The following is a 230,686-nucleotide window of genomic DNA, read 5'->3' on the forward strand; positions in this document are numbered from 1 at the left end:
GTTGAGGGTGGTGGAGGGCGACGGACGTGAAGAGCTACGGCCAAAGGCCGACCGTTGAGGGTGGTGGAGGGCGACGGACGTGAAGAGCTACGGCCAAAGGCCGACCGTTGAGGGTGGTGGAGGGCGACGGGCGGGCCTGCGAGCACGCGGAGAACACGGACTACTTCTTCTTCTTGTCGTCGGCACCGCTGGTGTCGGTGGACAGGGCGGAGATGAAGGCCTCCTGAGGCACCTCGACCCGTCCGACCATCTTCATCCGCTTCTTGCCCTCCTTCTGCCTCTCCAGCAGCTTGCGCTTGCGGCTGATGTCGCCGCCGTAGCACTTGGCGAGCACGTCCTTGCGGATGGCGCGGATGTTCTCACGGGCGATCACCCGGGCGCCGATGGCCGCCTGGACGGGCACCTCGAACTGCTGCCGGGGGATGAGCTCGCGCAGCTTCTTGGTCATGGCCACGCCGTAGGAGTAGGCCTTGTCCTTGTGCACGATGGCGGAGAAGGCGTCCACGGCCTCGCCCTGGAGCAGGATGTCGACCTTGACCAGGTCGGACTGCTGCTCGCCGGTGGGCTCGTAGTCCATCGAGGCGTAGCCCTTGGTGCGGGACTTGAGGTTGTCGAAGAAGTCGAAGACGATCTCGGCCATGGGCATCACGTAGCGCATCTCCACGCGGTCCTCGGACAGGTAGTCCATGCCCTGGAGGTCGCCGCGCCGGTCCTGGCACAGCTCCATGATCTGGCCGATGTAGTCCGAGGGGCTGAGCAGCGTGGCCTTGACCATCGGCTCGTAGATCGCGGCGATCTTCCCCGCGGGGAACTCACTGGGGTTGGTCACCGTGTGCTCTTCGCCGTCCTCCATGTCCACGCGGTAGATCACGTTGGGCGCGGTGGAGATGAGGTCGAGGTTGAACTCGCGCTCCAGGCGGGCCCGGGTGATCTCCAGGTGGAGCAGGCCGAGGAAGCCGCAGCGGAAGCCGAAGCCCAGAGCGGCGGAGGTCTCCGGTTCGAACACCAGGGCGGCGTCGTTGAGCTGAAGCTTGTCCAGGGCGTCGCGCAGCACCGGGTAGTCGGTGCCCTCGAGCGGATACAGGCCCGAGAACACCATGGGCTTGGGTTCCTGGTAGCCCGGGAGCATCTCGGTGGCGGACTTGGCCAGGGTGGTGATGGTGTCACCGACCTTGGACTGGCGCACGTCCTTCACACCGGTGATGATGTAGCCGACCTCGCCCACGCCCAGACCGTCGCACTTGGTGGGTTCGGGCGAGCTGACCCCGATCTCCAGGATCTCGTGCGAGGCGCGGGTGGACATCATCTGGATGCGCTCACGCGAGCTGAGACTGCCGTCCACGACGCGGACGTAGGTGACCACGCCCCGGTAGGTGTCGTAGACCGAGTCGAAGATCATCGCGCGGGCGGGCGCGTCGGCGTCGCCGACGGGCGGCGGGAGCTGGTTGACGATCTCGTTGAGCAGCTCCTCGACGCCCGCACCGGTCTTGGCGCTGACCTTGAGCACGTCGGAGGGCTCACAGCCGATGATCCCGGCGAGCTCCTCGGCATACTTCTCCGGCTGCGCGGCCGGAAGGTCGATCTTGTTGAGCACCGGGATGATGGTGAGGTCGTTCTCCAGCGCCATGTACAGGTTGGCCAGGGTCTGCGCCTCGATGCCCTGCGCGGCGTCCACCAGCAGGATCGCGCCCTCACAGGCAGCCAGGGAGCGTGAGACCTCGTAGGTGAAGTCGACGTGGCCGGGGGTGTCGATGAGGTCGAGCGTGTAGGTGCGGTCGTCGAGCGCGGTGAAGGGGATGCGCACCGCCTGCGACTTGATGGTGATGCCGCGCTCGCGTTCGATGTCCATGCGGTCCAGGTACTGGGCGCGCATCTGGCGATCCTCGACGACCCCGGTGATCTGGAGCATCCGGTCGGCCAGCGTCGACTTGCCATGGTCGATGTGCGCGATGATGCAGAAGTTGCGGATCAGCGCGGGATCGGTCCAGTTCGGCTGTGCCACCGTGCTCCGTTCACAGGGTCGGGTCCGGGTCGTGTGCGCCTTGCGGCGGCACCGCTCCGCCGCGGAGTGGGTCCACGGCGTCGTCCATCATCCCACGGCGGCGGGGTCATCCTCCCCGGAGACGGCCGCGACCCGTGCGGCAGTATGGGGCACGGGCGTGGGACTCGTGTCCAGATTATGCGACCCGGAACCGGGAACGGCCCAGCTCGGGCGCGGGCGGCTCGGAGATGGGAGGAGCGAGCGGGTGAAGTGGCTGTTGAAACGGCTGTTGGCCGGACTGGCCGCGATCGCGGTCGTGGTGGTGGGGGCGGGGGCTCTGCTCGCCTACCAGTTCTCGGGGAAACCGGCCCCGTGGGCGGCCTCGCAGGGCGCGGACGCGGCCTGGGTGGGCTCGTGGGAGGACACCGCCGCCCTGGAGCGGGTGCTCGGCACCGGCGGGGTGGACACGGTGTACGTGTACGCGGGCGACATCGGCGCCGATGGCTCGGTCGAGCGTGTGGGGGACACCGGCACGCTGCTGTCCTGGCTGTCTGAGAAGCACCCGGACGTGCGCGCGCTGGCATGGCTGCGGCACGTTGAGAGCGGATCGTCGCTGATCCGGGACCGGTTCGACACGGGGGCCCGCGAGGTACTCGTCCCGGAGGTCGCCGAGGTGGCCGCGGACGGGTTCGCGGGGGTGCACCTGGAGATCCGGCCCGTGACGGTGAACGACCCGTCGGTCCCCACGCTGGTGTCGATGGTGCGCGAGGAGTTGGGCGAGGACCCGGTGCTGTCAGTGCAGTCCCACCATGTGGAGCTGGTGCCGGGCGGTCGGGTGCCGTCGTTCGTCATGGATCGCGAGGAGAAGTACTGGTCCAAGGGATACCTGGACCGGGTGGCCGAGTACGCGGACGAGGTGGTGCTGCCGGGCGTGGGCGCCGGGATGCCCGGGGACGCGCTGTACGGCGGGTTCATGGTCCGGCAGGTGACCGAGGCGGTGACCGCCCTGCGCGGGCACGAGGACGTGGCAGTGCGGTTCGGGCTGCCCGCGCACGGCGGCGGCGAGTGGGCGCCGGAAGGTGAGGACGAGTCGGTGGTGACCGCGCTGGCCGCTGTCCGGCTGGGGGTGACCGAGGCGGACCCGCCGGCGGGGATGACGCTGGGGGTGGCGTTCTATCTGGGTGACGAGGCCAGCAGGAAGGACGTGGCCGCCTACACGGCCGGGTGGCTGCTCTCCTGAGGGACGGCGGACGAGGTTTGAGCGGTGTTCCGCGTGAGGCATACTGAAGGTCCGTGTCTCGGACTTCCACGTTCGTAATTGAGCCCTGTGGACTCACACACACCCGGCGCCGGTACCCACGCCGGCCTCTCGCGGAACGGCTGCCCGCGAGCTGAGCCGCTGGCCCAACCGGCGCGATGATCAGATTAACTGGAGCACGTTTTCGCATGGCGAACATCAAGTCGCAGAAGAAGCGCATCCTTCAGAACGAGAAGGCTCGCGTCCGCAACCAGTCGGTGCGCTCTTCGCTGAAGACGGCCATCCGCAAGTTCCGCGAAGCTGCCGAGGCCGGGAACGTCGAGGAGGCCGTCACCGCGCAGCGCACCGCCGCGCGTGCCCTGGACAAGGCCTCCAGCAAGGGCGTCATTCACAAGAACCAGGCCGCGAACCGCAAGAGCGCGCTCGCCAAGCGTCTGCACGCGATGCAGTCCGCCTGAGACTGATCCTCCAAACCCCGGTCCGGTGCTCGTCACCAGGCCGGGGTTTTTGTCATCCCTGGTCAAAGGACTGGCACCGCAGGTTGTCCACAGCTTGAAACCAGCTGCTGACACAGCGTTCCCGGGTTTCTAACGTAGCCTTATGACCGCTCAGCGCCGTCCCCGGCGTCACTCCCCCGTGTCCGACCAGCAGGACCGACTCCGCGCTCTCACCTTGGACTCCTCGCCCGCCGCCCGGCGTCTGCGCGCGCGTATCCCCCGACCGCCCGTGGAACCCGCGCCGCCTCACGGCGGCGGCCCGTCGATCCCGAGCGCACCCTACGCCGTGGCCGCGCGGACCCCTTACCGGCCGCCGGGATCCGAGGGCACGCATCCCCGGGACCACGGCGCCCGGCCCCCGGGCGCGCTCTTCCGGGGCCGCGGCGTCCGACCTTCCGAAGCCGCCGCACGGGACCACTCGGTCCAGCACCCGGCCGGGGCCCGCGCCCGGCCCCACGGTGCCCGCCACACGCCCGGGAAGGCACGGGTGCCCCCGGACGCGTGGCCCGAGCGCGACCCCGACGACCTGGTGTCCGCGCCCTCGCTCCCCTCCACCGCGCCGGAGGCACCCGTACCGAAAGGGTCCGCACCGGAGAGGTCCGTACCGGAGGGGGCCCCGACCGCCGCGCGGAAGCCGGACGGGCCTGCCGGGGACGAGGTGTTCCAGGACGGAGCGGATGAGGTGGACGGGGCCGCCGACCCGGGCCCGTGGCGCGATCCGGCCGAAGGGCGGCACCGGCGCCGGGAGCCTCCCCCGTCGGGGTACACGGAATTCGCCCCCGAGCCACCCGGCTCGCTCCTGGAACGGTGGTCCAAGCGGTGGGCGCCCAACGCGGCGCTCTCCCGCCGGGCGGTGATCGCCCTGTTCGTACTGGGTGCGCTGACCGTCGCTCTGGTGCTGGCGCTGCACGACCGGCCGACCACGGTGTCCGCGCCGGAGATGGCCACCAGGGCCGCGTCCACCAGTCACCCGGCCGCGGACGGCGCCGCCGCGGAGACGGAGGAGGGCCCCTCGGGGCCGGAGACCGCCGCGGCGGAGGCGGACATGGTCGTGCACGTGGGCGGCGAGGTGGAGGCCCCGGGCCTGTACACGCTGCCCCCGGGATCGCGGGTCGCCGACGCGGTGGAAGAGGCCGGCGGCGCGCTGCCGGACGCGGACCTCGATCTACTCAACCTGGCGCGTCCGCTGGTCGACGGCGAGCGGGTCCTGGTGGGCGTTCCCCCCGCCCCGGGCGGGACCGGGGCCGGGCCGCAGGGGGTCGGCGGACCGGTGGACGTCAACCAGGCCGACAAGGCGCTGTTGGAGACCCTGCCGGGCATCGGCCCGGTGATCGCCGACAACATCATCGCCCACCGGGAGGAGCACGGCCCCTTCGCCAGCGTCGACGAGCTCGTCAACGTGAGCAAGATCGGCGAGAAGGTGCTCGACAGCCTCGAACCCCACGTCACGGTGGGGTGACCGGACCGTGGTGACGTGGCTGGGCACGGACGCCTACGGGCTGGACCGGCCACCCGACCTCCGGCTCCTGATACCGGCGGTGGCGGCCTGGCTCACCGCGCTGGGAGCGCTCGCGGTGTCGCCGTGGACGGCCTGGGGACTCGCTGGGGCGGCGGGGTGCGCCGCGGTCGGTCTGTTCGCGGCGGCGCGTCCGCCGCTGGAGGCGGTGGCGCTCACCGTCGTGGCGTCGTTTGCCTGCGCGGCCACGGTGGCGGCGGTGACCGGTGTCCACGTGTACCGGGTGGCCGAAAGCGCGGCCCAGGAAGCGTCGGAGCACCGGCGCGAAACGGAGTTCGAGGCGGTGGTGACCGCCGACCCGGTACCGCGGGCGGGAACGCCCCGGCCAGGACGGGCGGAGTGGGTAATCGGGGCCAGTACCTCGTGGGTGCGGGCCCGGGACGGGGTCCGGGCCTCGCGTGCGCCGGTGGTGGTCCTGGCGTCGGGCGAGGGCTGGCACGACCTGCTGCCCGGCCAGTCCTTCCGGGCGCGGGGCGTCTTCCTGGGCGCGGAGGACGAACCGCTCACCGCCGCGCTGGTGCTGGTACGCGGACCGCCCGAGGAGGTGAGCGGGCCCGGACGGCCCCAGGCCCTCGCCGGGCAGGTCCGGGCACGGCTGCGCGATGCCGCCTCCGTGCTGGCACAACCCGAACGCGGGCTCCTTCCCGCACTGATCGTTGGCGACGTGTCCCTGGTGCCGCCGGAGACCGCCGAGGACTTCCGGGCGACCGGGATGACGCACCTGCTGACCGTCAGCGGGGCCAACCTGGCCGTCCTGACGGGTCTCGTGCTGGCGACGGCCCGGATGGTGCGGGCTCCCCCGTGGTGTTCGGTGGTGGGCGGCGCGGCGATGATCTGGGTGTTCGTCCTGGTGTGCCGACCGGAGCCGAGTGTGGTGCGTGCCGCGTTCATGGGATCGCTGGGACTGCTGGCCCTGGCCACCGGACGTACCCATGCGGCGCTCGGCGCGCTGAGCGTCACCGTGGTCGGGACGCTGTTCGTCGCCCCGGGGCTGGCCGCCTCCTTCGGGTTCGCGCTGTCGGTGCTGGCGACCGCGGGCATCCTGCTGCTGGTGCCGCCGTGGACACGGGCGTGGTCGGAGTACCTGCCGCGCCCGGTCGCGGAGGCGTTCGCGGTGGCGGTGGCCGCCCAGGTGGCGGTCTCCCCCGTGCTGGTGCTGCTGTCGGGCGAACTGTCGTGGGTGGCGGTCCCGGCGAACGTACTGGCCGCCCCGGTGGTCGCGTTGGTGACCGTGGCGGGATCGGCGGTGGCGGCCCTGGCCGCGGTGTGGCCGGACGCGGCGGCGGTGGCGGCGCGCCTTCCCGGCCTGGGGGTGTCATGGATCGCGGCGGTGGCCCAGGCCGGTGCCCGGGTCCCCCACAGCGCGTTGTCGTGGCGCTCCGATGTGGTGGGGGGCCTGTTCCTCGCCGCCGTGCTGGCGGCGCTGGTGCTCACGCACGGGCGGATCCGCCGGGTGGTCGCCGCCTTGGTGGTGACCGTGCTGGTCCTGGCCCTGGCCGCCCGGTGCCTGCCGGGCGGCTGGCCCCCGCCGAGATGGGCGCTGGTGGCGTGCGACGTCGGCCAGGGCAACGCGTTCGTGCTGTCGGCGGGCCCGGGGGCGGCGATCGTCTCCGACACCGGGGAGGACCCGGAGGCTGTCGACGCCTGTCTGGGGCGTCTGGGGGTGGTCGAGGTCCCGTTGCTGGTCCTGAGCCACGACCACGCAGACCATGTGGACGGTACTCCCGGGGTTCTGCGGCATCGGCGGGTGCACACGGCGCTGGCTCCGCCGGGGTTCGGCGAAAGCGCCACCGGACGTCTGCTCGCCGGCGCCGGTGTGGAGCTGCTGGAGGCCGGGCGCGGCCAGCAGCTGCGGGTGGGACCGTGGCTGCTGCGCGTGCTGTGGCCGAAGGCGGGGTTCTCGGGTTCGGTGAACGACGCCTCGGTGGTGGCACGGGCGGACGGGGCGGCCCTGTCGGTGCTGCTGACCGGCGACATCGAGGAGGAGGCGCAGCGCAGACTGCTGGAGGGGGCGGACGCGGACCTGTTGCCGGTGACCGTGCTGGCCGTTCCGCACCACGGGGCGGGCACCCAGGAACCATCCTTCCTGGAAGCGGCGGATCCGGTGGTGTCGGTGACCTCGGTCGGCGCGGACAACCCCTACGGGCATCCCGCGCCCTTCACCTGGAGGGTGCTGGAACGGGTGGCGCGGGTAAACCTGCGCACCGACCGGGACGGGGACGTGGCCGTGCTGGAGGGCGACGGCTCCGGTCCGGGCACGGCCGTGGTGCGCGGCCCCGATCCCGCGCGGTAGGACGTGTCCGGCGGTCGCCTCCTGTGCGTCCGGCTGGTCGGTGGGACGTGGCATGCTCTGTTGTATGCCTGCACCCGCCCTGCTCACGATCATCGTCGGGGACGAGGAACTCCTCGTCGACCGGGCCGTCGCCGCCATCGTCGCGGAGGTCCGCGAGACCGACCCCGAGGTGGACGTCCACGACCTGGTGCCCGCCCAGATAGGGATGTCCACGCTCGTCGAGGTCACCTCGCCCTCGTTGTTCGGCGACCGGCGGGTGGTGGTGCTGCGCTCGTCCCAGGACCTGACCAAGGATCTGGCGGCGACCGTCACCGACTACCTCAAGGACCCCGCCGACGACGTCAACCTCGTGCTCACGCACGCGGGCGGAAACAAGGGCAAGGCGCTGCTACAGGCGGCGGCCAAGGCGGGTGCCCAGCGGGTGGACTGCAAAGGACCGAGCAAGCCCGCCGAGCGGGTGTCCTTCGTCAAGGGCGAGTTCTCCCGAGCCGGACGCCAGATCACCGCCGACGCCGCACAGGCGCTGGTGGACTCGGTCGGCAGCGAGCTGCGCGAGCTCGCCGCGGCCTGTACCCAGCTGGTCGCCGACACCGGGGGCCGGGTGGACGCCGCGGCGGTGGCCCGCTACCACTCCGGCAAAGCGGAGGCCTCCGGGTTCACGGTGGCCGACCGCGCGGTGGAGGGCCGCCTGCCCGAGGCGCTGGAGCAGCTGCGCTGGTCGCTGGCCGTGGGTACCGCCCCGGTGCTGATCAACAGCGCCCTGGCCGGCGCGGTGCGCGGGATCGCCGTGGCGGCCCAGCCGCCGCGCGGCACCTCTGAGGCGGATCTGGCCAAGCGGGCCAAGGTGCCGCCGTGGAAGCTGCGCACCCTGCGCCAGCAGGCCCGGGGGTGGAGCCCGGCGGGGGTCACCCGGGCCATGGCGGTGGTCGCCGAGACCGACGCGCTCATCAAGGGTGCCGGACGCGACCCCGAGTACGCGCTGGAGCGCGCCGTGATCGAGATCGCCCGGGCGCGCGGCAGGCGCTGAGAGCGGCCTCCGGGCGTCGGCACAGCGGTCCCTCAGCGGATGGTTCTGCCGCCCTGCCACACACGCAGGGTGTTCAGTCCCATCGACCAGGCGAACGCGCCCTCGTGGTCGGCGTCCCACTGGACCAGATCGGCCAGGCTGCCGGGCGCGAGCACGCCGCGGTCGCCCAGCCCCAGAGCTCGTGCGCTGCCCACTGTGGCGGCGTGCAGTGCCTCCTGGACGGTCATCTCGAACATGGAGGTGGCCAACGAGATCACCAGCGGCATCGACATCGTCCCGGACTGGCCGGGGTTGTGGTCGGTGCCCAGGCCGATCGGCACCCCGTGGTCGAGCAGGGCCCGCACCGGCGGGGTGCGGCGCTCGTGCAGCGAGGTGGTCGGGCAGGCCACCACCGGTGTGCGGGTGGCGGCCAGTGCCAGGACGTCGTCCTCGTCGGTCTCGTGCAACAGGTCCACCGACGAGCAGCCCATCTCGGTGGCCATGCGCACGGCACCGTGCCGGGGCCGGGAACAGGCGTGCAGTGTGGTGCGCAACCCCGCCGACTGTCCCACGCCCAGCAGCATGTGGGCGTCCTCGGTGGTGAACTGCTGGTTGTCGCAGTACACGTCCACGCCGTCGGCACCGGCCAGGGCGGCGTCGTTGAGCCAGGAGGCCGCGGTGGCGACGTACTCCTGGGGACGTCCGAAGAACTCGGGTGGCACCCCGTGCGCGGGGAAGAAGGTGACGTGCAGGCGCGGCATGCCCGGCTCCTCCTCCAGGGAGCGCAGCAGGCGCACGTCGGCCAGCTCCCCGTCCCTGGTCAGGTGGTAGCCGGTCTTGGCCTCCACCGTGGTGGTGCCGGTCAGCACCCAGTGCCGGAGCCGCTCACGGACCGCGTTGCACAAGGTCCAGGGGTCGGTGCCCCGGGTGATGGTCACGGTCGTGGAGACACCGCCGCCCGCCGCGAAGATGTCCCCCTTGGACGCGCCCTTGGCCCACATGTTGACCTCGGCGTAGCGGTCGCCCGCGTACACCGGGTGGCAGTGGGCATCGACCAGCCCGGGGGTGATCATGCCGCCGTCGATGTTGACGACGTCGTCGACGTCAGTGAGGTCCTCCACCACGCCCGGGACGCGCTGGGGCAACTCGGCGGCGGGGCCCGCCCAGGCCACGCGATCGTCGTGGATCAGGAGCGCGGCGTTGGTGAGCAGCTCGTTCCCGGTCCACAGCCGTCCGATGTTGCTGAGGAGTACTACCGCCATGGGATCGCCCGTCCTCGCCGGTCAGATCCGCCACTGTGGCCGGGGAGCACGGTCGTGGGACACACGGGCGGACATAGCGACCTCGTATCTGGAGCGGTCCGACAGAGCCGGTGGGGGCGACCGGGCAGTCGCCGCGGTGCCGGGCAGTGGGGGAGTCTCGGCTGTCTCGGACAGCCGCCACTGGCGGCCAGTGCTCCAAAACCGTAGTCCATCCGCGGACTCCGTGTACACCTCCCGCCGAAGCCGAAAGCGAATGTCTCGGGGCAAAAATCGCGAGTACGCAGCGTAGCGAGCGCGACGAACCCCAGCTTCGGGACGTGGCTTCATTCGGGCGACACGCACGTGACACGCCTGTGCCACCGGGCCCCGGACACGGGAGGGCCGGGGCACCCCTCGTGGGGCGCCCCGGCCCTCAGCCGTCACGGTGCGTGGTGTGTCGCGCGGCCCTCAGACCGTGCTGGGCGTGTACTCGTCGAGCTTGGCGGCGAGCAGTTCGGGGACGAAGGCATGGATCGCCGTGCCCTCGCCGGTGTGCTCCTCGCTGAGGATGCGCCCCTCCTCGTACACCCGGGCGACGAGGTCTCCCCGCGAGTACGGAACGAGCACGCGTACCTCGTGTGCCAGCTCGGGCAGCGCGTCGGCCAGCGCCGTCACCAGTTCGGGCACGCCCTCCCCGGTGCGGGCCGAGACCTCGACCATGTCCGGGTAGCGGGTGCGCAGCGTCCTGAGCACGTCGGGGTCGGCGGCGTCCACCTTGTTGACCACGATGAGCTCGGGCACGTCGGCGGCGTGGATGTCGGCGAACACCTCGCGGACCGCGCTGATCTGGCTCTCGGGGTCGGGGTGGGACCCGTCGATCACGTGCAGGACCAGGTCGGAGTCGGCGACCTCCTCCAGGGTGGAGCGGAAAGCCTCCACCAGCTGGTGCGGCAGGTGCCGGACGAAGCCGACGGTGTCGCTGAGCGTGAATCCACGGCCGTCGGGCGTGCGTGCCTGGCGGACGGTCGGGTCCAGGGTGGCGAACAGGGCGTTCTCCACCAGGACGCCGGCGCCGGTGAGCCGGTTGAGCAGGCTCGACTTGCCCGCGTTGGTGTAGCCGGCGATGGCCACGGACGGCACCTCGCGGGTGCGTCGGACGTCGCGCTTGACATCGCGTGCGGTACGCATGTGGGCGAGCTGGCGGCGCAGCTTGGCCATCTTGTCGTTGATACGGCGGCGGTCCGTCTCGATCTTGGTCTCACCGGGACCGCGCAGACCCACGCCACCGCCCGCGCTGCCGCCGCCGGAACCGCCCGCCTGCCTGGACAGGGAGTCACCCCAGCCCCGCAGCCGCGGCAGCAGGTAGCTGAGCTGGGCGAGTTCGACCTGGGCCTTACCCTCGCTGCTGCGAGCGTGTTGGGCGAAGATGTCCAGGATCAGGGCGGTGCGGTCGATCACCTTGACCTTGACCACGTCCTCCAGCTGGCGCAGCTGGCCCGGGGTGAGCTCCCCGTCGCACACCACGGTGTCGGCGCCGGTGGCCTCCACGATGTCGTGCAGCTCGGCGGCCTTGCCCTTGCCGACGTAGGTGGCGGGGTCGGGCTTGGAACGGCGCTGGGTGAGGCCTTCGAGAACGAGGGCGCCCGCGGTCTCGGACAGGGCCGCCAGTTCGACGAGCGAGTTGTCGGCTTCGGCCTGGGTCCCGGTGGTCCACACACCGATGAGGACGACGCGCTCCAGCCGCAGGGACCGGTACTCGACCTCGGTGACGTCGGTGAGCTCGGTGGAGAGCCCTTGCACTCGGCGCAGCGCGTGGCGCTCCGCGAGTTCCATCTCGCCCTGGTCGGGGGCGTTGTTCGGGTCTTCGTAGCGGTTACCGCCGGCGCCTTGGGCCTCGCGGGACGCGTCGGTTGCGTTGACCCCGTCCCCGACGGTGATCGCCTCGCGGAACGCGTCCTCGGCCTCGTGGCCGGGTCGGACGCTTCCGCGGGTGTCAGCTGTATTCATATCCCTCCAGGTGGGTCAACGTGATCACCGCCGTGATTCTTCCCGTGGCCGGGCCGTGGCGGGTGCCCTGTCGATGGTGACACCTCGTCTCCGCCGGGGCACCTGAATTATTGCAGGGCGCTCGCGGCGGGGCACAGCACCGCACGCGGGGCGGGGCCGCATCGCTGTTGGCCAAGGGTGCCGAAACTTCGGCGGAGAAGTTTTTGCGACCTTCTCATCGCGGGAAACTTCTCGGTCACGTGAGACACGCGCGACGTTGACCGCCCGCCGACCAGGGCGGTAGCTTCGTTTTCCACATACCAGAAGCTTATTTCGTATTGCGGAAGGTTTTTCATGGGCGCCACGCACGGGGTCGAGATCACCGGCCCCCTCCACGAACGGTTCGACGAGATCCTCACAGAGGACGCCCTCGCTCTCGTCGCCGAACTACACCGCACCTTCGAGGGGCGCCGCCAGGAGCTCCTCGCCGCCCGGGTCGCCCGACAGGAGCAGATCTCGGCCGGGACCGACCTCGACTTCCTCCCCGAGACCAAGCACGTCCGCGAGGACGACAGCTGGCGGGTCGCCCCTCCCGCCCCCGGCATCACGGACCGACGGGTCGAGATCACCGGCCCCACCGACCGCAAGATGACCATCAACGCGCTCAACTCCGGCGCCAAGGTGTGGCTGGCCGACTTCGAGGACGCCAACACCCCGCTGTGGGAGAACATGGTCGGCGGGCATCTCAACCTGCGCGACGCGCTCGACCGCAAGATCGACTTCACCTCTCCCCAGGGCAAGACCTACTCGCTGAAGGAGGACGGGGAGCTCGCCAGCATCGTCGTGCGCCCGCGCGGCTGGCACCTGGACGAGAAGCACATCCTCGTGGACGGCCAGCGCGCCAGTGGCGGCATCGTCGACTTCGCGCTCTACTTCTTCCACTGCGCCCAGCGCCAGATCGACAAGGGCAGGGGCCCCTACTTCTACCTGCCCAAGATGGAGAGCCACCTCGAGGCACGCCTGTGGAACGAGGTCTTCGTCCTGGCCCAGGAGCGCCTGGGGATCCCGCGCGGCACCATCCGCGCCACCTGCCTGATCGAGACCATCCCGGCCGCGTTCGAGATGGAGGAGATCCTCTACGAGCTGCGCGAGCACTCCGCCGGGCTCAACGCCGGCCGCTGGGACTACCTGTTCAGCATCATCAAGACCCACCGCACCCGTGGCCGCGGCTTCCTGCTGCCCGAGCGCAACGCCGTCACCATGACCGCGCCGATGATGCGCGCCTACACCGAACTGCTGGTCAAGACCTGCCACAAGCGCGGTGCGCACGCCATCGGCGGCATGGCGGCCTTCATCCCCTCCCGCAGGGACGAGGATGTCAACAAGACCGCCTTCGCCAAGGTCCGCGACGACAAGTCCCGCGAGTCCGGTGACGGCTTCGACGGCTCCTGGGTCGCCCACCCCGACCTGGTCCCGGTCGCCATGGAGATCTTCGACGGCGTCCTGGGCGAGCGCCCGAACCAGCTCGACAAGCAGCGTCCCGACGTGGAGGTCTCCGCGGCCGACCTGCTCGCCGTCGACAGGACCCCGGGCGGCGTCACCCTCGCCGGCCTGCGCGGCAACATCAACGTCGCCCTCCAGTACCTGGCGTCGTGGATGGGCGGCAACGGCGCGGTGGCCATCCACAACCTGATGGAGGACGCCGCGACCGCCGAGATCTCGCGTTCCCAGATCTGGCAGTGGCTGCACAACGACATCACCCTCGACGACGGTCCCAAGGTCACCGGCGACCTGGTCAAGCAGATCATCGACGAGGAGCTGGCGGCCATCCGAGAGGCTCTGGGCGAGAGCTTCGACGAGGATCTGTTCAGCCAGGCCACCGAGCTGTTCACCGAGGTCGCCCTCGCCGACGACTACGTCGACTTCCTGACGCTGCCCGCCTACGAGCGCATGCCGTAATTTCGGCGCAGATTTCATAAAACGGAAGACGGCTTCCACCGCACCCCTTGCCCCGGCAGGGGGTGCGGTCGTACTTTCACCTTGCGAGGTCGCAACCGGTACGGGCGGAACCAGCCCCGTCGACGCCGGTGGAACCGGGAGGCGCCCATGTCCGAGACCGCGTCCGCGGCGAAGCCTCAGGCCAGTGCGGCCGCGCTCGTCCCGCCGCTGCGCCGGATCTGCGGTGAGGACGGCGTCCTCACCGACACCGCCCAGCGCCGCACCTACGAGAGCGACGGCCTCACCCACCACCGCGCGGTTCCCGGCGTCGTCGCGCTGCCCACCACCGCTGACCAGGTCGCCGCCGTCGTGCGCCTGTGCGCCGAGAACGGCGTGCCCTTCGTTCCCCGCGGCGCGGGCACCGGCCTGTCGGCGGGAGCGCTCCCCCACGCCGAGGGCGTCCTGCTCGTCACCTCGCGCATGCGCCGCGTCCTGGAGGTCGACGTCGAGAACGAGTGCGCCGTCGTCGAGCCCGGGGTGGCCAACATCGACGTCACCCGCGCCGCCATGCCGCATGGCTACTACTACGCTCCCGACCCCTCCAGCCAGCAGGTGTGCTCCGTGGGCGGCAACGTCGCCGAGAACTCCGGCGGCGCCCACTGCCTCAAGTACGGGTTCACCGTCAACCACGTGCGCGGCCTGGACATCGTCACCCCCTCCGGTGAGCTGGTGAGCCTGGGCGGCAAGAGCCCCGGCGCGCACGGCTACGACCTCATCGGGGCCTTCACCGGCTCCGAGGGCACCCTGGGCGTGGCCACCCGCGTCACCGTCGGCCTCACCCGGTCGCCGGAGCGGACCGTCACCCTGCTCTCCGCGTTCACCTCGATGGACGCGGGCGGACGGGCGGTCAGCTCGATCATCGCCGCCGGGGTGCTGCCCTCGGCCGTCGAGATGATGGACGCGCTGGCCATCGAGGCCGCCGAGAGGGCCGTGGCCTGCGACTACCCCGGGGGGGCCGCGGCCGTGTTGGTCGTGGAGCTGGACGGGCCCGCCGCCGAGGTCGACGCCCAGCTCGCCGAGGTCACCCGGCTGTGCGCGGAGGCGGGCGCCTTCGAGACCCGCACCGCCAGCGGAGCCGACGAGCGCGCCCGTATCTGGAAGGGGCGCAAGTCGGCCTTCGCCGCCGTCGGCCGGATCAGCCCCGCCTACATCGTCCAGGACGGCGTCGTCCCACGCACCGCCCTGCCCGAGGTACTGCGCCGCATCACCGAACTGTCGGCCGCCAGCGGTATCCGCGTCGCCAACGTCTTCCACGCCGGGGACGGCAACCTGCACCCGCTCGTGCTGTTCGACGACGCCGAGCCCGGTGCGGGGGAACGGGCCGAGGAGGTCTCCGGTGCCATCTTGGACCTGTGCGTCGAACACGGCGGGTCCATCACCGGCGAGCACGGCGTGGGAGTGGACAAGGCGTGCAAGATGCCGCGCATGTACGGCCCCGACGACCTGGCCACCTTCGACCTGTTCCGCCGGGCCCTGGACCCGGGCGGGATCGCCAACCCGGACAAACTGCTGCCCACCCCTCGGCTGTGCGGTGAGCGGCCCGGGGTACGCAAGGGCGTGCACCCGTTGGTGGAGTCGGGAGAGGCCGAGCAGTTCTGAACACCGAGGCGCCGCAGGACAGGACACGAGAGTGGGGAGACGCGCGTGACACTCGCCGAGGGGCTGGGAGCCGAGGGCCGCGCCCTGCGGGAGGGGACCGGCTCCGACACGGTGGGCGGCCTGCTCCCCGCGCACGTGGCGCGCCCCGACGGCACCGAGGCGCTGGGGCGGGTCATGGCGGCCGCCGCGCGTGAGAAGCTGGCCGTCGTCGCGCGCGGCAACGGCACGGCCGCGGACTGGGGCGGCCTCCCCCGCCGCCTGGACCTGCTCGTGGACACCACCGGCCTGTCCTGGATCGAGCACATCGCTGGTGACCTGGTGGTGGAGGCCGGTGCGGGCACCCCCGTGGACGAGCTGTACGGGGTGCTGGCCGCCGCGGGGCAGCGGTTGTCCATGGACCCGGTGCGCGCGGGCGGCACCGTGGGCGGGATGGTCGCCACGGGTGTGAGCGGTCCGCGCCGCCTGCTCAGCGGGGCGCTGCGCGACCTGGTCATCGGCATGACGGTGGTGCGCGCCGACGGGGTGGTGGCGCGCAGCGGCGGCCGGGTGGTCAAGAACGTGGCCGGGTACGACCTGGCCAAGCTGCACACCGGCGGGCTGGGCACCCTGGGCGTGATCGCCTCGGTGGCCTTTCGCCTGTACCCGGTCCCTCCGGCCCTGCGCGTGGTGAGCCGCGAGGTTTCCTCCGCCGAGCACGCCGAACGGGCGCTGGCGGCGCTGCGGCGGAGCACGGCGGTGCCCTCGGCGGTGGAGCTGGACCAGCCCCCGGAGGGGCCGGGGCGCCTGCGGGTGGTGCTGGAGGGCACCTCGGGCGGGCTCGGAGCACGGGTGGCCGAGATCGCCCGGGCCCTGGGCGGGGAGCCGGAGGTGGCCGACGTCCTGCCCGGGGGCTGGGGCGTCCTGCCCGCCGCGGGCACGCTCGCCCTGGTGTCGGTGCCTCCCGCCGAGAGTGTCCGTGCCGCCGCTCGGGTGGGTGAGCTCTCCGGAGCGGTGAACGCGGCCGCGCACGTCAGCGGTTCGCTCCGGGCGGGGGCGCTGTACGCGTCCTTCCCCCCGGGCACCGGTGCCGGGGCGGTGGGGGAGGTCGCCGGCGGCGTGCGCTCGGTCCCCGGATGGTCGATGACCCTGTTGCGGGCGGAACCACAGGTCCACGCCGCCGGCGTCGACCTGTGGGGCGAGGTACCCGGGCTGCCGCTGATGCGGGCGGTCAAGGACTCCTTCGACCCCGACCACCGACTGGCCCCCGGACGTTTCGCGGGCGGCATCTGAAAGACCACGAGTACCGGGGAGGGCCCGTGACCGACCTACCGACCGGGGCTACGGACGAGAACGCGCGTGGGGCTCCGGACGAGCGCGAGCAACTGTTCGGCGACCTGATCGACGACTGCGTCCACTGCGGGTTCTGCCTGCCCACCTGCCCCACACACGTGTTGTGGGGGCAGGAGATGGACTCACCGCGCGGGCGCATCCACCTGATGGAGCAGACGCACACCGAGGACGTGCTGACCGAGACCGCGGTCGGGCACTTCGACAACTGCCTGGGCTGTCTGGCCTGCGTGTCCTCGTGCCCGTCGGGGGTGGCCTACGACGCCCTCATCGAGCACACCCGGCACCGGGTGGAGGCCGAGCACGAGCGGCCCCGGGGCGAGCGTGCGCTGCGGGGGGCGATCTTCACGCTCTTCCCGTACCGGCGCAGGCTGCGGTTGCTGCGCGGTCCCCTGCGCGCCTACCAGGCCAGCGGGGTGTCCTCGCTGGTGCGGCGGTCCGGGCTGCTGGAGCGGGCCTCCCCGGCCCTGGCCGCGATGGAGCGCGTCTCGCCGCCGCTGCCGCCCGCCCCGCCTCCCCTGCCGGAGCTGGTGCCCGCAGTCGGACGGGCGCGGGCCCGGGTGGGCATGCTGGTGGGCTGCGTACAGGGGGCGTTCTTCCCCGAGGTCAACACCGCGACCGCGCGCGTACTGGCCCTGGAGGGCTGCGACGTGGTCGTGCCGCGTACCCAGGGCTGCTGCGGCGCCCTCTCCGGGCACGCCGGCCGCCTGGAGGAGTCCGCCGGCTTCGCCCAGCGCCTGATCGAGGCGTTCGAGCGCGAGCGTGTGGACCGGATCGTGGTCAACTCGGCCGGGTGCGGCTCCAGCATGAAGCACTTCGACCGCACTCTGGCCGAGGCGGGCGCCGACGGGGCCTGGGTGCGCCGGGGACGTGCCCTGTCCGAGCGGGTCGTGGACCTGACCGAGTTCCTGGTGGACCTGGGCCCGCGTGCCGAGCGCCACCCCCTCCCCCTGCACGTGGCCTACCACGACGCGTGCCACCTCTCCCACGGCCAGGGCGTCACCCAGCCGCCCCGTGCCCTGCTCGCGGGCATCCCCGAGCTGCGCGTGTCCGACCTGCCCAACAAGGAGATCTGCTGCGGGTCGGCCGGGGTGTACAACCTCCTCAAGCCCGAGGCCGCCAATGAGCTGGGCGACCGCAAGGGCCAGGACGTGGCCTCCACCGGTGCGGACGTGCTGGTCTCGGGCAACCCCGGGTGCTCGCTACAGATCGCCGCCGCCATGGAGCGCGCGGGTTCTCCGGTCACCGTGACGCACACCGCCAGGGTGCTGGACGCCTCCATGCGCGGCCTGACCGTGGAGCGGCTGCTCGGCCGGAGCCGCCCCGGGGCCGGGCGTCGTCGTACTCCCGGCTCCGGAACGCTCAGGCCAGCGAGGTCTCGCCCTCGGCCACGATGACGGCCGGGCCGCGCAGCCTCGCACCGTCAGCGTCCAGGAACACGGTGCACTCGCCTCCGAGAACCCGCACGCGCCAGGTCGCGCCCTCACCGCTCGGGGTGGCGGCAGCGGCGGCGGCGACGATACCGGTGCCGCAGGAGCGGGTCTCACCGGAGCCGCGCTCGTACACGCGCATCTCCAGCACGCCCGGGGCGGTCTCGGTGTACACCTCGACGTTGGCCCCCTCGGGGAAGGCCTCGCCGTCCAGCACCGGCAGCTCGGTCAGTTCCACCTCGGCGACGGGGCCGGGCACCTCACAGGCCAGGTGGGGGTTGCCCACGGAGATCTGGGCGCCGTGCACCACCTGCCGGGCGAGCTTGGCGGAGGAGGTCCCCTGCATCTCCACACGGCCCATGTCCGTGGTGATGTCGCCGTCGGCGTCGACGCGCACCTCCTTGGCGCCGTCGCGGGTGCCCACCTCGAACCGGTCGCCCCGGATGAGCCCGGCGTGCAACAGGTAGCGGGCGAATACCCGCACCCCGTTGCCGCACATCTCGGCGACCGTGCCGTCGGCGTTGCGGTAGTCCATGAACCACTCGGCACGCTCAGCCGTGCGGGCGGCTGGTGCGAGGACCTCGCCGAGGGCACGCGTGCGCACCACGCGCAGGATGCCATCGCCACCGATACCGGCCCGTCGATCGCACAGCAGACGGACGGTCTCCTCCGTGATGTCGAGCTCCCCTTCGGGGTCGGGGAGGATCACGAAGTCGTTCTCTGTTCCGTGGCCCTTAGCGAATCGCATGCCGACCATCCTAGGGCGTGTTCGCTGGACGCCACCCGTCGCTTGGGGGCACCGCGCGCGAAGCGCGGCCGTCCGGGGCAGGCCCCCGCCTGAATACGCTGGGGGGATGATCAAGGTGATCGCGGTCGTCGGCCCGACCGCTGTGGGCAAGTCGGACCTGGCCGTCGAGATGGCCCTACGGCTGGAGGAGCGCATCGGGCGCCGGGGCGAGGTGATCAACGCCGACTCCATGCAGCTCTACGAGGGTATGGACATCGGCACCGCCAAGCTCACCGAGGCCGAGAGGCGCGGCATCCCCCACCACATGCTCGACGTCTGGGATGTCAGCGAACCCGCGGACGTGGCCAGCTACCAGGCCATGGCCCGCGACCGCGTCGAGGAGTGCGCCGACCGCGACGTCATCCCCATCCTGGTCGGCGGTTCGGGCCTGTACGTGCGGGCGGTCCTGGACCACCTGGACTTCCCCGGTACCGACCCCGCGGTCCGCGCCCGCCTGGAGACGGAGCTGGGCGACGTCGGCCCGGGCGTGCTGCACGCCCGTCTGGCCGAGTCCGACCCCGCGGCGGCGCGCGCCATCCTGCCCGGCAACGGGCGGCGGATCGTACGCGCCCTGGAGGTCATCGAGCTGACCGGCAGGCCGTTCACCGCGAACCTGCCGGACCACACCTCCTTCTACCCGTGCACGCAGATCGGTCTGACCTCCCCCCGTCACGAACTGGACGGGCGCATCGGCACCCGCGTGGACCGCATGTGGGAGCGGGGCCTCCTGGAAGAGGTCCGCCGCCTGGACGGAGAGGGGCTGCGCGAGGGCCGGACGGCCTCGCGCGCGCTCGGGTACGCACAGGCGCTCGCCCAACTGGACGGAGAGCTGTCCGAGGAGGAGGCCAGGGCGGCCACCGCCCAGGCCACCCGACGGTTCGCCCGCCGACAGGAGTCGTGGTTCCGCCGGGACCCGCGGGTGCGCTGGCTGCCCCATGACGCTCCCGACCTCCTGGAGCGTGCCCTGGCCCAGGTGGACCGGGCGCTGGCGGGTGCCTCGGAGGAGCCTGGCGAGGCACTGGTGGACGTGTCCACCTGGGTGCCCAGCGCCCAGCGCGCCACGGAGTAGCCGCCTCCTCCGCGTCCACGGGGGCCGGGCCCGACGGGGTCCGGCCCCCGTTCTGTCTCCCTGCCCGGCCTTCGGCCCGAAACCCGGTACGACCCCCTTGCCACCGCACGCCCGGCCGCCTAGTTTGACTATATGACCAGTTTTCAAATCTGGTCATCGAGTCAGTGAGGGAGGTGTGGAGATATGGTCATCGCGTCAACATGCGTGGCCAGCCCCACCATGCACACCCTCGACTCGCAGGAGCACACCGTGGCCCCGTCCACCGAACACCCATCCGTCACCGACCGCGAGCTGCGCGCCGACCGCATCCTGGACGCGGCAGAGGAACTGATAGTGGCCTGGGGCTACCGCAAGGTCACCATCGAGGACGTCGCCCGACGGGCGAAGGTCGGCAAGGGGACCGTCTACCTGCACTTCTCCACCAAGGACGCGCTGCTCATGACGGTCATCATGCGGGCACAGCTCGGCATGATCTCGCGGCTGCTGGACACCATGCGCCAGTCACCCGAGAACATCCGGCCCAGCGAGCTCGCGCGCAACCTCTACCTGCGCCAGCTCGACTCACCGATCCTGCGGTCCGTGTTCACCAGCGACACCGAGACCCTCAGCGATCTCTCACGCCGTGCGTCGGACGTGATCGGTGACGTCATCCAGGAACGGGTGGAGGCCTTGCGGACCTCCTGGGGCCTGCTACGCGAACACGGAGTACTGCGCACCGACCGATCCTTCGACGACCAGCTCTACGCCTTCAGCACGATCACGCTGGGCCATATGGTCGCCGGTCCGCTGCTGAACGAGATCCGCTTCCACGTACCGGACCACACCACCCGCGCCGACCTCATCGCCCAGAGCGTCCGGCTGCTCCTGGAGGAGGACGTCCTTCCCGAGAGCGCGCACAAGGTCCACCCCCGGGTCGTGGAGGTGTTCTCCCGCCTGGAGGGTCGGATCCGCGACGAGGTCGAACGGCAGAAACAGACCACACGCACCACGTAGACCAGGAGAGCCCATGACAGCCACGTCCTCGTCCAACGACCTCGTCGACCTGCGCTCACCCGAGTTCGCCGCCGACCCCGTCTCGGTGATCGAACGGGTCCGGGCCAGGGGCGGCTCGGCCCCGGCCCTCTTCGTGGACACCATGGAGGCCGTCCTCTTCGTCGACGACGAGGACGTGCGCACCATCCTCAGCGACCGGCGGTTCGTCCTCGACCCCGCCCACGTGTCCCAGGGGCAGGTCACCGCCAAGCGCTCCGACGCCCTGAACTCGATGGGCATCCGTCCGGACCTGGTCACCTATCTGACCGAGTCGCTCCTGGACAAGGACGGCGAAGACCACACCCGGCTGCGCAAGCTGGTCTCGCGCACCTTCACCGTGCGCCGCGTCAACGAGCTGCGGCCCAAGGTGCGGCGCATCGCCGACGACCTGCTCGCCCGCCTGCCCGAGCTCGCCGACGGGGACGGGGTCGTGGACCTCATGCCGCACTTCTCCTACCCTCTGCCGATCGCGGTGATCTGCGACCTGGTGGGGGTCCCGGAGGAGGAGCGCGCCGCCTGGCGGGAGTGGAGCGCACAGCTGCACAAGTTCGACCCCACCCGCGCCGAACTGATGAACGACGCGCTCGGCGCGATGATCGACCACATCAAGGAGATGCTCGCCGAGCGCCGCGCCGAACCGACCGACGACCTCCTCGGCGCGCTGGTCCGGGCCCGCGACGAGGACGGCGGACGCCTCAGTGAGAGTGAGCTGATCACCCTGGTGTTCACCCTGGTCGTCGGCGGACACGAGACCACCGCGCACCTGCTAGGCAACGGTGTGGAGGCTCTGCTCACCCGCCCCGAGCAGCTGGAGGCGCTCAGGTCCGACCCGGCCCTGCTGCCCTCGGCGGTCCACGAGATGCTCCGATACGGGGGCACCGCAGCGGTCAGCAAGGCCCGGTACGCGGCCGAGGACGTCCAGCTCAGGACCGGCCGCCTGGCCGCGGGGCAGCGGGCGATCGCGGTCATCGCGGGCGCCAACCGCGACCCGCGGGTCCACCCGGACCCGCACAGGTTCGACATCACCCGGCACCAGGGCCGGCCCGGCGAGGCGCACGTGGGCTTCGGGCACGGCCTCCACTACTGCCTGGGGGCGGCCCTGGCCCGCCAGGAGGGCGAGGTGGCGGTCGGGTCCCTGCTGGAGGCCTACCCCGACCTGTCACTGGTTCCCGGCCGGGAACCGCAGCGCCAGAAGACCCCGGGCACCCTGCGGATGGACAGCCTGCCCGTCCGCCTCCGCTGAGACCGGATCCGGGACGGGCGCGGCCCCGGCGCGTGTGCGCGGGGGCCGCGCCCTCCGCCCGTCGGGGCTCCCGTGGGAGCGGGAGCGGTTCAGGCGTCGCAGCAGCCGCCCGCGGCGGCGGGCTGCTCGTCCGGTACACCGATCCGGGGCATCCCCAGCAGCACGTCCGGCTTGTTCTCCGGCACCGGCTGGCCGTTGCGGGCCGCCCAGGCGTCACCCGCGCGGGTACGGCGCAGGCCCCGGACACCGGAATCGGCCACCAGGTGGTGCGGGGCGGCGTAGGTGACCTCCACGTTCACCGTGTCGCCGGGGCGCGGCTCCTCGCCGTCACCGACCGCGAAGTGCACCAGGCGGTTGTCGGGGGCGCGGCCGGACAGACGGCGGTGCTCGCCGTCCTTCTTGCCACCGCCCTCGGAGACCAGCAGCTCGACCTCGCGGCCGATCATCTTCTGGTTCTCCTCCCAGGAGATCCGGTCCTGGAGGTCGACCAGCCGCTGGTAGCGGTCCTTGACCACCTCCGGCGGCACCTGACCGTCCATGGTGGCGGCCGGGGTGCCGGGGCGCTTGGAGTACTGGAAGGTGAACGCCATGGCGAAGCGGGCCTCACGGACCACGTGCAGCGTCTCCTGGAAGTCCTCCTCGGTCTCGCCGGGGAAGCCCACGATGATGTCGGTGGTGACCGCGGCGTGCGGCATGGCGGCGCGCACCTTCTCCACGATGCTCAGGAAGCGCTCCTGGCGGTAGGAGCGCCGCATGTCCTTGAGGACCTTGCTCGACCCTGATTGCAGCGGCATGTGCAGCTGCGGCATGACGTTGGGGGTCTCGGCCATGGCCTCGATGACGTCATCGGTGAAGTCCCGCGGGTGCGGGGAGGTGAAGCGGACCCGTTCCAGCCCCTCGACCTCGCCGCAGGCGCGCAGCAGTTTGGAGAAGGCCTGCCGGTCGCCGAAGCCGCTGCCGTAGGCGTTGACGTTCTGGCCGAGCAGGGTGACCTCGCTGACGCCCTCGTCGACCAGCGTGCGCACCTCGGCGAGCACGTCGCCGGGGCGGCGGTCCTGCTCCTTGCCACGTAGCGCGGGCACGATGCAGAAGGTGCAGGTGTTGTTGCAGCCAACGGAGATCGACACCCACGCCGCGTAGGCGGACTCGCGGCGGCTGGGCAGCGTGGAGGGGAAGTGCTCCAACGACTCGGCGATCTCCACCTGCGCCTCCTTCTGGACGCGTGCGCGCTCCAGAAGGGTGGGCAGGGAACCGATGTTGTGGGTGCCGAACACGACGTCGACCCAGGGCGCGCGGCGCACGATCTCGCCACGGTCCTTCTGCGCCAGGCAGCCCCCGACGGCGATCTGCATGCCCGGGTTGGCGTCCTTGACCGGGCGCAGGTGCCCGAGGTTGCCGTACAGGCGGTTGTCGGCGTTCTCCCGGACCGCACAGGTGTTGAAGACGACGATGTCTGCGGTGGTGTCCTCGGCTGCGTGCGCGTACCCAGCGTCCTCCAGCAGACCGGAGAGGCGCTCGGAGTCGTGGACGTTCATCTGGCAGCCGTAGGTCCGCACTTGGTAGGTACGACTCTGGCTCACGCCCCCAGGCTATCCGGTACCGCGGACTACGCGGAGCCCGTCGGCGCACTGGTTCGCGGGGCGAGTGCGCGTTCCGTCCCGTCGCACCCTCCTCGGGCGGCCGCCCCTGCGGCACGCTCCGCCGGACCCGCCCGCGCCGACCTGGGCCTGTGCGGGCGACCCGGGCACAACGGGGAGTCCGCGCGCCTCCGCGAAGACCCATGTGAGACGCTGAAGCACGAAACCGCGACAGGGAGCGACAAACGCGCACTTGATCGCCCAAGCGGGTAACAGTTTCGCCGATCACGCCGTAACAAGTCTACTACTCCGTAGACGAGCGGCGATTTTGTGATGACACGGCAATATGGACCCGTTAGGTTCCGAACATGACCTCAAGTCCTCTCGTCGTGCTGGAGAACGTCAACAAGCACTTCGGCGACCTGCACGTGCTCCGCGACATCAATATGACGGTGAACTCCGGCGAGGTGGTAGTCGTCATCGGGCCGTCCGGCTCCGGCAAGTCGACCCTGTGCCGCACGATCAACCGCCTGGAGCCCATCGACACCGGTGTGATCGCCCTGGACGGGCAGCCACTGCCCGCCGAGGGGCGTGGCCTGGCCAAGCTCCGCAGCGACGTGGGCATGGTCTTCCAGTCGTTCAACCTGTTCGCGCACAAGACGGTGCTACAGAACGTGACGCTGGGGCCCACCAAGGTTCTGCGCATGAGTAAGGCGGAAGCCGACAAGCGCGGCATGGAACTGCTGGACCGTGTGCGGATCGGCAACCAGGCGGACAAGTACCCGGCACAGCTCTCCGGCGGCCAACAGCAGCGTGTGGCGATCGCCCGCGCCCTGGCGATGAACCCGAAGGTGCTCCTCTTCGACGAGCCAACCTCCGCCCTGGACCCGGAGATGGTCCAGGAAGTCCTCGACGTCATGACCGATCTGGCCAGTGAGGGCATGACGATGGTCGTGGTCACCCACGAGATGGGGTTCGCGCGCCGCGCGGCCAACCGTGTCATTTTCATGGCCGACGGACAGATCGTCGAGGAGAACACCCCGGACGAGTTCTTCACCAACCCCCGATCCGAGCGGGCCCAGGACTTCCTTTCCAAGATCCTGACCCACTAGGTTTCACCGCGTTCTTCGCACGAACCAAGGAAGAGGTACCCCAACATGCGAGTTCGTCGCATCAGCAGCATCCTGGGCGGCACCGCGGCCCTGGCCCTCGCCCTCAGCGCCTGTGGCACCTCCGACGTCGGCGGTGGCGACGGCGGCGGCGGTGACGACGGCAACGGCGAGAGCATCACCATCGGCGTCAAGTACGACCAGCCGGGCCTGGGCCTCCTCGATGGCGACGCCCCCGTCGGCTTCGACGTGGACGTGGCCACCTACATCGCCGGTGAGCTGGGCTACTCCCCCGAGCAGATCGAGTGGGCCGAGGCCGCCTCCGCCAACCGCGAGTCCTTCCTCCAGCAGGGCACCGTCGACATGGTGATCGCCACCTACTCGATCACCGACGAGCGCCGCCAGGTCGTCGACTTCGCGGGGCCGTACTACGTCGCCCAGCAGGACATCCTGGTGAACGCCGAGAACGACGACATCCAGGGCCCCGACGACCTCGAGGGCAAGGTGCTGTGCTCGGCCTCCGGCTCCCGGTCGGCCCACAACATCGTCGACGACATGGACATCGACGCCGAGCTGCGCGAGGCCGGCAACTACTCGGAGTGCCTGGAGCTGCTCGGCAACAACACCGTCGACGCGGTGACCACCGACAACACCATCCTCGCGGGCTTCGCCGCGCAGAACCCCGACACCTACCGCATGGTCAACAACCCGTTCGGCGAGGAGAAGTACGGCGTCGGCCTGCCCGCCGGCTCCACCGAGCGGTGCGAGGAGGTCAACGCGGCCATCACCAAGATGTGGGATGAGAGCTTCGCGACCGACGCCCTCGACGACGCCTTCGGCTCCACGGACTTCGCCTACGAGGAGTCCACCCCCGAGATCGAGGACTGCCAGTAACCCCCCTCGTCTACTGACCGTACGCCTTGCGGCGGGACCGGGCTCCGGTCCCGCCGCTCGGCCCTTGACCGGCTGGGACCCATGGAAGCCTTTCTCAGCAATATCGACAGGGTTGTCGACGGTTTCTCATGGACCGTCCGGCTCACCCTCTTCAGCGCCTTCTTCTCCTTCGTCCTGGGTATCCTGCTCACCGCGATGCGGGCCTCCCCCGTCCCGCTGCTGCGCGGTCTGGCCACCGCCTACGTCGAGGGCATCCGCAACACGCCCTTGACCCTCGTCCTGCTGTTCTGCGGGCTGGGCCTCAACAGCGCCCTGCGCCTGAGCATGGCTGACTCCGTCGCGTGGGACGTCTTCTGGTGGGCGGTCATCGGGCTGTCCGCCTACACCTCCTGCTTCGTCTCGGAGTCACTGCGCGCGGGCATCAACACGATCCCCCTCGGCCAGGTGGAGGCGGCCCGGTCCCTGGGCCTGACCTTCACCCAGAACCTGCGGCTGATCGTCATCCCGCAGGCGCTGCGCACCGTCGTCGGCCCGCTGGGCAGTGTGCTCATCGCGCTGACCAAGAACACGACCGTCGCCTCTGTCGCGGGACTGGGCGTTCAGGAGGCGTCCAGGGAGATGAAGCTCATGTTCGACCAAGGGATCGCGCCGGTCCTGCCGACCTTCGTCGGCTTCGCGCTCGGCTTCCTGATCCTGACCCTGCCGATGGGCTACTTCTTCGGGTGGCTCTCCAAGCGCGTGGCGGTGGTCCGATGAGTGCGCAGAGCTCCGTCCTCTTCGACGCGCCCGGCCCCAGGGCCCGCGCACGCAACGTCGTCTACACCGTCGCCACCCTGATCCTGTTCGCGGTCGGCCTGGCGATCCTGTACCTGGGTTTCAACAACACACTGCGGGAACGGGAGACGTCCCTGTTCGACCCGGCCACCTGGGCCGTCAACCCGAACGGCCAGTGGGCGGCCCCCATGTGGGAACCGTTCCTGCGTCCTGGGACATGGACCGACTACGTCCTTCCGGGCCTACAGAACACCCTGACCGCGGCCCTGACCGCCTCGGTCCTGGCGATCACCTTCGGCCTGGTGTTCGGTATCGGCCGCATGTCCGAGCACTGGTGGATCCGTATCCCGGCCGGTGCCGTCGTGGAGTTCTTCCGCGGCATTCCGCTGCTCATCCTGATCTTCTTCACGATGGCGCTGCCGATCGTGGCCTACCAGGTGTTCAGCATCCCCACCGGCACCTTCCAGGTGACCGCTCTCGTCGCCGTCGTCACGGGTCTGACCCTGTACAACGGCTCCGTGCTGGCGGAGGTGTTCCGCGCGGGCATCCTCGCCGTGCCCAAGGGACAGTCCGAGGCGGCACAGGCCGTCGGGATGACCAGGAGCCAGAACATGTGGCTGATCCTGATCCCGCAGGCGATCACGGCGATGATGCCCGCGATCGTCGCGCAGCTGGTGGTCCTGCTCAAGGACTCCGCGCTCGGCTACATCGTCGCCTTCCCCGAGCTGCTGCGCAGCTTCACGCTGCTGGCCACACGCGAGAGCAACGTGATCCCCGCGGCGATCGTCTGCGCGATCATCTACATCGCCATCAACCTGAGCCTGAGCCGGTTCGCTATCTGGCTGGAGCGGCGCAACTCCCGCCGGGGCAGGGTCTCGGCCAAGCCCGTGGACACCGAGGAGGCTCTGGTGGGGACCGGCACGGCCACCGGCGCCGCGGGCGCCGTCGCCGTGGAGCCCACGGTGCAGGAGCCCCTGCCGGACACGCTCAGCGAGGACGGGCGCGCCGAGCCCGGTGACGAGGCGGACGGCGACGCCACAGGCGACGACGGCCCCAGTGACGGGCGGGGCTGACCCCTCCCCTCCGGTCCACACGGCCCCGTCCGCGTCCTGAAAGGTCGCGGGCGGGGCCGTCGCCGTCTCCGCCACCTCTCGGTGCTGCGCAGGGAAGCATCTGAGGGCTAAGGTCGACATGTCATCTGATCGAACCCACGACCCACCCTGAGCGGACATGTCTGAACTGTCGAGCCCTCACGGCTCCTGGCCATCGCCCATCAGCGCCGGTGACGTCGCCCGAGGAGTGCGGCGCATGGCGTTCCCGTCCGTCGTGGGCGGGGAGGTCTGGTGGGAGGAGAGCCGCCCGGACGAGGGACGAACCACCCTCATGCGGCGCGACGCCGACGGAACGGTGACCGAGCTGCTGCCCTCCCCCTGGAACGTCAGCACCCGGGTGCACGAGTACGGGGGACGCACCTACCTGCCGGTCCCCCGCCGCGACGACAAGGCCATCGCCCGTATGGGCGTGGTGTTCTCCTCCTCCGCCGACCAACGCCTGTACCTGCTGGAGCGCGGTTCCCAGGAGCCGGTGGCTCTGACCCCCGAGGACGACGCGGCCTCGCGCTACGCCGACCCCGCGCTGAGCGCGGACGGGCGCAGCGTGCTGTGCGTACGCGAGCGGCACGAGGACGGCTCGGTCCGCCGCTCGGTGGTGTCGGTGCCGTTGTCGGGCCGGGGCTCGCAGGACCCCTCGGCGGTGCGCGAGCTGGTCTCAGGCGCGGACTTCTACGCCTCGCCCACTCCGTCGCCGGACGGCGCCCACCTGGCGTACGTGCGGTGGAACCACCCGAGGATGCCGTGGGACGGCAGCGAACTGCGGGTGGGCACCCTGGACGAGACAGGCCTGTCCGGTGAGTACACGCTCAAGGGCGGCGTGGACGAGTCGGTGGTCTCCCCGACCTGGGCGGACGACTCGACGCTGTACGTGGCCTCCGACTGGCCGGGCTGGTGGAACCTGTACCAGGCTCGGTTGGCCGGACAGGCGATCGCGCTGTACCCGGCCGAGGAGGAGTTCCACGCGCCGCCGGGACGGCTGGGCAACCGGTCGTTCTGCGTACTGGACTCCGGTCGGCTCGTGACACTGCACGGGCACGCGGACATGACCCCGAGCGTGTACGACCCCGACACCCTGGACCTGGCACCGGTACGGACCGAACTGACCACGTGGTCGATGCTGGACACCGACGGACGCACCGCGGTGGCGGTGGCCTCGTCGCCGACCGAGCCGCAGTGCCTGGTGCGGCTGGACCCCGACTCGGGGAGTGTGGAGGTGCTGCGCCGGGCCGCTGAGGACGAGAGGCTGCCGGACGCCGCCTACCTGCCGGTTCCCCGGCAGGAGACGCTGCCGGGAAGGTACGGGGCACCGGTGCACGCGAACGTGTACCCGCCGACCAACCCCGATGTCGTGACGGACGGTCCCGCCCCGTACGTGGTGTGGGCGCACGGCGGACCGGTGTCAGCGAGCACACTGGAGTTCGATCTGGTCAAGTCCTACTTCACCAGCCGGGGCATCGGTGTGGTGGACGTCAACTACGGCGGTTCCACTGGATACGGACGCTCATACCGCAAACGCCTGCACAAGGAGTGGGGCGTGGCCGACGTGGAGGACTGCGTGGCCGCCGCGCGTGCGCTGGTGGAGCGCGGGGAGGCCGATCCGGAGCGGCTGGCCGTCCGCGGGCCCAGCGCGGGCGGGTACACGGCGCTGATGGCACTGACCGGGGACACGTTCGCGTGCGGGGTGTCCCTCTTCGGCGTGACGGACCTTCTGGGGTTCAGCGAGACCACGCACGACTACGAGTCCCGGTTCCTGGACTCCCTGGTGGGGATACTGCCGGGGTTCGCGGAACGGTACCGGGAGAGGTCGCCGGTCAACCGGGCCGGGGACATCGACGCACCGGTACTGCTGCTCCAGGGCCTGGAGGACAAGGTGGTGACGCCGGACCAGGCCACGGCGATGGCGACGGCGCTGGGGCGGCGCGAGGTGCCGTACGCGCTGCTGGAGTTCGAGGGAGAGGCACACGGGTTCACCGCGCAGGACGTGCGGATCCGATCGCTGGAGGCGGAGCTGGCCCTCTACGCGCGGGTGTTCGGGTTCGAGACGGACGCGGCGCCGCTGGAACTGGTGACCACCCCGCCGGAGCCACGCCCGGAGCCCGGGCCGGAGACCTCCACGGACGAAGCCGAACCGGTGGCCGGGAGCTCCGAAACCGCGGAAGGGGTGCCCGCGACGTCCGAAGCCGCAGGAGAGGTGCCCGCGACGCCCGAGGCCGTCGACGGTGGCGCGGAGGAAGCGCCGCGTCCCACCGGTGCCGAGGCCCCCGCCAGCTCCGAGTGAACCGGAGCGCGCACGGGCCCGCCACCACGTCTGTCCCGGCCGCGGTGCCCGGGAGGGCGCGGTCCCCCCGTCCGGGGGCGGCGTTCGCGAAGCGGACGGTTCAGAGGTCGGGCTCGTGCAGGTCGGCGTCCACGCCCTCGCGTTCGAGTTCCTCGCGGACCATCCGGTAGGACAGGCCCGACGAATAGCCCTTGCGGGCGAGCGCACCCAGGGTGCGGCGGACCCGGGTCTCCCTGTCCTTGCCCCGGCTGGCGGCCAGGCGGCGGCGGGCCAGGTCGCGGGCGGCCTCCTCCTCGTCCTGGTCGCTGAGCTCGCTGACGGCCTCCTGGACGGTGTCCTCCTCCACGCCGCGGGTGCGCAGCTCCCGGGCCAGCGCGCGGCGGGACAGGCGCCTGCCGTGGTGGCGGGAGGATACCCAGGCTTGGGCGAAGGCCGCGTCATCGATCAGTCCGGCCTCGCTGAACGTGCCCAGGACCGAGGTGATGACCTCCTCGGGGAACTCCCTGCGGTGCAGCGCCCGTTCCAGCTGGGCACGTGTGCGCGGGGAGTGGGTGAGCATCCGCAGGACCAGGGCCCGGGCCCTGGTCTCGGGATCCTCCCCGGACGGGCGCGGCCCGTCCGGGGAGGGGTCGTCCTGCGGGGCTCCGGAGCGGGGCCGACCCTGGGACCGGCTCCCCTCACGCATCCGTCGTGGGCGCCTTGGTGGGCTTGGCCGCGGCGCGCTTGGCGGGTGCCTTGGCGGAAGCCGTGTCCGCGGCCTCCTTGTCAGCGGCCGGTGCCGTGGCCTCCTTGGCGGTGTCGGCGGCCGGCCCGGAGGCGCTGTCGTCACCCTTGGCGGGCACGCCCAGCTTCTCCTTGATCTTCTTCTCGACCTCGTTGGCCACGTCGACGTTCTCGTTCAGGAAGGCGCGCGAGTTCTCCTTGCCCTGGCCCAGCTGGGTGCCGTCGTAGGTGTACCAGGCCCCCGACTTGCGCACGATGCCGTGTTCCACGCCCAGGTCGATGAGGCTGCCCTCCCGGGAGACGCCCACACCGTAGAGGATGTCGAACTCGGCCTGTTTGAAGGGCGGGGCCACCTTGTTCTTGACGACCTTGACGCGGGTGCGGTTGCCGACGGCGTCGGTGCCGTCCTTGAGCGTCTCGATACGGCGCACGTCCAGGCGCACCGACGAGTAGAACTTCAGCGCCCGGCCACCGGTGGTGGTCTCGGGCGAGCCGAACATCACGCCGACCTTCTCACGCAGCTGGTTGATGAAGATCGCGGTGGTGCCGGTCTGGTGCAGCGCACCGGCGATCTTGCGCAGCGCCTGGGACATCAGGCGGGCCTGCAAGCCGACGTGGCTGTCGCCCATCTCGCCCTCGATCTCGGCGCGGGGCACCAGGGCCGCCACGGAGTCGATGACGATGATGGAGATCGCGCCCGAGCGGATCAGCATGTCGACGATCTCCAGCGCCTGCTCACCGGTGTCCGGCTGCGAGAGCAGCAGGTTGTCGGTGTCGACGCCGATCTTCTTGGCGTACTCCGGGTCGAGCGCGTGCTCGGCGTCGACGAAGGCGGCGATACCGCCCATCTGCTGCGCGCCGGCCACCGCGTGCAGGGCGACGGTCGTCTTTCCGCTCGACTCGGGGCCGAAGATCTCGACGACGCGGCCCTTGGGGATGCCACCGATACCAAGGGCGACGTCAAGGGCGATCGCCCCGGTGGGGATCGCCTCGATCGGCGGACGGTCATCGTCTCCCAGACGCATGACGGAGCCCTTGCCGAACTGCCGCTCGATCTGGGCGAGTGCTGTGTCGAGAGCCTTGTCTCGGTCTCCGGATGCCACGGGATACCCCTGTTGTTGGGTCGATGCTTTTTTCTTCATGATGAGCACGACGCTACGCGGCCGGTACGACAATCGCGACGCCCCACGTCCGCCTGTGGATATCCACACTACCCGAACCTGTGTTCGATGTGATGTACGAAACGCGTGCTCGCGCGGGGTCAGCTCTTGAACACGGGGACGTCGAAGGCCTCGCACACGGCGCGCCACACCTCCTTGGCCCCTACTCCGTCGGCGAGCGCCTGCTGGACCGTGCGGGACCCGAGCCCCTCCAGGACGTGGTCCTGGGCCAGGCTTTGCGCGTAGGGCTCGCCGAACTGCTCGTGCATGTTGTTCCAGAAAACCGTGAGTCTCATCGGGCCCAGTATCGGTGATCAGCGCGTCCGCCTCGGTCCTTCCGGATTTCTGTCACCACCCCCGGGCACACTGGCGGCATGAGCCGTGCGCCACATCCCCTCGAACGCTTCGGACCGGCCACCCGCACCTGGTTCGAACAGGCCTTTCCCGCCGGCCCCACCCCCGCGCAGACCGGGGCCTGGGAGTCGGTCTCGCGGGGGAGGAACACGCTGGTGGTGGCCCCGACCGGCTCGGGAAAAACCCTGTCGGCCTTCCTGTGGTCGCTGGACCGGCTGATCTCGGCGCCGGTTCCCGAGGACCGGGCCCGCCGCTGCCGGGTGCTGTACGTGTCCCCGCTCAAGGCCCTCGCGGTGGACGTGGAGCGCAACCTGCGCGTCCCCCTGGCCGGGATCGCGGCCGCCGCCGAGGCGACGGGGCAGGACCCGCCCTCGGTCACCGTGGGGGTACGTACCGGCGACACCCCGGCCGACCAGCGGCGCAGGCTCGCCAGCCGCCCGCCGGACGTGCTCATCACCACACCCGAGTCGCTGTTCCTGATCCTGACCTCACGCGCCCGGGAGGGACTGGCCGGCGTGGAGACGGTGATCGTCGACGAGGTGCACGCACTCGCGGGCACCAAGCGCGGCGCGCACCTGGCGCTGAGCCTGGAGCGGCTGGACGCCCTGCTGGACCGCCCGGCGCAGCGGATCGGGCTGTCGGCGACCGTGCGTCCGCCAAAGGTGGTGGCCGAGTTCCTCGGCGGCGCCGACATCGTCTCGCCGCCCGACTCCCCCGGCATGGACCTGCGCGTGGTGGTGCCCGTCCCCGACATGGACGAACCCGATGCGCCGGGGACGTTGGAGGGGCACGGGACCGCGCCCGGCGGCGCCCGGGGCGGCGGGTCCCTGTGGCCCCACGTGGAGCTGCGGGTCCTGGACCTGGTCGAATCCCACCGGTCCACCATCGTCTTCACCAACGGCCGCCGTACCGCCGAGCGGCTGTGCGCCCGCCTCAACGACCTGTACGCCGAGCGGCACGGCCTGGAACTGCCGCCGGAGGAGGTACCCGCACGGGCCATCGCCCAGTCCGGGCAGAGCCGTGGCGGCGATCCGGTCGTCGCACGCGCCCACCACGGCTCGATGTCCAAGGGCGAGCGTGCGCTGATCGAGGACGACCTCAAGGCGGGTCGGCTGCGCTGTGTGGTGGCCACCTCCAGCCTGGAGCTGGGTGTGGACATGGGCGCGGTCGACCTGGTGGTCCAGGTGGCCTCTCCCCCGTCGGTGGCCAGCGGCCTCCAGCGGATCGGCCGGGCCGGACACCAGGTCGGCGGGACCTCGCGCGGGGTGTTCCTCCCCCAGTTCCGGGGCGACCTGCTGGCGACGGCCGTGGTGGTCGCGCGGATGCGCGCGGGCGGTATCGAGCGCCTGGAGATGTCGCGCGCCCCTCTGGACGTGCTGTCCCAGCAGATCGTGGCGATGGCCGCCGTGGACGACTGGCCGGTGGCTGAGCTGGCCGCTCTGGTGCGGCGGGCCGCGCCCTTCTCCGACCTGACCGGCCCGGTACTGGAGTCGGTCCTGGACATGCTCTCGGGCCGCTACCCGTCGGACGAGTTCGCCGAGCTGCGCCCGCGCCTGGTGTGGGACCGGGAGACCGACGTGGTGAGGGGACGTCCGGGTGCGCAGCGGCTGGCCGTGGTCAGCGGCGGCACCATTCCGGACCGGGGCATGTACGGGGTACACCTGGTCTCCGGGGACGCGGCCTCCGCGCGGGGGCGGGCGCCCACCCGGGTCGGCGAGCTGGACGAGGAGATGGTCTACGAGTCACGGGTGGGTGACGTGTTCGTGCTGGGGTCCACCTCGTGGCGTATCGAGGAGATCGCCGCCGACCGGGTGCTGGTATCGCCCGCGCCGGGGCGGCCGGGCCGGATGCCGTTCTGGAAGGCCGACGCGCAGGGCCGACCGGCCGAGCTGGGCCGTGCGGTGGGCACGCTGACCAGGGAACTCGCCGAAGCGGCCCCTGAGGAGGCGCTGGCCCTGGCCGAGGGGGTCGGGTTGGACCGGTGGGCGGCGCGGAACCTGGCGGCGTACGTGGCCGACCAGCGCGAGGCCACCGGCCAGGTGCCCGACGACCGGACCGTGGTCATCGAGCGCTTCCGTGACCAGGTCGGTGACTGGCGAGCGGTGGTGCACTCCCCGATGGGGGCTCGTGTACACGCTCCCTGGGCGCTGGCGATCGCGAACCGGGTACGGGCGCGGTTCGGGACGGACGCACAGGTCGTACACGGCGACGACGGGATCGTGCTGCGGCTGCCCGACACCGAGCAGGGCGGGCTCGACCGCGCGGGTGGGCTGGCCGACCTGGTGGCGCTGGACCCCGAGGGGGTGGAGGAGACCGTTACCGACGAGCTGCCCGGGTCGGCGCTGTTCGCCGCCCGCTTCCGCGAGTGCGCGGCACGGGCCCTGCTGCTGCCCCGGCAGCGCCCGGACCGGCGCATGCCGCTGTGGCAGCAGCGGCTGCGGGCCTCGCACCTCCTGTCGGTGGCGGGCCGGTACGGGTCGTTCCCGATCGTACTGGAGACGGTGCGCGAGTGCCTGCGCGACGTGTTCGACGTGCCCGCGTTGGTGGAGGTGCTCGCGGCCATCCGGGCCCGCCGCACGCGCGTGGTCGAGGTACGCACGGAACGGGCGTCGCCGTTCGCCCAGTCGCTGCTGATGGAGTACACGGCTGCGTTCCTGTACGAGGGAGACGCCCCGGCGGCCGAACTGCGGGCGCAGGCGCTGACCTTGGACCCGTCGCTGCTGGCGGACCTGTTGGGACAGGCGGACCTGCGTGAGCTGCTCGACCCGGAGGTGGTGGAACACGTCGGCGCGCGGCTACAGCGCACGGCCGCCGAAACGGGGGCCGGTGACGCGGAGGGCACGGCGGACCTGCTGCGCGAGATCGGCCCGCTGACCACGGCCGAGGCCGCCGAACGCGGTGTACGGCTGGAGTGGCTGGAGGGGTTGGCGGCCGCGGGCCGGACGGTGCGGATGGCCGTGGCGGGCGCCGAGCGGTGGTGCGCGGTGGAGGACGTGGCCCGGCTGCGCGACGCTCTCGGCGCCGAGCCGCCCGCCGGTGTGCCCGGGGCCTTCCTGGAACCGGTGGAGGCACCGACGCTCGACCTGGTGTCACGGTACGCGCGCACGCACGGACCGTTCACCTCCGGGGAGGCGGCCTGGCGGCTGGGACTCGGGCGCGACGTGGTGGAGGGCGTGCTGCGGGAGCTGTCCCGTCAGGGACGGGTGTCCAGCGGCGGGTTCCGGCCGGGCGGAACGGGCACCGAGTGGTGCGACACCGAGGTGCTGCGCCGGCTGCGGCGCGGCTCCCTCGCGCGTCTGCGCCGGGAGGTGGAGCCGGTCGGACCAGCCGCGCTGGCCCGGTTCACGCCGCTGTGGCAGCGCGCCGTGCCGGGTGAGCGCCTGCGCGGGCCTGACGCGGTGTTCGAGGCGGTGGAGTCGCTGCGCGGGGCGCCGTTGGCGGCGTCGGCGCTGGAGTCGCTGTTGCTGCCCGCCCGGGTGGAGGGCTACGCGCCCAACCGGCTGGACGAGCTGACCCAGGCGGGCGAGGTGGTGTGGGCCGGTGCGGGCGCGCTGCCCGGCCAGGACGGGTGGGTGTGCCTGGTCCCGACCGACGAGGCGCCCCTCCTGCTGCCCGAGCCGGTGCTGCCCGAGGAGGGCACGCTGTCCCACACGGTGCTGGGAGTGTTGCGGGAGGACGGTGCGCTGTTCTTCCGCGACGTCGCCGACCGCGCGGCGAGGGTCCCGGGCGGTTCCGCGGTCTCCGACCAGGACCTGGTCGCCGCGCTGTGGGAGCTGGTGTGGTCGGGCTGCGTCACCAACGACACCCCGGCCCCGCTGCGGGCTCTGCTGGGCTCGGGGACCGCTCCCCGCCGCGCACGGCGGTCGTCGCGTGCGCCGGGGCGCCGACCGGTGCTGCCGACCAGGTCGGGGCCGCCCACGGCCGCCGGACGGTGGTGGGCCCTGCCCGATCGCGAGAGCGATCCCACAAGGCTCGCCCTGGCCCGTCTGGAGGCCCGGTTGGAACGCCGGGGCGTTCTGGTGCGCGGCCACCAGGGCGGGCGGATCTCGCCCGAGGAGTACCGGGTGCTGCGAACGCTGGAGGAGTCGGGCCGGGTGCGCCGGGGCTACTTCGTGGAGGGTCTGGGCGGCGCGCAGTTCGCCCTGCCGGGCGCGGTGGACCGCCTGCGGGCGCTGTCCGAGGACGGAGCCGACGGCGCCCCGGTGGTGCTGGCGGCGACCGATCCGGCGAATCCGTTCGGCACGGACCTGCCCTGGCCGCGAGGGGGCGAGGAGTCGGGACAGCAGGCCCGGCCGGGCCGGACGGTGGGCTCCCTGGTGGTGGTCGACGACGGCCGGTTGACCCTGTACGCGGGCCGGGGCGGTCGTTCGGTGCTGACCTTCGGCTCGCCGCACGCCCTGCTGGAGCGGGCGGCCCGTGCCCTGGCCGAGGCGGTGCGGGACGGGCGCGTGGAGTCGCTGACGGTGGAGCGCGCGGACGGGGCGGAGGTGTTCGGCGGTCCCGTGGACGCCGCCCTGGTGGCGGCCGGTTTCCATGTGACCCCCAGGGGGCTCCGTCTGAGGCCCTGAACCAAAACGGCTGGACGCTGTGGCCGGAACAGGCCAGGATGTCGCCTGTCCGGAAGGGTCTGAGGGGGAGCATGTGAAGCACATGGGGATCCGGCCGATGCGGCCGGAGGACGCGTCCCGCCTGGTGGAGGTGTCACTGGCGGCGGACACGGTGTTCGCCGGGGCCGGCGTGGCCCTGCCTCCCGACGATCCCCGGGAGACGCTCGCACACGTGGAGCGGGTCCTGGTGGCCGATGACCCGGTGACGGGCGCCCCCGTGGTCGGCCTGGCCGCGACCGTGACCGTGGACGGCCACCCGCACCTGGAGCAGCTCGCCGTGCACCCCGACCACGGAAGGCGCGGGATCGGCGGTGCCCTGCTGGAGGCGGTGTGCGCCGAGGCGGCGACCGCCGGTCACACCCGCCTCACCCTCACCACCTTCAGCGACCTGCCGTGGAACGGCCCCTGGTACGCGCGGCGGGGCTTCGCCGTCCTGCCCCGGCCGAGGTGGGGCACCGGCTTGGCGGGGGTGTGGGAGGCCGAGGAGCGGGCGGGCATCCGGGTGCTGCCGCGTGTGGTGATGGTGCGGGACCTGGCCCCGCCGGCCTGAGACCGACCGGGACGGCCCGACCGGTGGATGCCCCGGAGGGACACCGTCGTCGCCGAGGAGGGCTTGGGATACCACCTCCGGTTCGGCGTCCCCGGGTCCTGGCGGCACGGGTACGAGGAGGCCCTGGAGGAGGTGTCCGGCTCCTTCGGACGGTGCGCTGGGCACCCGGTCCGTTCGGGGCCGCCACCGCGCCCCGGCCGGATGGCGAGGGGCCGGGGCACAGGGTGCCACGAGATGCTGGGAGGGCTCCCACCGCCCGGGCACCGCGCGCGTCACACAGTGGAGGAGAACACGTCCTCCCTGGCGCGTTCGAGCGCGTACAGGAGCGCGCCGCGCACGACCGGGCTGCCCTCTATCCCGCCCAGGGCGACCTCGGTGGTGTTGGGGGCGATGCGTGCGGTGGCCGCCTGGACCCGCTCCGCGAGCTTGGTCCCGCCCGCCCGGGCGACGTCACCGCCGAGCACCACCAGGCCGGGGTCGAGGATGACCGTGACGGCGGCGACCCCCCGGGCCAGGCGTTCGGCGAAGGCGTCCATGAAGGCGTCGCCCTGCGGCGTGCACGCGGCGGAGGCGGCTGTGACGACCTCCGTGACGTCGGTGCCCTCGATGCCGTACCCGGCGGCGAGCTCCACCACCTGCCCGGCCTTGACCAGCGCCTGGAATCCGTGGGGCAGCTCGCGGCTGGTGCCGTCGCGCAGGGACTCGTAGCCGCCGGACAGACCCACGTCGGTGGGCATGGGGGCGCCGGGCACCGGCAGGTAGCCGATCTCGCCCGCACCGCCGGAGCGGCCCCGGTGGATACGGCCGTCGATCATGGTGGACATACCGACGCCGCCGCCGGCGCTGAGCCAGATGAGGACGAACTCGGCCACACCGGAGGCGGCGCCTTCGGAGTGCTCGGCCAAGGCGGCCAGGTTCACGTCGTTCTCGATCATGACCGAGCGCTTGAGGTCGGCGCGCAGGGCCTCCAGGATGCCCTCGTGCCAGGACATCAGGTCGAAGGAGAAGCGGATGTCGCCGGTGCGGGGGTCGACGACGCCCGGGGTGCCGATGACACAGGCGCGGACCTTGTCCAGGGGGACCCCCGCGGTGTCGGCTAGGCGCATCACCGCGGTGTGCACGAGCGCGACGGGGTCGTCGGAGTCGCGGGGGTCGACGGCGACGTCGCTGATGATCCTCCCGGTGATGTCGGCGATCGTCGCGGTCACCCGCTGCGCGCTGACGTCCAGGGCGGCCACGTAGGCGCTCTCGGGCACCACCGCGTACAGGGCCGCGTTGGGCCCCCGCCCCCCCGCCTGGCTGCCCACCACGCGCACCAACTCCCGCTTCTCCAGCCGCGCCAGCAGCTGGGACGCGGTCACCTTGGACAAGCCGGTCCTCGTTCCCAGCTGTGTCCTGGTCAAAGGTCCCGCGGACAGCAGTAGTTCCAGCGCCGCGCGATCGTTGAGCTGGCGCAGCAGCCGGGGAGTCCCCGGACGTTGAGACATAACCGTGACACCTCACCCTGTTTTTATTAGGAAAGTTTCCTGTTAATTTAGCTCACAACCTCACAGGAGGTCACGTCCTGGCAGGCCCGCTTTCGGGCCCCTCCGGTACCCGCGCCGGCGGGGCGGCCAACGTGCTATCCCAGCACAACCCCCACGAAGACGTCGAGTCGCCTGGTGGTCTCCCGATCATCCCAGGTCGATTCGAGCACAGGCGTCGAACCCCAGCGCGCCGTGCGAAGGGAGAAGAGGCACACATGAGACTTCCCAAGATCGCCGCGGCCACGACCGTGGTCCTGCTCGCCGCAGCATGCGGTGGCGGCTCCGAATCCGGCAACGGCGGTGAGGCCGACAGCCTGACCGTCTGGGTCATGGGCACCTCCCAGGATCCCCTCGTCGAGTACTTCGAGGACACCGAGGCCCGCTTCCAGGAGGAGAACCCGGGTGTCTCGGTCGAGGTCGAGTTCATCCCGTGGTCCGACGCGCAGGAGTCCATCACCAACGCCCTCGCCGGCGGTGACGCCCCCGACGTCCTGGAGGTCGGCAACGACCAGGTAGCGAACTGGGCCTCGCAGGGCGCCCTGCTGGACATCACCGAGCAGGTCGGCGACTGGGACACCGCCGCGGGCATCGACGAGAACGCCCTGGAGTCCGGCACCTACGAGGGCGTCCAGTACGGCGTCCCGTGGTTCTCCGGCGTGCGCACCCTGTACTACCGCGCGGACTGGCTGAGCGACCTCGGCCACGAGCCGCCGGAGACCTGGGACGAACTGGTCGAGGTCGCCGAGGACATCGAGGCCGAGCACGACGTCCCCGGCTTCGCCGCGCCGACCGACTTCACCAACGGCATCGCCAGCTTCGTCTGGAGCAACGGCGGCGAGATCGCGGTGCAGAACGGCGACGAGTGGGAGGGCAAGCTCACCGACCCCGCCACCGTCGAGGCCCTCGAGTTCTACGCGAGCCTGTCCACCGACGGCATCTCGCCCCAGGACTACGTCGGTGAGAACGAGCTCATCGCCCTGGCGGACATCGCCAACAGCGAGCTGGGCATGTACATCGACGGCGGCTGGGCGGTCGGCTCCATGGAGGAGCAGGCCGCGGACCCGTCGGTCGTCGAGAACATCGCCGCCGCGCCGATCCCCGGCGCCGACGGCATCGCCCCGGCCCTCGCGGGCGGCTCCGCCCTGGCGGTGTTCACCACCACCGAGCACCCGGACCTGGCCTTCGACCTGCTGACCTACCTCGGCGACGAGGAGGGCGGCAAGGGCTACGCCGACGTCGCGGGCTTCTTCCCGGCCTACCCGCACCTGCTGGAGAGCGACGAGTACCAGGAGGACCCCGACCGCGCCGCCGCCGCCACGCAGATGCAGAACATCCGGTTCTTCCCGACCACCCCGCGCTGGACCGCGGCCGACCAGGACAGCAAGATCCTGCCGGGCGCAGTCCTGGAGATCGTGCGGGGCGGTGACCCCGAGGAGGTCCTGGAAGCGGCCAACGAGGAGCTCACCTCGATCCTCAACGAGCCGGTCGAGTAGCCGGAACCGACTCACTGTGCAGAGCCGTGCGCGGGCGGGGCCCGTTACCCCGGCCCCGCCCGCCACGCCCGGCCCACGCCTCGATTGAGAAGACCATGGCACGAACCGTCGAACCAGAGACCGAACGCGGGCCCGAGAAACCCGCCGGGGCCCCCGCGGCCGAACCCGCGGCGCCACACCGCCGCAAGCTTCCCACCCCGTACCTGCTCATAGCCCCGGCCCTGATCCTGCTCGCGATCGTGCTGCTGTGGCCGATCGTGCAGATGGTGTGGTACTCGCTCACCAGCTTCACCACCCGCAACCTCCTACCGAACCAGCCCAGGCCGGCATGGAACGGCTTCGCCCACTACAAGCAGCTGCTGACCGACCCCGAGTTCTGGACGATCCTGAGCAACACGGTCGCGGTCTGCGCGCTGATGGTCGGCATCACGATGGTGCTGGGCACCCTCGTGGGGCTGCTGCTGCACAGGCTCCCCGGATGGTTCTCGGGGCTCGTGGCCCTCGGCATGATGCTCGCCTGGGCCACTCCGGCGCTGAGCGCCTCACTGGTCTTCCGCTGGCTGTTCCTGCCCGAGCGGGGACTGGTCAACGTGATGCTGGACCGGCTGCCGGACTGGCTGGTGGGCAGCGGATGGCTGGAGTACAACTGGTTCCTCGAACCGGTCTCGCTGTTCTCGGTCCTGATCACGGTGATCGTCTGGCAGTCCTTCCCCTTCATCTCCGTCTCCGTCCTCGCCGGGCTCAAGAGCATCCCGCACGAGTTGTACGAAGCCGCAAGGATGGACGGGGCCAGCGCCTGGAAGGCCTTCTGGAACGTCACGTTCCCGATGCTGCGTCCGCTGTTCGCCCTGCTCCTGGTCCTACAGATCATCTGGGACCTGCGGGTGTTCACCCAGCTGTACATCCTGGCCAACAGCTTCCAGAACAAGGACGTCTACCTGCTCTCGTACTACATCTACCAGCAGGGCTTCAGCGCCAGCCCGGCCAACTACGGCATGGGTTCGGCGATCGCGGTGGTCATGACCGTGATGATCCTCGCCGTCACCGCGTACTACCTGCGCATCATGATCCGCCAGGGGGAGACCCGATGACCGCGATCGACAACACCACCGGCCCCGCCGCCCGCGAGCGCACCGGAAGCGCCGGGAAGGAGGGCGGCGGCCGGCGCGGGCGCGTCCACCGCCGCGGCCTGCCGCGCCGCCTGCGCTCGGCACCGCTGTACCTGGCCGGCATCGCGGTGTTCCTGTTCTCCGTCTTCCCGGTGTACTGGATGGTCGTCACGGCCTTCAAACCTGTGGGCGAGATCTTCACCCGCGACCAGTCCGTCTTCCCGAACGCACCGACGCTGGCGCACTTCGACCGGGTCCTCAACGGGCAGCTGATCCCGGGCGTGAACTTCTGGCAGTTCTTCGCCAACAGCCTGTTCGTCACCGTCGCCGCCGTGGCCATGGGGGCGTTCCTGTCGCTGCTGGCCGCCGTGGCCGTGGCCCGGTTCCGCTTCCGGCTGCGCACCACCTTCATCATCCTGCTGATGGTGATTCAGATGGTGCCGATGGAAGCGATGATCATCTCGATCTTCATCAACTTCCGCCAGCTGTCCGAAATCAGCGGAGCGCAGCTGCTCGGCAACCTGTCCGGCCTGCTCATCGTGTACACGGCCGTGTCCCTGCCGATCACCATCATGATGCTGCGGGGCTTCGTCGCCGCCGTGCCCAAGGAGCTGGAGGAGGCCGCCGCGATCGACGGCGCCAGCCCCTGGACCGTCTTCTGGCGCATCCTGATGCCGCTGGTCGCGCCGGGCCTGGTGGCGGCGAGCATCTTCGCCTTCATCACCGCCTGGAACGAGTTCATCGTCGCTCTGACGTTCCTGGGCCGCAGCACGGACAACTACACGCTGCCACTGACCCTGTCCTACTACTTCGGCCGCTTCGGCACCGAGTGGGGGCCGATCATGGCAGCCTCCACGCTGCTGACCATCCCTGTGATGATCTTCTTCCTGTTCGTCCAGCGGCGCATGGTCTCCGGCCTGACCATGGGCGCGGTCAAGGGCTGACCGCCCCTTCCGGGCCGGGTCCCCCGACGGACACCGCGGGACCCGCCCCGGGCACGCACGCCCCCGCCCCCGCTCCCACGCCACCCGTCTGCCCCACCCCCGGGCACCCCTTCGCCCACCGAACGGAGTCCGTCATGCCGTACGACCCGACCCTGGCACGCCTGGCCAACGCCACGCTGCTGGTGCCCTTCGAGTCCTACCACCCCCCGCGCTGGGTCCTGGATGGTCTGGCGGACGGCATCTCCGGTGTCTGCCTGTTCCACAACAACCTCGACGGCCCCGAGCAGGTGGCCGCGCTGAACGCCTCCCTGGCCGAGGCCACCGACACGCCGCTGGTCTCCCTGGACGAGGAGGGCGGCGACGTCACCCGCATCGGCCAGGCACAGGGCAGCGACTACCCGGGCAACGCCGCGCTGGGCTCGGTGGACGACCCCGACCTGACCCGCGCCACCCTGCGTTCCCTGGGCGGCCGTCTGGCCGAGCTGGGCTTCAACCTGGACCTGGCCCCGTCGGTGGACGTCAACGTCGCCGACGACAACCCGGTGATCGGCACCCGCTCCTTCGGCGCCGACGCCGAACTGGTGGCCCGCCACGCGGCCGCGTCCGTGCTGGGCCTACAGGAGGCGGGCGTGGCCGCGTGCGCCAAGCACTTCCCCGGCCACGGCGCCACCTCCCAGGACTCCCACCACGTGCTGCCGCGGGTGGAGGCCGACGCCGAACTGCTGCGGCGCCGCGAACTGCTGCCGTTCCGGGCGGCGGTGGAGGCGGGGGTCCGGTCGATCCTGACCGCGCACATCGAGATGCCCGGGCTGGGCGGGGAAGGTCCGGCCACGCTCGCCCCGCACATCCTCAACGACCTGCTCCGCAGCGAACTGGGCTTCACCGGCACCGTGGTCAGCGACGCCATGGACATGCAGGGCGTCAGCGGCCGGATCGGCATCCCCGAGGCCAGCGTGCGCGCGGTGGCCGCCGGGGTGGACCTGCTGTGCCTGGGCAGGTACGTCTACGCCGACCAGGTCGAGCTGGTCCGTGCCGCCCTGGTGGAGGCGGTCCGCGAGGGCCGTCTGTCCGGGGAGCGCCTGGAGGAGGCGGCCGCGCGCAACGCCGAGCTGCGCACCTGGATCCGGGGGGCGGCCGCCCGGCGGGCGTCCGCCCCCGAGGACGACTGCGTGGGCCTGACCGGCGCCCGCCGCGCGGTACTCGTGGACGGCGACCTGCCACCGCTGAGGGACCCGTACGTGGTGGAGGTGGACGCGCCCTCCGGCATGGCCGTGGGCGAGGTCCCGTGGGGCCTGGGCCCCTGGTTCCCCGACGTCGAGCGGGTCTCCCCCGAGGAGGCGCACGCCGACCGGCTGGCGGCCGACGCCCGGGGCCGCGACCTGGTCGTGGTGGTGCGGGACGCGCACCGCTACCCCGGCGCCCAGGCGCTCGTGAACCGTCTGCTCAGCGCCCGCCCCGAGGCCGTGGTGGTGGAGATGGGCCTGCCCATCTGGCGCCCCCGGTGCCGGGCCCACGTGAGCACCTACGGTGCCGCACACGTGAACGGCCTGAGCGCGGCCGAGCTACTGGGCGGTGCGGTGGGCGCCCGCTCCCCCGGCGGGAGCTGACCTTCTCCCGGGCCCGGCCGGGAGCGGCGCTCCGTCCCGTATCCTCTCCTGGGACCGGCCCGGGCCCCGCGTACCTTCTGGCCGACACGGGACGCACTGGGACGGGGCCGCACCGGGACGGGAACGTCACCGATGTCCCCGAAACCCGGTAGGAGAAGTATCCTTGCCCTGAAGCACCCCGGCCGTCGGCACACTGCTGGCGCCCGGTGCCCCATTCGCCCTTCTAACCACGGCATAATCACAGCATGCGCCTTTCAGCCCGGGTCGACTACGCGCTACGCGCAGCGGCGGAGCTCGCCGTCGCCAACGAAGGACCGGTGACGGCCGAGCAGCTCGCACGCGCGCAGGCCATCCCCGGAAAATTCCTCGAGAACATCCTCACGCAGCTACGCCGTGCCGGCCTGGTGCGTAGCCAGCGCGGTCCCGTCGGCGGCTACTGGCTCGCCCGCCCGGCGGTGGAGATCTCCCTGGCCGACATCATCCGCGCAGTGGACGGGCCACTCGCCAACGTGCGCGGGGAGCGCCCCGAACACGTTGACTACGACGGTGCGGCCCGCAGCCTGCAACAGGTGTGGATCGCCCTGCGCGCCAGCGAGCGCGTCATCCTGGAGGGCGTCAACCTCCAGCACCTGGTGACCAACGAGCTGCCCGAGACGGTGCAGACCCTGGCCGAGGACCCCGAGGCATGGGTCAACCACACCCACCGCTGACCGCCCTCGCGAACTGGGCGGGAGGAAGTCCTGACGCCGGAACGCCCCGTTCAGCCACGGCTTCGCCGTGCGGGGGCTCTTCCCTGACACACGTAAGGAGCCGACCTCCCGGTCGGCTCCTTCGTATGGTCACAGCTGGACGGACAGATCCGAGGCGGGGTCAGACCCCCACCATGTCGGCAACTTGGGGAACGCGATCCGGTACCGGGTCGATGCCGAGGTCCTGGGCGGCGACGGGGTCGGTCGTGACCGAGTCGCCCAGCAGCGCAGCCTCCTGGAGCTCAGCGAGAGCGAGCTGGTCGGAGACCTCTCTCAATACCTGGGAGAGCGGAACGCCGAGCGCCCCGCAAATCGAGGAAAGCAGTTCGGAAGAGGCTTCCTTCTGTCCGCGCTCGACCTCCGACAGGTAGCCGAGGGATACACGTGCACCGGCCGACACCTCACGGAGGGTGCGGCCCTGGCGCTGCCTGAGCCGCCTGAGCACGTCACCAAGTAGGTGACGAAGCAGGACCATCATTCGCGCTCCCTCCCACCGGTAGCGACCTTCATATACAACACCGTACCTGCCCCACGCCCGATTCGGGCACCTCTTGCAGTCCTGTTCGCTGGAGGGGGAACCGCGTCCGGGGGTGGTTTTGTTCCCTCGAAAAAGGAGAGGGGAACCAACCGAAGAGTTCAGGTCCGGGTGTTTGCCTTCGTATCCCCGCGAACGACCGAGTCCAGGAGCGACAGTGCCCCCTCAACCGTTCGGTATCGGATACCCGCACGGTCCCCGGTGAAACGGAACTGACGGACACGGGTGTGCTCACCGGGCGTGGCGACGGCCACGTACACGGTACCGACGGTCCGCCCGTCCTGGGGCTCGGGCCCGGCCACGCCGGTCGCCGCGACGCCGTAGTCCGCCCCCATCAGCCGGCGGGCACCGAGCGCCATACGCTCCGCCACCCCGGGATGGACGGCGCCGTGCTCGGCCAGGAGGTCCTCAGGGACGCCCAGCACGCTGGTCTTGGTGTCGGTGGCGTAGGAGACCACACCGCCCCGGTAGGAGCCGGAGGCGCCGGGGACCGAGGTCAGGTGGGCGCCGATCAGACCGCCGGTCAGCGACTCGGCGGTGGCACAGGTGGCACCGCTGCCGAGCAGCGCCCTGTGGGCGGCACCGGCCGCGGTGAGCGCCTCGGCCCGAAGCTCCGGGTCCTCCGGGCCCAGGTGGTCCCGGCCCCCCTCCTGCCTCACTCCGTGTGGTCCTCGCGGGCACGGACCGCGCGGACGGCGTCCAACACGTAGGTCAGACCGGTCCACAGCGTGACCGCGAGCGCCGCACCCATCACCACGTGGGCGCACCAGGTGAGGACCTCGCTGAGGGGGAGCACCTGTAGGGGGAACAGGTAGATGCTGATCGCGACGATCTGCAGAACCGTCTTGAGCTTGCCACCCTGGCTGGCGGGCATGACCACGTAGCGCAGGACCGCGAAGCGCAGCGCCGTGATGCCCCATTCGCGAACCAGGATGGCGATGGTGACCCACCACCACAGGTCGCCCTGGAAGGAGAGCACCACCAGCGCGGCGCCGGTGAGCGCCTTGTCGGCGATGGGATCGACGATCTTGCCGAAGTCGGTGACCAGGTTGCGGCGGCGGGCGATCTCCCCGTCGACGCGATCGGTGATGGCCGCCAGCACGAAGACCGAGAAGGCGGCGAACCGCCACCAGGAACCGTCCAGGAACATGAACCACACGAAGAGCGGCACCATGAGCAGGCGGCTCATCGTGAGGATGTTCGCGATGTTCCACAGCGGGACATGGGGGGCGGGCGTGGCCCCGGGGTCGTGGGCGCTCATCTGTCTGCGGCTCCCGACTGGGTCTCGTCCTGCTCCGCGAGGAGGTCCCAGCCACCAGCGGACAGGCGCCCGACCAGCTCTTCGGAGTCGACCTCGTTACGCGCACACCCCAGGGTGACGAGTGAGACAGTACGGCGCGATGACATGGCTTCCAAGCGTGTGGGAGAGCTTCGAGTGGTGCGGGGGGCCGGACCGGAACGGTCGGACCGCGCTCGGGGCACGGCGTCGCATAGCGCCGCCCGCAGCCCCCAACACTACCCTGAGCGGCTCCCCGCCCGTACTCCGGCCCGGGTCTCCCCTGGCAGCATGCGGTGTTGTCACTGGACCAGGCCGTCCGCGCCGATGGTGACCTCCTTGACCTCCCCGGGTAGTCCGAGGGGTTCGAGCTCCTCACCGTTGACGGTGACGCTGACCGCCCCGGCGTCCCCGATCCACAGGTCGAGGTTCTCCTCGGTCACGTAGTCCTGCTTCTCACCCTCCAGCAGGAAGCCGACGTACAGATCCTCGCCTTCGGCCTCGGTGATCTCGATCCAGCTGCGCGTGGAAGCGGCGAGTTCGACGGTGAACTCGGCCGGCTCCGGCGGAACCGCGTTGGCGTCCCCGTCCGTGCCGCCGGGACGCACGGAGGAGTCCACGGTCCCCTCGTTGGCGGATGAGTCGAAGGCGGCCCGCAGCGGGTTGCCCGCGTCCCAGTCCTGCCACGTACGGACGCCGATGAGGACGGACAGGACGACGAGGGCGCAGACGACGGCCCAGGGCCAGTGGCGCCGGACCGCCTCACCTCCCTGGTAGCGGGCACCGGCGGCGAAGGGGCGCGACGCGGACCTGCCGTCGCGGGCCCTACCGCCTCCGGCGTGCCTGCCGCCCCTGGGTACGCCGTTCACCGGCCCGCCGTACACGGGCACTCCGTTCATCGGTCCACCGTGAGCGGGCTCCCCGTGGGCGGGCACGCCGCTCACCGGCCCGCCATACTCAGGCTCCTCCTGCGCGGGCACGCCGCTCACCGGCCCGCCATACTCAGGCTCCTCCTGCGCGGGCACGCCACTCACCGGCCCGCCATGTGCGGCGCCGCCCTCGAAGGCCCGGTGCCCGCCGCGACGCCCCTCCCCGGCGTCGCGGGGCCCGGGGGCCCGCGCGGGCCAGGCACTCCGGGGTCCCTCCCTCTCGGGCGGGTGCCCCAGTATCTGCCCGCGTTCGAAGTGGCCCCAGCGCTGGGCGCCGACACCGGAGTCGTCGTCTCCGAAGCGGTGCGTCGAGGACGGGGCCTGCCCCTTCTCCTTGGCGGCCGCCGCAGCGCGTGTCGCGGCTGCCGCCCGGATTCCCTCGGGCGTGGCCGCCGGATGGCGCTGCGGGGGCACGAAGGCGGGTATGGCGCCTGTCGCGTGCTCGCGGTCGTACTCGGCCAGAAGCGATGCCGGGTCCAGGCCGAGCGCGCGGCAGATGCCGCGGATATGACCGCGTGCGTAGAAGTCCCCTCCGCAGGGGACGAAGTCCTCCTGCTCGATGCCCATGAGAACAGGTTCCCGAATACGTGTACGGGCGCTGAGATCCGCGACCGTGTACCCCGCCGCGACTCGGGCGGCGGACAGGGTTTGCCCGATCGTCGCCATGCGCACTCCCCCCGCTACTGTGCGTGTGTGCCGAGATCTACTCTGCCCGCTCAAAGGGTGTTTGTGCAGGCCACCACGCCCCATGAAGCCACCAAGATCACACCAAATCGGGCAGGCGTGTTTTTAGGGGATGCGAGTGGAGGTTCGGGAAAGTCCGTGACACGGGGCCCGAATGGCTACTCCTGACGCAACCGGAACCCACCTGCGGCTCCGGGCGTGTCAGGAGCCGCGGATGTCCTCCAGGACGGCGGGCAGATCGTCGGGGGCGACAAGCACGTCGCGGGCTTTGGAGCCCTCGCTGGGGCCGACCACGTCGCGGCTCTCCATGAGGTCCATCAAGCGGCCCGCCTTGGCGAAGCCGACGCGCAGCTTGCGCTGGAGCATGGACGTGGACCCGAACTGGGTGGTGACCACCAGCTCGACGGCTTGCAGGAGTACATCGAGGTCGTCGCCGATGTCCTCGTCGATCTCCTTCTTCTTGACCGCGGGGGCCGCCACGTCCTCGCGGTAGCTGGGCTCGGACTGCTTCTTGCAGTGGTCGACGATCGACCGGATCTCCTTCTCCCCCACCCAGGCGTTCTGGAGGCGGATGGACTTGCCAGCGCCCATCGGCAGGAAGAGGGCGTCGCCCTTGCCGACCAGCTTCTCGGCCCCGGGCTGGTCGAGGATGACGCGGCTGTCGGACAGGCTGGAGGTGGCGAAGGCCAGACGGGAGGGCACGTTGGCCTTGATCAGGCCGGTGACGACGTCGACGCTGGGCCGCTGGGTGGCCAGTACCAGGTGGATCCCGGCGGCGCGGGCCAGCTGGGTGATGCGCACGACGGCGTCCTCCACGTCGCGGGGCGCGACCATCATCAGGTCGGCCAGCTCGTCCACGATCACCAGCAGGTAGGGGTAGGGCTCGTACTGGCGTTCGCTGCCGGGCGGGGCGGTCAGCTCACCGGTGCGCACCGCGGCGTTGAAGTCGTCCACGTGCCGGTATCCGGAGGAGGCCAGGTCGTCGTAGCGGCGGTCCATCTCCCCCACCACCCACTGCAAGGCCTCCGCGGCCCGCTTGGGGTTGGTGATGATGGGGGTGATCAGGTGCGGGATGCCCTCGTACATGGTCAGCTCGACCCGCTTGGGGTCGACCAGGATCATCCGCACCTCGTCGGGGGTGGCGCGCATCATCAGCGAGCTGATCAACCCGTTGATGCAGGTGGACTTACCGGCGCCGGTGGCACCGGCGACCAACACGTGCGGCATCTTGGCCAGGTTCGCGACCACGTTGGCTCCCTCGACGTCCTTGCCCAGGCCCACCAGCATGGGATGGTCGTCCGAGGTCGCCGCCGAGGACTGCAACACGTCGCCCAGGCTCACGATGTCCTTGTCGGTGTTGGGGATCTCCACACCGATCGCGGACTTGCCGGGGATGGGCGACTGGATGCGCACGTCGACACTCTTGACGGCCAGGGAGATGTTCTTGGCCAGGGCGGTGACCTTCTCGACCTTGACCGCCGGGCCCAACTCGATCTCGTAGCGGGTCACCGTCGGCCCCCGGGTGAAACCGGTGACATCGGCATCGATGTTGAACTGGGTCAGCACCCCGGACAGGGCCGCCACGACCTCGTCGTTGGCTTTGGTGCGCGGCTTGACCGGGCTGCCGGGCTTGAGCATGGTCGGTGCGGGCAGCTCGTAGTCGCCCTCCACCACGCGGGAGGGGATGGTCATCTGCTCGGTGGTGGCGGGCGCCGGTGTGGGGTCGGGAACCTCCGCACGCTTTCCGCGCGCCGCCTTCCTCCCGGCCCCGGCCTCCTCGGCCGTCCCCGTCTCCTCGGTCCCGGCCGACAGCGCGGGCTTCTTCTCCTCTCCGGTGAGCGCGGCCGCGGGCTTGTCGGGCAGCACCGGGCTGTCGTAGGGGCGCTCGTGGTCGCCCGCCACGCTCCCGGCCCCGCCGGCCTTCTTCCGGGGCTTGCGCCCCTGCGGCTTGGCGGTCTTCCTCTCCGCGTCGGCGCCCAGGACGCCGAGCCCCGAGTCGGGGCCGGTGTCGCGCTCCATGAGCACGGTGAACAGGGTCTGTAGGCGCTCGGGGATACGGCGGATGGGGGTGGCGGTGACCACCAGGACGCCGAAGACCAGTACCAGGAACAGCAGCATCCCGGTCAGCCAGGAGGTGACGACGGCGCTGAGCGGCCCGGAGGCGACGAAGCCGATGAGCCCGCCCGCCTCCTGGAGCGCCTCCAGGCCGTCGGAGGGCTGCGGAATGCCGTGGGCGATGTGGATCAGGCCGAGCAGGCCCAGCATGATCGCGGTGAAGCCGATGAACAGCCGTCCGGCGTCGCCCTCCTTGCTGTTGCCGGGGGTACGCATCAGCTTGACCGCGATCGGCAGGAACAGCAGCGGCAGGATCGGGGAGAACGTGCCGAATCCGCCGACCACGACCATGCGGGTGTACTCCAGCAGCAGCCCGTCGCTGCGCCACCACACCGCGGCGGCGATGAGCACCCCCGCCGCGAGGAGGACCAGCCCGGCTCCGTCCCGGCGCAGGTCGGGGTCCAGGCCCCGGGCGCTGCGGCCGACCGCGCGGGCGGCGCCGCCGACGGTGTGCGCGACCAGCTTCCACATCACCAGCAGGAACTGGCCGAACATGGTGACGGCGAAGGCGATCGGCCCGTCGGGCATACGCTTCCTGGCCGCGGGCTTGCGCGCGGCGGGCTTCTTACGTCCGGAACCGCCGGAGGAGGCGCGCGTGGCCATCGGGGGTCACCTCCAGGAGGACGGGGTCGCTCGGGCGGTCGGGCAGAACGGCCCGCCACGGCGGGAAGCCTACTGGGACGTCCACCCCGCCCGCCCCCACCGGGGCGGCGTGTCGCCCGACCCGCACGGCGACGGGCCCCTGGGAACGCGAACGGCCCGGGGCGCGGAGCGCGCCTCGGGCCGTTCGACGTGTCGCCTTCCCGGTCAGACCTCGACCAGGACGGGAATGATCATGGGACGGCGCCGGTACGTGTCGTTGACCCAGCGGCCCGTGTTGCGGCGGATGAGCTGCCGCAGCTGGTGGGGGTCGCTGACCCCGTCCCGCGCCGCCTTGTCCAGGGCGGCCTGGATCCTGTCGATGGCGTCGTCGTAGGCGTCGGCCCCTATGCCGGCGCCCCGGGTGTGGATCTCGGGTTCGCCCAGGATCTTGCCCGTGGTGGAGTCCACCGCCACGACGACGGAGATGAAGCCCTCCTCGCCGAGGATGCGGCGGTCCTTGAGCGCGGCGTCGGTGACGTCGCCGACCGAGGAGCCGTCCACGTAGACGTAACCGGCCTGCACCGCGCCGGAGATCTTGGCACGGTTCTTGTGCACGTCGACGACCACGCCGTCCTCGGCGATCACGATGCGGCCGCTGGGCACACCCGTGAGTTTGGCCAGGTCGGCGTGGGCGCGCATGTGCCGCCACTCGCCGTGTACCGGCATGAAGTTGCGCGGACGCACCATGTTGAGCACGTACAGCAGCTCACCCGCGGGCGCGTGCCCGGACACGTGCACCAGGGCGTTGCCCTTGTGGACGACGTTGGCGCCCCAGCGGGTCAGCCCGTTGATCACCCGGTTGACCGAGTTCTCGTTGCCCGGGATCAGGGAGGAGGCGAGCAGGACGGTGTCGCCCTCCTCGATCCGGATCTGGTGGTCCCGGTTGGCCATCCGGCTGAGCGCGGCCATCGGCTCGCCCTGCGAGCCCGTGCACACCAGGAGGACCTCGTCCGGGCGCAGCTGGTCGAGCTGCTTGACGTCGACGATGGTGTCGCCGGGGATGCTCAGGTAGCCCAGGTCGCGCGCGATGTTCATGTTGCGGACCATGGAGCGGCCCACGAACGCGATCTTGCGCCCGTGCTGGACGGCGGCGTCGATGACCTGCTGGACGCGGTGCACGTGCGAGGCGAAACAGGCCACCACGATGCGCTTCTCGGACTGCCGGAACACCTTGTCGATGGCCTCGGTCAGGTTGCGCTCGTTGACGATGAAGCCGGGCTGCTCCGCGTTGGTGGAGTCCGACAGCAGCAGGTCGACGCCCTCGTCGCCGAACCGGGAGAACCCTGCCAGGTCGGTCAGGCGGCCGTCCAGCGGCAACTGGTCCATCTTGAAGTCACCGGTGTGCAGCACCGTCCCAGCCGGGGTGCGGATGCCCACGGCGAGCGCGTCCGGGATGGAGTGGTTGACGGCGAAGAACTCCAGGTCGAAGGGACCGAAGTCGTGTCGCTCGCCCTCCTCCACTAGGAACGTCTCCGGCTTGATGCGGTGCTCGCCCAGCTTGGCGCTGATCAGCGCCAGGGTGAGCTTGGAGCCGACGAGCGGGATGTCGGGCCGCTCGCGCAGCAGGAACGGCACACCGCCGATGTGGTCCTCGTGCCCGTGGGTGAGCACGATCGCCTCGATGTCGTCGAGCCTGCCCCGGACGTAGTCGAAGTCCGGCAGGATCAGGTCGACGCCGGGCTGCTCCTCCTCGGGGAAGAGCACACCGCAGTCCACGATGAGCAGACGACCGCCGTACTCGAAGACCGTCATGTTGCGGCCGATCTCGCCGAGACCGCCCAGGGGGACGACCCGCAGGGCGTCCTTGCCCAGGGGCGGAGGCGGGCTCAGCTCGGGGTGGGGATGGCTCATACCGATCCTTCCGTGAGGCGCTCGATGCGCACAGCGCTGGCCGGGACGGCCTGGTGCGGGGCCAGACCGATCGGGCCCTTGACACCCGCGGCCGCCAGGTCCTCGCGCAGGAGGGCCTGGAGCTCGGACGAGGCGTCCGCGAGCGGTGTGCGGACCGGGCCTGAGGGCAGTCCGAACAGGTTGAGGACGGCCTTGGTGGTGATGACGCCCTGGGTGCGGAACATCCCGGTGTAGACCGGAGTGAGGCGGCGGTGGATGGCCAGGGCCTGTCCGACCTCGCCGTTCTCGAAGGCGTCGATCATGTCGCGCAGATCGGAGCCGACGATGTGGCCGACGACGCTGACGAACCCGGCGGCGCCCACGGACAGCAGCGGCAGGTTGAGGATGTCGGTGCCGCAGTAGAAGGCCAGGTCGGTGCGCTCCATGACCCAGGAGCTGGCACCGAGGTTGTCCTTGGCGTCCTTGTTGGCCACGATGCGCGGGTGCTCAGCCAGGCGGACCAGGGTCTCGGAGGCGATCGGCGTCCCGGTTCGGTGCGGGATGTCGTAGAGCATGACCGGCAGCTCGGTGGCGTCGGCGATCGACGTGAAGTGCCGGATGAGGCCTTCCTGTGGCGGCTTGTTGTAGTACGGGGTGACCGCCAGCAGGCCGTGCGCCCCCGCCTTCTCGGCCGCCTTGGCCAGCCTGATGCTGTGGCGGGTGTCGTTGGTGCCGACACCGGCGACGACCGTGGCGCGGTCGCCGACGGCCTCCACCACGGATCTGACCAGGCGGTCCTTCTCATCGTCGCTGGTCGTGGGCGACTCACCGGTGGTGCCGTTGATGACGAGGCCGTCGTTGTGCTGTTCGTCGACGAGGTAGGCGGCCAGTCTGGCCGCGCCCTCGAAGTCCAGTTCCCCGTCCTCGAGCATTGGGGTGACCATCGCGGTCAACATCTTGCCGAACGGGCGGTTCTTCGTGTCCACCATCGTGTGTGAAAGGCGTGCGGACCGCCGCCCGCGGGCGGTGGGGTCCGTGGTAGCCCCTCCTCCTCTCGGTGTGAGTCGGCAGCGGTGGATGTTCCGTGCGCGGTGCACGGGGTTGGGCGGCGCTGCGTGTCCGCCACCGCGACCGGCGAATGCGCGACGGTCGCGGGGAAGATCTGTGGTGCCCCTGGGGGCGCGGGACCGGGTCCCGTCCGGCCACCGTCCTCGTAGGTCGAGGTTGATGGCCTTGAAATGTGAAACTACCCGTCCCGGGCCCGTACCATCCGGCCGGGCCCGGGGTCCGCACGCAGGTCAGGGCGGACGGGATGGTGTGGAACAGCTAGTCTTCCCCGCCGTCGGGCAGGAACATGCTCAGCAGCCAGCTCACGATGGTGACGACGATCGCACCCCAGAAAGCGGGCCAGAACCCCTCGATGTGGAAGGGCAGGTCGAACAACCCGGCGATCCAGTCCGTGAGCAGGAGCAGGAGCGCGTTCACCACCAGGCCGATAAGGCCCAGGGTCAGAGCATAGAACAGGCACCCGACCGCCTTGACGATCGGTTTGATGACCGCGTTGACGACGCCGAAGATCGCGCCGACGGCGAGGTAGACCAGGATCTGGCCGACCGTGTCCTGCGCCGTGACATCGATCCCGTCGATCAGGAAGACAGCCGCCCAAAGGGCGAGCGCGTTCACGATAACTCTGATAATGAGGCTCACAACGTAGATGTTCGCATGCCATGGCAAGGTCCGGAAACTCCGGCGTAGGTGACCTTGCCTTCAGGCGTGTCGTCCGCCCCCTAAGGAGATCCCACTGTGTCCAGTGCCCAGTTCGTCCGTCCCGCCCGCGCCACCGACGTGGACACCGTCGTCGACGTCCAGGTGGCCTCCTGGCAGGCGGTGTACGGTGCGCTGCTGCCCGAGGAGGTAGCCGGGGCGCTGGGCGGCGAGGAGGCCCGTGAGCAGTTCCGTGAACAGTGGACCACGGCCTTGCAGTCTCCGCCGACCTCCAGACACAGGCTGGTGGTCTCCACCGACGAGGTCGACGGCGTGCGGACGGTGACAGGGTTCGCCGCGTTCGGTCCGGCCGGGGACCCGGACCTGTGGCCCGCCACCGACGCGGAGGTGTTCGCCCTGCACGTGGACCCCGCGCGAACGCGCCAGGGGCACGGCAGCCGCCTGGTGAACGCGTGCGTGGAACACCTGGTGGACGACGGTTTCGGCACCGTGCACGTGTGGGTGCCCGAGGACGACAACGCGCTGCGCGCGTTCCTCGAGGCCGCCGGGTGGCGGCCGGACGGAGCCCGCCGCGAGATCGACATGGGAAAGCTCCTTCCGATGGTGCGTCTGCACGCGGCGATCTCCGCCTGAGCCGTCCTCTCCTCGCCCGGCGGATACCGCGGACGCGGATTGGGGTCAGGCCTGGGCAGGGACTACTGTGAGGTGGTTGTTTCGGCGCGCACCGGGTGGGACGTGCCGTCGTCGAGCGGAGGGGGCCGGCGCGTGGCCACGGTCAGTGAATGGGTCTCGGGGCTGCGCCCCCGTACGCTTCCGAACTCCGTCGTGCCAGTGGCGGTCGGTACGGCCCTGGCCTTCGCCCTGGACGGGTTCGTTTGGTGGAAGGCGCTGCTGGCCCTGGTGGTGTCCATGGCGCTACAGATCGGCGTGAACTTCGCCAACGACTACAGCGACGGCGTGAAGGGCACCGACACCGAGGAGCGGACGGGCCCGGTCCGTCTGACCGCGACCGGCCTGGCCGCGCCGAAACAGGTGCTGGCGGCGGCCCTGGGCAGTTTCGCGTTCGCCGGTGTGGTCGGCCTGGTCCTGGTGGCGGCCTCGTCGTGGTGGCTGCTGCTGGTGGGCGCCCTGGCGATCGCGGCGGCCTGGTACTACACCGGCGGCCGTACCCCGTACGGCTACCGGGGCCTGGGCGAGGTCTCGGTGTTCGTGTTCTTCGGCGTGGTGGCCGTGGTGGGCACGGTGTTCGTGCAGCTGGGCTCCGCACCGTGGCAGGCGTGGGTGGCGTCGGTACCGGTGGGGCTGCTGTCCTGCTCGGTACTGGTGATCAACAACCTGCGCGACATCCCGACCGACCGCGAGACCGGCAAGATCACCCTGGCCGTGCGGTTGGGGGAGACGGGCACCCGCCGCCTGTACGCGGCCGCGGTCACGGTCGCCTACGCGGCGGCGCTGACACTGACCCCGCTGTCCTGGTGGACGCCCCTGGTGCTGCTGTCGGTACCTCTGGCGGTGCCGCCGCTGCGGCGTGTGCTGGGCGGCCAGTCCGGCCGTGACCTGGTGCTGGGCCTGGGAGAGACCGGGAAGCTACAGATGGCCTTCGGCACGTTGTTCTCGGTCGCGCTGCTGCTGGGATAGCAGGAGCCGGCAGTGCTTTCTTCGGGGCGCCGCTCCGCTTCGCCCGCCCGTCGCCCCCAACGGTGATCCTGCGGCGCGGCCCCATCGTTGTTCGGGCCTCAAGGGGCGTGCGGTTGGCCGGACGGTGGCCTTCCGCTTCGTTCTGGCGCAGTAGGATGCCGCTCACCCCGACAGGCGCGTACGACACGGCAGGAAGAGATGGCACCGTGCCCAACGAGGACACCTCCCCCGATCCCCTCGAACAAGCTCCGGACCCGCAGGCGTGGGCGGAGCGATCGGCCCGGCAGGCCGCCGCGTTCGACGCGATCGGTGAACGCTACGACGAGGCCTTCCCCAGAAAGGAGGGCCAGGAGGACCGGGTACGGCGGCTGCTGGACCTCCTGCCGCCCGGCGCGCACGTACTCGACCTGGGGTCGGGTACGGGCGTGCCCACCACCAGACAGCTGGTGGCCGCAGGTGCACGGGTCACCGGTTACGAGATCTCCGAGCGGATGATCGAGATCGCCCGTCAGAACGTGCCGGAGGCGACGTTCGTCCGGGCCGACATCCTCGATCTGGAACCGATAGAGGCCTCCTACGACGCCATCGTGGCGTTCTTCTCCCTGCTGTGCCTGCCCAAGGCGCGTATCCCCGAGGCACTGAGCCGTATCCGCGCCTCCCTGGCACCGGGCGGACTGCTGTGCCTGTCCATGGTGGAGGCCGACCTGGACGACGCGGCGATCCCGTTCCTGGGCTCGGACATCCGGGTGTCGGGCTACCCGCGCGAGGAACTGCGCCGGGTGGTGGAGGGCGCCGGACTGATCGTGGAGGACGAGAAGATCGTCTCCTACGAGCCCGAGGGCGCCCGGCCCGAGGTCCAGGTGTTCCTCACCTGCCGCCGCGGCGCTTAGGGCGCTGACGGCCGACGACAGGCGCGCGGGGCCGCGTCCCTGTTCCGGGACGCGGCCCCGTTCGCACGCGCGGCCGTCGGGGCCCGCGCGGTGAGCGCCCGGACAACGATGGGGCCGCGCCCCAGGCATCTGCCTAGTCGAGGCCGAGGAGGGAGTCCAGGCCCACGGTGAGCGGCTCGGGCAGGTCGGCCACCCCGCGCACGCCCAGCAGCACGCCGGGCATGAAGGAGGTCCGGTTCATCGAGTCGTGCCGGATCTTGAGGGTCTCCCCGGCCGCGCCGAACACGACCTCCTGGTGGGCGATGAGCCCGCTGATGCGCAGCGCGTGCACACGCACACCGTCCACATCGGCGCCGCGGGCGCCGGGGATCTCGGAGGTGGTGGCGTCGGGCATGGGCTCGGTCCCGGCCTCGCGACGGGCCCCGGCGACCAGCTCGGCGGTCCGGTAGGCGGTACCGCTGGGGGCGTCGGCCTTGTTGGGGTGGTGCAGTTCGATGATCTCGGTGGAATCGAAGTACGGCGCGGCCTTGCTCGCGAAGTGCATCATCAGCACGGCGGCGATGCCGAAGTTCGGGGCGATCAGTACCTTGGACCCGGGCTTGGCGGCCTGCATGGCACGCACGCGCTCCAGCTTGGCCTCGTCGAAGCCGCTGGTGCCCACGACGGCGTGGATCCCCTGGGCGATGAGCCACTCCAGGTTGTCCATCACCATGTCGGGGTGGGTGAAGTCGACGACGTAGTCGGCCCCAAGCACCGCGTCCCGTTCGTCGGCGCTGTCCACGCCTGCGACGAGTTCCATGTCGTCGGCGCCCTGAACCGCCTTGACGACCTCTGACCCCATGCGCCCATCGGCGCCGAAAACTCCTACCTTGAACACGGCACGAGCGTACAGGAGCGCACCGCCCCGGGCACCGGGGCGGCCGCTGAGGTGAGGGGACGCGGCCCCGGAGCCGGGATCAGCGGGCAGCGGCCAGGACGAGCGCGAAATCCCCGTCCGGGTCGGTCCACCAGTGGACGGGGGCGAACCCGGCGGCCTCCAGCTCAGCGGTCAGCCCCTCTCGGCGGAACTTGGCGGAGATCTCGGTGCGCATCTCCTCACCCGCGGCGAAGTCGACGTCCAGGTCCAGGTCGGCGACCCGGACTCGCTGGTCGGTCCGGGAGCGCAGCCGCATCTCGATCCACTCCCGCTCGGCGTTCCAGCGCGTCAGGTGGTCGAAGGCGCCGGGATCGAAGTCGGCGCCGAGCCGATGGTTGATGACGTTGAGGACGTTGCGGTTGAAGGCTGCGGTCACCCCCTGTGCGTCGTCGTAGGCGGCGACCAGGCGGGCGGCGTCCTTGACCAGGTCGACACCGAGCAGGAACGAGTCCCCGCGGCCGAGGACGCCGCGGATGCCCCGGAGGAAGGCGGCGCGCGGGCCGGGTTCCTGGTTGCCGATGGTGGAGCCCAGGACGGCCAGGAGCTGTCGTCCGCCGTTCTCGCTGACGGGCAGCAGTCCGAGGTGTTCCTCGAAGTCGCCGACGACGGCGTGCACGTCCAGACCGGGGTGCTCGTCGGCGACGCTGCGGGCGGAGGAGGCGAGGAAGTCGCCGCTGACGTCGACGGGCACGAAACGGGCGAGGCGGCCGTGACGGCTCATGGCGTCCAGCAGGAGCCGGGTCTTGAACCCGGATCCGGAGCCGAGCTCGATGAGCGCCTCGGCGTCGGCCGCCTCGGCTACGGCGTCGGCCCGCAGTTCCAGGATGGCGCGCTCGGCACGGGTGGGGTAGTACTCGGGCAGTGCGGTGATCTCCTCGAACAAGGCGCTGCCGCGTTCGTCGTAGAACCACTTGGGCGGAAGCCGCTTGGGCCGCACGGTCAGCCCTTCGGCCACGTCCGCGCGCAGTGCCTTGTCGAGATCGTCGGCGGTCAGGTTTCGATCGATCCGGAACATAGTGCCTCCTATGTCCTCAGGGTGTGCCCGGGACAGGTGCGTGGGGCGAGAGGTGGGCGGGTCCGCGCTCAGTCCATCGGGCGGGTCTCGACGCGATCCCCCGTGGCCACGACCACCGAGTCCTCGGGGACCTCGCGCCAGCCGGGCGTGTCGTCGAAGGGCTCCGACGCGAGGAAGACCCCTCCGTCGGGCTCGCGCAGGGTGAACAGGGTGTCTCCGGCGGCGGTGCCGACGAGTGTCTCGCCGTCGCTGACCAGCAGGTTGTAGCGGCCCTCAGAGCGCTCCCGGGCTTGGCGGACCACGCTGGCCAGGGTTCCGGCCAGGTCTGCCGAGGCCCGCCACAGCCGCACGGTGTGCGCGAACAGGGGCGCGGAGTCCAAAGCGGCACGGGCGTCCAGCGCACCTCTCGGCGGAGGCGAGGAGAACGCGGCGGCGAGCGCCTCGTCGTCCTTGACCGCGCCGTTGTGGCTGAACAGCAGCCGGTCGGCGCGGAAGGGCTGGGTCCCCGACTCCTCGGAGCCGAACCCGAGAGTGGCGTCGCGGACGGCGGCCACCACGCATCCCGAGGTGATGGCGCGGGCGGCGTCGGCGAAGGAGGCGTCACCCCACATGGGCATCGCACGGCGGTAACGCAGCGGCTCAACGGCCCCTCGGGGGTACCAGCCGACGCCGAACCCGTCGGCGTTGACGGTGCCGTACTCCTGCATACGCGGCGCCCAGGACTGGACGTGCAGCGAGTGGGGCGCCGCGTACAGCAGGTCGTGCACCGTGCGCGGCGGCCCCAGATAGGCGAGGTGGCGGCACATCAGGCGGGTTCCACGTCGCGTGCGCAACGGAATCCGCTGAAGATCTGCCGCCGGATCGGGTGGTCCCAGTTGCGGAACGTGGACCTGACCGCGGTGGCGTGGGTGGCCCAGGAGCCGCCCCGCAACACCTTGTACCCGTCGTCGAAGAACACCTCCGAGTACTCGCGGTACGGGAAGGCGCTGAACCCCGGGTAGCCGGTGAAGGTGGTGGAGGTCCACTCCCACACGTCACCGATCAGCTGGTGCACGCCCAGCGGGGACGCCCCCTCGGGATGGCTCCCGACCGTGGAGGGGCCGAGCCTGCTCTGGCCCAGATTGGCGTGGAGGGCCCCGGGTTCGGTGTCCCCCCACGGGTAGCGGCGCGAGCGTCCGGTGCGCGGGTCGAAGCGCGCGGCCTTCTCCCACTCGGGTTCGCTCGGCAGCCGTTTGCCCGCCCACGCGGCGTAGGCCTGTGCCTCGTGGAAGTTCACGTGCTGCACGGGTTCGTCGGCGGGTACCATCTCGCGGCGGCCGAGCCGGCGGCGGGACCATCCGTCGCCCTCACGGCTCCAGAAGGCGGGAGAGACGGCGCCCCTCCTCTCCTTCCACTCCCACCCGTCACGGTTCCACCAGCGACGGTTCTGGTATCCGCCGTCGTCCATGAACTCCTGGTAGGCGGCGTTGGTGACGGGTGCGGTGTCGATCCAGTAGGGGCCCAGGTCGACGACGCGGGCCGGGCGCTCGTTGTCGTAGGCCCAGGGATCGTCGTCGGTGCCCATGGTGAACCCGCCCTCGGGCACGAGTACCTCGCCCTGGACGGGCGGGCGCAGTGTGGCGACGTCGGCGGTGTCCTCCAGCAGGACGGGCGCGCCCTCGCGGAGCTGGTGGGTGGCGAGCATGGTCTCGTCGTGCTGGTGCTCGTGCTGGATGACCATGTGGAAGACGAACCCGGCGTCCAGCAGGGAGCGCCGGCCCTCGGGTGCGCCGCGTGGCCCGGGCACGCCGAGGTCGGCCGAGTCCAGGGCGTCGAGCACCTCACGGCGCACCCGGTCGTTGTACCCGCGTGCCTCCTCCGGGTTCAGCAGCGGCAGTCCGACACGTTCGGAACGCGGGTTCTCGAAGGCGTCGTAGAGGCCGTCGATGTCGGGGCGCAGTGCCTCGCGGCCCCCGGCGGCCCGCAGCAGCCACTGCTCCTCATAGTTGCCGACGTGTGCCAGGTCCCACACCAGCGGCGACATCAGGGGCGAGTGCTGGGCGAGCAGCTCCCCGTCGTCGAGGGCGTCGAGTGTCAGCCCGTTGCTGCGGCGCCTGCCGCGGTCGAGTTCTTCGGCGATGCGCTCCTTGGCGCGCTCCTGTTCGTGGTTCACCGTGGTCCTCCAGCGTGTCCGGAGTCGGGGTTCGCGGGTCCTCACGCGAGGTCCCGTTCGCGCGCGGGGCGCGGCGCGGGCACGTGCGGCCGCGTGTCGGCGGGGCTGAGCCCCCGCCGCGTGTAGCGGTCGGCGTAGTCATCGACCAGGGCGGCCAGGGCGGCGGCGCCCATGCGCGGCAGGGCCTCGGCCGCGGCGTCGAAGCAGGCCCGGGCGCACCGGGCGACACCTGGGTCGGCGACGCCGTGCTGGGCGGAGCGCATCCACAGGCGGCGGTCGGGGAAGCGTCCCCGGCACAACCTCTCGGTGGTCTCCTCCGCCACGGCACGGGCGCGGGGATCGTCGGCCAGAGCGGCGGCGAGTGCCACCGGCACCGGCCACCAGCGCATGGGAAGCGCGTCGATCATGCGCAGTTCCCACCAGCCGCGCGGACGCACGGGTGGAAAGAGCGTGCTGAGGTGGAACCCCAGGTCGGCGCGGGTGACCGGGCGGGGACCCTGCCCATCGATCCACTGAGCGAGGGTGATGCCGGGGTCCGCGGCCCAGGGTGTGCCCGTGTCGAGGCACTCGGGGACCGCCATGACCCTCGCGGCCAGCGCGTACTCCGCCCACGCCGTGGCGGGGTCGGGATGGCTGCCCCGGTCCAGGACCGGACGGGTGCGAGTGGCGTCGATGGTCGCCCAGATGGCCCACCGTGCGGACTTCCACCCGGTGGGGCGGCCCCGCCAGAGGGCGGAGTTGGCGAAGACGGCGACGAACACGGGACCGAGCCGGTGGCTGAGCTCCCAGCGGGCCCGGACGTCAGCGGCGTCCGCGCCGGTGTCCAAGCACACCTGGAGCGAAGCGGTGCTGCACATCATGGTGTGGCCGCTGGAATGGCGGTGGTTGGCGAAGAACCGCTCCATGGCCGTGTAACGGGGCTGTCGGAGCTGGCGCCGGGGCGGGCGGACGGGGTCGAGCGCGGTCTCGGCCAGGTACAGCCCGGATTCGGCGAGGGCCTTGCCTACGTGGTCCAGGTCGGTGGAGAGCGCTTCGTGGGCCCGTGCCGGCCCGGAAAGGGCGGGCGAGCTGAGTTCGAGCTGCCCGCCGGGTTCGAAGGTGACTCTGCTTCCCGCGGGCGGGGGGCCGTTGGCCTCCACCAGAGCCGCGAGGCGGTCGACGGAAACGGGTGCGGTCGGGTCGGCCGGGTCGGTTACCAGCCATTCGGTCTCGGCTCCGACCTTTCCTGGCGGACCGGTCTTGAAGCAGATGCCGTTGATGTACTCGTGAACATCTTCCGTGGTCATCTGGGCCATGAAGCTGCTCCCTCGAAAGCGGCCACCGTTGCCGGGTGATGCCTTCAGGGTTTTGCCCGCGGCGCTGTCAGACCGAACGTGCGAAATGCCCATGAATCTTCGAAGAGGCCCCGACACTCCTGATATGGAAGGTTTGTTTCGGCACCGGAACGCCAGCTGGCAGGGGAGTTTCGTGGTGGGCCGGTGGCCCCCGACCCACAGTGATTGTGAAGTCGGTCACATGCTGGTGAACTCCCGGACGCGCTTCTCGACGATCGTCCGCTCCTCCTGGTCGAGACCGATGTCGAACACCTCCTCCAGCAGCTGTCCCATCTCTTCCACGGGCACTTCGCGTTCCTCCCTGGTGCCGTCGGGGGCGGTCGTGGTCAGGGTGGTGTCCGCCAGCCGGTGCTGTACGCCGGGACCGATGCGCTGGACCATCAGCCGGCCCCGGAACGGCGAGCGCGGGTTGTCGACCAGGTAGTGGTTGAAGATCGCGTAGTCCTGGCGCACCGTCGCGGCGGTGGTGAAGGAGTACATGGGGTGCCACTCGCGGCCGTCGAAGGAGCGCAGCAGCCACTCGTCCTCGCCCACCTCCGCCACGCGGTCCAGGCGCAGGCCCCACCCGCCCTGGACCTCCTGGTGCCCGTCGGTGAAGGGCAGGGGATCCAGCGGGCCTCCGCCGCCGAAGCCGACGTCGGCCAGCCACGGGCCCTCGTCCAGGTCCACCCGGAGCAGGGAGTGCGTGGAGGGGTGGGGGCCTCCGGAGCCGCCGGACAGGACACGGGCGGCGAACCCGGTGACGGTGAAGCCCAGGCGGTCGAGCACGGCCGCCAGCAGCAGGTTCTGCTCGTAGCAGTACCCGCCCCTGCGCCGGCGGACCATCTTGTCCACCAGTGAGGGCACGTCCAGCGGGACGGGGCGCCCCAGGACGATCTGGAGGTTGTCGAAGGGAATGGCGGCCAGGTGGGCGCGGTGCACGGTGCGCAGGGTGTCCAGGGTGGGCGTCAGGTGACCGGACAGGCCCACGCGGGCCAGGTAGGCGTCCAGGTCCAGTTCCCCGCCGTGCCAGAAGTCGCGGTCGGTGGTGAAGCGTTCCGGGCGGGGCGCGGGAGCGGAGACGTCTGGGCCGGAGGCCGGGGATTCGGATGACATATCGATCCCGAACTTGGCCCGCGGAAGCGCTATTCCGGCACGGTGTGCCTTCCCCGTGGCCGGGTTCGGCCAGGGCGGGCGGGTGTGTCCCGCTCGATCGTGGAGACGTCCGCGGTCAGCGCCCCGCGCGGTCGTGGAGACGCCCGCGGCGACGGACCCGCACCCGGTTTCAGCCGGAGTCGGCCTCCCTGATCCTGCCGGTCGAGTCGGCCGCCGCCCAGTGGCAGGCCACCCGCCGCTCGGCCCGGCCCTCCAGGACCGCCGGGTCCACGGTGCGGCAGTGGTCGGCGATCCCCGCCCGCTCTGCCTCACCGGATGCCAGTACCGGGCAGCGCGGGTGGAACCGGCACCCCTGTGGCACGCGCTTGGGATCCGGCGGCTCGCCGGACAGCACCACCGGCTCGCCGTCCGCCTCCGGCAGCACGGACAGCAGGGCCCGGGTGTAGGGGTGGGCGGGCGCGGACAGGACCTCCTCCACCGTGCCCAGCTCCACCACCCGGCCCAGGTACATCACCGCGACCCGGTCGGCGATGTTCCACGCCAGCCCCAGGTCGTGTGTGGCCACCAGGGCCGACAACCCCAGGTCGGCGCGCAGGTCCAGGAGCAGGCGCAGGATCTCGCCGCGCACCGAAGCATCCAGGGAGGCCACCGGCTCGTCGGCGACCAGCACCTCGGGATCCAGCACCAGGGCGCCCGCGATCACCACGCGCTGGCGCTGGCCTCCGGACAGCTCGTGTGGATAGCGGGCGTAGAACCGCTCCGGCGGGCGCAGGCCCGCCTTGGCCAGCGCCGATCCGACCCGGTCGGCCTCGTCGGCGGTGGTGCCCTCGTGGATGCGCAGCCCCTCGGCCACGGACTCGTAGACGGTGCGGCGCGGGTTGAGCGACCCGGTGGGGTCCTGCTGTACCAACTGCACCCGGCGCCGGTAGCCGCGCATGTCACGGGAGCCGTAGCGCAACGGGTCGCCCTCGAACACCACGTCACCGCCCGTGGGCCGCTCCAGGCCCAGCAGAGCCCGGGCCAGCGTGGTCTTGCCGCAGCCGGACTCCCCCACCAGCGCCACGATCTCTCCCGCGGCGATGTCGAGGTTGACGCCGTCCACGGCGTGTGCGGTGCCCCGGCTGCCGCCGGGGGCGAACCCGGCCGCGAAGGCGACCTCCACCCCCCGGGCGCTCAGGACGGGGGCCGTTCCGCCGCCGGAGGCCGGTGGGGTCTCGTGGGAGTCGGTCTCCGTGGTACTCAAGGGCGCTTCTCCTCTGTGGGGGCGGCCGTCAGCGGTCGGGCGGGGCCCACGTGCACGCACGCGGCCTGCCGGGTGGAGGCGCCCTCGGCGTCAGGGTCCACCGGCCACAGGGGCGGATCGACCGTGGCGCACACGGTCTCCACCACCGCGCAGCGCGGCCGGAACACGCAGCCCGCGACAGGGTTCGCGGGATCAGGTGGATCGCCGGGCAGCCCTCGGGGCGCCAGACGCGATTCCGGGTCCCCTATGCGGGGAAAGGCCGCGCTGAGCGCGCTGGCGTAGGGGTGCGCGGGCTCGTGGACGACCTCCCGGGCCGGGCCCTGCTCCACGATCCGGCCCGCGTACATGATCGCGACCCGGTCACAGGTGGAGGCCAGCACGGACAGGTCGTGGCTGATCATCAGCATGCCGATACCGTGCTCGGCGACCAGCCGCCGCAGCAGGGCCAGGATCTGCGCCTGGATCATCACGTCCAGGGCGGTGGTGGCCTCGTCGGCGATGACCAGGCGGGGCTCGCACGCCAGGGCCATGGCGATCATGACCCGCTGGCGCTGGCCGCCGGACAGTTGGTGGGGGTGGTCACGGGTGCGTGAGGCGGGCAGGCCGACCTGTTCCAGGAGCGCGGCGACCCGGGCGGGTATCTCCCCCGCCGGGACCGTGCCGTGGACGGCCATGGGCTCGGCGATCTGGTCGCCGATCCGCCGGACCGGGTTGAGTGAGTGCATGGCGCCCTGGAAGACGATGGAGGCACCCGCCCAGCGCACCGCGCGCAAACGGCCCCAGCGCATGTCGAGGACGTTCTCGCCCTCCAGCAGCACCTCGCCGGTGACACCGGCGGTTCCGGGCAGCAGGCGCAGCAGGGCCAGGGCGACGGTGGACTTGCCGCTGCCGGACTCCCCCGCCAGGCCCAGGGTGTCGCCGGGGTCCAGGGCCAGGTCCACACCGCGTACGGCGGGGACGTCGCCGCCGCCGGTGCGGTAGGTGACGCGCAGATCGCGGACGTCGAGCAGGGAGGTCAACGCTGCTCCCGGAGTCGCGGGTTGATGACGGATTCGAGGGCCCGGCCGCACAGGGTGAAGGACAGCGCGACCAGGGCGATCGCCAGGCCCGGCGGGACCATGTACCACCAGATCCCGGAGCTGATCGCACCGGCGTTGCGGGCCGCCTCCAGGATGCCTCCCCAGGACACGGTGGTGGGGTCGCCCACGCCGAGGAATGCCAGCGTGGACTCGGCGATGATCGAGGTGGCCACGAGCAGGGTGGTCTGGGCGAGTACGACCGGCATGACGTTGGGCAGGACGTGCCAGGCCATGACGTGGACGTGGCCGCCGCCCAGAGCCCGGGCCCGCTCCACGTAGGGGCGGGCCTCCACGGCCAGGGTCTGGGCGCGCACCAGCCGGGCGGTGGCGGGCCAGACGGTGAGGCCGATGGCGATGACGATGGTGCCGGTGCCGCGCGGCAGCACGGCGGCCAGGGCCACGGCCAGGACCAGGGTGGGCAGGACCAGGAACCAGTCGGTGACGCGCATGAGCGCCGAGGAGACGATTCTCCCGGCGCCGCCGGACGCGCCGAAGTGCCCGGCGGTCATCCCGACCAGGGTGCCCAGGACCACGGAGACGGCCGTGGCCAGGAAGCCCACTGAGAGCGACACCCGCGAGCCCCAGACGATCAGGTCCAGGATGGAGCGGCCGAAGTTGTCGGTGCCGAGCGGGTACTCGGCGCTGGGCGGCTGGTAGGCGGCGCCGGGTGCGCCGGTGACGGTGAGCTCGGCCTGGTCGACGAAGAGCGGGGCGCTCAGCGCCAGGACGCCGATGCCCAGCAGCGCGGCCAGGCCGAGCAGCCCGGCACGGTTGCGGGCGTACTCACGGGCGAAGCGGCGCAGGGCCTCGCGTCGGCGCCTGCGGGCGAGTGAGCCCGGGGTGACCGGCGTCGCGGGGCCGTCGGCCCGCCCCGCTCGGCCGGTCCCGTTGGTCTCCGGGGTGCCGGGTGTCCCGGCGGGGGCGCTCACGGACGCACCCGGGGGTCGAGCAGCGGGTACACCAGGTCGGCGAGAAGGTTCATGAGGATCACCGAGGCCGCGAAGACCACGAACAGGCCCTGGACGAGGCCGAGGTCGGGCACGCGCAGGCCGGAGTAGAAGAGCTGTCCGAGGCCGGGCCAGGAGAACACCGTCTCCACGAGGATCACGCCGGACACGACCTGGCCGAGGTTGAGGAAGACGAGCGTCACCGTGGGCAGCAGTGCGTTGGGCACGGCGTGCCTGCGCCGCACCAGGGTGTCGCGCAGGCCCTTGGCGCGCGCGGTGGTGAGGTAGTCGGCGCCCTTCTCGTCCATGAGCGAGGAGCGCATGATCATCAGGTACTGGGCGTAGATGACCGCGACCATGGTGGTGACGGGCAGCACCATGTGCCAGGCGGTGTTCAACACGGTCTCCAGGGGCCCTCCGACGTCCGGGTCGACCATGCCTCCGGTGGGGAACAGGCCGGGCACGAACCCGCGCCCGGAGGCCAGCAGAACGACGAGCAGCAGGCCGAGCCAGAACGTGGGCACCGACCAGAAGAACAGGGCCACGGCGGTGTTGGCCCGGTCTCCACGGCTGCCCGGCCGCCATCCGGCGCGGGCGCCGAGGAACAGGCCCAAGAGCGCGGCGGCCACCGTGCCGGTCCCGGCGAGCAGGACCGTGGGGCCGAGCCGGTTCAGGATGAGGTCGGCGACCGGTTCGCGGTACTGGAAGGACGTGCCGAGGTCGAGGCGGAGCAGTCCGGCCGCGTAGTCCAGGAACTGTTGCCACAGGGGCTGGTCGAGTCCGAACTGGCGGCGCAGTTCCTCGCGCTGCTCGGCGGTGACCTCGCGGCCCTCGGTCATGGCGCGGACGGGATCGCCCGGCAGGATCCGGAAGAGGAAGAACCCGGCGACGACCACGGCGACCAGGGAGGCCACCGCGGTCGCCAGGCGTCCGGCCACGTAGCGCGTGACGCGTCGGAGGCGGCCGGGCCCGGCGGGGTCCGGCGGGACGGAGGCGTCGTCCGCCCCGGGCCCGGGCGGGTCGCCCACCGTGGTGGGAGTACTGGTCACTCGCGGTCCTCCATGGTGGCGCGTCGGCGGAACAGCAGGAAGCCTCCGGCGGCGACGAGGACGGCCAGGACGGCTCCGGTACCGATCCAGGCCCCGGTGGAGAGCCCGGCTGCGGAGGCTCCGGCCTCGGCGGAGGCGGGTTCGGCGGACCACCAGGCCCAGTAGCCCTCCTGGCCCCAGATGTTGCCGCCCTCGGCGGGCTCGTACTGGATGGAGGCGATCTGGTCGGTGTTGTAGGCCTCCAGGATGTTGGGGTAGGCGAGGACGTTCACGACGGCCTCGCGGTAGAGGACCTCCTGGAGCTGGTGGATGAGCTCGGCACGCGCGGGGCGGTCGTACTCGGCGAGTTGGGCCTCGTAGAGCTCGTCGTACTCCTCGTCGCAGAAGTAGGCGTCGCCCTGCATCGTTCCGGGCTCGGTGGGCAGGGCTCCGCAGGTGTGGATGCCGAAGACGTAGTCGGGGTCGGGGTTGACCGTCCACCCGGTGAAGATGAGGTCGTACTCGCCGGCGTAGAGGGCGTCGCTGAGTACGCCGGGGTCGACGGTGAGGTTCTCGACCTCGATGCCGATGTCGGCGAGGCGCTCGACCAGGATCAGTCCGGCGTTGACGTTGGCGGGACGGTCCTGGTGGACGTGCATGCGCAGTCCGAGGCGGTCGCCGTCGGGTGAGACGCGCACGCCGTCGTCGCCCGTCTCGTATCCGGCCTCGTCGAGCATGGTGTTGGCGGCGGCGGGATCGAAGTCCAAGGCGGCCTCCCCGCCCTCGGGCTCCCAGTGGAAGTCGGCGTAGCGGGGCGGGATGTAGCCGCCCGCCGCGACGGCCTGGCCGCCGTGCGCCTTGTCGACGATCTCCTCGTTGTCGATGGCCATGGCGATGGCCTGGCGCAGGGTGCGGTCGGCGAGGGCGGGGTGTCCGTCGCCGAACTCCTCGCCGTCCTGGGTGACGGCGCCGGGGTTGGTGGTGAAGGCCTGGAAGCGCTTGCCGTCGGCGCTGTTGACGTGGATGTTCTCGGCGGACTCCAGGGCGTTGGCCTGGGCCTGGGTGAGCTCGTAGACGAAGGAGACCTCGCCGCCGCGCAGGGCCTCCACGGCCGCGTCCTTCTCGGAGTAGTAGCGCAGGACGATCTCGTCGAAGCCGGGGGCGCCGCGCCAGTGGTCAGGGTTGGCCTCCAGGGTGATGGACCTGCCCCGGTCGTGCCCGGCGAGGACGAAGGGGCCGCTGCCGACGGTCGGGAAGTCCTCGTTGCCGTACTCGGCGAAGGCGTCGCCCCCCTCCTCCAGGAGCGGTTCCCAGACGTGCTCGGGCACGATCGGGACGTTCAGGGAGGTCATGGTGGCCTGGGGCTCGTCCAGTTCGACGACCACGGTGTGGTCGTCAGGGGCGGTGACCAGCCTGAAGCCGGAGACGTAGCTGCCGTTGGCGATGGAGGCCTCCTCGTTCTCCATCATCGTGGTGAAGGTCCAGGCCACGTCGCTGGCGGTGAGGGGTTCACCGTCGGAGAAGGTGACGTCGTCGCGCAGATCGAAGACCCAGGTGAGTCCGTCGTCGCTCGCCTCCCAGGACGTGGCCAGCGAGGCCGCGGGCTCGTTCGTCTCGGGGTCGATCGTGATGAGGGAGTCGTAGACGTGGCGGAGGATGTTGGTGGTGACGGCGAGCTGGGCCGTGAAGGGGTTGAACGAGTCCACCTGCTGGGAGATGGCGATCGTGAGGGTGTCGCGGTCGCCCTCGTCCGCCGCGGCGGTGCCCGCGACGAGCAGCAGCGCAACGCCCGTGGCGGCCGCGCGTCGGAGAAGGGTGCCGGAAGAAATGCGGTGGGAGTCCATGTGCGGCCCCTGTCAGAGGATCGTGAGGGTGGTGGCGCGCCACCCGGGGTTGGTGGTTGTTTACCAACCGGCGGTTATTACCGTCAATGACCTACGGGGAGCGCCGTGACATCGGCATACATTCGTCCCCGGGGTCCGGCACCGGAACGACCCGTGTGCGCTGGGTGACGAGTGAGGCGTTCGCGGCCACCCCGCGTTGGCAGTGAATGCCATACTCCGCTACGGTTCCGGCCATGATGGGGCACTCGCACGCACTGAGTGGCGTGGTCGGCTGGATGGCGGTCGTTCCGCTGGTCCAGGGAACGGAATTTCTCGGACTCAGCTTCCACCTGGGGCCCGGCGAGATCGTCGCCGGTTCCCTGGTCTGCGCTGGTGCGGCCCTGCTGCCCGATCTGGACCACAAGAGCGCCACGGTGACCAAGACCTACGGCAAGGTCACCGAGACACTGGGCGACATGCTCGGCTTCCTCTTCGGCGGGCACCGCATGGGGACGCACTCGTTCTTCTTCGCGGCCCTCGTGGGCGTACTGGTCCAACTGCTGGCGCTGTGGTCGGAGATGGCCGTCCAGGTCTTCGTGTTCCTGCTGGTCGGCATCGCCTTCCAAGGCCTGGGCTTCGGCCTGGACAAGAACCGCATCGCCTCGGGGGTCATCAACGCGATGGTCACCGGGGGGATCACGCTGGCCCTGTTCACCGCCGGGGTGAACTACAACTGGCTGGGCCTGGCGGTGGCCTTCGGAGTGGTGCTGCACTTCTTCGGCGACATGATCACCAAGATGGGCGTGCCGATCTTCTGGCCCTTCTTCAAGAAGCGCTTCGGCCAGGGCAAGGGCTTCGTCACCGACGGCCCCGTCGAGCAGAAGCTGGTCACCCCGCTGCTGACCGTGTGCATCATCGTGGGGGCGCTCTACCTCTTCGACTGGCCCGCCCTCCTACCCGAGTACTAGCGGGTACCAGGAGGCGACCCGGTACCGGGCGGCCCCGGCCGCCCGGCCGGGAACGTCGCCGCCGGGGCCCGCGCCCGCCCCGAGGGCCCGGTTCCCCCGGACACGACGTCCTGATCTGGGTGTTGGTCGGCGTGAGGGGCACTGTTCTAGGCTGGCGGACGTGACACGATCCTCAGAGAGCCTGACCCCGGAACTTCACGCCTACATCGTCGCCCACAGCGAGCCCGTCGACGACGTCCTCGCCGACCTGGCGGAGGAGACCGCGCGGCTCTTCCCCGAGCAGCAGGGCATGCAGATCGGCCCCGAACAGGGCGCCTTCACCACCCTGATCACCCGGATCTCCGGCGCACGCGACGTCGTGGAGGTGGGCACCTTCACCGGCTACTCCTCGATCTGCTTCGCGCGCGGCCTGCCCGCGGACGGCCGCCTGCTGGCCCTGGACGTGAGCGACGAGTGGACCTCCGTCGCCCGCCGCTACTGGGAGCGCGCCGGGGTCGCCGAAAAGATCACCCTGAGGCTCGGCCCGGCCCTGGAGTCCCTGCGCGCGCTGCCCCCCGAGCCCCAGTTCGACCTGGCCTTCGTGGACGCCGACAAGGAGGGCTACGTCGGCTACTGGGAGGAACTGGTCCCCCGTATCCGCTCGGGCGGTCTGATCCTGGCCGACAACACCCTCTCCCACGGACGGGTGGTGGACCCCAGCATCACCTCGAAGCACGTGCAGGGCATCCGCGACTTCAACGACCGCCTTGTCGCCGACGACCGCGTCGCCCAGGTGCTGCTGCCCGTCGGCGACGGGCTCACCCTCGCGCGCAAGTACTGACGCTCCCGCCAGCGGGAGCACGCACACCGATATCCCACAGTCGTCCACAGAACCGGCTTTCTCCGAACGCGGAGCTCGCACCTTCGGTAATGTCCGGTGCCATGCGCCTGCTGCACACCTCGGACTGGCACCTGGGTCGTTCCTTCCACAGGGAGAACCTCATCGACGCCCAGGCCGCCTTCCTCGACCACCTCGTCGACACCATCCACGAACGCCGGATCGACGTCGTGGTCGTGGCCGGCGACCTCTACGACCGCGCGCTCCCCCCGGTGGACGCCGTCCGGCTGTTCGACCATGCCCTCAGCCGCATCCGGGATACCGGGGCCCGCGCCGTCCTCATCAGCGGCAACCACGACTCCATGACGCGGATGTCCTTCGCCACCGGCCTCATCGACGCCTCCGGCGTGCACCTGCGCAGCTCCCTGGACGGGGTCGGCACCCCCGTCCTCGTCGACGACGAGCACGGACCCGTCGCCTTCTACGGCATCCCCTACCTCGAACCGGAGATCGCCCGCCACCACTGGGACCTGTCAGAACGCGGCCACGCCGCGGCCGTCGGGCACGCCATGGACCTGGTCCGCGCCGACCTCGCCGAGCGCCCCGGCACCCGCTCGGTGGTCCTGTCCCACGCCTTCGTCACCGGCGGTGAACCCTCCGACAGCGAACGCGACATCTCCGTGGGCGGCGCCTCGTACGTGCCCGCCTCGGTCTACGACGGGGTCGACTACGTCGCCCTGGGCCATCTGCACGGACGGCAGACCATCACTCCCTCCGTGCGCTACCCCGGCAGTCCGATCGCCTACTCCTTCTCCGAGGAGCGCCACCTCAAGGGCTGCTGGGTGGTGGACCTGGACGCCGACGGCCTGGCGGGCGCCGAGTTCGCCGAGGCGCCCGTCCCCCGCCCGCTCGCCCGGATCCGCGGCAGGATCGAGGATCTGCTCGACCGCCCCGAGTGGGAGGCCTACACCGGCCACTGGCTCCAGGTCACCCTCACCGACCCCCGACGTCCCGCCCGCCCCATGGACCGGCTGCGCGAGCGCTTTCCCCACACCCTGGTCCTGGAGTTCGCTCCCGAGGGCGGCTCCCCCGGCACCCGCCCGGTCGCCGCCTCCGTCGCCGACCGCGGCGAGCGCCAGGTGGTCGCCGACTTCGTCGAGTGGGCCAGGGGCAGCTCCGCCACCCCCGAGGAGGAGGCTCTCGTGAACACCGCCGTAGAGCAGGTCCGGCTCCAGGAGGGGACGCGCTGATGCGGCTGCACACCCTCACCATCGAGGCGTTCGGCCCGTTCGCCGGCACCGAGAAGGTGGACTTCGACCGTCTCAGTGCGGGCGGCCTCTTCCTCATCCACGGCCCCACCGGAGCCGGCAAGACCTCCGTGCTGGACGCGGTGTGCTTCGCCCTGTACGGCAGCGTTCCGGGCGCACGCGGCAAGGACCGCTCCCCCAAGAGCGACCACGCGCCGCTGGACCGCCTCCCCCGGATCACCCTGGAGTTCACCGTCCAGGGCCGCCACGTCCGTATCGAGCGCAGCCCCCGCTGGGAGCGGCCCAAGAAGCGCGGGACCGGCACCAAGATCGAGAACGCCAAGGTCATCGTCCAGGAGCGGCTCAACGGTAGGTGGGAGGGCGTCACCAACCGCCCCGACGAGGCCGGGCAGTTCGTCGGCGACCTGGTCGGGCTCACCCTCGAACAGTTCTGCCAGACCGCCATGCTCCCCCAGGGCGACTTCGCCCGCTTCCTGCGCGCCAGATCCGACGACCGGCGCGACTCCCTGGAGCGGATCTTCAACACCCGCATGTTCCGTGACGTGGAGGAGTGGTTCAAGGGGCACGCCAACAAGCTGCGCCGCGAGGTGGAGTCCGCCGACGACCAGGTGCGCGAGGTCGCGGGCCGGATCACCGAGGTCGGCCGGTCCGCCGCACCCCACCTGCCGGAGGAGCTGTCGGCGTGGGCCGCCGAGCTGGCCGCCGTCACCACCGCGACCGCGCGCGACGCCGAATCCGTGGCCGGGGAGTTCACCGGGGCCCGCGAGGCCGCACAGCGGGTCCTGGCCGAAGGACGCGAGCTGCGCGACCGCCAGGAGCGGCTGGCCGCCGCGCGCCAGCGCCGTGCCCGGCTCGCCGAGCACACCGGCTGGCGTGCCGGGATCGACGCCCGGCTCGACGCCGCCGAGCGCGCCGAGTCGGTACTGCCGTTCCTGCGTGCCCGTGACAGTCGCCGCACCGAGCTGGACAAGGCCGAGCTGGCCGTCACCGACCACCTGTCCCTGGTCAGCGGGCTCTCCGGGGTCGACACCGCGGCCCTGTTCCCCGCGGAGCCCGACGGCTCCGGCTACGGGGCCGCCGGACCGGTCCGCCCCCAGGAGGCGCTGCGCGGCGCCGAGCGGGAGCGCCGGGACGAGCTGGCCCGTCTGGACCTGCTGCGCGGGGACGCCGAGCGCTGCCAGGCCCTGGGCCGCTCCGTCACCGCGCTCAACGGACGTCTGGGCGGTATCCGCGACCAGCTGAACCATCAGCGCGGGCTGGTCGCCGACCTCCCGCCCCGGGTGGAGCGCCTGACCGCCGAACTGCGCGGACTGCGCGACCGGGCGGGTCAGGTGGAGTCGGCCGAGACCGTCCTGGCCGCCGCCGAACGGCGCCGGGACTCGGCCGTGGAGTACGACCGCCTCGGCCGGGAACTGGAGGAGGCCCGCGAGCGGCACGGCGCGGCGGTGGACGCCGCCCAGGGCGCCCGTGACCGCGCCCTCGAACTGCGCGAGCGCCGGATCACCCACATGGCCGCCGAACTGGCGGCCGGCCTCTCCGCCGGCGAGCCGTGCTCGGTGTGCGGGTCGGTGGAGCATCCCTCCCCCGCCCGTCCTTCCGGGGAGGGGCTGGTGTCGGCGGAGGAGGAGAAGCGGGCCCAGACCGCCGCCGACGCCGCCGCCGACCGCCGCACCGAGGCGGAGAACGCCGTGGTGGCGCTGCGCGAACGGCGCGGGGCCGCATACGAAAGCGCCGGGGACCGCACCGCGGAATCCGCACGTGAGGAGGTGGAGGCCCAGCTCAGAGCACTGTCGGAGGCCCGAGCCGCCGCAGAGGACGCGCACCGGGCGGAGGAGGCGCTGGAACGGGTCGAAGCCGACCTGGGGAGGGCCCGTACCCGCGAGGGCGAGCTGACCCGCCAGGAGGCCCAGGTCGAGGCCGACCTGGAGCACGCCGTCCGCGAGCACGGGAGGCTCACCGCGCTGCTGGACCGGGCACGCGGGGACGACGCGGGGCTGGACGAGCGGATCACCAGGCTCAGCGAAGAGGCCGACCTGCTCCGTGCCGCCGCCGAGGCCGCCGTCAACCGCGACCGGGCCTCCGAGGAGTTGCGCGCCGCCGTCGCCGAGGCCGAGCGGGCCCGGGCCGACGCCCGGTTCGCCGACGAGGCCGGGGTGTGGGAGTCCGCCGTGGACGAACGGCAGCGGCGCTCGCTGCGCGAGGACGCCCGCTCCTTCGACGACGAGTCGGCCGCTGTCGAGGCGAGGCTGGCCGATCCCGACCTGGCCACCGCGGGAGACCGGCCCGTCCCGGACCTGGAGGCGCTGGCCGCCGACGCCCGGCACGCCTCGGAGACCGCCGACCTCGCGGTGACCTGGCGGAGCAGGCTGGAGCAGCGGGCGGACCGCCTCACCGAACTGCGCGGGGACCTCCGGCGGCGGCTGGCCGACTGCGAGCCGGTCCTGCGCCGCTACACGGTGGCCGAGGGGATGCGCGGCCTGGTAGCGGGAACCTCCCCCGACAACACCGACAACGTGCGCCTGTCCGCGTACGTGCTGGCCTCCCGCCTGGAACAGGTGGTGGCCGCCGCCAACGACCGCCTGGTGACGATGTCGGACGGCCGGTACGAGCTGCGGTACACGGTGGACAAGGCCGCCGGTGACGGGCGCGCGCGTTCGGCCGGCGGCCTTGGTATGCGGGTGGTCGACGCCTGGACGGGGGTGGAGCGCGACCCGGCCACGCTGTCGGGCGGGGAGACGTTCTTCAGCTCGTTGGCCCTGGCGCTGGGGCTGGGCGACGTGGCCAGCGCCGAGGCGGGCGGCGCGGACATCGACACGCTGTTCGTGGACGAGGGGTTCGGCACCCTGGACGAGGACACCCTGGAAGAGGTGCTGGACGTACTGGACCGGCTGCGGGACGGCGGCCGTGCCGTCGGGGTGGTGAGCCACGTCGCCGACCTGAGGCAACGTGTGTCGACGCAGCTGAAGGTGGTCAAGAGCGCCTCGGGCTCGAAGGTGAGGCACGTGGGCTGACCCGCCGGAACCAGACGCGCCGCGACAAGCGCGTGCCGTGTGTTCGGCGGCGGCGCGCGCGGACCGGCCGCGCACACCCGACCCGGATCGGGTCCACCCCGGGTCGGTGCGACAATGGCCAGCGTGAATTCGCTGGTCAACATCGCCGTGTTCGGAATCGTGGGCGCCATCATGATGGCGGCCCTCATCGGTCTGCTCCTCGTACTCCCGGGAAGGGATCGCGGGGCGACGCCCAGGGTGCGGGTGGCGTTCGGGGCCGCCTCGGTGGTGCTGCTGGTGGCGCTTCCGACGCTGACCGCGGCCAACACGCTGTCCGCCGGGGCCGGCTTCTGGACGGCGTTCGCCGCGGCCAGCTGCGTCGTGGCCGTCGTGTACGCGGTGAACGTGGGCATGCTGCCGATGCTGGCCCGCCGCCAGGCCACGGCCGACAACCAGTCCGCCCTCGCCTCACTGCGGCCCTCCCTGCCCGTCCTGGCCGTGGGTCTGCTCTTCTGCCTGGCCCTGGGACTGGTGGGCGCGTCCGTGGCCGTCCTCGTCGTCTGATTCCCCGTCCATCACGCCCCGTGCCCCTCCGGCGCGGGGCGTTTTCCGTGTCCCTGCCCTCCTGCGGAGCGCACCAGCGGGATCACCCCGGCCAGCGCGTCCCGGTAGGGCGCCTTCGGGGCGCTGGCCGGGGAAGAAGTCCCGGAGCGACGACGAGGGGGCGCACCCCCGGTACGCCCCCGTACGGATCCGGTCCGCGCCGTCGAGAACGGCGGGCCGAAACGCCGCCCTACCCGTTCGGCCCGGCCTGGTCACCAGAGGGCCGCTCGGTCCGCTCCGGCGCCTCCAGGGTCGCGTTGCCCGAGGCCGGGCCCGGACCGCGCGAGCGCCGGTCGAGCTCGGCCAGATAGGCGTTGTAGGCGTCCATGTCGGCGTCGTCGGAACCGCCGCGGCGGCTGTGCCGTTCGCGGTGGCGCTCCTGCTTCTCGTCGTCGCGCGACCACTGCCGGACCAGCGCGATCATGACCAGCACGGTGGGGATCTCGCCCAGCGCCCAGGCCACGCCGCCGCCCGTGTACTGGTCCTCGGCCTGTCCCTCCAGCCACGGCACGTCGAACTGGCCGTAGAAGTCCATCGCCAGCGGAGCCGTCTGCATCATGATCGTGATGCCGAAGAAGGCGTGGAAGCCCATCGCCACCAGCAGCAGCAGGAGCCGCAGCAGGAAGGGCACCTTCCTCGGAGCCGGGTCCACCCCCACGATGATCCAGTAGAAGAGGAAGCCCACGAGGAGGAAGTGCACGCTCATGAACATGTGGCCCAGGTGGTCGTTCATCAGCGTGGCGAAAAGCGGGGTGAAGTACAGCGCGTAGGGGCTGAACACGAACAGCGGGGCGGCGACCGCCGGATGCGTCACCACCTTGGAGTAGCGGCTGTTCAGGAACAGGTTCAGCCACTCGCGCGGCCCCCTGTCCCCTCGCCGGGCCGCGGGCCGGAGCGCGCGCAGGGCCAGGGTGATCGGCGCGCCCAGCACCAGCAGGATCGGGGTGAGCATCGACAGCACCATGTGCTGGATCATGTGCGTCGAGAACAGCACCATCGAGTAGGTCGCGAACCCGCTCAGCTGCATGGCGACGATCGTCAGCAGGCCCGCCGCGAAAGCCACGGTGCGCCCGACGGGCCAGGCGTCGCCCCGGCGCAGCAGCCGTGCCACACCGGCCGCGTACAGCCCGCCACCGATCACCACGACCATGATGAAGAACAGGTCCGGGCGCCACAGCGTGAGCAGGGTCCCGGCGCTCATGGGCGGCGGGACGGGGAAGCCGAGGATGACGGTGGCCGGGTCGACGGTGCTCTCGAGCGGCGGGGGCGGCGCGGTGCGCCCCAGTCCGACGGACACGCCGATGACGGTGGCCATGATGAGCACCTCGACCAGCGCCACGCGCAGGAACAGCGGGCGCCGGAAGACCTCGCCCGCCGTGCCCTGCGGCGCGCCGTCGAGGCGCTTGAGGGCGAACTCGCGGTGCATGTAGCCGAAGGCGCCCAGGACCGCGAACAGGATGATCTTGATCAGGATGATCAGCCCGTACTCGGTGAGGATCAGGTCCTCAAGGGAGTACAGGCGCGCCAACGCGCTGGCCGCGCCGCTGACGGCCACGCCGACGTAGGCCCACAGGGCCAGGCGGCTGAAGCGGTTGGCGGCCACCGACGGGTCCTGCGCGTCCCGGCGCACCGCGTGGTAGGTGACGGCGACCAGGCCGCCCACCCACATGCTGATGGAGATGACGTGCATGGCCAGACCGGTCACGGCCAGCTCGTGCGCTCCGGAGGAGGCCGAGTGGCCGGTCAGCGCCGGAGGTGTGATGGCGACCAGCGCTAGGACGAGTAGCCACAGGCCGCCGGTGGCGCTGGTGGCCGTGCGGCCGAACAGGGCGATGCCGGTCGTGAGCAGGATGACGAACATCAGCGCGACGCCGCCGGAGACCGACCCCGCGTAGGCGGTGACCTCGTCGACGGTGACCTGGCCGGCGGTCTTGGCCAGGAACTCCGAGGCCTGGAAGTACAGGGCGAACACGGCGGCGACGGCCCAGGCCAGGGCCGCCCAGGTGGCGCCGAGCACGTAGCCGACCGCCTGCCGGGACAGCCTGCCCTTGTGGGAGGGCAGCAGGACCGCCGCGAGCAGCAGCAAGCCGGTCGTCACGACCGCGGCGGCGTCCATGGCGACCTTGGCCAGCGGCATGCCCCAGCGGACGGCCTCACCGGCGTCGGGCAGGCCCGGGATGACCTCGGGGAAGGCCGCGCCGCCGAGAATGAGTGTCAGGCTCAGACCGATCAGGCACAGGGCCGCGGCGGTCGCGGCGAAGAGGGGAACGCGCCCCGTACCCGGAGCGTCGTCATGGTGTTCCTGGAGGGGGGATTTCGGGTTCAGTGCGGGAGGAGCCACGCGCCACTCCGTCGTCGGTCTCGTTTCGATGGCTGGTCAGCGCCCTTGGCCGTGTGACCACCTCGCTACTGTCCGGATACTTCCGGCAGGGGCAGCGCACGGAGGAACACCTGGACCAAGGTTAAACCGTTTACTACACAGTGTCGGACTTGGGTGACGTCAGGGCTCCCCCGTGGACGTCACCGGTCACGCGGCGTTTCCGGGAGGATGTCGCGTTTTCCCCTTGCGGAGGGGACCTTCGCGATACGCTCAGGTCCTGTCGGAGCGACGGTTCTCCCGCTTCCCCGCCGTTCGACGCCCCGCCGTGCCACGGCCCCTCCCCGTGGCTCCTCACAGCACACCCTCTCGTCGCGAGCGTAGTGAAGGGGACGGCGATGACCGTGTTCGACAGTGTGGTCAGGTCCAGGCGCGTGGTCGCCGCCGACGGGGTCGGGCCCGCCTCCGTCGGAGTGCGCGACGGCCGGATCGAGGCGGTGGACGCCTACGGCGCGGACATGCCCGCGCGCGAGGTGACCGACCTGGGCGATGTGGCGCTGCTGCCCGGAGCCGTCGACGTGGGCGTCGGCGTGCACGTGCCGGGACGGGATCTGTCCGAGTCCTACCGCTTGGTGGGCGCGGACGCCCTGCGCGGCGGGGTGACCTGCGTGGTGGCCTCACCCGCCCCGACAAGACCCGCCGTCACGTGCGCGGACACGCTCCAGGCCCACCAGCGCGCCGCGTTGGGCGCCCCGGTTTCGGTGCTGTTCCTGGGCGGGGTGACCCGGGGCACCGGCCCGCTCGACCTGGCCGACCTACAGGCGGCGGGCGCGGTGGCCTTCCACTGTTCCCTGTCGGACGGAGGCGCCCCGGACATGGCGGCGCTGAGCGACGCCCAGCTGCGCAAGTCGATGGCCGAGCTCGCGACGTTGGACAGCGTGCTGCTGGTACACGCCGAGGACGCCCGGGAGCTGGGGGCCCCTCCGGTGTCCGCGGAGCAGCGGCCGCCCCGGGCGGAGCGTCGCGGGCTGGAGCGAGTGATCGCGGCGGCCCGTGTGGTGGGCGCGCGTACGCACGTGTGCCCGTTCACGGCGGCCGAGTGCGCGGCGCTGCTGGCGGCGGCGGGGTCGATCGGGGTGGCGCTGTCCGCGCACACCTGCCCGCATTACCTGTGCCTGCCCTCGGAGACGCTGGCCCAGGAGTCGCCCGCGCACGCCTGTCGGCCACCGGTGCGCTCGGACGCCAACCGAAGGGCGCTGTGGAGCGCGCTCCTGGCGGAGGGTTCGGCGATCACCACGGTGGGGTCGGGGCACCTTCCGGCCCACGGCCTGTACACGCTGGAGTGGAGCCTGTCGGCGCTGTGGACGGCGGCGCACCGGCGCGGCCGCGGGTTGGCGGACTTGGCGCGGTGGACGGCCGGTGGCCCGGCCGAGCTGCTGGGGCTGGGTGACAAGGGGCGGATCGCGGAGGGCGTCGACGCCGACCTGGTCGCCTTCGACCCAGCCGCGCGGGTGGCGGTCCCGGTGGTGGATCCGAGCCCGTACGCGGGTAGGGAGCTGACAGGCCGTGTGGGACAGGTGTGGGTCTCGGGGCACAGAACCAGCCCGCGGGGCGGCCGCCGCGGTTCCCCGACCGGGTGACCCGTGAGCGGGTCAGGTCAGGGACGCTTCGGCCCGAACCGTGCACACCGGACGCGGGACCGTGTCACACGCCACACAGCCGCCTTACATGTTGTCAACAAGGTCGCTGACAGCCACGCATGTTGACGATGGCGGTGAAGTGCCTCCGCAGGTCACAGTGGGGGTATCAACGGAGATACCAGTAGGAGGAACCGTGCGCATCGGCGTACCCCGTGAGATCAAGAACCACGAGTACCGGGTGGCCATCACTCCCGCGGGGGTCCACGAACTGGTCAGCCGGGGCCACGAGGTGGTCGTCGAACGCGACGCGGGCCTCGGCTCCTCCATCCCCGACACCGAATACGAGTCGGCGGGCGCCCGCATCCTGGACAGCCCCGATGAGGTGTGGGCCGCGGGCGAGCTCATCCTGAAGGTCAAGGAGCCGATCCCGGCCGAGTACCACCGCATGCGTGAGGGGCAGACCCTCTTCACCTACCTGCACCTGGCCGCGTCGCGCGAGTGCACCGACGCGCTGCTGAAGCAGCGGGTGACCGGCATCGCCTACGAGACCGTGCAGCTGCCGGACGGCTCGCTGCCGTTGCTGGCGCCGATGTCGGAGGTCGCGGGCCGCCTGTCCACGCAGGTGGGGTCGGTGACCCTACAGCGTCCCAACGGCGGCCGCGGCGTGCTGATGGGCGGGGTGCCCGGGGTGCGCCCGGCTCGGGTGACCGTGGTCGGCGCGGGTGTGTCCGGTCTGAACGCGGCGCAGATCGCGGTGGGCATGGGCGCCGACGTGACCGTGCTGGACCTGAACGTGAACAAGCTGCGGCACGTGGACGCGCTCTACCAGGGCCGGGTCAGGACCGTGGTGTCCAACGCCCTGGAGCTGGAGCAGTCGGTACTGGAGTCCGACCTGGTGATCGGCGCGGTGCTGGTTCCGGGGGCCAAGGCGCCCAAACTCGTGTCGAACGAGCTGGTGTCCCGGATGCGCCCGGGCGCCGTGCTGGTGGACATCGCCATCGACCAGGGCGGCTGCTTCGAGGACTCGCGTCCCACCACGCACGCCGACCCCACGTTCCAGGTACACGACACGGTGTTCTACTGCGTGGCGAACATGCCGGGAGCGGTGCCCAACACCTCCACCCACGCGCTGACCAAGGACACCCTGCGCTACACGCTGGCGCTGGCGGAGAAGGGCTGGCGGCGGGCCCTGCGTGAGGACGAGTCGCTGGCCGGGGGCCTGAACACCTTCGACGGCGACGTGGTGTCGGCACCGGTCGCCGAGGCGCACGGGCTCAAGCACCGCACGTTGGACGAGGTACTGGCCACTGGCTGAGGCAGCGGATTCCACGTCGGGGGCCGGTCGCGGGGGGGGCGACCGGCCCCCGACGTGTCCGGGCGCGCATGGCCGCCACGAACCCACCGACGCCGGACAGGCCCTGCCCGGCCTGTCCGTGCGCACCGACGCGCCCAGGAGCGGGAATCGGCCCGACCGTACGGGCGTCAGCGCGAGCCCGTTCAGCCCGCATCGGCCGTCCCAGCCCCTCCGCCCGTCCCGGTTCTCCCACACGCCTCGCCAAGCGGACCCGGCGGCCAAAGCCATGTGACCCATCGCACCCCCGAGCCTCGTTCTCTTCAGAAAGAGCCTGGATTCGCATAGGTTTCATGTTTCAGTTGCACTCGCAACATACACACTGGAACACCCGTTCGCCCAAAGAACAGCAGCACGGGAAAGTGACGGAGCAAAAAACCATATCAACCCTGAGAATCACTTTTCGCTCATACACGCAGGCCGGACCGGCACTTCCCCTGCCACCATTTGCATGTCGGATTTTTCTGGTTCCGACACATATATCCTGATACTTTGCCAGGGAAATATTTCCCCGAAGCAAGGAACTGCTTTGCGCTCCCCCCGCAGACGCCTGTGTATTCCCCTCATGTCCGGCGCCCTGCTCATCACCGGACTCGCTCCCGCCGCCCGCGCCCAGAACGGGCAGGCCGCCCCGCCGCCCGCCGGCTCCGCGTCCGCCGTCGAGTTCGACGCGGCGTCCGGACGGGAACTGGTCACCGTTTCCGCAGAGGAAGTCGTCCGCGCCGAAGAACTCGGCAACGCGGACGCCGCCCCCTATGCCGCCGAACACGGGATCTCCCTGGAGGAAGCGGTCAAGAGGCTGCGGGTCCAGGAGGAGGCCGGCCCGGCTCTGGAGGACCTCTCCCGGAACCTCGGCGAGGACGATGCCGGAACCCGTATCGAGCACGAGCCCCGGTTCCGTGTCGTGGTCGGCACCGCAGGTGGCGCCGACGACGTCGAGTTGCCCGAGTCCCTGGCCGGTCTCGACGTGCCCGTCGATGTCGTCGAGCGCGAGCACAGCCTCACCGAGATCCACCGGGACCGGAAAGCCGTCGAAGCGGCTCTGGAATCCGAGGGGGTGGAGTTCGACTCCTACGGAAACGTGGTCGACAACAACGCCGTCATCGAGGTCCTCGGTGACGGCTCCGCCGCCGAGGACCTCGCCGAGGAGGCTGCTCCCCTCGCGCTCGGCGGCTCCTCCACACTCGTCGTCCGCAGGGTCGACGAACTGGCTCGGACCGAGGCCGGAGGCCTGGCCCTGACCACGTGCACGGCGGGCTTCGTCGCGATCCGGAGCGGCACCCGGCTGCTGTCCACAGCGGCCCACTGCCCCAACGCCCAGAGCCTGACCACCTCAGGGATCAGGCTGAACTACGTGACCGGCACCATGCGCAATTCCTACGATGCCCAGGTCCACTCCGCCCCGGGCGTGAATCTGCGCAACCGTATCTACACCGGAACCGGTAGCACGAACTACCGCGATATCACGTCCCGGCGCTCGCGTGCTGGTATTTCCATCGGAGACTACGTGTGCAAACGCGGGAATACCACGCGGTACGGCTGCTCATACGTAGCGACCAAGACAGCGAGGTCGAGCGCGATCCCGTCGCCGTACTCGACGCTGATCGGCGTGCAGTCGCACATTACCGACGGCGGTGACAGCGGTGGACCCTGGTTCAACGGCAATACCGCTATCGGTATCCACCACGGACGCGTGGGTTCCATGTCCGTGTTCATGTCAGTGAGCTATCTGGGTGGTGCAACGGGTGCTTCGATCGCCAAGAGCTGACCGTAGGAGAACACATCCCGGGGTGCTCGCGGCCGCCGCGGTGTCCCTGCTCGCTCCGGGCTGTTCCGGTTCGACGGACGGCGGGCTGGAGGTCCTCTCCGCCAATGCCGGTGCCGACGAGGGCCACGGCGAGGCACAGCTCGCTGGAACGCTGTCGGGGACGGTCGCCGAGGAGCTGGCCTGCTTCCTCGTCGCCTCCGGGGACGGCGGCGAGTACCTGGTCTCCTGGCCCGAGGGGTACTCGGCCGTGGAGGGACCGCTGCGGCTGCTCGACGAGAGCGGCGAGACCGTCGCAACCGACGGTGACCACGTCGTCCTCGTCGGCGGTACGGGTCCGGATGAGGAACCCGCCATCGGGTGCGGCGGTGTCAGCGCGCCTGAGTGGCGCGCCGGGGGTGTCGTCTCCTCCGGGTGAGGGCTGCGGGGGCCGTCGTGCTCGATGAGTGCGTCGGCCCCGTGGCCGCGGTCCCGCACAGGATGGAGCCCGGCTTCGTCCTTCAGCTCCTGCCGGCGGAGGGCGTCACGCCGCTGGCCCGAGCCCACCGCGGCCGCGCCCAGCGGATCCCCCTCCCTCTGAACGCACACGGCCCGGTCGCGACCGGGCCGGCCAGGTGGCGTGGACCGCACCGCTCGGGCTGGTTGCGCAGGTCGACCGGGGGTACCGTCGAGAGGAAAGCCCGTGTCCGGCCCGGGGGCCGGACGACCGGCGGGAAGACGAGCACCGAGGTGGGACAGCGTGGCACACACCGGCTCGGCGACCGCGATCCGGATCGTCGAACTCGAGTTGATCCGGCTCCGGCCCCAGGCGGGCGGGCGAAGCGCCTGCGCCGGGGCCCCCGTACTGGTCCGGTTGTCCGACGGCGAGGGCGTCAGCGGTTGGGGAGAGCTACCGCGCGCGACCGGGGACCAGTGGGAGGCGCTGGTCTCGGCCTTCGCGCCCGCCCTGCTGCGCCACTCCTGGACACGGCCCACCGAGGCCGGTGGCGCATGGGCGGACCTGCCCTGGGACCCGGCCGTGGCCAGCGCCCTGGACACCGCCTGCTGGGACCTGTGGAGCCGCCAGCGCGGCACTCCGCTCTCGCACGCCCTGGGCGGTGAGCGCACCGCGCTCACGGCGGGGGCGACCCTGCCCCGGCAGGTGGCCGTGGAGTCGGTGGTCACCGAGGTCAACCGGCAGGTCGGAGCGGGTTTCAAACGGATTCGGCTGGAGGTCGAACCGGGCTGGGACGCCGACGTGGTGCGCGCGGTACGGAGCAGCTTTCCGTTCCTCGCCCTACAGGTGGACGCGGGCGGACGGTACACCGAGTCCCCCGCCGACCTGGACTCACTGCGTGTTCTGGACAGTCTGGACCTGCTGGCGATCGAGGACCCCTTCGACCCGGATGACCTGGCCGCGCACACACGCCTGGCCTCGGAGCTGCGCACCCCCGTGGCGCTGGGGCGGGCGCTGGGCTCGGTGGAGGACCTCACCGAGGCGATCCGCGCCGAGGCCGGTGGCGCGGTGAACGTGGACCTGACCCGGCTGGGCGGCCTGACCCCGGCCCGCCGCGCGGTGGACCGCGCCGTGGACGCCGGCTGGCAGGTCTGGTGCGGTTCGTCCGCGGTGACGGGGGTCGGCCGCGCCGCCGCGGTCGCGCTGGCGTCCCTGTCGGGGGCGTCCCTTCCGGTGGAGATGCCCAGTGCCGGGAGCCGCGGGCGCGATCTGGTGCTTCCGCCGGTGCGCGCGCACGACGGGGTGGTACCGGTCCCGCTGACGGAGAGCGGCTTGGGGCACGGGGTGGACCGCACCTCGGTGGCCGGGCGCACCGCACGGGCCCTGGTGGTGGACGCCGACGGCCCGCGCGAGGCCCGCGTCGAGCGCGGACGCGGCGGCGGGGCCCACCGGAGCCGGGGCCGATGATCCTCGGGGTCCTTCCGGGCGGGTTCCCCCTCTCCTCCTAACCGAACAGCGTTAGGTAGAGTTGCGGCACCGTCCGGCCCCCGACCCCGGACCCGATGACCGTGGAGGCGTGGTGCGCGTATTTGCCGACATCAACGAGGTAGTCGCATCCCAGGGCGAACACCTGGGCTACACCGACTGGGTGAACATCGACCAGGACCGGATCTCCCTCTTCGCCGACGCGACCGAGGACCACCAGTGGATCCACATCGACGAGGAGAAAGCGGCGGCGGGCCCCTTCGGCGGCACCATCGCGCACGGGTTCCTGACCCTGTCGATGCTGGCCCACTTCTCCCAGTCGTCCATCTCGCTCACCAAGAAGCCCAGCATGTCCATCAACTACGGGCTCAACAAGGTGCGCTTCCTCCAGCCGGTCCCCTCCGGCTCACGCATCCGTGACGGCATCGAACTCAGTTCGGTGAAGGAGAACTCCAGGGGCTACCTGGTGACCACGACCCACACCGTGGAGATCGAGGACCACGAGCGCCCCGCCCTGGTCGCCGAGTCGCTCGGCCTCTGGGTCCCCTAAGGAGTGGGGTTTTCTGGAGGCCCTTCCCGGTCCTGGGGCCGGGAAGGGCCTCCAGGAGCCCCCGCCCCGCTCAGCGGGCGATCTTGCGCAGCGCGCGGCGAAGCAGGTCCGGAGTGAACCAGCGCAGTTTGCGCTCGGCCCGTTCCGCGCGGCGCCGCAGCCTCCTGGCCTCGCTCTCCGCGCGCTCCAGGCGGCGGCGCAGACGGTCCGTGCCCTCGGCGGCGCCGACCTCCTTCTCCACCGTGGCGGAGGAGGGTGCCTCGAAGATCCTTTCCCAACCCGTCCAGTGGATGCCGCAGACCTGCTCCACCAGCCGGTCGCGTCCCTCACCGTCCGTCTCGGGCGCGAGGTGGCGAGCCCTGGCGTAGGCGGCGGTGCGCTCCAGCCGCAGTGCCCCCTCCCCCTGTGCGGCCCCGGGCGGAAGCGAGCACAGCAGCCCCGCACCCGTCCGCTCAGCTGTCCGTACGAGCTCGCCGAGGGCGTCGGGGACCAGCCGGGCCCCGACGGGCACCGTCAGCAGGAAGGGTGTCCGGGGATCGTGCTCCGGTCCGGACTCGGTGAACCGCACCCGGGAATCGCCGCGGAAGAGCTCTCCGGCCAGCCGCAGGTCCAGCCCCTCCTCCTCCAGCAGGGGTCTGCGCCCCTCCCCGAGCGCGTCCCACGGGCCGCGCAGCCACAGCCGGATGTCGGGAGTGGTTCCGGACAGCAGCGCGGAGACGGTGGCGTCCACGTCCTCCAGGCCGGCACCATCCACGTCCACCACCACTTCCAGCAGCGGCACCTCCCACTGCTGTGCCGGGCGCTGGCGACGCAGGTGGAAGGAGGGCACGCGGTTGGCCACGTACGGCATCCTGAAGCGGGCCCCCTCCTCGCGCTGGGACTGCATCTGGGAACGGCCCAGGTGCCAGCTGCTGGTGTCCAGGTCCGGGACGAACAGAGCACCCTGCTGGGCCGCGCGATAGCCGAACTCGCTGTCACCCCCGAGTACGAGCCCGGTGTCCATACCCCCGGCCCCGTCGAACAGCGCACGGTGCAGGGAGCCGGTGGCGCCGACGAAGACCCTGTGCGCCTTGTGGTGGGCGGCGCGCAGCTGGTCGCTCCTGTCGATCTGGCGCTCCACCCAGTGCGGGTCCGCGCTATCCCGGTCGAACAGTTCGGCGGCCCTGCCCGCGCGCACCTGCTCGGCCACGTATCCGGGATTCATCGTCTCGGGGTCGAAGTCCACGAACATCTTGTGCCCCATGACCACCGCGTAGTCGATCAGGTGGTGCCAGCGCATCTGCGACTCCACGTGCTCGCGGTAGACCAGCATGTCCGCGTCCAGACGCAGCACCACCTGCCCGGAGGAGTCCGCCACACCCGTGTTGACGGCGTGCCCCGAGCCCCAGTCTCCGGGTGCGGAGGTGATCAGCCGGGTGTTCTCCGGACGCACCGGCGGCAGGGACAGCGGCTCGGGAGAGCCGTCGTCCACCACGACCACCTCCGTCAGGTGCGCGGGATAGCTCTGCCCCGCCAGGGAGGCCAGCACCATCGCCAGCTTTTCCGGAGCGCCGTGGGCGGGGATCACGACGCTGACCGACAGCGTCGGGGTCCACTCCCCCAGCGGAGGCGGCCGGAGCACCGAGTAGTCGTTGCGCCACAGCCGGGGTCCGGACCGGCCGCCGGCGTCCTGGGAAGCGGCGTCCGGAAGCCGCACTACCGCGTCCGTCCGCGCCGGGCGCTGTCCTGGTGCCAGGCCCGGCCCGGAAGCGTTGTCTGAGGTGGTCAACGGTGTCCTCCCGTGTACTCGGTCACTGACTGCCCCAGGGGTTCGGGTGCCCCCTCCATCAGGGCGCTGGGACGCCAGCCGGACCACTGCCTGGTGCTCTTGCGCATGAAGTAGCCCGGATCCTCGTTCCAGGTGTGGCCCTCGGCCGCGCGACGCAGCATGTAACCCAGCCCGTGGGCGCGATAGACGCGCCCGCCGTTGCGTCGTACGGCCAGGAGGAGCTGGCTGTCGATCGCCCGCGGCAGGGGGCGGAAGCCGCCGACCTCCTCCAGCACCGAGCGGTCGGTGAGGATGGTCCCTCCCGCGACGTGGGGTGAGGGGATCTCCGAGCGGTAGCTCCTCCACACGGTCAGGTCCAGTTCCTGGAGAAAGGCGTAGTCGGTGTTGCTTCCCACCAGGTCGGCACCGGAATAGGTGCGCGCCAGCATCAGGTCGGCCAGGTGTTCGGGCCCGTACCAGTCGTCGTCGTCCCACTTGGCGACGACCGAGCCCGAGGCACGGTCGACGGCATCGTTGAGTACGGCTCCGAACACCCGGTCGGCGGGGGCCTCGTACACGATGGCCCGCGCACCCGTGGCGGCGAACTCGGCGATGGCCGAGCCCACCTCTGGCAGGTCGGCGGAGAACCCGTGCAGGGTCAGCACCACCTCGAAACGCACGTGGCGCTGGCGGGCGATCTGGGCGAGCGCGAACCCCACCATCTCGGGACGGCGAGTGCACAGGACCACCGAGACCAAGGGCTCGGGCGGCAGCGGAATCCCGGACCGCTCGGCCAGAGAGCGCCAGCGGGTGAGCTGGCCGTGGGTCCGAAGCGCGGCGCGGCGCAGCCGGACGCTGTGCTCCTCGCGGACGAGCGGGTCGCGCAGCGCCTCCTCCCCCACCTCGGTCAACAGGCCGGTCAGGGACTGACCGAGCCCAGCCGCCCAGGCGGGGACCGGTCCGCTCACCAGGGGCACGCCCCCGGCCGCGAGGGAGGCCACCGCACGCACCGCGGCCGCGGGACCGCTGTGCCCGGACCAGTCCACCCGGACACCGCGCAGGTACCGGGCCCGGCTGATGTCCAGGTCGGTGACCGTACCGTTGTCGGGGATCGTGGCCAGGACCTTCTTCCCGTCGCGGATGACCGCGTGTGGGCCGTGGACCGTGAGGTCCCCCATGGGCCCCTCGGACTTCCGGACGAAGCCGCAGGGGTTGACGACGCGCTCGTCCAGGGGGGCGACCAGCTCCGACGGTTCCGTCTCCAGTACACGCAGCGAACCGCCGACCGCCTCCAGCGGGTCGCGATCGCCCTCCGAACGGGTCAGCCTCTCCCAGGACCCGGCACCGGTGGTCTCCAGGTCCAGGTGGGGAACGGTCTCGTCCTCCCAGCCGGGCAGCGACTCCCCGGTGCGCACGACCAGGTCGACGGCTGGTGTGACCCGGCGCAGCGGAACGGGGCCGGTGGCGTCCAGCCCCGAGACCGAGGCGTCCCCGGAGCGCCACAGAGCGCCCTCGGAGCCGTGCAGCCCTCCCAGGGGAACGGGCTTGGGGCCGTGCCTGCGGCCGCCTGTTCCGTGCAGGACGCTGCTCAGGGCCGACGCGGTCTCAGTACCGGCGGGGAAGAACAACTCGCATACCCAGCCGCGTTTGCCCGCACGTCTTACCCGCAGCTCTTGCAGACCGCGCCATTCGTCGATACCGGGCGGGGCGGGCACCAAGGGCCCCTGGTGGCCGGGCGTGTCGACCACGGCCACGACCAGGTGCACGGCGGGCGGCAGGTGGACCGCGGTGGTGAGGGAGCGGCGGAGGTCGGTGAGGCTGGCCGCCACGACCGCCAGCAGCCCGGCTTCCTCGTGCCTGCCCGGCCCGCCCGCGTTCGTGATCTGGATCGGTTCGCCCATGGGACAGGTGTCCAGATCGACGAGCCGGTCACGGGCTTTGAGCCGGAGTTTGCCGAGATAGGCGCAACCCCGGCTGTGGAACCCGATGTGGCACAGCACCGCAGGCTCGTTTCCGCGTGTGCGCAGGCCCTGACGGAGTACGGAGGTGATCATCGGGCGACCTCGGTGGTGTGGGAGGTGGAGCCGCGACCCGTCGGGGCGCGCACCAGTTCCGAGAACCCAGAGTAATCATATGGCGACAGGTGGCACCCGACCGCGGCGGCGTGTCGCGAACAGCCGACACACCGCCGCCCTCCGCCTGTTCCTCCTGCTCCGGCCGCGGCGTCCTCAGAAGCGGGTCAGCGGGCCAGCTTCCGCAGCGCCCTGCGGGTCAGCCCGGGGGTGAACCAACGCAGTTTGCGTTCGGCCCGCTTGGCACGCGCCCGCAACCGCTCCACCTCGGAGAGCGCGTGGTCGAGCTTGCGCCGCAGCGCCTCGGGGGTCTCGGGCCTGGCCTGCCCCTCCTCCTGCGGGACCGCGAAGTCCGTCCCGGGCGTCCAGTGGGTGCCGTAGGCCTCCTCCACACCGCGGTCCAGCTCCTCGGCCGCGGCGCCCGGCCACAGCCGGCGGGCCCTGGCGTAGGCGGAGACCCGCTCCAGGCGCAGAACACCGTCTCCCCGGGTGGCGCCGGGCAGCGGTGCGCACAGCAGCCCCGCCTTGTTCTTGTTGGCCGCCTCCATCAGCTCGGCGGCCGTCTGGCCCCGCAGCGCCACCCCGGCGGGCACGCGCAGCATGAAGGGCACACGCGTGTCGTGCTCCGGCACCTCCTCCGCCAGGCGCACCCGGGGATCGCCCCGGAAGGTCTCCCGGACCAGCCGCAGGTCGAGCCGCTCCTCGTCCAGCGGGGAACGGCGTTCCTCCCCCAGTTCGCTCCAGGGGCCGACCAGCCACAGCCGGATGTCGGGGGTGGTGCCGGACAGCAGCGCGGAGGCGGTGGCGTCCACGTCCTCCAGGCCGGCACCATCCACGTCCATCACCACGTCGACCAGCGGCACCTCCCACAGCCGGTCCGGGCGCTTGCGGCGCAGTCGGAAGTCGGGCACCCGGTTGGACACGTACGGGGACCGGTACCGCATACCCGCGTCGCGACGTGTCTGCATCTGGGAGCGGCCCAGGTGCCAACTGCTGGTGTCCAGGTCCGGAACGAACAGAGCACCCTGCTGGGAGACCCGGTAGGCGAACTCGGTGTCACCGCCCAGGACGAGGGTTCCGTCCAGGCCGCCGGCGGCGTCGAACAGCGTGCGGTGCAGGGAACCGGTGGCACCGATGAAGACCTTGTAGGCGAGGCGGTCGGCGGCACGCAGCACACCACTTCCGTCGATCACCCGTTCGACCCAGTGCGGGTCCGCGCTCTCCCGGTCGAACAGTTCGGCGGCGCGTCCTTCGCGGACCTCGGCGGCCACGTACTCCGGGGACATGGCCTGCGGGTCGAAGTCGACGAACATCTTGTGGCCCATGGCGACGCCGTAGTCGATCAGGTGGTGCCAGCGCATCTGCGACTCCACGTGCTCGCGGTAGACCAGCATGTCCGCGTCCAGACGCAGCACCACCTGCCCGGAGGAGACGGCCACACCGCAGTTCACCGCGTGCGCCGATCCCCATCCACCGGGTGCGGAGGTGATCAGCCGGGTGTTCTCCGGACGCACCGGCGGCAGGGACAGCGGCTCGGGAGAGCCGTCGTCCACCACGACCACCTCCGTCAGGTGCGCGGGATAGCTCTGCCCCGCCAGGGAGGCCAGCACCATCGCCAGCTTTTCCGGAGCGCCGTGGGCGGGGATCACGACGCTGACCGACAGCGTCGGGGTCCACTCCCCCAGCGGAGGCGGCCGGAGCACCGAGTAGTCGTTGCGCCTGGCTCGCGGCTGGTTCCGGTAGTCGGCCTCTCCCCGGGGAAGAACGGGCACGGACGCGGGTCCGCTGTCGTCGGCGTTCGGTTCCGGGTGTGTGTCCAGCGTGGTCAACGGTGTCCCCCCGTGGGCTCTGTGGCGGGCTGGCCGAGCGGCGAGGGCTCGCCTTCCAGCAGGGTGCTCGGACGCCAGCCGAACCACTGTTGGGTGTGGTCGTGCAGGAAGAAGGCCATGTCCTCGGACCAGGTATGTCCGCCGCCGGTTCGGCGGAGCACGTAACCGAGTCCGTGGGCGCGGTAGATACGTCCGCCGCCTCGGATGACGGCGATGAGGAGCTGGGTGTCGATGGCGCGGGGCAGCGGCCTGAAACCCCCGGTCTCCTCCAACACCACCCGGTCGGTGAGGATGGTGCCCCCGGCGATGAAGCGGCTGACTGCCTCGGACCTGCGGTTGCGCCAGACGGTCAGGTCCACCTCCTCGAGGTAGACGAAGTCCTGGCCGACGCCGACGAGCTCGCCGCCGGAGTACGTGCGCGCCAGCAGCAGGTCGGCCAGGTGTTCGGGTCCGTACCAGTCGTCGTCGTCCCACTTGGCGATCAGATCGCCGGAGGCCAGGGCCACCGATTCGTTGAGCACGGACCCGAAAACCTGGTCGGCATCGGCTTCGTGCACGGTCAGCGGCAGCCCTGTGCCCCCGAACTCCGCGACCGCGGAGCGCACCTCGGGCAGGTCCGACGGGAAGCCGTGGAGGGTCAGGACCACCTCGAGGTCCACGTCGCGCTGGCGGGCGATCTGGGCCAGGGCGAACCCCACCATCTCGGGCCGCCGTGTGCACAGGATCACCGTGACGGTCGGGGCGTGCGGCACCGGGACGCCCGTCTCCGCGGCCAGGGCCCGCCACCGGGAGCGCTGGCCATGGGTACGCAGGGCGGCACGGCGCAGGCGTACGCTGTACTCCTCACGGCGCAGCTGGTCGCGCAGGTCCTCGTCACCGGCGCTGGTGATCAGGTCCGTGAGCGTCGTGCCCAGCCCCGACGCCCATGAGGGCACCTCGCCGCTGAGCACGGGCACCCCGCCAGCGGCCAGCGACGCGACCGCGCGCACGGCGGCGCTGGGACCGGTGTGCCCGGACCAGTCCACCCTGATCCCGCGCAGGTGGCGCAGCCGCGACAGGTCGACATCGGTGACGGTGCCGTCGGCGGCGACGGTGACCAGTTCCTTGTCCCCGTCGCGGACGACGGCGTGGGCGCCGTGGACCGTCAGATCGGCCATGCGCCCGTTCTCGACCCTGGCGAACCCGATGGGATTGACCGTGGTCTCGTCGATGGGCGCGATGGCGTTGACCGGGTCGGCGCTCCGCGAGACGCCGCGGGCCCGGGCGTGTCCGCCGGTTCCGGCGATACGTTCCCAGGCGTCCGCGCCGGTGGCGGCGCGGTCCAAGACGGGAACGGCCGTGTCGGTCCACTCGGGCGGGGAGCCGTCGGCGGACACGCGCAGTGCCAGGTCGCCGACGGGAGTGACACGGCGCAGCGGGACCGGTCCGGCGGCGTCCACACCGCGGGAACGGGTGTCGCCGGACCGCCACAGGGGGGCCTCGGGGCCGTTCAGGACGGCCAGTGGGGCGGTGGCTGGACCCCGGCGCCGTCCCCGGGTGCCCTGCAAGACGGCGTCGAGGACCTCCGTGGTGTCGACGCCGTTGGGGAAGAACAGCTCGCACACCCAACCGCTCTTGTCCGCACGGCGCACCCGCGCTTCCTGGAGGTCGCGCCACTGGCCCATGCCCGGGGAGGCCGGCAGCGGAGGCTCCTGGTGTCCGGGGGTGCCGGCCAGGGCGACCAGGACGTGTACGGCCCGGGGCAGGTGCGTTGAGGTCGTGACGGCGCGGTGCAGGTCGGTGGGTGTGGCGGCCAGGACCGCGACGAGACCGGTCTCGGCCTCCCCGTCCCTGATCCAGGCTCCCGGGAGTTCCAGGGGCCGGCCCATGGGGTGGGCGTCCAGGTCCAGGAGGAGGTCGTCGGACCGTAACGGCAGCTCGGCCAGGGTGGAACGGGTGTCGGCGCCCGTGTGGCAGAGCACGGCGGTCTCGGTGCCACGGGCGCGCAGGGCGTGCCGCAAGGCGGTGGTGATCATCGGGTGACCTCGTGGTGTGTCGGTCGGACTCCGTGAGGGGCCCGTCGGGTGGTGCGGTGGGAGACCGTGAGAGATGTGGGAGACCGTGAGAGGTGTGGGAGACCGAAAGGTGTGGGAGACCGAAAGGTGTGGGACGCGGCGTTCGTTGGGGCGTGTCCCGCGGACACGCCCTAGAGGCCCTTGCGGCTGAAGACGTGGGCGCCCTTCTCCGCGGTCTCCTCCGTGCGGTGGAGTTCGGGATACTCGTCGAGCCAGCGGTCTCCGATGGCGCGCTCGTCGGCGCGCGCGGCGTCGTCCAGGACGATGACGACGTCCTCGGTGCAGCGCGGCAGCAGGACGGGCACGGCCGGGTAGCGGGCCTGTGTACCGGTGGCCTTGGGCGGTCCGTCGACGAACACCAGGCCGATGTCCACCAGGTCGTCGAAGACGGAGGCGTCGTACCAGCGGTCGGCCGTCGAACGCTTCTGGCCGTCGACGACGACCGTGGTGCTCGCGGTCTCGACCAGCGGAGCGTGGCGGACCTCGACGATGTCGTCGAGCCCGTGCGCGGTGACCAGATCCCGGCTGAGCTCGGCGTAACGGGCGTCGTGCTCGATCGCGACGAGCCTGCCGCCGCCCGCACGGCGCAGTGCGTAGCCGATCCAGACGCTGGATGCGCCGCTGCCGCACTCCACGACCAGCTCCGGGCCCGAACGGTCGATGTGGCGGACCAGGACTCTGAGCACGTCGGGGGAGGCCGCCCATCCGCGCAGGGGCGGCATGAAGGCGGAGGTGCTGAGGTGCTCGCGCAGCTCGGTCCAGGCGACCTGCTGCTCGTAGTCGTCGCGGCCCTGCACGGCGACCGCGTTCCTGATCTCGCGGCTCATCTTGGGGAGCGTGTGCTCCTGCATGCGGGCGAAGCGTTCGCTGACGCCGTCCAGGGTGCGGGCGGCCTCCAGCCGGTCGTGGCCGAGCGTCTCGGTGATCCTGCGGCTGTGGGTGTCCATCGCCGTGGCCACCCTCCTGGACAGGGCGCCCACGCGGCGGGACAGCAGCAGCGTGCCCGCTCCGAGCGCACCCACCGCCGCGCCGAGCAGACCGAGGACGGTGACGGTGAACACATCCACCCAGTCGATCAGGCCGACCAGCCCCAGCGCTGAAGGAACACAGAGCACGGCGGCACCGACCACCGCGCCGGTGACCAGGAGAGGACGGAGACGGCTGCGAAGTGACCGCATGGACGGATACCTCCACGGGAGTGCCTGACACGGCGCCGCCGAACGCGGGCCGCGGGGGACGAGAGGGGAAGGGGCCGGTTTCCCCGTGTCGAACTGCCGGTTCGCCACCCCCTCCAGGGACGGTCCCGACGGTCCGATTAAACACTTCTGACCTTAACGCCTCGGAGAAATGACGGATGCTTCACGGCGGGAATCGAAACCGGGAGTACATGCAATTCTCCTGTTGTTCATCCGTTCCTCATGAATTTCTCATTCCAGCGCATCCGGTGTTTTTCTCCCGCCCCGTGGCGTCCTCACCACCCCACGGCCCCGCGCAGGGCCTCGTCCATGACGGGCGCGAGGGTCGCGGCGTAGGTCGCCGTCATGTGGGAGTGGTCCCAGAACACGAGCACGTTGCCGACGACGGCGTCACAGCTGCCCTCCGGGCACACGTGCTCGGTGAGGTCCAGCAGGGTGACGTTGTCAGGGAACTCGTCGGCCAGCGCCGCTGCCGGGTCATGGTCCTCGTGGGCGTAGGAGGTGGGCGTCGTGCACTCGTCGGCGCGCCGCCGTTCCACGCACTCGGCTCCCTGGTAGGAGCGTCTGGGCAGGTCACGGATGCCGATCACGTCGATGCCCAGTCCGTCCAGCTGCCGCCAGCGCTCCGCGAAGCCCGGGGGGACCGTCTCGCCGTCCGGTATCGAGCGCGTGGAGGAGGTGACCACCGCGTCGGGCCGCTCACGTTCCAGGATCTCCATGGCCTCGGTGTTCCACTCCTGGCACTCGGTGAACACCCCGCCCTCCTGGTAGGGCGTGTCGGTGCTGAACTGGCAGCCGCTCTTGGTGAAGGACAGCAGGTGCCACCCGTTGTCCTTCGCCACCGTTTCCAGCGCTGGGTACCAGTGCGCGACGCGCGAGGCCCCGACCAGGGCCAGGGTGTGCTCGGCGTCGGAGGGGCCGTTCTCGCAGACCTTCACCCGCGCCTCCTCCAGACTGACGTGGCACCCCCTGATGTGGTGTGTGGACAGGTCGTCGCGTGCGTCGGCCGGGGCGGGCATGATCGGCAGGCTGGCCAGGGACCCGGTGAGTTCGGGGTGGCTGATCACGAGCGAACCGGGGTAGTCGTCGAGATCGGCGACCTGTTCGGCTCGGAGCCGCTGTTCCTCGGCGATCCGTCCGGACCACAGCGCCGAGGTGACCAGCACGGGGACGAGCAGGGCGGCGGCCACCCCGAGCGACCAGGCCGGGGTCCGACGCCCTCGGGTCAGGCGTTCGGTGCCGCCCTCGACCACCCGGGATGTCGCCCAGGCCAGGGCCAGGGACAGGCCGAGCACCAGGGCACCGCCGGCGGGGCTGGCCAGGGACCGGTCCGTGATGTGGAGGTAGCAGACCAGGATCGGCCAGTGCCACAGGTAGAGGGGGTAGGAGAGGCTTCCCACGGCCACGAGTGGGCGCCAGGTGAGCAGGCGGTCCGCGCCGAAGCGGCTGCCGGTGTCCCCCGCGAGGATGACCATGGCCGCGGCGCCGGTCGGCCACAGGGCGACGTATCCGGGGAAGAGTGTGGAGACCTGTAGCAGGAGTCCGCAGCAGACGAGCGAGACCAGGCCGGCCCAGCCCAGGACCACGCGCAGCCGTGCGGGCAGGTCGATCCGGTGGATCGTCAGGGCGAGTGCCCCGCCCAGGGCCAGTTCCCACAGGCGGGCACCGGTGTCGAAGTAGGCCCAGGCCTGGTCCGCTCCGGTGATCCACACCGAGTAGGCCAGGGAGAGCGCGAACACGGCGGCGACCACGGCCAGGACGGCGCGGCGCGGCGTGAGTCGGGTACGGGCGGTGGCCAGTACGGTCAGAGCCAGCAGGAGCGGCCACAGCAGGTAGAACTGCCCCTGGACGGACAGGGACCAGAAGTGCTGGACGGGGCTGGGGGCGGCCTCTCGGGCCAGGTAGTCCACGGCGGCGTGGGCCAGCGCCCAGTTCTCGTGGTAGAGCGCGGCCGCGCGCACTTCGGCGATGGTGTCGGTCCAGCGAGAACTCGGCAGCCACAGATAGGTGGCGGCCAGGATCGCGGCGAGCACGACGGCGGCGGCCGGGGCGAGTCTGCGCGCGAGCTTGGTCCAGAAGGCCGCGAAGCCGATCCTGCCCTCGCGTTCCAGGGCACGGACCAGGGAACCGGTGATGAGGAATCCGGTGAGCAGGAGGAACACGTCCACGCCACCGGAGACACGGCCGAACCAGATGTGGTAGACGGCCACCAGGACGACGGCGACGGCACGCAGGCCCTCGATCTCGGGACGGAAGGCACCGCCACGGCCGGGGCGGGTCGAGGAGGCGGACGGTCCGTCCGGGGCCGCGGGGACGGGCGCCCCTGATATGGAGACAGGCATGAGTGGTTACGGCCTCGAAGAATAGGTTGTTTTCGCCGGGTTGGGCGAGGATCGGGTTTGGCTCTGGAATTAGGCGCTGCATTATCTCCGCCTTCGACGTCATCCAAGTGAATACTGGACGAACGTCCACCCAACAGTTCACCGACAGGCGAATGTCGATTTCTGGGTCAGGCGCGCAGACACCCTACGAGAAAGTGCGTCACATCCTGCCACACCACATGTATGAGGAGATTCCTCTACGAAGGTGATGATTGGAAGGAGGCGGACAGGGAAGTGCTGGAGGGGGCGGCGGGCACGGGTCCGTCCGCGAAAGCACGGTGCCCGCGGCGATGCGACCCGCACCGTCGGTAACCGCGGGGGCCCGGTGCCATGGTTCGACGGGGGTCGGTTTATTCCCGAACCAGAGTGTAAACAGCCTGGCATCGGGTGCGCGGTCGACTGACTGATAGCTTGCTGCCTAGCGATCCCATCGCTGGTGAACACGACGAATCGCGTCATTGGAAAGGTGCGTCAGAGATGTCTGCGCCGTACTCGCTCCCCGAACTGCCCTACGACTACGCGGCCCTGGAGCCGTGGATCTCGGGTCAGATCATGGAGCTGCACCACGACAAGCACCACGCGACCTACGTCTCCGGTGCCAACACGGCCCTGGAGAAGATGGCCGAGGCCCGCGAGACCGGCGAGTTCGGGACCATCCCGATGCTGGAGAAGAACCTCGCCTTCAACCTGGGCGGTCACGTCAACCACTCCATTTTCTGGAAGAACCTGTCCCCGGAGGGTGGTGACAAGCCCGAGGGCGAGCTGGGCGCCGCTATCGACGACCAGTTCGGCTCCTTCGACGCCTTCCGCGCGCACTTCACCTCCGTGGCCACCACGATCCAGGGCTCGGGCTGGGCGATCCTGGCCTGGGACGCGCTGGGTCAGCGCCTGGTCATCGAGCAGCTCTACGACCAGCAGGGCAACACCGCCCTCAGCTCCGTTCCGCTGCTGATGCTGGACATGTGGGAGCACGCCTTCTACCTCCAGTACAAGAACGTGAAGGCTGAGTACGCCAAGGCCTTCTGGAACGTGGTCAACTGGGCCGACGTCCAGGAGCGCTTCCAGAACGCCCGCGGGGTCCAGATCGGCTGACACCCGTAGCTCCCGTCCGGTGCGTCCGCCGGACACGGCGGAGGGCGGCACCACACGTGGTGCCGCCCTCGCCCGTGTCAGGGACCCGCCGGGTGCGTCCCCGCACGCCCGGACCGGGGTCGGGTATCGCAGGCCGGGCCCGGTCAGACCACCAGGCGTGCCGGGGCCTCGTCCACGGGCCCGTACCGGTTGAGTTCGCGCCAGGCCCGGGCCAGTCGCCAGACCAGTTCCTCCTGGGTGGCCCGGTCGTAGGCGAAGGGCAGGCGGAAGCACTCGGCGTGGCGGTCGTCGGTGGACGCCGACATGATGTCCCCCGGAACGAGTTCCACGTCGTGGGAGAGCGCGACCTGCACGTAGGCACGGGCGTCCACCCCGGGCAGGCGCACCCACAGGGCCGCCCCGCCCTCGGGGCGCTTCCACTCCCAGGAGGGCAGGGCCTCGCGCAGCAGCTCCTCCATGTGGTCGAGCGCCTCGCGCAGCAGGTCGGAGCGCTGCTGGGACAGCTCGTCGTAGCGCTCCAGCAGGCGCACGGTCACCGCCTGGTCGAGCAGAGGACTGGCCAGGTCGGCGAGGACCTTGCGGCGGCTCAGGCGCAGGGCCATCTCGGCGGGCGCGCGCAACCACCCCAGCCGGAGCCCGGCCCAGCCGATCTTGGACAGGGACTCCACGGTGATGACCTCGGCACCGCGCGGGGCGAACGCGGCCACCGGCGGAGGTTCGTCGGCGGCGCGCATGCCGGTGTAGGCGAAGTCCTCCAGGACGGGCACTCCGTGGCGCGCGGACAACTCGCCCAGCTCGCGGCGGCGCGCCACGGACATCATCACGCCGGTGGGGTTGTGGTAGGAGGGCATGGTGTAGACGAGGTGGGGCGCGTGCTCGGTCACGGCACCGCGCACGCCGGTCCCGTCGATGCCCTGGTCGTCGAGGGGAACGGGGATGAAGCTTGCGCCCCGATCGCTCATCAGGTCCAGGCAGCCCGCGAAGCTGGGATCCTCGACCACGACGGGCGAGCCCTTGCGCAGGTAGAGCTGCGCGACCAGGTTGACGGCCTGGTGCGCGCCGGTGGTGACCACGATCTGGTCGGGGCTGGTGGGCAGGCCACGGCTGCCGTAGTGGTCGGCGATGGCCTGGCGCAGCGCGGGCAGCCCGCTCGGGTGGTAGGAGCCCTCGGCCATGAGCGCGGGCAGGTCCTCGGCCACGACCCGGCGGATGGACTCCTCCACCGCGGGGAGCGCGGGGGTGCTCAGACAGGCGGTCGAGATGAGGCCCTCCTGCCGCTGGAAGAGGTTGCGGTACAAGGGGTTGCCGTTGCCGTTGGCGGACCAGCCGTCCGAGCGCACGGGCGCCACCCGGCTGCTGATACGGGTGCCGCTGCCCCGCCTGCTGTCGAGGATGCCGTCCGAGCGCAGTGAGTCGTAGGCGGAGACGACGGTGGTACGGCTCACCCTGAGAGCGGTGGCGAGCGCGCGCTCGGACGGCAGGCGCTCACCGGGGGCGAGGGTGCCCTGGTCGAGGAGCTCGCGCAGGGTGTCGGCTAGGCGCCGGTAGAGGGGGTCCTCGCCCCGGGACCAGGCGCCGAGGAGGTCCGCAAGTTCCGCGACGCTCCGAGAAGAGTCCATTTTTCCCTCCATTGGATCTATTGGGGCTACCCCCCGACATTCATACTGGCATCCGCAGGGGAGATACCACCAGAGCCAAGGTGGACCCCTTAAAAATCAGTCCACTTCTTCTGGGGAGTCGCCATGCAGTTCCTGGCCCCGCGTCAGCACGTGTCCACCGCCCGCTCCGGCTCCCACCGCACGAACCGGGTCAGGGGCTATGGTCAGGGCCTCGGGGGCGCTCAGGCGCGTTCGACGAATGTCCGCCCTGTCGCGCGACAAGCGGCACCCACCGAACACGCCCTGGTGGAGGCGCGCACCATCCGAGGTGACCGGCGCTTCCTCGGAGCGTTCGCCGCCGCCCTGCGTAAGCGCGCACAGAGCAGCCTCGGCCACCTGCGAGAGATCCATTTCTCTGACGAGGGAGACCAGATACGCCTGGTATCACTGTGGCGCTCCCAAGTGGACCTGAGGGCTTTCGTGGAGGAGGCCCACCGGGACGTACTGGCCCTTCGCGCCCGCAGCGGCGCCTTCCCCGAGGTGGAACGCCTCCTGTGGTGGTCCACCGCCGGGACTCCGGTATCCCTGGAGGAGGCCGGGGATCGCGCCCGGTGGCTGCGTGAGCGCGGTCCCGGCACACACGCGTTCACGCTGGCATCACCGGTCCCCGCTCCGGTCTGAGGGCGTCGTCTCGGGGGCACGGTGCCCCATTGTTCACCCCGTGCACGTGCGCGTGCCCTCAGTGCCCCGCCAAGGAATCCGCGTGGATCTTTGTGGGCTTCCACGGGTGACGCGGCACGCGCTGACCGGCAGAGTCATAGACGCCTCCCTGGCACAAGGACCGGGCCGCCCCAGCGGGATTGGCCGCCGCTGGGCCGGCCCTTCCAGGCACGGCCGCGCCCCTGGACGAGGACGGCATCAGCCGCGTTCCGTACGTCATCGAGGCGAATCGCCCCGGGTAGTCTTACGGATGGACAGAGCCCTCCAGGATGTGGGAGGCGGTAGCGGCCGTGTCAGCACGTGGCGAGGACCCCGAGGTGCCGGAGCCGGTCCCCGACGACCCCTCCAACGACTCCTCCGGCCCCTCCGGTGACGGCCCGGACGAACCGGACGCCCCCAGGGACGGGGACGGGGACAACGGCCGGCGCCGCAGGAGGCGGGGCCGGTCCCGGCTCGCCGTCGCCGCCTCCCTCGCCCTGGCCCTGGTCCTGGTGGCCACCCTCGCGCTGCCCTTCACCCGTGACGGCCTGGTGTCCCTGTGGTGCGATGTCACCGGCGGCGTGTGCCCGGCCGAGGAACTCCCCCCGATCACCGAGGAGGAGAGGACCGACTGGCGGATCCGTTCGGAGCCCGAGGAGGCCGCGCGGTGGGGCAACTACGTGGCCCTGGGCGACTCCTACTCCTCCGGCGACGGCGCGGGCGACTACGAGCCCGGCACCGCCGAGCCCGGCGGCTGCTGGCGTTCGGAGCACGCCTACCCCAGGGTGGTCGACGAGGAGTTCGACTTCGCCGGTGCGCTGGCCTTCTACGCGTGCAGCAGCCACAAGGGCTCTGAGATGCTCGACCAGATCGGCACCTCCGAGTCGCAGATCGAGCGGGTCACCGAGAACACGTCCCTGGTGACCCTGGGCATCGGCGGCAACGATCTGGGCTTCATCCCCGTCCTGCGCACCTGCATGGTGCGGATGCCGCTGCTGGAGAGCAGTGTCTGCGTCGAGCAGGAGGAGGACATCGAGAAGCGGATGGAGGCCTTCGAGGAGACCCTGACCGAGATCATCGGAGAGATCCGCGACCGCGCGCCCGACGCCCGCGTCCTCGTCCTGGGCTACCCGCGCCTGTTCCCCGAGGATCCTCCGAGCATGTACTACACGCTCACCAAGAGCGACCAGCTGTGGTTGAACGGGCTCGCCCAGCGGTTCAACGAGCTCATCCGCGACGTGGTGTACCAGGCGGACGGTGACGTGTACGGCTCACGTGAGACCGGCAGCGTCGAGTACGTGAGCATCTTCTCCGCCCTGAGCGGGTACGAGGTGAGTGCCGAGGACGCGTGGCTGAACGGGATCGTGCTCGGCCAGATGGGCGAGGGCCTGCGCGTGGACCGCGCCAGCTTCCACCCCACCACGCAGGGGCAGTTGTCCATCGCCGACCGGGTGCGCATACAGATCGAGCAGGGCCCCGAACGCGTGCTCTACGTGTCGCGGGAGACCCTGGCCAACGTCGACCCGGACGAGCTGAGGGCGGAGCTGGGCGGTCCGCTCGACCCGGAGCTCAACTCCGAGTCCCCCGAGGCCCCGGAGGCCCCGGACCCCGCCGCCGCTGCCTTCTCCGAAGGCCTAACGGCCCGCCCTGAGCTCCTCCAGCACCTCGGCGAAGCGGTCCAGACCCCAGTTGAGGTCCTCCTCGCTGATCATGAGCGGCGGCGACATCCGCACGGTGGAGCCATGCGTGTCCTTGACCAGGACTCCGTGCTCGGCCAACCGCCCGCACAGCTCCTTACCCGAGGCCAGCGACGGGTCGACGTCGATACCCGCCCACAGCCCGATGCTGCGCGCGGACACCACCCCGTCGCCGACGAACTCCTTGAGGCGGCGCCTGAGTACCTCGCCCAGGCGGCGCGCGTTCTCCAGGTAGGGGCCCTCGGCCAGCATCTGGACGACCGTCCGCCCCACCGCGCCCGCCAGCGGGTTGCCCCCGAACGTGCTTCCGTGCTGGCCTGCCTGGATCACGCCGAGCACGTCCTCGTCGGCGACCATGGCCGACACCGGCAGGATGCCGCCGCCCAGCGCCTTGCCGAAAAGGTAGGCGTCGGGGACCACCCCGGTGTGCTCACAGGCCCGGACGGTGCCGGTGCGGCCCAGCCCGGACTGCACCTCGTCGGCGATGAGCAGCACCCGTTCGCGGTCGCAGACCTCCCTGACCCGGGGCAGGAAGTCCTGCGGCGGCACGATCACGCCCGCCTCGCCCTGCACCGGTTCGATGAGGACCGCGGCGGTGGTCTCGTCGATGGCCTCCTCGATGGCGGCGGCGTCCCCGTAGGGCACCGACCGGAACCCCGGCGTGTACGGCCCGAAGCCCGTCCGGGCCTCCGGGTCCGAGGAGAAGGAGATGATCGTGGTGGTGCGTCCGTGGAAGTTGGCGCCCGCCACGACGATGGTCGCCTCGTTCTCCGGGACGCCCTTGACCTCGTAGGCCCATTTGCGGGCCACCTTGACGCCGGTCTCCACCGCCTCGGCGCCGGTGTTCATCGGCAGGACCTTCTCCTTGCCGGCCATGTCGGCCAGGGCGCTGACCCACGGGCCGAACTGGTCGTTGTGGAAGGCGCGGCTGGTGAGCGTCACCCGGTCGACCTGCCGGTGCGCCGCCGCGAGCAGGTCGGGGTTTCGGTGACCGAAGTTCATGGCCGAGTACCCGGCCAGGCAGTCCAGGTACCTCCTGCCCTCGACGTCGGTCACCCAGGCACCGCGGCCCTCGGCGATCACGACGGGAAGGGGTGAGTAGTTGTGTGCCGACCGTGCCCGTGCGAGCGCGATGTGGTCCGTGCTGGAGAGTTCCTCTCCGCCGGGGTCTCCGGCCGAGTACCGCTGTCCCAGATTCTGGGTGTTGCCCATCTAGCTGCTCCGATCACCGTTGACCGACGTCAGACAAGTGATACCCACCGTCAGGCCCGGTAGCGCCCTCCGGCGGGAGGTCCCCAAGAGTTGAGCAGATGATCCTGTGGACCCACAAGGGGTGAGGCGGATCACCCACTCCGGGTGTGGCCCGAAACTCCGGTGCGAAACCTCCCGCACACCTTCTGAACGGGGCTGCGACGAACAACGTGACCTGCGATAACACCTCCGGTGACGCGCTCCACAGCCCCAGCGGCGATCGAGCACTCCACCGACGGGTACCGTCGCACCAACAGTCACTCAGCCGCCGCGAGCTCCGAGCCGTGGACGGTTTGTCGATTCGTGTCAGGGAGGTCAGGCGTGTCCACCCCCGCGTCCCCGGACGTACCCTTCTCCCTCTCCCGGCTGTTCGCCGCGGTCACCGACGCCGTTCCCGACCGGATCGCCCTGGTCGCGGGCTCCCGGCGGCTCACCTACCGGTCCCTGCACGAGCGCTCGCTGCGCCTGGCCCGGCACCTGGTGGAGGCGGGCGTACGCCCGGGCGAACACGTCGCGGTCCTGGCGTTCAACCGCGCCGAGTGGGTGGAGTCCTTCCTCGGGATCCTGCGCACGGGAGCGGTCCCGGTCAACGTCAACTACCGCTACGTCGCGGGCGAGCTGCGGCACGTCCTGGCCGACTCCCACGCGGCCGCGCTCATCGTCGAGGACTCCCTGGCCCCGACGGTCGCCGGAGTCCGGTCCGACCTGCCCAGGCTCCGGCACGTGGTGCTCGTCGCGGACGGCTTCGCGCGCAGGGCCGAGGGGATCGACTACGAGCAGGCCCTGGCCTCGGCGCCCGGGGACACGGTGCTGCCGCCCACCAGCGGCGAGGACCACTACCTGCTCTACACCGGCGGCACCACGGGCTACCCCAAGGGCGTCCTGTGGCGGCAGGCGGACATCTTCCGCGCCGCGCTGGAGCGCCGGGCACCGGGTACGCCCCGCGCCCGGACCCCGGAGGAGGCGGCCGAGCGCGCCACCCGCTGCTTCCCGCAGCGCATGCTGGTGCTGGGGCCGCTGATGCACGCGGCCGGGCAGTGGAACGCGCTGAGCATGCTGCTGTGCGGCAAGCGGGTGGTGCTGTACACCGACCGCAGCTTCCACCCGGACCGGGTCCTGGAGACGGCGCACCGGGAGGGTGTGCACACCGTGCAGCTGGTGGGCGACGCCATGGCCCGCCCTCTGGCCCGGCACCTGCTCACGGAGCCGGGACTGTGCCCCGAGCTGACATCGGTGCGCTCCGGCGGCACCCCGCTCACCCCGACGGTGCGCGCGCTGTGGCACAGCTGGCGCGAGGACGTGGCCCTGGCCGACTCCTACGGAGGCTCGGAGACCGGCGTGTGCGGTTCGGCCACCGGCGCCGAGCAGGGCGGCGGAGAGGAGCCCGAGGTACTGTCCGGGGCCTCCGACAACCGCAGCTTCACCATGGGCGGCAGTATCGCTGTGTTGGACGCCTCCCTGCGCCCGCTGCCCCCGGGATCGCCCGAGGTCGGACGGATCGCGCGCACCGGCCGGATCCCGCTGGGCTACTACAACGATCCCATCGCGACCGCCCGCACCTTCCCCACCGACGGCGAGGGGCGCCGCTGGGCGCTCTCGGGCGACTTCGGCACCCGTGCGGCGGACGGATCGATCGTGCTGCTGGGACGGGGCAGCGTGGTCATCAACACCGCCGGGGAGAAGGTCTACCCCGAGGAGGTGGAGGCCGCGCTGAAGGCGCACCCCGCGGTGGAGGACGTCATCGTGGTACCCGCACCCGACCAGCGGCTCGGGCAGCGGGTGACCGCGCTGGTCTCGCTGGCCCCGGGCGCCCGGCTGGCGGAGGCCGAACTGCGCTCGTACTGCCGTGTGCGGCTCGCGGGGTTCAAGGTGCCGCGAACCGTGCACTTCGTGGACCGGGTGCGGCGTACGTCGGTCGGCAAGCAGGACTACCGGTGGGCGGCGTCGGTCGCGCAGGTCGACACGACGGCTCCCGACCCGGTCCTGTAGACCCCCGCGCCCCGAGGGTGGGGAGCCTTTCATTTCGGGCACGTAGTCAATATGCTCCTGCTCAGCCGAAACAGGGGTTCGGCACCTTCTGATCAGCCCTCGTCCCGTTCTGCCACCGCTAGACTGACGTCTCCCGGCCCCGGCCTGGTCGGTGCACCGGCCGGTACTGGCGGCCCCCACCGCGTGTCCAGTCGGGACCGTGGATCACGTGGACAACCCCTGACCCACCCTCCACCCGTGCACACGGTGCGCGTGCGGTGGCACCACTAGGACGGAGGATGGCGCCCTCGCCCGGGTTCCGGCCCAGGCGGCGCCCAACAACCCAGATGCCAAAGTCAGTAGGCAGCTACATCTTCAACGCGGTACGCGGCGGCGCCGTGGGAGCATCCGAGGCCCTGCCCGGTATCAGCGGCGGCACGGTCGCCCTGATCACCGGCCTCTACGACAAGCTCATCGGCGGCGCGGGCCACATGGTCAGCGGCATCAAGCGCTACGTCGCCGACGTCCCGCGCGGACGCGGCGGGGAACGGGCGCGCGAGCAGTTCCGCCAGGTGGACTGGAGCGTGCTGCTCCCCGCCCTGATCGGCATGGTCGTCTTCCTGGGTCTGGCCGCCATCCTGCTCGCACCGCTGGTCGAGACCTACTCCCAGTACGCGTACGCGCTGTTCTTCGGCCTGGTCCTGGCCTGCCTGTGGATCCCCTACAGCGGCTCCGGTGAGAAGTGGCGGGCCTGGCACTACCTCGTCGCCCTGGTCTTCGCCGCGGGCGCGTTCTTCCTCACCGGCCTGCCCGGAGCGAACCTGCCCACCCACCCGGTGGTGGTCTTCCTCGCCGGGTCCGTGGCCGTGTGCGCGCTGGTCCTGCCCGGCCTGTCCGGCTCGTTCATCCTGCTCACCCTGGGCCTGTACGAGCCCACGATCAGCGCGGTCGGCGACATGGACGTCGCCTACCTGGCGGTGATCGCGCTGGGCGCGCTCACGGGCCTGTCGGTGTTCGTGAAGATCTTGCAGTACCTGCTGGAGAACTTCCACCACATGACCCTGGTCGTGCTCACCGGTCTGATGGCCGGGTCGCTGCGCGCCCTGTGGCCGTGGCAGACCGAGGACCGCACCGTTCTGCCCCCCACCGACATCCCGGCCACGGTGGTGTTCATGGTGATCGGCTTCGCCGTGGTGTTGGCGGCCGTGGTGTGGGAGCACCGCAAGCGCGGCCAGATGGTGGAGACCGAGCACCACCAGGCACCCACCCGCGTCTGAGGGCCGGGCCCGCCCCCCCGTAGCGGGCCGGTCCCCGTCCGCGGGATACCCTCCCTGGAGAACACCCACGAACGTTTACGGAGCGGGGCCGCGGCGGCGGCCCCCACGGCGCGGGGTGCCGGGACGACGTCCCGGCTGAGAGCACACCCGTCGAACCTGCCCTAGTTAGTACTAGCGAAGGAACGCCCATGAGCGCGTACAACATCGTGTCCGTCGCCGGCAGCGACCCCAGCGGGGGTGCGGGGGTCCAGGCCGACCTCAAGGCCTTCTCCGCGCACGGGACCTTCGGAATGACCGTGGTCACCGCGCTGACCGCCCAGTCCACACGCGGTGTCACGGGGGTCCACGCCGTCCCGGCCGAGTTCGTCACCCACCAGATGGACACGCTCTTCGACGACGCCACCGTGCACGCGGTCAAGGTGGGCATGCTGGGCACCTCCGAGACCACCGAGGCGGTGGCCGAGGCGATCGACCGTCATGCGCTCCCGAACGTGGTGGTGGACCCGGTGATGGTCGCCAAGAGCGGTGACCGGCTGCTGGAGTCCTCCGCCGTCGAGGCGCTGCGCGGCAGGCTGCTGCCCCGCGCGGACCTGATCACCCCGAACCTGCCCGAGGCCGCCGACCTGCTGGAGGAGTCCGAGGCCGCCGACCTGGCGGCGATGCGCGCCCAGGCCGTGCGTCTGCTGGACCTGGGGCCGCGCCGGGTCCTGCTCAAGGGCGGTCACCTGTCCGGTGGGGAGAGCGTGGACATCCTGGTCTCCCGGGAGACCGAGCCGGTGGAGTTGCGCGCTCCGAGGGTGGCCACCCGCAACACGCACGGCACCGGGTGCACACTGTCCTCCTCGATCGCGGCCCTGCTGCCGCAGCGCCCCGACGTGGCCGCGGCGGTCGGGGACGCCAAGGACTACCTGACGGAGGCGATCCGGCGCGCCGACGAGATCGACGCGGGCGGCGGCCAGGGCCCGGTGCACCACTTCCACGCCTGGTGGTAGGAGCGGCGCCCCCGCCACCACCGGAGTCGGCACACGAAGGGGGACCGGCGCGGAGCCGGTCCCCCTTCGCCAGGAGCGGGGTTCGGTCGTGTTCCGGGCCCATCGCGCGACCGGCCGCACCGGTCGGGCGAAGGCACCCGGGAAAACGCCCTCTAGGGAGTGTTTTTCAGAAGGCTTTCGGCTCAGTGAGCGGCCGTCCGGGCCATCTCACGGTGTGCGAAGTCCAGCCTGGTCGTGCTCCACGAGCGCGCAGGCGTAGCGAGAGGCAGTCCGGTGCCGCGGGACACTGGAGCCGAAGGCTCTCCCTTGCGGGTGGTGGGGGGAGACGGGCGGGACCGGAACTATGCAGAAAACACGATCTAACCCCGGACGTCCTCCATGACCGCGTCCGGGTCCCTCCAGTTCGGGTGGTCGAAGAACTTGCGCGTCTCGGCCACGATGACCGGGGACAGCAGCAGGAGCCCGAGGAGGTTGGGCAGCGCCATCAGTCCGTTGGCGATGTCGCTGAACAGCCACACGGAGTCCAGAGTGGCCACCGAGCCGATGAAGATGACCACGATGAACACCAGGCGGTAGGGCGTGACCCACCTGCGGCCGCCCAGGAACTCCACGCACCGCTCGCCGTAGTAGGCCCAGCCGAGCAGGGTGGTGAAGGCGAACACGGCGACCGCGATGGCCACGATGTAGGTGCCGACCGGGGCGAGCCCGGGGCTGAGGTCGCCCAGGCCCGTGGCGACCGCGCTGCTGGTCATAAGGGAGCCGTCCTCCCTCTCCGCCCCCGATGCCTGCCAGGCGCCGGTGGTGATGATGACCAGGCAGGTCATGGTGACCACGATGATGGTGTCGATGAAGGTCTGGGTCATCGAGACCATGGCCTGGCGGACCGGCTGCCTGGTCTTGGCCGCGGCGGCGGCGATGCCGCCGGTGCCCAGACCCGACTCGTTGGAGAAGATGCCGCGGGAGAAGCCCTGCCGGATGGCGAGCATGAGGCCCGCCCCGGCGAAGCCGCCCGCCGCGGACGTACCGGTGAAGGCGTCGGTCACCACGAGCTGGAGCGCGGGCAGGATGCCGGCCCAGTTGACGGCCAGGATGAGCAGGCAGGCGCTGATGTAGAGGAGGATCATGATCGGCACCAGGCCGGAGGCGACCCGGCCGATGCTCTTGATCCCGCCGAGGATGACGGCGCCCGCGATGATGGTCAGCGCCAGGCCCACCATCCACGGCTCCAGCGGCGTGATGTTGGTGATCTGGTCGGCGACGGCGTTGGACTGGGTGCCGTTGCCGATACCGAAGGCGGCGATGGCCCCGAAGATCGCGAACGCCATACCCAGGGTGGTGCCCAGGCCGCCGCGGATCCCGTACTTGAGGTAGTACATCGGTCCGCCGCTCTGCTCGCCCTTGGCGTCGGTGCGGCGGAACTTCACGCCCAAGAGGGCCTCGCTGTACTTGGTGGCCATGCCGATGAGGCCGACGACCCACATCCAGAACAGAGCGCCCGGTCCGCCCACACCGATGGCGAGCGCGGCACCCGCGATGTTACCGACGCCGACCGTGGCGGCGAGGGCGGTGCTCAGGGCCTGGTAATGGGAGATGTCTCCCTGGACGGACACGTCCTCCTTGCGGCGGACGAGGGCGAGCCACAGCGCGTGCGGCAGGCGGAGGAGCTGGAGCAGGCGCAGACGGATCGTGAGGAACAGGCCGACAATGAACAGCAGCGGGATGAGGACGAAAGGCCCCCAGATGATGCCGCTGACGATATCCGCCATTTCGAGGAGTTGGTCCACAGGGGATCTCCCTATCGGTGAGTATGTGGGGATGGGGGCGCTGGTACTTCTGTGCGGGGGGACCCGGCGCCCTCGTAATCACGTCGGCACTGGTGAAAGCCTCGCGATACCGGCAAAGAATCGCACCGGCGCGTAACGAACGAATCACGTGTGTTCCACATGCGTGTTTCTTCGGGAACCAGTGCGCTTGTTCTCGCGTACTCGGGGCCTCAGGCGCCTTCCTCGACCTGGGCCAGGGCGAGTCTACTGAGGGCGTCCGCGGCCTCGGACGGGGACGCGCCCTGTCCCACCGCGATGCCGAGGAGATAGGTGGTGAGCGGTGCGGCGGGCCTGGCCACGGAGTGCGCGGCGTCCCTGGCCAGGTCCAGAACCCGGTCGACGTCCTCCTTTCGGAGCGGCTCCGTACCGGTCAGGTCCAGTTCTCTTCTGACCACTTCCGCCCATTCCGTGAGGGTCACCGCGTAACTCCCTAGAGTGATAGACCAGTTGCGTGTGGCGATCATAACCACCGGAGGACACCCGGCGGACATACGGGCGCACGGGCACCGTCACCGCCCGCTCGATCAACCCATGCCTGGTCTTCGGGCACGGTTCCCCCGCGTCCAAACCGAGGTTCACCCTCCGAGCCTAGCGTCGAAGGCAGCCATCCCCCGGCGTTGGGAGCCACTCGCATGTCCCCGACCAACACCCGCAGGCCGCTTCGCGTGGCCATCGTGACAGAATCCTTCCTTCCGCAGGTCAACGGGGTGACCAACTCCGTGTGCCGGGTCGCCGACCTGCTGGCCGCACGGGGCCACGAGGCCCTGGTGCTGGCCCCGGGGCCGGGCCCCGCCTCCTACGCGGGTTTCCCGGTGGTCCGTATGCCCTCCCTGCCCCTGCCCTTCTACCGGGACTTCTCCGTGGGGCTGCCCGCTCGGCGCACGATGACCGCGGCGATCCGGGCCTTCTCCCCCGACGTCCTGCACCTGGCCTCCCCCGTCCTGCTCGGCTCGACCGCCGTGGACATCGCACGCAGGTGGGCGCTGCCGACCGTGGCCGTGTTCCAGACCGACCTGCCGGGTTTCGCCGGTCGCTACCGCCTGCCCGGCGGTGACGTCCTCTGGTCGCTGCTGCAACGCACCCACGCGGCCGCGGACCGCACGCTGGTGCCGTCCTCGGCCACCATGGAGGCGCTGTCCGCCCGGGGGTTCCCCCGGTTGGACCTGTGGCGGCGCGGCGTGGACACCCACCGCTTCAACCCCGACCACCGCGACGAGGAGCTGCGACGCAGGCTCGCGCCGAACGGTGAGGCCATCGTGGGCTACGTGGGACGGCTGGCCCGGGACAAGAGGGTGGCCCTGCTGGCGCACGTGGCGCGGCTGCGCGGGATCAAGCTGGTCGTGGTGGGCGACGGCCCCGAGCGGGCCGCTCTGCGCCGACGCCTGCCCGAAGCGGTGTTCACCGGTCAGCGCACCGGGGAGGAGCTGTCACGTCTGTACGCGTCCATGGACGTGTTCGTGCACACCGGCGCCGACGAGACCTTCTGCCAGGCCGTCCAGGAGGCCCTGGCCTCGGGGGTCCCTGTGGTGGCACCGGCCTCGGGCGGACCACTGGACCTGGTACTGCCCGAGCACAACGGGTTGCTGTACGCCCCGGACTCGGTGCGCGAACTGCGGGTGGCGGTGGGACGACTGGTCCACAACCGCGGAGTGCGGCGACGGATGGCCCGGTGCGCCCGTCCGTCGGTGGAACACCGCACCTGGGAGACGGTCGGTGAGCAGCTGCTCGGCCACTACCGCGCGGTGATCGCTCCCAGCCGGGAGCTGGCCGCCCGAGGCGTCGGCGCGGGCCAAGAGGTGCGGCGGCGGACATGGTTCCGGCCTCCCCCGGAAGGAGCGACCGGGGGAGGCCGGAAGAGTGTCGCGTCCGCCCCGCCCCCTTAGCGGGGGCGGACGCGGTCCTAGCTGACCGCCTGCGGCGCGGATGCCCGGGACTGCGCGAGGACGGGACCGGGCCTCTCGGCGAGCAGCTCGTCCAGGACCTCGGCGAGGCGGTCGAGGTGGGCTCGGATCCATGGCAGTGTCAGCGGATCGGTGGCGGCGAGCGCGGCGTAACGGCGCTCCTCGGTGTCGCCGTAGAGCAGGCTGGTGGCGACCCGCATGCGCAGGGTCGCGGAACTCTCCCCGAACTCGGCGGCGGGCAGCACGCCCATGCCGAAGCGGTCCAGCAGCAGCCCGGTGAGCTCCGGACCGGTGGTCACGCCGTACCGGGCGGCCAGTTGCTCACGGGCCGGTTCGAAGTCGGGGTAGAGGTAGAACGCCGCCCGGGGCACGGAGACGGCCACACCCGCATGGGTGAACACCCTGGTGACCGCAGCCGCGACGATTCCGTGCAGTCGGCGGCTCCGGTCGATGTGGTCCACGAGTTCGGCGGGTTCGGCGAAGGCGTGCGCGGCGGCCTTCTGGACGGGTGCGGCTGGGCACGACCAGATCTCGCTGGCCACGCCGAGCAGCCCGTCGCGCAGGCGGTGGCCGATCTCGGAGTCGGGCAGGCGCACGACACCGATGCGCCAGCCTCCCAGGGCCAGGTTCTTGCTCAGGCCGGTGGAGATGACGGTGCGCTCGGGCGCGTACTCGGCCGGGCTGTGTACCTCGACGGGCTCCTCGCCCGGGTTGGCCAGGTGGACGAGGTCGCGGTAGATCTCGTCGGAGATGACCACCAGGTCGAGTTCGCGGGCCACCTCGCACAGGCGGCGGACGGTCTCGGCGCTGGCCACGGTACCGGTCGGATTGTCGGGCAGGGTGACGACGACGGCGTTGACCGTACGGCCCTGCTCGCGGGCGGCGGTGACGGCGGCGTGCAGCAGGTCGGGCTGGGGTACGCCGCCCTGGCCGGTGGCAGTGGGGACCATGACGGGCCGCTGGCCCACCAGGCGGCTCTGCGCGGCGTAGCTGACCCAGCTGGGCGCGGCGATCGCCGTGTCGCCGCCGATCTCCAGCAGAAGGCTGTACAGGAGCGGTTTGCTTCCGGGACCGGCGATGACCAGCGCGGGGTCGGTGGGCAGCCCGCGGCGCTCCCAGTACCCGGCGACGGCCTCGCGCAGGGCCCCCGACCCGGCGACCGGACCATAGGCGTTGACACCGTTACCCGCGGTGAGCTGGTCGCGCATGACCGGGTGCACCGGGAGCCCGGCCTCACCGAAGCCCAGGGGAAGCACGCGGACCCCTTGGCGGCGCTTCTCGGCGAGGGCTTCGTTTACGGCGAGGGTCGCGGACACAGTGACGGTCATCGATGACTCATCTCCGGCTTGTCGTGTGCTGCTTGGCCGCACCTGCGGTGACGGCCTGTCTTACACACACCCTGCCCAGCCCTGCCCATCAGCACAAGCGAGTCTTTTCGATGCTTAGCGTAAGATGTTCTTATGCTCGACGTTCGCCGCCTTCAGGTTCTCCGTGAGTTCAGCACCCGGGGCACCATCGCAGCCACCGCGAACGCCTTGGGCTACACGCCCTCGGCGGTCTCCCAGCAACTGGCCACACTGGAGCGTGAGACGGGCGTGGCACTGCTGGACCGCTCCGCGCGGGGCGCCGAACTGACCGACGCCGGACGGCTCCTGGTGGCTCAGGCCGAGGACATCCTGGCGCTGGTGGAGGCGACCGAGTCGGTGCTCGCGGAGCGGTCCGACCTGGCCCTTGGCGTGGTGGTCGTCACAGCGTTCCCGACCGCCGCCGTGGCGTTCGCGCCCCTGCTCGTGCCGCCGCTGCGCCAGCACGAGGAGATGCAGCTGCTGTTGCGCCAGACCCTGATGGCGGCGGGGACCCAGCAGGTGCGCTCCCGAGAGGTGGACATCGCGCTGGTCGACGACTGGTCCGGACAGCACCCGGGGCGCGGGCCTGACAGCGGGTTGCGGCACATCCACCTGATGCGCGATCCGATGGTGCTGGCGGTGCCCGAGGAACATCCGCTGGCCGATCCCACCGTGCCCGTGGTGCTGGAGTCCCTGCTGGGCGAGTCCTGGATCGTGACGCCCGAGAGCGAGCGCTCGCGCTACGGCATGGACAGGCTCATGGCCGAGGTCGGTGGCCTGCCCGCGTCGGCCTGGGAGTTCGAGGGCCTGGGAACGGTTCTGAGCCTGGTGTCGCGCGGCATCGGGATCGCCGCCGTCCCGGCCCTGGCGATGGCGGGCGGACCGGCGGGGCTGGTCTACCGCGGCCTGCCCTCCTCCGCACCCGAGCGGCACGTGTACGCGGTGGTGCGCTCGGTGGCCGCGCGCCGTCCGGCGGTGCACGTGACCCTGGACGCTCTGCGCGACGCCTCCCGGCAGGTGGGTGAGGAGGTCATCGAGGCCACGGTCGCCTAGGGAGTGGCGTGGGCCCTCCCTGCCGCTGACCGGGTGAGGACCGGGTCGGGGTAACCCTGTCGGCCACCGCTTCGACGAGGGCGTGTGCGCAACGACGTGTGGCCCACCGGGGGGCGGGCCACACGTCGAGTGAATCGTGTTCTGTTGTCGGATGGTGTTCGGCCGTTCGGCATCCCGCGGCGTTCACTCCTGGTTTTCCTTGCGGCGCGTCCGGTCGATCCGGCGGCGCAGTCTGCGACAGACATGGAGTGCCCGGTCACGGTCGTCGCGGGCGTTCCACCATCGTGCGTAGGTTTCCAGTCTCCTTTTTCGCAGTGCCTCCAGTTCGGCTTCCATCCGGTTCACCCGGTGTTCCAGATCGATGCGCTCGCGTTCGAACACCGACATGTCGCGCTCATGGAACCCCGCCTCACGTTCAGCGCTGACGAGCCGTTCGGTGAGACCCTCGGCGGCGTTGCCACCACGAGCGATCCGGCGTCGGCCGGACTGTGCACTGATTCCTTCGAACCACACAACATCTGGTGTTTCCTGCATGGGGACAACATCACAGGTCGCTACGCAAAGAATACGGAAAGTGGCAAAGCGTACAAACCACCACAAATAGAACATTTCAGGCGCACCGGAAGGGCAGTGCCACGCCACGGAATGCCCCCGCGACGACCACCGCCCCACGGCGCGCAGGGCGCTCACAGGCCATTTCGGGAACACGAACCGCACCCGGCGGACAGGGCACCCGTGTATCAGCCGACCGTCATGTCACAGTCAACACGCCATCACTCTCGGGGGTACACGGAGCACTCCGTCCACACCCGCGCAGGTGCGGACGCCCGGCCCCGGCCACGGGCCGCCCCGGCAGTGCCCCGCCGAGCACACGCCCGCGCCTCACACCGCGACCGGCCGCCCGGCGGCCTCCCTCCCGGTCCGCAGCGGCACCGGGGACACTCCCCGCAAGCGCGTATAGACGTCCTCGAACCGCCGCAGCGACCGATGGTGGTCGTGCCGCAGCGCGAGCTCCCGGCTGGCCGCGCCCATGGCACGCCGGCTCCCCTCCGGACCGAGCACGAGCAGCAGACGGTCCGCCAGCCGCATGACGTCACCGGGCGGGAAGAGGAACCCGTTGCGCCCCTCCTCCACCAGGTGCGGCAGCGCCATCGCGTCGGCGGCCACCACCGGCAGGCCGGTGGACATCGCCTCCAGGGTGGCGATGCTCTGCAACTCGGCCACGCCGGCGATGGCGAAGGCGTCCCCCGCCGCGTACACCAGCGGCAGGTCCTCGTCCGGCACGAACCCCAGGAAGAACACCCGGTCCGCCACCCCCGCCTCCGCCGCCAGCGCGCGCAGCTCCTCCTCGCGCTGGCCGATCCCCGCCAGGGCCAGCTGGGCGTCCCGCTCCGGCACGATCCCGGCCAGCGCCCGGATCGTGTCGTCGATCCGCTTCTCCTCGTCCAGCCGTCCCACGAACACGATCGTGTCCCGGTCGGGCAGGCCGAGCCTCAGGCGCGCCGCCGCCCGGTCCCCGGCCCGGGGACGGAACCGCTCCAGGTCGATCCCGCACGAGACGGCCTCGACCGTACGGGCGAACCCCTTCTCCCGCAGCAGCTGGGCCGCGCGCGGCGTCGGCGTGGTCACGTGGTCGGCCTCACCGGCCACCCGGACCATGTCCCTCCAGGCCAGCGCCCCCGCCGCCGTCTGCATCGGAGCGGGCACCCGGGCGTGCGCGTACAGGTTGTCCGGCATGAAGTGGTTGGTCAGCACCACCGGGACACCGGCCGCCCGGCCCTTGCGTACCGCCGACCGGCTGAGCGGGAAGTGGCTCTGCGCGTGCACGACGTCGGGGTCCAGGCGCTGCACGAGCCTGGCGATGTGCCCGCCCGTCCCCAGCGGAACGGCGGCGCGCATGCTGGGCTGGAAGGGTATGGGGGCCGAACGCATCCGGTGCTCGGTCACCGCGCCGTTGACCGTCACGTACGGCTCGCCCCTCTCGGAGGGACACACCACGTGGACCCGGTGCCCCCGTTCCGCCAGTCCTTCGGCCAGGCGGCTGGTGAAGTACCCGGCGCCGTTGACGTCGGGCGGATAGGTGTCGGTGGCGATCAGGACACGCAGCGGCCGGTCGGGCTGAGCCATGGTGGAACTCCTTCGTTCAGCGTGTGGGAGCGCGGGAGGTGGTTTCGGTGTGCCCGGGGCTCCTCGGGGCCTCGGGGTTGCGGTGGCGCGCCCGCGCCAGCGCGACGGTCCCGGCGACCGCCAGGCCGGTGAAGGCCAGCGCGCCCAGCTGGGTGGGAGGGCTCCCCGGTGCGCCCTCCCCCAGGAGCAGGGCGCCGATGGCCACCCCGACCACCGGATCGGTGACCAGGAGGGTCGCGTAGGCGGCGGAGAAGTGCCCGGTCCGGTAGGCGTTCTGCATCAGCAGGGCACCGAAGACACCGGTGACCAGGGCGAGCGGGGCCAGCCAGCTGGCCAGGCTCGTCCAGTCCTCGTGTGCGTTGGCGGTGAGGACCCGCGCCAGTCCCGATGTGGTGCCCATGGCCGTCCCGCCCGCGAGGGAGAGCAGGATGGCCCGGGCCGCGCTGTTCATCCAGTGCGCGGTCAGGTGGACGAGGGCGCCGGCGCCGAGGGCCGCCCCGGTGAGGAACAGCGCCACGCCCGTGGTCATGGCGGGGGTGTCGGCGGTGTGCGGAAACAGGGAGAGCACTCCGACGAGGCCGACCATGACGGCGGCCCCGGCGATGATCCGGGAGAGGCCGACCCTGTGCCGGTTGAACACGGCCGACAGCACGATGGCGAAGAGCAGGCCGGTCACGCCGATGGGCTGGATGATGGTCAGCGGAGCACCGCTGAGGGCGACCAGGTGCAGGAGCGAGCCGAGGACCGCGGCGGCACTGCCGATCACCCAGCGGGGCTGGCGGAGCAGGTGCAGCAGGAAGCCCGCGCGCGCCACCTGGCTGCCCGGAGCGCGGACGGCGTCACGCTCCTGTAGGGCGGAGCCGAGTGCCAGGGCGAACGCCCCCGCGACGGCGATGAGGACCGAAAGCAGCATCAGCGCCACCGCCCGGTGCTCCTCGCGGACGTCCTCCGTCTCCCCTGCATCGCCGCATCCCCTGACGCTCGGCCTCGGCCCGCGGCACCCCGGCCGCGGTTACGGCCACAACGGTACGGAGAGGCGTCACGGCGGGGCGATAACGCCAGCCCCCGTCCGTGGGTGGTGTTCACCCGACCCCGGCCTTCCGTCCGGGGGTGGTGTGGGCACCACTCCCGGACGGAGGGCCTCCACTTCCGCGCGTCCGCCTCACCGCGGTTTCGGCCCCGCTCCACCGACCCGCCCCGCTCCTCACCGCCTCCCCGAAAGGGCGGGCCCAGCAGGGAGGGGTCCGGGTCGGCAGCGGGTAGGGGGATGTCCCGATACGACCGGGCCCAACGACCGATAGTCCTCAAGGGTGCGTCTCCGCGGAAGCTCGTGACACTATGTCCGGTATTGGTCTAGACCGGATAGGAGCAGTCCCCGTGCATGACACCTCCCCCTTCTCCAGCCGTCCCGTTATCCCCCGTCCCATCACGGCGGTCGAGGGCGACACCGGGGGCCTCGCCCTCACCGCATCGACCAGGGTCTCCGCCGATCCCGAAGCTCGGGGCACGCTCATGTGGCTCCAGCGTGAACTCGGGACGGCCACTGGCCTGCCCCTGGCCACCGGTGACGAGGCCAGCGCCCAGATCCGGTTGAGCGTGGACGCCGAGGCGGGCCTGGGCCGCGAGGGATACCGGTTGATAGTGGACGGTGAGGGGGCCATCGTCGTCGGCAACGACCCCGCCGGGGTGTTCTACGGCGCGCAGACCCTCCGACAGCTGCTTCCCGCCGACGCCTACCGCGACGCCCCGCTGGGCGGCACCGAGTGGACCCTGCCCGCGGTGAGCGTCACCGACGCGCCGCGCTTCCGTTGGCGGGGCGTGATGCTGGACGTGGCCCGCCACTTCGTACCCAAGCGCGAGGTGCTGCGGTTCATCGACCTGATGTCCATGCACAAACTCAACGTGCTGCACCTGCACCTGACCGACGACCAGGGCTGGCGTGTGGAGATCCTCCGCTACCCGAAGCTGACCGAGGACGCCTCCTGGCGGACCGAGAGCCAGCTGGGCGCCACCGATCCGCCGGTGTTCGACAACCGTCCGCACGGCGGCTTCTTCACCCAGGACGACATCCGCGAGATCGTCGCCTACGCCGACGCACGGCATGTGGCGGTCGTTCCCGAGATCGACGTTCCCGGCCACTCGCAGGCCGCCATCCACGCCTACCCCGAGCTGGGCGAGAGCGGACGGATCCCCGTGGGCACCCAGTGGGGCATCTTCGAGGAGGTGCTCGCGGTGACCGACGGTGTCCTGGAGTTCTACCGGAACGTCTTCGACGAGCTGATGGAGCTGTTCCCGAGCACCTACGTCCACGTGGGCGGCGACGAGTGCCCCAAGGCCCAGTGGAAGGCGAGCGAGTCCGCGCAGAAGCGGATCAAGGAACAGGGGCTGGCCGACGAGGACGAACTACAGAGCTGGTTCATCCGCCAGCTGGACGAGCACCTGACCTCACGCGGCCGCCGCCTGGTGGGATGGGACGAGATCCTGGAGGGAGGGGTCGCGCCCGGGGCGACCGTGATGTCGTGGCGCGGGGAGGAGGGCGGTATCGCCGCTGCCCGTGCCGGGCACGACGTGGTCATGAGCCCCACCCGCACCTCCTACCTGGACTACAGGCAGTCGGAGTCCCCCGACGAGCCGGTCAAGGTGGGAACACTGCTGCGGGCCGAGGACGTCTACCTGGCCGAACCGGTGCCCGCCGACCTCACCGAGGAGGAGGCCGGGCACGTCCTGGGCGCGCAGGTGAACGTGTGGACCGAGCACATCGACACACCGCGCAAGCTGGACTACATGGTGTTTCCGAGGTTGTCGGCCTTCGCCGAGCAGGTGTGGTCGACCGGGGATCGCGACTACGCCGAGTTCGAGCCGCGGTTGAGGCGGCACCTGGAGCGGCTCGACGCGGCCGGGGTGGAGTACCGCCCGCTGGACGGGCCGCGCCCGTGGCACACCCGTCCGGGCGTCACCGGCTGGGGCTGACGGGCGGAGGGCTCCTGACGCGGACCAACCGCGGGCCCGGCCCCGACCGGTCACCGGCCGACTGTCCGTGAGGGCTCAGAAGTAGGTGGCCACCGCGTCCACCACGGTGTCCCCGTCGTCCACCACCGGGATGACCTTCCAGCGGTCGAACGCCGTGCACGGGTGCGAGACCCCGAAGGAGACCAGGTCGCCGGGGCTGACCTCCAGCCCCGGCGGGACGCTCAGGTAGGCGTGGTGGTCGTTGAGGTCGGTCACCTCGAGGCCCCGCGCCGCCACGGTGCCTCCGTCCGCGCGCCGCAACCGGCGCGGGACCGGGAAGCCCTGGTCGTAGTTGGCCTCGCGGCGGCCCAGTGCGGCGATCGCCGACCCGTCCTCCGGGGTGGAGATGATCTGCGCCCACAACTCCAGTGCCCCGGTCAGTGCCCCGGGCCCCTCAGGCAGGCGGCCGTAGGGGGTCGTGCGCTGGTAGAGGCCGTCGTCATGGGCCACGTAGGCGCCGCTGCGCAGGATCGGGACGATGTCCTCACGGCCGCCGACCTCCTCGGCGACCAGGTCGAACCACGCGCTGCCGCCCACTGACAGCACCGGTCGCCGCAGCCCGTGCTCGGCGGCCAGGGCCCCGGCGTCCCCGACCAGTTCGCGCAGGAACCCGCGGACGCCGTCGGCGCCGCCGGCCGGTGCCTCGTAGCCCGCGGCTCCGGCCAGTTCCAGGCCGGGCGCCTCCGCGACGGCGCGGGCCACCGCGAGCACCTGTGCACGGGTGCGGCAGCCGGTGCGCCCGCCGGGGGTCCCGCGTTCGACCATCACCCGCAGGGGGCGGCCGCCGGGCCGGTCGGCGGCCCCCGCGGCGGCCGCCACACCCTCGGCGGAGTCCACGTAGAACAGGAACTCGAAGCCGGGGTCCCGGTCGAGTTCGGCGGCCACCCAGCGCAGCACTCGGCCGTCCAGCAGTTCGTTGGCGAGCAGGATCCGGCGCACGCCGAACCGGCGAAAGTCCAGGACCTGGTTGGCGGTGGCTGCGGTGATCCCCCAGGCGCCCGCGTCCAGTTGGCGCTGGATGAGGGCCGGCGCCATGGAGGTCTTTCCGTGTGGGGCGAACAGCAGCCGGTGGCGCGCGGCGAAGTCGGAGAGCGCGGCGATGTTGCGCTCCAGCGCGGAGGCGCGCAACACCATCAGGGGCCAGGTGAAGGGGCCGGTGAACAGGTGGTCGCGGCGGGCCGCGAACTCCTCCAGGGTGATCGGTTCGCCCGTCCACCACAGGCCCTTGGTACGCCAGTCGACATGTTCCCGGGGGATGGCCAGCCGGTCGCTCACGTGGTGTACGCCTCCTGCTTCAGTGTCCCGCCCCGGGAATGCCTCGGTGGTGCCTCGCCCGGGGCGGGGCCTCGGTGTGGGCCGGGCCGATCATCCCACCGGTCCGGACCGATGGCCAGGACGCGGTCAGCCGAACACGGACAGAGGCGGCTTGGTGATACTGACGGTGGGCCGCGCCTCCGCGCGGTGGGCGTCGATGGCCTCCTGCCCCACGTCGGGGAAGTCGGTGATGAACCCGTCGACCCGCCACTTGAGGACGGTGTCCATACGGGGCCGTTCGTTGATGGTGTAGGGCATGATCTCCAGCCCCTCGTCGTGCACCCGCTCGACGTACGCGGAGTCGATGGTGGTGTGGTTGGGATTGATCATCTCCGCCCAGGTGAACTCGGAGATCCGGCTCTCCGGGACCCGGCCGAGCAGGGCGTGCGGCACGGACGGCAGCAGGTCCTTGGACCGGCGTACCGACCCCCAGTCGAAGCTCTGCACGACGACGCGGTGGGACCTGCCGGACAGGCCTGACTCCAGCCATTCCTCGCGCTCGGCCAGCTCGGTGGCGATCTCCTTCTCCACACCGGGGTAGAGCTCGGGCTCCTTGAGTTCCAGGAAGAGGCCGAGATCCAGGGCCTCCATCCGGTCGAGGGCCTCCGCGAAGGTGGGGACCACCTCGCCCTCGAAGGAGGCGTCGAACCACGATCCGGCGTCGAGCCGCCGGATCTCGGCCATGGTGAAGTCCCTGATCCGGTAGGGACTTCGGTCGGGGAAGACGTCCTCCACGTCGGTGGTGCGTTCCAGGGTGGTGTCGTGGGACAGGACGAGGACGTCGTCCGCCGTGCGCTGGACGTCGACCTCGACGGCCTCGGCCCCGAGCCGGTGAGCTGTGTCGAGGGAGGCGATGGTGTTCTCGGGGGCGTGTCCGGCGGCTCCCCGGTGGGCGACTGCGGTCAGATGCCGTCCGGAGGGCGAGTACTCGACGGATATGTGCCTGTCGTTGTTCGGCCCCGAAGGCTCGGGGGCCTGTGCTGCGGACGATGGGCTCGCGCTGACGGCGACGGTGAACGATACGACTGCGACGACGATCCCGATGCGCTGCACCGGACCTCCCAAGTGCGCGTGAACTGGGCGACTGCCCCCAGACTGAGTGCGCCTGGCAACCACGTGGTTACCGTGCACGGAGCAGCTGGTGATCCGCTGCCCATCATCCGGTGGCGGTCCCGCAAGTTCGACGACATTCTCACTTTATGCATCCATTTGATTACTTCATGTACGTTTTTTGACTCTCCAACCTCTTGTTGATTACGGAGAGCCTGCAACCATCACTAGGAGTAGTCGATGGGAAGGAAGTCTCATGCGCAAGCACCACACGAGGTGGGTCGCGCTGGTCGGCGCCGCCACGATCGCGTCGTCGGGGTTGGTCGGACTCCCAGGAGCGGTGGCCGACGAGAAGGACACACGGACGCAGAGCTGGCCGGTGGTGAGCCAGAGCGTCTCCTCGTACAGCCTTGACGGCTACGAGATCGGTTATCTGCCCGACGGTCTGGAGGGGCACGGGATCAACGCCTCCTCCATCACGGACCGGATGGGCAACAGGCAGTCGCAGTTGTCCTGGATCCAGGGACCCGACCAGCTGTTCGGCCGGGTGGCCGTACTGCGCTCGGAGCGCTTCCAGCAGCTCGACGACCTTCGCGCGGTCCGGTACGGCCACCTGTCCGAGGGGACGCTGCAACGCCTGGCCCGTGGAGAGGCCCTGAGGAGCGAGGCCTACCTGTCCCGGGAGACCGGCGACCTGTTCTGGCTGGAGGAGCCGGGCGTGGCCGTGGCCATGCACCTACAGCCGGACCGGTGGGGCAGCGGCGAGCTGGTCCGGATGGCGGAGTCCCTGACCCCGCTGAAGCCCGCGGCCGAGGAGGAGCCCGCCCAGCAGGGGCCCGCGGAGGAGGTCGGCGGATCCGCCGATGAGGAGGACTCGGCCAAGGAGCCCGGAACCGAGGCGCCCGCGAAGGGCGCCGGTCCCGTCGACGGGGTCGCGGACGGCGCTCCGGCGGACGCCGTGGGCACCGCCCCCGTCGGACGTCCCGCGAGCCCTCGGCCGTCCGACGTCCCGCAGGCCCCGGAGTCCCCCGGCGCCTCCGAGGCCCCCGCCGAACAGGGCGAGGGCAGCGCTCCCGAGGAGGCCGTGGAGGAGGCCCCGGCGGAGGCCGAGGCTCCGGCCGAGCGGGGCGAGGCCGTCAGGGTCCGACAGATCAAGGAGTGCGTCACCGACCGGTTCGTGAACTTCGAGACCGGGGAGACCACCATGGGCCGGGTCGAGATGACCCCGTCCAGCGTGCGGTTCACCGAGCAGGTCCTGACCGGGGAGCAGCTCGGCGCCGGGGAGCAGCTCGGCGCCGCCGAGCTCGACCGCCTGCTGGCCACCGTCTGGTACTACGGCGACGAAGGCGACAAGACCAGCGCCGTCGACGAGTGCGCCCGGAACCTGGAGCTGGCGCACACCGAGGTGGAGAGGGTCATCTCCGACCTCTCCCCACTGATCGCCGAGCTCGTCCGGGAGGCCGAACAGCACGCGGGCGAGAACGCGGACGGCGTGTCGCACCCGCCGGAGAAGGGCGGTCCCGCCCCGGCCGTCGAGCCGATCGGCGCCGAGGAGTGGTTGGAGCTGTGGGAGTCCCTGCCGTGGAGCTTCCCGGCCGAGACCTCCTGAGGGCCGAGTAGCCTGCTGAGCCGAACCGACCCGGGGCTGGACACCGATGCCATCCCCGGGTTCCTCTTGTGAGGGACCCGGTGAGAGACAGGACCGGGGCCGAACCGGACATGGGGCCGCTCACGGGACAACTCATGATGTACCGTCGCCTCAGGTCCGCGCCCGGGTGACCACAGTCACCCCCATCCGGCTGCCGCCCCCACCCGGGGCACCCCGGCCCGGACCGCGCGACGGCGCCCCCGCCGCCCCCACACCTGAGGAGGACCCGCTCAGATGCCCGGTTTCACCACCCGCCCCCAACTCCGCGGCGATTTCGGTATGGTCGCCTCCACCCACTGGCTGGCCAGCGCCACCGGCATGTCCCTGCTAGAACGCGGCGGCAACGCCTTCGACGCCGCGGTCGGGGCCGGCTTCACCCTCCAGGTGGTCGAACCCCACCTCAACGGACCCGGCGGCGAGGTTCCCGTCGTCTTCCAGTCCGCTGGGAGCGTCCCCCGGGTCCTGTGCGGCCAGGGCGTCTCCCCCGCCGCCGCGACCGTCGACGCCTACGCGGGCATGGACCGTATCCCGGGCAGCGGTGTGCTCGCCGCCACCGTCCCCGGCTCCTTCGACGCCTGGATGCTGCTCCTGCGCGACCACGGCACCATGACCGTCCGCGACGTGCTCGACCACGCCATCGGTCTGGCCGAGCGCGGCTACCCCGTCCTGGAGCGGATCGCCGCCGTCGTCGAGACCCTCACCCCCGTCTTCTCGCGGTACTGGTCCGGATCCGCCGCCGTCTACCTCCCCCACGGCACCGCTCCCAGGCCCGGCTCCCGACTGCGCAACCCCGCCCTGGCGGCCACCTACCGGCGTGTCGTCGTCGAGGCCGAGGGCGCCGGAGGCGACCGCGAGGAGCAGATCGAGGCCGCGCGTCGTGCCTGGTCCCAGGGTTTCGTCGCCGAGTCCGTCGGGGAGTTCCTGTCCTCTCCCGTTCCCGACGGCTCCGGAGAACCCCAGCGCGCCCTGCTCACCGCCCAGGACATGGCCGACTGGAACGCCTCCTACGAGGACACGGCCAGCGTCTCCCACGGCTCCCACACCGTGCACAAGACCGGCCCCTGGGGACAGGGCCCCACCATGCTCCAGCAGCTGCGTGTCGCCGAGGCGCTGGGCACCGGCGACGGCGTCCTCGACGGGGTCAGCGCCGACTTCGTACACCGGGTGACCGAGGCCGCCAAGCTCGCCTTCGCCGACCGCGAGGCCTGGTACGGCGACCCCGACTTCGTCGACGTCCCCCTCAAGGAGCTGCTCAGCGCCGACTACACCGCCCGCCGCGCCGCCCTGGTCGACGGGGCCCGTGCCAGCATGGAACAGCGCCCGGGCCGCGTCGGCACGCGCGTCCCCTTCGAACCGCCGCTGTACGTGCCGGGTCAGATCCCCGCGGACCGCACCACCGGTGAGCCCACGGTGCGCGACGCGTCCGGTTCCAGCCCCGCCGACCTGCGCGGGGACACCTGCCACGTGGACGTCGTGGACGCCCAGGGCAACATGGTCTCGGCCACGCCCAGCGGCGGCTGGCTCAGCAGCTCCCCGGTCATCCCCTCACTCGGCTTCCCTCTGGGCACCCGGGCCCAGATGTTCTGGCTCGACCCGTCCTCGCCCAACGCGCTGGCGCCCCGCAAGCGTCCCCGCACCACCCTGTCCCCCACCCTGGTCACCCGTGAGGACGGCCAGGCGGTCCTGGCGATCGGCACGCCGGGCGGCGACCAGCAGGACCAGTGGACGTTCACCGCCCTGCTGCGCATCCTCAACGGGGTGGACGACCTCCAGGAGGCCCTGGACACACCGATGTTCCACACCACCGCCTTCCCCAGCTCCTTCCACCCCCGGGAGACGGTTCCGGGCGGCCTGGTCGTGGAGCCGCGCGTGGGCGAGGAGGCCATCGGTGAGCTGCGCCGACGCGGGCACCGGGTGGATGTCGTCCAGGACTGGACGCTGGGGCGCCTGGCCGCCGTCGCCCGCGACCCGGAGTCCGGTGAGCTGCGCGCCGCCGCCGACGCACGGGGTGTACAGGGGTACGCGGCCGGGCGTTGACCACCACTGACCTGGAAGAAGACGGAACAGTACGGAAACCGGCGCGGTGTTGGACAGGATGATCGCCATGGAAGGATTGAGAGCGCTTACCTGCCTTGATCCGAGCTCTTGCCAAATCGCCCGGTCACTGCTTATGTAGACTCTGTGCGACGGCACTCCGGGAGAGCTCCCGAACGCGTTCCGTCAGAACTCAATACCACACATCAGGGTTCGTACGCTGTCTCCCCCTCCCTCAGCGGCGGCCCTGTTCCCCCTCCTAACCGAGGCCTGCCTTCCCCTCCCGGCTGGGTTTTTCGGACAAGGAGAAACGGGTGGGCCGTGGAGCCACCGGCGCGGTGACTCCACGGCCCACCCTCTTTGCTCCCGGTCGCCTCGGCCCCTCGGTGCCGCCGCCCCGCTCCGGCCGGGGCGTGCCGAACGCGAAGGGAGCGCCCCGGCCGGCGCGGTGGCCGGAAGGGGCGGTGAAGAGGGCCGGGCCTCAGGTGTTGACGCGCACGGCTCCCGCGTAGTCGCCGGTCCGTACCGGGGTGACACGCACGTCCAGCCCGGTCCGCGGCGCCTCCAGCATCATGCCCTCGCCCAGGTAGATGGCCACGTGCGAGATGTAGTCGGGCGCGGTGGGGTCCGTACGCCAGAACAGCAGGTCGCCGCGCTGGATGTCGTCGAAGGCCACACGCTGTCCGGCGTTCCACTGGTCGTGGGTCACTCGGGGGATGGACACACCCGCCTCGCGGAAGGCCCACTGGAGCAGGCCCGAGCAGTCGAACCCGACGTTCGGGGTGGTGCCGCCCCAGACATAGGGGACACCGATCTGGCTCTCCGCGTTGGCGATGACCTGGTCGACCACCGAGGAGGGCACGGCCTCGCCGGCGGCCAGGGGTTCGGGAGCGTCCGCGACGAGCTGGAGGGAGGCGTCATCGCCGAGAGCCTCGGCAAGGGCCTCGTGCAGCTCCTGGAGGTCGGCGTCGGAGGCGGAGACCACCAGGGCGTTGCCCCTGGGCATGCCCAGCTCCGCCGCGCGCTGGCGCGAGACCAGCGCGTCGATCCCGGCGATGCCGGAAGTGGCGTGCGTCCACACCTCCAGGGGGACCTCGCCGTGGCCGCCCGCCACGGCGACCTCGCTGCCGACCTTCAGGTCCCGCTCGGTGCCGGCGTCGTTGGACAGCGCGATGTGGCCCTCGGCCACGCCCTGCCAGATCTCGTCGGACTCGGCGGAGGGCTCGGGGGCGTGGTTGCGGAAGGTGGAGGGGTTCACGCCCAGCACCGAGGTGGGCTCGCCGTCGATCTCCACTCGGGCGGCGTCGACGGTCAGGACGCTCTCGACACCGTCGATCCTGCGGACCGCCGCGACGGCCTCCGGGGACAGGCCGCGGGGGGCGGCGGCGAAGTACTCGATGCTGCGCGCCTTGCGGAAGGGGGCCACGTAGGCGTCGCGCCGGAGTTCGGAGACGTCGGAGACGTCGGGGGACTGACCGGTGGTCTTCTCACCCCGCTGACGGGGGTCGGTGCCGCTGGAGGGGTCGGGGACGGTCTGTTCGCTGATGGGAGGGCGGTCATCGACCACCGGGTCCGCCCAGGCGGGGGCGGCCCCGAGCGCGGTGAAGGCGACCGCGAAGGCCGCCGTGGTACCCACACACGTTCTCAAACGGCTCCGCACGGGGGGATCTCACCTTTCTGTGAGCCGTCCGGGGCGGGGGAACCCCTGCGACGTACGGCCTGTCGATAACTTGTCCGCGTCCAAGAATGGGCGCACCCGGGCGACTTTGCAAGAAGTCCACGCCGTCCGATACCAGACGTCCATTTCGCAGTCATTCAACCGTTGGTGAGAAATGCGTAGTTCTGGGTGACTACTGGGGACAGGGGGAAGCGTACCGGGGTGTCCCCGAAGAGGACGGCACGGGTCTGGGCCTCGGCTTCGGCGATCGCGCGCACCGTCTCCCCGGCGAGGTCGGCGGGCACGTGCAGAACGACCTCGTCGTGGACGAAGAAGACGATCCCGGCGCCCTCAGGCATGTTCGGCAGGCGCTGGCGCAGTGCGGCGAGCAGGACCAGGGCCCATTCGGCGGCGGTGGCCTGGACCACGAAGTTGCGGGTGAAACGCCCGTGGGCGCGGCGGCGGCGCTCGTGGTCGGGACCGGAGCCGGTGGTGGCCCACGCTCCGGGGGAGGGCGAGGTGCGGCCCAGCCAGGAGCGGACGATGCCGCCGCCCTCGCCCGTGCGCGCGGCGGAGTCCACGTAGTCCAGGGCGCGCGGGTAGAGGCGGCGCATGGTGGCCAGCAGGGGCGCGGCGTCACCGGAGGTCTGGCCGTACATGGCCGCGAGCATGCCGATCTTGGCGCGTTCGCGGTCGCCGCCCACGTGTACCGCCAGGCGGGCGTACAGGTCCTCCTCCGCGGCCGCTTCGGCGAGGGCCCCGTCCCCGGAGACCACGGCGAGCACGCGGGGCTCGATCTGTCCCGCGTCGGCACGGACCAGGACCCAGCCGGGATCGGCCTGGACGGCCCGCCGGACCGATTTGGGGATCTGGAGGGCGCCACCGCCCCGGGTGGCCCAGCGGCCGGAGACGACTCCGCCTGCCACGTAGTCGGGCCGGAAGCGGCCCAGGCGTCGGCCGTCGGTTCCGGGACGCTCACGCACCCAGGTCTCCAGCCACGCCCAGCCGTTGGCCGAGTGCAGGCGGGCCAGCTCCTTGTAGCGCAGGAGGAGCGGGACGACGGGGTGGTCGACCCCCTCCAGGACCCAGGAGCGGGTGGACTCGACGGGGTGGCCGATCCACGCCATCGCCCTGAGGATCTGCGCGGGCGAGTCGGGGTTGACCTCGCGGCCGACGGCCTCACTGATGCGTGTGACGAGGTCGGCGAGCACCTGCGGACGTTGTCCGGACGGTGGCCGGGGGCCGAGGAGTTCGGTGAGGATCTCGTCGTGGACGTCGGGACGCCAGGGCAGGCCGTCGTGGCTCATCTCCGCGGCGGCGAGTCCGCCGGCTGACTCCACGGCCGCGAGCAGGCGCATGCGTCCGGGTTCGGGGAGTTCGGCGACACGGCGAAGCTGGTCGGTGTGGACCTCGGCCAGGGCGGCGATCCGGTCGGTGCCCGGGGGGAGGGTGGAGCGGTCCGCCTCGAAGAGGGCGGGCTGGGCGGTGGTGCCCTCCCCGAGGGGGCGGGCGGGGTCGTCGGGGACGGGGAGCCCGTGCAGACGGGCCCAGGCGGCTCCCAGGGAGGAGGCCTCGCCGTGGCGGGCGTGGTGGCCCAGGAGCAGGGCCTCGGTCAGGGCGGTGTCGTGGCAGCGCGAGACCCTCACCCCGGCGCGGACGAGGTCGGGGTAGACGTCCTCGCCGGCCGACCACACCCATCGGGGCGGTTCGGGACGGGCGTGCTCGGCCTCGCGTACCGCGGCGGCGAGGTCGGCCACGCGGCGGACCGGGCCGGGGCTCTCGTCCAGTTCCTGGAGCCAGCCGCCGCCCTCGCCGTCGGAGGCCACCGCGATCCGCAACATGTGCCCAGTATGTTCCCCACCACCGACAGGACGGCTCACACACGCCATGGGGAGGGGCGGAGCGGAGCCCCGAAGAGGAACGGGCACTCCCTACCGGGCGCCGGGGCGGACCACGTTGGCCAGTTCCTCCCCGGCTGCCCAGCGGGCGAGTTGGGCGTCCAGGAAGGCCCGGGCGCGCGGGTAGAACGCGGCCGCCCCGCCCGCGACGTGCGGGGTGACGAACACACCGGGGGCGCTCCACAGCTGGTGGTCCTCCGGCAGGGGCTCGGGGTCGGTGACATCGAGCGCGGCCCGCACGCGGCCGTTCTCGGCCAGCAGGGCGCGGGTGTCCAGTACCGGTCCGCGGCCCACGTTCACCACGAGCGCGTCGTCGCGCAGCAAGGCGAGCTCGGGGGCGCCGAACAGGCCGCGGGTGAGCTCGGTGAGCGGGGTGACCAGCACGACGATGTCGGTTTCGGGCAGCAGGGCGTGCAGTTCGTCGATGCCGTGCACGTCCGTGCGGGCTCGGCTGGCCACGCGCACGACCTCGGTCTCGAAGGGCCGCAGGCGGCTCTCGATGGCCTGGCCGATGCTGCCGTAACCGACGATCATCACTCGGCAGTCGGCCAGGGAGCGCAGCTGGGCCGTGTCCCACCGGTGCTCCTTCTGCGCGATCGCCCACCGGGGCAGGTCCCGCTGGGCGGCCAGGATGAGCGAGAGGGCGTGCTCGGCGGTACTGGCGTCGTGGAGCCCGCGCCCGTTGCACAGGGTCACGCGCTCCGGTACCAGCGGGAGCACGTGCTCGTACCCGGCGGAGAGGAGCTGGACCACCTTCAGGGACGGCATCCGCGCGATCATGTCGAGTCGCTCGTCGGCGCTCTGGGTGGAGGGGGTGTAGGGCACCTGGTAGAAGGCCACCTCGTCCAGGCCGCTGGCGGGAGCGGGCCCTCCGGGGTAGAGGTCCGCCTTCAGGGAGTCCGGGGCGTTGTCCCTGTTCTGCTCCCACTGCACCAGCGCTCGGCCGCCCATTTGCCGCTTCCTTCCCCTCGGTCCGTCTCAGGCGCCACCCTAGCGGGACGCCCCGACGGCGATGATCTTGCCCGTACCGGCATTGTCGGCGGGGTGGTTCCTAGTGTCTGTTGCAACGTTCCCGGTCACCGCACGAGCGAACGGCCCAGCTCCGGGTTCACCCCGCTGCGCGGGCCAGCTCGTAGCAGGCGATGGCAGCCGCGGCGGTGACGTTGAGGGAGTCGACCTCGCGGTCGGCCATGGGGATGTGCACCCGGGCGGTGGCCCGCTCCAGCCAGCGGGAGGACAGGCCGTCGCCCTCGGTCCCGAGCAGGAGCCCGACCCGGTCATCGGGGCCGAGAGCGGCCATGGCGTCGCGCATGGGCAGGGAGCCCTCGCCGGGGGTGAGCGCCATGAGGTGGAACCCGGCCTCGCGCAGGGTGTCCAGACCGCCGTGCCAATCGTCCATGCGGGTGTACGGGAGGGTGAACACCGCCCCCATGGACACCTTGACCGCCCGCCGGTAGAGGGGATCGGCACAGCGGGGCGCGAGCACGATCGCGTCCACCCCCAGTCCGGCCGCGCTGCGGAAGATGGCGCCCACGTTGGTGTGGTCCACCAGGTCCTCCAGGACGACGATGGTGCGCGCTCCGGCCAGGACGTCCCCGAGCGGGGGCAGAGCCCGGCGGTGGAAGGCGGCCAGCGCGCCGCGGTGCAGGTTGAAGCCGACGAGCCGCTGGGCGGTGTCCTCGCTGACCACGTACAGCGGCGCGTCGGAGGCGGCGACCACGTCGTCGAGGGCCTCGGCACGGCGCTCGGTGAGCAGGAAGCTGCGAGGCGCGAACCCGGCCGCGACGGCCCGACGGATCACCTTGTCACCCTCGGCCATGAACAGTCCGTGCTCGGCTTCCAGGTGGCGGCGCAGGTTCACGTCGCGCAGGCGTGTGTAGTCGGCCAGGCGCGGGTCCGCGGGGTCACTGACCTTGATGACGTCCATGGAGGACGATTATCCCCCGTCCGGAAGGTGCGGGAGTCAGCTGATCTGGTCGGTGAGCGGGCGCAGGCGCTGCCAGCGCGCCTCCTCGCAGGAGCCCTTACGGGTGAGGGTCGTATCGATCTCCTGGCCTTCCCAGGTGCCCACGATGGTGGCCTCCTGGGGGCCGTACACCTCGTCGGTGCACACGGTTCCGTCACGCACCTCGGTGAACAGCTGGTCGCCGCCCGGGTCCGCGGCCTCCGTCGGATCGGCGTCCTCGTCGTCGACCGGTCCGCCGGCTCCCTCGTGGAACTCCTCGGCGGCCTGTGCCAGTTCGGCGCAGACGGCGGAGTCCTCCTCCAGGTCCCCGGTGCATATCAGTGTCTGCACCCAGGCCCGGCCGCGATCGCTCACCTGGATCTGTAGGTGCCCGACCGGCCCCTTCTCCCCGACCTCCTCGGCCTCCTCCGTGTCCGGGCCCACCTGGGTGTTCATCGCGGTGGCGGTCTGCACGTCCTGCGGCGGCATCATCGAGGGACCGACGATCACCCCGTAGGCGGCCGCCCCGACACAGCAGGCGCCGGCGAGCAGAACGGTGCCGAGCGTGCCGCGGCTCCGGTGGTCACGATGAGATGGGGACATGCCAAAAACCCTCGGGGGTCGGTGTTACGGGGCGTCAGCCGGGGAATGGAGGCCGGGTGCGGACGCGGAGGCAACAGCCTAGCGGGGAGCCCCGGGCGCTCCCCGATGTGCACCGTAACAAAGCGATCACTCCGTTCAGGCCGCCAGGAACCGCTCCGCGGGGCGGGGACAGCCCTTCCGCTGGCGCGTTACCAACGAGTAAGGTCCTGCACAGGAACCGTTCGCGCCTCATGATGTGGTGGTTCACCCTCCACTTCGTGTGACACCGCCGGGCGCGTGTCGGTTCTCGCCTTCCCTGCCGCGTGTGCGGGATATCACTCTTCGAGGCCACCCCGTGCACCACCGGCTTCCGGGCGGCCACCGGACGGAAGCCGGACACAGATACGCCCCCCGGAGTGCCCGTGTCCAGTGGACGCCACCGACTCGCCTCACCGACCGCCACGACCACCCGCAGGACGCTCGGGTCACCACTGGGCATCACCGCGGCCGTCGTCGCGCTCGTCGCCGTCGCCGCGGTCGCGGTTCCAGTCGGCCTGGACGTGTTCGACTGCGGCGAGACCCGGTACCTGCGCGTGTCGGCGACCCAGAGCCTGGCGCCCGTGCTGCGCGAGGCCGCCAACGAGTTCAACGACGACCATCCCGGCTACGGCGACGAGTGCGTGTACGCGCAGGTGGACGAGATCGCGCCGCACCGCATCATGACCGCCCTGTCCGGCGGCCGTTCCGGGGACTCCACCATCGCGCCGCACGTGTGGGTGCCCGAGTCCTCGGCCTGGGTCGAGCTGGCCCGTGTTTCGGAGGGCGGTACGCACGGCATCGGGACCGACCCGCCGTCCCTGGCCAGCTCACCGGTGGTACTGGCCGCCCCGGAGGGCACCGAGGGCATGCCGGCCCCCGACGACACCAGCTGGACGCTGGTCCTGCCCGGCGAACGCGAGCCCGAGCGCCCGCTGGTCATGGTCGACCCCAACCGCGGCGTCGACGGCATGACCGTCATGCACGCCGTCCGGCGCCACCTGGGCAGCGGCGACGAGGCCGACACCGCCATGACCGACTTCGTCCGCGACGTGCAGCTCGACAGCGCGTTCGGCGAGATCGACCTCGGCACCTTCCACACCGGCTCGGCCGCCGCCGAGGAGCGTGTCGACCCGGTGGTCGTCGTCCCCGAGCAGGCCGTGGTGTCCTACAACGGCAGCCGCGCCCCGTCCGCGCCCCGGCTCGACGCCCACTACCCCGTGGAGGGCACCGTCAGCCTCGACTACCCCTACGTCACCACCACCGACGTGGCCTCGCTGCGGTCGGCCGCAGCCGACCTGCACGAGGTACTGCGCCAGGACTCCTACCGCTCACGCCTGCGGGAGCTGGGCTTTCGCGATCCCAACGGCACCGCGTCACCGTCCCTCGCCGACCAGCCCGGCCTGATCGCCGAGGAGCCGCCCACCCACGGGGACCTGACGGGGGACGCCCTGCTGGCGTCGGTCACCGACTGGAACCGGCTGTCGATGCCCAGCCGCACCCTGGTGCTCGCCGACACCTCCGCGAACATGGCGGAGGACCTCGACGGAGACCGGACCCGGATGGAGGTCGCCCAGCAGGCGGCGCTCACGGGTCTGACGCTGTTCCCCGACAAGACCGACATGGGCCTGTGGCTGATGTCGGACGAGTACGACGGGAGCGGCCGCGACGAGGCGGCGGACATGCACCAGCTGGGCGCGACCGACGGGGACGGAGAGGCCACCCGCAGGCAGGAGCTCGTCGACGTGGCCGAGGAGATCGGAGTACGGGGCGGCGGCTCCCGCCTGTACGACAACATCCTGGCCGCCTACGACGAGGTGCGGGACGACTACCACGAGGACAAGATCAACAGCGTCATCCTGCTCACCGCCGGACAGGACGAGGGATCCAGCGACATCTCCCACGAGGAGCTGGTGGCGGCGTTGCAGGACCGCTTCGACCCCCAGCGTCCGGTCAGCACGTTCATCATCGCCTTCGGTGCCCAGGCGGAGGAGGACGAGCTGCGCCAGATCGCGGCGGCCACCAGCGGATCGCTGTTCGTGACCGAGGATCCCGACGAGATCGGCGACATCTTCCTCAGCTCGATCTCGCGGCGGCTGTGTGTGCCCGAGTGCGACAACTAGGTTGGCCGGACCAGCTCCGACCCCGACGCGGGACGGTCTCGATTGGATATCAGAATCAAATTTCGGTCCGGCTACTTCTGAAAAGCAGGAACGCCCGGAACAGACCAAATTTCCCGAGGTAACCGGCGCTGTGCTCAGGTTCGCCTCGGCACCCCTCCGGTTTCGCCGACGCATGTCCGGTTCACCCGGCATTCTCTCAGCATGAACCGTTGAGTACCGTTTCCCACCAGTAACACGTGTGGTCGGTCCGCCCCCGGACCAGTGCGCGCGGCTCTCCCGCGCCACCCGCCCCGCACCAACACATCCCCCCTGTACGACACCCGTCCGTACACCACCCCGTGAGGAAAGCTGTGGGACGTCACCGCGGAAGATACGCAGAAGAACCCTCCCGCCGTACCAATCGCCGCCGCGGCCGCGGCGGCGCCTTCGCCGCCCTCGCCGCGGCACTGGTGATCGTGCTCGGCCTGGCCGCGGGGGGCGTCTACATGTTCGGCCAGTCCGACGGCTGCGGCGGCTCCGACATCCCGCTGGACGTCGCGGTCAGCCCCGAACTGGCCCCGGCCCTGGACGATGTCGCCTCGGGCTTCAACGCCGAGGAACACCAGGTGGACGGGCGCTGCGTGCACGTGAACGTGCGCCAGGTCGACTCCGCCAACGTCGCCTTCGGCATCACCGGCTCGGGGGCCACCATGGGCGACACCGAATCCGACGTGTGGATCCCGGACTCCTCGATGTGGCCGCGCCTGGTGCAGAGCCAGGCGGGCGACGCCGTCGTCACCGAGACCGGAACCTCCGTGGCCCGCTCGCCGCTGGTCCTGTCCGAGCTCGCCGAGTTCGCCGACGAGGGCGGGGATCCCGGCACATGGCAGGACCTCATCCCCACCTCCGCGCCCGGGGAGGAGCCCGGCCACGCCGTCCGCGTGGTCGATCCCGCGCGCAGCGCCACCGGCCTGGGCACCCTCCACCTGCTGCATGACGCGTTGGAGGAGTCCACCCCCGACGCCGAGACCTTCAACACGTACATGACCGCCGCGCTACAGTCCCTGCACCAGGGCGCGTCCTCCGACGAGGACGCCGCCTTCCTCGCCCTCAGCGGCGGCGGCGCCGACGCCCCTCCGATGATGGTGATGTCGGAGCAGGCCGTGTGGCGCTACAACTCCGCGCACGCGGACGCCACCGCCCAGGCCAGTTACCTGGAGGGCGACACCTACTACCTCGACTACCCCTACCTCGTGCGCAGCGAGGAGAGCGACATCACCCGTGCCGCCGAGGAGTTTCGCGCGGAGGTACGCGGCGACGACGCCCGGGCACGCCTCCTCGAACAGGGCTTCCGCGGCCCCGAGGGCGAGATCGACACGTCCGTGCTCACCGAGGAGGTCGGCTTCACGAAGGAGGCGCCCACCGAGTCGCCCACTCCGTCCGACAGCTCGATCAACGATCTGATCCGCTCCTGGAACCAGCTCAAGATGGACTCCCGGGTGCTCTCGATCGTGGACATCTCCGGATCGATGATGGCCGAGGTGCCCGGAACCGGCATGACCCGCATGCAGGTGACCAGCGCAGCCGCCACGGAGGGGCTGCAAATGTTCACGCCCAGCTCGGAGCTGGGTCTGTGGGAGTTCTCCACCAACGTCAACGACGACCTGCACTACCAGGAGATCACGCCGATCCGCGAGCTCCAGGCGACCACTGACGACGGCACCGCGCACAGAGAGGCCATGACGAACGCGCTGGCCTCGCTCCAACCGTTGCCCCAGGGCGACACGGCGCTCTACGAGACCTACCTGGCCGCCTACCAGGAGATGTCGAGCACCTACCGGTCGGACCGGACCAACGTCATCCTCATGCTCACCGACGGGGACAACGACAACCCCGGCGGCCTGGAGCTGGACGAGCTGCTGTCCCAGATCAACGACATGGCGAGCCCGTCCCGGCCGATCCCGATCATCACGATCGCGTTCGGACCGGACGTGCAGAACCTGGAGCCGCTCCAGGAGATCGCCGCGGCCACCGGCGGCGCCGCCTACATGACGGAGGACCCCACCGAGATCGGTGACATCTTCCTCCAGGCGTTCTCCCTGCGGATCTCCGAGGAGGACCCCGAGTAGGAGACGGTTCCCCAGCGGCGTCCGGGCCGTGGCGCGTGGCGCCGCGGCCCGGACCCGTGCCGGGGCGCGGTCGCCGCGGCTCCTCCCCCTCCGCGCGCGACGCCGCCGTGCCGGGCGCCGGCCTCCCACCGCGCGGACACGGCGTGTCCGCGGTACGGAGCGCCGGACGGAACTGGGGGTGACATGTCCCTGTCCTTCGGCGGAGGGGCTATGGACTTCTCCCCCGTGTTGGCGTACTCAGAGAGGGACCGGGGACCGTTCCGGCGACCGCCCCCGCCGGAGCGCCGTGCGTTCGGGGAACGGGACCCGCACCTTCGGGCCTCCTCGCGCGCCGGGCCCGACACACGACGACCGGATTGGGGAAGGCCATGGCGGAGGCGTGGATGCCCGGCATCGAGAGGCTCGATGGCGCGAGCGCCCGGACACCCCCCGGGATCGGCGCCCCGCGCGCCGTGTGGACGGTGACGGAGTCGGACCCCGGGGCCTGGTCCGCGCGTGAGGAGGCCCGGCGGCTGGTGGACGAGGGGGCCACGACGCACCTGGTCTGGAACCCGCTGACCGGTGACGTGGTCCAGACCCTGGCGGCCACCCGTCGCGGGCGGCTGGCGCTGGGCAGCACCCACCAGTACGAGCTGCACCTCGACCACGGGCACGAGGGACGGGTGTGCCTGGTGGTAACGGTGGTCTCCTCCCGGGAAGCGCCCTTCACCGACGGCCCGATGCGTGGACTGGCCCCGATCCTGGAGTGGCTGGACTCGTGGGGGGTGGAGCGGACCTGGCCCGCGGGCCTTCCTGGCGGGGAAGGGGGGAGGGCCGCGGAAGCGGCGCGCCTGTGGTCCCGCGGCGGCCACTTCGGCCACGACCAGGTGCCGGGATCCTTCGCCAAGGGTCCGGGAAGGCTGGACACCGCCCGTTTGCTGGCCGCCGGCTCCTCCGGGGACGGAGCTCCCCACGGTCCGCGTGTCCGTTCGGAGCCACGACCCTGAGCGATCACGTGAGTACGGTACAACAAGAGAAAAAAGCCACGAATCTTGCGAACAGGATGAATCGGGCACCGCTGGTTCATCGCCGACCCGCAACCCCTTAGTCTGTCGCCCATGGGTGGATCTATCGAGCCGGGTTGGTACGCGGACCCGCAGGGCGACGCGCAGACGCTCAGATGGTGGAACGGCGACGAGTGGACACGGCACACCCGTTCCCTGAGCGAACTCCAAGGCGGTACGGGCGACTCCGAGGACGAGGAGGCCGCCACCACTTATCTGGGCGGCTCCGGACAGAGGGCCTCCCCCTCCGACGAGGACGAGGCCGGCACGGTACGCCTGGGATCCTCCTCGATGCCCGAGCCGATCGACGACGAACCCAGCACCGTGCGCATCAACCCCTCATGGGCACAGGGCTCCCCCCAGCAGGACACAACCCCGCCGTCCCCCCAGGCCCCCCAGGCCCCCATCGACGACGAACCCAGCACCATGCGCATCAACCCCTCGTGGGCGCAGGGCTCCGCCGAGGACGAGGAACCCACCGCCGACCTGAGCGGTACGGGCGCCACCACGCGGGTCGACCCGGCCGACGTCCCGGACCGCCGGGGACCGGCCGCCGACGCGGACGATACGGGCGCGACCATGCGGGTCAGCCCCTCCGTCCTGCCCGGAGACGGCGAGGACGAGGAGCCCACCGCCGACCTCAGCGGCGACGAGCTCCCCACCGCGGACCTGACCGGTGACGGCACCGGCGGGGACGCACCGCGCACGGCCGTGTTCGAGCCCTCGGGCGGCGGGGCCCCCGGCACCGCGGTCTTCGACCCCAACGACCCGGCGCTCCCGGGCAACGGCGCTCCCAGCACCGCGGTCTTCGACCCCAACGACCCGGCGCTCCCGGGCGGTACGGGCGAAGGGGACGACAAGAGGGGCGGCAAGTTCAACAAGTTCCTCGGCAACCTCAAGGAGGGGTGGGCCGACCTGTCCGAGGAGCGCAAGGAACAGCGCCGCCAGGCTGAGGAGGAGGCCGCCAAGCGCCGCGAGGAGGAGCGCCTGCGCAAGGAGGCCGAACTCCAGGAAGAGGCCAAGCGCCGCGCCGAGGAACAGGCCCGGAATCCGGCCGGGCAGGCTCAGAGCGCCGCCGCCGACGCTCCGGGCGAGGCCGACCCGGGTGCCCCATGGACCCCTCCCGGGTCCGGACAGCAGTCCTCCGGGCCGGAGGCTCCCGGGCAGCAGGCTTCGGGGCCGCACGCCCCCGGGCAGGAGAACCCCGGACAGCAGCCCTCCGGCGGCCAGGCGCCCGCCCAGCAGCCTCCCGGTGCTCAGCCTCCCGGCGTGCAGCCCTCCGGGCCGCAGCACGGGCACCCCGCCCCGCCCGCGGCCCCCTCCGGGCCCCAGCGGGAGGCGTTCTCACCCCAGCGGCAGCCAGGACCGCAGCGTCCGCCGTCCGGCCCCCAGCCGGGCTACCAGCAGCCCCCGCCGTACCAGCCCCCACCGCACCAGCAGGGCGGTTACCCGCCGCCCGGGTATCCGTCCCCGCAGCAGATGGGCCGCCCGAACACGCCGGCTCGTCCGCCGCAGGGCCCGCACGGGCCGCCTCCGCAGCAGATGGGACGCCCCGGTCCGCCGCCGGGGTTCCCGCCGACCCCCGGTCCGATGGCCGGCGGTCCGGGCGGCCCCGGCGGGCAGCCGCCGATGGGTGGGTACCCCGGCGGCCCCCAGCACCCCCAGTGGGGACCGCCTGGGCCGGGGGGCCAGCACCCCGGCGGGCATCCCCCGGGCGGGCAGCCCTACCAGCGGCGTCCCCCAGAGCAGCCCAAGAAGAAGCGCAGGGGATGCGGCTGCGGCTGTTTCTTCCTCATCCTGATCGTGCTCGTGGGCGTGCTGCTGGCCTACCTCCAGTTCTGGGACGTGTGGGACTGGATGTACGACATCTTCAACGTGGGTGAGCCGCCCGGCGTCTCGGACGACTGGGTCTGGGACTGACCCGAACCCCGAGGGGCGGTCGGACAGCGGTCCGGCCGCCCCTTCGCCATCCCCACCGCCTCTCACGAGCCCCTAAGCTGACCGGTATGAATGACAGTTTGGTGTGGATCGACTGCGAGATGACCGGCTTGGACTTCGAGAGCGACGCGCTGATCGAGGTGGCCTGTCTGATCACCGACGGGGAGCTCAACATCCTCGACGAGGGTGTGGACGTCGTGATCAAACCTCCGCAGGCCGCGCTGGACCGCATGGGCGACTTCGTGCGCAACATGCACACCTCCTCCGGCCTGCTGGAGGAGCTGGACAAGGGTGTGAGCCTCCAGGAGGCCGAGGACCTGGTCCTGGAGCACATCCGCGGGTACGTGACCGAGCCGCGCAAGGCCCCGCTGTGCGGGAACTCGATCTCCACCGACCGCACGTTCCTGGCACGTGACATGAAACGCATCGACGAGTTTCTGCACTACCGGATGGTGGACGTGTCCTCCATCAAGGAGCTCCTGCGCCGCTGGTACCCGCGCGTGTACTACGCGAGCCCGGAGAAGAACGGCGGGCACAGGGCGCTGGCCGACATCACCGAAAGCATCCGTGAACTGCGGTATTACCGTGCCGCGGCCTTCGTCCCCGAGCCCGGGCCGAGCTCGTCCGAGGCCCGTGTCATCGCCGCCGACGTGGCCGCCGGAGGCACCGGGAAACAGGCCCGCGACAAGAACAACAAGAGCGACGCGGCCGAAAACTGATCGAAGCACTCCTCTGAGTCCGCTAAGCTTTAGACGTACGCAGGGCCGCAAGGCCAGGCGAACGTGGTGGGTGTAGCTCAGCCGGTAGAGCACTTGGTTGTGGTCCAAGAAGTCGCGGGTTCAAGTCCCGTCACTCACCCCAGAGGCGAAAGCCCCTGACCAGCGGAAACGCAAAGTGGTCAGGGGCTTTCGCGCGTCCGGGGGTGCACCGGCGGGTGCACGGCGGCGAAAATGTACCCGCCGAGTGCGCACCGCCCATCCCGTCACTCACCCACGGTCGGGGGTGCACCCGGTTGCACGAACCCGATCCCGGGCCGGTGACGAACCCCCGCATCCACGGCATCAGCGGATAGTCCTGACACCCCTGCTGGCCTGCGCGAAGATCTTCGAGAACCTTCCCCGATTCCCTTCGCTTCCGCCCACACCCAAGCGATGGTCCACGCATGGCAACCATCAACCAGCGCACACTGGCCGACGGGCGCACCCGCTACTGGGTGAAATGGCGGCTCGGCGGCACCCGCACCGGCGCGCCCCAGTCCGAACCCTTCGGCACCCACGCCGACGCCCACACCTTCAAACTCCACGTCGAAGCAGCCGGACACCAGTGGCCCGAGAACTGGATCCGCCGCCAGGGCTGGGCCCCGGGGTGGGCCCCCGGGCACGGATGGGTCAAGACCGAGGAAGAGGACGAACCCGAGGCCGAGCCGGTGCTGTTCGCCGACTACGCCCGCGACCTCGTCGACTCCATGACCGGCATCGCCGAACGCACCCGCGCCGACTACCACCGCGACCTGGACATCCACCTGATCCCCCGCTTCGGGAAGGTGAACCTGCGCGACCCCGCCCAGCTCAAACCCAAGGACGTACGCACCTGGATCAACCATCTGCGCACCGGCGTCCCCGACCCCGCCACCTCGCACAGGACCAGCCCACCCAGCCGGGGCCGGAAGAAGGAACCGGGGTGGCTGCGCAAACCCCTCTCCCCCAAGTCCATCCACAACCTGCACGGGCTGCTGTTCACCGTCTGCGAGGCCGCCGGACGCGAGGACCCACCGCTACGGCCCTCCAACCCGGCCTCACGCACCCGCCTGCCCCGCGTCGACGACGGCGAGGGCGATCATGACATGTGCTTCCTGACCCGGGAGGAGTTCACCCTGCTGCGCGACTCCATGGCCGAGGACGTACGCGACATGGTCGAGGTGTTCGTGCGCACCGGAATGCGCTACAGCGAACTCACCGCCCTCCAAGTCCGCGACATCACCCTCACCTCCGCCATCGGCTCCGATGGACAACCGCTCACACGGGGGCACCTGGACGTGCGGCGGGCGTGGAAGCGCTGCCCCGACAACACCTTCCGGCTCGGTGCTCCCAAGACCCGCAGCTCGCGCAGGCGCATCCCGCTCTCACCGCGCACCATCGACCTCCTGCGGCCACGGTTGGAGGGCAAGGGTCCGGAGGAGTTCGTGTTCACCACCGACCGGGGGTCCTGGTGGCGGTACTCCTCCTTCTACGGGCGCAGGTGGGCACCCGGCGTCAAGGAGGCCCAGCGGCGCGGGCTCGGCAAGAAGCCGCGCATCCACGACCTGCGCCACACCCACGTGGCATGGCTGATCGAGAAGGACGTGCACGTGTTCAAGATCCAGCGCCGCCTGGGCCACACCTCGATCACCACGACCATGGACCGGTACGGGCACCTGGTCACCGACATCGACGACACCATGATCGAGGCCATCGACGGCCCGCCCAGCGGCACGGGGCCCTGGGCCGACCCCGGCGATGAGCAGCGCCTGCGCCTGATCTCCTAGAGCCACTCCAGGTCCCGGGTATGCCGGTGGGGCGGGTGAGCACCCCCGCCCCACCGGCTTACTTGGGCTCCTCGCCTACCGGGTGCGCGGCCACCCGTGGGCGTGGGCGCCCCGCCGTCCGGGAGCCACCTGTTGGGCGACCCGCTCCACGATCTGCTCTAGGTCGGCGACGCTGAAGCGGACGTGCTTGCCGAGTCTGCGGTGCGGCACCCGCCGCAACCGAACCCGTTCACGCAGCCACGACTCCGGCACCGCCAGCACTCGCGCCACCTCGGGAATCGTCAACAACCGCTCCGGCACCTCCCCATCGCCGCCGTTGTCAGGCCGCCCGGTCCGCGCCATGTACACCTCCCCCACGCTCGTCCCGCAGAGCAGCGCGGAACTGGCGGCGCTCGTCCTCGGAGGCCCCGCCCCACACCCCGTAGAGTTCGCCGCGCTTCATCGCCTCGGCCAGGCAGTTGATCTGCACCGGACACACACGGCACACACGCTTGGCGTCGCGCACCGACCCGCCCTGGTGCGGAAACCACAGATCCGGGTCCTGGCCCCGACAGGCCGCATGCGCCTGCCACCCACCGGACCCGCCCCTATCGTCGCCCCCAGCGGTACGGGCGGTATCGGGCCCTGTGGGGCCGTCAGACGGGTTGTCCGCGCCCGGCACACCATTCCGGCCCGTGGGGTGCAGCCCCCGGGTTCGGGCCGCCACGTCGCCCACCAACGGCTCCCGCTCCCTCAGCGGTATCCGTCGTCGAATGTCCCCCATGTCCGCCCTTTCGTGATCGGCCACGATTCGCACTGAACACCGCCGCACGACGGTCGACCTCGCCCTGCCGCTCTGGTGTTCTCGCCCTGATGAACCCTTAAGAAGACGTCCGTCCTCACGGATGCGACATTCGATTCGCGGCCACGAAGCCGCGCTCCTCCACTCGCCCGACCGGACGTGAAGCAGACACCGACCACCTGTGAGGTCGGCGCGCGAGAAGGACCGGCGCGCCGCCGTCCTCCTCGGCCGGCTGGCTGATCTTGACCGCGCCACGCCACCACCACAGAGCAGGTGCGAGAAGGCCGAAGACCAGTGCTGAGAGACAGGAAGAGCTTCCACAGAAGAGCGGAAAGAGCAGACCGTCTCGGATGATGACGGGCTGCTGATGAGGGTGTGCGGGGGCGTTCACGCCCCCGCACACCCCGGGGCGCCGCCGCCCCACGTGAAGAGGACTACCTCCTTGGGTAGACAGCCGGGGCGGCCGGTGGACCACCCAAAAGCCCGCGCGACCTGCACTGTGACTGTTCTCAGGGGTGGTCCACCCAAGGCCGGAGCACCACGCGGACGCCCGGGCGGAGTAGACACCGGCCCAGTCACCGGCCCCCCGTTGGCCCTCGGGGTTCACCGCACCCTCAGGGCTCACCACTCGCCTTCCTCGACCGTGCGGTAGAGGTCAGCGATCTGGTGCAGGGAGACGGGGTGGGGGTCAGCGGCCGAACGCCAGATCAGTGCGCCCGCTCCCGGCCTCACCAGGTGGCGGTGGGTGGTCAGGTACACCCCGATGCGGTCGGTGCAGTCCCCGGCCAGCTTCTGCGCCGCGTTGTGCTCGCGCTCTGTGGAGTGGACGACGAACAGCACCACCGCGGCAGGGGTGCGGTACCGGGTCAGGCGTTTGTAGCCATACATCTTGTTCTTGAGCTGGGTCAGGGACTCAGTGCCGGTGTCGTACTCCACGAACGCCCGCAGACGCACCCCACCCTGGTGCCAACTCACCCGGGCGTCAGGGCGCACGTCGTAGCCGTAGCGGCGTTCACACTCGCGTTCACCGAGCCACTGCTCCACCTCGGCGCCGCACTGGCGGGCGCTGCGCAGGAAGTCCACCCGAGTCTGGGCCAGGCCCAGCATGTGGTCCAGCTGGGGTGAGTGCGCCACGGCCAGAGCACGATCGGCGCGAAACTTCAGCGCGTCGGGTTCCCTGCCCTGGTGCAGGGCGACCAGAACCGCGCCGGTGGGGGACAGGACCCAGTGGTCGGGGGCATTGCGGTCGTGGGCGTGGCGGCGGAAGCGGTTGAGGACCCCGTAGCGGTGCAGGGTGAGCAGGCGGGAGCGGGCGCGGCGTGGTCCGGCGTCGGGGAAGTAGATGTGGTGCAGGTGGTGGGTGGTCATCACCCGGTGTTCCCAGAGTCCGGCCAGAATCTGGCGGTCTCGACTGGTGATCCGGGGTGCCAGGCGGATCAGTGTCTTCTTGTAGTCGCTCACGCGTACCCTCCCGGGGCCATCGCGGTCCTGTGCTTTTGACTCCCTCAAGAAGCCAGCTGAAGGCCCGGATGCGACACCGGCGGGGGAATTCTTCCCTCGTGGGTCCCTGTGTTCAGCCTCGAAGGATGGGTTCACTGCGGGTTCAGAAGGGGTTCAGAGCGGGTTCAGTGGACGCACCAACCCCCGCCAACGCGCGTGGGGCGGCACCACACAAGTGGCACCGCCCCGAGATGAAAGCGGGTTGATCAGCGACGTGTGTCCAGCCAGGTCCTCACCAGGCCGGCCAGCTCATCGAACTCCCCCGGGCCGGTCGAGACCGCAACCTGCTGCCGACGGTCAGGTCCTCCGCCCGGGTGGCGGAACAGGTAGGGGCGTACTCCGCGCACTCCGTCGTCATCAACACACCACCCCTGCTCGGAGGGGTGAGGGCGACGGGGACGCGGCACCCGCACCGGCCCCGGAACCGGGCGTGCCTGCGGGGCACCGAAGGAAGCACCTGTCGACCGTGTCCTCTTCCCCGGGGCCGCTACGGGCCTGCTTCGGGGTGAAGGCCTCCCCTGGTCCAGCACGCCCCGGTGAGGTGGCAGCAGCGGGCACCGTTCCTGGCGCACGTCCACGGAACTGCACAGCAGCGCGGTGAGTACCGCGCCGAACAGCCACCGCACCTGCTGGGCCCACCCTCGGACGGGTTTGCGGTGCCGACCGCTAGGCTTTTCCACGATCTCCTCCTGCTATCTCAGGTGGGGATTCAGCCCTGGCCTGGTGCCGCGAACACCGGGCCGGGGCGCCTCCACTTCTTCTGTCTTTGACTGTGTGGGGAGGGTGGGTGTCATTGGCCCCGGGTTCGTACACCACCCGGAACTGCGCTTCCCACCCACACCACACAAAGGGCACAAAAATCCCGATCCCTACGGAAAAGGACGCCGCTTCCGCCGGGCTGGTTGATGTTCACTTGGGTGAACGAAGTTCTTCAATACCTGCCGACCGGAAACGTCATCGCGTTTGGGCTCACGACGGCAGGCGGGTCCGGCCGGAACGGTCGAAAGCGGCACGAACCGTCAACGGGCCTCCCGCGTTTCCGGAGAAGTCCCAGTACAGGGACAGGGCCTCCACCAGCGCCAAGCCGTACCCGCCCTCGGCCAGCACAGGTTCGGTCTTCCCTGCGTTGCGCTTGGTGGGCGCGGTGGGCACGGTGACCTGTGCGCCCGGCTTGGGGCCGTCGTCGCCGACATGGAGCAGGAACAGGCGCGGGCGCCGTTGGATCTCGATCCGTACCCGGCCGCCCGGGAGCCCCGAGGCGGTGTGGCGCAGGGCGTTGGTGTGCAGCTCGGCCAGGCACACCAACAAGGGGTGGGCGGCCGAGGGTGTGGTCCTGGTGGCCTGCATCGCCCACCGGCGCGCGGCTTTCACGTGGTGGAGGTCGCAGCCGCACACCAGGCCGCTGGTGCCGGGGTCGGTGTGACGAATGCGCCTGGGCAGGTCGAGAGAGGTCTGGGCCGGAGTCATGGATTTCCACCGGATCCTTTCGCTGGGATCATGGTCGCTGTGGGTGAGCCCGTAACGAAAGGATGTGGTCAGGACGTTAGCCCCGGGAAGCCTGGGCGGAGAGTTCCCGAATCTTCCATACGGCTCTGGAATTCTGTGGAATGCCCCACGGGATGGGTTGCTCTGTGCTCACATGGCCTTATGCACACAGACGAACGTGTCCTTAAGGCTTTCGGACGCGAATTGCGCAGGCTGCGAGGGGAAGCCGAACTCACCCAGCAGGCCCTGGCCCGGCGCATCAGCCAGCGAGGAACGGCGATCAGCGACTCACACGTGTCCGACATCGAGAACGGTCGAGCGACGGCCCGGCCGTGGCTACGCAAGTTCCTGGACGAGGTCCTGGAGAGCAACGGCAGGCTGGAGCAGCTCTGGGAAGAGCTGACGGGCTCCGGACGCCAGGTGTGGCTGCACGAGGTCACCAAACGCACCCACGCCGCCGACGCCCTCTTCGAGTACCAGCCGTTGGTGTTTCCCTCCTACCTGCAGACAGAGGAGTACGCTCACGCACTCATCCGCTACGGGGCTCCCTGGCTGGCGGGGCGGGAAGTTCGGGCTCTGGCCAAGGAGCGTCGGGAACGCGCGGAGCGCATGGCGAAGGCTGAACTTCCCTCGCTCTGGCTGATCATCGACCAGAGCGTGCTGGCCCGCCGCTACGGCTCTCCGGAAATCCAGCGGGAACAGCTCGCTCACGTCGCTAGCCTTGTGGACAGCGACCGGTTGACCGTGCAGATGGTTCCGACGAACTCGCCTCGCCACGCGGGGAACTCGGGTCCGCGGCGGATCATCACGACCGCTGACGCACCGGAAGTGGTCTACATGGAATCAGCTGAGGAGGGCCGGATCATCACTGACTCCGCTGGTATCTTTCGTAGCCGCTTGCTGTTCACGGCCCTCCAGGGAGCAGCACGCGACCCGCAGGAGACCTTGCAGGCCATCCGCGATGAAATGAGGAAGATCGACGATGAGTGACTGGCACAAGAGCAGTTACAGCGGCGGGTCGAACGAGTGCGTCGAGGTCCGCGAACACAGCACCGGGGCGGACGTGCGCGACACCCAGAACCGCTCACACGGCCAACTCGCCTTCACCCCGGACGAGTGGAGCGCCTTCGTCAGCGCCCTCCACCTCACCAGCGAGTAACGCCTACGAGATGGTCTCACCGTTCTCCAGGTAGACAGTTGTACTCTCCTGGCGTGCGCGTGCGCCATGGGCGATCCTGCGCGCGAGCCGGGGGATCGTTGCCGCCTCGATCGTGGCCACGTCGTGGAACTCGTATCCGGTCAGCTCGGCCGGATCGAGAGTGATCTGGTTCAACCAGCCCTGATCCAGCACTCCCCCGTCGAAGACGAACAACTGCTTGTCGCCCTCAGAAGGGTTGGGCGCCCAGTCCACAACCAGAAGTCGCCCGATGGGTGGAGCGATCCCCAGTTCCTCCTTCACCTCGCGCGCCACGGCCTGGGTCGGTGTCTCCCCGTGCTCGATATAGCCGCCGGGGATGTCCAGGTAGTCCTTGTAGGAGGGAACCACCATCATCACCTGCCCGAGGTGATTGAAGAACAGGGCACCAGCGGCGACCCTCGGGCGGGAGAAGGATTCTGTGGGATCAGAGGCCATGTCCCGACACTAACGGCCTCCGCGTCAGAACATCCCCATCCGGTGCGCCAAATCCGCCAACCTCCGATCCCGCCTCCCCGTCTTGGTCCGCATCATGCGCCCCACGATCTGATGGCTCATCACGTGCCGGTGGACATGGGAAACGGCCAGCCTCTCCGCCTCCAGCATGCGCTCAACGGCTGACGGGATCTCGTTGACGTTCGCGAACGCTCCGGCCACGTCGAAGAGGTGACGTACCCGCCTCTCCCGTGGCAGAGCCGCGGTATCGACACCAGCCCCCAGTTCGAGGACAGCGCGCGGATCTTCGAGGCTGGCCGCAACGGTCACTCTGTGCAGGACCACGTTGGTCGGACCGAACGCCGTCCACAGATGGTTGGCGTCTCGCCCAAGCCGGGAAGCGACGCGTTCGGCCTCGTCCAGGTACTCGACCGCGCTGGCTCGGTCCCCGTTGCGCGCTGCGGCCACGGCTCCAGGCAACAACAGGGTGCCGTAGACGGACAGCAGACGCGCGTTGGTGGGACGGCCACCCTGTTCCCGCCGCAGGTACGCAGCGGCTTCCCCTGTCAGCGCGACGGCCGTCTCGTGTTGCCCTCGTGAGTGGAGGGAGTGCACCCCCGAACGCATCAGGGATCCCTGCAGAGTCAGATCGCCGCAGTCGAAGGCCGCCTTCATCCCTCGCTCCGTCGCGATCCAGGCCAGATCGGATTCTCCGACCTTGGTGAGGATCATCGCGCACGCCTGACAGGCCAAGGCGAGCAGAGCTCCGGCTCGCCGCCTCTGCTCACCCTCGTAGACACGCACCGCGGTCTGCGCCCGAGCGAGAAGGTCGGGGAGCCTGCGAAACACCCGACTGTAGTCGGATGCTTGGTAGGCGCCCATGACCGTTTCCGCCTCGTTGCGAAGAAAGCGCAGATCAGGTCGCTCGCTGCTGTTCTCGGCGAGCGGGAAAACCGAGCTGATCTGTCGGTAATCCATCAAGACTGACCGGATCTGAGCGACATGCACGTCCGTTTTCTTGTGGTGCCCATAGTGCGTGTGGTCTCCGATCAGAGCGATAACAGGAACGCCGAGGGCATCAGCTAGTGAGCTGATCACCGAGAGTCGGTCCAAGGGCGCACGGTCGTTCTCGACCTTGCCCAGCCAGTCAGCCGTTCGCCCGACCAGACCTGCCAGCACTTCTTGGGAGAGGCCGCGCCGGAGCCGGTGCCAGGCGACCCGCTGGCCGGGGCTGAGCTGAGGGGAACTCGGAGGCATGAGAACCCTTCCTGGAGACCCCGGAATTTCTTTCCGGGTCACGCGGAGGACATGGCCTTAACTTCCTAACACCCCGTCCACCCGTGGGGAAGGCCCGGCCATCCCTCTTATCTGGTATTCCCTCGAAGCTCGTTAACGGACTTGACCAAAGAGGAGGCAGTCAATGCGCATAACCTGCCACGAAGCCCTCGTTCCCAGCACGGACTTCGGCTTCAACGTGGTCGAACGCAAGGGCATCGGCCACCCGGACTCGCTCGCCGACCTCATCGCGGAGGAGTTCTCCCGCCGCTACTCACTCCACGGACTCGACCGGTTCGGGGCAGTCCCGAACCACTGGGTGGACAAGGTCGCCCTGGTCGGCGCTGAGGCTGAGGTCGTCTTCGGCCGCTACACAGTTCACAAGCCCATCAGCGCGTACCTGTTCGGCAAGGTGACGCGCTCAGTGGGCGACCGGTCCATCCCGATCGAGGGACTGTTCCGAGCGGCGGTCGAGGACGTCCTGACCCAGGCGACCGGTAGTGAGGACATCGTCCGTTCCGTGCGCAGCTTCGTGGAGAACACCGCCGGTATCGGCGCGGACCACCCAGCCTCGTTCTACCGTCCCTCCGCTGGCGAAGAGTGCCGTGTTCCGGGTGGCGGCGCGCTGGCCAACGACACGGCCTTCTGTAGCGCCTACGCCCCTGCCGATCCCTTGGACGTCCTGGCGATCGACGTGGAGAACCACGTCAACGGTTCCTCCTTCAAAGACGGGCTCGACAGCCTCGGTTCCGACGTCAAGGTGATGTTGACCAGAGCGGCGGACGTGCTGCAAGCGACGGTCTGCCTTCCGGTGTATCCGGAAACGGTCGGCTCGCACCGTGAGTACACGGCCCTGGTGTCCGAGGCGTACGACCGTCTCGACGCCTTCATCAACGAACACCCGGTCGTGCGGCAGCATCCATGGCTCACACGGCTGAGCGTCAACACCAAGGACCAGGGCGGCAGCGCCTACCTGGCGCCGTTCGGCACATCCCTGGGCAAGGGCGACTGCGGGCTCGTCGGCCGGGGCAACAAGGCCAACGGCGTCATCTCCGCCAGCGGCGGTGCGGGGGTGGAGGCCCTGGCCGGGAAGAACCCCATGCACCACACCGGGAAGCTGTACACGCTCGCCGCCGCACGTCTGGCTGACCGCATCCACGCCAAGCTCGGTGTGCCCAACGAGGTCGTGCTCGTGTCGCGCAACGGCGACCGCCTGGACGACCCGTCGTTCGTGGGCGTTCGACTGGCACGGCGCGACAGCCGTCTCGACCGCGATGCCGTCGAGGAGCTGACCGCCGCGACGCTGGCCGAGCTTCCGCTGCTCTCCGAGCGCCTGCTCGCGCTGTCCCCGATCGACCGCTTCCGCGACCCGTCGCTGGTCCTGGAGGTGTGAGCCGATGCCGGACACCGATCTGGCCGAGCGCAGCGTCGTCCTCGTCACCTTGGACTCCTGCCGCTACGACGTCGCGGCGAGCGCACACACCCCGAACCTGGCGAAGCTCGGCCCGCTATTGCGAGCCGAGAGCCCGGGAACCTACACGCTCCCCGCGCACGCCGCGCTGTTCAACGGCTTCCTGCCCCGACCGGTCTCAGGGACCCTCGCACTCAGCGGGAACAGCGTGGACGCGGTCTGGCGTTCGGCCGCTGCCCGACCTTCGAAACGCTACGCCGCCGTCCCCTTCGACGGCCCCACCTTGATGGCGCACTACAGCGAGAAGGGCTACCGGGTAGTGGGCGCCGGCGGTGTCACCTTCTTCGACTCCTCGGACCCGGCCAACGGCCTGCCGAAGCTGTTCCCGGAGTTCTACTACTTCGGTCGGCCCTCCCGTGCCCCAGCCATACCAAAAGCTCGTGTCGCCGATCGCGGCGAAGACCTGCCGTTGGCCCACACCCGGATGCTCGCCGACCTGTGTCTGGAGGCCGAACGGTTCTTCCTGTTCGTCAACTGCTCCAGCACACACATCCCCTACACGACCCCGTCCAGTCCCCTCACTGACCGGAACAGAGAGCTCCTCCGACGCCTCTACCGGCTGCATGACTCCCAACAGGCCGCCTCTGACGAGAAAGCCCTGACCGCCGACGATATCGAAGTGCTCCTAGGTATGCAGAGGCGCGCCCTGGAATGGGCCGACACCCGCTTGGGCGACCTGTTCTCACGGCTGGATGCACAGCGTCCCCTGGTGGTGGTCTGCGCCGACCACGGAGAGGAGTTCGGAGAAGGCGGCAGGTTCGGCCACGCGCACCCGCATCCGACGGTCGCCACGGTGCCCCTGTGGTGCGGCGTGTTGGGTGGGGGATGATCCATGGCCGACCTTCAACCCTGGTTCATGCATCCCGCGATCACCGCGGCTTCCTCCGAGGGAGTCCGGACACGACTGGGCATCTCCCCCAACCACGCGTCCTTCCGCGCCGGCGTCCTTCGAACCCATCTGCTCACCGCGCTTTTGGCCCACAGGGCCGCACAGCATCTCGGTGTCCGTACGCAGGTGGCGGTTCGGTGGGACGACAGCGACAGCCTGCGCAGCCGCGACGAATACCGATCACGGCTTCTCCGAGAGCTCACGCAGGTGGCTCAGATACCGGTTGAGGACGAACAGCGAGTCTTCCGCCAAAGCCAACGAGGCGGCCGGTACCAGCAGGCCTTACAGCGGCTGGATATCCAAGGTCTCCTGGTGACGAGGCGAGGACTTCCCTGCCTTGATGTGGCCGCCGCTGACCGGCTCATGAACGCACAGGGTGTCTGTCCCAGGTCCCTGGCCGCCTCCGTGGTCGTGAACACGACCACGGCCCTCGACCCAGCGCAGCAGACGGTCCCGCTCATGCGAAGTGAGGGACGGGCACTATGGCACCTGGCCACGGTCGTCGACGACATCGAACAGCGCACGACCCTGATCGTCCGAGGCACCGACAAACGCGACGCCACACCCGCTCAGGTCCGCCTGTACTGGGCCCTGGCTGAAGGAGGACGCCCTCCGGCTCACCTGTTCCTCCCCAAACTGCTGGAACCGGGGCCTGTCGTACCTCGCATCGCTGACCTTCTCGGACAAGGCACCAGACCCTCGACGCTGCGGTACTTCTTCGCGGAGCCGTACCTGGACCAGTCTCGGCCAACTACTCGGCCGGTCGGCTTCTCCGAGCTGGTGGGTCAGATCCGTACGGTTCTTCCCCACCACGGGGACGGCCTCCTGGACGAACCACGTCTACGCTCCCTGGATCGGAAGGTGTCCGTCACCCTGGCTCCAGAGGTGGCCTGCCGGGAACTGCGTGAGCGCTGCCCGGGCTCTGCGTCGCACGTCATCACGTGGATCATCCAGCGCTACCCGCGGCCGCTGTCCCAACAGGTCCGACTGTGCCGAGCGCTCACCGACATCGAGATCGAACATGCACCGCCTCCAGCGCAGGCAGAGGAGGCACTGTGGTGGCTGGACGCCTGGTCGCGCGGCACGGAGAAGGGCCCGCCTCCGCATACGGTGCGCTGGGTGCTCACCGGACAGCGGGACGGGCCCCGGGCGTCGGAACTGCTAGAGGTCTTTCCTCCGGAGTTGACTGCCGTGCGACTGGCTTCGGCCCGTCAGGCGTTGAGCCGCTCCAGCGCCACGCGCAGCCGCTCCAGCGTGCGCTCGCGGCCCAGCAACTCCAGCGACTCGAACAGCGGCAAGCCGACCGTACGTCCGGTCACCGCGACCCGCACCGGCGCCTGAGCCTTGCCGAGCTTGAGCCCTTGAGCGGCACCGGCCTGCTCAAGGGCTCCCTTCAAGGATTCGGCGTCCCAGACCAGGGACTCCTCCGAGTAGGTAGCGATCGCTGCGGTGAGCATCTCCACGCCGATCCCGGGCTTCATGGCCTTGGCCCAGCTCTTCTCGTCGAAGACCGGGGTGTCCAGGAACAGGAAGTCCACGTTCGGCACGATCTCGCTGAGCACCGCCACCCGGCTCTGCGCCAACGGGGCAATCTTGGCGAACACATCCGCGTCGAAGTCCTCGCTTCGCCACGGCACGTCCTCGCCCTCCAGGTAAGGGGCGCAGCGCTTGACGAACTCGTCCACGTCCAGGGCGCGGATGTAGTCGCCGTTGAAGGCGCGCAGCTTCTTCTCATCGAAGAAGGCGGGCGAGGAGTTGACGTCAGCCAGATCGAAGAGCGGGATCATCTCCTCGATGGGCATGATCTCGCGGTCGCCCCCGGGCGCCCACCCCAGCAGCATCAGGTAGTTGACCATGGTCTCGGGCAGATACCCCTCGGCCTGGTAGGACTCCATGGCGACCTTGTCCCGGCGCTTGGACAGCTTCTGACGCTTCTCGTTCACCAGAACCGGAGCGTGCGCCCACACCGGCGGCGTGTGTCCCAGCGCCTCCCACAGAAGCTGCTGCTTGGGGGCGTTGGACAGGTGCTCCTCACCACGGATGACGTGTGTGATGCCCATCTCCACGTCGTCCACCACGTTGGCCAGGACGAACAGCGCCGTGCCGTCGCCGCGGGCGATCACGAAGTCCTCCAGTGCCTCGTGCGGGAACTCCACCCGGCCCCGAATCTGATCCTCGACCACGGTCGGTCCGCCCTCGGGGATCCGGAAGCGGAGCGCCCGCCCGGTGCCGGCCTCCAGACCGCGGTCCCGGCAGAACCCGTCATAGCCCAGGTTGGGGTTGTCGCGCCGGGCCTGGACCTGGTCGCGGGTGCAGTCGCAGTAGTAGGCCAGACCTTCCTTGCGCAGACGCTGGGCGGCCTCGGTGTGCTGGTCGGCGTGCTCGGTCTGGGAGTAGGGGCCCTCGTACTGGGTGGAGTTCACGCCCAGCCAGGCCATGGCGGCCAGGATGCCCTCGGTCCACTCGGGACGGGAGCGGGCGGCGTCGGTGTCCTCGATCCGCAGCACCATCGTGCCGCCGGATTGTCGCGCGACCACCCAGTTCAGCAGCAGGGACCGGGCGTTGCCCACATGGAACATGCCGGTCGGGGAAGGGGCGAACCTGGTGCGAATCGAGGTGTCAGTCACCCCACAGAGCCTAGCGTGATCGGCTGCTGCGCCGGGGCTGGACAGCGATCCGAGGAAAAGCACCGCACCGTAGCTGTGGATGCCGCCACAGCACCCGGTTCAGCTCAGTCCCCTGTCATCTTCGCCAGTGTCGACCCAAGCCTTCGAAAGCGAGTCCTCCAGTGTCCAACGCCTCACGCATGTTCCCCGTCTCGGTCAAGGGCGTCGTCATCCGCGACGACCGGGTTCTGCTGTTGCGCAACGAGCGCGACGAATGGGAGCTGCCGGGCGGCAAGATCGAGGTAGGAGAAACTCCTGAGGGGTGTCTGGCCCGGGAGATCAAGGAGGAGACGGGCTGGCCCGTGCAGGTGGCCGAGATCCTCGATTCGTGGATCTACCACATCACCCAGGTCGACCGGCACGTCTTCATCGTCACCTACGGATGCCGTGTGAACTCTCATGCCCCTTTGGTGGTTTCCAGTGAGCACAAGGAGGCCGCCCTGTTCACTGAAGCAGAGGTATCCGACCTGCCTATGCCTGAGGGATACAAGCACTCGGTCCAGGCGTGGTTCGTGCGGAATCGCGCATGAACACGAGGTGAGCCCGTCCGCTTTCAGGAAGCGAGGAGGTGGAGTAGAGCAACAAGGGTGCCTGAACTCTGCATCCGCCCTCTGGCAACCAGGCTGCGGACGGGCCTTGGCCAGAGGGATCTGTCGTAGATGCCCTCTTCGAGAAGGGCTGGGCGTCCCCCGGCAATCCCGATGGTGACCGGGAAGCGGTACAACTGTGGGGCCGAACCGGGCACTGTCAGAGAGACCCCCTCACAAGAAACGTCACCACATGACCGACCACGGCCCCTACGTCGGGCGGGTGTACGCGGCCTTGTCCAGGTCGATGAGTCTGCGCGCCTGGGAGACCGGCCGCACGGATACGGGCCGATGGGCGCGTGCGCGTCTGCGTTCCCCCTTCCCCGCGGGCATTCGCGGTGGATCCGTCGAGTGGAGCGACAACGCCGGTTGGTCGATGCTCCTGTCCGCCCTGGAGGAACCGGAGCAGCGGTACTGGTTGAATCAGGCTCCGATCGCCGACGTGTCCGCGGTCGCGGACTGGGTTCTCCGACTGATCGCGGAAGTCCAGGAACCGAACGCGGAACTCCTGTTCTCCCTCGTGGACCTCCACACGGAGAGGGTGCCGCACACCGACCCGCCGGAGAAGGTGGACAGGGAGCTTGCCGCTTACAACGACCCGGCCAAGCGGTACGGCGGGTTCTGGGCGAACGGACAGCTCCCCATGGAGAAACCGCAGGAGCCCGAGACCAGAGTCGCCGCCCTCACGCTCACCGACGTGATGCACGACTTCCTGAGCCGGGACGGAATCGACAGCGGCCAGTACGCCGTGCGCGGAGCCCACGAGAAATGGAAGCGTGGGACGTATCTGGGCCTGTTCATCGACGAACGGGCCGGTCGGGACGCGCGGACCATCACGGGTCTGGGAACGGTGGCTCCTGCGGGCAAGTCCGGGACCTTCGAACGCAAGGTCGAGATCTCCCACTACGCCCGCCTGTCACAGCCGGTCCCCCTGGAGCTCTTCTCCGATCTGGGCAAGGTCGTCAGGGACTCCTTCGACCGCAACCGGAACCTGACCCCGGTGGCCGGGCAGAAGATCCTGGCGCGGCTGACCGACAGGTCACCCGAGGCCGCCCGGCGCATCGCATGGCTCGAAGAGCAGATCAGGCTGGAGGAGCCCTCTACCGAGGACCGTCCGATCCGGCCGCTGGAGCGCGACGCGCTCGGCGTGCTCTTCGAGGCCTTCGACATCGAACGGGAGCACCTGCTGAGTTGGCGCAGGACCGACGAGGCCGATCCGTTCCTCACCGGGCTCGCCGGGACCCGGAAAGGGGGCCGGTTCAAGCCACAGGAGAAGTGGCAGGTGGACTTCGACGCCACGAACTTCCCGGGTTGGAGATTCCACAACACCGATCACGTGGCCTGGCGCAGGTTCGAGAACAAGTACGGGACCAGGTCACTGCTGGTGGCCAACATCGACCGCACCCCCGGGGAGACCAAGACCGGCGTGGACCTGGTCTACTACAACCCCCACGGCGGCAACTTCGTCATGCTCCAGTACAAGACGATGCGCCAGACCAAGGAGGGCCTGTACAGCAGCATCGACAAGCGGTTCCTCACCCAGATCGAGCGCATGCGCGAACTGGACGAGAAGACCCGCGACACCACTCCCAGGCACCCGGACATCCGCCTCGTCGACACCCCTTGCTTCGTGAAGCTGTGCGCTCCCCAGACACGTATGTCCGCGGGTACCGAACTCATCTCGGGCATGTACTTCACCCGTGAGCACTTCGAGATCATCCACGAACACACCGAGGACCTCGGGCACAGGACAGGCAAGCGGATCCGCCAGACGTCGATTCCCCGGTACCTGACCGGTACCGACTTCATCTCGCTGATGTCCAACGGCTGGTTGGGCAGCCGGGGCACGGGGACCGAGCAGTTGTACGAACAGCTCGACCTCTCACTGGCCGAGGGCAGATCGGTCATGCTAGGGACGCATACGGACGGGCTTTCCCTGATGAACCACAGCTCGGGGCAGTGGCAGGAGAACTTCTGATCCTCAACCAAAGGGAAATTGGTCGAAACAGTCTGATAACCGGCCTTATCAAGGAAGCAACTGCATTCCAACCGATGAGTTCTCTATGGTGATGGCCATCGCGTTTCACCCGCTGCTCGCATTTCTCGGGCGGCTCCTGGAACGCGGTGGTCCCATCCTCTTCGCAGGCCGTTGATCCGGTCTGCGCACTTCCCTTAGAGGAATCACCGTGAACACCATGCTCATCTTCGCCCTCTTCACAGCGACGGCCGCGGTCTTCGCCGCCCTCGGTTACCTGCTCGCCCGCCACCGCTCCGAGTCCCGGAACCGCCACCACAGCGACGAGTGGAACCATCTGCGAACGGACCTGAAGCTCGCCGAGGAACAGCGCGACCAGGCCCGCACCCAGGCCGGGGAACTGCGGGCCGAACGCGACGAGGCCCAGCGGTCCCAGCGCGAGTACGAGTCCGCCAGGTCCGAGCTGAACGCCCGGTTGAACGCCGTCTCCGAGGAGCGGGGCCGGCTGGCGGCCGAACTCGACGCGGCGCGGGACAGGCAGCGGCAGGCCGCCGTCGAGATCGAGGACCTGAAGAAGTCCCTGGGGACGGAACACCAGCGGATCCGCGGCCTGGAGGACGCCAGGGCCGACGCGGACCGGGACAAGGCGGCCCTGGAAGCGGTGGTCGCCCAGCTGAAGGAACGCGTCGGCGGCTATGAGGTCGAACTCGCGAAACTGCGCACCGAGCGGACAGAGCTGGAGAAGCGGCAGGCCGAGGTGGCCGCGGCCCAGAAGGAGCTGGAGCAGGTCCGGGAGGAGCACAGCCGACTCCAGACCGAGCAGGTCGAGGCGACCATGGCCAAGATGCTGAAGGCCTCCAAGGAAGAGCTGAGCACCACCGCTGACGAGAAGCTGGGCACGACCGCCAAGGACATCACCGAGAAGCTGCGGGAGATGGGTGTGCAGCTCCGCGAAATCGATGGCAGGCGCACCTCGACCGAGAGCCAGCTGAACGAGCAGATCAAGAATCTGGCGGCGGAGAACGTGCGGGGCCGGAAGCAGACCGAGGAACTGGTCAAGGTGTTGCGCAAGCCGCAGGTCCGTGGGCAGTGGGGTGAGATGCACCTGAAGAAGACGGTCGAACTCGCCAATCTGCACGAACACGTCGACTTCAAGCGTCAGGTCACGGTGGAGGGCGAAGAGGGAACCCTTCGCCCCGACATGACCATCGAACTGGCCAACGGCCACAAGATTGTGGTGGATGCCAAGGTGTCACTGGAGGCGTTCATCAACGCGGTGGAGGCCGACGACGACTCCGAGTACGACAAGTTCATGGGCGAGCACGCCACGCACGTTCGTAAGCACGTGGACGGGCTGGCCACCAAGGAGTACTTCACCAAGGTGGCCGGAAGCCCGGACTTCGTCGTCATGTTCCTGCCGAACGAAGCCTTGCTTCAGGCTGCCCTGGACAAGCGACCCGACCTGCACGAGTACGCCCTCGACAAGAGGGTCGTGATCGCCACCCCGACCATCCTGATCCCGATCCTGCGCGTCATCGGCCTGTCCTGGGAGGAGGAGAAGGTGCGGGAGAACTCGGAGATCATCCACGGGTTGGGCCGGGATATCTACGACCGCCTGGCCAAGGTGGGTGAGCACCTGGGGAGGCTGAGGGGTTCCCTGGACAAGTCGGTGGAGCACTACAACGCGACGATCGGCTCTTTGGAGGAACGCGTCCTGCCGACCGCACGAGAGTTCCCCAAGCTCGGTATCCGGCCGAAGAAGGAGCTGGTCGAGCTGAAGCCGGTGGTGAGCCAGCCGAGGGCGCTGGTGAAAGCGGAACTGATGGAGTCGGTCGCCACGGAGTCCGACCCGCTCGGCTGAGCAAGTGCGCGGAGGGACGGCGCGGAGAAGCAGCGCGGCCCTTCCCGGGCGAGTTCCGGGGAGGGCCGCGATGGTGTGCGGTGTGCGTGGGTGTGGTGTGCGGTGCTCGTCAGGCCGTGGCGGGAACCCGGGTGTCGCCGCCGGTCCGGGCCCAGGGGCGGGCGGCGGGCGGGTCGGTGTGCGGCCACAGGAGCAGGAGGAGGGCGTCGACGTCGCGGGCCTCGGTCAGTCCGGCGGACGTGGCGACCCAGAAGGACTGCGTGGCCTCGCCGTAGTAGACGATCAGGTCCCGGTGGCGGGCCTGGATCGCGGCGGCCTGGGCGTGCTCACGGGTGAACTCGGCGCGGTGGCCGCCCAGGCGGGGCAGCCGCTGGGCACGGCGCAGGCGGCAGGAGGGGTGGTCACACAACGGGCAGACCGGACCGACGAGCGGGGTCCGGCGCGGCAGCCTCGGGAAGGGGCGGAAGTCGTCGGAACGCCGGGGCCGCGGGATAGGGTTGGACATCAGATCCTCTTTCCTTGCATATGCCGTGTTTGGGTTTGGGGGATTCAGGGCTCAGGGCAAGCGTTGGCGCGCTTTCCTGGGCCCGTCTCATGTCTGCGACATGTCAGAGCACGAAGCTCTGTGGTCAGTCGTCGGTGTCGGTGTCCCACTGGCTGCCGGTCAGGTCGTAGGCCAGGTAGAACCACACGGTGCGGAACTCGGCGTTGCCGTTGTCGCCCCATTCCGAAGCGAAGGCGTTCACCATCGCCAGGCCTCGCCCGGATTCGGCGCTCAGGTTGAGGCCGTTCGCCTTGGGGGTCAGGTGGGCGTCGTGCTTGCTCAGCCCGCCCCGGTCGCGGCAGGCCAGGTGCAGGCCTTCCCGGTGGCGGTGAACCAGGAGGCTGTAGCTGCCCCCGGGATGGCCGGAGAGACTGTGGCGGATGGCGTTGTTGGCGAGTTCGCTGCCCAGCAGGGTGAACAGGTACCGGTAGTCGGCGTCCTTGGCGGCTGCGCAGGTGTCCAGGAACGCCCGGACCAGAGGCATGACGGCCGGGGTTCCCGCGAAGTTGTAGCGACGCATCCGGTAGTTCGGACGCTCGGGCTGGCTGGAGAAGTAGTGGTGGTGGACCGGCTGGATGAAGCTGGACAGCGGCACCGTGGCCTCTCCCAGCGCGGGCACGGACGCCGGGGCGTTTGCAGGCATGACGAACACACTCCTTGGCATGACACGAGGTGAGTAGGGGTCTCGCAGGCCCGTTGAAGGAGTCTCACGGTTGCCGTGATGCGCGGAACGGGCAAGGCGTAGCCTGACCGACATGAACCCTCTGTGATCCATCAGTCACTGGCTACATCTCCATACTGTAACCGCGATTCTCAGTTGTCAATCCCAAACTGAGATTCGCGGCAAGTTTTGCTAGGTTGGTCCCATGCAACGGCCCTACAGCCCCACCATCCGTCGCAGGCGCCTCGGCTTCGAGCTGCGACGCCTACGAGAAGAGCACGGCTTCACCCTCGATGATGCTGCTAAAAGGTCCAATGTCCCCCGGGCCACCATCGGCAAGATCGAGACCGCAGAGTCCAGACGAACCCGTTCCCGGGACTTGGACGCCCTCGCAGACCTCTACAACCTGGATGAGGAGAGCCGTGGAGGGCTGCACCAGCTGTCGCGTGAGTCCAAAGAGAAGGGGTGGTGGTCCCGTTACAAGGATGTCTTCAGCGAACACACGCTTCCCGACTTCGAAGCGGAAGCGTCAGCTATACGAACCTACGAAGCCCAGGTGATCCCTGGCCTGTTCCAGACACCTGACTATGCGGAAGAGATCTTCAGGGGAGGCAGAGCCACCGATGACCCCAGCATCAGCAGGCAGGTAGAGGCGCGGCTCGCACGCCAACAGATCCTGTCCCGCGTTAATGCTCCTCACATGACAGCGGTCATCGACGAAGCGGTCTTGCTCCGCCTCGTGGGCACCCGTGAGGTCATGATCGAACAGCTGGGGCATCTGGAGCACTTGGCCCTACGGCACAACATCGACATCCAGGTGCTTCCCTTCAGCAGCGGGGCACACCTCGGTATGGCGGGTGCCTTCACCATCCTGGACTTCCCTGAGCCCAGGGATCCTACGATCGTCTACGTCAGCACGGCCGCAGACGGTCTATACCTTGAACAGGAAAGCGACATCAAGCGCTACAACATGGCGTTCAGCAATGTTCAAAGCATCGCACTATCGTCGACCGCTTCCATGCGGAGCATCGCAAGTGCCAAGGCTTCGATAGAAGGTGAACAAGGATGATCCTGGAGTTCCGTAAGAGCAGCTACAGCGCTCAAGACGTCAACTGCGTCGAGGTTGCGCACATCCCTGCGAGCTTCCGCAAGAGCAGCTACAGCGGCCAAGACCAGAACTGCGTGGAGGTCGGCGACCTCCCCTGCGGCGCGGCCGTCCGCGACTCCAAGCACCCCGACGCCGGACACCTCCCCTTCTCCGCCACCGAGTGGACCGGCTTCCTCACCGCCGCCCTCTCCCGCTAACCACCAGGCACCAGCGGTGCCCGGCCGTGTCCAGGACTAAGGACCACGACCGGGCACCGCTTCTTTCACAGACCGCGCGTCTCAGCCATCACCCACGCGATCGCCGGGCAACAGGCAGGGACTGCCCGCGGCCTCCCCCAGCCACCCCTGATCCACCAGGTACCGAATGACCAGCGCGCCCTCCCACTGGTCCCAGCCGAACACCGCCTCCAGCTCGCGCCAGGTCGGCCCGCGCCCGTGCTCGACGAGGTGGTCCTCCACGTGAGCGGCCACCCACGGCTCCAGCCCCTGGACGATCCGGCGCGCCCGCAGCGCCTGGCCGGTCCTCAGGTTCCGCCGCTCATCCAGCCTCCGGGGCTCCGCACTGCGGGGTCGGGGAACCCTGAACCCATCCTCCAGGGCCGAAGCCATACGCGCCGAGTAGGGCAGCTTCCCCTTGGAGGTCAGGTGCCACCCATGGCAGCTCGGGCACTCGTAGGAGCGCCGGGGCATCTTCTCCGACCGGTCCTCGCCGTGGTGGCGGATGGCGGCCAGGGCGAGTTCGGCGCTGATCCGGTCCCCGAACCAGCGCTTGCCGCAGCTGCGCGGGCGGGCAGCGCGCGGCGGCCGGATGGTGTACCTACGGGGTCGGGCGTTCTGTCGGCTCATGAGGGTTCCTCGGAGTTCGCCAGTGCCGGTGGAGCACCGGATGCCGTGCTGTGGGAGGTGAGCGGCTGGCCGCTCTGCCGTTGTGAGGACCGTAGCCAGAAACCCCACCCAAAGCTCACCCGGGAATCGATAAGCGGGGTTATCAGAGAAACACCATCACGCTCGCCGATTCTGTTCTAGAGTGGCCTCACTCCTCCACCCCCAGCGCAGAGAGCGAGGAAGTACCGGATGCCGTCGTCACCGCCGCTGCTCTCCCTGTCCGACATCGCGACCCTCGCCCATGTCCAGCGCCCGGTGGTCTCCACCTGGCGGCGCCGCTACCCGGACTTCCCCGCCCCCGTGGCGGAGCAGGGCAACCGCACCTGGTTCGACGGCCGCGCGGTGGCCGACTGGCTCACCACCACCGGCCTGGGCAACACCCCCGCCGACGCGATCGCCCCGGAACTGGTCGCGCACGGCCTCGTCCGCCTCGCGGAGGAGATCGGCGCGCAGCGCCTGGTCTCCGTACTCGGCGCGCTGCTGTGCCTGCACTACATGGACGAGAAACCCCTCGCCGACACCACGGAGGACGCGCTACTCGGCCGGGTGGAGCGCATGGATCCCGACGACGAGTTCTTCCGGCGCGAACTGATCGAGGCCCCCGCGCTCTCCGCACGCCTCGCGCCCCTGGCCGAAGAGCTGGTCGAGGCCGCCTATACCCCCGGCGGCGCCCACGAACACCTCATGACCGACCGGCACCGCCTCGGGCTCACCGGCCCGGACACCGGTTCCCTCTCCCCCGAGCTGCGCCGCCTGGTCGTGCGGGTCGCCGACCCGCTGGGCCACGCCTCCCGCGACGGAAACCTCACCGTCGCCGACCCCCACGCGCTGTGCGGGGACCTGCTCCGCGACGTCGTGACCGCGCTCGACGATCCTTCCGACAGCACCGTGCTGGCCGCCGAGGAGCGCGCCGAACTGGCCCGGCTCACCCGTCGCCGCCTGATCCTGGCCGGGGTTCCCGAACTCGACCTGGACGTGCAGACGGGCAACGAACTGGAGGAGCGGCTGGCCGACCTCGATCTGATCGTGACCACCCTGCCCTACCAGGCCGGGGAGAGCCGTTCCCGAGCTCAGGCGCTGGAGAAGATCGAGGAACTGAGCGTACTGCTCCGCCCCGGGTGCACCGCCGTGGTCGTCGGCCCCGCGGACGCGCTGGTCGGTGAACTGGACGCACGCGAAGCGCAGATCCGCTCGCGCCTGCTGCGCAGCAAACTGGTCGAGTCGGTCACCACCCTTCCCGGCGGTGCCGACCCCTACCGGCCCGGCTATGGGTGCGCCCTGTGGACCCTACGTCGGGACCCGGTGACCGACGCGCGCGGTCAGGTGCTCATTAACGACATCAGCGCTCGGTCCCTGGACTCGGGGGTGGGAGAAGCCCTGGCCGAGGACATTCTGCTCTGGCGGGCCGAGGGACACCACCTGGGCGGCCACGATCCCCGGTATGGCTTGCCGGTGCGAATTGAGGACCTGGAGAAGCGGTTCGGCGCTCCCCTCGTGCCGCCCGGGCCGCCGATGTCACGGATCGTGTCCCGCACGGTTCGTGACCGCCCGGCCCTGATCGCCGAGGCCGAGGCCCGCCTGTCCGAGGCGGGGGGCAGGGCGCGATCCCACGCGGACGCGCACGGCCCTCTGCGCGGCGGGCTGGTGCGCCGGGTGGGTCCCGCGCCGGAGCGGACCACCGTGGGAACCCTGATCAGGCAGGGCCGCGTCATTCCGGTCAAGGGCCACCGGATCGCGCCCGAGCACATCGACCCGCGCGGGCAGATGGACGTCCTCGGCCCGAACGAGGTGCTGGGCCGGGCGCCGCGCGACGGTCGGCGGATCGACCGGTTGCTGTTCGCGGCGGAGTACCAGCACGCGGCCCTGACCGAACCTGGCGACGTGGTGTACACGACCGGCCCGGGGTTCGGGGTGATGATCGACCACGAGGGGGCCTCGGTGGTGGCCTTCCCCGCACGGATTCTGCGGGTGAACCGCGAGGCCAGACGGGCGCTCACGCCCCGGGTGTTGACGCTGCTACTGGAGGGGGCTTCCTCCGTCCAGCGCCCCTCGGGGGCGGTCCGCGCCGCGCGCGGAATCGTGGAGGTCGCTTTGCCCGACCTGCACCCGGAGGAGGTAGCCCGGTTGGACGCCGTGCTCGCCGAAGCCGAACGCAGACGCGCGCTGCTGGACGAGCAGTATGCCGAGCTCGACACGATCCGGCGGTTGAGCGCCGCCGGGTTCAGTGACGGGACCCTGGCCGTCCTCACCAGCTGACAGACTTTTCCGTATCTCCCCGCTGCTCCGGCTCCGCGCCCTTTCCCTCCCCGGGTGGTCGCGTCGCAGGGCAGCACCACAACCGAGAAGGAACACAGCACATGCCGCCACGCAAGCGTGCCAACACCCAACAGGGTGAACTCTTCAGCGCCTCCACCCCCGAGGAGATCCGGGCGATCCTGTGGAAGGCCGCCGACCAGCTGCGCGGGTCGATGGACGCCGCCCAGTACAAGGAGTTCGTGCTGGGGTTGGTCTTCCTCAAGTACGTCTCGGACGCCTTCGACGAGCGCCGCCGGGAGATCGTCGCCGAGTTGGAGGAGGACGGCATCCCCGAGCACCGCCGGGCGGCCTTCCTTGAGGACCAGGACTCCTACAGCGAGGAGAACGTCTTCTGGGTGCCGGAGAAGGCCCGGTGGAAGTACATCGCTGAGAACGCGGCCAGCACGGACGAGGGTGTCGGCAGCCTCATCGACGACGCAATGGGTCAGATCATGGCCAAGAACAAACCGCTGACCGGTGTGCTGCCGCAGATATTCAATCGTGACAACGTGGACCAGACACAGCTGAAGGGGCTGGTGGACCTCATCAGCGACGCCCGGTTCGCTGGGCACGAGGATAAGACCGCACAAGACGTGCTCGGGGAGACCTACGAGTACTTCCTGGAGCAGTTCGCCCGTGCTGAAGGAAAAAAGGCGGGCGAGTTCTACACTCCAAAGAGCGTGGTGGAGCTGCTGGTGGAGATCCTGGAGCCGTACAAGGGACGGGTCTACGACCCGTGCTGTGGTTCTGGCGGTATGTTCGTACAGGCGAATAAGTTCGTTGAAGCACGCAAAGGACGTGACCACACACACGATCTCGCAATTTACGGTCAAGAGTCCAATGAACGCACCTGGCGACTGGCAAAGATGAACCTGGCCATCCATGGCATGGACCCCGAAGGAATGGGAAAGCGCTGGGCAAACACGTTCTCTGACGACAAACTTCCTGACCTCAAGACTGACTTTGTTCTGGCCAATCCTCCATTCAATATCAAGAAATGGGAGCGCCGTACTGATGACCGGCGCTGGCGATTCGGTGTACCGCCTGCAAACAGCGCTAACTTCGCCTGGTTGCAGCACATCATCTCTAAGCTGGGCGAGCGCGGAACCGCTGGTGTGGTTCTATCCAACGGTTCGATGTCCTCCCAATCTTCGGGCGAAGGCGAGATCCGCAAGGCGATCGTGGACGCGGACCTGGTGACCTGCATGGTGGCGCTACCGGGAAACCTATTCCGAACTACAGCAATCCCGGCGTGTCTGTGGTTCCTGGCCAGAGATAAAGGCGTGCAAGGCGCCGAGGCAACTAACGACCGGCGCGGCGAGGTGCTGTTCATCGATGCCCGGGATATGGGAAAGATGATTAACCGCACCGAGCGGATTCTCACCGAGGAGGATCTCGCGAAGATCTCCGACACCTTCCACGCCTGGCGAGGCACCGCTTCCGCAAGGCAGAAGAAGCTTACTTACGAGGACGTTCCTGGCTTCGCCTATTCGGCCAAGCTCCAGGAGATCACCAAGCACGAGTACGTGCTCACCCCGGGGCGGTATGTGGGTGCTGCGGAGGTGGAAGAGGACCCGGATGCCGAACCGTTGGACGAGAAGATCACCCGTCTGACGAAGGAGCTCTTCGAGCACTTCGACGAGTCTAAGCGTCTTGAAGGTGTCGTCCGCGAGCAGTTCGGGAGGATCGGATGAGTCGCACCCTTATTGGCAAGGTTCCACAAGAATGGGAAGCCACAACACTCATTCAGTTGTGCAACCAAGGAGAGGGTGGCATCCAGACAGGCCCGTTCGGCAGTCAGCTTCACGCCTCTGATTATGTAAGTTCCGGAGTCCCGAGCGTCATGCCCAAAGACATCGGAGAGAATGTAATCTTAGAAGATTCAATCGCCAGAATCTCTCCCGAGGACGCAAACCGACTCTCCAAATACCTCCTCTCAGAGGGGGACATCGTATATTCTCGACGGGGAGATGTAGAACGCAGAGCACTCGTCAGGAAAGAACAATCCGGCTGGCTCTGCGGAACAGGATGCCTTCGAGTTCGACCAGGCAATGCCGTCGATTCCCTATTCTTGTCCTACTACCTGGGACACCCGGAGGTACGTAAATGGATCATCCAACACTCAGTCGGCGCCACAATGCTAAACCTGAACACTGGGATCCTAGGGCGGACTCCCATAATCATTCCAGGAAGGAACGAACAGGAGGCCATCGCCAATACACTCGGTGCACTGGATGACAAGATCGCAGTCAACGAGCGCATCGCCAACCTTTCTGAAGAGCTGTGCCGTCACTTGGTCACCGCGAACGCGAGCAATACCCCGCGAACGACCATTGAGGATATCTGCATCCTCAACAAGCATCAGGCCACACCTTCAGCGCTCGACACGCCACGCGCCTATCACTACAGCCTTCCCGCGTTCGACAAGGGAAAGCTCCCTGAATCCACGGACCCAAAGAGCATCAAGAGCAACAAGTTCATCGTTGCTTCCCCTAGTGTTCTGGTCTCTAAGCTGAACCCTGAGATTCCACGTGTATGGAACGTTCCAGAGGTAAGCTCTATCCCTAACCTGGCATCGACGGAATTCCTTGTGCTTGAACCTGCTGCTGATATCAGCACTCACGAACTCTGGGCCGTCGCATCTCAACCGGGGTTCACCAGCTCACTGGCCGCGCGTGTGACCGGTACTTCCAAGAGCCACCAGCGAGTGAGGCCTGCAGAAGTACTGGCTAGCGAAGTGATTGATCCTCGCAAGCTAGGCCCTGTCCGTGAACAGATCTCAACCCTCTCTTCACGGTCAATCGCAGCAATCGACGAATCCCGCACGCTCGCGGAACTGCGCGACACCCTTCTCCCCCAGCTGATGTCCGGAAAGCTCCGCGTCAAGGACGCTGAAAAAATCGTGGAGGACAACGTATGACACCCCCCAGATCCGGCACCGCTGCCACCGCCGCCTCCGGCACCTCCGACAACACGGCTTCCAGCCCTTCAGCCTCCGACCGGATGACCGAGGCCGACTGGGAGCAGCACGCCCTCGAAGAACTCGGCGAGCTCGCCTGGCGGCCCGCCCCCGGCCGTGAGTTCTCCCCTCACCCCGAAGGCCAGCGCCGGGTCTGGGATGACCTCATCCTCCACAACGACCTGCGCGACGCCGTCGAACGCCTCAACCCCGAGCTCACCTCCGCCGCGGTGGACCAGGTCATGACCACCGCCACCACCCCCCAGTCGCGCGAACCGCTCCCCGAGAACCGGCTCGCCCACGGCTACCTCACCTCGGGCATCCGCCTGTCCTACACCGACGAGTTCGGCGCCGAGCACTCCCCCACCGTCCGCCTCGTGGACTTCCGCGACCCGCACGCCAACACCTTCCGCGCGGTCAACCAAGTCCGCCTGGTCGACGGCGACCGCGAGCGCCGCTTCGACGTCGTCCTCTACGTCAACGGCCTTCCCCTCGCCGTCATCGAGCTCAAGAACGGCTCCGACTCGCGTACCACCCTCTCCAGGGCACACGCCCAGCTGGGCACATACGCCGACGAGTTCCCCGCCGCGTTCCGCTACAACGTGCTGTGCCTGGTCTCGGACGGAGTCACCGCCAAGTACGGCACCCCGTTCACGCCCTTCGAGCACTTCGCCCCCTGGAACGTGGACAGCGAGGGCAACCCGGCGGACAGTCCCGACTTCGAGTACGGCGAGCACTCCGAGTCCGGCATCGAGGCCCCCGACGCGCTGGCCCTGGCCCTGCGTGGGCTGTTCGAGCAGGCCCGCTTCCTGGACCTGGCCCGCAACTTCGTCAACTTCACCAGCAGCGGCAACCAGCACGGCAAGCGCGTCGCGAAGGCCCACCAGTACTTCGCGGTGAACAAGGCCCTCAAGGCCGTCGTTCGCGCCTCTCAGACCAACGGGCAGGCGGGCGTGGTCTGGCACACCCAGGGCTCGGGCAAGTCCGAGGAGATGGTGTGTCTGAGCGGCCTGGTGGCCCGTGAACCGGCACTGAACAACCCCACCGTCGTGGTCGTCACCGACCGCAACGACCTCGACGACCAGCTCCTGGGCACCTTCCAGGCCAGCCAGGAGCTGCTGGGCACCGTCCCTGTCCAGGCCGACACCCGCCAGCAGCTGCGCGAGACGCTGGCCAACACCAACACCGGCGGGATCGTCTTCACGACCCTCCAGAAGTTCGGGCGCACCAAGGCCGAGCGTGAGTCGGGAACCGACCACCCGCTTCTGTCCGAGCGGCGCAACATCCTCGTCATCGTCGACGAGGCCCACCGCAGCCACTACGACAACCTCGACGGCTACGCCCGCCACCTGCGCGACGCCCTGCCCCACGCCACGCTCCTCGCCTTCACCGGAACGCCGCTCTCCAAGGCCGAGGCCAACACCCGCGAGGTGTTCGGCGCGGGCGATGACTACATCGACGTCTACGACCTGCGGCGCGCGGTCGAGGACGGGGCGACCGTCCGCGTCTACCACGAGCCGCGGCTCATCCCGGTGTCGCTGCCCAAGGAGATCGACCCCGCCGACCTGGACGAGCAGGCCGACACGCTCACCGCGGCCATGGACGACGCCGAGCGCCGCAAGGCGATGCGGGCCGCCATGCAGATGACCAACCTCTACGGCGCCCCCGACCGGGTGGCCAAGCTCGCCGAGGACCTGGTCGAGCATTGGGAGGAACGCTCCAAGCGGGTCCGCCCCGACCTCGGCGGCCCCGGCAAGGCCATGCTGGTGTGCGCCAACCGTGAGGTGTGCGTGCGGATGTTCGACGCCCTGGCGGAGTTGCGCCCACAGTGGGTGGGCGAGGGCCCGGAGCGGGGCGTGATGAAGGTGGTCTTTCACAGCGAGCCCTCCGACCCCGCCGTGCTCAAAGCGCACGCGATGCGCCCCTCCGGGCACAAGACGGTCCAGGCCCGTGCCAAGGACCCCGGCGACGAGCTGCAACTGCTCATCGTGAATGAGATGCTGCTGACCGGATACGACGCGCCGCCGATCCACACCATGTACATGGACCGGCCCATGCGCGGCGCCAACCTGATGCAGGCCCTGGCCCGCGTCAACCGGCGCTTCAACAACAAGCAGGACGGTCTGCTGGTGGGCTACGCGCCGCTGACCGAGAACCTCCAGAAGGCCCTGGCCGAGTACTCGCCCGGTGACCGGCGGGACAAGACGCTGGGCAGGGACATCGACCGGGCCATCACCGAGGTCCGCAACGAGTACGAGACCATCTGCGGCCTGCTGTCGGGCATCGCCTGGCGCAGGCTCCTGCCCGCGAGCGGCAAGCACTCACGGCTGCGGGCACTGAAGCTGGTCTCCGACCACCTGGTCTCACGTGAGGCCCAGCGCAGGCCCGACGACGGGGACGGCAAGTCGCTGTCGCAGCGCTTCCGTGAGAGCGCGACCCGGTTGGAGCGCTTCTTCCAGCTGTGCTCGATGAGTTCGCAGATCAGCGAGCGGTTCAAGGACCTGGAGCACTGGAAGAACGACATCGCCTTCTTCGTGGAGGTGCGCGCCTGGGTCGTCAAGCTTGAGGCCGCCAGCCGGGAGGCCCGGGGGGAGGCGCTGCCCGCCGAGATCAACATGTACCTATCGCAGCTGGCGGCCTCGGCGGTGGACGCGGAGGAGATCACCGACCTGTACGCCGAGTCGGGCCTGGGGCGGTTGGACATCACCCGCCTCAACGAGGCCCAGCTGCACCGCCTCCAGAACTCGGAGACCCCGAACCTGGCGGTGGAGGCGCTGCACCGCCTCGCCCAGGAGAAGATGCGCGACGCCACCCGGCACAACGCCATCAGCCGGGAGCGCTTCACCGAACGTCTGGAGGCGCTCATGATGCGCTACATGCGCGAGCAACTCACGAGCGCCCAGGTGCTGGCCGAGCTGTTCTCCCTGGCGCAGGACGCCATGGCCGAGTTCCAGCGGGGCGATCACTTCGATCCCCCGCTCACCCCCAAGGAGCTGGCCTTCTACGACGCCGTCTGCAAGAGCGAGAGCGCCCGGGAACTGATGAAGGACGAGGTCCTGGCCGACATCGCCCGGGCCCTGGTCAAGGACGTGGCGAAGAACCTGAGCACCGACTGGCTCTCGCGCGAGCCGGTGCGGGCCAAGCTGCGCAGCCGGGTGCGCCGCCTGCTGGCCAAGTTCGACTACCCGCCGGACCAGGAGAAGAAGGCGATCGAGGACGTCATCAAGCAGATGGAGAAGTTCGCGGGGACGGAGGCACCCACCGCCGGGAGCTGAGCGCCAGACGCCGCCGACGGCCGTGACCGGGGCCGGGAAGCCCGAGGAGGGCTTCCCGGCCCCTCGCGCGTGCGGGGGACCCGACGCGCACACCGCATCCCGTGTTCTCACTGCTTTTGACAACCCCCCTTGCCGCCTTCGATCCTTCTTTCTCCACCGGGCGGGACCGCATGCTGGTGCCACCGCGCCGGTCCGGCACCCGGACAGGCGCACATGGCCAGTCGGACGCGGCCCTCAGCGGGCCGCCGCTTCCCCCCGATGGAGGAGATCTCCCGTGAAGAACCTCAAGCCCGCCCTCAGCGGCGTCCTGTTCCTGTCCCTGCTCTCGCTCGCCACCGGCTGCGCCGACGCACCCGACGAGAACCAGATCGTGGGTCTGGAGCCCGTCCAGGACACCGACGGGTCCGCCGCCTCTCCGGAGGAGGCCCAGGAGTCCGCCGAGGAGGAGGCGCCCGGCGCAGTCGAGGAGGAGTTCGGCTCCGAGTACACCTACACCGACGGTCTCACGGTCCGGCTCGCGGGCGTCGAGCGCCGCGTCTCCGGCGAGTGGGACATGCCTGAGAGCACCCCGTACGTGTACTTCGACGTGCAGTTCGACAACGCCACCGGCGGTCCCGTCGACCTCACCTACCTCTCGGTCTACTGCCAGGTCGGCGAGGAGGGCCGCACCGCCGAGGACGTGTACACCGACGACACCGGCACCGGCTTTACCTCCGCCGTCATGGACGGGCGCACCGCCACCGCGGGCTACGGCTGCGCGCTGCCCGAGGAGGAGTCCTACCTCCAGGTCGAGCTGACGCTCAGCGACTGGGAGGAGATGGACGACTACGTGCGCGAGACCGTCTACTTCGTCGGCGACGTCGCCTGAACCGCTCCGGCCGTCCCGCCCACCGCGCGAGGCGGCTTCCTCCCCCACCGGAGGCACACGGCTTCCGGCCCCGATCGCACACCAGCGAGGAGACGCACCGCCGTGACCACTCGAAAGACCAGGAAGCCGAAGAAGCCACCGACCACCCGCAAGACCTCCCTCTACCGGCTCACCGACGACGGCACCGGAGACCTGCGGTCCCTGGTGCGCCCCCGTTACCTGGACCGTGACGGGTTCCAGGCCCGTGAGGTGGAGCACGGACCCGTCCGGGGACTGCTGGTGACCGGAACGGTCAGCCCCGGCCCCGCCGACTGGTGTGCGACGCTGGCCGACCTCACCGGCCTGGCGGTGGCCGAGGAGAACCGCACCTCGTTCGGGCTGCTGCTCGTCCGTACCGAACGCTACGTCTACGCCGTCAGCCACGGCATGGGACACCTCATGGTCGAGCCCGCCCGCATCGACCCCGGCTTCGGCATCCACTTCGCGGTGCGCTGTCTGGACAAGGACGGCGTCACCCGGGTCCGCCGACAGGTCATGGACGCGCGCGGGCGCAGTGACGAGAACTCGGTCGCCTCCGGTGAGCACATCCGCGGTTTCGGCATCGAGGAGTTCGGGGAGATCGTCAGCCACATCGCGGGGAAGATCAGCGGGGTCAACCTGACTTTCACCAGCGACGGTGAGCGCTCCGCCCACATCACCGGCAACGACCGGTCGGTCAAGCTCCGTCTGGGCCGGGCACCGGAGGATCTGCTCCGCGACCTGCACGCCATTGAGGAGGTGTGCGACCGGCCCGATCCCCTGCCGGAGTTCGAGTTCATCACCCACGTGCTGCCATTGCGGGGCAAGTCGGACCTGGCCCGGCACCTGGACGAACGACTCGACGCGATGCTGGGGAACGGCGATCTCAGCCGGGTCGCCCTAGCCGTGCCGTCCGAGTGCAGGGAAGGATTCGACGTGGCCGAGACCTTTCGGGTCAAACTGACCGGCCGTACGCGGAACCTGTCCGAATTCGACGCTGACGTTCTCACGTTCCCCGCCCGCGAACGTCCTGCGGGAGAGCGCCTGAGCGCACTGCGCAAGGGCAAGGTCCAGATGTTCTCGGACACCGAGGCCAAGGAGACCCTCAGTGGCGAGGTGCCCGCCTTGCGGTGGCTCACGGCGGAGATCACCGAGAACAACGTCCACTACTTCCTGTGGCAGGGCCAGTGGTACGAGGTGGGAGCCGAGTACCTGGAGACCGTCAAGCGACGGGTCACCGAGCTTCTCGGGCGCTCCAGCAGTGTGACCCTGCCGCCCTGGCCCAAGGGCAAGGACGAAGGGGACTACAACGAGAAGGACGCGGCTACTCAGGAGGGCTACGTCCACCTGGACAAGAAGAACGTGCACACCGCACGGCTCAACGGCGGAGGCTGGGAGGTCTGCGACCTGCTCGGTCCCGAGGGCCAGCTCATCCACGTCAAGAAGGCCCCCAGTAGCACAGCCCCGCTCAACCACCTCTTCGCCCAGGCGAGGATGTGCGTCGAGACGCTCAAGTACGACACCGAGGCGCGGATGCGGTTCACCGAGAAGCTCGACGAGCTCGCCCCGGACCACCCGGCGGACCGGGACTTCACCGGACCGACCGTGGTCCTCGGCATCCTCCTCAAGGAGGGGGAGCCGGTGACCGTGGACTCCCTCTTCTCCTTCGCCCAGATCTCCCTGCTGCACACCGACAACGTCCTCAAGGGGCTGGGGACGAGGCTGGAGGTCGTCTCCATCAGCCGGTGAACCCTGCGGCTGGCCGGGACCGGGCTCCGGCCAGCCGACCACAGGAACGCCCCAAAAAGCACTTATAGACCACCAGAAACACAGGCTTCTCGACACACACCAGCAAATCAAATGGCTGCGAGCACCAATTTCTGAAAAACGCTTCCTGTCGATCTGACAAGAAGATAGGCTCAGCGCATGCCGAACGACACCTGGCAACCACCTCCCGTGCTGTTGACCGTTGACCTCGTCATCCTGACCCTGCGGTCCTCAGCCCTCCACATCCTCCTCATCGAAAGGGGCATCGACCCCTACAAAGGCGAACTGGCCCTACCCGGCGGGTTCATCGCCGATGCCGATGAGGATGTCTTCGACGCGGCATGCAGGGAGCTGCGAGAAGAGGCGAACCTCGACGCGACGGGACTCCATCTGGAGCAGTTGGGCGCCTACGGGCGCCCCGGTCGGGATCCGCGGGGACGCATCGTCTCCGTCGCCTACCTCGCCATCGCCCCCGGCCTGCCCGAGCCCGAGGCGGGTACCGATGCCTCAGCCGCCTCATGGCGGCCCGTCGAGGAGTTCTCCTCAGGTCATGGTCGACTTGCCTTCGACCACCGGCAGATCCTCGACGACGGGCTGGAGTGCGCCCGGTCCAAGCTCGAGCACACCGCCCTGGCCACGGCCTTCTGCGCCGAGACCTTCACCCTCACCGAACTGCAACGGGTCTACGAGGCCGTGTGGGGGTTCGAACTCGACCCGCGCAACTTCTACCGCAAGGTCCAGGCGGTACCCGGCTTCCTCACCCCCGTCGGCCCGGACCGCCGCCCCACCAAAGGGCGTCCCGCCCGACTGTTCCGGGCAGGCCCCCAACGGCTGCTGCGCCCTCCGATGATGCGCCCCCTTCCCCTGGTCAGGAGCGAGAACAAGCGATGAGCGACAACCTCGTGGTGGTACTGACCGCGCTGAACCTGGAGTACCAGGCTGTACGGGAACGCCTCCGCTCCCCCGAGCCATACCTGCATGCCAGGGGTACCCGGTTCGAGATCGGGACACTGCCTGGTGGACACGGCCGCATGGTCCTCGGGCTCACTGGCAAAGGTAACCAGCCGTCCGCGGTGCTGGCCGAGCGAGCCATCCAGGAGTTCTCACCCATCGCGCTGTTCTTCGTGGGTGTGGCCGGGGCACTGTGGGACAAACCGCCGCTGGGCGACGTGGTGGTGGCCACTCACGTGTACGCCTACCACGGCGGAACCAGCGAGGACGACGGGCTCAAGGCCCGCCCCCGCGCGTGGGAGTCACCGCACGAGATCAGCCAGACCGCCGCGCACCTGGCCAGGATCGGCGAGTGGGCCCGGCACACGCCACCGGAGCGGGAGCGGCCCCAGGCACACCTGGGCCCCATCGCCGCCGGAGAGATCGTGCAGAACTCCCGCGTCTCACGCGAGGCCGAGTGGATCCGGCAGACCTACAACGACGCGTTGGCCATCGAGATGGAAGGCGCGGGCGTCGCCCAGGCCGGTCACCTGAGCGGCTCCTCGGTGGCGATCGTGCGCGGCATCAGCGACCGGGCCGACGGCACGAAGGCCACCGAGGCGGACCGGACCTGGCAGCCGATCGCCGCCGCGAACGCAGCGGCCTTCGCCCTCGACCTCGCCGAAGAACTCATCAGGCAAGAGGAGACCCCCATCATGCGCAAGGGCGCCACCCCCGGCGACAGCGGCAGCGTCACCAACACCGCCTACGGAAACGTCGGCGTCCAGGCAGGCCACGTAAGAGGCAGCACGTTCCACGTGTCCTTCACATCCTCCGAACAGAACCCGGCCGGACTGGCGGACGAACTCACCGCCCTCCGCGAGGAACTGACCAGGGAGCGCTCCGCGGGGCGCATCGACGAGGACACCCACGAGGCGGCGTCGGCCGAACTCGACATCGCCGACAAGGGGATCGAGGAAGGAACATCCGAGAGCAGGAAGACCTCGCTCCTGGCCCTGAAGCGCCTGCGAGGGCTGCTCGGTGACCTGGGGGCACTGGCCGCACAGGTCGCGACGCTGATCACCGCGGTGAAGGGACTCTCGTGAACGGCCCCGACACCGCCAACACCACCAACACCGCCGAGTCCGGCTCCTTCGTCGGAGCCCAGTTCGGCCACATGCACAACTCCCGCGTGTACGTGGTGGGACCCGACGCCCCGCCCGAGGACATCTACAAGGTGGGGCTTCACTACCTCAACGACGGGGTTCCGAGGAAGGCGCGCGAACACATCGGGCATGCGCAAGCTCGGGGGCTCGACGGCCCCGAGATCCGCTTCCATCAGGTTCTGGCCATCCTCAGCAAGCGCTCCTACCGGGATCTCACGAAGGAAGAGCGCGGGGTCCTGTCAGACCTGGCGACGCGAACGGGACCGGTGGGACGCGACGGGTGGCGGCAGGGGCTGAACGCCGTCCTCGCGCTGCTGTCCTGCGTGGACGGCTCCGGCGGTGACTCCGAGGCCGCGATGGCCCAACTGCACAGCTTGCCCGACCCGCAGCACGGCCTGATCCTGCGCCACCTCGGGCTGGTGCTCACCGGCGGCATGAAGCAGGGCGTGTGGCACCAACTCCGTGAGAACGCCACGAAGGAACAGGGCGCCCGTGGACGGGTTGACCGCGTCTGGGCCTATTTCGCACCGGAACCCGCCGAGGCCAGGGCCAGGTACCCGGCACCGCAGAACACCACCGGCTGGGATGTCCTCCGAGGACTGGTCCTAGCGGGTGCGTTCCTGTTCGCCGTCGCGACCATCATGAAATCCGCCCTCACACAGGGCAGTGTGCTGGCTCTGCTCTCCTGCTTGGCCGTACTCGTCCTCGCGCCCGTCGCGGGATGGCACATCACCCTCTGGAACCACCAACACCGGCGAAGGATGGCCAAGGAACGCGACTACGGCTACCTGTTCTTCTCCCCCGCTCCTCCCAAAGGCGGTTTCACCGACCAGGTGACGCACGACTTCGACCACTACTTCACCAAGTACGCCCCCGAAACGGAGAGCAGAAGCACCTGGCTGGAGCAGACGAAGGGCGTACGCCGGTCCCTGCGCGACGAGGTAGCCCGGATCTACCGGGAAACCGGCGTTAAGGCTGATCAGGTGCGCTGGCTGGTCCGGTTCCTGGTGCGTGATGTGCGTCGGCGCTGGCTCACGGAGCAGCCCCTGGAACCATACGAACTACACAGGGTGGACACGGCGACCAAGCTCCGATGCGTGGTCCTGTGTCTGGCCGTGATCGCGGCGATCGCGACCACCGTGGCCACCGCGTTCCAACAGGCACCTGTGGCTGCGGTGGGCGGCGCATTGCTCACGGTGGTCACCAGCTGGTTCACGATTCCCCTGTGGCTGAGGATCTACAGCGAGCACCGACGCTACGCCGAGGAGCTTCAGGAGAGGGAGGAGATCATCGGCGCCCGTGAGGCCGAATACGAGCGGTGGAAGGGCAAACTCGACACCCTGCGCCCCACGGAGACGGAGATGGAGGCCTGGCTGGACGCGGACAAGACTCTGCTCCTCGACGAGACCCTGAAGCACTACCGTTTGGCGTGGCACGAGGTCACTACGCACGCCTTCCTCACGACAGCCAAACGCCCCTGCAAGTCGGCCCACGTACCGCGCGGCCCTTGGCGCCATTCGAAATACGAAATCCGGGTCTTCCTGGTCACTGACGAGGGGGTTCGCGAGGCCACGGCCGTTCTCGACTTCGAGCAAGCACGATGGCGGACCAACTCACGGATCAACTACCGTTTCGACGCGGTCTCCTCGGTCCAGATCGAGATAGCGAGCGCACGCCGCTACACCTTGAACATCACGCTGACCAACGGCCCCACCAAGAGCATCGTCGTGTCCGAGGCTCCTACCCACGATGCGGTGGACGAGGAGTCGCGGGACGAGGCCTCGAAGACCAACCTCGACGCCGCCGGGTTCTCCCACACGCTCCGCATCCTCGAAGGCATGGCCGCTGAGGGGAAACCGTGGTTCGAACGCGCGACGGATCCTCCACCCGCTTTCGCGTCCGAGCACCCCGAGCCCGAGGCTCCTTCGGATGCGGGTGCCGCCTCACCGGCACGGAACGGCACGGCCCGACGCGAGCGATCAACCCAACCGCTTCCGGATCGAGTGGCCCCAGTGCCGTGATTCTCCGGTGCACCCCCGGGGTGCACCATGGGCGTGGCTGGCGTGCACCCTCCGGGTGCACGCCCTCCAGCGGAACGCGGGGCAAAGCGGCACAACAGAGCAACCACCTCCCCCACTACCTGCGGATTCTCGTATTTCCGCAGGTCAGAGCACTCCCCCACCACAGTTCAAGTCCCGTCACTCACCCCAGAGCCGAAAGGCCCTGACCAGCGACAAGGTCGCACGGTCAGGGCCTTTCGCGTTGTCGGGGGCGCACGGACCGACCACGATTGGGCACCCCCACACATCAGTGCTGGTCAGAGGTGAATCCGCGCACCGCCCTCGCCCGTGCACACCAACTCGTCAGGTGTTCGGAGGATCGGTCCCGGCCTTGCCATCGAGAGGGCCGGTTGCTGGCGTCTGTGTGTCCGCCGTCGAAGCTGTGAGATGGGTCCAGGCGATCAGGACCGCGACGAGCCCGAGACCGACCAGGAGTCCGTAACTCGCGACAAAGCCTCCTTCGCCGGAAACCGTCACGAGGAGAGTAGCCGTGACGGCCAACAGACCGGCGGTGGCCATGCTCTCACCTGCTTGGAGGGCGGAACTGTACCTTCCGTGCTCGCTCGGGACGGCGAGGGCCAGCGTCTCCGAGGAGACTCTCGGATAGGCGGTGCCCATGCCCGTCCCCATGACAACGCAAGCTCCGATGACGGGCCCGACCGGCACGAAGCCGAGGGTGTAGAGCAGGACGCCGACGGGGCCGCACAGTACGAGCAGGCCCGCCACGGCGGTGAGTCTGCGGTGGTCGGCCGCCGTGGCGCCGAAACGCCCTTGGGCCCACGCGCCCGCCACCCACCCGACGGCGCCGATGGCGATGACCAGCCCTGCCGTGGTGGGCGGGAAGTCGCGCTGATGCTGGAGGTACAGGGTCAGGTAGACATCGGTCGCTGTGACGGTCGCTCCGAGTACCGCCCGTAGCGCTACGAGCCTCGGTGCCGCGCCCCGCAAACGCAACGTCCCCTGCGGCAGCAGCTTGCTTGCGGTCCATAGCAGGACCACGAGACCGAGCAGGACGATGACGACTGACCGCTGTGACGGGCTCTGGCCGCCGAGGTGCAGAACGAACAGGGCACCGGCGGCGGCGATCGCGAGGATGCCCTGCCGCCGGAACAGGGCCGGAGGGGCCGCGTCGCCCGGTGCACGCGGTTCGGGGGCACGGGTGGAGACCAGGAGTCCGAGCAACGACACCGCCGCGCCGGCGAGGACGAGACCGAAGACGGCTCGCCAGCTCGTCAGTTCGGTGAGCATTCCCGCCAGGAGGGGGCCGAGCATGGACGGCAGCAGCCACGCGGCGGTCAGCAGGCCGAACATCCGCGTGCGCGGTCCGGTGGGGATGTGCCGGGCGATGAGCACATACAGAACGACGGAGTCGACTCCACCGCCGATTCCCTGAAGGAGACGGCCGAGGACGAAGACCCCCGCGTTCGGCGCCAGGGCGCACAAGGCGATTCCGAGCAGGAACGCGGTGCCCCCAGCCAGCAGCGGCGGTCGCGTACCGTGCCGGTCAGCCCAGTTTCCGCCCAGAACGGTTCCCAGAAGTGCCGTGGTGATGGTGGCCGCGTACGCCATCGAGTACAACCGGGAGCCATCGAGGTCCGACATCGCGACGGGCAGAACGGTCGTGACCGCGAAGGACTCGAACGCGATGAACGTCATCAGCGCCAGCGTGCTGGTGATGAACGGCCACGACCGCACGGTCCACAGTCGGGCCGCCCCCGGTCCCTGCTCGACCGGAGTCACCGGAGTGCGCCGATCGCCAGGACCACCTTGCCGCGCCCGTGCCCGGTCTCCACGTCGCGGTGCGCATCAGCAGCCTCGTCGAGCGTGTGTACCTGTCGGATGTGGACGTCCAACCACCCGGTCGCGACGAGCCGAGCCAGTTCGGCGAGGCGTGACGCGGACCGCCGACTTCTGACGATCCGGCATTCCAACTCGGTCGCCAGGCGCATGTCGACGATGGTCGCGACCCTGCTCCTGTCCTCGACGAGGTCGACGGCGGTCCGCAGGTTCTCGTGCCCGGCCGCGTCGAAGGCGGCGTCGACGGACCCATCGGCCGCAGCTCGGATGCGGCCGGCCTGGCCGTCGCCATAGCTGACGGGGATCGCACCGAGGCTACGCAGGTACTCGTGGTTTCCCGAGCTGGCCGTACCGATGACCGTAGCGCCCTTCAGAACCGCCAGCTGCGTGAACATGCTGCCCACACCACCAGCGGCGCCGTGCACCAAGACCGTCTCCCCTCGCGTGATGGACATCTCTTCGAGTGCGGTATGCGCGGTCTGCCCCGACGCTGACAGAGCACCTGCCACCTCCCACGCCACCGGTGGCGGTTTGCGCACGAGCTGAGCTTCGGGAACCGAGACGTATTCGGCGTAGCACCCCAGCACGTTGAAGCCCAGTACCGAGTCACCCACACTGAAGGCCGTCACGGCCGGGCCGACGGCGGACACGACACCGGAGAACTCGTTGCCGAGGATCTGGGGGAACGTGACGGTGGCTCCTGGTGGTGTCCAGCCCGTTCGGATCGCGGCGTCAGTGAGTTGCACCCCGGCATTCACCACGCGTACGAGCACCCGGTCATCGGTCGCCTCGGGCAGCGGCAGTTCGTGAACGTGGAGTTCCTCTGGCGGGCCGAACGCGTCGATGGCGGCGGCGCGCATCATCGGCCGGCTCATCGGACGGCCTCCGCGTGAGCGATGAACTCGGTCAGCTCGGTCGCCGACCGGCTTCCCGACAGCGCCCGCTCGCCGATCACCACGGTAGGCACGGAATGGATCCCCCTGCGGTCGGCTTCCCGATGATCGACCATCACGTCCTCGGCGAACTCGGTACCCTCCAGCAGGGACGCGACATCAGCGTCCACCAGTCCCACGGTGTCGGCCACTTCGCGGATCACCGTCTCATCCACGAGGTCACGGTTGCGCCGGAAGTGCGCGTCGAACACGGCGTCCCACGACATGCCACCGTTGACGCCACGGGCATCCGCCAGCTTCAGGAGACGGTGAGCCAGACGGGAGTCGAACGTCAATGCCGTGTCGACGTTGATTTCCAAGCCCTCACGACGGCCCTCGGCGCGAATCAGCGAGCTCTTGGCCCGCCACTGCTCATCACGCAGGCCCCACTCCGCGACGGCGGTCTCCGCCATCGGCAGCCCCGAGGCCCGGGGGCCGGCGGGTTCGAGCAGAAAGCTGCGATGACGCACCCGCACCTCGTCCGGGACTTGCCGGACCGCGGCCCGTAGCCGCCTCAGTCCGATCCAGCACCAGGGGCACCTCACGTCAGCCCACACTTCGACATCGATCATCTCGGCCGACTCCTCAGTCCGCTTCGTCAAGTCAGGTTCACGTAGAGTCGACTACATGAAGTGGACTTGACGTCAAGCCTGTGATCGATGCTGGAGGTGTCGCGATGCCACAGATTCACGAGGACGTCGTCTGGCTCAAGCCCGGACAGCTCGCGAAGCGAGCCGGGGTCGCCGTGTCGACCCTGCACTACTACGAGGGTCTCGGACTGATCCAGAGCCGCCGAACCGCGGGAGGCCGGCGCGAGTACCGCCGGGACACGCTGCGCGTCCTGGCCTTCGTCAGAGCCGCCCAACGAGTCGGTGTGAGCTTGGAGCAGGTGAGGAGAGCGCTCGAACAGCTGCCCCGGGAAGGTCTTCCCACCAAGCGCGACTGGGCACGGATCTCGCGCCAGTGGTACGACGATCTCACCGAGAGGATCGAGCACCTTACCGGGCTCAGAGACAGGTTCTCGGACTGTATCGGCTGCGGCTGCCTTTCACTGAGATCCTGCCCCTACTCCAACCCGGACGACATCCTCGGGCTCGACGGTCAGGGAGCACGCCGCTTTCCCTGACCTCCGCCACGCCTCTGCTGGGAGGAGTGTCCGCGGTCAGCCACCACGATCCGGGCGTCAGCACCGGTGTGCTTCAACGACATGGCGGCCCCGGACCACTCGCTGAGGATGGGCACGCCCGGACCGGCGCCCCTCACTCCGGGACGGACGCGACCGCCCCGGACGAGAGGGCGTGCTACTTGCCGATCGGTGCCTCGGCGTCCCCGTGGACCGGATGCCGGGTGAAGCAGCCGCCGTCCGCCTCCCCCACCGAACAGGGGCCCGGGAACACCGGGGAGTCGACGGCCTCCACCGGAACCGCCGCCTGGATCCAGTACCGGGTGGCCCAGGAGTCGGCGCTCACACGCTCCTGGACGACGGGGCCGCCCGCCCGCACCGCCTCCATACGGAACCGCGCGGCGGCGGGGCTCATGTCGTCGATGGCCCGGGAGCATTCCCGGTGGGCCCGGCCGGACTCACCGAAGGGGTTCGGGGTCGGCCGCGGCCAGTTCCTTGCCGCTCGCCGGCCCTTCCCGGCCCGCTCCAGTATCCGGTTCTTCCGTTGCCCGCACACGGCGCCCTCCTTCGCGGCGGGAGGAACGCGCGTGGTCGGCGTTCGGGTACGGTCCGAACCCGCCGACGGGCACTGGCCCTATCGCCTCCGCGGAGCTTTCAGGTTCGCCTCCGACATGGCCGGATACGGCCGTCCATGAAGCCCTGGAACGAATATCCAGGTGGAACAATGCATCTGTTCGAGAATTAATTGTCTGTGCAGGTTGGAGGGGTTTGTCGTATCTGAACGATTGCTGTTAGCTTCCTTGCCGGTCGCCATGGGCAACGACCAGGTGTACTGGTGCACCGGCTGCTGACCACCGACCATGCCGTGGACCCGTCTCCAGGACATCAGGTGCCCAACAGAATCCTCTCCTTCGCCTACACGGCGTGCATCGCCTTCGCGGCGCTCATCGCCTTCCTTCTCGCCGCCACCGCCGAACAGACGATGTACGTCCTCGAGGACTCGGAGATGGTGTGGATCACCGAGGACGAGGGGACCCACGACACCGACGACGTGGCACGCGCCGTGCAGGAGGTCGCCGACGACCACGGCGCCGCCATCGGCTACACCATCCTCGACGTCGAGGAACCGTTGTCGCGGGCCCACATGTACCTGGCGGTCTCCGATCCCGGCTCCCGCCACGCCCGCTGGCTGGAGGAGGGCTACCCCTCCTTCAGCCGCGGCTTCACCGTCGAGACCCACCCCATCGACGAGTTCGGCGAGGTGGGCCCCAACGGCCACTACCTGGTCTTCGACGCGCCCCAGGCCCAGCCGGACCTGCGCGAGGCGCTCGCCGACCACGGCCTGCACGAGGCGCCGGGCATGCAGGTCACCCGGCTGTGGCACTTCTTCGCCGAGGGCCGGCTCTTCAACCTCCTGGCCGTCGCCCTGCTCGGCACCGTCACCGCCGTCGGCGCCGGGGTCCTGCTCGCCTCCCGCGACTACGCCGTCATGCGCTTGCAGGGCCACTCCTACGCGAGCATCCTGCGCAAGGACCTGGTCAGGATCGCCCGTCTGTACACGGTCGCCCTGCCCGCGGTGGCCGCCGCCGCTCTGGCCTTCCTCGGCCTCTACAACGGCTGGAACCAGCTCGGCTTCTACACACCCCTGGCCCTGGCGTTCCTGGGAATGCTCGCCGTGCCCTGCCTGGCCGTGCACGCCGCCGTGCTCGGCCTGGTGCACAGCACCGGCATCCTGCCCGCGCTCAAGGGCCGCCTGCCCGTACGCAGCACCACCGCCGCCATCTACCTGGTGCGCGTCCCCGTGCTGGTGCTGACCCTGGTCATCGTCGGCACCATCGTCGTCAGCGCGCAGAACGCCCGGGACCAGCGCACGGGGCTGGAGCTCTACGAGCAGTACGGCGACACCTCACGCCCCGCCCTGAGCGCCAACTACGGCTGGGCGGACGAGCAGGCCGTCGACGACGAGCTCGGCCCGTGGCTGCGCCGGGTCGACGCCGAGGGAGACATGGTGCTGGCGGCCCACCTGGCTCCCACCCAGCTCCTGCCCGGCAGCCCCGCGTCCCCGGAACCACCCGGCATGGACGCCCCCGTCCTCATCGTCAACGACACGTACCTGACCGAGCAGGAGGTCCTCTCCCCCGCCGGGGAGCGCTACGGGCCGGATGAGGGCATCCGCGTCATCGTGCCCGGCTCAGCCTCCGGCCACACGGACCAACTGGTGGAGGGCGTGTCCGACAACTGGCTGGAGGTGAACGGCGTCTCCGACCGCACCTTCGACATCGAGGTGCTGCCGGCAGCCGACGACCAGACCGTGTTCACCTACGGCTCCAACACCCTGCGCGGTCCCCAGTCCCTCCCCCTGCTGCACGAACCGGTCATCATCGCCCTGCCCAACGGGGAGGTCATGTCCGACACCAGCTACGTCACCCACATGTCCGGAGGGGACACGGTCTTCCCCGACCCCGGCGTGGTCGAGGAGTACCGCGCCGAGAACCCGAGGGCGTCCCGCTACATCTCCATGGTCGAGACCCTCACCACCATCGCGCTGGAGCAGCAAGCCACCACCCTGGCCACGCTGCGCAGCGAAGCGTTCAACCTCGTGGGCGCGAGTGCCGTGCTGCTGCTGACCGCCACCGCCGCGTGCATCATCCACGTACGCACACGCGCACAGACCATCTTCGCCCGGCACATCAGCGGATGGACCTTCATGGCCACCCACCGGCGGCTGCTGGCCGTTGAGGGGACCATCGCGGTGGCGTTCGTGGGCTGGGCCACGTGGGACACCGTCATCACCCTGGCCGCGGCCAACCATCCGGCCGGCCCTCCAACACCCGGCCCGATGACCACCAGCGGGATCGAACCGCTCTACGCCGCGGGAATCGCGCTGGCCTCCCTCGCTATCACCCTCGGCGCGCTCGCCGCCTTCCACCGCCGTATCGTCCGTGAAGGCGCCTCCCAGGCGTAAGGAGTCCACCTGTGATCCGCACCCTCCAGCTGACCAAGTCCTTCGGTGAGCGCACCCTGTGGCGAGACGTCGACCTGACCGTCCACACCGGGCAGACACTCGCCCTCGTCGGCCCCTCCGGGTCGGGCAAGACCACCCTGCTCAACTGCCTCGGGCTCCTCGAACAGCCGAGCGGCGGCGACATCGTCCACGACGGCAAGAAGATCACCCGGCTCGGCGCCGGGGGACGGCGCCGTTTCCGCCGCGCCCACCTGGGCTACCTGTTCCAGAACTACGCGCTGATGGAGAACGCCACGATCCAGGAGAACCTTGACGTGGCCAGCCGTGACCGCGAGCTCCAGGCCCAGGCCCTGGAGCGCGTCGGACTGTCCGGGCGTGAGAAGGAGAAGGCGCACCGCATGTCCGGCGGTGAGCAGCAGCGCATCGCCCTGGCCCGGCTGATGGTCAAGCAGCCCACCCTGGTGCTGGCCGACGAGCCGACCGGTGCCCTGGACGAGGACAACGGGCGCATGGTCATCGACACCCTGCGGGAGATGGCCCGCGAGGGGTGCGCGGTGGTGGTCGCCACCCACAACGACGACGTGCGCGACGCCTGCGACTCGGTGTTCGACGTGCACACCCAGCGCCTCGTCACCTCCGTCTAGGACTCGACCGCGCCGTGTCCGCTACGGCCCCAACGATCGGATCCGGGCCCGGATGCGAAGCGATCCGGCCCCGACGGTGTGAGCCACCTCGCGTGTGTGACCGGCTCCGGGACGGGACACGCTCAGAGGACCTTGCCCCGGTCCCGGACAGGAGGCCGGTCCTCGACGTGCGCGCCCGGCGCCTCGTCCCGTGGCCCGTAAAGCTCGCATGCCGCAGGGGTAGAGCCCGCCAGGGGGTCGGGTAGGGCCTCCGATCGACCTGAGCCAGGCACCCGTAGGGCTGACCGTGGCGGAGCGCTGCTGCGGGCTCTACGGGCGCACGGCCGGGGTCTCCTGCGCGCTCTACCCAACCCCCTGGGGCGCACGGACGGGGTCTGCTGCACGCCCTGCCCCCTTTGGCGGGTCACCAGCCCGTGTTCTACGGGCGCATGGGGCGGTCCCGGCTCCGTGTGTCCGGGGCCGCCCCGTGACCGGCTCAGAACTCCAGCACGAGGCGCCCGCGCACTCCGCCCGCCTCCAGCAGGCGGTGGGCCTCGGCGGCCTGCTCGGCGGGCAGGGTCCGCGCGACGCGCAGCGTCAGCACCCCCTCCTCCACCTGTCGGCGCAGCCGGTCGAGCTTGTCCTGTGCCCGCAGGTAGTCCACGACCATGACCGGATGGAAGGACACGCCCCGCTCACGCGCCTGCTCGGTCCCGGTGTAGCCGCGGACGGTCGCGACGCCTCCGCCGTCGCGTACGGCGTCCAGGACCAGCTCGTCCTGTACCGCACCGTCGACGAGGGCGTCGACCCCGCTCGGGACCACCTCGCGGATACGCTGGGCGACATCGTCCCCGCGGGCCACCACGACGTCGGCCCCCAGCTCCTTGACCAGTGCCTCGTCCTTGGGGGCGGCGTCGGCCACGACCCGCAGCCCCTCGGCCTTGGCCAGCTGGATCACGTACCCTCCGAGCGCACCGGCCGCGCCGGTGACCGCGAGGGTCCGCCCCTTCTCCAGGTCCAGCATGTCCAACGCGCGCCGTGCCGTCAGGCCGTTCATCGGCAGGGTGGACGCGGCGGTGATCGAGACGCCGGCCGGGACCCGGACCACCGAGTCGGCGGGCACTACCAGGCTCTCGCCGTAGGCGCCGTGTGAGGCCTTCGGCGCGACGATCGCCATCACGGGGTCGCCGACGGCCAGGTCCCCGGATGCCTCGGGGCCGACCTCGTCGAGCACCCCGGCGGCGTCCATCCCCGGCACGTAGGGCGGTGGGAACTCACGCTGTGCGCCAGCACGCCCGCCGTTGCGGACCAGGGCGTCGGTCGGGTTGACCGCCGCCGCGCGCACGCGGATCCGTACCTCACCGGGGCCCGCGTGGCGCTCCGGAACGTCGAAGCCCCGCAGAGCCTCGGGGCCTCCGAACTCGTCTACTCCGATAACTCGCATGCCCGCGGCAACACGTGCCCACGCGGCGGCATTCCTGGTCCTCTGAAGAGGCTCCTGGCCGGTCCCGGACAGGGACCGGCCTTCCTCCCCATGCCCCGCAGCGAGGCCCCGGGGTTCAAGGGTGGATATCGGTGGCCCTACCACCACACCAGGGACACCGCCCCGATCAGCACGAAGCTGACCGCCTGCACGCACAACACCGTGAGCAGAACGGCCCCGGGAGTAGTCGGTGTGTCGGGGTCCCGCTCCAGGACGGCGGCGGTTCGAGGCGTTCGGGCGGTACCCCTCTCCTGGGAGCTGACCGGCTCGGCCACCGGGGTCTCCGCGAGGCGGACGGCCAGGAGCACACGGCTGACGGCCGTCCCCGAGGCGAGTGCGCCACTCACGTTCTGCACGCTGACGACCTGCACCGTCGAGTAGCCGAGCGCTTGGGCGGTCTCGGCCTGGCTACTGGCGAACATCGCGTTCGCACCGGTGTTGGAAGCCGCCAGGAAACCACCCACGGCCCCGATCCAGGGAGCCAACAGCAGGTAGGCGGGGCCGAGGGAGGACGCGGCCTCAGCCAGCTCACGGCTCATACCCGTGACCGTGATGACGATGCCGAGCACCAGGAAGACCAGGGTGGTGAGCGTGACCGGCCACCACCGTTCCGCCGTCGCCCGAACCGACGGGCCCAACAGCGAAGGACGCACACCGAGGAGCCATGGGGCCGACACGGCGGTGACCAGCAACAGGACCCCTGGCCCCACCAGGACGGACCACCACCCTTCCCCGGCGCCGAAGAGCGCGGACACCCCGCGGCTCAACAAGAGGGTGGTGATCAGGAAGGCGTAGGGGGCCAGGGAACGTCCCAGGGGCTCCCCGGGAAGAACGGCCCCCTCCGTCACACGCGAGACCAGCAACAGCACCAGAACAACGGCGAGACCTCCGACGAGCCCGGCCAGGGGCGGCCCGACGAAGGCGTTGACCGCCCAGACCACCGCACCCAGCGTGGCGACCGCGACCAGCAGGTCAAGGGACGAACGCGCGGCCCGGCGCGCACCGAACGCCACCACCAGGATGGCCGCACCGTTGATCAGGAAGATCGGGACGGACCACAGGGCTGAGAGGACGCCCAGTTCCTGGAAACCCACCCCGCCCAGCTCCGCCGCGACCATGCTTCCCGGTGCGAGCGAGCCCCAGGGGATCGTGACCAGGCCGAGGATGCCGACCACGGCAGCCCGGAATGTCGACAACCCGAGTTGGCGCAGCAGCGGGATCGCCACGATGATGCCGACTCCGAATCCCGTGACGGACTCGGCGAACGGGGTCACTCCGAGCGATACGAGAAGCACCGAGCGCTCCGGTGAACCGCTCGTGCGGCCGACCCAGTTCCCGATCCGGGCCTGTGCCCCGGTCCTGTTCATCAACTCGCTGAGCAGGATCCCCCCGAACAGGATCAAGGCCAGCTCGACGGCCGTGTCCAGGACGCCGAGGTTGGCCCGGGCTATCTCCGAGAGCGGGGTCGGGAACACCAGGACGGTGAGCACCGCGGTGGTCGCCAGGCCGACCAGGCCCGCGTACAGAGCGCGGACCTGGAACGCCAGGAGCACGAGCGGAACCACGATCGGCAGTACCGCGAAAAGGGGCGTCATCGGACCAGCTCCACTGCGGAGAACAGGGAGGTGTCACGACGGACGCCCTGGAGCGCGGACATGACACTGCGGTGGGCGTCTTGGAGCGCGCGGGAGGCGGTGTTGGGTGAGGGCACGTAGTGATTGTAAAATGTCGTGCCCTCACACAGCGGACCCAGAACCCACATTCGTGTGTGCACCCTTCCGTCGGTACCGATGGGATGGAGGTCGGGCGTGACATCAGCGCCCCGGCTGCCGGGCAGTGAGGGACGGTGCCGGCGCAGGACCGAGCGGTCCCTCAGGAAGGCCAGCAGAGGACTCGCCGTGTCATCCACCTCCGGCTGGTCGGACGTCGCCCGGCAGAGCCAGTGCGCGGACTCTCCGTACTCGCTGCCGAGGCGTGAGGAGGTCAGCCGCCAAACGGACTCGCCCCCGTCCCACTGCACTCGGGGTGACGGACCGAAGGGGACCGAGACGACCCCTGACCGGACCAGGGCGGCCAGCTCCTCATGCCGTTCGAGCTGGGGCCCGACCACCGCACGATTGAACAGCGAGGACAAACGACCGTAGAACTCCTGGTGCGAGGCGTCGTCCAATCCGCCGAAGTCCACCGCGTGCCGCAGTGTCTCCCGGTGGTCGCGGAGGACCTCCAGGCCCGCCTTCAGCGGGCTGCCGGCCAGGCCGAGGGCGGCTTCACGCAGATCGTCCGCCACCTGCTCCAGGTACCACTCCTGGTAGGACCGGCTGTCCGTCAGGCCGCCGAGACGAGGGAACAGCAAGCGCAGGGGATCGAAAGTGCCGAAGGACGGGGCGTGCTCGCGTTCCAGAGCAGCGAACTCGGCCTCAAGACCACCGCTGTCACACGAGGCCCGCAGCCGTTCTTCCGTCCGCTGTCCCGATCCGAGCAGCGCCGCGCACCTGCGGTGGAACGCCAGGCGCATCTCGTCGCAGAGCAGCGGCAGGACGTCATCCTCCAGACTCAGCCTCCCCGCCGTACGGAACCGGCGCGCGCGGTCCAGGGCCTGCGGGGTGAAGACCAGGGCCTCGGGGACCCCGCCGGCCCTGTTGGCCGCCGGGCGTGCCCGGAAAGGCAGGCCGCTGCGTGTGTAGAGCAGGATGCGGGGCTCACGGCCGCTGGGCACGTAGCGGCGTATGCCTCCGTCCGCGGCATAGCGGCCTCCCCGGCCGAGGGTGAGCTCCGCGAGGGCGTCCATCCCGGAGAGCCCCGTACCCGCCAGAGCAATGCTCTGGTCAGCTTTCACCTGGGAGAAGGCGCGCTCCGTGGGATAGATGCCGTTGATGAACCGGTGCTCCCCTCCGGTGGCCGCCCCTCCGCCCGAGCGGGCCGGCGGCGTGTGCCCCGACGTGAGGAACACGTAACCGCTGTGCAAGGAGTCGCCGTTGTCCAGGCCCACGACGTGGGAGCCGTTCCCGTCGTCGACCAGGGACACCGCCATGCCCTGGTACATGCGGATCTTCAGGTGGTCCGGTGCGCGCTCCAGCAGCCGGCCCAGGCACCAGTTGAGGTAGGAGCCGAGGACACGCCGTGGCAGGAAGTCGTCCGGGCGGACAGGACGCCCCCGAGCGCCCACTGTGTAGCCGTCCTCGGCGAGACGCAGACCACGCGCGGTGGCCCACTCGTGGAGGTCGGGTCCGCGCTCTCCCACGTACTCGCCCACCGATGAGCGCTCCGGGAAGACCGATAACTGGGAGCAGACGGTGTTGAGGAGGAGGTAGTCGGGCTGGTCCTGAGTGTGGATACCGGTGCCGTCGCACTTGGGGTCGACAACGTCGACGAGCAGGGGCCGCCCCTCCCACTGCGGGGCGGAGGCCAGGGTGACGATGCGTTCCAGAACACCGAGCCCACGGGGGCCCAGACCTATGACGCAGATGTCGGAGGGCGGTGGGAAGTCCATGCTCACCACCGCTGGGTCTCACCGAAGAAACCCGGGATGGAGACGGCCTCCCCCTCCTGGGTGGCGACCTGGTGGACGTGCAGTCCCACCGCCAGGTCCAGAACACCGAGGCCGAAGGGGGAGAAGATCACCGGCCGGTCCGTCCCGACCTTGATCTCACCACGGATGACCTGGGCAAGCGTGCCGTGCACGTGGTCACGGTTCCCGTACTTCTGCTCAGCGAGGTGGGGGGAGGTATTGGCGGTCAGACAGTGGTCGACGTCGTCCAGGACGTTGTAGGAGCCCGCGATGATTTCGGGACCGATGTCGCGCAGGGAGATGTTCAGCACGACCTGCCCCCTCGCGAACGCGTCCTCGTCCACGATGTAGGGCTCTCCCGCGGTGGTCGCGAGAACGACCAGATCTGCTCCGGTGAGCGCTTCAGCGAGGTTGTTCTCGACACGGGCCCCGTAGCCGAGCTCCGACTCGGTGTGCCCGGCGAGGGCGGAGGCGTAGTCGGAGTGGTGGTCGTGGATCACCACTTCGTCGATCCTCCACTCCTGGGCCTTGAGGAACTCCAGGATGTTGCGCGCGATGATGCCCGCTCCGACGACGGCCACCCGGCGCGCGGAGGACGAGTCGGCCAGTACCTCCGCGGCCAGAGCGGCCGAGGCCGCCGTCCGGGCGGCGCTGATCTGGGAGGCTTCCAGGACAGCGAACGGGTAACCGGTCTCGTAGTCGTTGAGCAGGAGTGCGGCAGAAGCACGGGGGAACCCCTGCTCGATGTTGGACGGGAAACTGCTGATCCACTTGATGCCTGCTACGTTCGCCTCACCCCCGAGATACGCAGGAAGTGCGATGATGCGGCTGCTCGGCTTTTCCGGAAAGCGCAGGAAGTAGCTGTTGGGGTTGACCGAGTTCCCGTCCTCGTGTTCCAGATAGGTTTCGCGGACCCGAGCTACGATCTCCTTCTGAGTACGGCTGATGATCGCACGCGCGACCGTTCCGGTCACAACACGGAAGTCAAACAATGAGGTTCCTTATCAGGCAAGAAGCGAGTGTGGTGCAGATCTATTTGGTCAGGGTGAGGTCGCCATTGGAGAGGATGTCGCGGCCGAACCGCTCGGCGACCCAGTCGTCGTCGTAGACGGTTTCCAGGTATCGTTCGCCGACGTCGGGGGCGATCGCGACCACACACGAGCCCGGGGGGATCCGCGTACGCTCCCTCTCGACCGCCGCGAGGACCGACCCGGTGGAACCACCCGCGGAGATACCGCGCCGCTCGGCGAGCAGCCGGCACATCCGCACCGCCTCCTGTTCGGGCACCATGACCACCGAGTCGACCTGCCCCTCCCGGAAGATCTCGGGTATCCGGCTCGTGCCGAGGCCAGGGATGTGCCGTTTGCCCGGCTCGAACCCGAAGGTGACGGACCCGACCGTGTCCACGGCCACGATCCGGGTGTGCGAGGAGTGCTGACGGAAGTACTCACTGCACCCCATCAGGGTTCCGGTGGTGCCCGCACCGATGAAGAGGTAGTCCACCTCCAGCCCCTGTTTGATAATGGACGCCGCCGTGCGCTCATAGTGCACGCCCGGGTTGGCCGGGTTGGCGTACTGGTTCGGCCAGACGAGCTCCGGCTCCTGGTTGAGGCGCTGTCGGATGTAGTCGATCCGGGAGTTGAGAAAGCCCCCGTTCCCGTCCGGCTTGTCAACGACCACGATCCGCGCTCCGAAGGCTCTCATCAGCGCGGTGCTCTGCTTTGAGGTGTTGGGGTCGACCACGCAGGTGAAGCCGTAGCCGCGGGACGCACAGACCAGACTGAGCGCGATCCCCAGGTTCCCCGACGACGACTCGATGACATGTCCGAGGGGGGTGAGCTCGCCCCGGCTCTCCATGTCCTCGATGAGCCCCACAGCGGTCTTGAGCTTGATGGAGCCGGCCGGGTTCAGGCCCTCGATCTTGAGAAGGACATTGACTCGTGGAATTAACTCATCAAGGTCCAGGAACACATCGTCCATAATGATGTCATGAGCATTTTTATATATCATTGCCCTTGCAGAACCAACCTTCAGGTGTCATTGGCGGACATGAAATACCATTCCACACGGGGCAGGTAGGCACGAGTCGCCCCGGGGGAAAATCCTTATTTCATTTCCAACAACGGTTTTCTAACACTACGTTAATTTACCGCCCCTTAGTTCCTGGCCGCAGTGCGCGTAAAAACAAGTACTGCCAGTACGAAGCCGACGCCGGCCAAGGGAAAGTTCAGCCAGAAGGAGGGCGCCAGGCCGTACGGCGATCCGCTTACGACTGCCGCGACCGCGGCGGCAATCCGGTAAACGGTGTTGAGTTAGACGTTGCCCCTGGAGGTTGGCCCCGGTGATTTCGGGAAACCCGTTGGGACGGCTGTAGACGACAGACAACGTGAGGCACAGGGGTCCCTTCCGATCGCGCGTTTACGGTCTAGCGAAATGCCTGACTCACGCCACGACCGCGCGCGAGGTGGTCTTTCGGAGTGACACGGAGTGGCCGTGGCGGACCTGCGGTCTCAGCTGGACCCCGTTCACCTTGACCGGTGTATCCCACGCGGTCTGCGATGGTGTGGATACTCGTCCATACACACCAGCCACACGTTCCCAGAACCTTGGTCGCTACGTCCCCACTGGCATGGATCATACGGAGCCGACACCGGATCAGCCGAGCAGGTATCTGCTGAGCCCTCGTATGAGTTGTACACCAGAAAATTCACACGAGCACCTACAATAACCAACCTGCTTGCGCCAATCAACCGTCCCCCACCAGGAGAGCTTCAAGAAAGTCGAGGTCAGAGTGTTTCCATGGAAATCTCCAGGACCCCACAAAAATGACCAAGATCGGCCATATTGAACTCTTGACAAAACCTTTTCTGCCTTGAACCACCAGGTCACAAACCTGCACCAGCCACCTGAGGCCTCCCTGGCAGCCACTACCGAAGGCGGTGCACACCGACCCGCCACGCCCCCGGAGCAAGGAAAAAAGCGCTGGCTCGGGAGAACACGCGGCACAGAATGTCCCAGCAGGTTTGGCAGCGTACGCATTGGCCACTACCGGCCTCTACTTGTGCTACCAAAAGGCTTGACAGCCGCTGGACCGACTGATCTATTATCCAACCGCGCACCCAGGAGGACAATTTACTCCCAGCAAAAGAGTGCGCCATCACTGCTTTCCACTTAGATGGGCTCGACGCGGGATCCACTGGGATGTCCCAGAATAATCCGAGGCCCCTGTGGTCGTGGCGGGACTGGGTTCCTCAAAGGTCCCGTGCGAGACCACCACGACCGCCTCCGTGTCCGGCGCGTCCCAGGTCTGCGCCTCGGCACCGGGATGACGGCCAGGACCGCCACCAGAACGATGCCTCTGCGAAGCATGCGCCGTTCATGCCTATGGGCCATCGCGGCCAGGAGAAGCTGGAGCCCGCTGGTACCTGCCGCGATAAGCACACCGGACATCAGGCCGTAGGTCTCCCCGCTGTGGAGCCCGACCTCCGCGTACCCGTTCACGTAGGAGAAGCCGGACGAACCGGTGAGCGCGGCGAGTGCGGCAGCTGACCGCAGGAGGTCTTTCCCCCGCGGAGGTCTCCTCGCCCTTTGCCCGCAGGACCAGCAACCAGTACGCCAGGAACAGGACCGAAACGGCCAGCTCCCCCGGAATCGGGCTCAGGTATTCCCCTGGTCCCCCTCCACCAGACCTCTTCGTCACCTGTGGACGGTTCCCCTTCGAACACATGCCGTGGCTGCCCCTCGGGGCTGTGGGAAGCAGGAGGGGCAGCCACGGCGGACGGGCACCAGCGCCGGATCAGACCAGGGCGGGAACGCGGGTGCTGACGCGGAGTGCCGCACGGGGGCGCTCACGCGTACCGGCCGGGCCGGGGGCGCGTTCGGCGGTGGACTCGGCCCCGGAATCCTCGGCGGGCGGGTCGGTGTGCGGCCACAGGGCCAGGAGCAGGGCGTCGATGTCGCGGGCTTCCACCATGCCGGTGGGGGTGATGGCCCAGAAGGACTGGGTGGCCTCCCCGTAGTAGACGAGCAGGTGTCGGTGCCGCGCCTGGATCGCGGCGGCCTGGGCGTGCTCGCGGGAGAACTCGGCGCGGTGGCCGCCCAGGCGCGGAAGCTGCTGGGCTCGGCGCATCCGGCAGGAGGGGTGGTCGCACGAAGGAAGGGGCCGCTCCGAAGACGTCTGCTGAGGAGGGTGGAGGGCGGCGGGCGGGCAGGCCGGACCCACCAGCGAAGTCCTGTCCGGAATCGGAAGAATAAGTCGGACATCATCCGAACGCCGAGGTGAGGGGATAGGGTTGCGCATCAGATTCTGTTTCCTTACTTCGCAAAAGTTGGATTTCGGGATTCAGGGCCCAGGAGAAGCGCGGCAACGCTTTCCTGGGCCGCTTCATGTCACAGACATGTCAGCATCGCGGGTCCACGGGCCGGTTTGGGTGTTCCATCGGTTCCCAGACAGGTCAGAGGCCAGCTAGAACCACACACTACGTAACTCGGCGTTGCCCTTTGTCACCCCGCGTAAAAACGAAGGCGTCCGCCGGGGCCGCGCCGCGCCCCGATCCGGCGTCCAGGCACGAGTCGACGTCCGGGTACCGGCCGCGCGATGGTCAGTCCTGGTTCTCCGGCCAGGTCGCCGCCGAAGCACGGTGGGACGCCGCGTGGGAGGAGGCTGACGGCCACGCGCGCGAGACCGTCCGGCTTCGTCGGGCCGGCCCGCCTGGCCACCCGCCCGCCACGGCACCGGTGTGAACCCCGGTGAGCGGCTCCGCGTGAGCCACTACCCGATGGAGGCCCACCGTACGGAGGACAGGGTCTCCGCGCTCCGGAACAGGGCGCTGAACACCGCGAAGAGCGTGAGCAGGGCGATGATCCAGGACATCACGCTCGCACCTACCAGGGCCGCGTAGACGGAGCACGCCGCCATGAGCACGGCCAGGGTCAGGTACCAGAGCGGGGTGAGCCAGGTGTTCGGCAGTCCGGGAGGCGGGATGTCGGAGGCGCCGGTACCCGCGTTCTGCCGGTGGAAGGCTGCGGACCCGCCGGCGCACACCAGGAGGATGACGGTGCACCAGGAGAAGAAGGCGACCGCTCCGGACGACAGCGCCGCGGAGGGAACCGCGACGTAGCCGGTGATCAGCACGGCGGCGCCGGTGAGCTGGAAGAGGCGTGTGCGCGCGCGAAAGTCCGCGTCCTGAACGTTGTCGGGGCCGGCGCAGAGCAGCATACCGAAGCCGCTCATGGCCACCATGAGCATGCCCGACCACGTGAACGGGGCCGGCGGCAGGAGGATCGCGGCGGAACCGTACAGGAGCAGGACCAGCGCGGGCGCCAGGAACCGGGCGTCCCTCGCGAACCGGGAGGAATGCGAAGGACCCGCACTGATGAGTCCCGCACCGACCAGGGCGGCGATCCACGCCCACGGCGGCGCGCCGGGGAAGTCCCCCGCGGCCGCCCTCCCCACGACGGGCGGGACCGAGGCCGCCGAGATCAGCACCAGGCCGACCAGGCCGGTGACGTAGCCGTCGGAAGAGGCCCCGGAAGCCGTGTCCGCACCGTCATGGCCGAAAGTCCGAACCGGCGCCGGGGAGCCGGGGCCTGGCCCCCGGCGTTCCGGCCCTGGGTGAGGAGCACGGGGCCGATCCTGCTCTGTGGAGCTCCTGCCCCCTCCAGCGGCCTGCGCCGTGCCGGTTCCCGTACCCGTGCCGACGCCGGTTCCCGTATCGGTGCCCGTGTCCGTGACGACGCCGGTACCGGTGTCCGTCACGTCGCGGAGGGGCGTGCTGAGCACCCGCGCGTAGTACTGCTCCCACTCCTCCGGCAGTGCGGGCGGACGCCAACGTCCCCGCCCGTGCCGCCGAAGGGCCAGGTCCAGCTGGACCGGTGGAACACCGCGCGGCCCCAGGTCGTGAAGGACGTACCAGTTGCCGTCACTGCGCAGCCTCGCCGGAGGCACCGGGGCGTAGGGCGTCAACCGGACGTGGATACCGTTCATGCGGGTGTCGAAACCGAACCTGCGCGTGTGCCGCACGGCCACCTCGTCGATGTAGGCCCACTCGAAACGGGTCGAGCTCCCGGCCTCGGTGACCTGGAGGAAGTCCGGGGTGACGCAGACGTCCGCACGGGCCCGCGGGAGGACGTAGAGCAGGCCGGTGAGCAGCAAGGAAGGCACGAAGAACAGCAGGAAGGGCGCCCACACGAACGGCAGCGCCGCCGTTCCCTCCCGGACGACCATCTGGAACGTCACGAGCACGGAGGGGGGTACCGCCGCCGCTAGGGGCATCAGGTTGACGTGGTGCCTCTTCAGCCTGACGGCGATCCCGCCGCCGGACAGGAGGCTCATCGCCCCGGACGGGAGGATCTCCGGAGCCCGACGGTGCGGCGACACGGTGGGATCGCCCGGAGCCGTCACCGACAGCCGCTCCTGCAACCGGGTGTTGCGGAACTGGTAGACGGCGCCGACCCGGCGAAGGATCCCGGCCCTGCGGGCGTCCTCGAGGAAGGCCGTCAGGGCGAGCGGTGTCCTCAGCGTGGCCGCCAGGGAGGCCCTGGCCAGGAGCCAGCGCCCCCATGGGCTGAGCGTCGTCAGCACCGCCGCCGAGACGAGCCACGCGGCCGTCCCCGCGTAGGGGCCGGACGACACCGCCGTGGAGCCGCCCAGCACCGGTGCGATCACGCCGACCGAGAACAGGACCGCCCGTCGTTCGGAGTTCAACAGCCCGACCGGGTCGACGACGTTCTCCTCGTTGGCGGACGGGGCCGTGAAGACGACCGCGAGTACCGTGGCCAGGAGGAATCCGCCCGTCGGAACCAGGAACGTCCAGGCCATGGACGCGCCGAGAGCGCTCACGGCGGGCCCTCCCAACGCCAGCGCCCCGACCACCGTGATGGCCCCGGCCCACATCATCCGGGGCCCTGTCGAGGAAGCCATCGCGGAACGCAGGGCCGCGGCGGGCCGGAAGAGGGAGACGCCCCGCCGGGGCTCGCTGAAACGGTAGCCGAACCACACCCGCGTCACCTGGCTGATCGCGGCGGAGCTGACCAGTCCGAAGAGGACCGCGTTCGACACGCTCAGGTCCTCGAGGAGCTCCCATTCCGAGGCGTTCGCCACGGCGAGGGCCCCCAGCAGGGACCCCGCCGCCGAGACGGCGACGGCGACGGCGATCAGCGCCGGGATCAGCAGCGCCCGGGGGACAGCGGCGCGGTGCAGCCGCCACCAGGCGAGTTCGACCGTCTCCCGCTGTGACAGGTGCCGTGCGAGGAAGCGCAGGTAGCGTAGTGCGTTCCACGGCTTCCAGCGACGCGGTGGATTCCACCCGTCCTCAGCCGGCACCTCACCGGTGAACACCGTCGGGACGATGCGGTCGAGCAGATGCTCCTCAACGGCCCGCCGTGTGGGAAAACGCGCGGGGTCGAGGAGCTCACCGGGGTTCGACGAGGGCGGTGCGTAGACCCTGCGCGCCAGCCAGAGCATCAACGGCGACGACAGGGCGGCGGCCGTCCGCCCGGACGGGTCGGCCCTGATACCGGCGAGGAGCGGTACCCAACGCTCAGAGGCCTGCGGGGGTACGGCCGTTTCGAGAAAGGCGACGGTGTCCTGCGGGGAAACCGGTTGGGCCTCGATCACGGCGGCGGAGGCCAGCACCAGTTCCGGTGCGAGCGCGTCGAACTCCTCCGTGCGGGACGTGATGATGAGCTGCGCGTCGCGGTGCAGGGCCCTGTTCAGACCGTGCATCGCGGCGGACCGCCGTTCGGGTGGGACCTCGTCCAGCCCGTCCAGGACCGGCAGCACGGCTCCGGCTTGGCAGAGCTCGCGCGCGGGGTGGCGCCCATCGATCCTGGGGAGGCCGGGGTAGTCCTCCGCGATGCGCTTCGCGAGCCAGTCGGTGAAGTACTCCCTGTCAGGGTCCCAGGAGGCCAGCGGCAGCAGGACGGGCACGGGGTCCGTCCGGCCCCGCCCTGTCGTGGCCCCGGAGTCGCGTCGGAACATGATCAGCTCCAACGTGAGGTGAACGGCCAGCGTGGTCTTACCCGAGCCCGCCCCGCCGAGTACCGCCATCCGCCGCGTGCTCAGTCCACGGAATCCGTCGATGATCCCGCCGAGCCTGTCCCCGCGCCCGTCGACGGTCCCGCCGGCGTTCTCCTCGTGGTCGGCGCCGCGCACGCGTGCCTTCCAACGGACGGACGCCGCCTTCGTGCCTCCCTGCTCCCAGCGGTTGGCCTCGTCACGCCACTGGCGGTAGACGGCCTCCGCCAGCGCGTCGGCGGCACGCTCAGCGGGCGACGGCTCTCGTGCGGCGACATGGGTGTGCACGATGTCGCCGTAGTGCTGGCCGATCTGAACGACGAACTCGGCACTGCCGCTGAACGAGTTGTACGTCGTGTTTCCGGGACGACTGCCTGTTTCCACGGTTCGCTCACGTCCCTGGCCGCCGCTCTCCGGGCCGCCGTACGTGCTGGGCATACCTCTCCCCTCGGGTAACGCTGCATGAGTACCGGTACGGGACCATGGCGAACCGGGTCAGGAGTCTGCTGAAGGGCCCCCGAAATCCTATGGCAGGGGCGTGGGACGGTTGCAGGAAAGTCTTGAATCGACCCTTCCTTTCGCCCTTTTTCTCACCGAAGAAGCCGAACATCTTGCTTTGAGAGTTATGGATTCCCTGGTTCTCCCGCGTCGCACGGAGCGGATATCCGGCGTCCTCGGGAGGGATCAGGACGGGCGTGGACGACATGGACGAGGTCTCCCGGGACGGGAGGCTCCACGGCCTCGCGCGGGCGGCGCCGCTGCCGCCCGACGGGCCGCACCGCATGGTGGAAAGCGGTGGAAAAGCGATAACCTGTCCCGCGTCCCGGGCCGCCCCTTCGAGCGGAGAAGCCCCTGGCTCTTTCTCCCCCGGGGAGCGCGCGGCCCCGAGTTCACGGGGAACACCGACAGCCCGTCCAGGTCCCGGGAGACTCCCTTCGGAGCGTCCCCACACCATCCGCTGTTCGGGGACATCGACGCCAGAGAGGGCAAACAACCATGTCCGGCGAATACAGCCTGAAAAGGCACTTCACAGGTGAGACCGCCACAATCCTGGGCGAACGCATCCAGGGCCTTCTCCCTGGCTTCGACACCGAGGGGTACGCGGCCGAGATCGACCGCCGCATCCCCGGACTGGAGCTCAAGGACCGGGTCCTGGTCCTGGCCGAGGGCCTGCGCTCACGTCTTCCCACGGACTACACGAAGGCGCTGGAGATCCTGCGCAGCACCCTCGGGGACGAACTCCCCGAGGGCCAGGGGATGTTCACGGTGAGTTGGTTCCTCATGCCGGTGGCTCGCTATGTCGAGGAGTACGGCTTGGACCACCCTGGTGAGTCCCTCGACTTCCTGGAGGCGGTGACACGCTGCCACACCGCTGAATACGCCATTCGTCCGTTCATCGCGAGGCACCGGGCAAAGACGATGGAACGCGTCAGGCAGTGGGCGCTCGACCCCAGCCACAACGTCCGGCGGCTGGCCAGCGAGGGAACGCGCCCGAGGCTCCCGTGGGCGGGCAGGCTGCCGTTCTTCGCCGAGGACCCCTCCCCCGTGCTGGAGGTTCTCGAGCTCCTGCGCAGCGACCCTTCGGGCTATGTGCGCAAGTCCGTGGCCAACAACCTCAACGACATCTCCAAAGAGCACCCGGAGACCGCGCTCGCCACCGTTCGGCGCTGGTCCCGGGAGAGCCCGACCCCCGAGACGGCGTGGATCGTCAAGCACTCCCTGCGCACCCTCGTCAAGGCGGGGAACCAGGAGGCCCTGGCCCTGCTCGGGACCACGGGCGGCGAGCACGTCAGGGTGCACGACCTGACCGTGCGCCCCGCGGCCATCCGCCTGGGCGAGACCCTCGCACTCCGTTTCGCCGTCGAGAACACCGACACCCGTGCGCACCGCGTGACCGTGGACTACGTGGTCCACCACGTGCGCAGGAACGGGCAGCTCATCCCCAAGGTCTTCAAGCTCTCCGACCTCGATCTGGCCCCCGGGCAGACCCAGCGGCTGGAGAAGGCGCACGCGATCAAGGAAGTCCAGACGCGCAGGTACTACCCGGGCGAGCACCTGGTCGACGTCCAGGTGAACGGACTGACCATGGCCACCTGCGGATTCGAACTCCTACCGTGAGCGTCCTCCGCGACCTGCTGCGGGCGGGGCCGGCCCGCCCGCAGCAGGAGCCCGCTCCTGGTCCGCTCCCGGGGGCACCGGTGATCCCGCGGCCGGTCGTCGATGCCCCCTCGACCCGCGTCCCCACCCCGACCGGAAAACCCCCTCATGCTCCACCGCAGCATCACTTTCGCCCATGCCACCTTCCTCGTGCTCTCGGCCCTGCTGTCGTTCCTGGTCGTCCGGGAACTGTTGGAGGCCACACCCGACCCCGGGGCGACGCTCGTGCAGGTACGGGGCACCGACGAGGCGGCCGGACAGGACGGCGTCCGGGAGGCGATCGCCGCCTTCGCCGAGGAGCGCCGGGTGAACATCGCCCTGGAGGCCGCCGACCCGCGCGACCCGGGCGGCGTCCGCCACCTGTACCTGACCGTGGGCGCCTCCGAACAGCCCGGCGGTTCCTGGCTCGATCAGGGCTATCCCGGCCTCTCCCCCGAGTACCGCACCGAGGTCCACCCCTGGTCTGAGACCGCTGACCTGGACCCGCGCGGGTCCTACCACCTCCTGGGCCCCGAGGAGGAGGCGCCCGCCCTCCTCGACGCCGTGTCCGCGTACGGGCTGGACGGACACCTCGCCTCCGCGTACGAGAACGACGAGTGGTTCAAGATCGCCCGGCACGGCACGTTCTTCGACGCCTCCGCCATCGCCGTCCTGTGCGGGGTGGTCACCATCGGCACCGGCGTGCTCCTCAACGCCCGTTCCTACGCGGTCCTGCGCCTCCAGGGCATGTCACCGTCCCGCACCCTCCTGCGCGACCTCGCACAGCTGGCACGGTTCTGGGTGGTGGCGGCCACGTGCGTCGCCGCGGCCACGGCGGGCCTTCTCCTCCTCCACGGCGCGCTGTCCCGCGCCGGGCTGCTCCTGGAGGTGGCCCTGTTCCACCTCGCCGTGTTCACCGCGGTCGGCCTCGCCACGCACGCCGTCGCCCTCGCCATGGTGCACGCCACCGGCATCCTCCCCGCCCTCAAGGGCAGGCTGCCCGCGCGCCTGGCCACCGCCGGCGCCTACGCCGTCCGCGTGCCCGCCCTGGCTCTCGTGCTCGGACTCACCGCGGGCCTGGTCCCCGACCTCCAGGTCCTCCAGGGCCAGAGGGAGGGCCAGGCGCTCTTCGCCGAGGCCGACGGCGTCTCCCGGCTCCACTTCTCACAGAGCACGGACGAGCTGCACGGGCAGGAGACGAAGGAGGTGCTCGGCGAGTCGCTGCGCGGCATGGACGCACGGGGGCAGCTGCTCCTGGCGGCGCCCGGGGAGAACCACGCCGTCCTCGAAGGGGCGTCCCTGCCCAGCGACCTCGCCGTGTTCGTCGTCAACGACGCCTACCTGGGGCGGCAGTCCGTCCTGGCTCCGGACGGGAAGCCGTACGGCCCCTCGCCGGGGACCGGCCCCGTGCGTGTCCTCGTCCCCCAGACCCGGGCCGACCTGACTGACGCCCTCGTCGAGGAGGTCGGGCGCTGGCTGCGCGAGCCCTGGGAGGAGAGCGGGAGCACGCCCCCGCGGATCGACGTCGAGACGGCTCCCGGACGGGGCGGGCAGCGGCTGTTCACCTACGGCGCCACACCCATGGGGGACCAGAGCGGCGTCCCCTTCGTACAGGACCCCGTGGTCGTGGCGCTGCCCAGCGGTTCCGGGGCCCTACACCCCGTCCAGTACCACTCCTACGCCGCGAGCGGGGCCTCCCTCCTCCTCGACGGGGAGGACGTCACCGGCACCGCGGAGGGATCGACGCTGCCCGCCTACGTCGACAGCGTGCAGCCCGTGGTGCTGGGGGCCGCCGACGGCCACCGGGAAGCCTCCTCCCAGGTGCGCACCAAGGTCCTCGCCCTCGTCGCGGCGATCGGTGTCCTGCTCATCACCGGGATCACGGTGTGTGTCGTCCACGCCCGCGCGAACTCCCAGGCGATCCTCGCCCGCCACCTGCACGGCTGGCGTTTCGCGGCCACGCACCGCACGCTCCTGGTACTGGAGGTGGTGCTGGCCGTGGCCCTGGTCGGATGGGCCGCGTGGAACACCGCCCAGACCCTGGCGCTCCTCCGCGAGCAGACGTTTCCCGTCCCGAGCGCGGCGGCCGTCCGGGCCGTCACCCTGGAGCCGCTCCTCGCCGCGGGGACCGCCGCGCTGGGGCTGGGCCTGGTTCTGGCCGTGCTGGCCCTCCTGCACCGCCGCATCATCGGCGAGGGCGCCGCCCAGGCATGACCAGGCCGCCTGCGGGGTTCCTTCACGGGCGGGCGGGGGAACGCCTCCAAGGCGGGTGTCCGGTCCGTCCCCGCCGCTCCTACGGACGGGATACCCGCGGCGTGCTCCGCGGACGGCAGGCGGATGCCGGATCCGGGCCCCGCACGCCGTGTGCGGGGCCCGGACGCGGCAGGGGTCAGGGGTCGCCCCCGGACGCCCGGGAGTCGCCGGTGGACGGCAGGGTGTCGCCGCCGTCCAGGTCCGGGCACTCCTCACGGACGCGCCGCGCCACCTCGGAGAAGCCGCACCGCTCCAGGAGCTCCAACTGGGCGTGCGCGAACCTCGTACGGGTCGTTCCGTCCTCGACGGCGTCGATCAGTCCCCGTAGGATCGCGACCTGCACGTCGCGCTCGGCCGACTCGTAACCGCTGCTCTCGGCGGGCCACCAGTAGCTCTCGTAGCCGTTGGTGTCCACGCCGCTTCCCGGGCCGACGGGCATGATGGAACCGCCGTCCTCATAGTCCGTCGGCTCACCGAGCGGGTCGAGCTGCCCGTCCGCGGCCGTGCGAGGAGGCACGACCGGCCCCGTGGAGCCGACCGTGAACTCCTCAAGCTCCTCCTCGGCGTCGCGAACGGTCTCGCGCAACTCGCGGTCCTTGCGGAGCGTGGCCATGCGGTGCAGCCGCTCGGCGTCCTCCTCCGGCAGGCGCAGGCTCACCTCCTCCGCCCACGCCACGACCCCGGTGCCGGTGACCGCGCTCTCCACCGCGAGTTCGGCGGCCAGCTCGCACTCGGCGATCCCGTGGCCCGCGGGGTCCACGCCGCGGGCCAGCTCCGCGGCCCGGGTGACGACCGCGAGGGCGGCGGGGCCGACGGGGTTGCGCAGACGCAGGTTCACGTAGCCCTCCCACCGCCAGTGCACCACGGCGGAGAACACCAGGTCGTAGTCCTCGGCGGCGCTGGGCAGCGTGACCGGGCGCACCCGGGTGCCGTGCGCCGCGCCGGGGTCCTCCGAGGCCGGGGGCGTCTCGGGGATGCCGGAGGAGGCAGGAGAGGCAGGGTCTTCAGGGGCGTCACCGGTGACGTGGCGTGCGCCACCGAAGTACATGAGGGCTCCCAGGAACAGCGGTACGGCCGGGATCCACAACAGTGTCCAGAGCCCGATCAGGGGGTAGAGCACGCAGGGGACGACGGCCACCACCGTGGTGACCGCCACGAGGCGCGCCGGGATGACGGGGGTGACGGTGTGCCTCCTCTCGCGACGTGGCCGCACCTGGCCGCGTCCGGGCCGGCGCGGTACCGCTCCGCACCGCGTGGCACTGGACGACTCCTTCGAGCGACAACCGACAGTCTGCCCCAGATCAGGAGCGGACGCGTCACGAACGGGTCCGCACGCGCCCGCGGGAGAACATTCGGCTACGAAGGCGTGTCGCCCACACCCCGTTTGGGCGAACAAATGGTCCTGAAGCCCCTCCGGGGTCGCCCCGGGTCCCGGACACACCACACAATGCGGTCATCCCCCCTCGTGACCGTCCCGGTCGTGTCCCGTCGCCGAGTCCGTCCTCGGAGCCAGCCGCATGTTCACAGCACCCGCCCGGACCGGGCGCCGGTTCCGCCCCGAGGTCCAAGGGCTGCGCGCCGTCGCCGTTCTACTGGTTCTCGCCTACCACCTGAACCCCGCCCTGCTCCCGGGCGGCTACGTCGGCGTCGACGTGTTCTTCGTGATCTCGGGTTTCCTCATCACGTCGCTGCTGTACCGCGAGGCCGCCGAGCACGGCCAGGTGTCGATCGGCGACTTCTACGTACGCCGAATCCGGCGGCTCCTTCCCGCGGCGACCACGGTACTGCTGGTCACCGGCGCCGTCGCCTTCTTCGTCCTGCCCGTGACCCGGCTGGCCGACACCGCCTGGCAGTTGGCGGCCTCGGCCGCCTACGCGGAGAACCTGTACCTGGCCCGTCAGGCGGTGGACTATCTGGCCTCGGACGTGCCTCCCAGTCCTGTCCAGCACTTCTGGTCGCTGTCGGTGGAGGAGCAGTTCTACCTGGTGTGGCCGCTGCTGTTCGTGGTGTGGGCCCTGGCCCGGCGCCGCTGGCGGGCCAGGCCCCGCACGCTCCTTCTGCTGTTGGGCTCGGTGCTGGTGCTGTCCCTGGTCTGCTCGGTGCTGCTGACCCACCGGGATGCGGCCTCGGCGTACTTCCTGCCGGTCACCCGCGCCTGGGAACTGGCCGTGGGCGGCCTGCTCGCGGTGGGGCTGGCGCACGGAAGCCTGCCGGAGCGCTGGCGCCCGCTCCTGGGTTGGCTCGGCCTGGCCGCCGTCGCGGCCGCCGCGCTGGCCTACGACGACGGCACGCCCTTCCCCGGTTGGGCCGCGGCCCTGCCGGTGCTGGGCAGCGCCGCGGTGATCGCGGCCGAGCAGTCCACCGGGCGGCTGTCGGCGTCCCGTCTGTTGGGCGCCGCCCCGGTCCGGTGGGTCGGCGACGTGTCGTACTCGCTGTACCTGTGGCACTGGCCACTGATCGTCTTCGCGCTGGTACTGGCCGGGCGCGAGCGGCTCGGCCTTGTCGGGGCCGTGGCGGTCGCGGCCCTGTCCGTACTGCTGGCGTGGGGCACCAAGGTGTGGGTGGAGGACCCGGTGCGCGACCGCGGCCTGGTTCGCGGCGGCCGCTCGGCCCTGGCCGTGGCCGCCGCGGGCGCGGTGACGGTGGCCGCGGTGGGCGGCGCTGTGTACATACGGGTCGACCGGGAGGGATCGGTGCCGTTCGATCCCGCGGTGCACACCGGTCCCGCCGCGCTCGGACAGGTGTCGGACGTGGGGCCGGTCTACCCCTCCCCCGTCAACGCCGAGGACGACGTGCCCCTGCTGTACGAGGACGACTGCCAGGCCTCGCCCGCCGACACCGACCCCGCTGACCCGTGCGTGTACGGCCCCGAGGACGCCCGCGTGGACGTGGCGGTGGTCGGTGACTCCCACAGCGCCCAGTGGGTACCCGCGCTGGAGAAGCTGGCCGCCGAGCGCGGCTGGCGGCTGTTCGTCTACACCAAGTCCTCGTGCGCGTTCACAGACACGATGGTGAAGGGGCCCGACGGCGGCCCCTACCCGGCGTGCCGCGAGTGGAACCGTGCGGTGGTCGGCGCGTTGGGCGAACTGCGGCCGGACCTGGTGTTCACCAGCTCGTCCACGGCCAGCGGCCCCGCCGAGGACTCCTCCCCCGAGCAGGAGCGGGCCGAGATGGCCGAGGGCATGAGCCGGTTGTGGGAGGACGTGGCGCGGGTCAGCGGCAAGATCGTCGCGTTGCGCGACACCCCGCGCGCACGCGGGGACGTGGTGGAGTGCGTCGCGGCCCACGCCGATGACCCGTCACCGTGTGAGCGGCCACAGGAAGAGGCGTTCGAGGACGCCGATCCCCAGGTGGACGCGGTCCGGGAGTTCGGGGACGGGGTCCACTGGATCGACCTCAGCGACCGGTTCTGCGTCGAGGGCGGGTGCCCTGCGGTGATCGGCAACGTCATGGTCTATCGCGACTCCGGGCACGTCACCAGCACCTACATCGGTCTGCTCGCCGACGACCTGGCCGCGCGGATGGACGAGACCGTACGGCCCTGAGGCGCGCGCTCCCGCGCGCGGGGCCACCGAAAAACGAAAAGCAAAAAGAAGACCGCAGGACACTCGAACGGTGCCCTGCGCTCTTTTTCACGACCCGCTCCCCTTACTCAAAAAAGCACCCACAAAAACCACCAAACCCCGCATATGCCATGGTCAGCACACTTGGCTCAACTCTCTGACACATCGGCAAATATGACACAGACACGCGTGAGGCCAAAAGTCATGCGTTCTCCCGCCAACGCATTCCTGGTAGGTATGCTCATGAGCCGAAACGACTGCATTGCGAAAGCAACAGCGGTGAAGGGCGGAAGCGATGCGATTACCACCACGGCGACAGGCGGCGGCCGGGAGATGACGGAGTCCTCCGGACCCGCCGACAGGCCGACCCACTGACCGGTGCCGCCCTCCCGCCTCCTCCGGACACCGCCGCCCGCACCCGCCACCCGCACCCCCATCGCCCCTCACCGGACCGCATGACCACGACCACACGAGGGGAGCGGCACCGCACGATGCCCTGGGACGCACAGGACCGCACACGTTACGAGGACGAGGTACTGGTGGCCGCGCGTGCCCGCGGGCTTCCGGCGGATCTGTTCACGCGCTACGGCATCGGCCCGCGCCTGGAGCGGCGACTGCGCGCCGACCCCGCCGCCTTCGCCGAGCACGTCGAGGAGGTGTGCGCCTACTGGCGTGCGCTACAGAGCCGACGGCGTTCCCTGAAGCGGGTGCTGGCCGACCTGATCGCCGACCACGAGCGCTTGGAGAGCGAGGGCGCGCTCACCCATCCCTACTTCCACCGGGTGCGCGGTGAGACGGCCCGGCGCGCGCTGGCCGAGTGGTCCGAGATCGCCGGGAGCCTGACCACCGCCCTGCTGGACCGGGACACCGTCCGGTCGATGATCGCGCCGGTGGGCGTGGCCGAGACCGACGCCGAGCGCGTCCTGCTCGACCATGGCGTGCGGGTCGTGGACCGGCTGCCCGAACTGCCGGACGCACCGCCCGTGCGCGCCTTCCGCGCCCTGCGCGAGAACCTGCGTGTCCGGGGCGTGGCCTTCTCCCCCATGGTGGTCTTCGGGGAGCAGTGCCTGGCCCAGGGGTTCACCGTGCTGGAGGGCTTTCAGCTCCGTGACGGCACCGCCCTGGACAAGGTCGCCCTGGACGAGGCGGCCCAGCGCGTACGGCTGGAGGCGATGACCGACGGCAAGGCCGCGGCCGAGAACGTGCTGGAGATCCTGCGTGCCGAAGACGACATGGTCATGCGCGAGAGCCTCGTGCTGTGGGAGATCGTCAGCGACCTGCGGGAGCGTCCGGAGTCCCTGACCGAGTCCGGGTTGGTCCAGCACTGGGTGCATCGTGGTCTGGCCGAGGAGGAGGCGATGCTGCTGGCCGCGGCCGTACGGCACTCCGGCCCCCGCACCGATCCCGCGGTCCGGGCGGAGCGGGACGTGCGCGACCTGCTCGTGGACAACCAGCTGCGGCAGGCACAGAAGGCCGCCGCGGACCTGCCCGAGGAACACGACCTGCACTCCCGGCTGCGTGTACGGGTACGGCAGGTGGAGGAGCTGACCGGGGAGGCGGACCGCGCGCTGCGTGCGGGCGACCGGGAGGAGGCGGCACGGGCACTGGCCGCGGCGGTGGACGTGGCCGCCGACGACGAGGCGCTCCCCGCGCGGCTGGGCGAGGTGGAGCCGTTGCCGCCGCGCGGGGTGGAGGCCCGTGTCGAGGGCCGGAGCGTGGTCGTGACCTGGCAGCCCAGCCCGAGTCTGGCCGGCACGGTCACCTACCGGGTGACGCGGCGCACCGGGCGGGACGGCAGCGCCCGTGAGGTGCCGGTGGGCGAGTTGTCGGGGACCGAGGTCACCGACACCGGCGCCCCGGTGGGCTCGGAGGCGCGTTACACCGTGGTGGCGGTGCGCGGCGGCCGCGGGATGTCGGAGGCGGTGTCGACCCCGCCGGTGATGATCGCGCCGGAGGTCTCGTCGCTGCGGGTGTGCGCCGGGGAGCGGGAGGTGTCCGGTTCCTGGGAGGCTCCGGCGGAGGCCGTGCGCGTGGAGGTGCTGCGCGGCGAGGGCGCCCCACCGCGCGGAGCGGGCGACGGATCCCGCGTGCGGACGGACGGGACGGGGTTCTGCGACACCGACGTCCACACGGACGTGGAGTACCACTACCGGATCCGGGCCGTCTACGTCACCTCGAACGGGCACGCGCGGGGATCGGCGGGACTCGTCCGGCGAGCCAGCCCGGGCCCGTGCCCGGCCCCGGTGCTGGACCTGTCCGTGCGTCCGGACAACGGCACGGACTTCGTGGCCTCCTGGACGAGCCCGCCCCGGGGCCGGGTCGTGCTGCGGGTGGGGGCGGAGCCGCCCGAATGGCCACCGGGCTCGGTGGTCGGCCCCGACGACCTGGACGCCTACGGCCGCGAGGTGGCCCACAGCCCGGTGGCGGACGCGGAGGAGACCACCGCGGTACCCCCGGCGGATGTCGCCTGGGCCCCCGGGACAGGGGCCCCGAGGCCCGCGGGAACGGCCGAGACAGGGCCCCCGGGCGCTGCGGGGACGACTGGAACGGAAGCTCCGGGTACCACGGGGACTGCTGGATCCGGAATCCCGGACGGCGGTCCCGGGGCCACGGTCCCGTCTCCGGCTCCGGCCGCCGAAGGCACGGGCTTCGTGCACGCAGGACTCTCCGGCCCGGTGTCGCGTGAGGAACGGGAGGGGGTCCGTGTCCTCGGACCCGCGGACAGGGCCGAGGTCGCCGTCCGCAACAGCCAGGCCCGCACCGCCGCCGCTCCGACCAGGCAACCGGAGGACGGGGCCGCCGGCCTCCCGACCGAGCAACCGGAGGACGGGGCCGCCGGCCTCCCGACCGAGGAGAGGGAGGGCGTCCGGGTCCTGGGCCCCGCCGACATAGCCGGAGGCCCTGCTGAGCGGGCCGGGAACACCGCCGGCGGAGAACACGCCGCGGCTCCGCCCGGGGCGCCGACGCCCGAGGAACACCCCGGCGCGGAGGTCGCCGCCCCGATGACGTCCGAGGAGCGGTCGGAGTGGGAGGGCGTCCGGGTCCTCGGCCCCACCGAGGGGAGCACCCAGGCTGACCGGGTCCCGGACACGGACGTGCCCGCGGCACGGGAGGCCGGTGAGGCGCACCTTCCGCGGCCGGGGCGGCCGACTCCGGCGGGGAGCGGGGAGCAGGAGGGTGTCCAGGTCCTCGGCCCTGCCGAGGACCCCGTCGAACATCCCGTCGAGGGCCCTGCTGGGAGAACCGGGGTCGACGCCGATGACGGCGGAACGCACGTTCAGGACGCGGCCCCCGCGTACCCGTCCGCGAGTGGGGAGAGGGAGGGCGTCCGGGTCCTGGGCCCCGCCGACACGGCCGGGGACGGTGCGCGGATCAGCGCGGACCACGCCACGGACTCCCCGCCCCGGCAAGTAGGCCATCCGCTGGACACGGCGGGGAACGGCGACGGGGCAGGCAGCCTTGGGAGCCCGGGCGTCGTCGAAGGCCTGGGCGTCGTCGAGGGCCCGGGCAGCGGTGAGGAGGCCCGCCCGCCACGGGAGACCGCGAGCGACGGCCGGGTCCGCTCGGCACTGACCCTGGGTTCGGGCACCAATCACGTCCTGGCGGTGACGGTGGCGGGCGACCAGGCGGTGGTGGGCACCTCCGTACGGGTGACCGCCGCGCCGCCGGTGCGGGACCTGCACGCGGAGCGCTTCGACACCTCGGTCCGTCTGGGCTGGACCTGGCCCGACGACGCCGCCGCCGCGGTGGTCTCCTGGCGCCCCGAGGCACCGGGGGCCGAGCACTGGATCGGCGGCGAACTGCGCTGCACCCGGCTCCAGTACGCCTGCGACGGCGGCTTCGAGGCACCCATGAGCCCCGAATCGGTGCGGGTGGACGTGCGCGCCGTCGTCCCCTTCGAGGGCGGGGAGGCGGTGAGCTCCCCGACGGGCGTCACCGTTCCCGGCCGTGCGGTGCTCGACTACCGCGTGGAGGCGGCCGGGCTGCTGCGCCGGGACCGGCTGGTCCACGTGTTCGCCGAGGAGGACTGCGACATGCCCGAGGTCGTCGTGGTGTACGCCGAGGGCCCGGTCCAGCCGCACTCCGCGGCCCAGGGACTCGTGCTGGCGGTCTTCCCCGCCCAGCGCCTGGCGGCGGGCGAGTGGGTCTCGGTACGCGTGCGGCCTCCCCGGGGGACGGGCGAGGGATGGCTGATGTGTTTCCCGACGGACGAGGACGACCGGGGTATCCGGCTGCGCCAGCCCCCGGTACGGGAACTGAGGTGGTGAGGACCCTGGACGCTCTGCGCTCGCTGATCCCCGTGGACGGCCGCCGTCTGGTGTGCCCCTACTGCTACTCGCGGTTCGCCGAGCGGCACATCCGCTTCCGGTGCACCGGGCGTCCGGGACCCGACGGACGGGTGTGCGCACCGGTGGAGGACACCGCGATCCGCGCCCACCTGGGACGGCGCGAGCGGCTGCCCCCCGTCTTCGAGGCCGACGGGCGGCGTGCCCGGGCCGTGTGCCCGGAGTGCGCGGCGGCCACCGGCAGACAGGTGTGCGCCACCTGCCACGCCCAGCTGCCGGTGAACTTCGGCCGGATCCGCAGCCGCATGATCGCTCTGGTCGGGGCGCGCGACGCGGGCAAGACCGTGTTCATGACGGTGCTCATCCACGAGCTGATGAACCGGGTGGGCTCTCGGTTCAACGCCTCGGTGGGCGGCTCGGACGACCACACCCGGTACCGCTTCCACTCCGACTACGAGACCCCGCTGTACGAGGAGGCGCGGCTGCTCGGCGCCACCCGGCGCACCGGTGTGACCCGCGAACCGCTGGTGTTCCGGTTCACCACCAAGCGGCGGGGACTGTCCGGCGGGCGTCCGCAGCACACGCTGCTGTCGTTCTTCGACACCGCCGGGGAGGACCTGACCTCCGCGGAGAGCGTGGAGGCGAACCTGCGCTACCTCAACAACGCCGACGGGATCATCCTGCTGCTGGACCCGCTCCAGATGGAGGGTGCCCGGCGGCTGGTCCCGGCGGGGACGCGCATGCCCGCGCCGGGCAGGGTGGAGAACCGGCCGCTGGACATGCTGGGCAGGGTCACCGACCTGCTGATGAGCCGGCCCGGTGCGGCCAACAGGCTGATCCGGGTGCCCATGGCGGTGTGCCTGACCAAGATCGACGCGCTGCACGGCGATCTGGACGAGGGGTCGCCACTGCACCGGCCGCAGCCGGGCACGCCGTTCTTCGACGAGTCCGACAGCCAGGACGTACACGCCCAGATCCGGCAGCTCCTGCACAGGTGGGACGGCGGCGGCGTGGACGGCCACGTGGACAACCACTACCGCAACGCCCGCTACTTCGGGGTGTCGGCGCTGGGCGGCGTCCCCGACGAGGGGAACCGGGTGCGGGGAGGGGTGCGCCCCTACCGGGTGGCGGACCCGTTCCTGTGGATGCTCAGCGAGTTCGGGGTCATCCCCTCCCGTGACGGGGCCTGATCCCGCCCCGACGGCTTCCGGTGACCGGTTCGGCCACTGACCCGCTCCGGCCCGCGGCGGTCCCGGCCGCGTCGGCCCCCACGAACGACCAGACCGAACGGAAGGGCGTACCGATGGGTTTCGCTCAGCTGTACTACACCTCGTGCGAACACGGCCTGTCCGGCTACGCCGGTTACCAGTTCAACGCGGCGACGCCCGGAGTGGATCCCCGGGTCCTGCGGGAGGTCGAGCGGTTCACCGTGTACGAGCCGCCGAGGTCGTACACGCACGAACGCGTGGACGACCACCCGGTCAACCTCTGCTACTCGCCCGACGTTGGAGGGGTTCCGGTGCTGAGCCGCGTGGTCTCCAGCGGGGACGATCCGTCGGGCCGCCCGGGCAACTACTTCGCGCACAGCCTGGTGGCCTCCGGGTCGGGGGGAACGGGTCCACTGCCCGCGGAACTGTGGGAGGCCGACTTCTGGGCGGAGGCGCCGGTGGGCACCTCCGACCTGTCGGGGCTGCCGGAGCTGTCGGAGATGGAGGTCGGCCCGGGTCCCTTGGACCGGGAGCGCACCGACGCGTGGGTCCGGCGATGGCCTCCGGAGATGGTGGCGCGGCTGCTGCTCGCCGCCGACGACGCCGTGGACGGCGCGCGCCCACTGGTGCTGGTGGCCGACAGCGCGTCCGTGGCGTACTGGGTGGCCGCCCTGAGCCACCTGTTCTCGCCGCGACGGGCACGGCTGCTGTCGTTCGCCACCTACTGCGGCAACCCCGACGAGGCGCTCGTGCACGTCATCGGTGTGCCCCCGGGGACGGACACTGCGCTGTGGGAGGGCCGGTTCACGGTGTACGCCCCGGATTCGGACCCCGTGGACATGCTGTCCGAGCCCGAGGCACGGGCGTGGGCGGTGGCCGACCGGTTGGCCAGGCTGGGAACGCGGCGGGCGGCGGCGCTGTGGCGCCGTGCGGAGCTGTACGCATCGGGCCGGGAGGGGCCCCTGGCCGACTGGCGACCGGTACTGGCCGCCGCGGCGCTGCTGGACGGTGCCGTCCCGCGTGGGAGGGACCTGAGGACGGTGCGCGAGTGGCTGCCGAAGGCGGTGAAATGGCTCGCGCCGGAGGACGCGGCCGCGCTGGTCCACCGGGTCCTGGACGCCGACGCCGCGTCGTCGGCGCGGCCGCGCGAGGACGTCCCGGGCGTGTCCGTCGGCGGCCCGGCCTGTGAACCGGCGGGCAGGACCCTGGTCAGGGCGGCGCACGGAGTCCGCGGGGGGATTTCGGCGCTGGGCGGGTCGGCGTGCGCGGCCGTAGGGGAGGCCGGGGCCGGGGAACCAGCGGACGCGGCCCTGGACCACGAGGCCCTGGCCGGGTTGCAGCAGGTGGCACACCACCTGGGCGGTACGGCCGGGGTGACCGAGCGGCTCGAACGCGTGATGGTGCGCCGCTCCCTGGACGACATCGCCGCGGGCAGGCCCGCCCCACCGGTGGCGCCGATGCGGGCGGAGTCGGTGCGCGGGGCGGCGCGTGACCGTGTCGCCTCACTGCTGGACGGGGAGCGGGGCGAGGTCTGCCCCGACCGTGCCGTGGAGCTGCTGCGCTGGGCACGCGCGGGCGGGCTGGCACCTCCCGCGGCGAGCCTGGAGCGCTACGGCGGCGAAGTCCTCGCACCCCTGCTGGCCGGTTCCCGCCTCCCCGATCCGGCGATACGCACCCTGGTGACCGCCCACCCCGGAATGCGGCGGGGCGCGGCGGCGGGGCTGACGGAGCTTCCACGCGACCGGTTGGCCGTCCTGGCGACCGGGCCGGTGGGTGCCTTGTTCGCCGATGACCGCGACGGTTCCAGCGCCTCCCTGCGTGAGTTGCGGATCCTGGGGGCCGACAGCCGCGCGGACCTTCCGGGCCTGCTGTCGTATGTGGTGTCCGTGCGCCGGGAGGGGCGTGCGGCCAAGGCTCCCGGCCTCGCCGACCACGACGTGGACGAGGACCTGCTCACCGGGGTCTGGGGGCCGGGCCACGGACCCCGGGCCGTTCTGCTGACCCTGCACGTCCTGCGGCCCGGGGTCCTGGTCGCGCCGGAGGTGGGCGACTGGGTGGCCGAGGCGATGACGTTCCCGCCCGCGACGGGCCAGGAACGGGAGTGGCGGGAGCTCGTGTACGAGGTCTCCCGGCACTGGCTGCGCGAGCGGCTGCCGGAGTCCGGCCAGCGCGTGGTGACGGAGTGGGCGCGGGTCCGTCCGACCCTGGTCGCGCTGCGTGCCGCCGGGGACGATCGGGGACCGGACCGGCTCGACGCCGTGTACGGGGCCGCCACGGACACCCATCCCGTGGTGGAGGAGGTCGTCCGGAGGCTGGTGGTGCGGATGCTGCTGGGATGGCGTCGGTGCGCGTCACTGGCTGAGGCGCTGCGCAACTGCCCGGTGGAGGTGTTCGAGGCCTACTGCGGGGCGGTGGCCCTCCGGCTGGCAGACGAACGGCCGGACACGGCCACGGCGGCGCTGGTGTACCGGGCGGCCGGGCATGAGGCGCTGACCGGGCACGGGCGCTCCCAGTACCTGGACGCGTCGGTGCTCTCGCCCGCCGTGGCCGGATGGCGGCGGCGCCACGTGGCGAGGATGCGCAGGCAACTGCCCCGTGACTCGGGCGGCGACTTCGACGAGTGGACCCAACGGTTGCGCGGGCCCCGCGGACGCGGGTTGCTCGGAATGGGCCTGTGGGCCGGCGGGCGGCGGTCATGAGACGCACGGTGTTCCTGAGACCACGGAGCGACGACGGCGGCGCGCAGATCGGAACGGCGCTGCTGGTGGCCGTCGGGGCGCTCCTTGCCCTGGTGGTCGTCTACCTGCTGCGGTGGTGGCTGTTCGCGGGCCTGGTGAGCGCCGTGGTGGTCTTCGGGGGCACCGCCGTCGTGACCGGGTGGTGTGTCCTGGTGGGTCTGTACCTGCGCCGTACACACGCGGTGATGTTCGGCGGCGGCCATCCGAACGAGCCGTTGCCGGGCAGCCGGGACGACCCCGCCTACCGCTCCTACCACGGTGGTCCTGCCTGGTGGGACCTGCGCGCGGTGTTGGGCTGGTGCTGGACCGTCGCGGCGCCGTGGAGCGTGTTCCTGCTGCCGCACCTGCTGGTCCACACCCTGGTGGTGGGCGCGTACCTGGCCGCGGCGTGGACGGTCGTCGGTGCGCTCCGGCTGGCCGACTCCGGGCTGTTGCTGCTGCGCCGGATCCGGATGGTGTGCCCGGGATGCTTCCTGCGGCTTGGTTACCCGGCGTACCTGTGCGCGCGGTGCGGTCGGCGGCACGGTTCCATCCGGCCCGGGGGACGGGGGCTGTGGCGGCGGTGGTGCCTGTGCGGGGCGCGTCTGCCGACGCTGCTCCTGCTGGGGTCGGCGGACCTGGACGCGCGTTGCCCGCACTGCGACCGGAGCCTGGAGCACCGTCCGGGCGAGGCCAGGGAGTTCGTGCTGCCGCTGTTCGGGGGGACGGGCGCGGGCAAGACGAGGCTGGTGACCGGTATGCACCTCGCACTGGCGCAGGCGGCGCGCAGGGCCCCGGAGGCGTACGTGGAGCCGGTGGGCGAGGAGGCGGTGCGGCGGTTGCGGGACTGTGAGCGGATGCTGTCGGCGCGGACCCCGCCCACACCGCCCGGGCGCGAGGTGCGGGGATTGACTGTGCGGGTGGGTTCGGGGGGCAGGACCCTGCTCATGCAGCTGTTCGACGCGGCCGGCGAGCGGTTCAACCAGTCGGTGACCGCCGAGGAGCTGGCCTATCTGGGCAAGGCGTCGACGTTCGTGCTGACGGTGGACCCGTTGGGGATCGAGGCGGTGTGGCGTTCGCTGACCTCCCAGGAGCGGTCACGGCTGGCCGGGGACCGGTCGCACACCCGTGATCCGGAGCTGGCGTACGGGGCGGTGCGCGACGAGATCCGGCGGCAGTACCGCATGTTGGGGCACGGCCGCCTGCCCGGGCGGGGCCGGACACGTCTGGCGGTGGTGGTCACGCGTGGCGACCTGGTGCGGGGGACGGCTGTCGCGCCCGACGGGGTGGGCCCCCGGGAGTGGGCGGAGCGGACGCTGGGGCTGGGGAACCTGCTGCGGGACGCGGAGGCCGACTTCGGCGAGGCCCGGGTGTTCCTGACCTCGGCCGTCACCGACGGGACCGGACGGGCCGATCCCAGCCTCGGCTCCCTGCTGCGGTGGTTGCTGGCCGAGGAGGACGACGCGTTCACCGCGATGCTGACCGCCCCGGAGCCTCCGGGCCCCCGTCCCGCACGGTCCGAGTCGGAGTACGCGGAGGGAACCCGATGACCTACCAGGGACCGGAGCACCGTGCCGCCCGCCGGACCGTCGCCGTGGTGACCTACGCGCTCACCGGGGCGCTGACGGTGGCAGCGGTCGTCGCGCTGGTGTGGCTGGGCGCGGTGACCGTGCAGAGCGTGTGGACCTATGCCCTCGACAGAATCGCCGAGGGTTCCTGATCCTCCGCCCGCCCGGAACGACGGACCCGGCACCCGTGCGCTGGGCCTCGGCGCCCTGGACGACAGCAGCCGGACCGTGTCCGGATCCGGCCACCTCCCCCTGAAGAGCCGCAACCCGCCGGGACCCGCCTGACCAGGCCTTTCATCGAACATGGAATCCGGTACCGGCGCACTCACCGGTGGTCACAACTGCTAACTTACGGAAGCACCTCCACCCATACCCCCCATTCCCGACCGAAGGAGTCCCCCCGACATGGCACAAGAGGCTGGCGGCAACCCGGTCGAGGGAATGCAGGGCGGCGAGTACGCCGGGACCCTGGCATCGGCCATGGCCGGGATCGCCGACATGTTCGACCTGCTCATGGAAGACGCCAAGACCGCCTCGGGCAACACGGACGTCTCCCTCGGCTTCGGAGCCTTCAACAGCGACATGTACCCCCTCTTCCAGGACGTCCAGGAACACGGCCTGCAACTGGCCGACAACATCCAGGCGGGCGCTGGCGAGATCGCCCTGAACGACGTCGAGTCCTCCGAGGACTACGACACCCCATGGGGATCCCACCGGGACATCAACTTCGACTGACCCTCACTCATCCCCACATCGGCAAGGTAGACCGTGGCCTCGTTCCAGCTCTTCTTCTCCCCCCCGCTCCATCGAGTCCTTCGAGAGCATCATCCGACCCGTCAGTGAGGACCTCACGGTCCTGGAGGCCCGCCTGCTCGGCAGGGCCGACGACCTCGAAGGCGGGTTCGACTCCGCGGCCACCCATTTCACCGACATCATCGCCTGGGACATCACGAGCCTGGGCTCCGAGGACTACCAGCTCTGGGTGGACGCCGCCGTCAACCTCCGATACGCCAGGGACGTCAACGACGCATGGGCGGACTACGTCAAAGAGTTCTGGGACACACGGGACGAAATCTGGGACGACTGGGACGAGGCCGTGGCGGCCAAGGCCGCGCAGGTCCCCGACGCCTACCAGGGCACCACGATCACCGCCACCACCCCGGACCCGGCGCACTGGTTCGACTCCGACGCCAAGAAGTGCCGCGAACTCTACGACGAGCTCAGCGAGTACCTGGAGGAGATCAAACAGCGGGAACAGGACAACTGGGACAACCACGAGGAGAACGCGACCGACATCTTCGCGAGGCTCGTACAGGGTCCCACCGACGTCAACGTCCAAAAGCTCATCGACGGCGGCTACGCCGACATGGCCTACGCCAACCTCGATCCCGACAAGTACCTGTCCATGGAGTCCGACTTCGACCTGTCCCCGGAGTCGGCCGAGGAGACCGCTGAGGAACTGGCGCCCTACTGGTCCGGAGACAAGCCGCTGGACGAGCGCTACCACGAACTCATGCTGGTCATGAGCATGATCGGCACCAACGCCCGCAACGCCCAGAACGACGGCGAACCGCTGGACAGCGAGGAGATGGCCTTCCTCGACGCCTTCTACGACCGGTTGGAGTCGGAGAACGTCTCTGACATGGGCGTACTGGGCATCCCAAGTCAGATGGAAGGCGACCACCTGACCGACGAGGAGCGCGAGCACGCGCTCGGTGTACTCGGAGACGGCCTCCTCGCACTCTCCGACCACGGACTCGGAGGAGGTTACTACGACCTGCCCGAGAGCGTGCAATTCGCGGCGGAGGAAGGATTCCTCATGGCCTCCGGAGGCGGTGCCTCCGGATACGGAACGAACGGCCTTGCCGAACTGCTCCGACACACCAGCGACGACATGGAGGCCGGATACGGGTTGTCCAACACGCTGACGATGTCGATGGGCATGTTCGCGGCATCCGACGCGGTCGAAGGCATGAACCACTCAGAGGACGACATCACCGCCCTCCTCGACGTGTCCACCCGGAACAGGGACGCCAACCACGACCTGCTCACGGGCGAATACGTGCACCCCTTGTTCGCCGACACGGAGAAGACGGACGGGGAGACGACCTACCCGACCCTGGAAGCGAACGGGTTCGATACACCTCAGGACATGATCGACCACGTGCTCGAGGGGTTGTTCACCTACGACTGGAACGATGACGGCGAATCGGCGAGCGGGATCTTTGACTGGATCGCCGAGGACACGTTGAACGGCACTCCGGAGGGGCAGGAGCGAGCCGGACATGCTGCGGCGGGGTTCATCGAGACGGTCACGCGCCCGGAGCTCTTCGCGGCCCTCACCGGTGTGGAGAACGCAGACGGCGGAGCGGACATCCCCATGGGAGAGGTGAACCCCGACGTCGCGCTGAGCATGGCCGAAGTGTTCCACGCCTACGTGGACGATTTCGGTGTGGGGACCCAGGATTCCGGAAGTGCCGAATTCCACACCGATGCCAGTCCGAACCAGTTCGCCTTCGCCCCAGACGGGAATGTTCTCCTGGTCGATGACATGAACCGGGTCAGGTTCATGGAACTAGCCATGGGTGACACCGAGGCGGCGTCCAACATGTACGCCTCCATCGAGGGCAGGAACACCATCGTCCTCAACGACGCTCTGGAGAACGAGGATTTTTCTGAGGAGACCGTTCGCTCCGGAGGGCGGCTCACATACCTCTTCGATTCCGCTTTCGATAACTATGCCACAGGGAGATACGAGCGCGGAGAGGACGCTTACCAGCAGGAGGTTGACATCAAGAAGAGGGGGTGGGGTATTGTCATCGGCTCCGCGGCCGGACCCATTCCTTATGCGGGCGGCCTGATCGGTGATGGCGGCAAGGAGATCGCCAACCACCTGATCGAGAGCAACGCCGATATATATTCCAGCCTCTCCGAGGTCGAGGGTGGTATATCCGAGGAAGATATCCCTCAATACAGCAGAGATGCGCTTCATTTCGACATTCAACTTCAACTCGTGAACGATATGGTCGATAATGGTGAGATCGACCCGGCGAGTCTCCCTAGGGAGATCATCAGGGAGGACGGCTCTGTGTCCCGTTCCTACGAGGAGGTGGGTGCCCGTGGGAATAGCCCTGCTTCTTTGATTGAACTCGTCGCCGACGAGGTTCTCGATGGAGATAACGAGAATCTTGCCTGGGAATACGCGGAGCAATTCGATGATGGAAACAGCTCGTTCGAGGGAGGAAACCTTCGAGCGGATGACACCAATGAGTACAACACGCACATCAATCCTGAACGTCGAAACTGACATGGCCGGTCGGAGCCCGAGGATGAAGCAGTAGAACCATGAAGACTGTCCGTAGACGCCTGCCCGTGTTGGGAGGCCTGATCGGCCTCCTGGCCCTGCTCCTCCATCTGATCCTCACCTGGGTCGGAACGTCTCACGTGTCAGCTCCGCCGTATGTGCTCTACGGGCCTTTGGTCGCCACACTTCTGTTCGTGGTCACCTGGCTCTGGGACGTGCGAGCGGAGGCCGATGAGGCTTCCACGGTGAGATCGGTCCTTCTCTGGGCGGCTCTGGGGATCGCGGTTCTGGTCGTGTCCGTCGCCTTCTCCCACATGAGCGGGTACGCGGAGGTCGAACTCTTCCCTGGGGAGCGGTATCGGCTCATGCCGACCGTGGCGGTCACCGCTGTGGTCGGCGGACTTCAGGTACTCGTCGCGGCGGCCGCGATCCTGCTCGACCGCAGAGAACACGCTGTTCCTGGTGGAGCGGTAGTGGTGTTCCTGGCCTCGATGTCGGTCCTGGTGGTTCCTGCCGGAGTCGGCGTGGTGGCCGAGGGTGCGCTCCGATCTCCGAGGCCGGGGGCGGAGCATTTGGTCGCGAGCGTCGAGCCTTCGGTCCGTGGGATTCCGGACGAGACCGAGGGGGTGCCGCGTGCACTGGACCTTCCGCGAGAGGCGGTCCGGGGGCTGGAGGCGATCTCCCCGGGGGTGCTGTTGCAGCTCGGGGACGGAGTGATGGCGGTGGATCCACTTACCGGTGAGGAGTTGTGGCGTTACCGTACGCCCGGATCGGACACACGGACTCTGGTCGCTCCTGATGGAGACTCGCTCGTACTCGAGAAGTATCCTCCCTCGACCGATGGCGCCCCCGGCCCTGCGACGGTGCGGGTCACCCTCGACGCGATGAGCGGCCGGGTCCTGCACCGTTCCGAGGATTACCAGAGGCTCCTGACGGACGAGGTCTTCCCTGTGGCGCACGACTCCGAGAACGCGGATCCCCTGGAAGGCGAGAGCGTCGTCGTGCTGACGGAGGCGCGTGCTCCGCTGGAGGTGTACGGGGCATCGTCGGGCGCCCTGCTGTGGAAGTTCGAGGAATCACCGGAATGTGTTCCCGATGGGGAGGACACCGTTCTCGACCTTGAGGTCACCCACGACCTGGTCCTCGCGTCGGTCCGATGCCTGAGCAGTGGAGCTGGCGGGGCCGTTCCCGTGGTGCACGCTTTCGACGCGGACACCGGTGACCTGCTGTGGACACACGACGCCGCGAACCCGAACGGCCCCGCGGGTAGTGCCATCACGGTTTCCTCCGACGGCACAGTGCTCTACCACTACGACGTCTATTCCGACGCGTACATCACCGTCGATACCCGCAACGGTAAGGAACTCGCCGATGGAACGTGGCAAGACCCCCGTCCAAGTGAGGAACGGCTGGAGGAGGATCTGTGGAAGAACGTGATCGGAGACGGCGTGCTCCTGGGGTCGGATCCGACGCTGACCCTCACCGACGCCCAAGGCTTGCCCACACACACGTTGGAACTGCCGCCCCTAGAGGCGGCGTCACGGAAGACGGACATCACCGACGGGCACCTCTATACGGTCGAGTGGCCTGAGGGGACGGGACCGGCCACCCTGACGGCTTACCCCTGGGACGGTTCTACTCCCCTCATCGTCGAGAACGTCCTGGGACGGGACCTTTCACCGGACGAATGGGCGGGAATCCGTGTGGTCCCGGGGGCGGTCGTCGTCTACATGGGCGCGTCCGGCGTGATCACGTCCGCGGTCGCGGTCACCTGACCCCCTGTCCACGAGCTTTGGCCCGGACGCCTGTCCATCCCCACCGTTCCCGTGGACACCCCCACGAGGCCGTTGCGGGTATCGTCACGGCCTCTCCTGACGGGTGAGGGCCATGGCCTTGCGGTGAGCAGCATCGTGCAAGCCGGGGACGCGGCATGAGCGGTGGCCGCCCCAGGGGGTTGGAGAAGCGTGCGGCGGCGGCCCTCTGCGGCGGAGCGCCGCTGCCAGCTCTACCCCGGGGCGCGTGGTGGGCGGCTCCCGGTGTACGACTCCCGGCGCACGGTAGGCGCGGGACATCTCGCAAACCTGCATCTATACCCCAGATCCACCTCAACCGCTCCAAACACCCATGTCGACACAAAAACAGTGCACAACCAAAAGTAATTATGTCGTTACATGGAGTTACCCATCTGGCGCGAAGGGGCATCTTCCTGCACAACTCCACGTCATCGGGACGGGGAGGATCGCAGAGGAGACTCCCGTATGCACAAGGCAACCGCCACCGCGGCCGCACTGGCTCTGCCCGTGGGCCTCGTACTGGCCGCAGCCCCCGCGCAGGCCGACCTTCCCGCAGGAGAGACCACAGCCCTACACGCGCAGATCCAGCCGTTAAACGAGCACGGGGCCGGCGGCACCAGCACCGTCGAGCTCCAGGGCACGAGGATGACGGTCCAGGTCCACGCGACCGGGCTCGCCCCGGGCCTTCCGCACGCCCAGCACCTCCACATCGGCGGTCAGCACACGTGCCCGCCCGGGCTGGACTCCGACAAGGACGGCGACGGGTTCGTCAGCACGGTCGAGGGCATGCCCTTCTACGGCCCGGAGGCCGTGTCCCTGACCACCGAGGGCGGCACCGGAGCCGAGCACAAGCTGGCCCTGGACCGTATGGCCGTGGCCGACGAGGACGGCAAGCTCGAATACCAGCGCACCTTCGAGGTCGACGAGAACGTCGCCGAGCGGATCAAGAGCGGCGAGGCCGTGCTCGTCCAGCGCGGCATCGACACCGACGGCAACCGGGAGTACGACCTCAACGGCGCGGGCAGGAGCGACCTGGACGAGGCGGTCCCGGCGGAGGCGACCCATCCTGCGGCCTGCGGCTCGCTCACGGCGGCCCCCGAACGCGGTATGGACACCGGCTTCGGCGGCACCGCGGGCATTTCCAGCGCCGGAATGATCGGCCTGGGCGCCGCTCTCATCACGGTGGCGGGGGCCGTGGCCGTCGCCGGGCGCCAGCTGCTGCGCTCCCGGACATGACGGCGCTTCCGGACACCGGTCGCCGGGCGGACGCGACGGACGCCGAACGGTCCGGACCGTCCCAGGGCCGCCGGGCGATCTGCTCGGCGGCCGCCCGGTCCGTGTCCTCTCTCGGGGTGCTGGTCATGGCCGCGGGACTGTGGCAGAGCGGCGGAGTACCGTCCGCCTCGTTCGGAACCCGGCCGCCGGCCTCCGCGGAGGCCGGTGCCGAGTCCGTCCTGACCCGCGCCAGACCCGTCGGACTCACCATCCCGGCGATCGACGTGGACTCCACCGACCTCGTCGCGCTGGACGTGGACGCCACCGGGACGCTGGAGGCACCCGAGGACACCGACACGGTCGGGTGGTACGAGTCGGGCCCCTGGCCCGGCCAGGCCGGACCCGCGGTGATGGGCGCGCACGTGGACTCCCTCAGCGGCCCGGCGGTCTTCTTCCGGCTGCGTGAGCTGGGCCCCGGGGACGAGGTGGCCGTCGCGCGCGCGGACGGCACCGAGGCCGTGTTCAGCGTGTACGAGGTCCGGGAGTACGACAAGGACACCTTTCCCACGCACCGGGTCTACGGTTCCACGGGGAACCGGGCCGAGCTGCGCCTGGTCACCTGCGGCGGCGAGTTCGAGCGGCACAGCGGCAACTACACCGGCAACGTGGTCGTCTACGCCGAGTTGGAGCCCCCGGCGTGACCGCCCCTTCCAGCCCCTTTGCCGCGTCTCCCGTCCGCCTGTGGCACAGTGTCGGCCATCGCGGCGGCGGCCGCTCGCCCCACTGGCACCAGACGGCGTCCCGGTCCGCCGCCTGACCCGCTTACCCAGGGAGGACGACCATGGCGGTCTTCGCCATCACCTACACCTACGCCCCCGACAGCACCACCGCGCGTGACGAGCACCGTCCCACCCACCGGGAGTACCTGAACGAGCTCTCCGAGCAGGGCGTCAACCTGTGCTCGGGCCCGTTCGGCCCCGACGACGCCCCCGGCGCGCTCCTGCTGTTCCGCGCCGCCTCCAAGGAGGAGGCGCTCGCCCTGACCGAGAAGGACCCCTTCCGCGTGCAGGGCCTGGTCGCCGAGGTCGGGGTCCGGGAGTGGAGCCCGGTGCTGGGCCCGCTGGCCGAGCACTTCTGAGCCGACCGGGACCCGCGTACCCGCGCCGGGGCCGGTCGCACGGCCGGCTCCAGCCCCCGCTCACCGCTCCGCATCCGCCTTCGCCTCCGCATCCGTATCCGCATCCGCATCCGCATCCGCGGCGAGGCCGTTGTCCCTCATCCAGCGGGGGTCGGGGGCGACCATCTGTAGGACCTCGACGTAGAGCCCCTCCGGACCCGAGACCTGGAAGCGGCGCTGTCCCCAGGGCTCGTTGACCAGCGGCATGACCACCTCCACCCCCGCCTCGCGCAGACGCCTCTCCTCGGCGTCCACGTCCGGCACCAGGAAGGCGATCAGCGACTCCGACCTCCCCGAGCGCAGGACCTCGTGCGTGGACGGGTGGTCGCGCAGGACGAAATCGACGGAGAGTTTGGGGTGGTCCTTGTGCTGGGTGTTGAGGTACCAGCCGAGGTCGATGTTGACGGTGAAGCCGAAGTGCTCGGTGAACCACTCCGCGCTGGCCCGCGGATCGTCGCAGAGCACGGCCATGCCGACGAGTTCGATATCCACGCTTCCTCCAGGGTTCGCCACTTACAACTACAAGCAAAGTACTAAGGTTAAAGTGGTAACACAAGCGGATATCTCGTCACCAACGCAGGAGGAGGCCACGGGCCATGCGACAGAACCCGGAGCGCAGGCGCGCACTGTTGGACGCGGCCATCGACGTGCTCGCGGAGGAGGGGGCCCGCGGGCTCACCTTCCTCGCGGTGGACAGCCGGGCGGGGGTGCCCAGGGGGACCGCGTCGAACTACTTCGCCAACCGCCCCGAGCTCCTGCTCCAGGCGGGCGCGCACGTCCACGTGCGCCTGACCCCCACCGAGGAGTTCATGGCACGGTTCCTGGACGCGACGCCCTCACGCGAACAGATCCGCCTGGGGATGCGCGATCTACTACGGCGAGTGGAGGCCGACCCCAACGGCTACCTCGCGCTGCTGGAGCTGCGGCTGGAGGCCAACCGGCACCCGGGCATCCGCGAGGAGCTGACGCGCACCGTCCGAGGCACCCTGGAGGAGAACGTTCGCCAGCACCTGGAGGGCGGCCTCCCCGGGGACCGCGGCACGGTGGTCACGCTCTACCTGGCGATGACCGGCCTGCTGGTGGAGCACCTGACCCTGCCCGAGGTGCTCAGCGACGACGGCGTGGAACACCTGGTGGACCGGCTGGTGGACACCATCGTTCCCGAGGGTCCGCCCGGCCCCTGACACGCTCGCGGCCCCCGACACGCGCGGCCCACACCCTCCAGCCCGCGCCCCTCCCCCGGGGCGGCGTTCTCCACACCCCCCGGGGGGGCACGGGCCCTACGGGTGCATGGCCGGGGTTGGCTGGAGGCTCCGCGCCGGGGCCCGTCAGCGGTTCGGGGCCGAGGCGGCGAGGGGGCCGGTCACGCCGTGGGCGGCCTACCCGGGGACGTCGTGGGTTCGGTCGCCCTGACCGGACTGGTTGGACTGCTGAAAGGCCTGCTGTGCCTGGTCCTGGCGCTCCCACCGCACGAAGCGTTCGCCTTCGCCGAGCGCCATGGTGGTCAGCCACACGGCGACACCGACGTCGTCGGCCAGTCCGAGCAACGGGATGAACAGCTCGGGAACAAAGTCGATCGGCGAAATAATGTAGACCGCCAGCACGAGCATTCCGAGCAGTTTGGCGGTGCTCAGCTCGGGGTAGCGCCCGCGTAGCTTGGCGCCGATCATCCGTGGGACCGCACCGGCGCGCTTCCACACTGAGACGTCACCGCCGGTGTTCTGGACGACCTGCCAGGCGGCGGCTCCGGCCGCGGCCCGATTTGCCTTGCGCATCGTTGGCCTCCTCAGGGGCGCGTGGCTTCTCAAGATATGACGCGAATCCTCCCTGATTCGTTCCCGCATGGCACCAGTCCAATCGCGGACGAACGCCGCCGCGTCCGTACGGCCACTCCTCCGGGAAGAGTTGTCCACAACCTGGCCAAGGGCACTGGTGTGGCGGGAAGGGGGAGGGCATCCTTGGAGACGGAAGGACGGGAGGCGCCAAACCGCGACAGGAGACCACTCGACGATCAAGACCAGACACGAAACCCAAACGACTCGAAAACGGTCACATGCCAATCTGTCCACGTGTTGGCCACATGCGGCCAACACCAACGGCGTCCCCGCTGAGGACCGGAGACGCACACGGACACGGTCCGATCCCCTTCCGCCAGCCAAGGAGTCCCGACACCCGAGTCACGTCCACCGACCTCACACCCCCAAACCCCTCCACCACCCCGCACCTCGCCTGCAAGGGCGACAAATGCGAGGCCTCCCGCGCTCCGCCACACATTCGTTACGATGCGTCCGAGTGGCACCTTCGACGTGGGAGGCCGCTCAGCAGTCTCCCCCAGTGCGCAGAACCGATGGAGCTTGCCCAGTGTCCAGAGCCCTACCTCGGTCGGCGACGACCGTCGCCCTGTTGGCGGATATCCCCAGCACGGGCCACGTGGGCGAGGCCGGGGCCCGGCGGTTCGCGATGCGCGGAGAGGGTATCGGCGAGCGCAGCGCCGCGTTCGTCGCCTTCGCCAGGGAGGAGACCGACGCGGGCCGCAAGGTCGTGGCCCTCTACCCCTCGTGGCGCTCCTCCGACGCCGAGCGGGCGGTCAACTTCGCCCGCGGTGCGATGCGCACCGACCACGTCGCCGGGATCAGCGCCGACCTCTCACCTCTGGCCCTGTCCCTGGTCGCCGACCAGCTCGCCTACCTCGCCCCCTACCTACCGCCGGGCATGGTCGCCGCGCTCTGCGACGAACTGCCGCGGCACCTGCTCGCGGGAGCCTGGCTCAAGACGGTCTCCGGCCTGTCCACCATCCCCACCTCGATGCGCCAGCACATGGGCTCCTACGCCCCCACGGTGTCCTTCCTCGCCTACTGCGCGCCCACCCACCAGGTGGGGCGCATGCGCCCCACCGACATCGCCCGCACCCTTCCCTTCCGACCCGTGCAACCGGTCCAGCTGCTGTGCTCCACACCCGACCCGGGCATCACCGGTGTCTTCGACGACAACCTTCCGCAGGCCATCCAACCGGTGGCGACCCGCACCCTGCCCGCGCAGCCCCTGGGCCCCGAGTACTGGGGAACCGCCAAGTACGTGGAGTTCGTGGCGCTGAGCGCCCATCCCCAGGCCCTGGCCTACGCCGCCAGCTCCATCCGCGCCTCCGGCTGCTCCTGGTGCGGCGAGCCCATGTCGGCCCGGCGCTGCCCCTTCTGCTCGGCCAGCGCCGCCCGGGCCTCCACCCCGCGGACCGCCCCCCGGCCCGTCAACGGTCACGGTCCGCACGGCGCCCCGGCCCCCGGGCCCGCACGTCCTTCTTCTCCCGCAGGGCCGGTGCCCGTCCCGAAGCGTCCGCCCCCACCGTCCACCGACCGCACGGAGGACCCGCCGTTCGCGGAACGCGCCCAGCGTCCCGAGACATCCAGGACCCACTCCCGCTAGGGACCGCCCCCGCGCCCCGAACGGACGGCCCGCGACGACACTGGAAACGGAAAAGCAACCCCTATGAACCCCCGTCAGCGACGCGGCGTCCTGCTCATGGCCGTTGCCGTTATCGGCGCCGTCGCCGTGTTCGCCTCCGTGTTCACCTACCTCAACAGCCAGCAGGAGCGCCTCGGTGACTTCGCCACGGTCCTGCGGCTGACGGAGGACGTCGACGCCTACCAGCCCGTCGGCACGGACTCCGTGGAGCGGGTCCAGGTGCCGAGCACGTACTTCGACCCGGAGGTCTTCCTCACCGACCTGTCCGACGTGGACACTCCCGCCGATCAGCAGCTCGTCGCCGCCTCCCACCTGGACGCGGGCGTGTACCTACAGCACGGCATGGTTCAGGCCCAGCCCACCCTGACCACCGGTGAGCGCGAGATCGCCATCATGGTCGACGCCGAGACCGGCGTGGCGGGCAAGGTGCGGCGCGGGTCGTTCGTGGACATCTACGGCACCTTCCAGCCGCGCGACCACGGCGAGGCGTGCGCGGTGCGGGTCATCACCGAGGTGGAGGTCCTCGACATCGGTGAGCTGCGCGCCCAGGAGAACGAGGGCGGCGGGGTGGCAGGGGTGGTTCCGGTGACCTTCCGTCTGGACTCACAGTCCGCGCTCCAGCTCGCCTACGCGGAGGACTTCTCCACCAAGCTGCGGCTGGCCCTGGTGAGCGCCGACGGCGGCGGGACGCCCGAGGACTCCGAGTTCTGTAGCGGGGACTTCGACACCCTCGTCGACGGCGGATCGCCCGACGAGGGCGATACGAGCAACGAGCGGCGTGTGCCGCATGGGGGGTAAACGTTGAACTTCCGTGTCCTGGCGGGCATGCCCACATCCGAGTCGGAGATGGTGCTCGCCGCGCGTTTCGAGGAGCTGGGCAGCGCCGAACTGGTGGCCTCCCGGCCCACCACGTCGGCGCTGATCGACGCGGCCGGGGAGTTCCCCGACATCGACGTGGTCCTCATCCACCAGGACCTGGGTCCGGCACCGGTGTTCGACGCCATCCGCGACCTGTCCCACCGCCACCCACAGCTGGCGATCCTGCTGGTCTCGCCCACGATGGACCCCGACACCTTCACCGGGGCCATGGAGGCCGGCGCGCGCGGGGTGATGCCCGACGACTCGGGGATCGCCGAACTGGAGACCCGCATCACCAAGGCCGCCGAGTGGTCGCGGACCCTGCGCCGCCACCTGGAGTCGGCCTCCCTGGACCTTCCCGCGTCGGGGGTGCGCGGACGGGTCGTGGCGATCAGCGGCGCCAAGGGAGGCGTGGGCACCACCACGTGCGCGGTGCAGCTGGCGATGGTCGCGGCCGCCGCCGACCGGGTGGTGTGCCTGGTCGACCTGGACCTACAGACCGGTGACCTGCCCGCGTTCCTCAACCTGCGGCACCGCCGCTCCATCAGCGACCTGGTGGAGGCCGGGGACGACATCACCCCCGGGATGCTCTCGGAGACCCTGTACGTGGATCCGCGCGGGCCGCACGTACTGCTCGCCCCCGAGCACGGGGAGCGCGGCGAGGACGTCAACGCCCGCGCCGCCCGGCGGGTGCTGAACGCGCTGCGTTCTCGCTACGAGCTGGTGGTGGTGGACTGCGGGTCCACCATGAACGAGGCCACCGCGATGGCCGTGGAGCTGGCCGACAGCGCGATCGTCACCGTCACCCCGGACGTGCCCGCGATGCGTGGCGCCCAGCGGCTGATGAGCATGTGGGAGCGGCTCCAGGTACGTGCGCACGAGGACGTGCACTCGTTGGTCACCCGGCACAGCCGCAAGAACGAGATCCAGCCGGACTTCCTCCAGCAGCTGCTGGGCACACGGGTGCTGCGCACGCCGGTCCCGGCCGCCTACCGGGCGCTGGAGCCGGGGGAGAACAACGGCGACCCCACCAAGGTGACCGACGAGGGGCTGCGCAAGGCCTTCGCGCGACTGGCCGCGGAGCTGGACCTGCTGAGCCCTCCCGCGCAGTCCGGTCAGGGCGGGAAGGGGGGCTCTCCCACCCCGCCGGGCGGGCTGGGCGGCTTCGCCTCCCTCTCCGACCGGCGCGCCGCCACGCCCTCCACCCGCGACGTGTCCGGTTTTCTGAACGCCTCAGGACCCGACCAGGTCCGTGTGGCGGGCAACGGCCACTCCTCCGTCCCGCCGCTGGGCTCGCCCTACGGCGACCGGCCGGGGCCCGGACCGTACGGGGGCACGGGGGGCCACGGTGGGTTCGGTGGCTGAGTCCGGGCGCCGCCGGGTCCGGTGCGGCGCCGACCGGTGGGAGGGCCGCGCCCACGGGGACGTAGGCACGCGACACCGGGCTGGCCGCTCCCCTCACCGCGACGACCGCGGTGGGGTCATCGTGGAGTTCGCCGCCGCGGTGCCGTTCCTGATGCTGGCGCTGGCCCTGGTGTGGCAGGTTCTGCTGCTCGGCATCACCGCCATGTACGCCTCACACGGCGCCGCCGAGGCCGCCCGCCAGGCCGCCGTGACCCCCGACGACACGGCGCGCGTGGACGAGGAGGCGCGCAAACGGGTTCGGGCGCCCTGGGACGGCCAGGAGGCGATGACGGTGGAGATCGTGGAACGCGACGGCTCCCGTTTCGCGCAGGTGACCCTGGCCATGCCGATCTTCCTGCCCGGGGCCTCCGGGCCATGGGACGTCACCGGGGAGGCCAAGGTGGTCACAGAGGTGGAACCGCTGGGGGTGACACCGTGAGCACGGAGTCGATCAGGGGCCACGGTCCGACTCGTGCCCGCCGAACGGGCGGGCGCTGGGGTGCCGGGCACCGGGAGCGGCGGCGGATGCTGCTCGGAGACCGTCCCGGCCGGGACGGCGACCGGGGCGGCCCGCTGCTGGAGTTCGCCGCGGTCTTCCCCGTGCTGCTCCTGGTCGCGGTCATCGCGATCGAGGCCTTCCTGGCCTTCGTCGCGGTCGAACGGCTGGAGTCCGCGGCCCGGGCCGGAGCGCGGGTGGCCGGGACCGAGCGGTTGGAGGGCGCTGGGGGTGCTGAAGATGCCGCCCGCGACGCGCTGCCGTCGTGGCTGGAGGAGGCGACCGTCACCAGCGGTGTCAACGACCACGAGGGCTTCTACGTGGAGGTGTCGCACCCGCTGCCGATCGTGTTCTCGTCAGTGGGTTTCGACCTGACGCTGACCCGGCGCGTGGACATGCCCGATGTTTGAGGCGGGAGCGGTGCGCCGTACCCGCACTGGGGAAGGAGAGCGTGGCCATGGGCCTGAAGGACCGCCTGGAGGAGGACCGCGTCGTCGAGGGGCGCGCCGACCGCGGCAGCGTCACACACTGGCGGCGGCGCCTGCTGGAGGAGATCAACCTTGAGGACCTCACCAGGCTGACCCTGGCCCAGCGCCGGGTCCGCCTGGAGAAGGTCGTGGGCCACATCCTGACCCGCGAGGGCCCGGTGCTGTCGGAGCGGGAGCGCTCGATGCTCATCCGCCGGGTCGTGGACGAGGCCCTGGGACTGGGTGTGCTGGAGCCCCTGCTCGCCGACGAGACCGTCACCGAGATCATGGTGAACGGGCCCGACAACGTGTTCGTCGAGCGCGGCGGCCGCATGCAGCGGGTGGACGCCGCGTTCAACGGCGAGGAGCAGCTCTACCAGACCATCGACCGCATCGTGTCGCTGGTCAACCGCCGTGTGGACGAGGCCTCCCCGATGGTGGACGCGAGGCTGCCCACGGGCGAGCGCGTCAACGTGATCATCCCGCCGCTGTCGCTGTCGGGCCCGGTCCTGACCATCCGGCGCTTCCCCAAGCCGTACCCGGTCGACGAGCTGGTGCGGATGGGCAGCCTGGACTCGCCGACCGGCATCCTGTTGGCGGCGATGGTGCGGTCCCGGTTCAACATCGTGGTCTCGGGCGGTACCGGCACCGGCAAGACGACCTTCCTCAACGCGCTGTCGACGTTCGTGCCCTCCGACGAGCGCATCGTCACCATCGAGGACTCAGCCGAGCTACAGCTGATGCAGGAGCACGTGGTGCGGCTGGAGACCAGGCCGGCCAACATCGAGGGCCGGGGCGAGATCGCCATCCGCGACCTGGTGCGCAACGCGCTTCGGATGCGCCCGGACCGCATCATCGTCGGCGAGGTGCGCGGACCGGAGACCATCGACATGCTCCAGGCCATGAACACCGGCCACGACGGCTCACTGGTGACCGTGCACGCCAACTCGGCCGACGACGCCATCCACCGGTTGCAGACCCTGGCCACCCTGGGCGAGAGCAACGTGCCCTACGACGCGATCCGCGACCAGATCAACAACGCGGTGGACGCCATCGTGCACCTGGGCCGCTGGCCGGACGGATCCCGGCGGGTCAGCGAGATCGCGGTGGTCTCCTCCCAGCGGCGCGAGGAGTTCCGCCTCGATCCGGTGATGCGGTTCGCGGCGATGCCCATGGGGCCCAACCGGGCCGTGGAGGGCGAGTTCCAGCACTTCCCGCTGCCCCGGCACATCGCCAGTCGGATCTACCACGTGGGCGAGGCCATCCCCGCGTCCTTCGGGGTGGTTTCCGACGAACAGCCCCGGAGCGGCTGGTGAACCTCTCCCCCGCGCCCGTGCGGGCGCGTCCCCCGACCGTATTGGAGTCCCGGTGAACTGGCAGTTCGTGGCGATCCTCGGCGGCTTGGCCGTGGTGCTGTTGCTGGCGCTGTGGTCACTGTGGGAGTTCGTGGCCAGCGCCCAGCACCGGCGGCTGATCGCCGCACGCAGCGCCCTGGACCAGGCCGAGTACGAGGCGTCCACGTCCATGGCCCGGCTGGACGCGGCCATCTACCGCACCCGGTGGGGTGCACGGCTGTACCGCAGGATCGCCCGTTCGGGCGCGGAGGTACGCCTGTCCGCGTTCGTGCTCGCGCTGGTGGGCGGGTCGCTGCTGGCGGTCGTCGTGGTCTGGCAGGTGCTGGCGCCGTTCTTCGGCCTGCTGGCGGCAGCCGGGGTGGCGTTCCTGTTCTTCTCCTACCTGAACCGGGCCGAGGCCAAGCGGCGCGAGGAGTTCACCTCCCAGCTGCCGGACCTGGCGCGGGTGCTGGGCAACGCGACCTCGGCGGGCCTGGCCCTGCCCACGGCCGTGGCGATGGCCGCCGACGAGCTGGACGGGCCCGCCGGTGAGGAGCTGGGGCGTATGGCCGAGTCGATGAAGCTGGGGGCCAGCTTCGAGGAGGCCGTCGGGGAGCTGCGCGAGCGGATGCCCTCCCGCGAGCTGGGGGTGCTGCTGTCCACGCTGGTGGTGGCCTCGCGCTCGGGCGGCTCCCTGGTCACGGCACTGCGCAACATCTCCACCACGTTGGAGAACCGCAAGGAGACCCGGCGCGAGGTGCAGACCATCCTCAGCGAGACCACGAGCACCGTGTGGGCGCTGGGGTTCATGTCGGTGGGCGCGCTGTTCCTGATCAACGCCATCGAGCCGGGCATCATGCGCGTCATGACCACGTCCGTGGCGGGGGTGACGGTGCTGCTGGTGGTGGCCGCGCTGTTCGCCATCGGCTTCGTGCTGGTGTCCCGCATCACCAAGTTCGACCTGTGAGGACCTGCCTCCGATGAACGACGTCCTGTCCCTGGCACCGCTCGCCGCCGCGCTGGCCAGCGCGCTGGTCGTGCTGGTCGCGTGCTACGGCCTGTACCTGACCATGTCGCAGACCCGGGTGGCGGTGAGCAGCCCGGTCGCCCGCGCGCCGAGGACCAGGTCCGACGGCACGTTCGTCCTGCACCGGATCACCGAGGTGGTCGGGCGGCCGTTCGCGCACTCGCTGGAGGCCTCCCTGGGCCGGCGCAGACGGACGTCCATCGCCGAGCGCATCGAGGCGGCGGGGCGGCCCGACGGGCTGACCCTGGAGCGCTACCTGCGGCGCAAGGTCGGCGAGGTGGCGTTGTACGGCTCCCTGGGGCTGTTGATGTTCGCGGCCGGCAATCCGCTGGTCGGGGTGGTGGTGCTGGCCTTCATGGGCCTGACCGACCTGAGCCTGTACGTGCAGGGCC

At 70.4% G+C, this 230,686-nt stretch carries 172 protein-coding genes, 1 tRNA gene, 1 pseudogene and 1 riboswitch (1 of these 175 cut by a window edge); of the genes and pseudogenes, 100 read left to right on the forward strand and 74 right to left on the reverse strand.

The annotated features are described in order from the left end of the window. Nucleotides 1-160: 160 nt before the first annotated feature. On the reverse strand, nucleotides 161-2,002 hold the full coding sequence (lepA, locus tag AC0T5L_RS06535) for a translation elongation factor 4 (RefSeq protein ID WP_476164472.1): 1,842 nt from the start codon (nucleotides 2,000-2,002) through the stop codon (nucleotides 161-163). Between the two features lie 244 nt (nucleotides 2,003-2,246). Here lepA and AC0T5L_RS06540 point away from each other — a divergent pair, with 244 nt between their 5' ends. The 5 genes from AC0T5L_RS06540 (at nucleotide 2,247) to holA (ending at nucleotide 8,572) form a co-directional block, all read left to right on the forward strand. Next, the gene (locus tag AC0T5L_RS06540) at nucleotides 2,247-3,221 is read left to right on the forward strand and encodes a hypothetical protein (RefSeq protein ID WP_476164473.1); all 975 of its coding nucleotides are present in this window, start codon (nucleotides 2,247-2,249) and stop codon (nucleotides 3,219-3,221) included. 206 nt (nucleotides 3,222-3,427) lie between these two features. After that, nucleotides 3,428-3,697 carry a 30S ribosomal protein S20 gene (rpsT, locus tag AC0T5L_RS06545; RefSeq protein WP_476164474.1) on the forward strand — a complete coding sequence of 90 codons (270 nt, stop codon included), beginning with the start codon at nucleotides 3,428-3,430 and terminating at the stop codon, nucleotides 3,695-3,697. A gap of 526 nt (nucleotides 3,698-4,223) precedes the next feature. Beyond that, nucleotides 4,224-5,195, forward strand: a complete 972-nt coding sequence (locus AC0T5L_RS06550; RefSeq protein ID WP_476164475.1) for a helix-hairpin-helix domain-containing protein — start codon at nucleotides 4,224-4,226, stop codon at nucleotides 5,193-5,195. Between the two features lie 7 nt (nucleotides 5,196-5,202). Continuing rightward, a complete protein-coding gene (locus AC0T5L_RS06555; RefSeq protein WP_476164476.1) occupies nucleotides 5,203-7,545 on the forward strand; it encodes a ComEC/Rec2 family competence protein in 2,343 nt (780 codons plus the stop codon). A gap of 64 nt (nucleotides 7,546-7,609) precedes the next feature. Then, the gene (holA, locus tag AC0T5L_RS06560; protein ID WP_476164477.1) at nucleotides 7,610-8,572 is read left to right on the forward strand and encodes a DNA polymerase III subunit delta; all 963 of its coding nucleotides are present in this window, start codon (nucleotides 7,610-7,612) and stop codon (nucleotides 8,570-8,572) included. A 32-nt stretch (nucleotides 8,573-8,604) separates the two neighbouring features. Here holA and AC0T5L_RS06565 read toward each other — a convergent pair whose 3' ends face one another. After that, a complete protein-coding gene (locus AC0T5L_RS06565; protein ID WP_476164478.1) occupies nucleotides 8,605-9,813 on the reverse strand; it encodes an amidohydrolase family protein in 1,209 nt (402 codons plus the stop codon). A gap of 447 nt (nucleotides 9,814-10,260) precedes the next feature. Next, nucleotides 10,261-11,799, reverse strand: a complete 1,539-nt coding sequence (hflX, locus tag AC0T5L_RS06570) for a GTPase HflX (RefSeq protein ID WP_476164479.1) — start codon at nucleotides 11,797-11,799, stop codon at nucleotides 10,261-10,263. Nucleotides 11,800-12,132: 333 nt separating this feature from the next. Here hflX and aceB point away from each other — a divergent pair, with 333 nt between their 5' ends. The 4 genes from aceB (at nucleotide 12,133) to AC0T5L_RS06590 (ending at nucleotide 18,098) form a co-directional block, all read left to right on the forward strand. Then, a complete protein-coding gene (gene aceB, locus AC0T5L_RS06575; protein WP_476164480.1) occupies nucleotides 12,133-13,737 on the forward strand; it encodes a malate synthase A in 1,605 nt (534 codons plus the stop codon). A gap of 147 nt (nucleotides 13,738-13,884) precedes the next feature. Next, entirely contained in the window at nucleotides 13,885-15,375 is a 1,491-nt protein-coding gene (locus AC0T5L_RS06580) for an FAD-linked oxidase C-terminal domain-containing protein (RefSeq protein ID WP_476164481.1), read from the forward strand. A 45-nt stretch (nucleotides 15,376-15,420) separates the two neighbouring features. After that, nucleotides 15,421-16,644, forward strand: a complete 1,224-nt coding sequence (locus AC0T5L_RS06585) for an FAD-binding oxidoreductase (protein ID WP_476164482.1) — start codon at nucleotides 15,421-15,423, stop codon at nucleotides 16,642-16,644. A gap of 26 nt (nucleotides 16,645-16,670) precedes the next feature. Beyond that, entirely contained in the window at nucleotides 16,671-18,098 is a 1,428-nt protein-coding gene (locus AC0T5L_RS06590; RefSeq protein ID WP_476164483.1) for a (Fe-S)-binding protein, read from the forward strand. On the opposite strand, the gene dapF is transcribed toward AC0T5L_RS06590, so the two are convergent. Further along, nucleotides 18,064-18,888: a diaminopimelate epimerase gene (gene dapF, locus AC0T5L_RS06595; RefSeq protein WP_476164484.1), complete on the reverse strand. Its 825-nt coding sequence runs from the start codon at nucleotides 18,886-18,888 to the stop codon at nucleotides 18,064-18,066. The genes AC0T5L_RS06590 and dapF overlap by 35 nt on opposite strands. Before the next feature lie 97 nt (nucleotides 18,889-18,985). Between dapF and miaA the strand changes: the two genes are divergently transcribed. The 3 genes from miaA (at nucleotide 18,986) to AC0T5L_RS06610 (ending at nucleotide 22,262) form a co-directional block, all read left to right on the forward strand. Next, a complete protein-coding gene (gene miaA / locus AC0T5L_RS06600) occupies nucleotides 18,986-19,987 on the forward strand; it encodes a tRNA (adenosine(37)-N6)-dimethylallyltransferase MiaA (protein ID WP_476164485.1) in 1,002 nt (333 codons plus the stop codon). A 183-nt stretch (nucleotides 19,988-20,170) separates the two neighbouring features. Beyond that, complete coding sequence (locus AC0T5L_RS06605) at nucleotides 20,171-20,980, forward strand: TetR/AcrR family transcriptional regulator (RefSeq protein WP_476164486.1); 810 nt, start codon at nucleotides 20,171-20,173, stop codon at nucleotides 20,978-20,980. A 13-nt stretch (nucleotides 20,981-20,993) separates the two neighbouring features. Then, nucleotides 20,994-22,262, forward strand: coding sequence for a cytochrome P450 family protein (locus AC0T5L_RS06610; protein ID WP_476164487.1), 1,269 nt, complete (start codon nucleotides 20,994-20,996; stop codon nucleotides 22,260-22,262). Between the two features lie 89 nt (nucleotides 22,263-22,351). Here AC0T5L_RS06610 and miaB read toward each other — a convergent pair whose 3' ends face one another. Beyond that, a complete protein-coding gene (gene miaB / locus AC0T5L_RS06615; RefSeq protein WP_476164672.1) occupies nucleotides 22,352-23,818 on the reverse strand; it encodes a tRNA (N6-isopentenyl adenosine(37)-C2)-methylthiotransferase MiaB in 1,467 nt (488 codons plus the stop codon). Nucleotides 23,819-24,207: 389 nt separating this feature from the next. Between miaB and AC0T5L_RS06620 the strand changes: the two genes are divergently transcribed. From AC0T5L_RS06620 to AC0T5L_RS06640, 5 genes are all read left to right on the forward strand, one after another. Next, nucleotides 24,208-24,951: an amino acid ABC transporter ATP-binding protein gene (locus AC0T5L_RS06620; protein WP_476164488.1), complete on the forward strand. Its 744-nt coding sequence runs from the start codon at nucleotides 24,208-24,210 to the stop codon at nucleotides 24,949-24,951. Between the two features lie 45 nt (nucleotides 24,952-24,996). Continuing rightward, a complete protein-coding gene (locus AC0T5L_RS06625; protein WP_476164489.1) occupies nucleotides 24,997-25,842 on the forward strand; it encodes a glutamate ABC transporter substrate-binding protein in 846 nt (281 codons plus the stop codon). An 81-nt stretch (nucleotides 25,843-25,923) separates the two neighbouring features. Next, a complete protein-coding gene (locus AC0T5L_RS06630) occupies nucleotides 25,924-26,598 on the forward strand; it encodes an amino acid ABC transporter permease (RefSeq protein ID WP_476164490.1) in 675 nt (224 codons plus the stop codon). Next, nucleotides 26,595-27,689 carry an amino acid ABC transporter permease gene (locus AC0T5L_RS06635; RefSeq protein WP_476164491.1) on the forward strand — a complete coding sequence of 365 codons (1,095 nt, stop codon included), beginning with the start codon at nucleotides 26,595-26,597 and terminating at the stop codon, nucleotides 27,687-27,689. The genes AC0T5L_RS06630 and AC0T5L_RS06635 overlap by 4 nt, the downstream gene beginning before the upstream one ends. Before the next feature lie 157 nt (nucleotides 27,690-27,846). Next, nucleotides 27,847-30,006, forward strand: coding sequence for a S9 family peptidase (locus tag AC0T5L_RS06640; RefSeq protein WP_476164492.1), 2,160 nt, complete (start codon nucleotides 27,847-27,849; stop codon nucleotides 30,004-30,006). Between the two features lie 100 nt (nucleotides 30,007-30,106). Here the strand turns inward: AC0T5L_RS06640 and recX are convergent, their stop codons facing one another. The 3 genes from recX to AC0T5L_RS06655 form a co-directional block, all read right to left on the reverse strand. Further along, the gene (recX, locus tag AC0T5L_RS06645) at nucleotides 30,107-30,691 is read right to left on the reverse strand and encodes a recombination regulator RecX (protein ID WP_476164493.1); all 585 of its coding nucleotides are present in this window, start codon (nucleotides 30,689-30,691) and stop codon (nucleotides 30,107-30,109) included. Next, a complete protein-coding gene (recA, locus tag AC0T5L_RS06650) occupies nucleotides 30,684-31,832 on the reverse strand; it encodes a recombinase RecA (RefSeq protein ID WP_476164494.1) in 1,149 nt (382 codons plus the stop codon). The genes recX and recA overlap by 8 nt, the downstream gene beginning before the upstream one ends. A 158-nt stretch (nucleotides 31,833-31,990) precedes the next feature. Continuing rightward, nucleotides 31,991-32,185, reverse strand: a complete 195-nt coding sequence (locus AC0T5L_RS06655; RefSeq protein WP_476164495.1) for a DUF3046 domain-containing protein — start codon at nucleotides 32,183-32,185, stop codon at nucleotides 31,991-31,993. A 78-nt stretch (nucleotides 32,186-32,263) separates the two neighbouring features. On the opposite strand from AC0T5L_RS06655, the gene AC0T5L_RS06660 reads away from it, so the two are divergent. Further along, nucleotides 32,264-36,811 carry an ATP-dependent helicase gene (locus tag AC0T5L_RS06660; RefSeq protein WP_476164496.1) on the forward strand — a complete coding sequence of 1,516 codons (4,548 nt, stop codon included), beginning with the start codon at nucleotides 32,264-32,266 and terminating at the stop codon, nucleotides 36,809-36,811. Nucleotides 36,812-36,908: 97 nt separating this feature from the next. Continuing rightward, a complete protein-coding gene (locus tag AC0T5L_RS06665) occupies nucleotides 36,909-37,400 on the forward strand; it encodes a GNAT family N-acetyltransferase (RefSeq protein ID WP_476164673.1) in 492 nt (163 codons plus the stop codon). A 272-nt stretch (nucleotides 37,401-37,672) separates the two neighbouring features. On the opposite strand, the gene AC0T5L_RS06670 is transcribed toward AC0T5L_RS06665, so the two are convergent. Continuing rightward, nucleotides 37,673-38,887 (reverse strand): ROK family transcriptional regulator, encoded by a 1,215-nt coding sequence (locus AC0T5L_RS06670; RefSeq protein WP_476164497.1) that lies wholly within the window; start codon nucleotides 38,885-38,887, stop codon nucleotides 37,673-37,675. 254 nt (nucleotides 38,888-39,141) lie between these two features. Here AC0T5L_RS06670 and AC0T5L_RS06675 point away from each other — a divergent pair, with 254 nt between their 5' ends. The 5 genes from AC0T5L_RS06675 to AC0T5L_RS06695 all read left to right on the forward strand — a co-directional run bounded on the left by AC0T5L_RS06675 (nucleotide 39,142) and on the right by AC0T5L_RS06695 (nucleotide 44,789). After that, nucleotides 39,142-40,419 carry an extracellular solute-binding protein gene (locus tag AC0T5L_RS06675; RefSeq protein ID WP_476164498.1) on the forward strand — a complete coding sequence of 426 codons (1,278 nt, stop codon included), beginning with the start codon at nucleotides 39,142-39,144 and terminating at the stop codon, nucleotides 40,417-40,419. 95 nt (nucleotides 40,420-40,514) lie between these two features. Beyond that, a complete protein-coding gene (locus AC0T5L_RS06680; RefSeq protein WP_476164499.1) occupies nucleotides 40,515-41,510 on the forward strand; it encodes a carbohydrate ABC transporter permease in 996 nt (331 codons plus the stop codon). Next, a complete protein-coding gene (locus AC0T5L_RS06685) occupies nucleotides 41,507-42,472 on the forward strand; it encodes a carbohydrate ABC transporter permease (RefSeq protein WP_476164500.1) in 966 nt (321 codons plus the stop codon). Before AC0T5L_RS06680 ends, AC0T5L_RS06685 begins: the two co-directional genes overlap by 4 nt. A gap of 134 nt (nucleotides 42,473-42,606) precedes the next feature. Continuing rightward, nucleotides 42,607-44,079, forward strand: coding sequence for a glycoside hydrolase family 3 protein (locus tag AC0T5L_RS06690; RefSeq protein ID WP_476164501.1), 1,473 nt, complete (start codon nucleotides 42,607-42,609; stop codon nucleotides 44,077-44,079). A 245-nt stretch (nucleotides 44,080-44,324) separates the two neighbouring features. After that, nucleotides 44,325-44,789, forward strand: a complete 465-nt coding sequence (locus tag AC0T5L_RS06695) for an RrF2 family transcriptional regulator (protein ID WP_476164502.1) — start codon at nucleotides 44,325-44,327, stop codon at nucleotides 44,787-44,789. A gap of 160 nt (nucleotides 44,790-44,949) precedes the next feature. Here AC0T5L_RS06695 and AC0T5L_RS06700 read toward each other — a convergent pair whose 3' ends face one another. The 8 genes from AC0T5L_RS06700 to AC0T5L_RS06735 form a co-directional block, all read right to left on the reverse strand. Continuing rightward, nucleotides 44,950-45,306, reverse strand: coding sequence for a helix-turn-helix domain-containing protein (locus AC0T5L_RS06700; protein ID WP_476164503.1), 357 nt, complete (start codon nucleotides 45,304-45,306; stop codon nucleotides 44,950-44,952). Between the two features lie 158 nt (nucleotides 45,307-45,464). Continuing rightward, complete coding sequence (locus AC0T5L_RS06705; protein WP_476164504.1) at nucleotides 45,465-46,022, reverse strand: CinA family protein; 558 nt, start codon at nucleotides 46,020-46,022, stop codon at nucleotides 45,465-45,467. Then, nucleotides 46,019-46,624: a CDP-diacylglycerol--glycerol-3-phosphate 3-phosphatidyltransferase gene (gene pgsA, locus AC0T5L_RS06710; protein ID WP_476164505.1), complete on the reverse strand. Its 606-nt coding sequence runs from the start codon at nucleotides 46,622-46,624 to the stop codon at nucleotides 46,019-46,021. The genes AC0T5L_RS06705 and pgsA overlap by 4 nt, the downstream gene beginning before the upstream one ends. 317 nt (nucleotides 46,625-46,941) lie before the next feature. Next, nucleotides 46,942-48,234, reverse strand: coding sequence for a helix-turn-helix domain-containing protein (locus AC0T5L_RS06715; protein WP_476164506.1), 1,293 nt, complete (start codon nucleotides 48,232-48,234; stop codon nucleotides 46,942-46,944). A gap of 219 nt (nucleotides 48,235-48,453) precedes the next feature. Beyond that, complete coding sequence (locus AC0T5L_RS06720) at nucleotides 48,454-50,970, reverse strand: DNA translocase FtsK (protein ID WP_476164507.1); 2,517 nt, start codon at nucleotides 50,968-50,970, stop codon at nucleotides 48,454-48,456. A 204-nt stretch (nucleotides 50,971-51,174) separates the two neighbouring features. Continuing rightward, nucleotides 51,175-52,860, reverse strand: a complete 1,686-nt coding sequence (locus AC0T5L_RS06725; RefSeq protein WP_476164508.1) for a ribonuclease J — start codon at nucleotides 52,858-52,860, stop codon at nucleotides 51,175-51,177. After that, on the reverse strand, nucleotides 52,857-53,828 hold the full coding sequence (gene dapA, locus AC0T5L_RS06730; protein ID WP_476164509.1) for a 4-hydroxy-tetrahydrodipicolinate synthase: 972 nt from the start codon (nucleotides 53,826-53,828) through the stop codon (nucleotides 52,857-52,859). The genes AC0T5L_RS06725 and dapA overlap by 4 nt, the downstream gene beginning before the upstream one ends. 337 nt (nucleotides 53,829-54,165) lie before the next feature. Further along, the gene (locus tag AC0T5L_RS06735; protein WP_476164510.1) at nucleotides 54,166-54,546 is read right to left on the reverse strand and encodes a phage holin family protein; all 381 of its coding nucleotides are present in this window, start codon (nucleotides 54,544-54,546) and stop codon (nucleotides 54,166-54,168) included. Between the two features lie 96 nt (nucleotides 54,547-54,642). Between AC0T5L_RS06735 and AC0T5L_RS06740 the strand changes: the two genes are divergently transcribed. From AC0T5L_RS06740 to AC0T5L_RS06750, 3 genes are all read left to right on the forward strand, one after another. Further along, nucleotides 54,643-55,197 carry a GNAT family N-acetyltransferase gene (locus AC0T5L_RS06740; protein ID WP_476164511.1) on the forward strand — a complete coding sequence of 185 codons (555 nt, stop codon included), beginning with the start codon at nucleotides 54,643-54,645 and terminating at the stop codon, nucleotides 55,195-55,197. Nucleotides 55,198-55,329: 132 nt separating this feature from the next. Then, the gene (locus AC0T5L_RS06745) at nucleotides 55,330-56,202 is read left to right on the forward strand and encodes a 1,4-dihydroxy-2-naphthoate polyprenyltransferase (protein ID WP_476164512.1); all 873 of its coding nucleotides are present in this window, start codon (nucleotides 55,330-55,332) and stop codon (nucleotides 56,200-56,202) included. Between the two features lie 206 nt (nucleotides 56,203-56,408). Next, nucleotides 56,409-57,092 (forward strand): class I SAM-dependent DNA methyltransferase, encoded by a 684-nt coding sequence (locus AC0T5L_RS06750; protein ID WP_476164513.1) that lies wholly within the window; start codon nucleotides 56,409-56,411, stop codon nucleotides 57,090-57,092. 133 nt (nucleotides 57,093-57,225) lie between these two features. Here the strand turns inward: AC0T5L_RS06750 and dapB are convergent, their stop codons facing one another. The 11 genes from dapB to AC0T5L_RS06805 form a co-directional block, all read right to left on the reverse strand. After that, nucleotides 57,226-57,969 (reverse strand): 4-hydroxy-tetrahydrodipicolinate reductase, encoded by a 744-nt coding sequence (dapB, locus tag AC0T5L_RS06755; protein WP_476164514.1) that lies wholly within the window; start codon nucleotides 57,967-57,969, stop codon nucleotides 57,226-57,228. A 79-nt stretch (nucleotides 57,970-58,048) separates the two neighbouring features. Beyond that, entirely contained in the window at nucleotides 58,049-59,023 is a 975-nt protein-coding gene (gene egtD / locus AC0T5L_RS06760; RefSeq protein WP_476164515.1) for an L-histidine N(alpha)-methyltransferase, read from the reverse strand. A 68-nt stretch (nucleotides 59,024-59,091) separates the two neighbouring features. Then, on the reverse strand, nucleotides 59,092-59,829 hold the full coding sequence (egtC, locus tag AC0T5L_RS06765) for an ergothioneine biosynthesis protein EgtC (protein WP_476164516.1): 738 nt from the start codon (nucleotides 59,827-59,829) through the stop codon (nucleotides 59,092-59,094). Continuing rightward, nucleotides 59,829-61,175, reverse strand: coding sequence for an ergothioneine biosynthesis protein EgtB (gene egtB / locus AC0T5L_RS06770; protein ID WP_476164517.1), 1,347 nt, complete (start codon nucleotides 61,173-61,175; stop codon nucleotides 59,829-59,831). Before egtB ends, egtC begins: the two co-directional genes overlap by 1 nt. Nucleotides 61,176-61,216: 41 nt before the next feature. Beyond that, entirely contained in the window at nucleotides 61,217-62,470 is a 1,254-nt protein-coding gene (gene egtA / locus AC0T5L_RS06775; protein ID WP_476164518.1) for an ergothioneine biosynthesis glutamate--cysteine ligase EgtA, read from the reverse strand. Between the two features lie 216 nt (nucleotides 62,471-62,686). Further along, entirely contained in the window at nucleotides 62,687-63,604 is a 918-nt protein-coding gene (locus AC0T5L_RS06780; protein ID WP_476164519.1) for an arylamine N-acetyltransferase family protein, read from the reverse strand. A 169-nt stretch (nucleotides 63,605-63,773) separates the two neighbouring features. Then, nucleotides 63,774-64,847, reverse strand: coding sequence for an ABC transporter ATP-binding protein (locus AC0T5L_RS06785; RefSeq protein WP_476164520.1), 1,074 nt, complete (start codon nucleotides 64,845-64,847; stop codon nucleotides 63,774-63,776). Then, nucleotides 64,844-65,866, reverse strand: a complete 1,023-nt coding sequence (locus AC0T5L_RS06790) for an ABC transporter ATP-binding protein (protein WP_476164521.1) — start codon at nucleotides 65,864-65,866, stop codon at nucleotides 64,844-64,846. The genes AC0T5L_RS06785 and AC0T5L_RS06790 overlap by 4 nt, the downstream gene beginning before the upstream one ends. Further along, nucleotides 65,863-66,855: an ABC transporter permease gene (locus AC0T5L_RS06795; RefSeq protein ID WP_476164522.1), complete on the reverse strand. Its 993-nt coding sequence runs from the start codon at nucleotides 66,853-66,855 to the stop codon at nucleotides 65,863-65,865. The genes AC0T5L_RS06790 and AC0T5L_RS06795 overlap by 4 nt, the downstream gene beginning before the upstream one ends. Next, nucleotides 66,852-67,922: an ABC transporter permease gene (locus AC0T5L_RS06800; protein WP_476164523.1), complete on the reverse strand. Its 1,071-nt coding sequence runs from the start codon at nucleotides 67,920-67,922 to the stop codon at nucleotides 66,852-66,854. Before AC0T5L_RS06800 ends, AC0T5L_RS06795 begins: the two co-directional genes overlap by 4 nt. Then, a complete protein-coding gene (locus AC0T5L_RS06805) occupies nucleotides 67,919-69,745 on the reverse strand; it encodes an ABC transporter substrate-binding protein (RefSeq protein ID WP_476164524.1) in 1,827 nt (608 codons plus the stop codon). The genes AC0T5L_RS06800 and AC0T5L_RS06805 overlap by 4 nt, the downstream gene beginning before the upstream one ends. A 233-nt stretch (nucleotides 69,746-69,978) precedes the next feature. Here AC0T5L_RS06805 and AC0T5L_RS06810 point away from each other — a divergent pair, with 233 nt between their 5' ends. The 5 genes from AC0T5L_RS06810 (at nucleotide 69,979) to AC0T5L_RS06830 (ending at nucleotide 76,331) form a co-directional block, all read left to right on the forward strand. Next, entirely contained in the window at nucleotides 69,979-70,692 is a 714-nt protein-coding gene (locus AC0T5L_RS06810; protein ID WP_476164525.1) for a metal-dependent hydrolase, read from the forward strand. A gap of 160 nt (nucleotides 70,693-70,852) precedes the next feature. Beyond that, entirely contained in the window at nucleotides 70,853-71,512 is a 660-nt protein-coding gene (locus AC0T5L_RS06815; RefSeq protein WP_476164526.1) for an O-methyltransferase, read from the forward strand. Between the two features lie 89 nt (nucleotides 71,513-71,601). Next, entirely contained in the window at nucleotides 71,602-72,759 is a 1,158-nt protein-coding gene (locus AC0T5L_RS06820) for an exonuclease SbcCD subunit D (RefSeq protein ID WP_476164527.1), read from the forward strand. After that, on the forward strand, nucleotides 72,759-75,788 hold the full coding sequence (locus AC0T5L_RS06825; protein WP_476164528.1) for an AAA family ATPase: 3,030 nt from the start codon (nucleotides 72,759-72,761) through the stop codon (nucleotides 75,786-75,788). The genes AC0T5L_RS06820 and AC0T5L_RS06825 overlap by 1 nt, the downstream gene beginning before the upstream one ends. A gap of 114 nt (nucleotides 75,789-75,902) precedes the next feature. Then, on the forward strand, nucleotides 75,903-76,331 hold the full coding sequence (locus AC0T5L_RS06830) for a hypothetical protein (RefSeq protein ID WP_476164529.1): 429 nt from the start codon (nucleotides 75,903-75,905) through the stop codon (nucleotides 76,329-76,331). A 229-nt stretch (nucleotides 76,332-76,560) separates the two neighbouring features. Here the strand turns inward: AC0T5L_RS06830 and AC0T5L_RS06835 are convergent, their stop codons facing one another. Further along, a complete protein-coding gene (locus AC0T5L_RS06835) occupies nucleotides 76,561-78,711 on the reverse strand; it encodes a bifunctional copper resistance protein CopD/cytochrome c oxidase assembly protein (RefSeq protein ID WP_476164530.1) in 2,151 nt (716 codons plus the stop codon). Nucleotides 78,712-79,085: 374 nt separating this feature from the next. Between AC0T5L_RS06835 and AC0T5L_RS06840 the strand changes: the two genes are divergently transcribed. From AC0T5L_RS06840 to AC0T5L_RS06865, 6 genes are all read left to right on the forward strand, one after another. Continuing rightward, nucleotides 79,086-80,327 carry an amidohydrolase family protein gene (locus AC0T5L_RS06840; RefSeq protein WP_476164531.1) on the forward strand — a complete coding sequence of 414 codons (1,242 nt, stop codon included), beginning with the start codon at nucleotides 79,086-79,088 and terminating at the stop codon, nucleotides 80,325-80,327. A gap of 193 nt (nucleotides 80,328-80,520) precedes the next feature. Further along, nucleotides 80,521-81,642: an alanine dehydrogenase gene (gene ald, locus AC0T5L_RS06845; RefSeq protein WP_476164532.1), complete on the forward strand. Its 1,122-nt coding sequence runs from the start codon at nucleotides 80,521-80,523 to the stop codon at nucleotides 81,640-81,642. Between the two features lie 565 nt (nucleotides 81,643-82,207). Continuing rightward, a complete protein-coding gene (locus AC0T5L_RS06850) occupies nucleotides 82,208-83,446 on the forward strand; it encodes a S1 family peptidase (protein ID WP_476164533.1) in 1,239 nt (412 codons plus the stop codon). 22 nt (nucleotides 83,447-83,468) lie between these two features. Beyond that, nucleotides 83,469-83,861, forward strand: coding sequence for a hypothetical protein (locus tag AC0T5L_RS06855; RefSeq protein WP_476164534.1), 393 nt, complete (start codon nucleotides 83,469-83,471; stop codon nucleotides 83,859-83,861). A 321-nt stretch (nucleotides 83,862-84,182) separates the two neighbouring features. Next, complete coding sequence (locus AC0T5L_RS06860; RefSeq protein ID WP_476164535.1) at nucleotides 84,183-85,346, forward strand: enolase C-terminal domain-like protein; 1,164 nt, start codon at nucleotides 84,183-84,185, stop codon at nucleotides 85,344-85,346. Between the two features lie 112 nt (nucleotides 85,347-85,458). Beyond that, nucleotides 85,459-85,914 (forward strand): MaoC family dehydratase, encoded by a 456-nt coding sequence (locus AC0T5L_RS06865; RefSeq protein WP_476164674.1) that lies wholly within the window; start codon nucleotides 85,459-85,461, stop codon nucleotides 85,912-85,914. Nucleotides 85,915-85,984: 70 nt separating this feature from the next. On the opposite strand, the gene AC0T5L_RS06870 is transcribed toward AC0T5L_RS06865, so the two are convergent. The 6 genes from AC0T5L_RS06870 to AC0T5L_RS06895 all read right to left on the reverse strand — a co-directional run bounded on the left by AC0T5L_RS06870 (nucleotide 85,985) and on the right by AC0T5L_RS06895 (nucleotide 97,154). Continuing rightward, nucleotides 85,985-87,610, reverse strand: coding sequence for a glycosyltransferase family 2 protein (locus AC0T5L_RS06870; protein WP_476164536.1), 1,626 nt, complete (start codon nucleotides 87,608-87,610; stop codon nucleotides 85,985-85,987). A gap of 68 nt (nucleotides 87,611-87,678) precedes the next feature. After that, the gene (locus tag AC0T5L_RS06875) at nucleotides 87,679-89,715 is read right to left on the reverse strand and encodes a glycosyltransferase (protein ID WP_476164537.1); all 2,037 of its coding nucleotides are present in this window, start codon (nucleotides 89,713-89,715) and stop codon (nucleotides 87,679-87,681) included. 185 nt (nucleotides 89,716-89,900) lie between these two features. Next, nucleotides 89,901-91,562 (reverse strand): glycosyltransferase family 2 protein, encoded by a 1,662-nt coding sequence (locus tag AC0T5L_RS06880; protein ID WP_476164538.1) that lies wholly within the window; start codon nucleotides 91,560-91,562, stop codon nucleotides 89,901-89,903. Next, the gene (locus AC0T5L_RS06885; RefSeq protein WP_476164539.1) at nucleotides 91,559-93,577 is read right to left on the reverse strand and encodes a glycosyltransferase family 2 protein; all 2,019 of its coding nucleotides are present in this window, start codon (nucleotides 93,575-93,577) and stop codon (nucleotides 91,559-91,561) included. Before AC0T5L_RS06885 ends, AC0T5L_RS06880 begins: the two co-directional genes overlap by 4 nt. 170 nt (nucleotides 93,578-93,747) lie before the next feature. Continuing rightward, nucleotides 93,748-94,794, reverse strand: a complete 1,047-nt coding sequence (locus AC0T5L_RS06890; RefSeq protein WP_476164540.1) for a class I SAM-dependent methyltransferase — start codon at nucleotides 94,792-94,794, stop codon at nucleotides 93,748-93,750. 293 nt (nucleotides 94,795-95,087) lie between these two features. Beyond that, nucleotides 95,088-97,154, reverse strand: coding sequence for an acyltransferase family protein (locus AC0T5L_RS06895; protein ID WP_476164541.1), 2,067 nt, complete (start codon nucleotides 97,152-97,154; stop codon nucleotides 95,088-95,090). A gap of 516 nt (nucleotides 97,155-97,670) precedes the next feature. Between AC0T5L_RS06895 and AC0T5L_RS06900 the strand changes: the two genes are divergently transcribed. After that, on the forward strand, nucleotides 97,671-98,285 hold the full coding sequence (locus AC0T5L_RS06900) for a superoxide dismutase (protein WP_476164542.1): 615 nt from the start codon (nucleotides 97,671-97,673) through the stop codon (nucleotides 98,283-98,285). Nucleotides 98,286-98,428: 143 nt separating this feature from the next. Here AC0T5L_RS06900 and AC0T5L_RS06905 read toward each other — a convergent pair whose 3' ends face one another. Further along, a complete protein-coding gene (locus AC0T5L_RS06905; RefSeq protein ID WP_476164543.1) occupies nucleotides 98,429-99,904 on the reverse strand; it encodes an aminotransferase-like domain-containing protein in 1,476 nt (491 codons plus the stop codon). 123 nt (nucleotides 99,905-100,027) lie between these two features. Between AC0T5L_RS06905 and AC0T5L_RS06910 the strand changes: the two genes are divergently transcribed. Next, a complete protein-coding gene (locus AC0T5L_RS06910) occupies nucleotides 100,028-100,564 on the forward strand; it encodes a DUF3291 domain-containing protein (protein WP_476164544.1) in 537 nt (178 codons plus the stop codon). 329 nt (nucleotides 100,565-100,893) lie between these two features. Next, nucleotides 100,894-102,183: pseudogene (locus tag AC0T5L_RS06915) on the forward strand (SGNH/GDSL hydrolase family protein); the annotation flags it as partial. A gap of 33 nt (nucleotides 102,184-102,216) precedes the next feature. Here AC0T5L_RS06915 and rocD read toward each other — a convergent pair. Beyond that, nucleotides 102,217-103,491 carry an ornithine--oxo-acid transaminase gene (rocD, locus tag AC0T5L_RS06920; RefSeq protein WP_476164545.1) on the reverse strand — a complete coding sequence of 425 codons (1,275 nt, stop codon included), beginning with the start codon at nucleotides 103,489-103,491 and terminating at the stop codon, nucleotides 102,217-102,219. Between the two features lie 360 nt (nucleotides 103,492-103,851). On the opposite strand from rocD, the gene AC0T5L_RS06925 reads away from it, so the two are divergent. From AC0T5L_RS06925 to thiD, 3 genes are all read left to right on the forward strand, one after another. Continuing rightward, a complete protein-coding gene (locus tag AC0T5L_RS06925) occupies nucleotides 103,852-105,519 on the forward strand; it encodes an acyl-CoA synthetase (protein ID WP_476164546.1) in 1,668 nt (555 codons plus the stop codon). A 326-nt stretch (nucleotides 105,520-105,845) separates the two neighbouring features. Further along, entirely contained in the window at nucleotides 105,846-106,775 is a 930-nt protein-coding gene (locus AC0T5L_RS06930) for a DUF368 domain-containing protein (protein ID WP_476164547.1), read from the forward strand. Nucleotides 106,776-106,876: 101 nt separating this feature from the next. Further along, nucleotides 106,877-106,975, forward strand: a riboswitch (TPP riboswitch). Continuing rightward, nucleotides 106,964-107,767 carry a bifunctional hydroxymethylpyrimidine kinase/phosphomethylpyrimidine kinase gene (gene thiD, locus AC0T5L_RS06935; RefSeq protein ID WP_476164548.1) on the forward strand — a complete coding sequence of 268 codons (804 nt, stop codon included), beginning with the start codon at nucleotides 106,964-106,966 and terminating at the stop codon, nucleotides 107,765-107,767. It overlaps the preceding riboswitch by 12 nt. A 359-nt stretch (nucleotides 107,768-108,126) precedes the next feature. Here the strand turns inward: thiD and AC0T5L_RS06940 are convergent, their stop codons facing one another. Then, on the reverse strand, nucleotides 108,127-109,551 hold the full coding sequence (locus AC0T5L_RS06940) for an alanine/glycine:cation symporter family protein (RefSeq protein WP_476164549.1): 1,425 nt from the start codon (nucleotides 109,549-109,551) through the stop codon (nucleotides 108,127-108,129). 209 nt (nucleotides 109,552-109,760) lie between these two features. Continuing rightward, nucleotides 109,761-110,009 carry a DUF6457 domain-containing protein gene (locus AC0T5L_RS06945; protein WP_476164550.1) on the reverse strand — a complete coding sequence of 83 codons (249 nt, stop codon included), beginning with the start codon at nucleotides 110,007-110,009 and terminating at the stop codon, nucleotides 109,761-109,763. A 213-nt stretch (nucleotides 110,010-110,222) separates the two neighbouring features. Between AC0T5L_RS06945 and AC0T5L_RS06950 the strand changes: the two genes are divergently transcribed. Further along, on the forward strand, nucleotides 110,223-111,473 hold the full coding sequence (locus tag AC0T5L_RS06950; RefSeq protein WP_476164551.1) for a glycosyltransferase family 4 protein: 1,251 nt from the start codon (nucleotides 110,223-110,225) through the stop codon (nucleotides 111,471-111,473). 17 nt (nucleotides 111,474-111,490) lie between these two features. Here the strand turns inward: AC0T5L_RS06950 and AC0T5L_RS06955 are convergent, their stop codons facing one another. Continuing rightward, nucleotides 111,491-112,819 (reverse strand): pyridoxal phosphate-dependent aminotransferase, encoded by a 1,329-nt coding sequence (locus tag AC0T5L_RS06955; RefSeq protein ID WP_476164552.1) that lies wholly within the window; start codon nucleotides 112,817-112,819, stop codon nucleotides 111,491-111,493. 132 nt (nucleotides 112,820-112,951) lie between these two features. Here AC0T5L_RS06955 and AC0T5L_RS06960 point away from each other — a divergent pair, with 132 nt between their 5' ends. Beyond that, nucleotides 112,952-113,890, forward strand: a complete 939-nt coding sequence (locus tag AC0T5L_RS06960) for a LysR family transcriptional regulator (protein WP_476164553.1) — start codon at nucleotides 112,952-112,954, stop codon at nucleotides 113,888-113,890. 183 nt (nucleotides 113,891-114,073) lie between these two features. Here the strand turns inward: AC0T5L_RS06960 and AC0T5L_RS06965 are convergent, their stop codons facing one another. The 3 genes from AC0T5L_RS06965 to AC0T5L_RS06975 all read right to left on the reverse strand — a co-directional run bounded on the left by AC0T5L_RS06965 (nucleotide 114,074) and on the right by AC0T5L_RS06975 (nucleotide 116,939). Further along, complete coding sequence (locus AC0T5L_RS06965) at nucleotides 114,074-114,403, reverse strand: hypothetical protein (RefSeq protein ID WP_476164675.1); 330 nt, start codon at nucleotides 114,401-114,403, stop codon at nucleotides 114,074-114,076. 369 nt (nucleotides 114,404-114,772) lie between these two features. Then, nucleotides 114,773-116,017, reverse strand: coding sequence for a glycosyltransferase (locus AC0T5L_RS06970; protein ID WP_476164554.1), 1,245 nt, complete (start codon nucleotides 116,015-116,017; stop codon nucleotides 114,773-114,775). A 16-nt stretch (nucleotides 116,018-116,033) separates the two neighbouring features. Next, the gene (locus AC0T5L_RS06975) at nucleotides 116,034-116,939 is read right to left on the reverse strand and encodes a DMT family transporter (RefSeq protein ID WP_476164555.1); all 906 of its coding nucleotides are present in this window, start codon (nucleotides 116,937-116,939) and stop codon (nucleotides 116,034-116,036) included. Nucleotides 116,940-117,394: 455 nt separating this feature from the next. Between AC0T5L_RS06975 and AC0T5L_RS06980 the strand changes: the two genes are divergently transcribed. Further along, on the forward strand, nucleotides 117,395-118,987 hold the full coding sequence (locus tag AC0T5L_RS06980) for a beta-N-acetylhexosaminidase (protein WP_476164556.1): 1,593 nt from the start codon (nucleotides 117,395-117,397) through the stop codon (nucleotides 118,985-118,987). A gap of 75 nt (nucleotides 118,988-119,062) precedes the next feature. Here AC0T5L_RS06980 and AC0T5L_RS06985 read toward each other — a convergent pair whose 3' ends face one another. After that, nucleotides 119,063-120,301, reverse strand: coding sequence for an alanine racemase (locus tag AC0T5L_RS06985; RefSeq protein WP_476164557.1), 1,239 nt, complete (start codon nucleotides 120,299-120,301; stop codon nucleotides 119,063-119,065). Nucleotides 120,302-120,427: 126 nt separating this feature from the next. Next, nucleotides 120,428-121,393 (reverse strand): glycerophosphodiester phosphodiesterase, encoded by a 966-nt coding sequence (locus AC0T5L_RS06990; RefSeq protein ID WP_476164558.1) that lies wholly within the window; start codon nucleotides 121,391-121,393, stop codon nucleotides 120,428-120,430. A 253-nt stretch (nucleotides 121,394-121,646) separates the two neighbouring features. Between AC0T5L_RS06990 and AC0T5L_RS06995 the strand changes: the two genes are divergently transcribed. After that, entirely contained in the window at nucleotides 121,647-122,999 is a 1,353-nt protein-coding gene (locus AC0T5L_RS06995) for a hypothetical protein (RefSeq protein ID WP_476164559.1), read from the forward strand. Nucleotides 123,000-123,272: 273 nt separating this feature from the next. Then, nucleotides 123,273-125,075 carry a gamma-glutamyltransferase family protein gene (locus AC0T5L_RS07000; RefSeq protein WP_476164560.1) on the forward strand — a complete coding sequence of 601 codons (1,803 nt, stop codon included), beginning with the start codon at nucleotides 123,273-123,275 and terminating at the stop codon, nucleotides 125,073-125,075. A 478-nt stretch (nucleotides 125,076-125,553) separates the two neighbouring features. Here AC0T5L_RS07000 and AC0T5L_RS07005 read toward each other — a convergent pair whose 3' ends face one another. The 5 genes from AC0T5L_RS07005 to AC0T5L_RS07025 form a co-directional block, all read right to left on the reverse strand. Beyond that, complete coding sequence (locus AC0T5L_RS07005; RefSeq protein ID WP_476164561.1) at nucleotides 125,554-126,732, reverse strand: C40 family peptidase; 1,179 nt, start codon at nucleotides 126,730-126,732, stop codon at nucleotides 125,554-125,556. Between the two features lie 155 nt (nucleotides 126,733-126,887). Beyond that, nucleotides 126,888-128,567: a bifunctional 3'-5' exonuclease/DNA polymerase gene (locus AC0T5L_RS07010; RefSeq protein WP_476164676.1), complete on the reverse strand. Its 1,680-nt coding sequence runs from the start codon at nucleotides 128,565-128,567 to the stop codon at nucleotides 126,888-126,890. A gap of 93 nt (nucleotides 128,568-128,660) precedes the next feature. Beyond that, complete coding sequence (locus tag AC0T5L_RS07015; protein WP_476164562.1) at nucleotides 128,661-129,578, reverse strand: 2-hydroxyacid dehydrogenase; 918 nt, start codon at nucleotides 129,576-129,578, stop codon at nucleotides 128,661-128,663. A gap of 157 nt (nucleotides 129,579-129,735) precedes the next feature. Continuing rightward, nucleotides 129,736-130,554, reverse strand: a complete 819-nt coding sequence (locus tag AC0T5L_RS07020) for a TrmH family RNA methyltransferase (protein ID WP_476164563.1) — start codon at nucleotides 130,552-130,554, stop codon at nucleotides 129,736-129,738. Nucleotides 130,555-130,590: 36 nt separating this feature from the next. Beyond that, nucleotides 130,591-131,175, reverse strand: a complete 585-nt coding sequence (locus AC0T5L_RS07025) for a hypothetical protein (protein ID WP_476164564.1) — start codon at nucleotides 131,173-131,175, stop codon at nucleotides 130,591-130,593. 401 nt (nucleotides 131,176-131,576) lie between these two features. Between AC0T5L_RS07025 and AC0T5L_RS07030 the strand changes: the two genes are divergently transcribed. From AC0T5L_RS07030 to AC0T5L_RS07060, 7 genes are all read left to right on the forward strand, one after another. After that, nucleotides 131,577-133,313, forward strand: coding sequence for a substrate-binding domain-containing protein (locus AC0T5L_RS07030; RefSeq protein ID WP_476164565.1), 1,737 nt, complete (start codon nucleotides 131,577-131,579; stop codon nucleotides 133,311-133,313). A 350-nt stretch (nucleotides 133,314-133,663) separates the two neighbouring features. Beyond that, entirely contained in the window at nucleotides 133,664-135,421 is a 1,758-nt protein-coding gene (locus AC0T5L_RS07035) for a substrate-binding and VWA domain-containing protein (RefSeq protein ID WP_476164566.1), read from the forward strand. A gap of 368 nt (nucleotides 135,422-135,789) precedes the next feature. Further along, nucleotides 135,790-136,407, forward strand: coding sequence for a hypothetical protein (locus AC0T5L_RS07040; RefSeq protein ID WP_476164567.1), 618 nt, complete (start codon nucleotides 135,790-135,792; stop codon nucleotides 136,405-136,407). A gap of 111 nt (nucleotides 136,408-136,518) precedes the next feature. Beyond that, nucleotides 136,519-138,384 (forward strand): DUF2510 domain-containing protein, encoded by a 1,866-nt coding sequence (locus tag AC0T5L_RS07045; protein ID WP_476164568.1) that lies wholly within the window; start codon nucleotides 136,519-136,521, stop codon nucleotides 138,382-138,384. 86 nt (nucleotides 138,385-138,470) lie between these two features. Then, on the forward strand, nucleotides 138,471-139,121 hold the full coding sequence (gene orn, locus AC0T5L_RS07050) for an oligoribonuclease (RefSeq protein WP_476164569.1): 651 nt from the start codon (nucleotides 138,471-138,473) through the stop codon (nucleotides 139,119-139,121). Between the two features lie 66 nt (nucleotides 139,122-139,187). After that, nucleotides 139,188-139,263, forward strand: a tRNA-His gene (locus tag AC0T5L_RS07055). A 301-nt stretch (nucleotides 139,264-139,564) separates the two neighbouring features. Then, nucleotides 139,565-140,926: a tyrosine-type recombinase/integrase gene (locus AC0T5L_RS07060; protein WP_476164570.1), complete on the forward strand. Its 1,362-nt coding sequence runs from the start codon at nucleotides 139,565-139,567 to the stop codon at nucleotides 140,924-140,926. Between the two features lie 75 nt (nucleotides 140,927-141,001). On the opposite strand, the gene AC0T5L_RS07065 is transcribed toward AC0T5L_RS07060, so the two are convergent. From AC0T5L_RS07065 to AC0T5L_RS07080, 4 genes are all read right to left on the reverse strand, one after another. Then, nucleotides 141,002-141,268, reverse strand: a complete 267-nt coding sequence (locus tag AC0T5L_RS07065) for a helix-turn-helix domain-containing protein (protein ID WP_476164571.1) — start codon at nucleotides 141,266-141,268, stop codon at nucleotides 141,002-141,004. Next, a complete protein-coding gene (locus AC0T5L_RS07070) occupies nucleotides 141,246-141,689 on the reverse strand; it encodes a WhiB family transcriptional regulator (protein WP_476164677.1) in 444 nt (147 codons plus the stop codon). Before AC0T5L_RS07070 ends, AC0T5L_RS07065 begins: the two co-directional genes overlap by 23 nt. A gap of 639 nt (nucleotides 141,690-142,328) precedes the next feature. After that, nucleotides 142,329-143,168 carry a replication-relaxation family protein gene (locus AC0T5L_RS07075; RefSeq protein WP_476164572.1) on the reverse strand — a complete coding sequence of 280 codons (840 nt, stop codon included), beginning with the start codon at nucleotides 143,166-143,168 and terminating at the stop codon, nucleotides 142,329-142,331. A 1,008-nt stretch (nucleotides 143,169-144,176) separates the two neighbouring features. After that, on the reverse strand, nucleotides 144,177-144,674 hold the full coding sequence (locus AC0T5L_RS07080; protein WP_476164573.1) for an ATP-binding protein: 498 nt from the start codon (nucleotides 144,672-144,674) through the stop codon (nucleotides 144,177-144,179). A gap of 180 nt (nucleotides 144,675-144,854) precedes the next feature. Here AC0T5L_RS07080 and AC0T5L_RS07085 point away from each other — a divergent pair, with 180 nt between their 5' ends. Together AC0T5L_RS07085 and AC0T5L_RS07090 are read left to right on the forward strand one after the other, a co-directional pair. Continuing rightward, entirely contained in the window at nucleotides 144,855-145,682 is an 828-nt protein-coding gene (locus tag AC0T5L_RS07085; protein WP_476164574.1) for a helix-turn-helix domain-containing protein, read from the forward strand. Continuing rightward, nucleotides 145,675-145,851, forward strand: coding sequence for a DUF397 domain-containing protein (locus tag AC0T5L_RS07090; RefSeq protein ID WP_476164575.1), 177 nt, complete (start codon nucleotides 145,675-145,677; stop codon nucleotides 145,849-145,851). The genes AC0T5L_RS07085 and AC0T5L_RS07090 overlap by 8 nt, the downstream gene beginning before the upstream one ends. A 3-nt stretch (nucleotides 145,852-145,854) precedes the next feature. Here the strand turns inward: AC0T5L_RS07090 and AC0T5L_RS07095 are convergent, their stop codons facing one another. Continuing rightward, nucleotides 145,855-146,325: an NUDIX domain-containing protein gene (locus tag AC0T5L_RS07095; protein ID WP_476164576.1), complete on the reverse strand. Its 471-nt coding sequence runs from the start codon at nucleotides 146,323-146,325 to the stop codon at nucleotides 145,855-145,857. Nucleotides 146,326-146,349: 24 nt separating this feature from the next. Next, complete coding sequence (locus AC0T5L_RS07100; protein ID WP_476164577.1) at nucleotides 146,350-147,579, reverse strand: helix-turn-helix domain-containing protein; 1,230 nt, start codon at nucleotides 147,577-147,579, stop codon at nucleotides 146,350-146,352. 163 nt (nucleotides 147,580-147,742) lie between these two features. Between AC0T5L_RS07100 and AC0T5L_RS07105 the strand changes: the two genes are divergently transcribed. Together AC0T5L_RS07105 and AC0T5L_RS07110 are read left to right on the forward strand one after the other, a co-directional pair. Further along, nucleotides 147,743-148,990, forward strand: a complete 1,248-nt coding sequence (locus AC0T5L_RS07105; RefSeq protein WP_476164578.1) for a methionine adenosyltransferase — start codon at nucleotides 147,743-147,745, stop codon at nucleotides 148,988-148,990. A gap of 4 nt (nucleotides 148,991-148,994) precedes the next feature. Further along, nucleotides 148,995-149,897: a sulfatase-like hydrolase/transferase gene (locus AC0T5L_RS07110; protein WP_476164579.1), complete on the forward strand. Its 903-nt coding sequence runs from the start codon at nucleotides 148,995-148,997 to the stop codon at nucleotides 149,895-149,897. 1,271 nt (nucleotides 149,898-151,168) lie between these two features. On the opposite strand, the gene gltX is transcribed toward AC0T5L_RS07110, so the two are convergent. Continuing rightward, a complete protein-coding gene (gene gltX / locus AC0T5L_RS07115; RefSeq protein WP_476164580.1) occupies nucleotides 151,169-152,584 on the reverse strand; it encodes a glutamate--tRNA ligase in 1,416 nt (471 codons plus the stop codon). A 161-nt stretch (nucleotides 152,585-152,745) separates the two neighbouring features. On the opposite strand from gltX, the gene AC0T5L_RS07120 reads away from it, so the two are divergent. From AC0T5L_RS07120 to AC0T5L_RS07130, 3 genes are all read left to right on the forward strand, one after another. Next, a complete protein-coding gene (locus tag AC0T5L_RS07120; RefSeq protein WP_476164581.1) occupies nucleotides 152,746-153,153 on the forward strand; it encodes an NUDIX hydrolase in 408 nt (135 codons plus the stop codon). 250 nt (nucleotides 153,154-153,403) lie between these two features. Beyond that, nucleotides 153,404-155,188, forward strand: a complete 1,785-nt coding sequence (locus tag AC0T5L_RS07125) for a hypothetical protein (protein WP_476164582.1) — start codon at nucleotides 153,404-153,406, stop codon at nucleotides 155,186-155,188. A 217-nt stretch (nucleotides 155,189-155,405) separates the two neighbouring features. After that, a complete protein-coding gene (locus AC0T5L_RS07130; RefSeq protein WP_476164678.1) occupies nucleotides 155,406-157,046 on the forward strand; it encodes a DNA recombination protein RmuC in 1,641 nt (546 codons plus the stop codon). A 109-nt stretch (nucleotides 157,047-157,155) separates the two neighbouring features. On the opposite strand, the gene AC0T5L_RS07135 is transcribed toward AC0T5L_RS07130, so the two are convergent. Then, nucleotides 157,156-157,551 (reverse strand): hypothetical protein, encoded by a 396-nt coding sequence (locus AC0T5L_RS07135; protein ID WP_476164583.1) that lies wholly within the window; start codon nucleotides 157,549-157,551, stop codon nucleotides 157,156-157,158. 124 nt (nucleotides 157,552-157,675) lie between these two features. Continuing rightward, entirely contained in the window at nucleotides 157,676-158,233 is a 558-nt protein-coding gene (locus AC0T5L_RS07140; protein ID WP_476164584.1) for an ATP-binding protein, read from the reverse strand. A 223-nt stretch (nucleotides 158,234-158,456) separates the two neighbouring features. On the opposite strand from AC0T5L_RS07140, the gene AC0T5L_RS07145 reads away from it, so the two are divergent. Further along, nucleotides 158,457-159,320, forward strand: coding sequence for a helix-turn-helix domain-containing protein (locus tag AC0T5L_RS07145; RefSeq protein WP_476164585.1), 864 nt, complete (start codon nucleotides 158,457-158,459; stop codon nucleotides 159,318-159,320). Then, nucleotides 159,317-159,556 carry a DUF397 domain-containing protein gene (locus AC0T5L_RS07150; RefSeq protein ID WP_476164586.1) on the forward strand — a complete coding sequence of 80 codons (240 nt, stop codon included), beginning with the start codon at nucleotides 159,317-159,319 and terminating at the stop codon, nucleotides 159,554-159,556. The genes AC0T5L_RS07145 and AC0T5L_RS07150 overlap by 4 nt, the downstream gene beginning before the upstream one ends. Nucleotides 159,557-159,637: 81 nt before the next feature. Here the strand turns inward: AC0T5L_RS07150 and AC0T5L_RS07155 are convergent, their stop codons facing one another. Then, nucleotides 159,638-160,204: a hypothetical protein gene (locus AC0T5L_RS07155; RefSeq protein WP_476164587.1), complete on the reverse strand. Its 567-nt coding sequence runs from the start codon at nucleotides 160,202-160,204 to the stop codon at nucleotides 159,638-159,640. A 228-nt stretch (nucleotides 160,205-160,432) separates the two neighbouring features. Here AC0T5L_RS07155 and AC0T5L_RS07160 point away from each other — a divergent pair, with 228 nt between their 5' ends. The 9 genes from AC0T5L_RS07160 to AC0T5L_RS07200 all read left to right on the forward strand — a co-directional run bounded on the left by AC0T5L_RS07160 (nucleotide 160,433) and on the right by AC0T5L_RS07200 (nucleotide 175,542). Continuing rightward, complete coding sequence (locus AC0T5L_RS07160; RefSeq protein ID WP_476164588.1) at nucleotides 160,433-162,499, forward strand: hypothetical protein; 2,067 nt, start codon at nucleotides 160,433-160,435, stop codon at nucleotides 162,497-162,499. A 101-nt stretch (nucleotides 162,500-162,600) separates the two neighbouring features. Continuing rightward, on the forward strand, nucleotides 162,601-164,232 hold the full coding sequence (locus AC0T5L_RS07165; protein ID WP_476164589.1) for a type I restriction-modification system subunit M: 1,632 nt from the start codon (nucleotides 162,601-162,603) through the stop codon (nucleotides 164,230-164,232). Nucleotides 164,233-164,381: 149 nt separating this feature from the next. Further along, nucleotides 164,382-165,458: a restriction endonuclease subunit S gene (locus AC0T5L_RS07170; RefSeq protein WP_476164590.1), complete on the forward strand. Its 1,077-nt coding sequence runs from the start codon at nucleotides 164,382-164,384 to the stop codon at nucleotides 165,456-165,458. Next, nucleotides 165,455-168,772, forward strand: a complete 3,318-nt coding sequence (locus AC0T5L_RS07175) for a type I restriction endonuclease subunit R (protein ID WP_476164591.1) — start codon at nucleotides 165,455-165,457, stop codon at nucleotides 168,770-168,772. The genes AC0T5L_RS07170 and AC0T5L_RS07175 overlap by 4 nt, the downstream gene beginning before the upstream one ends. Before the next feature lie 274 nt (nucleotides 168,773-169,046). Then, the gene (locus tag AC0T5L_RS07180) at nucleotides 169,047-169,640 is read left to right on the forward strand and encodes a hypothetical protein (protein WP_476164592.1); all 594 of its coding nucleotides are present in this window, start codon (nucleotides 169,047-169,049) and stop codon (nucleotides 169,638-169,640) included. Nucleotides 169,641-169,742: 102 nt separating this feature from the next. Further along, nucleotides 169,743-171,407, forward strand: coding sequence for a DUF6119 family protein (locus AC0T5L_RS07185; RefSeq protein ID WP_476164593.1), 1,665 nt, complete (start codon nucleotides 169,743-169,745; stop codon nucleotides 171,405-171,407). Nucleotides 171,408-171,584: 177 nt separating this feature from the next. Further along, the gene (locus tag AC0T5L_RS07190; protein WP_476164594.1) at nucleotides 171,585-172,316 is read left to right on the forward strand and encodes an NUDIX hydrolase; all 732 of its coding nucleotides are present in this window, start codon (nucleotides 171,585-171,587) and stop codon (nucleotides 172,314-172,316) included. Continuing rightward, nucleotides 172,313-173,461, forward strand: coding sequence for a 5'-methylthioadenosine/S-adenosylhomocysteine nucleosidase family protein (locus AC0T5L_RS07195; RefSeq protein ID WP_476164595.1), 1,149 nt, complete (start codon nucleotides 172,313-172,315; stop codon nucleotides 173,459-173,461). The genes AC0T5L_RS07190 and AC0T5L_RS07195 overlap by 4 nt, the downstream gene beginning before the upstream one ends. Next, nucleotides 173,458-175,542 (forward strand): hypothetical protein, encoded by a 2,085-nt coding sequence (locus tag AC0T5L_RS07200; RefSeq protein ID WP_476164596.1) that lies wholly within the window; start codon nucleotides 173,458-173,460, stop codon nucleotides 175,540-175,542. The genes AC0T5L_RS07195 and AC0T5L_RS07200 overlap by 4 nt, the downstream gene beginning before the upstream one ends. 342 nt (nucleotides 175,543-175,884) lie before the next feature. Here AC0T5L_RS07200 and AC0T5L_RS07205 read toward each other — a convergent pair whose 3' ends face one another. Genes AC0T5L_RS07205 through AC0T5L_RS07215 form a run of 3 tightly spaced genes read right to left on the reverse strand, consistent with a single transcriptional unit; the run spans nucleotide 175,885 to nucleotide 178,882 of the window. Continuing rightward, the gene (locus AC0T5L_RS07205) at nucleotides 175,885-177,276 is read right to left on the reverse strand and encodes an MFS transporter (protein ID WP_476164597.1); all 1,392 of its coding nucleotides are present in this window, start codon (nucleotides 177,274-177,276) and stop codon (nucleotides 175,885-175,887) included. A 41-nt stretch (nucleotides 177,277-177,317) separates the two neighbouring features. After that, nucleotides 177,318-178,253: an NADP-dependent oxidoreductase gene (locus AC0T5L_RS07210; RefSeq protein ID WP_476164598.1), complete on the reverse strand. Its 936-nt coding sequence runs from the start codon at nucleotides 178,251-178,253 to the stop codon at nucleotides 177,318-177,320. Continuing rightward, a complete protein-coding gene (locus AC0T5L_RS07215; RefSeq protein ID WP_476164599.1) occupies nucleotides 178,250-178,882 on the reverse strand; it encodes a DsbA family oxidoreductase in 633 nt (210 codons plus the stop codon). Before AC0T5L_RS07215 ends, AC0T5L_RS07210 begins: the two co-directional genes overlap by 4 nt. A 104-nt stretch (nucleotides 178,883-178,986) precedes the next feature. Here AC0T5L_RS07215 and soxR point away from each other — a divergent pair, with 104 nt between their 5' ends. Next, nucleotides 178,987-179,436 (forward strand): redox-sensitive transcriptional activator SoxR, encoded by a 450-nt coding sequence (soxR, locus tag AC0T5L_RS07220; RefSeq protein ID WP_476164600.1) that lies wholly within the window; start codon nucleotides 178,987-178,989, stop codon nucleotides 179,434-179,436. Between the two features lie 175 nt (nucleotides 179,437-179,611). Here the strand turns inward: soxR and AC0T5L_RS07225 are convergent, their stop codons facing one another. Continuing rightward, a complete protein-coding gene (locus AC0T5L_RS07225; protein ID WP_476164601.1) occupies nucleotides 179,612-179,848 on the reverse strand; it encodes a hypothetical protein in 237 nt (78 codons plus the stop codon). A gap of 474 nt (nucleotides 179,849-180,322) precedes the next feature. On the opposite strand from AC0T5L_RS07225, the gene AC0T5L_RS07230 reads away from it, so the two are divergent. Together AC0T5L_RS07230 and AC0T5L_RS07235 are read left to right on the forward strand one after the other, a co-directional pair. After that, the gene (locus AC0T5L_RS07230) at nucleotides 180,323-182,398 is read left to right on the forward strand and encodes a bacteriocin-associated integral membrane family protein (RefSeq protein ID WP_476164602.1); all 2,076 of its coding nucleotides are present in this window, start codon (nucleotides 180,323-180,325) and stop codon (nucleotides 182,396-182,398) included. Nucleotides 182,399-182,409: 11 nt separating this feature from the next. Further along, on the forward strand, nucleotides 182,410-183,042 hold the full coding sequence (locus tag AC0T5L_RS07235; protein ID WP_476164603.1) for an ATP-binding cassette domain-containing protein: 633 nt from the start codon (nucleotides 182,410-182,412) through the stop codon (nucleotides 183,040-183,042). 475 nt (nucleotides 183,043-183,517) lie between these two features. On the opposite strand, the gene AC0T5L_RS07240 is transcribed toward AC0T5L_RS07235, so the two are convergent. The 7 genes from AC0T5L_RS07240 to AC0T5L_RS07270 form a co-directional block, all read right to left on the reverse strand. After that, nucleotides 183,518-184,465 (reverse strand): NADP-dependent oxidoreductase, encoded by a 948-nt coding sequence (locus tag AC0T5L_RS07240; RefSeq protein WP_476164604.1) that lies wholly within the window; start codon nucleotides 184,463-184,465, stop codon nucleotides 183,518-183,520. Nucleotides 184,466-184,602: 137 nt separating this feature from the next. Then, nucleotides 184,603-186,099, reverse strand: a complete 1,497-nt coding sequence (locus AC0T5L_RS07245; RefSeq protein WP_476164605.1) for an SLC13 family permease — start codon at nucleotides 186,097-186,099, stop codon at nucleotides 184,603-184,605. Continuing rightward, nucleotides 186,096-187,994: an FAD/NAD(P)-binding protein gene (locus tag AC0T5L_RS07250; RefSeq protein ID WP_476164606.1), complete on the reverse strand. Its 1,899-nt coding sequence runs from the start codon at nucleotides 187,992-187,994 to the stop codon at nucleotides 186,096-186,098. The genes AC0T5L_RS07245 and AC0T5L_RS07250 overlap by 4 nt, the downstream gene beginning before the upstream one ends. 2 nt (nucleotides 187,995-187,996) lie before the next feature. After that, nucleotides 187,997-189,004 carry a 2,3-diaminopropionate biosynthesis protein SbnB gene (gene sbnB, locus AC0T5L_RS07255; protein WP_476164607.1) on the reverse strand — a complete coding sequence of 336 codons (1,008 nt, stop codon included), beginning with the start codon at nucleotides 189,002-189,004 and terminating at the stop codon, nucleotides 187,997-187,999. Nucleotides 189,005-189,044: 40 nt separating this feature from the next. Further along, entirely contained in the window at nucleotides 189,045-189,992 is a 948-nt protein-coding gene (gene sbnA / locus AC0T5L_RS07260) for a 2,3-diaminopropionate biosynthesis protein SbnA (RefSeq protein WP_476164608.1), read from the reverse strand. A 1,816-nt stretch (nucleotides 189,993-191,808) separates the two neighbouring features. Beyond that, nucleotides 191,809-192,141, reverse strand: coding sequence for a hypothetical protein (locus AC0T5L_RS07265; RefSeq protein WP_476164609.1), 333 nt, complete (start codon nucleotides 192,139-192,141; stop codon nucleotides 191,809-191,811). A 642-nt stretch (nucleotides 192,142-192,783) separates the two neighbouring features. Further along, on the reverse strand, nucleotides 192,784-196,467 hold the full coding sequence (locus AC0T5L_RS07270; RefSeq protein WP_476164610.1) for an NACHT domain-containing protein: 3,684 nt from the start codon (nucleotides 196,465-196,467) through the stop codon (nucleotides 192,784-192,786). Between the two features lie 558 nt (nucleotides 196,468-197,025). On the opposite strand from AC0T5L_RS07270, the gene AC0T5L_RS07275 reads away from it, so the two are divergent. After that, the gene (locus AC0T5L_RS07275) at nucleotides 197,026-198,147 is read left to right on the forward strand and encodes a DNA alkylation repair protein (RefSeq protein WP_476164611.1); all 1,122 of its coding nucleotides are present in this window, start codon (nucleotides 197,026-197,028) and stop codon (nucleotides 198,145-198,147) included. 147 nt (nucleotides 198,148-198,294) lie between these two features. Next, complete coding sequence (locus tag AC0T5L_RS07280) at nucleotides 198,295-200,379, forward strand: hypothetical protein (RefSeq protein ID WP_476164612.1); 2,085 nt, start codon at nucleotides 198,295-198,297, stop codon at nucleotides 200,377-200,379. Nucleotides 200,380-200,554: 175 nt separating this feature from the next. On the opposite strand, the gene AC0T5L_RS07285 is transcribed toward AC0T5L_RS07280, so the two are convergent. Further along, a complete protein-coding gene (locus tag AC0T5L_RS07285; RefSeq protein WP_476164613.1) occupies nucleotides 200,555-201,631 on the reverse strand; it encodes a hypothetical protein in 1,077 nt (358 codons plus the stop codon). 304 nt (nucleotides 201,632-201,935) lie between these two features. Here AC0T5L_RS07285 and AC0T5L_RS07290 point away from each other — a divergent pair, with 304 nt between their 5' ends. From AC0T5L_RS07290 to AC0T5L_RS07345, 12 genes are all read left to right on the forward strand, one after another. Then, complete coding sequence (locus tag AC0T5L_RS07290) at nucleotides 201,936-203,963, forward strand: acyltransferase family protein (RefSeq protein ID WP_476164614.1); 2,028 nt, start codon at nucleotides 201,936-201,938, stop codon at nucleotides 203,961-203,963. Between the two features lie 473 nt (nucleotides 203,964-204,436). Next, nucleotides 204,437-208,249, forward strand: coding sequence for a SaeA-related protein (locus AC0T5L_RS07295; RefSeq protein ID WP_476164615.1), 3,813 nt, complete (start codon nucleotides 204,437-204,439; stop codon nucleotides 208,247-208,249). After that, complete coding sequence (locus tag AC0T5L_RS07300; RefSeq protein ID WP_476164616.1) at nucleotides 208,243-209,457, forward strand: TRAFAC clade GTPase domain-containing protein; 1,215 nt, start codon at nucleotides 208,243-208,245, stop codon at nucleotides 209,455-209,457. Before AC0T5L_RS07295 ends, AC0T5L_RS07300 begins: the two co-directional genes overlap by 7 nt. Nucleotides 209,458-209,570: 113 nt before the next feature. Further along, nucleotides 209,571-212,174 carry a GTPase-associated protein 1-related protein gene (locus AC0T5L_RS07305; RefSeq protein WP_476164617.1) on the forward strand — a complete coding sequence of 868 codons (2,604 nt, stop codon included), beginning with the start codon at nucleotides 209,571-209,573 and terminating at the stop codon, nucleotides 212,172-212,174. Further along, nucleotides 212,171-213,742, forward strand: a complete 1,572-nt coding sequence (locus tag AC0T5L_RS07310) for a TRAFAC clade GTPase domain-containing protein (protein WP_476164618.1) — start codon at nucleotides 212,171-212,173, stop codon at nucleotides 213,740-213,742. The genes AC0T5L_RS07305 and AC0T5L_RS07310 overlap by 4 nt, the downstream gene beginning before the upstream one ends. After that, nucleotides 213,739-213,912: a hypothetical protein gene (locus AC0T5L_RS07315; protein ID WP_476164619.1), complete on the forward strand. Its 174-nt coding sequence runs from the start codon at nucleotides 213,739-213,741 to the stop codon at nucleotides 213,910-213,912. The genes AC0T5L_RS07310 and AC0T5L_RS07315 overlap by 4 nt, the downstream gene beginning before the upstream one ends. 253 nt (nucleotides 213,913-214,165) lie before the next feature. After that, on the forward strand, nucleotides 214,166-214,495 hold the full coding sequence (locus AC0T5L_RS07320; RefSeq protein WP_476164620.1) for a hypothetical protein: 330 nt from the start codon (nucleotides 214,166-214,168) through the stop codon (nucleotides 214,493-214,495). Between the two features lie 247 nt (nucleotides 214,496-214,742). Beyond that, the gene (locus AC0T5L_RS07325) at nucleotides 214,743-217,067 is read left to right on the forward strand and encodes a TPR repeat domain-containing protein (protein WP_476164621.1); all 2,325 of its coding nucleotides are present in this window, start codon (nucleotides 214,743-214,745) and stop codon (nucleotides 217,065-217,067) included. A 38-nt stretch (nucleotides 217,068-217,105) separates the two neighbouring features. Beyond that, nucleotides 217,106-218,839 (forward strand): outer membrane protein assembly factor BamB family protein, encoded by a 1,734-nt coding sequence (locus tag AC0T5L_RS07330; RefSeq protein ID WP_476164622.1) that lies wholly within the window; start codon nucleotides 217,106-217,108, stop codon nucleotides 218,837-218,839. Between the two features lie 483 nt (nucleotides 218,840-219,322). Beyond that, nucleotides 219,323-220,093: a hypothetical protein gene (locus AC0T5L_RS07335; RefSeq protein WP_476164623.1), complete on the forward strand. Its 771-nt coding sequence runs from the start codon at nucleotides 219,323-219,325 to the stop codon at nucleotides 220,091-220,093. Next, nucleotides 220,090-220,773 carry a class F sortase gene (locus AC0T5L_RS07340; RefSeq protein ID WP_476164624.1) on the forward strand — a complete coding sequence of 228 codons (684 nt, stop codon included), beginning with the start codon at nucleotides 220,090-220,092 and terminating at the stop codon, nucleotides 220,771-220,773. Before AC0T5L_RS07335 ends, AC0T5L_RS07340 begins: the two co-directional genes overlap by 4 nt. A gap of 140 nt (nucleotides 220,774-220,913) precedes the next feature. Further along, nucleotides 220,914-221,210, forward strand: a complete 297-nt coding sequence (locus AC0T5L_RS07345) for a YciI family protein (protein WP_476164625.1) — start codon at nucleotides 220,914-220,916, stop codon at nucleotides 221,208-221,210. A 60-nt stretch (nucleotides 221,211-221,270) separates the two neighbouring features. Here AC0T5L_RS07345 and AC0T5L_RS07350 read toward each other — a convergent pair whose 3' ends face one another. Beyond that, nucleotides 221,271-221,741 (reverse strand): VOC family protein, encoded by a 471-nt coding sequence (locus tag AC0T5L_RS07350; RefSeq protein WP_476164626.1) that lies wholly within the window; start codon nucleotides 221,739-221,741, stop codon nucleotides 221,271-221,273. 104 nt (nucleotides 221,742-221,845) lie between these two features. Here AC0T5L_RS07350 and AC0T5L_RS07355 point away from each other — a divergent pair, with 104 nt between their 5' ends. After that, nucleotides 221,846-222,433, forward strand: a complete 588-nt coding sequence (locus AC0T5L_RS07355) for a TetR/AcrR family transcriptional regulator (RefSeq protein ID WP_476164627.1) — start codon at nucleotides 221,846-221,848, stop codon at nucleotides 222,431-222,433. Nucleotides 222,434-222,628: 195 nt separating this feature from the next. Here the strand turns inward: AC0T5L_RS07355 and AC0T5L_RS07360 are convergent, their stop codons facing one another. Further along, nucleotides 222,629-223,024: a YkvA family protein gene (locus tag AC0T5L_RS07360; RefSeq protein WP_476164628.1), complete on the reverse strand. Its 396-nt coding sequence runs from the start codon at nucleotides 223,022-223,024 to the stop codon at nucleotides 222,629-222,631. A gap of 586 nt (nucleotides 223,025-223,610) precedes the next feature. Here AC0T5L_RS07360 and AC0T5L_RS07365 point away from each other — a divergent pair. From AC0T5L_RS07365 to AC0T5L_RS07400, 8 genes are all read left to right on the forward strand, one after another. After that, on the forward strand, nucleotides 223,611-224,669 hold the full coding sequence (locus AC0T5L_RS07365) for a hypothetical protein (protein WP_476164629.1): 1,059 nt from the start codon (nucleotides 223,611-223,613) through the stop codon (nucleotides 224,667-224,669). Between the two features lie 63 nt (nucleotides 224,670-224,732). Then, on the forward strand, nucleotides 224,733-225,506 hold the full coding sequence (gene cpaB, locus AC0T5L_RS07370; protein WP_476164630.1) for a Flp pilus assembly protein CpaB: 774 nt from the start codon (nucleotides 224,733-224,735) through the stop codon (nucleotides 225,504-225,506). Between the two features lie 3 nt (nucleotides 225,507-225,509). Next, nucleotides 225,510-226,931, forward strand: coding sequence for a CpaE/TadZ family protein (locus AC0T5L_RS07375; protein ID WP_476164631.1), 1,422 nt, complete (start codon nucleotides 225,510-225,512; stop codon nucleotides 226,929-226,931). A gap of 121 nt (nucleotides 226,932-227,052) precedes the next feature. Then, nucleotides 227,053-227,409: a pilus assembly protein gene (locus AC0T5L_RS07380; RefSeq protein WP_476164632.1), complete on the forward strand. Its 357-nt coding sequence runs from the start codon at nucleotides 227,053-227,055 to the stop codon at nucleotides 227,407-227,409. 86 nt (nucleotides 227,410-227,495) lie between these two features. After that, the gene (locus AC0T5L_RS07385; protein WP_476164679.1) at nucleotides 227,496-227,876 is read left to right on the forward strand and encodes a TadE/TadG family type IV pilus assembly protein; all 381 of its coding nucleotides are present in this window, start codon (nucleotides 227,496-227,498) and stop codon (nucleotides 227,874-227,876) included. Between the two features lie 47 nt (nucleotides 227,877-227,923). Then, nucleotides 227,924-229,249 carry a CpaF family protein gene (locus AC0T5L_RS07390; protein WP_476164633.1) on the forward strand — a complete coding sequence of 442 codons (1,326 nt, stop codon included), beginning with the start codon at nucleotides 227,924-227,926 and terminating at the stop codon, nucleotides 229,247-229,249. Between the two features lie 52 nt (nucleotides 229,250-229,301). Beyond that, nucleotides 229,302-230,234 carry a type II secretion system F family protein gene (locus AC0T5L_RS07395; protein ID WP_476164634.1) on the forward strand — a complete coding sequence of 311 codons (933 nt, stop codon included), beginning with the start codon at nucleotides 229,302-229,304 and terminating at the stop codon, nucleotides 230,232-230,234. 13 nt (nucleotides 230,235-230,247) lie between these two features. Further along, nucleotides 230,248-230,686, forward strand: partial view of a type II secretion system F family protein gene (locus AC0T5L_RS07400; protein ID WP_476164635.1) — the beginning only. The gene runs 473 nt beyond the window's last position; only the first 439 of its 912 coding nucleotides appear in the window; the start codon lies at nucleotides 230,248-230,250; the stop codon falls past the right edge of the window.

The organism is Nocardiopsis sp. TRM 82005 (assembly GCF_056312425.1).

Excerpts from the sequence above, each read along its gene's own strand:
- rpsT (WP_476164474.1), top strand. The coding sequence starts at position 3,428 with ATGGCGAACATCAAGTCGCAGAAGAAGCGCATCCTTCAGAACGAGAAG.
- holA (WP_476164477.1), top strand. The coding sequence starts at position 7,610 with ATGCCTGCACCCGCCCTGCTCACGATCATCGTCGGGGACGAGGAACTC.
- AC0T5L_RS06565 (WP_476164478.1), bottom strand. The coding sequence starts at position 9,813 with ATGGCGGTAGTACTCCTCAGCAACATCGGACGGCTGTGGACCGGGAAC.
- hflX (WP_476164479.1), bottom strand. The coding sequence starts at position 11,799 with ATGAATACAGCTGACACCCGCGGAAGCGTCCGACCCGGCCACGAGGCC.
- aceB (WP_476164480.1), top strand. The coding sequence starts at position 12,133 with ATGGGCGCCACGCACGGGGTCGAGATCACCGGCCCCCTCCACGAACGG.
- AC0T5L_RS06580 (WP_476164481.1), top strand. The coding sequence starts at position 13,885 with ATGTCCGAGACCGCGTCCGCGGCGAAGCCTCAGGCCAGTGCGGCCGCG.
- dapF (WP_476164484.1), bottom strand. The coding sequence starts at position 18,888 with ATGGTCGGCATGCGATTCGCTAAGGGCCACGGAACAGAGAACGACTTC.
- miaA (WP_476164485.1), top strand. The coding sequence starts at position 18,986 with ATGATCAAGGTGATCGCGGTCGTCGGCCCGACCGCTGTGGGCAAGTCG.
- AC0T5L_RS06605 (WP_476164486.1), top strand. The coding sequence starts at position 20,171 with ATGGTCATCGCGTCAACATGCGTGGCCAGCCCCACCATGCACACCCTC.
- AC0T5L_RS06610 (WP_476164487.1), top strand. The coding sequence starts at position 20,994 with ATGACAGCCACGTCCTCGTCCAACGACCTCGTCGACCTGCGCTCACCC.
- AC0T5L_RS06620 (WP_476164488.1), top strand. The coding sequence starts at position 24,208 with ATGACCTCAAGTCCTCTCGTCGTGCTGGAGAACGTCAACAAGCACTTC.
- AC0T5L_RS06625 (WP_476164489.1), top strand. The coding sequence starts at position 24,997 with ATGCGAGTTCGTCGCATCAGCAGCATCCTGGGCGGCACCGCGGCCCTG.
- AC0T5L_RS06630 (WP_476164490.1), top strand. The coding sequence starts at position 25,924 with ATGGAAGCCTTTCTCAGCAATATCGACAGGGTTGTCGACGGTTTCTCA.
- AC0T5L_RS06635 (WP_476164491.1), top strand. The coding sequence starts at position 26,595 with ATGAGTGCGCAGAGCTCCGTCCTCTTCGACGCGCCCGGCCCCAGGGCC.
- AC0T5L_RS06640 (WP_476164492.1), top strand. The coding sequence starts at position 27,847 with ATGTCTGAACTGTCGAGCCCTCACGGCTCCTGGCCATCGCCCATCAGC.
- recX (WP_476164493.1), bottom strand. The coding sequence starts at position 30,691 with ATGCGTGAGGGGAGCCGGTCCCAGGGTCGGCCCCGCTCCGGAGCCCCG.
- AC0T5L_RS06655 (WP_476164495.1), bottom strand. The coding sequence starts at position 32,185 with ATGAGACTCACGGTTTTCTGGAACAACATGCACGAGCAGTTCGGCGAG.
- AC0T5L_RS06660 (WP_476164496.1), top strand. The coding sequence starts at position 32,264 with ATGAGCCGTGCGCCACATCCCCTCGAACGCTTCGGACCGGCCACCCGC.
- AC0T5L_RS06665 (WP_476164673.1), top strand. The coding sequence starts at position 36,909 with ATGCGGCCGGAGGACGCGTCCCGCCTGGTGGAGGTGTCACTGGCGGCG.
- AC0T5L_RS06670 (WP_476164497.1), bottom strand. The coding sequence starts at position 38,887 with ATGTCTCAACGTCCGGGGACTCCCCGGCTGCTGCGCCAGCTCAACGAT.
- AC0T5L_RS06675 (WP_476164498.1), top strand. The coding sequence starts at position 39,142 with ATGAGACTTCCCAAGATCGCCGCGGCCACGACCGTGGTCCTGCTCGCC.
- AC0T5L_RS06680 (WP_476164499.1), top strand. The coding sequence starts at position 40,515 with ATGGCACGAACCGTCGAACCAGAGACCGAACGCGGGCCCGAGAAACCC.
- AC0T5L_RS06685 (WP_476164500.1), top strand. The coding sequence starts at position 41,507 with ATGACCGCGATCGACAACACCACCGGCCCCGCCGCCCGCGAGCGCACC.
- AC0T5L_RS06690 (WP_476164501.1), top strand. The coding sequence starts at position 42,607 with ATGCCGTACGACCCGACCCTGGCACGCCTGGCCAACGCCACGCTGCTG.
- AC0T5L_RS06695 (WP_476164502.1), top strand. The coding sequence starts at position 44,325 with ATGCGCCTTTCAGCCCGGGTCGACTACGCGCTACGCGCAGCGGCGGAG.
- AC0T5L_RS06700 (WP_476164503.1), bottom strand. The coding sequence starts at position 45,306 with ATGATGGTCCTGCTTCGTCACCTACTTGGTGACGTGCTCAGGCGGCTC.
- pgsA (WP_476164505.1), bottom strand. The coding sequence starts at position 46,624 with ATGAGCGCCCACGACCCCGGGGCCACGCCCGCCCCCCATGTCCCGCTG.
- AC0T5L_RS06715 (WP_476164506.1), bottom strand. The coding sequence starts at position 48,234 with ATGGCGACGATCGGGCAAACCCTGTCCGCCGCCCGAGTCGCGGCGGGG.
- AC0T5L_RS06720 (WP_476164507.1), bottom strand. The coding sequence starts at position 50,970 with ATGGCCACGCGCGCCTCCTCCGGCGGTTCCGGACGTAAGAAGCCCGCC.
- AC0T5L_RS06725 (WP_476164508.1), bottom strand. The coding sequence starts at position 52,860 with ATGAGCCATCCCCACCCCGAGCTGAGCCCGCCTCCGCCCCTGGGCAAG.
- dapA (WP_476164509.1), bottom strand. The coding sequence starts at position 53,828 with ATGGTGGACACGAAGAACCGCCCGTTCGGCAAGATGTTGACCGCGATG.
- egtD (WP_476164515.1), bottom strand. The coding sequence starts at position 59,023 with ATGTTCCGGATCGATCGAAACCTGACCGCCGACGATCTCGACAAGGCA.
- egtC (WP_476164516.1), bottom strand. The coding sequence starts at position 59,829 with ATGTGCCGCCACCTCGCCTATCTGGGGCCGCCGCGCACGGTGCACGAC.
- egtA (WP_476164518.1), bottom strand. The coding sequence starts at position 62,470 with ATGGCCCAGATGACCACGGAAGATGTTCACGAGTACATCAACGGCATC.
- AC0T5L_RS06780 (WP_476164519.1), bottom strand. The coding sequence starts at position 63,604 with ATGTCATCCGAATCCCCGGCCTCCGGCCCAGACGTCTCCGCTCCCGCG.
- AC0T5L_RS06805 (WP_476164524.1), bottom strand. The coding sequence starts at position 69,745 with ATGGACTCCCACCGCATTTCTTCCGGCACCCTTCTCCGACGCGCGGCC.
- AC0T5L_RS06810 (WP_476164525.1), top strand. The coding sequence starts at position 69,979 with ATGATGGGGCACTCGCACGCACTGAGTGGCGTGGTCGGCTGGATGGCG.
- AC0T5L_RS06820 (WP_476164527.1), top strand. The coding sequence starts at position 71,602 with ATGTCCGGTGCCATGCGCCTGCTGCACACCTCGGACTGGCACCTGGGT.
- AC0T5L_RS06825 (WP_476164528.1), top strand. The coding sequence starts at position 72,759 with ATGCGGCTGCACACCCTCACCATCGAGGCGTTCGGCCCGTTCGCCGGC.
- AC0T5L_RS06830 (WP_476164529.1), top strand. The coding sequence starts at position 75,903 with ATGGCCAGCGTGAATTCGCTGGTCAACATCGCCGTGTTCGGAATCGTG.
- AC0T5L_RS06840 (WP_476164531.1), top strand. The coding sequence starts at position 79,086 with ATGACCGTGTTCGACAGTGTGGTCAGGTCCAGGCGCGTGGTCGCCGCC.
- AC0T5L_RS06875 (WP_476164537.1), bottom strand. The coding sequence starts at position 89,715 with ATGATCACCTCCGTACTCCGTCAGGGCCTGCGCACACGCGGAAACGAG.
- AC0T5L_RS06885 (WP_476164539.1), bottom strand. The coding sequence starts at position 93,577 with ATGATCACCACCGCCTTGCGGCACGCCCTGCGCGCCCGTGGCACCGAG.
- AC0T5L_RS06890 (WP_476164540.1), bottom strand. The coding sequence starts at position 94,794 with ATGCGGTCACTTCGCAGCCGTCTCCGTCCTCTCCTGGTCACCGGCGCG.
- AC0T5L_RS06895 (WP_476164541.1), bottom strand. The coding sequence starts at position 97,154 with ATGCCTGTCTCCATATCAGGGGCGCCCGTCCCCGCGGCCCCGGACGGA.
- AC0T5L_RS06900 (WP_476164542.1), top strand. The coding sequence starts at position 97,671 with ATGTCTGCGCCGTACTCGCTCCCCGAACTGCCCTACGACTACGCGGCC.
- AC0T5L_RS06905 (WP_476164543.1), bottom strand. The coding sequence starts at position 99,904 with ATGGACTCTTCTCGGAGCGTCGCGGAACTTGCGGACCTCCTCGGCGCC.
- AC0T5L_RS06910 (WP_476164544.1), top strand. The coding sequence starts at position 100,028 with ATGCAGTTCCTGGCCCCGCGTCAGCACGTGTCCACCGCCCGCTCCGGC.
- rocD (WP_476164545.1), bottom strand. The coding sequence starts at position 103,491 with ATGGGCAACACCCAGAATCTGGGACAGCGGTACTCGGCCGGAGACCCC.
- AC0T5L_RS06930 (WP_476164547.1), top strand. The coding sequence starts at position 105,846 with ATGCCAAAGTCAGTAGGCAGCTACATCTTCAACGCGGTACGCGGCGGC.
- thiD (WP_476164548.1), top strand. The coding sequence starts at position 106,964 with ATGAGCGCGTACAACATCGTGTCCGTCGCCGGCAGCGACCCCAGCGGG.
- AC0T5L_RS06950 (WP_476164551.1), top strand. The coding sequence starts at position 110,223 with ATGTCCCCGACCAACACCCGCAGGCCGCTTCGCGTGGCCATCGTGACA.
- AC0T5L_RS06955 (WP_476164552.1), bottom strand. The coding sequence starts at position 112,819 with ATGACCGTCACTGTGTCCGCGACCCTCGCCGTAAACGAAGCCCTCGCC.
- AC0T5L_RS06960 (WP_476164553.1), top strand. The coding sequence starts at position 112,952 with ATGCTCGACGTTCGCCGCCTTCAGGTTCTCCGTGAGTTCAGCACCCGG.
- AC0T5L_RS06970 (WP_476164554.1), bottom strand. The coding sequence starts at position 116,017 with ATGGCTCAGCCCGACCGGCCGCTGCGTGTCCTGATCGCCACCGACACC.
- AC0T5L_RS06995 (WP_476164559.1), top strand. The coding sequence starts at position 121,647 with ATGCGCAAGCACCACACGAGGTGGGTCGCGCTGGTCGGCGCCGCCACG.
- AC0T5L_RS07000 (WP_476164560.1), top strand. The coding sequence starts at position 123,273 with ATGCCCGGTTTCACCACCCGCCCCCAACTCCGCGGCGATTTCGGTATG.
- AC0T5L_RS07015 (WP_476164562.1), bottom strand. The coding sequence starts at position 129,578 with ATGGGCGGCCGAGCGCTGGTGCAGTGGGAGCAGAACAGGGACAACGCC.
- AC0T5L_RS07020 (WP_476164563.1), bottom strand. The coding sequence starts at position 130,554 with ATGGACGTCATCAAGGTCAGTGACCCCGCGGACCCGCGCCTGGCCGAC.
- AC0T5L_RS07025 (WP_476164564.1), bottom strand. The coding sequence starts at position 131,175 with ATGTCCCCATCTCATCGTGACCACCGGAGCCGCGGCACGCTCGGCACC.
- AC0T5L_RS07040 (WP_476164567.1), top strand. The coding sequence starts at position 135,790 with ATGGCGGAGGCGTGGATGCCCGGCATCGAGAGGCTCGATGGCGCGAGC.
- AC0T5L_RS07045 (WP_476164568.1), top strand. The coding sequence starts at position 136,519 with ATGGGTGGATCTATCGAGCCGGGTTGGTACGCGGACCCGCAGGGCGAC.
- orn (WP_476164569.1), top strand. The coding sequence starts at position 138,471 with ATGAATGACAGTTTGGTGTGGATCGACTGCGAGATGACCGGCTTGGAC.
- AC0T5L_RS07060 (WP_476164570.1), top strand. The coding sequence starts at position 139,565 with ATGGCAACCATCAACCAGCGCACACTGGCCGACGGGCGCACCCGCTAC.
- AC0T5L_RS07065 (WP_476164571.1), bottom strand. The coding sequence starts at position 141,268 with ATGGCGCGGACCGGGCGGCCTGACAACGGCGGCGATGGGGAGGTGCCG.
- AC0T5L_RS07070 (WP_476164677.1), bottom strand. The coding sequence starts at position 141,689 with ATGGGGGACATTCGACGACGGATACCGCTGAGGGAGCGGGAGCCGTTG.
- AC0T5L_RS07080 (WP_476164573.1), bottom strand. The coding sequence starts at position 144,674 with ATGACTCCGGCCCAGACCTCTCTCGACCTGCCCAGGCGCATTCGTCAC.
- AC0T5L_RS07085 (WP_476164574.1), top strand. The coding sequence starts at position 144,855 with ATGCACACAGACGAACGTGTCCTTAAGGCTTTCGGACGCGAATTGCGC.
- AC0T5L_RS07090 (WP_476164575.1), top strand. The coding sequence starts at position 145,675 with ATGAGTGACTGGCACAAGAGCAGTTACAGCGGCGGGTCGAACGAGTGC.
- AC0T5L_RS07095 (WP_476164576.1), bottom strand. The coding sequence starts at position 146,325 with ATGGCCTCTGATCCCACAGAATCCTTCTCCCGCCCGAGGGTCGCCGCT.
- AC0T5L_RS07100 (WP_476164577.1), bottom strand. The coding sequence starts at position 147,579 with ATGCCTCCGAGTTCCCCTCAGCTCAGCCCCGGCCAGCGGGTCGCCTGG.
- AC0T5L_RS07105 (WP_476164578.1), top strand. The coding sequence starts at position 147,743 with ATGCGCATAACCTGCCACGAAGCCCTCGTTCCCAGCACGGACTTCGGC.
- AC0T5L_RS07110 (WP_476164579.1), top strand. The coding sequence starts at position 148,995 with ATGCCGGACACCGATCTGGCCGAGCGCAGCGTCGTCCTCGTCACCTTG.
- AC0T5L_RS07125 (WP_476164582.1), top strand. The coding sequence starts at position 153,404 with ATGACCGACCACGGCCCCTACGTCGGGCGGGTGTACGCGGCCTTGTCC.
- AC0T5L_RS07130 (WP_476164678.1), top strand. The coding sequence starts at position 155,406 with ATGCTCATCTTCGCCCTCTTCACAGCGACGGCCGCGGTCTTCGCCGCC.
- AC0T5L_RS07135 (WP_476164583.1), bottom strand. The coding sequence starts at position 157,551 with ATGTCCAACCCTATCCCGCGGCCCCGGCGTTCCGACGACTTCCGCCCC.
- AC0T5L_RS07140 (WP_476164584.1), bottom strand. The coding sequence starts at position 158,233 with ATGCCTGCAAACGCCCCGGCGTCCGTGCCCGCGCTGGGAGAGGCCACG.
- AC0T5L_RS07145 (WP_476164585.1), top strand. The coding sequence starts at position 158,457 with ATGCAACGGCCCTACAGCCCCACCATCCGTCGCAGGCGCCTCGGCTTC.
- AC0T5L_RS07150 (WP_476164586.1), top strand. The coding sequence starts at position 159,317 with ATGATCCTGGAGTTCCGTAAGAGCAGCTACAGCGCTCAAGACGTCAAC.
- AC0T5L_RS07155 (WP_476164587.1), bottom strand. The coding sequence starts at position 160,204 with ATGAGCCGACAGAACGCCCGACCCCGTAGGTACACCATCCGGCCGCCG.
- AC0T5L_RS07160 (WP_476164588.1), top strand. The coding sequence starts at position 160,433 with ATGCCGTCGTCACCGCCGCTGCTCTCCCTGTCCGACATCGCGACCCTC.
- AC0T5L_RS07165 (WP_476164589.1), top strand. The coding sequence starts at position 162,601 with ATGCCGCCACGCAAGCGTGCCAACACCCAACAGGGTGAACTCTTCAGC.
- AC0T5L_RS07170 (WP_476164590.1), top strand. The coding sequence starts at position 164,382 with ATGCCCAAAGACATCGGAGAGAATGTAATCTTAGAAGATTCAATCGCC.
- AC0T5L_RS07175 (WP_476164591.1), top strand. The coding sequence starts at position 165,455 with ATGACACCCCCCAGATCCGGCACCGCTGCCACCGCCGCCTCCGGCACC.
- AC0T5L_RS07190 (WP_476164594.1), top strand. The coding sequence starts at position 171,585 with ATGCCGAACGACACCTGGCAACCACCTCCCGTGCTGTTGACCGTTGAC.
- AC0T5L_RS07195 (WP_476164595.1), top strand. The coding sequence starts at position 172,313 with ATGAGCGACAACCTCGTGGTGGTACTGACCGCGCTGAACCTGGAGTAC.
- AC0T5L_RS07210 (WP_476164598.1), bottom strand. The coding sequence starts at position 178,253 with ATGAGCCGGCCGATGATGCGCGCCGCCGCCATCGACGCGTTCGGCCCG.
- AC0T5L_RS07215 (WP_476164599.1), bottom strand. The coding sequence starts at position 178,882 with ATGATCGATGTCGAAGTGTGGGCTGACGTGAGGTGCCCCTGGTGCTGG.
- soxR (WP_476164600.1), top strand. The coding sequence starts at position 178,987 with ATGCCACAGATTCACGAGGACGTCGTCTGGCTCAAGCCCGGACAGCTC.
- AC0T5L_RS07225 (WP_476164601.1), bottom strand. The coding sequence starts at position 179,848 with ATGAGCCCCGCCGCCGCGCGGTTCCGTATGGAGGCGGTGCGGGCGGGC.
- AC0T5L_RS07240 (WP_476164604.1), bottom strand. The coding sequence starts at position 184,465 with ATGCGAGTTATCGGAGTAGACGAGTTCGGAGGCCCCGAGGCTCTGCGG.
- AC0T5L_RS07245 (WP_476164605.1), bottom strand. The coding sequence starts at position 186,099 with ATGACGCCCCTTTTCGCGGTACTGCCGATCGTGGTTCCGCTCGTGCTC.
- AC0T5L_RS07250 (WP_476164606.1), bottom strand. The coding sequence starts at position 187,994 with ATGGACTTCCCACCGCCCTCCGACATCTGCGTCATAGGTCTGGGCCCC.
- sbnA (WP_476164608.1), bottom strand. The coding sequence starts at position 189,992 with ATGGACGATGTGTTCCTGGACCTTGATGAGTTAATTCCACGAGTCAAT.
- AC0T5L_RS07265 (WP_476164609.1), bottom strand. The coding sequence starts at position 192,141 with ATGCGCCGAGCCCAGCAGCTTCCGCGCCTGGGCGGCCACCGCGCCGAG.
- AC0T5L_RS07270 (WP_476164610.1), bottom strand. The coding sequence starts at position 196,467 with ATGCCCAGCACGTACGGCGGCCCGGAGAGCGGCGGCCAGGGACGTGAG.
- AC0T5L_RS07275 (WP_476164611.1), top strand. The coding sequence starts at position 197,026 with ATGTCCGGCGAATACAGCCTGAAAAGGCACTTCACAGGTGAGACCGCC.
- AC0T5L_RS07280 (WP_476164612.1), top strand. The coding sequence starts at position 198,295 with ATGCTCCACCGCAGCATCACTTTCGCCCATGCCACCTTCCTCGTGCTC.
- AC0T5L_RS07290 (WP_476164614.1), top strand. The coding sequence starts at position 201,936 with ATGTTCACAGCACCCGCCCGGACCGGGCGCCGGTTCCGCCCCGAGGTC.
- AC0T5L_RS07295 (WP_476164615.1), top strand. The coding sequence starts at position 204,437 with ATGACCACGACCACACGAGGGGAGCGGCACCGCACGATGCCCTGGGAC.
- AC0T5L_RS07305 (WP_476164617.1), top strand. The coding sequence starts at position 209,571 with ATGGGTTTCGCTCAGCTGTACTACACCTCGTGCGAACACGGCCTGTCC.
- AC0T5L_RS07310 (WP_476164618.1), top strand. The coding sequence starts at position 212,171 with ATGAGACGCACGGTGTTCCTGAGACCACGGAGCGACGACGGCGGCGCG.
- AC0T5L_RS07315 (WP_476164619.1), top strand. The coding sequence starts at position 213,739 with ATGACCTACCAGGGACCGGAGCACCGTGCCGCCCGCCGGACCGTCGCC.
- AC0T5L_RS07320 (WP_476164620.1), top strand. The coding sequence starts at position 214,166 with ATGGCACAAGAGGCTGGCGGCAACCCGGTCGAGGGAATGCAGGGCGGC.
- AC0T5L_RS07330 (WP_476164622.1), top strand. The coding sequence starts at position 217,106 with ATGAAGACTGTCCGTAGACGCCTGCCCGTGTTGGGAGGCCTGATCGGC.
- AC0T5L_RS07335 (WP_476164623.1), top strand. The coding sequence starts at position 219,323 with ATGCACAAGGCAACCGCCACCGCGGCCGCACTGGCTCTGCCCGTGGGC.
- AC0T5L_RS07340 (WP_476164624.1), top strand. The coding sequence starts at position 220,090 with ATGACGGCGCTTCCGGACACCGGTCGCCGGGCGGACGCGACGGACGCC.
- AC0T5L_RS07345 (WP_476164625.1), top strand. The coding sequence starts at position 220,914 with ATGGCGGTCTTCGCCATCACCTACACCTACGCCCCCGACAGCACCACC.
- AC0T5L_RS07355 (WP_476164627.1), top strand. The coding sequence starts at position 221,846 with ATGCGACAGAACCCGGAGCGCAGGCGCGCACTGTTGGACGCGGCCATC.
- AC0T5L_RS07360 (WP_476164628.1), bottom strand. The coding sequence starts at position 223,024 with ATGCGCAAGGCAAATCGGGCCGCGGCCGGAGCCGCCGCCTGGCAGGTC.
- cpaB (WP_476164630.1), top strand. The coding sequence starts at position 224,733 with ATGAACCCCCGTCAGCGACGCGGCGTCCTGCTCATGGCCGTTGCCGTT.
- AC0T5L_RS07385 (WP_476164679.1), top strand. The coding sequence starts at position 227,496 with ATGCTGCTCGGAGACCGTCCCGGCCGGGACGGCGACCGGGGCGGCCCG.
- AC0T5L_RS07390 (WP_476164633.1), top strand. The coding sequence starts at position 227,924 with ATGGGCCTGAAGGACCGCCTGGAGGAGGACCGCGTCGTCGAGGGGCGC.